The sequence below is a fragment of the Sphingobium sp. SA2 genome (assembly GCF_032227065.1).
Classification (GTDB): Bacteria; Pseudomonadota; Alphaproteobacteria; order Sphingomonadales; family Sphingomonadaceae; genus Sphingobium.
Genome location: NZ_JAPMXX010000001.1, coordinates 270,842 through 495,876, shown reverse-complemented (window position 1 = coordinate 495,876; position 225,035 = coordinate 270,842). Strand labels below are relative to the sequence as shown.

Annotated in this window: 214 protein-coding genes, 14 pseudogenes and 2 other annotated features (2 of these 230 running past the window's edge); of the genes and pseudogenes, 91 read left to right on the top strand and 137 right to left on the bottom strand. The window is 62.7% G+C overall.

The window, feature by feature from the left end:
- Together OVY48_RS02515 and OVY48_RS02510 are read left to right on the top strand one after the other, a co-directional pair.
- A protein-coding gene (locus tag OVY48_RS02515; RefSeq protein WP_004212911.1) for a TonB-dependent receptor crosses the window boundary here: on the top strand, positions 1-2,315 show its 3' portion. 142 nt of this gene lie to the left of the window's left edge; only the last 2,315 of its 2,457 coding nucleotides appear in the window; its start codon lies off the left edge, out of view; its stop codon occupies positions 2,313-2,315.
- Entirely contained in the window at positions 2,315-3,433 is a 1,119-nt protein-coding gene (locus tag OVY48_RS02510; RefSeq protein WP_004212909.1) for a glycerophosphodiester phosphodiesterase, read from the top strand. The genes OVY48_RS02515 and OVY48_RS02510 overlap by 1 nt, the downstream gene beginning before the upstream one ends.
- Positions 3,434-4,160: 727 nt before the next feature.
- Here the strand turns inward: OVY48_RS02510 and OVY48_RS02505 are convergent.
- The 3 genes from OVY48_RS02505 to OVY48_RS02495 form a co-directional block, all read right to left on the bottom strand.
- Entirely contained in the window at positions 4,161-6,644 is a 2,484-nt protein-coding gene (locus OVY48_RS02505) for a TonB-dependent receptor domain-containing protein (RefSeq protein WP_004212907.1), read from the bottom strand.
- Positions 6,645-6,726: 82 nt separating this feature from the next.
- A complete protein-coding gene (locus tag OVY48_RS02500; RefSeq protein ID WP_062347978.1) occupies positions 6,727-7,626 on the bottom strand; it encodes a FecR family protein in 900 nt (299 codons plus the stop codon).
- Positions 7,623-8,198 carry an RNA polymerase sigma factor gene (locus OVY48_RS02495; RefSeq protein WP_004212904.1) on the bottom strand — a complete coding sequence of 192 codons (576 nt, stop codon included), beginning with the start codon at positions 8,196-8,198 and terminating at the stop codon, positions 7,623-7,625. The genes OVY48_RS02500 and OVY48_RS02495 overlap by 4 nt, the downstream gene beginning before the upstream one ends.
- 124 nt (positions 8,199-8,322) lie before the next feature.
- On the opposite strand from OVY48_RS02495, the gene OVY48_RS02490 reads away from it, so the two are divergent.
- A complete protein-coding gene (locus tag OVY48_RS02490) occupies positions 8,323-9,819 on the top strand; it encodes an alkaline phosphatase D family protein (protein ID WP_037472268.1) in 1,497 nt (498 codons plus the stop codon).
- Between the two features lie 74 nt (positions 9,820-9,893).
- Here OVY48_RS02490 and OVY48_RS02485 read toward each other — a convergent pair.
- From OVY48_RS02485 to OVY48_RS02475, 3 genes and pseudogenes are all read right to left on the bottom strand, one after another.
- Positions 9,894-11,327, bottom strand: a pseudogene (locus OVY48_RS02485) (catalase); the annotation flags it as partial.
- 7 nt (positions 11,328-11,334) lie between these two features.
- Entirely contained in the window at positions 11,335-12,201 is an 867-nt protein-coding gene (locus tag OVY48_RS02480; RefSeq protein ID WP_086485392.1) for a recombinase family protein, read from the bottom strand.
- A gap of 142 nt (positions 12,202-12,343) precedes the next feature.
- Positions 12,344-12,904: pseudogene (locus OVY48_RS02475) on the bottom strand (Tn3 family transposase); the annotation flags it as partial.
- 200 nt (positions 12,905-13,104) lie between these two features.
- Here OVY48_RS02475 and OVY48_RS02470 point away from each other — a divergent pair.
- Positions 13,105-13,272 carry a hypothetical protein gene (locus OVY48_RS02470; RefSeq protein ID WP_156106061.1) on the top strand — a complete coding sequence of 56 codons (168 nt, stop codon included), beginning with the start codon at positions 13,105-13,107 and terminating at the stop codon, positions 13,270-13,272.
- Positions 13,273-13,315: 43 nt separating this feature from the next.
- On the opposite strand, the gene tnpC (OVY48_RS02465) is transcribed toward OVY48_RS02470, so the two are convergent.
- The 4 genes from tnpC (OVY48_RS02465) to OVY48_RS02450 form a co-directional block, all read right to left on the bottom strand.
- Positions 13,316-14,878, bottom strand: a complete 1,563-nt coding sequence (tnpC, locus tag OVY48_RS02465) for an IS66 family transposase (protein WP_394854298.1) — start codon at positions 14,876-14,878, stop codon at positions 13,316-13,318.
- Between the two features lie 51 nt (positions 14,879-14,929).
- Entirely contained in the window at positions 14,930-15,277 is a 348-nt protein-coding gene (tnpB, locus tag OVY48_RS02460) for an IS66 family insertion sequence element accessory protein TnpB (RefSeq protein ID WP_037472586.1), read from the bottom strand.
- Complete coding sequence (tnpA, locus tag OVY48_RS02455; RefSeq protein WP_037472585.1) at positions 15,274-15,657, bottom strand: IS66-like element accessory protein TnpA; 384 nt, start codon at positions 15,655-15,657, stop codon at positions 15,274-15,276. The genes tnpB (OVY48_RS02460) and tnpA (OVY48_RS02455) overlap by 4 nt, the downstream gene beginning before the upstream one ends.
- An 86-nt stretch (positions 15,658-15,743) precedes the next feature.
- Positions 15,744-18,107: a Tn3 family transposase gene (locus tag OVY48_RS02450; protein WP_313921754.1), complete on the bottom strand. Its 2,364-nt coding sequence runs from the start codon at positions 18,105-18,107 to the stop codon at positions 15,744-15,746.
- 289 nt (positions 18,108-18,396) lie between these two features.
- Between OVY48_RS02450 and OVY48_RS02445 the strand changes: the two are divergent.
- Positions 18,397-18,888, top strand: a pseudogene (locus OVY48_RS02445) (IS630 family transposase); the annotation flags it as partial.
- 612 nt (positions 18,889-19,500) lie between these two features.
- Here OVY48_RS02445 and OVY48_RS23830 read toward each other — a convergent pair.
- From OVY48_RS23830 to OVY48_RS02435, 3 genes and pseudogenes are all read right to left on the bottom strand, one after another.
- A complete protein-coding gene (locus OVY48_RS23830) occupies positions 19,501-19,842 on the bottom strand; it encodes a winged helix-turn-helix transcriptional regulator (protein WP_076605463.1) in 342 nt (113 codons plus the stop codon).
- A 412-nt stretch (positions 19,843-20,254) separates the two neighbouring features.
- A pseudogene (locus OVY48_RS02440) lies at positions 20,255-20,979 on the bottom strand (methyltransferase family protein).
- Positions 20,976-21,224, bottom strand: coding sequence for a DUF2933 domain-containing protein (locus OVY48_RS02435; protein ID WP_037477917.1), 249 nt, complete (start codon positions 21,222-21,224; stop codon positions 20,976-20,978). The pseudogene OVY48_RS02440 and the gene OVY48_RS02435 overlap by 4 nt, the downstream one beginning before the upstream one ends.
- A 273-nt stretch (positions 21,225-21,497) precedes the next feature.
- Here OVY48_RS02435 and OVY48_RS02430 point away from each other — a divergent pair, with 273 nt between their 5' ends.
- From OVY48_RS02430 to OVY48_RS02400, 7 genes are all read left to right on the top strand, one after another.
- Complete coding sequence (locus OVY48_RS02430) at positions 21,498-22,958, top strand: MBL fold metallo-hydrolase RNA specificity domain-containing protein (RefSeq protein WP_193378818.1); 1,461 nt, start codon at positions 21,498-21,500, stop codon at positions 22,956-22,958.
- On the top strand, positions 22,955-24,493 hold the full coding sequence (locus tag OVY48_RS02425) for a thymidine phosphorylase family protein (RefSeq protein ID WP_037474025.1): 1,539 nt from the start codon (positions 22,955-22,957) through the stop codon (positions 24,491-24,493). Before OVY48_RS02430 ends, OVY48_RS02425 begins: the two co-directional genes overlap by 4 nt.
- A complete protein-coding gene (locus OVY48_RS02420; RefSeq protein WP_037474028.1) occupies positions 24,490-25,374 on the top strand; it encodes a ribose-phosphate pyrophosphokinase in 885 nt (294 codons plus the stop codon). The genes OVY48_RS02425 and OVY48_RS02420 overlap by 4 nt, the downstream gene beginning before the upstream one ends.
- 162 nt (positions 25,375-25,536) lie before the next feature.
- Positions 25,537-25,797 carry a hypothetical protein gene (locus tag OVY48_RS02415; RefSeq protein WP_052027568.1) on the top strand — a complete coding sequence of 87 codons (261 nt, stop codon included), beginning with the start codon at positions 25,537-25,539 and terminating at the stop codon, positions 25,795-25,797.
- Entirely contained in the window at positions 25,794-26,132 is a 339-nt protein-coding gene (locus OVY48_RS02410) for a hypothetical protein (protein WP_313921753.1), read from the top strand. Before OVY48_RS02415 ends, OVY48_RS02410 begins: the two co-directional genes overlap by 4 nt.
- Positions 26,133-26,186: 54 nt before the next feature.
- Positions 26,187-27,313, top strand: a protein-coding gene (locus OVY48_RS02405; protein WP_211258307.1) for an IS3 family transposase whose coding sequence is annotated in 2 segments (ribosomal slippage) — positions 26,187-26,418 and positions 26,418-27,313 — 1,128 coding nt in all. Because the reading frame shifts where the segments join, the coding sequence is not laid out codon by codon here.
- Between the two features lie 158 nt (positions 27,314-27,471).
- Positions 27,472-28,503: an IS110 family transposase gene (locus OVY48_RS02400; RefSeq protein ID WP_037473632.1), complete on the top strand. Its 1,032-nt coding sequence runs from the start codon at positions 27,472-27,474 to the stop codon at positions 28,501-28,503.
- A gap of 402 nt (positions 28,504-28,905) precedes the next feature.
- Here OVY48_RS02400 and OVY48_RS02395 read toward each other — a convergent pair whose 3' ends face one another.
- The 3 genes from OVY48_RS02395 to OVY48_RS02385 all read right to left on the bottom strand — a co-directional run bounded on the left by OVY48_RS02395 (position 28,906) and on the right by OVY48_RS02385 (position 29,909).
- Positions 28,906-29,079: a hypothetical protein gene (locus OVY48_RS02395; protein ID WP_171012666.1), complete on the bottom strand. Its 174-nt coding sequence runs from the start codon at positions 29,077-29,079 to the stop codon at positions 28,906-28,908.
- Positions 29,080-29,105: 26 nt separating this feature from the next.
- Complete coding sequence (locus OVY48_RS02390) at positions 29,106-29,345, bottom strand: NADH dehydrogenase ubiquinone Fe-S protein 4 (RefSeq protein WP_052027569.1); 240 nt, start codon at positions 29,343-29,345, stop codon at positions 29,106-29,108.
- Between the two features lie 93 nt (positions 29,346-29,438).
- Positions 29,439-29,909: an Hsp20 family protein gene (locus OVY48_RS02385; RefSeq protein ID WP_070936268.1), complete on the bottom strand. Its 471-nt coding sequence runs from the start codon at positions 29,907-29,909 to the stop codon at positions 29,439-29,441.
- A gap of 145 nt (positions 29,910-30,054) precedes the next feature.
- On the opposite strand from OVY48_RS02385, the gene OVY48_RS02380 reads away from it, so the two are divergent.
- Positions 30,055-30,543, top strand: a complete 489-nt coding sequence (locus OVY48_RS02380; protein ID WP_137863633.1) for a hypothetical protein — start codon at positions 30,055-30,057, stop codon at positions 30,541-30,543.
- Here the strand turns inward: OVY48_RS02380 and OVY48_RS02375 are convergent.
- Complete coding sequence (locus OVY48_RS02375; protein WP_313921752.1) at positions 30,540-30,794, bottom strand: helix-turn-helix transcriptional regulator; 255 nt, start codon at positions 30,792-30,794, stop codon at positions 30,540-30,542. The two genes, OVY48_RS02380 and OVY48_RS02375, sit on opposite strands and share 4 nt — an antisense overlap.
- 103 nt (positions 30,795-30,897) lie before the next feature.
- Between OVY48_RS02375 and OVY48_RS02370 the strand changes: the two genes are divergently transcribed.
- The 4 genes from OVY48_RS02370 to OVY48_RS02355 all read left to right on the top strand — a co-directional run bounded on the left by OVY48_RS02370 (position 30,898) and on the right by OVY48_RS02355 (position 33,846).
- A complete protein-coding gene (locus OVY48_RS02370; RefSeq protein WP_037474040.1) occupies positions 30,898-31,452 on the top strand; it encodes a diguanylate cyclase domain-containing protein in 555 nt (184 codons plus the stop codon).
- Positions 31,449-31,868: a hypothetical protein gene (locus OVY48_RS02365; RefSeq protein WP_037474043.1), complete on the top strand. Its 420-nt coding sequence runs from the start codon at positions 31,449-31,451 to the stop codon at positions 31,866-31,868. The genes OVY48_RS02370 and OVY48_RS02365 overlap by 4 nt, the downstream gene beginning before the upstream one ends.
- Before the next feature lie 142 nt (positions 31,869-32,010).
- Entirely contained in the window at positions 32,011-32,493 is a 483-nt protein-coding gene (locus OVY48_RS02360; protein WP_076605464.1) for a response regulator, read from the top strand.
- A 717-nt stretch (positions 32,494-33,210) separates the two neighbouring features.
- Positions 33,211-33,846: a response regulator transcription factor gene (locus OVY48_RS02355; RefSeq protein WP_021235673.1), complete on the top strand. Its 636-nt coding sequence runs from the start codon at positions 33,211-33,213 to the stop codon at positions 33,844-33,846.
- Positions 33,847-33,872: 26 nt separating this feature from the next.
- Here OVY48_RS02355 and cueR (OVY48_RS02350) read toward each other — a convergent pair whose 3' ends face one another.
- The 5 genes from cueR (OVY48_RS02350) to copC (OVY48_RS02330) all read right to left on the bottom strand — a co-directional run bounded on the left by cueR (OVY48_RS02350) (position 33,873) and on the right by copC (OVY48_RS02330) (position 38,770).
- The gene (gene cueR / locus OVY48_RS02350; RefSeq protein ID WP_020820526.1) at positions 33,873-34,271 is read right to left on the bottom strand and encodes a Cu(I)-responsive transcriptional regulator; all 399 of its coding nucleotides are present in this window, start codon (positions 34,269-34,271) and stop codon (positions 33,873-33,875) included.
- A complete protein-coding gene (locus OVY48_RS02345) occupies positions 34,268-36,625 on the bottom strand; it encodes a heavy metal translocating P-type ATPase (protein ID WP_313921751.1) in 2,358 nt (785 codons plus the stop codon). The genes cueR (OVY48_RS02350) and OVY48_RS02345 overlap by 4 nt, the downstream gene beginning before the upstream one ends.
- Positions 36,626-36,732: 107 nt before the next feature.
- Entirely contained in the window at positions 36,733-37,407 is a 675-nt protein-coding gene (locus OVY48_RS02340) for a class I SAM-dependent methyltransferase (RefSeq protein WP_020820524.1), read from the bottom strand.
- A 36-nt stretch (positions 37,408-37,443) separates the two neighbouring features.
- Positions 37,444-38,388 carry a copper homeostasis membrane protein CopD gene (copD, locus tag OVY48_RS02335; protein WP_313921750.1) on the bottom strand — a complete coding sequence of 315 codons (945 nt, stop codon included), beginning with the start codon at positions 38,386-38,388 and terminating at the stop codon, positions 37,444-37,446.
- A gap of 4 nt (positions 38,389-38,392) precedes the next feature.
- Complete coding sequence (copC, locus tag OVY48_RS02330; protein ID WP_007406420.1) at positions 38,393-38,770, bottom strand: copper homeostasis periplasmic binding protein CopC; 378 nt, start codon at positions 38,768-38,770, stop codon at positions 38,393-38,395.
- A gap of 132 nt (positions 38,771-38,902) precedes the next feature.
- On the opposite strand from copC (OVY48_RS02330), the gene OVY48_RS02325 reads away from it, so the two are divergent.
- From OVY48_RS02325 to OVY48_RS02285, 9 genes are all read left to right on the top strand, one after another.
- Positions 38,903-39,172 carry a hypothetical protein gene (locus OVY48_RS02325; protein WP_037447996.1) on the top strand — a complete coding sequence of 90 codons (270 nt, stop codon included), beginning with the start codon at positions 38,903-38,905 and terminating at the stop codon, positions 39,170-39,172.
- Positions 39,172-39,612, top strand: a complete 441-nt coding sequence (locus OVY48_RS02320) for a periplasmic heavy metal sensor (RefSeq protein WP_026109207.1) — start codon at positions 39,172-39,174, stop codon at positions 39,610-39,612. The genes OVY48_RS02325 and OVY48_RS02320 overlap by 1 nt, the downstream gene beginning before the upstream one ends.
- Complete coding sequence (locus OVY48_RS02315) at positions 39,609-40,175, top strand: RNA polymerase sigma factor (protein ID WP_017501305.1); 567 nt, start codon at positions 39,609-39,611, stop codon at positions 40,173-40,175. The genes OVY48_RS02320 and OVY48_RS02315 overlap by 4 nt, the downstream gene beginning before the upstream one ends.
- Positions 40,176-40,242: 67 nt before the next feature.
- Entirely contained in the window at positions 40,243-42,195 is a 1,953-nt protein-coding gene (locus OVY48_RS02310; RefSeq protein WP_015449251.1) for a copper resistance system multicopper oxidase, read from the top strand.
- Entirely contained in the window at positions 42,192-43,379 is a 1,188-nt protein-coding gene (locus OVY48_RS02305; protein WP_015449252.1) for a copper resistance protein B, read from the top strand. The genes OVY48_RS02310 and OVY48_RS02305 overlap by 4 nt, the downstream gene beginning before the upstream one ends.
- A 90-nt stretch (positions 43,380-43,469) precedes the next feature.
- A complete protein-coding gene (locus OVY48_RS02300; protein ID WP_015449253.1) occupies positions 43,470-43,943 on the top strand; it encodes a DUF305 domain-containing protein in 474 nt (157 codons plus the stop codon).
- A 58-nt stretch (positions 43,944-44,001) separates the two neighbouring features.
- Positions 44,002-45,537, top strand: coding sequence for a PAS domain S-box protein (locus OVY48_RS02295; protein ID WP_313921748.1), 1,536 nt, complete (start codon positions 44,002-44,004; stop codon positions 45,535-45,537).
- A complete protein-coding gene (locus OVY48_RS02290; protein WP_015449255.1) occupies positions 45,527-46,150 on the top strand; it encodes a response regulator transcription factor in 624 nt (207 codons plus the stop codon). The genes OVY48_RS02295 and OVY48_RS02290 overlap by 11 nt, the downstream gene beginning before the upstream one ends.
- 81 nt (positions 46,151-46,231) lie before the next feature.
- Positions 46,232-46,639 carry a response regulator gene (locus OVY48_RS02285; RefSeq protein ID WP_016743851.1) on the top strand — a complete coding sequence of 136 codons (408 nt, stop codon included), beginning with the start codon at positions 46,232-46,234 and terminating at the stop codon, positions 46,637-46,639.
- Positions 46,640-46,701: 62 nt separating this feature from the next.
- On the opposite strand, the pseudogene OVY48_RS23825 reads toward OVY48_RS02285, so the two are convergent.
- Positions 46,702-46,992 (bottom strand): annotated as a pseudogene (locus tag OVY48_RS23825) (CorA family divalent cation transporter); the annotation flags it as partial.
- 623 nt (positions 46,993-47,615) lie between these two features.
- Positions 47,616-48,446: an SDR family oxidoreductase gene (locus OVY48_RS02270; RefSeq protein WP_037479754.1), complete on the bottom strand. Its 831-nt coding sequence runs from the start codon at positions 48,444-48,446 to the stop codon at positions 47,616-47,618.
- Positions 48,447-48,515: 69 nt separating this feature from the next.
- Between OVY48_RS02270 and OVY48_RS02265 the strand changes: the two genes are divergently transcribed.
- The 4 genes from OVY48_RS02265 to OVY48_RS02250 all read left to right on the top strand — a co-directional run bounded on the left by OVY48_RS02265 (position 48,516) and on the right by OVY48_RS02250 (position 53,969).
- Positions 48,516-49,082, top strand: a complete 567-nt coding sequence (locus OVY48_RS02265) for a TetR family transcriptional regulator (protein WP_015449258.1) — start codon at positions 48,516-48,518, stop codon at positions 49,080-49,082.
- 738 nt (positions 49,083-49,820) lie between these two features.
- Positions 49,821-52,523: a TonB-dependent receptor domain-containing protein gene (locus OVY48_RS02260; RefSeq protein ID WP_015449259.1), complete on the top strand. Its 2,703-nt coding sequence runs from the start codon at positions 49,821-49,823 to the stop codon at positions 52,521-52,523.
- 10 nt (positions 52,524-52,533) lie between these two features.
- Complete coding sequence (locus OVY48_RS02255; RefSeq protein WP_004213138.1) at positions 52,534-53,238, top strand: PepSY domain-containing protein; 705 nt, start codon at positions 52,534-52,536, stop codon at positions 53,236-53,238.
- Positions 53,235-53,969 carry a PepSY domain-containing protein gene (locus tag OVY48_RS02250; RefSeq protein ID WP_004213137.1) on the top strand — a complete coding sequence of 245 codons (735 nt, stop codon included), beginning with the start codon at positions 53,235-53,237 and terminating at the stop codon, positions 53,967-53,969. The genes OVY48_RS02255 and OVY48_RS02250 overlap by 4 nt, the downstream gene beginning before the upstream one ends.
- A gap of 3 nt (positions 53,970-53,972) precedes the next feature.
- On the opposite strand, the gene hutC is transcribed toward OVY48_RS02250, so the two are convergent.
- The 9 genes from hutC to OVY48_RS02205 all read right to left on the bottom strand — a co-directional run bounded on the left by hutC (position 53,973) and on the right by OVY48_RS02205 (position 63,032).
- Positions 53,973-54,662, bottom strand: a complete 690-nt coding sequence (hutC, locus tag OVY48_RS02245; protein ID WP_230588639.1) for a histidine utilization repressor — start codon at positions 54,660-54,662, stop codon at positions 53,973-53,975.
- A 191-nt stretch (positions 54,663-54,853) separates the two neighbouring features.
- Positions 54,854-55,291, bottom strand: coding sequence for a DUF411 domain-containing protein (locus OVY48_RS02240; RefSeq protein ID WP_004213035.1), 438 nt, complete (start codon positions 55,289-55,291; stop codon positions 54,854-54,856).
- Between the two features lie 68 nt (positions 55,292-55,359).
- Complete coding sequence (locus OVY48_RS02235; protein WP_037479750.1) at positions 55,360-56,601, bottom strand: MFS transporter; 1,242 nt, start codon at positions 56,599-56,601, stop codon at positions 55,360-55,362.
- Entirely contained in the window at positions 56,595-57,581 is a 987-nt protein-coding gene (locus tag OVY48_RS02230) for a copper resistance protein B (protein WP_193378910.1), read from the bottom strand. The genes OVY48_RS02235 and OVY48_RS02230 overlap by 7 nt, the downstream gene beginning before the upstream one ends.
- Positions 57,578-59,284 carry a copper resistance system multicopper oxidase gene (locus tag OVY48_RS02225; protein ID WP_015449263.1) on the bottom strand — a complete coding sequence of 569 codons (1,707 nt, stop codon included), beginning with the start codon at positions 59,282-59,284 and terminating at the stop codon, positions 57,578-57,580. The genes OVY48_RS02230 and OVY48_RS02225 overlap by 4 nt, the downstream gene beginning before the upstream one ends.
- A 25-nt stretch (positions 59,285-59,309) precedes the next feature.
- Positions 59,310-60,335, bottom strand: a complete 1,026-nt coding sequence (adhP, locus tag OVY48_RS02220) for an alcohol dehydrogenase AdhP (RefSeq protein WP_037479749.1) — start codon at positions 60,333-60,335, stop codon at positions 59,310-59,312.
- A 26-nt stretch (positions 60,336-60,361) separates the two neighbouring features.
- Positions 60,362-61,882, bottom strand: coding sequence for an aldehyde dehydrogenase family protein (locus OVY48_RS02215; protein WP_313921747.1), 1,521 nt, complete (start codon positions 61,880-61,882; stop codon positions 60,362-60,364).
- A 253-nt stretch (positions 61,883-62,135) separates the two neighbouring features.
- Positions 62,136-62,465: a hypothetical protein gene (locus tag OVY48_RS02210; protein ID WP_043150735.1), complete on the bottom strand. Its 330-nt coding sequence runs from the start codon at positions 62,463-62,465 to the stop codon at positions 62,136-62,138.
- Positions 62,466-62,615: 150 nt separating this feature from the next.
- On the bottom strand, positions 62,616-63,032 hold the full coding sequence (locus OVY48_RS02205; protein ID WP_313921746.1) for a hypothetical protein: 417 nt from the start codon (positions 63,030-63,032) through the stop codon (positions 62,616-62,618).
- Positions 63,033-63,430: 398 nt separating this feature from the next.
- On the opposite strand from OVY48_RS02205, the gene OVY48_RS02200 reads away from it, so the two are divergent.
- Positions 63,431-63,652, top strand: a complete 222-nt coding sequence (locus OVY48_RS02200) for a hypothetical protein (RefSeq protein WP_037479748.1) — start codon at positions 63,431-63,433, stop codon at positions 63,650-63,652.
- A gap of 621 nt (positions 63,653-64,273) precedes the next feature.
- Positions 64,274-65,740 carry a multicopper oxidase family protein gene (locus OVY48_RS02195; protein ID WP_009823982.1) on the top strand — a complete coding sequence of 489 codons (1,467 nt, stop codon included), beginning with the start codon at positions 64,274-64,276 and terminating at the stop codon, positions 65,738-65,740.
- Positions 65,741-67,071: 1,331 nt separating this feature from the next.
- Here the strand turns inward: OVY48_RS02195 and istB (OVY48_RS02190) are convergent.
- The 6 genes from istB (OVY48_RS02190) to OVY48_RS02165 all read right to left on the bottom strand — a co-directional run bounded on the left by istB (OVY48_RS02190) (position 67,072) and on the right by OVY48_RS02165 (position 73,585).
- Positions 67,072-67,902 (bottom strand): IS21-like element helper ATPase IstB, encoded by an 831-nt coding sequence (gene istB, locus OVY48_RS02190; RefSeq protein WP_125946501.1) that lies wholly within the window; start codon positions 67,900-67,902, stop codon positions 67,072-67,074.
- Entirely contained in the window at positions 67,899-69,398 is a 1,500-nt protein-coding gene (gene istA / locus OVY48_RS02185; protein WP_313921745.1) for an IS21 family transposase, read from the bottom strand. Before istA (OVY48_RS02185) ends, istB (OVY48_RS02190) begins: the two co-directional genes overlap by 4 nt.
- A 57-nt stretch (positions 69,399-69,455) precedes the next feature.
- Complete coding sequence (locus OVY48_RS02180; RefSeq protein WP_162182219.1) at positions 69,456-70,475, bottom strand: Cj0069 family protein; 1,020 nt, start codon at positions 70,473-70,475, stop codon at positions 69,456-69,458.
- A gap of 88 nt (positions 70,476-70,563) precedes the next feature.
- Complete coding sequence (locus tag OVY48_RS02175) at positions 70,564-71,232, bottom strand: superoxide dismutase (protein ID WP_017184236.1); 669 nt, start codon at positions 71,230-71,232, stop codon at positions 70,564-70,566.
- 74 nt (positions 71,233-71,306) lie between these two features.
- A complete protein-coding gene (chrA, locus tag OVY48_RS02170) occupies positions 71,307-72,704 on the bottom strand; it encodes a chromate efflux transporter (RefSeq protein WP_017184237.1) in 1,398 nt (465 codons plus the stop codon).
- A gap of 2 nt (positions 72,705-72,706) precedes the next feature.
- The gene (locus OVY48_RS02165) at positions 72,707-73,585 is read right to left on the bottom strand and encodes a chromate resistance protein ChrB domain-containing protein (RefSeq protein ID WP_232307676.1); all 879 of its coding nucleotides are present in this window, start codon (positions 73,583-73,585) and stop codon (positions 72,707-72,709) included.
- A 240-nt stretch (positions 73,586-73,825) separates the two neighbouring features.
- Between OVY48_RS02165 and OVY48_RS02160 the strand changes: the two genes are divergently transcribed.
- The 7 genes from OVY48_RS02160 (at position 73,826) to OVY48_RS02140 (ending at position 78,128) form a co-directional block, all read left to right on the top strand.
- On the top strand, positions 73,826-74,716 hold the full coding sequence (locus tag OVY48_RS02160) for a DUF1259 domain-containing protein (protein WP_008603797.1): 891 nt from the start codon (positions 73,826-73,828) through the stop codon (positions 74,714-74,716).
- Complete coding sequence (locus OVY48_RS02155) at positions 74,713-75,117, top strand: PepSY domain-containing protein (protein ID WP_228165648.1); 405 nt, start codon at positions 74,713-74,715, stop codon at positions 75,115-75,117. Before OVY48_RS02160 ends, OVY48_RS02155 begins: the two co-directional genes overlap by 4 nt.
- A 75-nt stretch (positions 75,118-75,192) precedes the next feature.
- Entirely contained in the window at positions 75,193-75,519 is a 327-nt protein-coding gene (locus OVY48_RS23820) for a Rap1a/Tai family immunity protein (protein ID WP_354957803.1), read from the top strand.
- Positions 75,520-75,701: 182 nt separating this feature from the next.
- Entirely contained in the window at positions 75,702-77,051 is a 1,350-nt protein-coding gene (gene zwf, locus OVY48_RS02150) for a glucose-6-phosphate dehydrogenase (RefSeq protein ID WP_081912901.1), read from the top strand.
- A gap of 34 nt (positions 77,052-77,085) precedes the next feature.
- The gene (locus tag OVY48_RS02145; RefSeq protein ID WP_037476108.1) at positions 77,086-77,280 is read left to right on the top strand and encodes a hypothetical protein; all 195 of its coding nucleotides are present in this window, start codon (positions 77,086-77,088) and stop codon (positions 77,278-77,280) included.
- Entirely contained in the window at positions 77,189-77,449 is a 261-nt protein-coding gene (locus OVY48_RS23815; RefSeq protein WP_409592948.1) for an HAD hydrolase family protein, read from the top strand. The genes OVY48_RS02145 and OVY48_RS23815 overlap by 92 nt, the downstream gene beginning before the upstream one ends.
- Positions 77,382-78,128 (top strand): HAD-IIB family hydrolase, encoded by a 747-nt coding sequence (locus tag OVY48_RS02140; RefSeq protein ID WP_009824013.1) that lies wholly within the window; start codon positions 77,382-77,384, stop codon positions 78,126-78,128. Before OVY48_RS23815 ends, OVY48_RS02140 begins: the two co-directional genes overlap by 68 nt.
- Before the next feature lie 146 nt (positions 78,129-78,274).
- Here OVY48_RS02140 and OVY48_RS02135 read toward each other — a convergent pair whose 3' ends face one another.
- The 9 genes from OVY48_RS02135 to OVY48_RS02095 form a co-directional block, all read right to left on the bottom strand.
- Positions 78,275-78,715 (bottom strand): four-helix bundle copper-binding protein, encoded by a 441-nt coding sequence (locus tag OVY48_RS02135; RefSeq protein ID WP_037476106.1) that lies wholly within the window; start codon positions 78,713-78,715, stop codon positions 78,275-78,277.
- A gap of 14 nt (positions 78,716-78,729) precedes the next feature.
- Positions 78,730-79,173: a DUF1622 domain-containing protein gene (locus OVY48_RS02130; RefSeq protein ID WP_037476104.1), complete on the bottom strand. Its 444-nt coding sequence runs from the start codon at positions 79,171-79,173 to the stop codon at positions 78,730-78,732.
- Positions 79,160-79,882 carry a hypothetical protein gene (locus OVY48_RS02125; RefSeq protein ID WP_037476102.1) on the bottom strand — a complete coding sequence of 241 codons (723 nt, stop codon included), beginning with the start codon at positions 79,880-79,882 and terminating at the stop codon, positions 79,160-79,162. The genes OVY48_RS02130 and OVY48_RS02125 overlap by 14 nt, the downstream gene beginning before the upstream one ends.
- Positions 79,879-80,607, bottom strand: coding sequence for a hypothetical protein (locus tag OVY48_RS02120; RefSeq protein WP_037476100.1), 729 nt, complete (start codon positions 80,605-80,607; stop codon positions 79,879-79,881). Before OVY48_RS02120 ends, OVY48_RS02125 begins: the two co-directional genes overlap by 4 nt.
- Complete coding sequence (locus tag OVY48_RS02115; protein WP_313921744.1) at positions 80,607-82,517, bottom strand: 2Fe-2S iron-sulfur cluster-binding protein; 1,911 nt, start codon at positions 82,515-82,517, stop codon at positions 80,607-80,609. The genes OVY48_RS02120 and OVY48_RS02115 overlap by 1 nt, the downstream gene beginning before the upstream one ends.
- A 23-nt stretch (positions 82,518-82,540) precedes the next feature.
- Positions 82,541-82,861 (bottom strand): hypothetical protein, encoded by a 321-nt coding sequence (locus tag OVY48_RS02110; protein ID WP_009824017.1) that lies wholly within the window; start codon positions 82,859-82,861, stop codon positions 82,541-82,543.
- 58 nt (positions 82,862-82,919) lie between these two features.
- Complete coding sequence (locus tag OVY48_RS02105) at positions 82,920-83,141, bottom strand: hypothetical protein (RefSeq protein ID WP_037476095.1); 222 nt, start codon at positions 83,139-83,141, stop codon at positions 82,920-82,922.
- A complete protein-coding gene (locus OVY48_RS02100) occupies positions 83,138-83,617 on the bottom strand; it encodes a heavy metal-responsive transcriptional regulator (RefSeq protein WP_004212654.1) in 480 nt (159 codons plus the stop codon). The genes OVY48_RS02105 and OVY48_RS02100 overlap by 4 nt, the downstream gene beginning before the upstream one ends.
- 142 nt (positions 83,618-83,759) lie before the next feature.
- Complete coding sequence (locus OVY48_RS02095; RefSeq protein ID WP_193378846.1) at positions 83,760-84,116, bottom strand: hypothetical protein; 357 nt, start codon at positions 84,114-84,116, stop codon at positions 83,760-83,762.
- A gap of 858 nt (positions 84,117-84,974) precedes the next feature.
- On the opposite strand from OVY48_RS02095, the gene OVY48_RS02090 reads away from it, so the two are divergent.
- On the top strand, positions 84,975-85,433 hold the full coding sequence (locus OVY48_RS02090; protein ID WP_313921743.1) for a multicopper oxidase domain-containing protein: 459 nt from the start codon (positions 84,975-84,977) through the stop codon (positions 85,431-85,433).
- Here the strand turns inward: OVY48_RS02090 and OVY48_RS02085 are convergent.
- Positions 85,357-86,585, bottom strand: a protein-coding gene (locus tag OVY48_RS02085; protein WP_096064161.1) for an IS3 family transposase whose coding sequence is annotated in 2 segments (ribosomal slippage) — positions 85,357-86,297 and positions 86,297-86,585 — 1,230 coding nt in all. Because the reading frame shifts where the segments join, the coding sequence is not laid out codon by codon here. The two genes, OVY48_RS02090 and OVY48_RS02085, sit on opposite strands and share 77 nt — an antisense overlap.
- Positions 86,190-86,304, bottom strand: a sequence feature (AL1L pseudoknot). (Overlaps the previous gene by 115 nt.)
- 55 nt (positions 86,586-86,640) lie before the next feature.
- Between OVY48_RS02085 and OVY48_RS02080 the strand changes: the two genes are divergently transcribed.
- Positions 86,641-88,098, top strand: a complete 1,458-nt coding sequence (locus OVY48_RS02080) for a copper resistance system multicopper oxidase (RefSeq protein WP_313921742.1) — start codon at positions 86,641-86,643, stop codon at positions 88,096-88,098.
- On the top strand, positions 88,095-89,144 hold the full coding sequence (locus tag OVY48_RS02075; protein WP_231472097.1) for a copper resistance protein B: 1,050 nt from the start codon (positions 88,095-88,097) through the stop codon (positions 89,142-89,144). Before OVY48_RS02080 ends, OVY48_RS02075 begins: the two co-directional genes overlap by 4 nt.
- A gap of 54 nt (positions 89,145-89,198) precedes the next feature.
- Here the strand turns inward: OVY48_RS02075 and OVY48_RS02070 are convergent, their stop codons facing one another.
- Positions 89,199-89,693, bottom strand: a complete 495-nt coding sequence (locus OVY48_RS02070) for a DUF411 domain-containing protein (protein ID WP_037479549.1) — start codon at positions 89,691-89,693, stop codon at positions 89,199-89,201.
- Between the two features lie 758 nt (positions 89,694-90,451).
- On the opposite strand from OVY48_RS02070, the gene OVY48_RS02065 reads away from it, so the two are divergent.
- The 13 genes from OVY48_RS02065 to OVY48_RS02005 all read left to right on the top strand — a co-directional run bounded on the left by OVY48_RS02065 (position 90,452) and on the right by OVY48_RS02005 (position 102,862).
- Positions 90,452-90,859: a DUF305 domain-containing protein gene (locus OVY48_RS02065; protein WP_030541590.1), complete on the top strand. Its 408-nt coding sequence runs from the start codon at positions 90,452-90,454 to the stop codon at positions 90,857-90,859.
- A gap of 334 nt (positions 90,860-91,193) precedes the next feature.
- A complete protein-coding gene (locus tag OVY48_RS02060; RefSeq protein WP_030541589.1) occupies positions 91,194-91,469 on the top strand; it encodes a metal/formaldehyde-sensitive transcriptional repressor in 276 nt (91 codons plus the stop codon).
- 8 nt (positions 91,470-91,477) lie between these two features.
- Positions 91,478-92,479, top strand: a complete 1,002-nt coding sequence (dmeF, locus tag OVY48_RS02055) for a CDF family Co(II)/Ni(II) efflux transporter DmeF (RefSeq protein ID WP_313922046.1) — start codon at positions 91,478-91,480, stop codon at positions 92,477-92,479.
- The gene (locus tag OVY48_RS02050) at positions 92,476-92,670 is read left to right on the top strand and encodes a DUF1289 domain-containing protein (protein ID WP_030541587.1); all 195 of its coding nucleotides are present in this window, start codon (positions 92,476-92,478) and stop codon (positions 92,668-92,670) included. Before dmeF ends, OVY48_RS02050 begins: the two co-directional genes overlap by 4 nt.
- Positions 92,671-92,903: 233 nt before the next feature.
- Positions 92,904-93,242 (top strand): hypothetical protein, encoded by a 339-nt coding sequence (locus tag OVY48_RS02045; RefSeq protein ID WP_156029342.1) that lies wholly within the window; start codon positions 92,904-92,906, stop codon positions 93,240-93,242.
- 59 nt (positions 93,243-93,301) lie between these two features.
- Positions 93,302-94,585, top strand: coding sequence for a TolC family protein (locus OVY48_RS02040; RefSeq protein ID WP_030541586.1), 1,284 nt, complete (start codon positions 93,302-93,304; stop codon positions 94,583-94,585).
- The gene (locus tag OVY48_RS02035; RefSeq protein ID WP_231472096.1) at positions 94,585-95,835 is read left to right on the top strand and encodes an efflux RND transporter periplasmic adaptor subunit; all 1,251 of its coding nucleotides are present in this window, start codon (positions 94,585-94,587) and stop codon (positions 95,833-95,835) included. Before OVY48_RS02040 ends, OVY48_RS02035 begins: the two co-directional genes overlap by 1 nt.
- Positions 95,836-95,860: 25 nt before the next feature.
- Positions 95,861-99,031: an efflux RND transporter permease subunit gene (locus tag OVY48_RS02030; protein ID WP_409592946.1), complete on the top strand. Its 3,171-nt coding sequence runs from the start codon at positions 95,861-95,863 to the stop codon at positions 99,029-99,031.
- A gap of 108 nt (positions 99,032-99,139) precedes the next feature.
- Positions 99,140-99,814, top strand: coding sequence for a HupE/UreJ family protein (locus OVY48_RS02025; protein ID WP_226018252.1), 675 nt, complete (start codon positions 99,140-99,142; stop codon positions 99,812-99,814).
- 19 nt (positions 99,815-99,833) lie between these two features.
- Positions 99,834-100,487 (top strand): transmembrane anchor protein, encoded by a 654-nt coding sequence (locus OVY48_RS02020; RefSeq protein WP_313921740.1) that lies wholly within the window; start codon positions 99,834-99,836, stop codon positions 100,485-100,487.
- Positions 100,488-100,531: 44 nt separating this feature from the next.
- A complete protein-coding gene (locus OVY48_RS02015) occupies positions 100,532-101,038 on the top strand; it encodes a YqaA family protein (protein ID WP_313921739.1) in 507 nt (168 codons plus the stop codon).
- Between the two features lie 37 nt (positions 101,039-101,075).
- The gene (locus OVY48_RS02010; RefSeq protein ID WP_030541580.1) at positions 101,076-102,410 is read left to right on the top strand and encodes an MFS transporter; all 1,335 of its coding nucleotides are present in this window, start codon (positions 101,076-101,078) and stop codon (positions 102,408-102,410) included.
- Positions 102,411-102,520: 110 nt separating this feature from the next.
- A complete protein-coding gene (locus OVY48_RS02005) occupies positions 102,521-102,862 on the top strand; it encodes a hypothetical protein (protein WP_030541579.1) in 342 nt (113 codons plus the stop codon).
- Positions 102,863-102,976: 114 nt separating this feature from the next.
- Here OVY48_RS02005 and OVY48_RS02000 read toward each other — a convergent pair whose 3' ends face one another.
- Both OVY48_RS02000 and OVY48_RS01995 read right to left on the bottom strand, forming a co-directional pair.
- Positions 102,977-103,348, bottom strand: a complete 372-nt coding sequence (locus tag OVY48_RS02000) for a hypothetical protein (RefSeq protein ID WP_030541578.1) — start codon at positions 103,346-103,348, stop codon at positions 102,977-102,979.
- A 138-nt stretch (positions 103,349-103,486) separates the two neighbouring features.
- Positions 103,487-103,681 (bottom strand): heavy-metal-associated domain-containing protein, encoded by a 195-nt coding sequence (locus tag OVY48_RS01995; RefSeq protein WP_030541577.1) that lies wholly within the window; start codon positions 103,679-103,681, stop codon positions 103,487-103,489.
- A gap of 134 nt (positions 103,682-103,815) precedes the next feature.
- Between OVY48_RS01995 and OVY48_RS01990 the strand changes: the two genes are divergently transcribed.
- The 3 genes from OVY48_RS01990 (at position 103,816) to OVY48_RS01980 (ending at position 107,154) form a co-directional block, all read left to right on the top strand.
- Positions 103,816-106,269, top strand: coding sequence for a heavy metal translocating P-type ATPase (locus OVY48_RS01990; RefSeq protein WP_313921738.1), 2,454 nt, complete (start codon positions 103,816-103,818; stop codon positions 106,267-106,269).
- A gap of 11 nt (positions 106,270-106,280) precedes the next feature.
- Positions 106,281-106,709 (top strand): Cu(I)-responsive transcriptional regulator, encoded by a 429-nt coding sequence (gene cueR / locus OVY48_RS01985; protein WP_082013386.1) that lies wholly within the window; start codon positions 106,281-106,283, stop codon positions 106,707-106,709.
- Between the two features lie 112 nt (positions 106,710-106,821).
- Complete coding sequence (locus OVY48_RS01980) at positions 106,822-107,154, top strand: four-helix bundle copper-binding protein (protein ID WP_039335527.1); 333 nt, start codon at positions 106,822-106,824, stop codon at positions 107,152-107,154.
- 126 nt (positions 107,155-107,280) lie between these two features.
- Here the strand turns inward: OVY48_RS01980 and OVY48_RS01975 are convergent, their stop codons facing one another.
- From OVY48_RS01975 to copC (OVY48_RS01960), 4 genes are all read right to left on the bottom strand, one after another.
- Entirely contained in the window at positions 107,281-109,215 is a 1,935-nt protein-coding gene (locus tag OVY48_RS01975; RefSeq protein WP_313922045.1) for a cytochrome c/FTR1 family iron permease, read from the bottom strand.
- A 264-nt stretch (positions 109,216-109,479) separates the two neighbouring features.
- The gene (locus OVY48_RS01970; RefSeq protein ID WP_313921737.1) at positions 109,480-112,164 is read right to left on the bottom strand and encodes a vitamin K epoxide reductase family protein; all 2,685 of its coding nucleotides are present in this window, start codon (positions 112,162-112,164) and stop codon (positions 109,480-109,482) included.
- A 249-nt stretch (positions 112,165-112,413) separates the two neighbouring features.
- Complete coding sequence (gene copD / locus OVY48_RS01965) at positions 112,414-113,340, bottom strand: copper homeostasis membrane protein CopD (protein WP_030541572.1); 927 nt, start codon at positions 113,338-113,340, stop codon at positions 112,414-112,416.
- Positions 113,341-113,344: 4 nt separating this feature from the next.
- On the bottom strand, positions 113,345-113,713 hold the full coding sequence (copC, locus tag OVY48_RS01960; protein WP_030541571.1) for a copper homeostasis periplasmic binding protein CopC: 369 nt from the start codon (positions 113,711-113,713) through the stop codon (positions 113,345-113,347).
- A 196-nt stretch (positions 113,714-113,909) separates the two neighbouring features.
- Between copC (OVY48_RS01960) and OVY48_RS01955 the strand changes: the two genes are divergently transcribed.
- Both OVY48_RS01955 and OVY48_RS01950 read left to right on the top strand, forming a co-directional pair.
- A complete protein-coding gene (locus tag OVY48_RS01955) occupies positions 113,910-114,920 on the top strand; it encodes an NAD(P)/FAD-dependent oxidoreductase (RefSeq protein WP_313921736.1) in 1,011 nt (336 codons plus the stop codon).
- A 24-nt stretch (positions 114,921-114,944) separates the two neighbouring features.
- Positions 114,945-115,070, top strand: a pseudogene (locus OVY48_RS01950) (DUF305 domain-containing protein); the annotation flags it as partial.
- 213 nt (positions 115,071-115,283) lie between these two features.
- Here the strand turns inward: OVY48_RS01950 and OVY48_RS01945 are convergent.
- The 8 genes from OVY48_RS01945 to OVY48_RS01910 form a co-directional block, all read right to left on the bottom strand.
- Entirely contained in the window at positions 115,284-115,820 is a 537-nt protein-coding gene (locus OVY48_RS01945; protein ID WP_030541569.1) for a DUF2231 domain-containing protein, read from the bottom strand.
- A 367-nt stretch (positions 115,821-116,187) separates the two neighbouring features.
- Positions 116,188-116,637 carry a DUF411 domain-containing protein gene (locus OVY48_RS01940; RefSeq protein WP_046407136.1) on the bottom strand — a complete coding sequence of 150 codons (450 nt, stop codon included), beginning with the start codon at positions 116,635-116,637 and terminating at the stop codon, positions 116,188-116,190.
- A 61-nt stretch (positions 116,638-116,698) separates the two neighbouring features.
- Entirely contained in the window at positions 116,699-117,082 is a 384-nt protein-coding gene (locus OVY48_RS01935) for a DUF305 domain-containing protein (RefSeq protein ID WP_030541567.1), read from the bottom strand.
- A gap of 47 nt (positions 117,083-117,129) precedes the next feature.
- Positions 117,130-118,443, bottom strand: a complete 1,314-nt coding sequence (locus OVY48_RS01930; protein WP_007407010.1) for a copper resistance protein B — start codon at positions 118,441-118,443, stop codon at positions 117,130-117,132.
- On the bottom strand, positions 118,433-120,439 hold the full coding sequence (locus OVY48_RS01925; protein ID WP_030541566.1) for a copper resistance system multicopper oxidase: 2,007 nt from the start codon (positions 120,437-120,439) through the stop codon (positions 118,433-118,435). Before OVY48_RS01925 ends, OVY48_RS01930 begins: the two co-directional genes overlap by 11 nt.
- 92 nt (positions 120,440-120,531) lie before the next feature.
- A complete protein-coding gene (locus OVY48_RS01920) occupies positions 120,532-121,104 on the bottom strand; it encodes an RNA polymerase sigma factor (RefSeq protein ID WP_004212943.1) in 573 nt (190 codons plus the stop codon).
- The gene (locus tag OVY48_RS01915; RefSeq protein ID WP_030541565.1) at positions 121,101-121,520 is read right to left on the bottom strand and encodes a periplasmic heavy metal sensor; all 420 of its coding nucleotides are present in this window, start codon (positions 121,518-121,520) and stop codon (positions 121,101-121,103) included. Before OVY48_RS01915 ends, OVY48_RS01920 begins: the two co-directional genes overlap by 4 nt.
- A 20-nt stretch (positions 121,521-121,540) precedes the next feature.
- Complete coding sequence (locus OVY48_RS01910) at positions 121,541-121,819, bottom strand: hypothetical protein (RefSeq protein WP_231472092.1); 279 nt, start codon at positions 121,817-121,819, stop codon at positions 121,541-121,543.
- 964 nt (positions 121,820-122,783) lie between these two features.
- Here OVY48_RS01910 and OVY48_RS01905 point away from each other — a divergent pair.
- A complete protein-coding gene (locus OVY48_RS01905; RefSeq protein WP_125458964.1) occupies positions 122,784-123,113 on the top strand; it encodes a hypothetical protein in 330 nt (109 codons plus the stop codon).
- 98 nt (positions 123,114-123,211) lie between these two features.
- On the opposite strand, the gene OVY48_RS01900 is transcribed toward OVY48_RS01905, so the two are convergent.
- The 7 genes and pseudogenes from OVY48_RS01900 to OVY48_RS01870 form a co-directional block, all read right to left on the bottom strand.
- Positions 123,212-123,712 (bottom strand): DUF1440 domain-containing protein, encoded by a 501-nt coding sequence (locus tag OVY48_RS01900; RefSeq protein ID WP_066551370.1) that lies wholly within the window; start codon positions 123,710-123,712, stop codon positions 123,212-123,214.
- A 16-nt stretch (positions 123,713-123,728) separates the two neighbouring features.
- Positions 123,729-125,873: a TonB-dependent siderophore receptor gene (locus OVY48_RS01895; RefSeq protein WP_231472091.1), complete on the bottom strand. Its 2,145-nt coding sequence runs from the start codon at positions 125,871-125,873 to the stop codon at positions 123,729-123,731.
- A 135-nt stretch (positions 125,874-126,008) separates the two neighbouring features.
- Positions 126,009-126,428: pseudogene (tnpA, locus tag OVY48_RS01890) on the bottom strand (IS200/IS605 family transposase).
- A gap of 283 nt (positions 126,429-126,711) precedes the next feature.
- Entirely contained in the window at positions 126,712-127,107 is a 396-nt protein-coding gene (locus OVY48_RS01885; RefSeq protein ID WP_197419094.1) for a cupredoxin domain-containing protein, read from the bottom strand.
- A 166-nt stretch (positions 127,108-127,273) separates the two neighbouring features.
- A complete protein-coding gene (locus tag OVY48_RS01880; protein WP_313922044.1) occupies positions 127,274-127,552 on the bottom strand; it encodes an MgtC/SapB family protein in 279 nt (92 codons plus the stop codon).
- Positions 127,553-127,643: 91 nt separating this feature from the next.
- Complete coding sequence (locus tag OVY48_RS01875; RefSeq protein ID WP_007686150.1) at positions 127,644-128,174, bottom strand: GNAT family N-acetyltransferase; 531 nt, start codon at positions 128,172-128,174, stop codon at positions 127,644-127,646.
- Positions 128,171-128,791 carry a recombinase family protein gene (locus tag OVY48_RS01870; RefSeq protein ID WP_008832583.1) on the bottom strand — a complete coding sequence of 207 codons (621 nt, stop codon included), beginning with the start codon at positions 128,789-128,791 and terminating at the stop codon, positions 128,171-128,173. The genes OVY48_RS01875 and OVY48_RS01870 overlap by 4 nt, the downstream gene beginning before the upstream one ends.
- A gap of 125 nt (positions 128,792-128,916) precedes the next feature.
- Here OVY48_RS01870 and OVY48_RS01865 point away from each other — a divergent pair, with 125 nt between their 5' ends.
- Positions 128,917-131,808, top strand: a complete 2,892-nt coding sequence (locus OVY48_RS01865) for a Tn3 family transposase (RefSeq protein ID WP_313921735.1) — start codon at positions 128,917-128,919, stop codon at positions 131,806-131,808.
- Between the two features lie 196 nt (positions 131,809-132,004).
- Here the strand turns inward: OVY48_RS01865 and OVY48_RS01860 are convergent, their stop codons facing one another.
- From OVY48_RS01860 to OVY48_RS01800, 13 genes are all read right to left on the bottom strand, one after another.
- A complete protein-coding gene (locus OVY48_RS01860; protein ID WP_313921734.1) occupies positions 132,005-132,754 on the bottom strand; it encodes an HAD-IIB family hydrolase in 750 nt (249 codons plus the stop codon).
- Complete coding sequence (locus OVY48_RS01855; protein ID WP_004212886.1) at positions 132,751-135,252, bottom strand: heavy metal translocating P-type ATPase; 2,502 nt, start codon at positions 135,250-135,252, stop codon at positions 132,751-132,753. Before OVY48_RS01855 ends, OVY48_RS01860 begins: the two co-directional genes overlap by 4 nt.
- Positions 135,249-135,857, bottom strand: coding sequence for a cation transporter (locus OVY48_RS01850; RefSeq protein WP_313921733.1), 609 nt, complete (start codon positions 135,855-135,857; stop codon positions 135,249-135,251). The genes OVY48_RS01855 and OVY48_RS01850 overlap by 4 nt, the downstream gene beginning before the upstream one ends.
- The gene (locus OVY48_RS01845) at positions 135,854-136,540 is read right to left on the bottom strand and encodes a ZIP family metal transporter (RefSeq protein ID WP_004212882.1); all 687 of its coding nucleotides are present in this window, start codon (positions 136,538-136,540) and stop codon (positions 135,854-135,856) included. Before OVY48_RS01845 ends, OVY48_RS01850 begins: the two co-directional genes overlap by 4 nt.
- 3 nt (positions 136,541-136,543) lie before the next feature.
- Positions 136,544-136,957 carry a hypothetical protein gene (locus tag OVY48_RS01840; protein ID WP_004212881.1) on the bottom strand — a complete coding sequence of 138 codons (414 nt, stop codon included), beginning with the start codon at positions 136,955-136,957 and terminating at the stop codon, positions 136,544-136,546.
- Positions 136,958-137,004: 47 nt separating this feature from the next.
- On the bottom strand, positions 137,005-137,382 hold the full coding sequence (locus tag OVY48_RS01835; RefSeq protein ID WP_004212880.1) for a hypothetical protein: 378 nt from the start codon (positions 137,380-137,382) through the stop codon (positions 137,005-137,007).
- Entirely contained in the window at positions 137,379-137,867 is a 489-nt protein-coding gene (locus OVY48_RS01830) for an SRPBCC domain-containing protein (protein WP_004212879.1), read from the bottom strand. The genes OVY48_RS01835 and OVY48_RS01830 overlap by 4 nt, the downstream gene beginning before the upstream one ends.
- A gap of 53 nt (positions 137,868-137,920) precedes the next feature.
- The gene (locus tag OVY48_RS01825; RefSeq protein WP_004212878.1) at positions 137,921-141,166 is read right to left on the bottom strand and encodes an efflux RND transporter permease subunit; all 3,246 of its coding nucleotides are present in this window, start codon (positions 141,164-141,166) and stop codon (positions 137,921-137,923) included.
- Positions 141,167-141,169: 3 nt separating this feature from the next.
- Positions 141,170-142,348 (bottom strand): efflux RND transporter periplasmic adaptor subunit, encoded by a 1,179-nt coding sequence (locus OVY48_RS01820; RefSeq protein ID WP_004212877.1) that lies wholly within the window; start codon positions 142,346-142,348, stop codon positions 141,170-141,172.
- Positions 142,348-143,625 (bottom strand): TolC family protein, encoded by a 1,278-nt coding sequence (locus tag OVY48_RS01815; protein ID WP_313921732.1) that lies wholly within the window; start codon positions 143,623-143,625, stop codon positions 142,348-142,350. The genes OVY48_RS01820 and OVY48_RS01815 overlap by 1 nt, the downstream gene beginning before the upstream one ends.
- Positions 143,626-143,685: 60 nt before the next feature.
- A complete protein-coding gene (locus tag OVY48_RS01810; protein WP_007406840.1) occupies positions 143,686-143,982 on the bottom strand; it encodes a hypothetical protein in 297 nt (98 codons plus the stop codon).
- Between the two features lie 73 nt (positions 143,983-144,055).
- Positions 144,056-146,023: a cytochrome c/FTR1 family iron permease gene (locus OVY48_RS01805; protein ID WP_004212871.1), complete on the bottom strand. Its 1,968-nt coding sequence runs from the start codon at positions 146,021-146,023 to the stop codon at positions 144,056-144,058.
- Positions 146,023-146,649, bottom strand: a complete 627-nt coding sequence (locus OVY48_RS01800; RefSeq protein WP_004212870.1) for a cation transporter — start codon at positions 146,647-146,649, stop codon at positions 146,023-146,025. Before OVY48_RS01800 ends, OVY48_RS01805 begins: the two co-directional genes overlap by 1 nt.
- A 75-nt stretch (positions 146,650-146,724) precedes the next feature.
- On the opposite strand from OVY48_RS01800, the gene OVY48_RS01795 reads away from it, so the two are divergent.
- Complete coding sequence (locus OVY48_RS01795) at positions 146,725-147,144, top strand: MerR family transcriptional regulator (protein WP_007406847.1); 420 nt, start codon at positions 146,725-146,727, stop codon at positions 147,142-147,144.
- Here OVY48_RS01795 and OVY48_RS01790 read toward each other — a convergent pair.
- Together OVY48_RS01790 and OVY48_RS01785 are read right to left on the bottom strand one after the other, a co-directional pair.
- On the bottom strand, positions 147,138-148,340 hold the full coding sequence (locus tag OVY48_RS01790) for an aspartyl protease family protein (protein ID WP_013039112.1): 1,203 nt from the start codon (positions 148,338-148,340) through the stop codon (positions 147,138-147,140). The genes OVY48_RS01795 and OVY48_RS01790 overlap by 7 nt on opposite strands.
- Before the next feature lie 289 nt (positions 148,341-148,629).
- Positions 148,630-149,202, bottom strand: coding sequence for a recombinase family protein (locus OVY48_RS01785; RefSeq protein ID WP_009824027.1), 573 nt, complete (start codon positions 149,200-149,202; stop codon positions 148,630-148,632).
- Between the two features lie 191 nt (positions 149,203-149,393).
- Here OVY48_RS01785 and OVY48_RS01780 point away from each other — a divergent pair, with 191 nt between their 5' ends.
- Complete coding sequence (locus OVY48_RS01780) at positions 149,394-150,794, top strand: Mu transposase C-terminal domain-containing protein (protein WP_004212864.1); 1,401 nt, start codon at positions 149,394-149,396, stop codon at positions 150,792-150,794.
- Complete coding sequence (locus tag OVY48_RS01775) at positions 150,721-151,599, top strand: AAA family ATPase (protein WP_313921731.1); 879 nt, start codon at positions 150,721-150,723, stop codon at positions 151,597-151,599. Before OVY48_RS01780 ends, OVY48_RS01775 begins: the two co-directional genes overlap by 74 nt.
- Before the next feature lie 314 nt (positions 151,600-151,913).
- Here the strand turns inward: OVY48_RS01775 and OVY48_RS01770 are convergent, their stop codons facing one another.
- The gene (locus OVY48_RS01770) at positions 151,914-153,152 is read right to left on the bottom strand and encodes a tyrosine-type recombinase/integrase (protein ID WP_313921730.1); all 1,239 of its coding nucleotides are present in this window, start codon (positions 153,150-153,152) and stop codon (positions 151,914-151,916) included.
- Between the two features lie 295 nt (positions 153,153-153,447).
- On the opposite strand from OVY48_RS01770, the gene tnpC (OVY48_RS01765) reads away from it, so the two are divergent.
- The gene (tnpC, locus tag OVY48_RS01765) at positions 153,448-154,803 is read left to right on the top strand and encodes an IS66 family transposase (RefSeq protein ID WP_037477692.1); all 1,356 of its coding nucleotides are present in this window, start codon (positions 153,448-153,450) and stop codon (positions 154,801-154,803) included.
- A gap of 184 nt (positions 154,804-154,987) precedes the next feature.
- Here the strand turns inward: tnpC (OVY48_RS01765) and OVY48_RS01760 are convergent, their stop codons facing one another.
- The 5 genes from OVY48_RS01760 to OVY48_RS01740 all read right to left on the bottom strand — a co-directional run bounded on the left by OVY48_RS01760 (position 154,988) and on the right by OVY48_RS01740 (position 161,633).
- The gene (locus OVY48_RS01760) at positions 154,988-155,494 is read right to left on the bottom strand and encodes a lytic transglycosylase domain-containing protein (protein ID WP_313921729.1); all 507 of its coding nucleotides are present in this window, start codon (positions 155,492-155,494) and stop codon (positions 154,988-154,990) included.
- 316 nt (positions 155,495-155,810) lie between these two features.
- Positions 155,811-158,765, bottom strand: coding sequence for a MobF family relaxase (mobF, locus tag OVY48_RS01755; RefSeq protein ID WP_037480238.1), 2,955 nt, complete (start codon positions 158,763-158,765; stop codon positions 155,811-155,813).
- Positions 158,762-160,852: a type IV secretion system DNA-binding domain-containing protein gene (locus OVY48_RS01750; RefSeq protein ID WP_037480236.1), complete on the bottom strand. Its 2,091-nt coding sequence runs from the start codon at positions 160,850-160,852 to the stop codon at positions 158,762-158,764. Before OVY48_RS01750 ends, mobF begins: the two co-directional genes overlap by 4 nt.
- Complete coding sequence (locus OVY48_RS01745; RefSeq protein ID WP_019052756.1) at positions 160,849-161,148, bottom strand: CopG family transcriptional regulator; 300 nt, start codon at positions 161,146-161,148, stop codon at positions 160,849-160,851. The genes OVY48_RS01750 and OVY48_RS01745 overlap by 4 nt, the downstream gene beginning before the upstream one ends.
- A 158-nt stretch (positions 161,149-161,306) precedes the next feature.
- Positions 161,307-161,633 (bottom strand): hypothetical protein, encoded by a 327-nt coding sequence (locus tag OVY48_RS01740; protein WP_037480232.1) that lies wholly within the window; start codon positions 161,631-161,633, stop codon positions 161,307-161,309.
- Positions 161,634-162,282: 649 nt separating this feature from the next.
- On the opposite strand from OVY48_RS01740, the gene OVY48_RS01735 reads away from it, so the two are divergent.
- Entirely contained in the window at positions 162,283-162,519 is a 237-nt protein-coding gene (locus OVY48_RS01735) for a hypothetical protein (protein WP_037480723.1), read from the top strand.
- A gap of 458 nt (positions 162,520-162,977) precedes the next feature.
- Here the strand turns inward: OVY48_RS01735 and OVY48_RS01730 are convergent, their stop codons facing one another.
- The 10 genes from OVY48_RS01730 to OVY48_RS01685 all read right to left on the bottom strand — a co-directional run bounded on the left by OVY48_RS01730 (position 162,978) and on the right by OVY48_RS01685 (position 172,520).
- Positions 162,978-163,958: an SLOG family protein gene (locus tag OVY48_RS01730; protein ID WP_037480230.1), complete on the bottom strand. Its 981-nt coding sequence runs from the start codon at positions 163,956-163,958 to the stop codon at positions 162,978-162,980.
- A gap of 416 nt (positions 163,959-164,374) precedes the next feature.
- Positions 164,375-165,385 (bottom strand): DUF2493 domain-containing protein, encoded by a 1,011-nt coding sequence (locus tag OVY48_RS01725; protein ID WP_037480228.1) that lies wholly within the window; start codon positions 165,383-165,385, stop codon positions 164,375-164,377.
- 72 nt (positions 165,386-165,457) lie between these two features.
- Entirely contained in the window at positions 165,458-165,739 is a 282-nt protein-coding gene (locus tag OVY48_RS01720) for a hypothetical protein (protein WP_037480226.1), read from the bottom strand.
- 86 nt (positions 165,740-165,825) lie between these two features.
- Positions 165,826-166,296 carry a DUF736 domain-containing protein gene (locus OVY48_RS01715; protein WP_037480224.1) on the bottom strand — a complete coding sequence of 157 codons (471 nt, stop codon included), beginning with the start codon at positions 166,294-166,296 and terminating at the stop codon, positions 165,826-165,828.
- 401 nt (positions 166,297-166,697) lie between these two features.
- Positions 166,698-167,117, bottom strand: coding sequence for a hypothetical protein (locus OVY48_RS01710; RefSeq protein ID WP_237748981.1), 420 nt, complete (start codon positions 167,115-167,117; stop codon positions 166,698-166,700).
- Positions 167,118-167,120: 3 nt separating this feature from the next.
- The gene (locus OVY48_RS01705; protein WP_313921728.1) at positions 167,121-167,606 is read right to left on the bottom strand and encodes a hypothetical protein; all 486 of its coding nucleotides are present in this window, start codon (positions 167,604-167,606) and stop codon (positions 167,121-167,123) included.
- 290 nt (positions 167,607-167,896) lie between these two features.
- On the bottom strand, positions 167,897-169,195 hold the full coding sequence (locus tag OVY48_RS01700; RefSeq protein ID WP_037480222.1) for a hypothetical protein: 1,299 nt from the start codon (positions 169,193-169,195) through the stop codon (positions 167,897-167,899).
- A gap of 12 nt (positions 169,196-169,207) precedes the next feature.
- On the bottom strand, positions 169,208-170,410 hold the full coding sequence (locus OVY48_RS01695; protein ID WP_052027830.1) for an ATP-binding protein: 1,203 nt from the start codon (positions 170,408-170,410) through the stop codon (positions 169,208-169,210).
- Positions 170,411-170,505: 95 nt separating this feature from the next.
- Positions 170,506-171,069: a hypothetical protein gene (locus OVY48_RS01690; protein ID WP_052027829.1), complete on the bottom strand. Its 564-nt coding sequence runs from the start codon at positions 171,067-171,069 to the stop codon at positions 170,506-170,508.
- A gap of 65 nt (positions 171,070-171,134) precedes the next feature.
- Positions 171,135-172,520 (bottom strand): ATP-binding protein, encoded by a 1,386-nt coding sequence (locus tag OVY48_RS01685; protein WP_313921727.1) that lies wholly within the window; start codon positions 172,518-172,520, stop codon positions 171,135-171,137.
- A gap of 424 nt (positions 172,521-172,944) precedes the next feature.
- On the opposite strand from OVY48_RS01685, the gene OVY48_RS01680 reads away from it, so the two are divergent.
- Together OVY48_RS01680 and OVY48_RS01675 are read left to right on the top strand one after the other, a co-directional pair.
- Positions 172,945-173,121, top strand: coding sequence for a hypothetical protein (locus OVY48_RS01680; RefSeq protein WP_193378917.1), 177 nt, complete (start codon positions 172,945-172,947; stop codon positions 173,119-173,121).
- Positions 173,121-174,518, top strand: coding sequence for a DUF6880 family protein (locus tag OVY48_RS01675; protein WP_037480216.1), 1,398 nt, complete (start codon positions 173,121-173,123; stop codon positions 174,516-174,518). The genes OVY48_RS01680 and OVY48_RS01675 overlap by 1 nt, the downstream gene beginning before the upstream one ends.
- 37 nt (positions 174,519-174,555) lie before the next feature.
- Here the strand turns inward: OVY48_RS01675 and OVY48_RS01670 are convergent, their stop codons facing one another.
- From OVY48_RS01670 to OVY48_RS01660, 3 genes are all read right to left on the bottom strand, one after another.
- Positions 174,556-175,512: a hypothetical protein gene (locus OVY48_RS01670; RefSeq protein WP_037480213.1), complete on the bottom strand. Its 957-nt coding sequence runs from the start codon at positions 175,510-175,512 to the stop codon at positions 174,556-174,558.
- A 119-nt stretch (positions 175,513-175,631) separates the two neighbouring features.
- Complete coding sequence (locus OVY48_RS01665) at positions 175,632-175,844, bottom strand: hypothetical protein (protein ID WP_037480211.1); 213 nt, start codon at positions 175,842-175,844, stop codon at positions 175,632-175,634.
- Positions 175,845-175,937: 93 nt separating this feature from the next.
- Positions 175,938-177,134, bottom strand: a complete 1,197-nt coding sequence (locus OVY48_RS01660; protein WP_037480208.1) for a hypothetical protein — start codon at positions 177,132-177,134, stop codon at positions 175,938-175,940.
- A gap of 181 nt (positions 177,135-177,315) precedes the next feature.
- Between OVY48_RS01660 and OVY48_RS01655 the strand changes: the two genes are divergently transcribed.
- From OVY48_RS01655 to OVY48_RS01645, 3 genes are all read left to right on the top strand, one after another.
- The gene (locus OVY48_RS01655; protein ID WP_237748978.1) at positions 177,316-177,591 is read left to right on the top strand and encodes a hypothetical protein; all 276 of its coding nucleotides are present in this window, start codon (positions 177,316-177,318) and stop codon (positions 177,589-177,591) included.
- The gene (locus OVY48_RS01650; RefSeq protein ID WP_037480206.1) at positions 177,581-178,132 is read left to right on the top strand and encodes a type II toxin-antitoxin system VapC family toxin; all 552 of its coding nucleotides are present in this window, start codon (positions 177,581-177,583) and stop codon (positions 178,130-178,132) included. The genes OVY48_RS01655 and OVY48_RS01650 overlap by 11 nt, the downstream gene beginning before the upstream one ends.
- A gap of 108 nt (positions 178,133-178,240) precedes the next feature.
- Positions 178,241-178,435, top strand: coding sequence for a hypothetical protein (locus tag OVY48_RS01645; protein WP_043151699.1), 195 nt, complete (start codon positions 178,241-178,243; stop codon positions 178,433-178,435).
- A 514-nt stretch (positions 178,436-178,949) separates the two neighbouring features.
- Here the strand turns inward: OVY48_RS01645 and OVY48_RS01635 are convergent.
- From OVY48_RS01635 to OVY48_RS01625, 3 genes are read right to left on the bottom strand one after another with little or no spacing between them, the layout of a single operon-like run.
- On the bottom strand, positions 178,950-179,648 hold the full coding sequence (locus OVY48_RS01635) for a hypothetical protein (protein WP_313921725.1): 699 nt from the start codon (positions 179,646-179,648) through the stop codon (positions 178,950-178,952).
- A gap of 44 nt (positions 179,649-179,692) precedes the next feature.
- Complete coding sequence (locus OVY48_RS01630) at positions 179,693-180,355, bottom strand: hypothetical protein (RefSeq protein WP_286867540.1); 663 nt, start codon at positions 180,353-180,355, stop codon at positions 179,693-179,695.
- Entirely contained in the window at positions 180,348-180,833 is a 486-nt protein-coding gene (locus OVY48_RS01625) for a hypothetical protein (RefSeq protein WP_286867542.1), read from the bottom strand. Before OVY48_RS01625 ends, OVY48_RS01630 begins: the two co-directional genes overlap by 8 nt.
- A 187-nt stretch (positions 180,834-181,020) precedes the next feature.
- Here OVY48_RS01625 and OVY48_RS01620 point away from each other — a divergent pair, with 187 nt between their 5' ends.
- Positions 181,021-181,920, top strand: a complete 900-nt coding sequence (locus OVY48_RS01620; protein WP_313921724.1) for a MucR family transcriptional regulator — start codon at positions 181,021-181,023, stop codon at positions 181,918-181,920.
- A gap of 100 nt (positions 181,921-182,020) precedes the next feature.
- Here OVY48_RS01620 and OVY48_RS01615 read toward each other — a convergent pair.
- Positions 182,021-185,491 (bottom strand): annotated as a pseudogene (locus OVY48_RS01615) (strawberry notch family protein); the annotation flags it as partial.
- Positions 185,492-185,606: 115 nt separating this feature from the next.
- On the opposite strand from OVY48_RS01615, the gene istA (OVY48_RS01610) reads away from it, so the two are divergent.
- Together istA (OVY48_RS01610) and istB (OVY48_RS01605) are read left to right on the top strand one after the other, a co-directional pair.
- Positions 185,607-187,100, top strand: coding sequence for an IS21 family transposase (gene istA, locus OVY48_RS01610; RefSeq protein ID WP_025160924.1), 1,494 nt, complete (start codon positions 185,607-185,609; stop codon positions 187,098-187,100).
- Entirely contained in the window at positions 187,097-187,864 is a 768-nt protein-coding gene (gene istB / locus OVY48_RS01605; RefSeq protein WP_007686288.1) for an IS21-like element ISSsp5 family helper ATPase IstB, read from the top strand. The genes istA (OVY48_RS01610) and istB (OVY48_RS01605) overlap by 4 nt, the downstream gene beginning before the upstream one ends.
- A gap of 356 nt (positions 187,865-188,220) precedes the next feature.
- Here istB (OVY48_RS01605) and OVY48_RS23810 read toward each other — a convergent pair whose 3' ends face one another.
- Positions 188,221-188,409, bottom strand: coding sequence for a hypothetical protein (locus OVY48_RS23810; protein WP_409592777.1), 189 nt, complete (start codon positions 188,407-188,409; stop codon positions 188,221-188,223).
- 408 nt (positions 188,410-188,817) lie between these two features.
- Here OVY48_RS23810 and tnpC (OVY48_RS01595) point away from each other — a divergent pair, with 408 nt between their 5' ends.
- Complete coding sequence (tnpC, locus tag OVY48_RS01595; protein WP_037477692.1) at positions 188,818-190,173, top strand: IS66 family transposase; 1,356 nt, start codon at positions 188,818-188,820, stop codon at positions 190,171-190,173.
- Here tnpC (OVY48_RS01595) and OVY48_RS01590 read toward each other — a convergent pair whose 3' ends face one another.
- The 3 genes from OVY48_RS01590 to OVY48_RS01580 all read right to left on the bottom strand — a co-directional run bounded on the left by OVY48_RS01590 (position 190,174) and on the right by OVY48_RS01580 (position 193,108).
- Entirely contained in the window at positions 190,174-191,790 is a 1,617-nt protein-coding gene (locus OVY48_RS01590; protein ID WP_313921723.1) for a TonB-dependent receptor, read from the bottom strand.
- A 122-nt stretch (positions 191,791-191,912) separates the two neighbouring features.
- Positions 191,913-192,347, bottom strand: coding sequence for a nuclear transport factor 2 family protein (locus tag OVY48_RS01585; protein WP_096060975.1), 435 nt, complete (start codon positions 192,345-192,347; stop codon positions 191,913-191,915).
- Positions 192,344-193,108, bottom strand: a complete 765-nt coding sequence (locus OVY48_RS01580; protein WP_313921722.1) for an alpha/beta hydrolase — start codon at positions 193,106-193,108, stop codon at positions 192,344-192,346. Before OVY48_RS01580 ends, OVY48_RS01585 begins: the two co-directional genes overlap by 4 nt.
- Before the next feature lie 120 nt (positions 193,109-193,228).
- Between OVY48_RS01580 and OVY48_RS01575 the strand changes: the two genes are divergently transcribed.
- Genes OVY48_RS01575 through OVY48_RS01550 form a run of 6 tightly spaced genes read left to right on the top strand, consistent with a single transcriptional unit; the run spans position 193,229 to position 198,170 of the window.
- Entirely contained in the window at positions 193,229-193,909 is a 681-nt protein-coding gene (locus OVY48_RS01575) for a DUF2848 domain-containing protein (protein ID WP_096060973.1), read from the top strand.
- Positions 193,906-195,204, top strand: a complete 1,299-nt coding sequence (locus OVY48_RS01570; RefSeq protein ID WP_096060972.1) for an amidase — start codon at positions 193,906-193,908, stop codon at positions 195,202-195,204. Before OVY48_RS01575 ends, OVY48_RS01570 begins: the two co-directional genes overlap by 4 nt.
- Position 195,205: 1 nt before the next feature.
- Positions 195,206-195,595 carry a cupin gene (locus OVY48_RS01565; protein ID WP_096060971.1) on the top strand — a complete coding sequence of 130 codons (390 nt, stop codon included), beginning with the start codon at positions 195,206-195,208 and terminating at the stop codon, positions 195,593-195,595.
- 55 nt (positions 195,596-195,650) lie between these two features.
- Positions 195,651-196,175 (top strand): MarR family winged helix-turn-helix transcriptional regulator, encoded by a 525-nt coding sequence (locus OVY48_RS01560; RefSeq protein ID WP_096060970.1) that lies wholly within the window; start codon positions 195,651-195,653, stop codon positions 196,173-196,175.
- A gap of 5 nt (positions 196,176-196,180) precedes the next feature.
- The gene (locus OVY48_RS01555) at positions 196,181-196,675 is read left to right on the top strand and encodes a flavin reductase family protein (protein ID WP_096060969.1); all 495 of its coding nucleotides are present in this window, start codon (positions 196,181-196,183) and stop codon (positions 196,673-196,675) included.
- 22 nt (positions 196,676-196,697) lie between these two features.
- Positions 196,698-198,170 carry a 4-hydroxyphenylacetate 3-hydroxylase family protein gene (locus OVY48_RS01550; protein WP_217988770.1) on the top strand — a complete coding sequence of 491 codons (1,473 nt, stop codon included), beginning with the start codon at positions 196,698-196,700 and terminating at the stop codon, positions 198,168-198,170.
- 767 nt (positions 198,171-198,937) lie between these two features.
- Here OVY48_RS01550 and OVY48_RS01545 read toward each other — a convergent pair.
- The 4 genes and pseudogenes from OVY48_RS01545 to OVY48_RS01530 form a co-directional block, all read right to left on the bottom strand.
- Positions 198,938-199,693, bottom strand: a pseudogene (locus tag OVY48_RS01545) (transposase); the annotation flags it as partial.
- A 265-nt stretch (positions 199,694-199,958) separates the two neighbouring features.
- Positions 199,959-201,005, bottom strand: a complete 1,047-nt coding sequence (locus OVY48_RS01540; protein WP_066521554.1) for an IS110 family transposase — start codon at positions 201,003-201,005, stop codon at positions 199,959-199,961.
- Positions 201,006-201,080: 75 nt separating this feature from the next.
- Positions 201,081-201,341 (bottom strand): annotated as a pseudogene (locus OVY48_RS01535) (transposase zinc-binding domain-containing protein); the annotation flags it as partial.
- Positions 201,342-201,445: 104 nt separating this feature from the next.
- Positions 201,446-202,414, bottom strand: coding sequence for a tyrosine-type recombinase/integrase (locus tag OVY48_RS01530; RefSeq protein ID WP_313922042.1), 969 nt, complete (start codon positions 202,412-202,414; stop codon positions 201,446-201,448).
- A gap of 22 nt (positions 202,415-202,436) precedes the next feature.
- Between OVY48_RS01530 and OVY48_RS01525 the strand changes: the two genes are divergently transcribed.
- Positions 202,437-203,665 (top strand): IS3 family transposase gene (locus tag OVY48_RS01525; RefSeq protein WP_096064161.1). Its coding sequence is split into 2 segments (ribosomal slippage): positions 202,437-202,725 and positions 202,725-203,665, totalling 1,230 coding nucleotides; the frame shifts between segments, so codons are not numbered across the junction.
- Positions 202,718-202,832 (top strand) — a sequence feature (AL1L pseudoknot). (Overlaps the previous gene by 115 nt.)
- A 36-nt stretch (positions 203,666-203,701) precedes the next feature.
- Here the strand turns inward: OVY48_RS01525 and OVY48_RS01520 are convergent.
- The 4 genes and pseudogenes from OVY48_RS01520 to OVY48_RS01505 form a co-directional block, all read right to left on the bottom strand.
- Positions 203,702-204,517, bottom strand: a complete 816-nt coding sequence (locus OVY48_RS01520) for a tyrosine-type recombinase/integrase (protein WP_313921721.1) — start codon at positions 204,515-204,517, stop codon at positions 203,702-203,704.
- A complete protein-coding gene (locus OVY48_RS01515) occupies positions 204,517-205,749 on the bottom strand; it encodes a tyrosine-type recombinase/integrase (protein WP_313922041.1) in 1,233 nt (410 codons plus the stop codon). The genes OVY48_RS01520 and OVY48_RS01515 overlap by 1 nt, the downstream gene beginning before the upstream one ends.
- Positions 205,750-205,893: 144 nt before the next feature.
- Positions 205,894-206,088, bottom strand: a pseudogene (locus OVY48_RS01510) (transposase zinc-binding domain-containing protein); the annotation flags it as partial.
- 4 nt (positions 206,089-206,092) lie between these two features.
- Positions 206,093-206,728, bottom strand: a pseudogene (locus OVY48_RS01505) (tyrosine-type recombinase/integrase); the annotation flags it as partial.
- Positions 206,729-206,787: 59 nt separating this feature from the next.
- Here OVY48_RS01505 and OVY48_RS01500 point away from each other — a divergent pair.
- The 4 genes and pseudogenes from OVY48_RS01500 to OVY48_RS01485 all read left to right on the top strand — a co-directional run bounded on the left by OVY48_RS01500 (position 206,788) and on the right by OVY48_RS01485 (position 210,557).
- On the top strand, positions 206,788-207,552 hold the full coding sequence (locus tag OVY48_RS01500; RefSeq protein ID WP_001389365.1) for an IS6-like element IS6100 family transposase: 765 nt from the start codon (positions 206,788-206,790) through the stop codon (positions 207,550-207,552).
- A gap of 48 nt (positions 207,553-207,600) precedes the next feature.
- Positions 207,601-209,739 (top strand): annotated as a pseudogene (locus OVY48_RS01495) (Tn3 family transposase); the annotation flags it as partial.
- A gap of 90 nt (positions 209,740-209,829) precedes the next feature.
- The gene (locus OVY48_RS01490; RefSeq protein WP_313921720.1) at positions 209,830-210,273 is read left to right on the top strand and encodes a hypothetical protein; all 444 of its coding nucleotides are present in this window, start codon (positions 209,830-209,832) and stop codon (positions 210,271-210,273) included.
- Complete coding sequence (locus OVY48_RS01485) at positions 210,270-210,557, top strand: hypothetical protein (protein WP_313921719.1); 288 nt, start codon at positions 210,270-210,272, stop codon at positions 210,555-210,557. The genes OVY48_RS01490 and OVY48_RS01485 overlap by 4 nt, the downstream gene beginning before the upstream one ends.
- On the opposite strand, the gene OVY48_RS01480 is transcribed toward OVY48_RS01485, so the two are convergent.
- From OVY48_RS01480 to tnpA (OVY48_RS01465), 4 genes are all read right to left on the bottom strand, one after another.
- Positions 210,535-210,831 (bottom strand): hypothetical protein, encoded by a 297-nt coding sequence (locus tag OVY48_RS01480; RefSeq protein WP_313921605.1) that lies wholly within the window; start codon positions 210,829-210,831, stop codon positions 210,535-210,537. The two genes, OVY48_RS01485 and OVY48_RS01480, sit on opposite strands and share 23 nt — an antisense overlap.
- Positions 210,831-212,459 carry an IS66 family transposase gene (gene tnpC / locus OVY48_RS01475; RefSeq protein ID WP_313921664.1) on the bottom strand — a complete coding sequence of 543 codons (1,629 nt, stop codon included), beginning with the start codon at positions 212,457-212,459 and terminating at the stop codon, positions 210,831-210,833. The genes OVY48_RS01480 and tnpC (OVY48_RS01475) overlap by 1 nt, the downstream gene beginning before the upstream one ends.
- A gap of 63 nt (positions 212,460-212,522) precedes the next feature.
- Positions 212,523-212,870, bottom strand: coding sequence for an IS66 family insertion sequence element accessory protein TnpB (gene tnpB, locus OVY48_RS01470; protein ID WP_096064158.1), 348 nt, complete (start codon positions 212,868-212,870; stop codon positions 212,523-212,525).
- On the bottom strand, positions 212,867-213,241 hold the full coding sequence (gene tnpA, locus OVY48_RS01465) for an IS66-like element accessory protein TnpA (RefSeq protein WP_313921603.1): 375 nt from the start codon (positions 213,239-213,241) through the stop codon (positions 212,867-212,869). The genes tnpB (OVY48_RS01470) and tnpA (OVY48_RS01465) overlap by 4 nt, the downstream gene beginning before the upstream one ends.
- Before the next feature lie 132 nt (positions 213,242-213,373).
- Between tnpA (OVY48_RS01465) and OVY48_RS01460 the strand changes: the two genes are divergently transcribed.
- Positions 213,374-213,607 carry a hypothetical protein gene (locus tag OVY48_RS01460; protein WP_313921718.1) on the top strand — a complete coding sequence of 78 codons (234 nt, stop codon included), beginning with the start codon at positions 213,374-213,376 and terminating at the stop codon, positions 213,605-213,607.
- Here the strand turns inward: OVY48_RS01460 and OVY48_RS01455 are convergent.
- The 7 genes from OVY48_RS01455 to OVY48_RS01425 all read right to left on the bottom strand — a co-directional run bounded on the left by OVY48_RS01455 (position 213,573) and on the right by OVY48_RS01425 (position 219,204).
- A complete protein-coding gene (locus tag OVY48_RS01455) occupies positions 213,573-213,842 on the bottom strand; it encodes a hypothetical protein (protein WP_409592772.1) in 270 nt (89 codons plus the stop codon). The genes OVY48_RS01460 and OVY48_RS01455 overlap by 35 nt on opposite strands.
- Positions 213,842-214,252 (bottom strand): hypothetical protein, encoded by a 411-nt coding sequence (locus OVY48_RS01450; RefSeq protein WP_313921716.1) that lies wholly within the window; start codon positions 214,250-214,252, stop codon positions 213,842-213,844. The genes OVY48_RS01455 and OVY48_RS01450 overlap by 1 nt, the downstream gene beginning before the upstream one ends.
- A 29-nt stretch (positions 214,253-214,281) precedes the next feature.
- Positions 214,282-217,011: an N-6 DNA methylase gene (locus tag OVY48_RS01445; RefSeq protein WP_313921715.1), complete on the bottom strand. Its 2,730-nt coding sequence runs from the start codon at positions 217,009-217,011 to the stop codon at positions 214,282-214,284.
- Positions 217,011-217,910, bottom strand: a complete 900-nt coding sequence (locus OVY48_RS01440) for a site-specific DNA-methyltransferase (protein ID WP_313921714.1) — start codon at positions 217,908-217,910, stop codon at positions 217,011-217,013. Before OVY48_RS01440 ends, OVY48_RS01445 begins: the two co-directional genes overlap by 1 nt.
- Before the next feature lie 6 nt (positions 217,911-217,916).
- On the bottom strand, positions 217,917-218,108 hold the full coding sequence (locus OVY48_RS01435; RefSeq protein WP_313921713.1) for a CopG family transcriptional regulator: 192 nt from the start codon (positions 218,106-218,108) through the stop codon (positions 217,917-217,919).
- Between the two features lie 245 nt (positions 218,109-218,353).
- Complete coding sequence (locus OVY48_RS01430) at positions 218,354-218,749, bottom strand: DUF1971 domain-containing protein (RefSeq protein ID WP_119749373.1); 396 nt, start codon at positions 218,747-218,749, stop codon at positions 218,354-218,356.
- 11 nt (positions 218,750-218,760) lie between these two features.
- Entirely contained in the window at positions 218,761-219,204 is a 444-nt protein-coding gene (locus tag OVY48_RS01425; RefSeq protein WP_037479448.1) for a globin domain-containing protein, read from the bottom strand.
- 93 nt (positions 219,205-219,297) lie between these two features.
- On the opposite strand from OVY48_RS01425, the gene OVY48_RS01420 reads away from it, so the two are divergent.
- From OVY48_RS01420 to OVY48_RS01410, 3 genes and pseudogenes are all read left to right on the top strand, one after another.
- Entirely contained in the window at positions 219,298-219,759 is a 462-nt protein-coding gene (locus OVY48_RS01420) for an Rrf2 family transcriptional regulator (RefSeq protein WP_313921712.1), read from the top strand.
- A 52-nt stretch (positions 219,760-219,811) separates the two neighbouring features.
- The gene (locus OVY48_RS01415; RefSeq protein WP_262504176.1) at positions 219,812-220,447 is read left to right on the top strand and encodes an HPP family protein; all 636 of its coding nucleotides are present in this window, start codon (positions 219,812-219,814) and stop codon (positions 220,445-220,447) included.
- Between the two features lie 259 nt (positions 220,448-220,706).
- Positions 220,707-221,237: pseudogene (locus OVY48_RS01410) on the top strand (IS5 family transposase); the annotation flags it as partial.
- Between the two features lie 57 nt (positions 221,238-221,294).
- On the opposite strand, the gene OVY48_RS01405 reads toward OVY48_RS01410, so the two are convergent.
- From OVY48_RS01405 to OVY48_RS01385, 5 genes are all read right to left on the bottom strand, one after another.
- Positions 221,295-222,059, bottom strand: coding sequence for an IS6-like element IS6100 family transposase (locus OVY48_RS01405; RefSeq protein ID WP_001389365.1), 765 nt, complete (start codon positions 222,057-222,059; stop codon positions 221,295-221,297).
- Positions 222,025-223,800 carry a copper resistance system multicopper oxidase gene (locus tag OVY48_RS01400; RefSeq protein ID WP_313921711.1) on the bottom strand — a complete coding sequence of 592 codons (1,776 nt, stop codon included), beginning with the start codon at positions 223,798-223,800 and terminating at the stop codon, positions 222,025-222,027. Before OVY48_RS01400 ends, OVY48_RS01405 begins: the two co-directional genes overlap by 35 nt.
- Before the next feature lie 200 nt (positions 223,801-224,000).
- Positions 224,001-224,564 carry a sigma-70 family RNA polymerase sigma factor gene (locus tag OVY48_RS01395; protein WP_313921710.1) on the bottom strand — a complete coding sequence of 188 codons (564 nt, stop codon included), beginning with the start codon at positions 224,562-224,564 and terminating at the stop codon, positions 224,001-224,003.
- The gene (locus OVY48_RS01390) at positions 224,561-224,998 is read right to left on the bottom strand and encodes a periplasmic heavy metal sensor (protein WP_043149301.1); all 438 of its coding nucleotides are present in this window, start codon (positions 224,996-224,998) and stop codon (positions 224,561-224,563) included. Before OVY48_RS01390 ends, OVY48_RS01395 begins: the two co-directional genes overlap by 4 nt.
- Positions 224,995-225,035 carry the end of a hypothetical protein gene (locus tag OVY48_RS01385; RefSeq protein WP_313921709.1) on the bottom strand. Its footprint extends 220 nt past the window's final position, so only the last 41 of its 261 coding nucleotides appear in the window; its start codon lies beyond the right edge, outside the window — the gene reads right to left on this strand; it ends in the stop codon at positions 224,995-224,997. The genes OVY48_RS01390 and OVY48_RS01385 overlap by 4 nt, the downstream gene beginning before the upstream one ends.

The following is a 225,035-nucleotide window of genomic DNA, read 5'->3' as shown; positions in this document are numbered from 1 at the left end:
CCATCGTCGTGACCGGTGTTAAGGCTACACGCTCTGCGACCGCCATTACCACAACCGAAATCCAGAAGATCCTGCCGGGCGTTGCGCCGTTCAAGGCGATCCAGACCCTGCCGGGTGTCATGTATGTGACTGCCGATCCGTGGGGCAACAACGAGCAGAACGCCTCGCTCTTCATCCATGGCTTCAGCGCTCAGCAGTTGGGCCATACCCTGGACGGCGTGCCGCTGGGCGATCAGAGCTACGGCAATTTCAACGGCCTCTCTCCGCAGCGCGCTATCATCTCCGAAAATGTCGGCAGCGTCGTTGTCGCCACCGGCACCGCGGAACTGGGCATCGCGTCGACCAGCAACCTGGGCGGCGGGATCGAGAATTTCTCCAGCGATCCGCGCCAGCAGATGGGCGCACAGTTGAACCACACTTTCGGCAGCTACGGGACGGCCCGCACATTCGTTCGCCTCGACAGCGGCGAGTTTGGCGACGGCAATAGCGGCTATGTCTCGGTCCTGCGCCATCGTGCGCGCGCCTGGGATTTCCGCGGCAAGCAGAAGGGCTGGGCCGCCAACGCCAAATTCGTCCATGACGACAGCAATGGCAAGCTGACCGCCTATTTCAGCTATTCCGACAAGCAGGAACCCAATGAGGACGCGACCACCGTCTTCAAGAACCCTACCAATGCGGCGCAGGCCTATCAGCCCTATACCCGCCCCTTCTTCTACCCCGATTTCGCCGGCGCGGTCGCTTATCTGAACGCCAGCGGCAATGTGCCGGCCGCCGAGGCGCAGAATTATCGCAACTATTACAGCGCCGCGATCCGGACCGATTATCTGGGCTACATCAAATATCAGGCCCATCTGTCCGACCAAGTCGACTGGTCGAACCAGGTATATTATCATAATAATGACGGCGCGGGCATCGTCGCCGGACCGATCACGGTCGCGGGCCTGCCCAACCTGTTCTCGCTCTATTTCCCCGGCCAGAATCTGAAGACGGCCACCGGCAATTCGGGCTATGCGATCCGTACCACCGAATATCGCATCGATCGCGGCGGCATCCTGTCCTCGATCGACGCGACGTTGGGCAACCATCAGATTCAGCTTGGTGCGTGGTACGAATATAACAGCTCGGCCGCCTATCGGAACTGGTATGCGCTCAATGTGACCCGGCCGCAGGACTACAACCCCTATTCGCTGCCGCCGCATGATCCGCTGTTCACCCAATATGCCAGCGAGATGCGCACCAATGTTCTGCAACTTCATGTGCAGGACAGCTGGCAGGTCACGCCCAGCCTGCTGGTCCAGGGCGGTTTCAAGTCCAGCCTGCAATTTGCCAGCGGCACCTTCCCGGTCCAGCCGATCATCGGATCGCTGCCTGGTTCGGCAAGCGCCCTGCCCGAAGGCGAGATCAACACCAAGCGCTGGTTCCTGCCCGCGATCGGCGCGAAGTGGGACTTCACCGACAGCGAGCAGGTCTATGTCAACGTGCAGAAGAACCTGCGCCACTTCCAGCCTTATGGCGGCGGCGGCGTCACGCCGTGGAGCAGCGGCAGCCAGGCGGCATTCGACAATCTGAAGTTCAATGGCCGCCCCGAAACCTCCTGGGTCTATGAAATCGGCCTACGCAGCCGCCGGACCATCGACAGTTCGTTCCTGACCGGGATCGAAGCGCAGGTGAACTATTATCATGTCGATTTCAGCGATCGCCTGCTTGGCATCACGCCTCCCGGCGCGATCGGCGGCATCGGCGGCAGTGGCATCAGCGGCGGCACACCCGCCGTGTTCAACGTCGGCGGCGTGAAGACGGACGGTATCGACGCGGCGCTGACGCTGCGCTTCGGGCAGGTCTTCTCGCTCTACAACGCCGTGTCCTACAACCGCTCCATCTACGACAGCGACTATAGCACTATCACTGGCGCCGCGACTGGCACGCGGATCGGCGGCATCGCGACCGTGGGCGGCGTCGTGCCCACCGGCGGCAAGCTGATCCCTGTCAGCCCGAAGTGGATGAACAAGACGGTTGCGACGCTGACGCTCGGCGATTTCGATGCCCAGATGATCGGCGACTATGTCGGCCGCCGTGTCACCACCTTCACCAACGATGCATCGGTCAAGTCGGTGTTCCAGGCCAGCGCCCGGATCGCTTATCGCCTGCCCGCCAGCATGGTCGGCCTGCAAAAGGCGGAGATCAGCCTGAACGTCACCAACCTGTTCGACACGACGGGTGCATCGACGGTGCAGGCGAGTGCGAACACCAACAATTACAATGTCTACCCAATCCCGCCGCGCCAGTGGTTCGCCACATTGTCGGTGAACTACTGATGCAGGACAGGTCGGTATCCCGCCGTTCGCTGCTTCAGGCGGGTGCCGGCCTGACCGCCGCATTTGCGACGGATGTGGGGGCAGCGATCGCCGCCCCTGCCCGTCGCAAGGGTCCGCCGCTGCTCATCGCCCATCGCGGCGCATCGGCGCTGCGCCCAGAACATACGCTTGCCGCCTATGCCAAGGCGATCCAAGACGGGGCCGACTATGTCGAGCCTGACCTGGTCGCTACGAAGGACGGCGTGCTGGTCGCGCGGCACGAGAATAATATCGCGGAAACCAGCGACGTTGCCGCCCGGGCCGATTTTGCCGCGCGCAAGACGGTCAAAACGATCGACGGCGAGCGACAGGAAGGTTGGTTCACGGAGGATTTCACCTTCGCGGAACTCAAGACGTTACGCGCGAAAGAGCGGCTGGGCGCCATACGGCCCGAAAGCCAATCCTATGACGGCGCATTCCAGATCGTGTCGATGGAGGAAATCGCCGATTTCGTGGCGGCCGAATCCGCCGCGCGCGGCCGGACCATCGGCCTGATCCCGGAGATCAAGCATTCCACCTATTTCGCAGGCATCGGCCTGCAACAGGAGCAGCGGCTGATCGATATCATCGGCAAGAGCGCCTATCTGCAACGCGCGCCGTTCGCCATCCAGTCGTTCGAGGTCGCTAATCTACGCGCGTTGCGCGGCAGGATCGGCGCCTATCCCAACATCCAGCTGGCCCAGTTGATCGGCGACCCGGCCCAGATGCCGGCCGATGTGCAGGCGGCGGGCAACAAGCGCTTCTATCGCGATATGCTGACGCCCGCAGGTCTTTCCGAAATCGCCAGCTATGCAGATTATCTTGCGCCCCATGTCCGGATGATCATTCCTGTGGACGAGGATCAGCGCCTGACAAAACCCACGGGGCTCGTCGATGCCGCACATGCGGCGGGCCTTCTCGTCAGCATCTGGACCTTCCGCCCGGAAAATCAGTTCCTGGCCGCCGATTTTCGCAGCGACAAAGGCGTTTCCGCGCGCAACGAAGAAGGCAGCATTGCAGAGATGCAGCGCTATCTTGCAACGGGTGTCGATGCGATCTTCACAGACGATCCGGCTTTGGGACGGCGTGCGATTTCCTAGGATAGAGAGAATAAAAACTGCCTATTCCAAATTCACCTCTACCGGTCATTTGATCGCCATCTGGACTGGCCAGCCACAGCAAGTCCACTTCTCTTGACCATCTGCAAGCCCGATCGCAGTTTCGGATCTTCGCGCCGCTTGTGGTCGAATTGCAGCCGTTGGTTGCGCCACCCGAGCCGGCGCGCGCAGTTGCTCCCAACGTCGATCGGCTTTCCAGTCACGTCAGGCCTGATTGGGAAAGCCTGATCCTAGTGCATCTGGAACCCGGCCCGCGCCCGTGCAATTCGTCAGCAGGGCACCGCCCATATATGCTTCGGCGTGAACCGCGTCCGCATGGTGCCATCCTCTGCTATCGTCGGGGAATCGTGATCTTTCGACCTGGATCAGGCCGCACTCGATATGCTCATACGTGCCCAGCCCCTGCCGGCAATTCCCGCCGAGAGCCTGATGTCGTCGAGCTGACGATCCTCGTCGCTTTCAGCCTGCGGTGATCCATGCCATCTGAAGCTGCCACGGTGATGGATAGGCGTCGGCAATGAAGCCGCCTCGTCACCTAGCGCTACCTCCGGCCCGTTTGGCTGCCGATATCGACCGATCTCTTCTACCCGTCAGGACAAATGCGCCATAATGACAAGGCGCCACCTGCCAAGGCATTGGCAGATGGCGCCTCACCGGGCGACCCGAAGGCTGGAGGCCCCGCATAAGCGGAGCCACCTTCGGCCGGTTTTTAGAAGCTCATGCGAACGCCCATCGCATAGGTGGCGGGCGCACCGACCATACGCGACGCGCCGTTCATTTCGGGATAATAGACTTCGTCCGTGATGTTTCGGCCCATGGCATAGATCGACCAGCCATGCGGCGATTCCAGCTCGATCCGGGCATTGAGCAGCGTGTAAGCCGGCGAGGTGTTGCCGACGACCGCGTTCAGGCGGTTCGATTCCTTGCCATGATGGAAGATGTTGGCGCGGCTCTTTAGCACCCAGCCATCACCGAATCTGTAGCTGTGGACGAGGCCGACCCGACCGGTCCATTTCGGCGCACCGGGCAGCGGATCGCCGACAGTCGCGGTCACATCGGCGATGCGGTTGGAATTAAACTCGGTGATCTTCGAATAGAGATAGGTGCCCGATGCGTCGAAATCGAGTTTGTGCCCGCCGCTGTTCAGCAGGTTGACGTCCAGTGCGGCTTCGAAGCCGCGGGTCTTGGCCTTACCGACATTAGTGCGGCCGTTGGTGTCATTGTCGAGGCGCGTCGTCGCCTGAAGATTGTCGAAATCATTGGCGAAGGCGTCAAGCGACAGACGGATCGGCCCTTTATAATAACGCACGCCCGCTTCATAAGCCCAGACCGTCTCGGACTGGAACGGCTCCGTCTCGGCCAGCGTCATGATCGACGTGCCATCAAAGCCGCCCGAACGATAGCCGCGCGCGACCGACGCGAAGACATTCAAATCGTCGGTGATGAACCACTGCGCGGCAGCACGGCCGGACAGGTCGTCATCCTTGAACTGCTTGTCCCACTGAAAATTGGGCGTCGTCGCGAAAAATGTGGCGTAATTGGATATGCCCCAAGGGTTATCGTCGATGTTGCGGCCCTGCGAATCCACATCGTCCTTGGTATAGCGCAGGCCCAGCGTCAGCTTGATCTTGGGCAACAACTCATAATCAGCCTGACCGAACAGCGCGGCGCTACGGCGGCGCTGATTATGGACATTATGATATATGGTCCGCGCGGCCCAGCTGGTCCATTGGCTCTGATAGTCGATCTTGTCGCTCATGTAGAAGCCGCCGATCAACCAGTTGAAACGCCCCTGCTGCTCGTTGCGCAGGCGCATTTCGAGCGATGCCTGGCTCAGATCTTCATCGAACAGATATTCATATTGGGGATAGGGCGTGCCATCGCCATTGCCGCCGATATTGCGCTGGCTCGACTGCCAGCCGGCGACCATGTCGAAGCGGGTGGCATCGTTCAGCAGGTGCGAAAATTGTGCGGACGCGCCTTTGATGTCGATCCGTTGCTGAAAATAGGCCCGCGAATAGAAGCTGTAGGGGTCTTTATCTTCGCCGGCATTGAGAACACTGCTGTCCTCCGCTGCGCTGATGCGGTCATATTGACGGGCATCGCCACGGTCGCGACTGGCAAAGGCCTTCAGCGTCAGACTGGTATCTGGACCGAAATCGATATCCACCGTACCGCGCGCGGCGAACAGATCCTTGTCGCCAAAGCCCTTGCGTGCGCCCGGATCGTTGATCGCAGGCACCTGTCTCTGGACCACGCCGCCGACGCTCAGTTGCGCGCCCGCCAGATCGCCCGCGCCCTTCCCGTTCATGAAGCCGCCGCCCTGATCGGTCATCACTGCCAGTCGCACGCGCATATTGTCGCTGACCGGACCGCCGATCGCCGCTTCCGCGCGCAGGCTGTCATAGCTGCCATAACGCACATCGGCATAGCCGTCGAACGTGTCGCGGCCGCCGCGCGTGATCGCGTTGACGACGCCGGCCGTGGTGTTGCGGCCATAGAGAGTGCCCTGCGGCCCACGCAGCACCTCGATCCGCTCCAGATCGAACAGAGGCATGCCGAGATAGGCGTTGGAGCTTTGATAGACGCCGTCCACATGAAGGGCGACCGACGGGCTGCCATTGGGCTTGTAGTCGTCGGCGCCGCCGATCCCGCGGATGGTCAGCAGGCCATAGCTTTCGCCGCCCGTGCTGTAGTTGATCGACAGGCCCGGTACTTCATCGACCAGACTGGCGAAATCGGTAATCTTGCGTTCTGCCGCTTCCACGCCCGAAACGACGGTGATCGCCTGCGGTACTTTCGACAGGTCTTCGACCCGCTTTTGCGCGGTGACGATGATGTCACCGCCACCCGCAACGCCCGCCCCCGCTTCGGCAGCCGACAATTCGGTCGGCGCCTTGGCGACGGCGAGCGAGATCATCGCCGCGCCCTCGTAGGAAATGGCCACGCCTCGTCCGGCGATCAGGCGGCGCAGCGCCTCGGCACGGGAAAAGCGCCCCTTGAGCGCGATCGAGCGGCGACCGGCGATGGCGTCATAGGGGAAGACCATCTGCACGCCGGCCTGCCGACCGAACTCGTTCAGCGACGTCGCCATATTCTGCGCCGGGATGTTGAAGGCGATAGCGCGATCGCTCGCGGCACTGGCGGGCGCCGCGGCGAGGATCAAGGGTAGTGCGACGACATGAAAACTCATTATTGCCCTCCGATGGAAGCGTCTCTCGGAGGATGGGATGGGTGGGCGCGGCACGACCTCTATCGCAGCTGCAAAAAAATTATCAGCCGGCCGTGAGGGTAATGGCTCCATTTTCGCTGCGCTGCGATCGGATGCCGAACGACGCATGCAATGCGGTCAGCAGATCATTGGGGTTGGTGGTCGTAAAACGCCCCCCCAGCCGAATGCGCGACAGCGCCGGATCGGCGATGACGATCCTGGGGTCGAGATAGCGATTAAATTCGGCCACGACGAAGTCGAGGCTCTCGCCTTCGAACACCAGTTGACCATCTTTCCAGCTGCGCGCCCGGTCCAGCGTTACCGGGTCGGCCGGTCCGATAGCCACGTTCTGGCCGATCACGCGCGCCATCGCCCCTGCTGTAAGCCCATCGCCCCGTACGCTATCGGCCATGCCATTCAGCACGAGAAAGTCGAAGGATTCAGGTTGCTGTCGCGCATTGAAGCTGCCGGTGCCGAGTGTGAATCGTGCGCTTCCTGCCTCCAATGTCAGCTTGCCGCGCAGCGAAGCCGGAACCGTAAGGCCGATCTCGCCACGCTCCAACCAGATGCGGCTGTCCCCCTTGTCGATCCGCCAACTGATCCGCGTGCCTGTATTAAGTTCGATCCGGGTGCCATCGTCCAGCACCAGCGCGCGCCGTTCACCTATCGCCGTTTTGGCATGTTCGCGCGCAGTGGCGCGTACCGCCAGCAGCGCGCCGGCGACCGACGCACCACCGGCCAAGACGCCGGCACGCAACATCCCACGGCGGTTGATGGCGGTGGGCGCCGGTTCGGCCGGACGGTCCTCGACCGCGCGTAGACGCTCCACCTGCTCGAAGGCATGAGCCACCTGGGCAAAGGCGATGGCATGGCGGGGATCGGCCGCACGCCATTGTTCGAAAGCCTGCGGCGTGACCGAGCCTGCATCGAGCGCCGCCAGCCAGCCGGCGGCTTCCTCCATCATTTTCTCTGGTGTCGGTGGCGTTGCCATAAGCGCGAAAACGGGGCCCTTTCTTCCTGCGGTGGCGCTTCCTGCATCGCATAGGCAAGAATGGCCAGCCCTTTGGCAAGATGCTTCTCTACAGTAGAGACCGACAAACCCATCCGCACCGCTATATCGCCCGGCAATAATCCTTCGATCCGCCGCATCTTCACCACCGCGCGCGCCTGTGGCGGCAATTGCTCCATCAGCGCGATCAGCCGTGCCAGCTCCATATTGCCCGATAGCACTGCAAATTGATCCGGCGCGCTATCGGCAATTTCCATCGCTTCCATATCGGCCAGATGCTCGAACCGCACGACGGTGGCGCGACGATGACGTTCATGCGCCAGATTGCGGATGATGGTGAGGACGAAGCTGCGGGGATTGACGATCTCGCGATGATGCGACGCATTGATCGCGCGGGCATAGGCCTCCTGCACCAGATCCTCGGCCTCGGCCGTGGGGACCAGCCGAGCCGCCTGCCGCCGGAAAGCGACCCGGTGCGGCAATATCTCATCAATGAACCAGCGGTCTACATCCCTCAACCAGGTCACGGCGGCTTCCCCCTTCAGATGAGCGGGGCGGTTAGTCAGTCGGCATGACAATATCGGGACAATATCCACATTCGTCGGGGGTCGCTGTCGCATTACTGTCAAACGCCGCCGATAGGGCCGCCCGATGCAAGCCTCTCCCTGGCATCGCCGCGCCGTGCTGGGCGCCATGGTCGCGCTTGGCGCCACGCCGCTCCGGGTGCTCGCCGCACCCTTCACTGCGCAGGCCGACCCCTTTGCGCTCGGCGTCGCCAGCGGCGATCCATCCCGCGACGGCTTCGTTTTGTGGACGCGCCTCGTCGGCCCCGACGCCCACCCTCTTCGGGCCGGATCGATCCCGGTCCGTTACGAGGTCGCCGAGGATGAAGGATTTCGCAACATCGTCCGGACCGGCGCATTGAACGCGCATCCCGAGGCGGCGCACAGCATCCATCTCGAACTGACCGGACTACGACCGGGGCGCCCCTATCATTATCGCTTCCATGCGCTTGGCGCGACCAGCCCGGTCGGGCGTACCGCAACCGTGCCGGACCGCACCAACCGGTTGCGGCTGGCGCTCACATCCTGCCAGCATTGGGAATTGGGATGGTTCGGCGCCTATCGCGACATGCTGGCGGGCGATCCCGACCTGATCGTGCAGGTCGGCGACTATATTTACGAAACATCCTATCCCGACCAGCCCAAGGTCCGCGATTTCGGCGCGCCCGAACCACGCGATCTGGATGGGTACCGCGCCCGCTACGCCCTCTATCGCACCGATCCGGATTTGCAGGAAGCGCACCGGCGCGTGCCCTGGCTCGTCACATGGGACGATCATGAGGTGCTGAACGATTATGCCGCGCTCGCCAATCGAGAGGGGCTACCTCCCGAAATTTTCGCGGCGCGGCGAGCGGCGGCCTATCAGGCCTATTTCGAACATATGCCGATCCGCCCCAGCCTGTGGCGCTCCATGGCCAGCCCGCGCCTCTATCGTGGGGTGGACTGGGGCGAACTGGCATCGCTTTCCATGCTCGACACGCGCCAATTCCGGTCCAACCCGCCATGCGCGGCGCCGTCGGTAGCCCGCAACGTCCGGCTCGATCATTGCGCCGAACGGTTGGCGCCCGATCGGACCATGCTGGGACAGGCGCAGGAGGCATGGCTGGCTCAGCGCCTTTCCCAAGAGCGGCGCCCTTGGACTTTATTGGCGCAGGGCGTGTTTTTTGCGCCGCTGGCGCTCGATGGCGGGGGTGACGCTGTCTATAGCGACCAGTGGGACGGCTATGTCGCAGGCCGCTCACGGCTGCTGGATCAGCTCGCCCGCCCCAATGTCCGCAATCCCCTAATTCTAAGCGGCGACGTCCACAGTTTTTGGCTGAATGATCTGCATCGGGCGGATGGCACCCCGCCAGTGGCGACCGAAATCGTCACCTCCGCCCTTGCTGCCCAATCGCCGCCAGCCGGCCGCTTCGGCGAGGTTCGCGCAAATAACCCCCACATCCGCTTTCATGACCTGAACCATAGCGGCTACGTCCGCATCGAGATCGAACCGACGCGACTAGTGGCACAATTTCGTGCACTGAATCTGAAATCGGCCCGGGCAAAGCCCAAGATCCTGCAACAGGTGGAACAGGATATCAGGTAGGCGACAACTGCATTTAGCCCGGCTAAAAGACATGAGCGACCAGGCGTTAAACTGATCGCTCATCATGTCTTCTCTCAAGCCAGCATACGCAGCGATGGTTCGCGGTCATAGAAGCGGAGAGCCGCCGCCTTGACGAACGCTGCATCGACCCCCGTGACGCCCGCGTCGGGCACCACGCCGGCCTTGTCGAGCAAGGGCTGCGCTGTCTCATTCGCGCCAATCGCCTTGAGATGGCCAAAGGCGTTCATCACAAATTCGACCGCCGCGCCTTCGTTCAGCAGCGTCGCGCAGCCCTCCTGCGACACTATGATCGCCACGGCATCGAAAATCTGACTCGGCGATCCTGCCAGCTGACCATCGGCCTTCTGCTGCTTGCCGTTGGAGAGCTTTGCGCCACCGACTTTGGGCGCGACGATCACAGCCTTGCCCTTGGCTTTTTCTACTGCCGTGACGATTGCTGCCAGTTCGTCCGCATCGCTGCCGTCCGCGATCAGAATGCCGACTTTGCGCCCCTCAAGCGTCGCCAGCATATTCTTATGGATCGAAAGTGCGTCCGAAGGCGGCATGTCGATCGGCTCCTTGGCGGCGGGCGTCTTTTTCGGCAGATCGATCGCTAAGCCGTCCGCAACCCGGCTCGCCAGGTCTTCGTCCACATTGCGTAGATTGGCCACCATCCGGCCGGGCACCTGATCGAGCTGTGCCACCTTCGAGAGTTCGAACACGAAGGACGAGGCGATATGGGCTTGTTCACTGATCGTCTGTGAACGGTAGAATAAACGCGCCTGACTGTAATGATCGGCGAAGGTTTCCGCCCGCACGCGCAGCTTGTCGCCGCTCTCTTCAGGGCCAGTGGCGGCGTTTGCCGTTACAAAGCCGACGTCCGGGCTTTCGCGCGGTCCACCTTCCTCGCCATGCGCCGCCAGGCTGTTGGGTTCATAATTGGCACGGCCCTTGGGCACCATCGTCTGCATTTTTCCGTCCCGCTGGAAATTGCCGAACGGACAGCGCGGTGCGTTTACCGGGATCTGATGGAAGTTGGTGGTGCCGAGACGTGAATTTTGCGTATCCAGATAGGAGAAGAGCCGGCCCTGAAGCAGCGGATCATTCGAAAAATCGATGCCTGGCGGAACATTCGAGGGCAGGAATGCGACCTGCTCGGTTTCGGCGAAGAAATTGTCGACATTGCGGTTGAGCGTCAGTGTGCCGATCAGGCGCACGGGCACATCCTCTTCCGGGATGAGCTTGGTCGCGTCGAGCACGTCATAGGGTTGCGCCTCGGCAAACGCCTCGTCGAACAATTGGATACCCAGATCCCATTGCGGGAAATCGCCGGCGTCGATCGCCTCGAACAGGTCGCGGCGCTGATAGTCATTGTCCGCCGCCTGGAGCTTCAGCGCTTCGTCCCAAATGGTAGACTGAATCCCAAGTCGGGGCTTCCAGTGGAACTTGGCCCAGTCGGCCCGAAGCTGCGATTTTGGCCAGGTTGAAGAACGAACACTGAACGCTTGATTGATTCTACCAGGACCGTTGCTGACCACCGACCTCGTAGATATCGGCTTCCATGGAGCAATTGTAGCTCTCTGCGATGTTGAACATCTCGGAGAGGAGGCTTTGGATTTCCTCATCAAGGGAAATGCCATCCGGATCGGGGTCATAGGCGACGGTCAGTTTGTAATCACAATTGCCGTTTTTTACCATGGCGTAGTCGCGTTCCAGCATCGCCTCAATCCGCTCCCGAGCGGGTTTTCTACCTCTTCCACGCTTGTTGAAGTTCTCGATAATCAGATGCAGGGCGATGCTGGCAGTGGGCGGCTTTTCCGGCAGTTTGGTCTGTGACGGAATAATGTCGAGCGCCCGATAGACGGTCATTCGTGAGACCTTCAGGTCGCGGGCAACGCGGGCCTTGCTGGCGCCGGCGGCAAGGCGACGGCGGATTTCATCGTCATCGACGTTCTTCTTCCGGCCTTTGTAAACGCCTTCGGCGCGCGCCGCTTCGATCCCGGCGCGCTGACGATCCTTGATGAACTTCAGCTCCATATCGGCGACCATGCCGAGTATGGTGATGACCATTCGCCCCGTGTCGCCCGCCGTCGTCACCTCTGGCTCAAGGATGCGCAGCGAAGCTCCCTTTTCATCAAGCTCATGCACCAGGTTCAGGACATCGCGCGTGGAGCGGCCGAGCCGGTCGAGCCGCAGCACGACCAGCTCGTCGCCGGTGTGCATAAACTGCATGATCGTTTCCAGTTCCGTGCGCCCGCTCCGCGAGGCCCCCGATCCGGTCTCGGAACGGATAATTTCGCAACCTGCATTCTTGAGGCGGCCAATCTGGATATCCAGATCCTGGTCCGTGGTGCTGACGCGGGCATATCCGATACGAGCCAAGTGCAAAATCCGTCACATTAGGGTGGCTCTTGCAGTGTATCGTCACATTGAGCGCAAACCCACCCTTTTGTGACAGACGAATGGTGTCACTCGGCCCTATCACTCTGGGGTGTACCCAAATGTTATAGGCCGATCAGCCGCCTCACGCTGCAAGCCGTCCAAAATCAATCCGGTCGTTCAGGTCGAGGTCGAAGCGGCCATAAGGGTTCACATGACTGTAGATCAACGGCGTGAGACCACGATAATCTTCCGGCGTCATCCGCCCCGCCCACTTCGGCTCAACCAGTACGGTCTGAAGCATGCGGGTGTTCACATACACCAGCGACGCTTGCAGGAGGTGTAGCGCCAGAACGGAGATTTCCTGCTCATGGATGCGGTTGGTGGCGATCTCGCCGCCCTTGCCGAAGAACACGAAACCATTAGCGCCGTTCCAGTTCTCAACCACATTCAGCCCTTCGTGGATCTCGCGGCGGAATGCCTCCTGACGCAAATACCGGCATAGGAAGATTGTTTTGACCGCGCGGCCGAGTTCACTCAGCGCCTTGTAGGTCGGGTGCATCACTTCGGCTCTGGCAAACCGGAGCAGGATCGCTTCCGGATCGGCGGTGCGCGATTGCATGGCAGCGGCATATTTGACCATTTCGTCATATTGTTGCTCGATCTCGTCCCAGTCGATCGGGCTGGAGAGGATCGGCAGTAAATTGGAAAGCCGCGTGCGCATGCCGGCTTGGGGAAGGGCCAGTTTCGTAAGCGTGGCCTGCGGACCGCGGTTCAGGGTAAGTGCGGTTTGTAGGCCACATTCTGTCATTTTGGCAGAGAGTGTCTGAGTTTGAAAAATTTACGATGTCGCTCGATCGTTTCTATTCCTTTCGCTATTATGCGGTTGGATTAGGGAGAACATGAGTGACTAATGACGAGCTGAAGGTATTGGTCATCGAGGCCGGGGCGATTTTTGACCAGATCGATGATCTCCCGCTGAATGATGATGGAACCCGCGAATTGCCTCCTGGAATGCTGGATCGTGCCAGAGAAATTGCAGCTATAGCATTCAGTTTGCGGTCACCGACATGATCCTTGGCCGGAGTGGCGTAAGAATCTAGCTTTGGCATCTCCACTAGGCAGCTTGAGCAACGTCTTGGTCGGTCAAGCGCCAGTTCCATGGCATGAGTTCATCCCATTTGGCTGCGGGCCAGTTGCCAGCGATCCTGCCCATGACATCGGCGATATAGGCCTGCGGTTCGAGGCCATTGAGCTTTGCAGTCTCGATGATGGAGTAGATGGCGGCGGCCCGATCACCGCCTGCTTTTGAGCCTGCGAACAACCAGTTTTTGCGGCCAAGGGCCACGCAGCGCATGGCGCGCTCGGCTATGTTATTGTCAATCTCCAGTCGGCCATCGTCGAGGAAGCGCGTCAGCGCGATCCAGCGCTTGCGGCCATAAGCGATCGCCTTGGCCATCTCCGACTTGGGCGCAAGACGGCGCAGGGCATCGTCGAGCGCCTGGCGGAGATCGTCGATCAATGGCTTGGTGCGGTCCTGCCGGCTTCGTCGTCGGATATCGGGCTGATGGCCGCGAACCTCTGCTTCGATCTCATAGAGCTGACCGATACGTTCCAGCAGATCAGTGGTGAGCGGCGTCGGCTTGGTCGCATGAATGTCGAATATCTTGCGCCGGAAATGTGCCCAGCAGGCGACTTCGGTGACGCGGTTGGTGTTGTAGAGCTTGTCATAGCCAGCATAGCCATCGGCCTGCAGATAGCCGGTGAAACTGGCCAGCTGGCGTCGGGGATGCGCGCCGGTGCGGTCGGTGGTGAACTCATACCAGACCAGTGGCGGCGAGGTCGCACCAGAGGCGCGATCATCGACGGCGTAGGCCCAGAGCCTGCCAGTCGCTGTCTTGCCACGTCCTGGATCGAGCATAGGCACCGGCGTATCGTCGGTGTGGATCTTTGAGGCGGTCAGGCCGACCTCGCGGATACGATTGATGATTGGATCGAGCAGCACGGATGCTTGGCCGACCCAGCCTGCCAGCGTCGAGCGGTCGATCTCGATGCCCTGCGCGGCCATGATCTCGGCTTGGCGGTAAAGTGGCAGATGATGGTCGAACTTGGAGACGACGACATGGGCCAGGGTGCCGAAGGTCGCCTTGCCCCGCGCTATCGCCTTTACCGGCGCGGGCGCCTGCACGATCTTCTCGCAGGACCGGCAGCTATACTTGGGGCGGATGGTCCGAATGACGCGCCACTGCACGGGCACGGCATCGAGCATCTCGTCGCTATCCTGCCCCAGCGGCCGCAGCGCGCCGCCGCAGTCGGGACAGGTGCAGTTACCCTGATCGGGCTCGATCCGCTGTTCCTCGCGCGGCAGATGGGCGGGCAGCGCCCGAACCGGTGATGGCCGAATGACGGCTACCGGATCGCCTCGACGCACGGCGGCGACGATGGCCTCGCCTTCGAGTTCTTCAAGGGCCAGCTCAAGCTGGGCAATCTGGGTATCGAGCTTCTCGGACGACTTGCCGAACTGCATCCGCTTGAGGCGTGCAATCTGCACGCGCAGCGTATCAATCAGGATGTCGCGGGCGGAAATATCGGCATGGGCGGCGGCCAATGCGGCTTCGAGCTCGGCGATCCGAGCATCTTTATCAGGAGTGAAAAGGCCTGCGTCCGACACCGCGATTATATAGCAGATTGGTGGTGGCAATGCTAATAGAAGTGCCAGAAAATGGGCGTTTTACCCCGCCAATGAAGGGGTGAAAGTGCGTTCAGGTCGCCGCCAGTCGATGCCTTCCAATAGCATCGAAAGCTGGGCCGCGGTCATGATCACCGACCCCGTCTTGGTCGACGGCCACACGAAGCGCCCCCGGTCCATCCGCTTGGAAAACAGGCACATGCCCTGGCCGTCATACCAGAGCAGCTTCACCAAATCGCCGCGCTTCCCCCGGAAGGCGAACAGCGCACCGGAATGTGGGCTCTGCTCCAGGATCTGCTGCGTCATCACCGCCAGGCCGTCGAAACCCTTACGCATGTCGGTCGCACCGCAGGCCAGGAAGATCCGCGTCGATGGCGGCAGCGGGATCATCGTGTCAGCGCGCCGATCACCCGCGACAGGGCCTCGGCATCGACCGTGGCGTCCACACTCACTTTGATGCCCGACGGCAGCTCGATCCCGATCACGCCGTTGCTGCGCGCCGCAACCGTTGGGGCGGGCAAGGCCGGCTGCTCGCTGATCTGCACCTGCGCAAATACAGGCTCGATCGGCTTGCACACCCCGGTCAACTCGCCTGACATCGCCTGTTGCCGCCATGTGTAGATCGAGCCGCTGCCGACGTCGTGGCGCTCACAGGCTGTCCGCACGCAACCGTCGGGGCCGAATGCATCCCGTAATACGGCCAGCTTCTGTTCCACCGTCCAGCGCCGACGGCCCGACACCCGGCTAACGACCTCGATCCGACTACTCATACGATTACTCGTATGATTAATCGCCCGTTCGCTTGCTGAATCCTCGATCTCGTCCGACACCCGCCACCTCGCTCAAAGAGCGGCAATCATCCCGGCGAATGGGCATTACGCAAGGCGGCCCTCAGGCCCCGCTTACCCAGTTTCTGGCGTGCCACTGCTTTCAGCCGCGGGGCAAGCTCAAATCCAAGGAGTCGGCAGAACGCAAAGCCGACTGCGCTCTGGCCGTGGCTATCGACGTACTGGCGCTGGATTTCCATGTCGGTGCAATGGCGTAGCACGCCTTCGATCATGGAGGCGACCTCCGAGGAAGAGCACCGCTTGAGCTGGGAATAAACGCAGGTCGCGCGCTTCTCCACATGCCAGTAGATCATGACGCCACGGCCGCCATAGCGGGCGTGCCATTCCGTCATCAGGTTGCGGTCCCACGCGCCGAACTTCGTTGAATCGGACGCGCATGCCGTGCCCGCATCTCCCCATACTGCGGCATTGCGGATTGCCAGTGTCGCGTTTGCTACCCGCGCGCACGCCTCCCTCAGCGCTGGCGCGTGGATGAAACGGCGATGGACATGCAGCAATTCCTCGTAACTGACATCGGGTGTTGCGCCAGCGACCCGCTTGAGCCCGGCGTTCGTGCCCAAGCCATAGAGACACAGCAAAAGACGCTGAGCCAAGGCTGCTTTCGACAGGGTAACCCGCGAGGCCGACGTTTCGAAAGCATCCATCAATCCCGTGTCCAGAGCAGCCTCTTTCAACACGTCCAGCAGTCCGGTCATCGGCCAGCGCTGACCGATCTCGCTTTTGATCGAAGCGAGACCCTTCGGTTCGGGCAAGGGCTTGAACGGTGTAATCGATATCCGGTTGTCGCCGCGCCACAGGAGCCGGACCTTGTCGTTTTGTGGAATATTGGCATTGAGGAGCAACAGTTCCCGTTCAAGCTCCTCCCGGATCGAGGCGCAAAACGCCTGCGCATCTGGCGTCAGGCTGAGGCCGGAATAGTACGCATCTCGCCTGATCTCGAAGTCCTTGGGAAGATCGTCATCGGGATTGCGATAGCGATCCGCCCCGACCACCCAGATTTCTTTGGAGCGGATGCGGTCGCGCAGTTGCGTCAGGACGCAAAGCTCATAGCTGATCCGGTTTACCCGCCCATCGTCATCAATGACGGAACTGCGCCATCGCGCTGGAATCACCTCATCGATCGGAACATCCTGCAATGGCACGAAGCGGCATCCGCCATCCACCTTGCTCCTGATCCAGTCGAGGGCCGCCAGGACCGGCCGCCACACCGCGTTGTTCGACCGGAACTCAAGTACGGAAAGCAGGCTTGGCAGCATGCGCCGGTAATGATTGGCCCAGGAACCACGCATCACCTTGTAGATGCGCCGGTCCAGAGCGCCCTTCGCATGGCTCTCCTTGACGATCGCCGCCAGCTTGGCCTTACCGGCGATCGGGAAAATGACATCGCAGATGCGCCCCGATGGTTCATTGATCGAGGCGCTGGCGATCTCGACCAGCAGGCGCTCCTTTCCATAGACCCGCTCGATGTCTTTCGCGATATCGCCCACCACCTTGCGTTTCGAGCGCGTTCCGATCTTGTGAACGGTTTCGATCAGCAGGTCGATCATCGCGTCAGTGAGTTGCGCCTCCCGCGACATTAGATAAATCGCATAAAGGCCGAGCTGTCGCGCCGGCGCATGCCGGCGCATCTCCGAGGCCTTTTCACCGGCAACGCGGCGAACAATCTGATCGACCCATGGCTTGCCCGTAGCCGTCAGGAGATCATGGGGAAGATCAAGTCTCTGGATAAAGGCGAGTTTCTCGGTCACGTCGAGAATGTTGTCGAGCGTTGCCTGTCCGGCGTCACCCTTCATCCTGTTGAATCCGGTCGAGCTGTCCGGATCGGCAAGCGAGGCTTCCAATAACGCCACCGCATCTGACGAAAGCCGATCACTGGCTCCGATCAGCCAGGTGTCCAGATAATCTTGCCGTTGTGAGCGAACGACACGTTCAAGCTCCTTGCGCGACGGCCCATAAATACGCCGGTCCCGGCACCACAGGAAAACATGCTCAAGCATGGCATTGATCGACTGGCCGCCCGGGCACAGCTCGCCAGCAATCCATTCCGTCAATTGCGCGCGATCCACCCGCTTCATGCGGTGATATCCAAGATGGATCAGGATCTCCGCACAATGCCGTCGTGCTGTCCGACTGGAAAAGTCATAACCGGCTATCTCGCCAGCCTCGACACCGAGTTGCTCGGCCAGATACGAGAGGCCATCGGTAGGGATTGAGCCGGGATCGATCGCGAAAAACCCCAGGGAAGCGAAGAATTTCAGCTGCGCGGCGAGGCCAAGGCGCGTCAGGGCCGGCTTCGAATTTACAAAATCAATATCGGCAAAGCTCAGGCTCCATCGTCCGATCAAATCCCCGCCCGGAATACTCCGATCCATCAACCCACTCCCTATGATGGAGCGAACTGTCCTCTTCTATGATTTCCATCGTCAATACCGAATGCCACGTTCCCAAAACGTTCTCCGACTTGGCCAAAATCGCAGCTTGGGGCCGACTGGGCCCAGTAGGTTGGGAGCATATTGCTTTCTCGGGCGATTTCCTCTGGGATCGAGCAGCCGCTTCCGCTGGCCGCAAGGCCCTCAATCTGCCGCCGGATAGCCGCGCCGCCTAAGCGTTCGCTGATTGTTCGCCCTTAGCGTTGTTTAGCGTACCATCCACGCTATGCCCTCTCATACTTACGTCCGCAACGGTACGACATCACTGTTCGCGGCGCTCGATATCGCCACCGGCGCGGTGATCGGCAAGTGCTACAAACGACACCGGGCAACCGAGTTTCTCGACTTCCTCAAGCGGATCGATGCCGAGATGCCCAAGGGACCGGACGTGCACATTGTGATGGACAACTATGCCACTCACAAGACGCCGAAGATCAAGGCCTGGCTGGCGCGTCGTTCGCATTGGCATGTCCACTTCACACCGACATCGGCCTCCTGGATCAATCAGGTCGAGCGCTGGTTTGCCGAATTGACGCGCAAGCAGCTGCAGCGCGGCGTCCACCGATCGACGGCGGAACTTGAAGCCGACATCACGGCATTCATTGCGGCTCACAATGAAAATCCCAAGCCGTACAAATGGGTGAAGTCAGCCGACGAGATCCTCGCCTCGGTCAAACGATACTGCCAAAAAACAATGAACCGAACTTCGGATTCAGGTGACTAGGCCATGCCGACGTGTCGGCGCTTGCTGCACACGTTATGGCAATGGAAGACTAAGCAAGGCCGAGTTGGTTCCAAGTTCTGTACCGTCCGGCAATCTCAGTCGCCTCTCTACACGAGGATGTGCATGTTCGCGTGCCTTGTTATCGGTGACAGCATTGGCGTCGGACTGTCGGGAGCGATCAATAACCGATACGCCAGTGGGTGCGATTCGGTGGTCGAGGCAGGCGCTACCATCGACCAGATACTGGCGTGGCGTAAACCCGCCAGGCTATATGGCACCACCGTCCTCGCCGTCGGATCCAACGATCAGCCGAGCCGACAGCTAACGCTCAAACTGACCAGACTACGCCAAAATATCGCGACAAAACGAGTGATCTGGATGCTGCCCTACTCCCGGGAGCGAGCCTATCTCATAAACTCGATTGCTGTGACGTTCGGCGACGACACGTTGGACATCGCGCGTTTCCGCACGAGCGACCGTGTCCACCCGATCAGCTACGATGAGATCGCGGCTGTTCTCCTGCCGAGGGGCCAACCACGGGGGAGCAGGAAATCCACTGTTGAGTGGTCTCAACGCAGTCGACGATAAAGCATCGACCTAAAACGCTGCATTTCATTCGAGTAAGCTGAGCTTAGTCCTCCATTGCTCCAGATGTTGGAGCGCAGGTCTCAAACCATGCGCCAATGGCCCCAAGCCATAGAGTTGATAGGATTCAGGCGGTGGCGACATCATTCGCGAGACCAGAGATACGCCTTCCAATTCCCGTAGGCGGACCGTGAGCACATTAGCGCTGATTTTCGGTATGGCTCGACGAATGGATGTAAATCGCAGCTCGTCTTTGCTCAGGGCTACCAGGATGTGCAACACCCATCGGGCACTCAATGTATGGAATATCGCGTCGGCCGCCGCAGGGTCTATCGCTTGAAAAAGCTGTCTTTCTGACTCGATGCACATCCAGTTACTTTCTCACCCTAAAAGGCGCACGGCCGGACTGAGTCAGCTACGCCGTTCGCGGTTCCGTCGGGCCCGGCTTGGCGGTGCTTGGAGGGTCGCCGACCCGCTCATGGACAATTGCGGAGGGCGTGCGCGAACGGCGGCGGCGAGCGGCCGAACTTGTGACCACCACTGCCTTGGTACGTCTTCGTCCCAGTGAAGAGCAGATGAGGGAAGGCGCTTTTTGACATCACGATTTGCCGATGCGCGAAGGTCCGATGAGGGACGACTCTGGGGTACCACGACGGATTTCATGTCACGCGATCCGCCAAATCAAGTGAAGCTACTCCCGACAAATCAAAGTACCGCAGTGCAACGCGCCTGATGCGTGCGTCACCGTTCGAATATAATACGCGGCGAAGCGTCCAACCCCTCAGCCTCGGCGCGGCGGAGCTTGCTCTTCGGGCCTCATCGCCTTACCTGCCGCCTCCCCCCGAGCGGGGTTGGAGTCGGAGAAACGAGCCGACCGACCACGTAGCCGCGGAACAAAGGCGGGTACGCGGTCCATATACGCACGATATGCCTGGCCAAATTCCGCGAGCGCCGCCTTCTCCTCATGCCGGGCAAGGCGAATATACATCACCACCAACACCGGAAACATGGCGAGCGTCAGTAACGTCGGCCATTGCAGCAGAAATCCGAGCATCACGAGGATGAACCCGATATATTGCGGATGGCGAACCTTGGCATAGATTCCCGTCGTTGCGGGCTTGTGAACGCGCTGGGCTGCGTGAAGCGGCGCCCATCCGGCCGAGATCAGCCAGAAGCCCGCGCCGATCAGCACGAAGCTGGCAAGATGGAACGGGCCAAAATGTGGGTTGACCCTCCAGCCGAACATCATCTCGAGCAGATGGCATCGTGGCTCCACCAGTCGAGGCCGGGGAAATGCGACTGGAGCCAACCCGAGAGCAAGAAGATGGTGAGCGGGAAGCCATACATTTCGGCGAAGAGTGCAACGATGAATGCGCTGAATGCGCCGAAGCTGCGCCAGTCGCGCCCGGTGGCGGGTTTGAAGAAGCTGTACGCGAATAGGATGAACACGGAGGCGTTGACCAGCGCCAGCCCCCAAAGACCATAGCCATAATCGGTATGCGTCATCGCGGCCCCCCTTCCACGCGCTCGTTCGAATTCGCAGGCAGTCCGGTCGGGACAGCACCCGGCATCTGGTCATGGCCATGCTGATGGCCGCCATGACCGTGATGCATGAACAGGTGCATGAGCGGACAGGCGAGCAGGATCAGATAGGGCAACACACCCAGGAAATGTGCGGTGTGCTCGGTGATGAGGAAAAAGCCCGCGACTAGCAGGAAGCCGATCAAAACGATCTTTCCACGCTTGCGCATGCGATGGTCATGCCCGTCCACATGCCGCTCTTCTCTCGCCAATGTCTTGCGAGCATAGATCCGAGTCCCGGGAGCAAGGTATAAGTAGAGACCGAAGTCCGTCATTCGCCCAAGAAGGCGATGCCGGCTGGTTCACAAACCTCACCATCCCTATCGGCGTTACGCAGTGGTCATGACGCGGCCGTCATTCTGCGGCTTTTGCGTATAGGCGTGCGCTGGTCGTCCACCAATGCTGCGCTAAGGACAATAAGCGTGAGAGGCAGGCCAGAGTTCATGCACAAGAAAAGGAAAAAGCATCATTCCCGCGGCCATGTCGGGGTGAACCTGCTCGAACGGGAAGCAAGGATCGACCTCGCCACGCGACCTGCCGACGGCCTTGGCGTCGCGTTCCTCGGCGCATCGGAAACGGTGACAGGGTCGCGCTATCTGGTGGACGACGGCGATACGCAGGTCGTGGTCGATTCCGGCCTGTTCCAGGGTCCGAGGGATTTGCGCCGCCTCAATTGGGCGCCGATCGCGCCCGAGGTTGCCGATGTCGGCCTGTTGCTGCTGACGCACGCGCATCTTGATCATTCCGGCGCGCTGCCACGCATGGCGCGCCTTGACTGGGACGGGACCGTCCTCAGCACCCGGGCGACCGAAGCTTTGTGCGAGCTTCTGCTCCCCGACAGCGGGCACCTCCAGGAAAAGGATGCGGAGTTCGCCAATCGCCACGGCTTTTCCAGGCACCAGCCCGCGCTGCCGCTCTACACGCAGGCTGACGCCCGCCTTGCGCTGCAGCTGTTCCGCACGGTCGAGTTCGGGGCGTGGCACCCGATCGCGGACGGCATCAGGGCGCGCTATCATCGCGCCGGCCACATCCTCGGCGCCGCCTCGATCGAGATCGATTGGAAGGGCCGCACGATCCTCTTCTCAGGTGATGTCGGGCGCTATGGCGACGCAGTCATGAAGGATCCCGAGCCACCTGCCCGTGCCGATTATGTCCTCGTGGAATCCACCTATGGCGATCGCCGCCACGAACAGGTCGATCCGACCAAGACCCTGGGGGACCATGTCGAACGGTGCGTCAAGCGTGGCGGGACCGTGGTGATCCCCGCCTTCGCCGTGGGCCGCGTCCAGTCCCTGCTCTACCATTTTTCCCGGCTGCGCGCCGAAGGCCGTCTGCGCGACGTCCCGATCTTCCTCGACAGCCCGCTGGCGATCAACGCGAGCGGGCTGATGTGCGATTTCATGGACGAGCATCGCCTGACACGCGCCGAGTGTGAAGCGGCGTGCGGGGTCGCGCACTATGTGCGCGAAGTGGAAGAATCCAAAGAACTCACCGCCAACCCCGCCCCTAAGGTCATCATCTCGGCCAGTGGAATGGCGACGGGCGGCCGCGTGCTCCACCATCTCAAGCGCTTCGCGCCGGATGGGAAGAACCTCATCCTCTTCTCGGGCTTCCAGGCGGCGGGCACCCGCGGCGCCGCCATGATCGGAGGCGCCCGGACGATCAAGATCCACGGTGAGTATATCCCGGTCGAAGCCGAGGTCGCCAACCTGACGATGCTCTCGGCCCATGCCGACAGTGACGAGCTGATGCGCTGGCTCGGGTCTCTGCACGAGGCCCCACGCCATGTCTATGTCACCCATGGCGAGCCGACCGGCGCCCAGGTTCTGGCAAAGCGCGTCTCGGAGGAGCTGGGCTGGGCATGCAGCGTACCGGCGCTGGGTAGCTGGGGCATGCTCGCATGAAGCCCGGGATTATCGAGGACGCCGAAGCAGAGCCTGTCGCGACGACGCTGCGGGCACACCGCATCGGCCTGTCGGCCGCCGGAAGCGATCAGATCGCGGTCATGCGCCACGACTGTCTGGTCTGCCGCTCGGAAGGTCTCGCGTCGCGCGCGCAAGTTGCGCTGCGCGCCGGCGGGCGGGAAATCGTCGTCTCGCTGCTGCATAGTTCCGCGGAGGCTCCAGCGCCAGGCGAGATCGGCCTGTCCGAATCCGCTTGGCAGCGGCTCGGCGTCAGTGACGGCGATCCGGTCGAGATCGCGCACGCCCAGCCTCTCGCCTCGCTCAGCGACGTGCGTCGGCGCGTCTATGGCAATCGGCTTTCCGATGGGGCTTTTTCAGCGATCATCACCGACATCGCCGAGCGACGCTATAGCGATGTCCATCTCTCGGCGTTCGTCACGGCCTGCTCAGCGGTCCCGCTCGATACGGACGAAACGATCAGCCTGACCAGGGCGATGGTCGATGTCGGCGAGCGATTGCAGTGGCCCGGAGAGGTCATCGTCGACAAGCATAGCGTCGGTGGATTGCCGGGCAATCGCACCACGCCGATCATCGTCTCGATCATGGCCGCCGAGGGCCTCATCATGCCGAAGACATCGTCGCGGGCGATCACCTCGCCGGCCGGCACGGCGGACACGATGGAGGTGCTGGCCCCTGTCGACCTCGACGTTTCCGCAATCCGCAAAGTGGTCGAGCGCGAAGGCGGCTGCATCGCCTGGGGCGGCGCCGTTAATCTCAGTCCGGCCGACGATGTGATCATCGGCGTGGAACGGGTGCTCGATATCGATGCCGTCGGGCAGATGGTCGCCTCGGTGCTGTCCAAGAAAATCGCGGCCGGTGCGACCCATCTGGTCATCGACATCCCGGTTGGGCCGACGGCGAAGGTACGCGGCGCCGATGCCGCCGACACGCTCGAGCGCGCGCTGAGCTCGGTCGCCCAAGCCTTCGGGCTTCGCACGCGCGTGATGCGCGGCCCCGGCGCGGAGCCGATCGGACGGGGCATCGGCCCGGCGCTCGAGGCGCAGGACATCCTTGGCGTGCTCCAGGGTCAGGTGGGCGTCGAAGATCTCGCACACCGGGCCTGCGAGCTGGCGGGAGGACTCCTCGAGCTCACCGAGGCGGCATCCGCCGGCAAAGGCTATGCGCGGGCGCTCGAGTGCCTCGAAAGCGGCCGGGCCTGGGCCAAGTTCCAACGTATCTGCGAAGCGCAGGGCGGCATGCGAGCTCCTCCGGTCGCTCGGTTTCAGCAGGACATGATCGCTCCCCATCGCGGCCGCCTGATGAGTATCGACAACCGCAAGCTTGCGACGGTCGCGAAGCTCGCCGGCGCGCCGATGGCCAAGGCCGCCGGCGTCGCGCTGCAGTGTCGGCTGAACCAGATGGTGGATGCCGGGGCTCCCTTGTGCACCATCCATGCCGAGAGTCCGGGCGAGCTCGACTATGCGGCGGCCTATGCGGTGAGCGACGGGCCGATCTTCGGGATTGAAGCGCTATGAACCGGCCCGTGCTGTTCGCGCTGCCAGGCAGCGAGGCCTTGGCACAGCCGCTATTCGCCGCGCTCGATGCAGAAGTCGGCACGATCGAGCATCGTCAGTTTCCTGACGGGGAAACCTATCTCAGGGTCGTAAACGACGTCAGCGACCGCGAGGTCATCCTGCTGTCCAGTCTCGATCATCCGGACGCCAAGCTGTTGCCGCTGCTGTTCGCAGCCGACACGGCGCGCGAGCTGGGCGCACGCCGGATCGGGCTCGTCGCCCCCTATCTCGCTTACATGCGTCAGGACATACGCTTCCATCCCGGCGAGGCGGTGACGTCGCGAACCTTTGCCGCGATCCTGTCCCGCCATCTCGACTGGCTGGTGACGGTCGATCCGCATCTCCATCGCTATCATGCGCTGTCGGAAATCTACCGCATCCCGACCCAGATTGTTCATGCCGCGCCGCTTCTGGCCTCGTGGATCAAGCGCAATGTCGCTCGTCCGCTGATCATCGGTCCGGACCTGGAAAGCGAACAGTGGGTCTCGCAGGTGGCGGCCGATGCGGATGCTCCGTTTCTCGTGTGCGAGAAAATCCGGTCTGGCGACCGTGACGTCACCATCTCGATTCCGAATGCCCCAGCTTTTCTCGATCGCCAGCCAGTGCTGGTCGACGATATCGCCTCGTCCGGCCGGACCCTCGCCGAGGCGGCGCGCCAGCTGGTCGGCATGGGGTTCGCGCGACCGCATTGCGTGGTCGTGCATCCGCTTTTTGCCGGCGATGCGGCGCACGTTCTGGGTGAGCTTGTCGAGAGGATCGTCAGCACGAACGCTGTTGCACATACCTCGAATAAAATCGACGTGATGCCGGCGATTGCGGAGGCCGTTCGCCACGGAATTTAATCGGTGTACTGCGCGTTAGTTCTTTAGTGCTCAATGCACGAAGAAAACGAGCGCCCGGCAAGCGCTGGGCGCATCCTCATCCATTGACCCTAAGTAAGTCCGAACCAATCTTCTGGGAACTCCCTTTTCGGAGAGAGTCGCGGCAGGAAAGGAGGATATGTCATGTCGCACACACGCTCGTTCCTTGATCCCTTCATCGTTGCTCGGCACCCACAGCTTGAGCCCGAAGTGAAGCGCGCCATCCTCGCCTCCTGGGCGTCCGATCGCTCGGCCGTCGAGGGCCAACCGGCCCTCCGTCGCCCACCAGGCGCCAGCAGCCCGGTGCCGGTCGACGATGTGATGGCAGCGCTGCGCTGGCTCGATCGCGCTGAGCGCGGCGCGGGCGACCGGCATATATCGCCCGGTTCAGAGACCCGGCAATGAGCCGCAGCGCGTTGCGGCGCTGGCGTGAACGGGGCAGCCGGACCGTCACGGTCTTGCTGCCCTTTGCCGACATCATGGAGATTGCGCTCGCGCTGCTGTCGCTCTCTCCGGATGAACTGGCGCGGCTCGATTGGAGCTTCGCCGATCGCAAGCGCCTGCTCGATCATCTCCTGCAGTCGGGCAAGCAGGCGCAGTCAGTGGACCGGGACAAGCTCGACCAGACATTGCTACGCCTCGCGCTTCCCGCGCGCGACGTGCGACGCCTGAAACGCTTTGCGCAGCGCGAACTTCCAAAAACGGCTACGAACGCGGCCGTGATCGAACTGGACTTGTAACGGATTTGCGCCGGTCACCTGAGCGATTAGAGCTCGCAACAGGAGACCGACGAGATGATCAAGCACACAGAAGAGTTCAAGCAGGAGGCGGTGCGGATTGCACTGACCAGCGGGTTACCCCGCGACAGGGTTGCATCGGATTTGGGGATAGGGAAGTCGACGCTGGGCAAATGGGTGTCACAGTATCGGCCATCTGACCTGGTGGCAGCGCCGCAGGCAGATCTGGCGCGTGAGAATGAACGCCTTCGTCTTGAGAACCGTGTGCTGCGGGAGGAGAGGGAAGTGCTAAAAAAGGCCACGCAGTTCTTCGCGAGCCAAAGGCCGTGAAGTTCGCTTTTGTGCATAGCTGGCGGCATCGTTGGCCCGTTGAACTGCTCTGCCGTGTCATGGATGTCAGTGAACGCGGCTATCGTTCCTGGCGCTCGCGCCCGATTAGCAGGCGGGAGCGGACAGATATGAAAGTGCTGGCCCATATCCGAGAACAGTACAGGCTGAGCCTTGGCAGCTACGGCCGTCCTCGCATGACGATGGAGTTGAAGGAGGTGGGGCTCGATGTTGGCGAGCGCCGGGTCGGGCGGCTGATGAAGATCAACGGGATCAAGCCAGTCCGCACGCGCAAGCACAAGGTTACGACGGATAGCCACCATCGACTGGGGGTCGCAGCGAACTGGCTGGACGGCGATTTTGCCGCCGATGCGCCCAACCGTAAATGGGCCGGCGACATCACCTATATCTGGACGTCAGAAGGCTGGCTCTACCTTGCCGTCATTCTCGACCTGCATAGCCGTCGCGTCGTGGGCTGGGCAGTCAGCGACAGAATGAAGAAGGACTTGGCGATCAGAGCGCTGGATATGGCGGTGCGCCTGCGCCAGCCTCCGGAAGGCTGCTTTTTTCATTCGGATCGTGGCAGCCAATATTGCTCTTACGACTATCAAAAAAAGCTGCAGGCCTATGGCCTGCGTCCATCGATGAGCGGCAAGGGAAATTGCTACGACAATGCGTCCGTCGAGACCTTCTTCAAATCCCTGAAGGCCGAACTCATCTGGCGGCAGAGCTGGCCAACGCGGCGTCAGGCAGAAGCCGCCATCTTCCAGTACATCAATGGCTTCTACAACACCCGTCGTCGCCATTCATATCTGGGCGGCATCAGCCCGCTCGCGTTCGAAGCCAAGGTGGCATAATGAGATAGGTGACCGGCACAAAACATGGGATAATCGCGGCGCGATTCATCCTGGGCATCAGCTTTTTGATATAGCTGACAGGGGTGGTTGCCCCCCGATATGATGGAAAAACGGGCTCACGATTGGCACCGGGCCCAAGCATCGCACGGAGAGCAACCATGAAACAATATATAGGCTTTGACGTTTCACTAAAAGATACCGCGATCTCCATTCGTCAGGATGGAAAACGGATCTGGCGCGGCAAGTGCGCATCGGATCCCCAGATCCTGGCGCAGATAGTCCGCAAACACGCCCCGCATGCGGAGCGGGTGGTATTTGAGACAGGTCCATTGTCGACCTGGTTCTATCATGCGTTAACGGCGGCGGGAGTTCCCGCGATCTGCATCGAAGCGCGTCATGCGCAGAAAATATTGAACGAGACGCTCAACAAAACTGATGCCAATGATGCTGACGGTCTGGCCCAACTGGCAGAAGCCGGCTTTTACAAGGCGGTCCGGGTGAAGTCGTTCGACGCCATGTTGACCCGCACACTGGTGGGCGCCCGCAACCTGTTGCTTACCATCTCAACGCAGCTGAGCAATCAGATCCGCGGGGTCATGAAGACGTTTGGCATCGTCGTTCCCAAGGGTACAGGTCGTGTATTCGACGGGAATGTCCGCGAGCTTCTGGACGGCAGGGATGGCCTGGCACAGATCATATTGCCTTTGCTGGAGGCCTGGCGCGACATCCGCAAGCGCGCCGCTGAACTTGATCGTCAGTTGCTCGCCGCAGCCCGGCAAAGCCAGGCAATCAAGCTGCTGATGACGATCCCGGGAGTCGGGGCGGTCACGGCCGTCTCCTATGCTGCGGCGATCGAAGACCCAGCAAACTTCAAAACTTCACGCGCGGTCGGCGCTTGGCTCGGGCTTACCACGCGGCGTTACCAATCAGGCGAAGTGGATTATGACGGCCACATCTCGCGGCGAGGCGACAACCATCTGCGCGGCCTCTTATACGAGGCGGCAACGGTCATTCTCACGCGCACCAGCGCTAGCAACCAGAGCGGCCTCAAAGACTGGGGCCTCAGGCTACGCGAGCGGCTGGGCTTCAAGCGCGCCGCGGTCGCTGTGGCCCGCAAACTGGCAGTCATCATGCACACAATGCTCAAAACAGGAGAGGCATTCAACACATCGGCTGGCGTCACCGCATAACCAATTCACCAGCTTAACTTCTCAACGCGTCAGCATCTGACGTATTGAGGCGTCCTTGCCGTGGACGTGGGTCAGGTCATTCCGCTTTAACGGCTGCAGCTTTTTAAAGACTGCGCACAAAACATAGGAAGACCTTGCCTGCGGAGACCCATCATGCGGCGGCTTTATGCCGACCGCGAAGACAACCCTGCTCCCGGCATACGAACACCCTCGCGCGACACGCCGCATTGAGAAAAACAAGCACAAGGTTGATTAACGTGTCGACGCACTAACCGACGCGATCAGCCTTCCCATGCCAACCACGCTTGACTGGAGGGACGCGATTATACAACCGTTACAAGTCCAAACGGCTGAGCACCGTGATCGAGGCTGCCGAGCCGGAGAGGCTCTAGCGCGGCTGTTCTATGACGCCACGCCCGCCGCATGCTCCCGGAGCGCCCGCGCGCGTGCGTCATAGGCGCGCGCGAGCTGCGCGTGAACGATGATCGCCTCTGGCATCGCCGCAGTCTCGGCCGCCGCCCACTCCTGAGCCGCGCGCCTCATGTAATAGTCCAGATCGTCGTCGACACTTCTCAAACCCGTCAACCTCCTAGAAGGCCCGGCTACGCGCCGAGCCGGAATACCAGTCCTGTCGAACGGCAATAGCGCTCGGCCGCATCACGATCGTGAAATCGCAGCTCGACATGGGCAAGAGGATCGCGCCCGCCGCTCCATCCCGTCAACGGTTCGACAAAGGGGAGACAGCGCGGCTCGAAGCGGACGCCGCCACTGGCCGCGCCGGTCCCGCCCGCGGGAAGCCGGTTCTCCTGCCGGCTCCAGGGGATCAAATCACGGAGCGCCATGACGGTTATCTCCTTGTCTGGCTAGAGTTGGAGCATGACCCGCCGGCCACCGCCCCCACGGGGACGGCGCCGGCGAGCCGATTATGATCGCGATCAGGCCGCCTGGGCGTCCTTGGGTGCCTCGATGCGGTCATTAGCGGCGTTCGCACCGCCGCTGATCTCGATCTTGCGCGGTTTCATCGCTTCGGGAACGACCCGCTTGAGCTGGATGCTCAGCAAGCCATACTCGAATGTCGCCTCGCCGGCCTCGATGAAGTCGGCAAGCTGGAATCGCCGCTCGAACGAACGGGTCGCGATGCCGCGATGCAGATAGTCGGCCTCGTCCTCATCCTCGGCGCGTTGGCCGGTGACGGTGAGCTGATTCTGCTGGGCAACGACCTCGATTTCGTTCGGTCGGAAGCCGGCGACGGCCAGCGTTATGCGATAGCTGTCCTCGCCGTCCCTCACGATGTCGAACGGTGGAAAGCCATCATCCTCGCGCTGACCCGCTTCGAGCATGTTGAACAAGCGGTCGAAGCCAACGGTGGAACGCCGATACGGCGCAAAGTCAAACGTGCTTCTCATTTCCAAATCCTCCTAGGGAAGCGATCTGGGCATGAGATGCGCCGGGAAGAGCCGGCGCCCTCCATGTCCACCGGACCCGAACACGGCGCCCGGCAACTTTAATTAGTAAAGCGCCACGCGGTTTCAAGAAGGACTGTCGATAGGCATGGATGGCGCATCCCCTAGCGCACGAGATGCGCCCCTACCAAGTCGGGCTGACAGCGCCCGTGAACGGGATTTCAATGTCGGTTTCTCAACCGGGCAGTGCCCCAACCAACCGCAAGGCGAGACGCGCGACGATGACGATCACGGACCATATCGCACGACAACGCGCCCTGCCCGTCAACTGGGCCGCCCCGAAGCAGTCGCTGCGATCACGATCGAATGGGCGCTTGGCAGCGCCGACGACACCGAAACCGTGATGAGGGCCACTCTCGACACATTGACGCCGGCAGCGCGCGAGACATTCGTGCTGAATAAAGTCAGCGGCCAAAGCTACGCCGAGATTGCGCGCAGCGTGGGCAGGTTTCCAGTGGGTTGTCCGCCGCAGGATGCTGGCGGCGATCCGGCGCATCGCGCAAGGCCCGCACAGCTTCGAAATATGGCTACGCATGCGTTGCCAGTAAAAGGCCGTGCCCGGCCACATTTCGCCTAGCTATCGGCTTCCACAGCCAGAATTTCGGGCTGCATCAGCAAAAGATGCGCGCTGATCTTCAATCCCGTGGCGATGCGCTCGAAATTGTCGATCGAAACATTGCGCTCGCCGCGCTCAATCCCGCCGAAATAGGTGCGATCCATCTCGATATCATAGGCGAAGACCTGTTGGCTGACACCAAGGGCTTTCCGGTATCGGCGGATATTCGCTGCAACGGTAGCACGTAAACATCCAGGATCGGCGCGTTTCACCCTTCATGAATCGCCTGCAAGATGGTTATAAGGCGACGGGTTTTAAGTATCATTTTTCGGACCGCTGCTAAGTTGAAAGATTCGCCGAGTTTGGAAAACGCGCATGAACAGCCATTTGCCTGTCGGCCGATTGGCCGGGTATCTTGAAGCTCTTTCGCGAGAGAAAATCTGGCTCGCGATCGTCGCCGCCACCGGGGCCCTCGCAGCGCTCGACCACGCCGTGCCCACCGTCGGGTTCGCGCGCCTCTATATGCCGATCATCTGTGGATCCGCATGGGGCCTTGGCGCGCGCGAGGGCTATTCCGTCGCAGTGTTTGCAGCGATCCTGGCCGTCATGCCTGGCCTGCAGGTAGGGCCTCCGACAGGCCCGAGCATTTTTGGCCCTATCGCCGAAGGCCAGAGCTTCGCACAGGACATCCACGCCCGCCTGAGGACTGTTCTGGCAGGCCCGCCTTATCCGGTGACGTGCAGCATGGGGGCGGTGCTGATCCCTTCCGATGCCCCGCGCAACGCTGACGAATTGATGCACCTTGCCGGTCAGGCAACGTATCGCGCCAGGCAGACGGGTAAGAATGCCGTCGAGATCGCCAGGGCCGGCGATCCGCCAGCGCTCAGGCCGGTGTTGGCCACGGCCTGCCTCCGCAAGGGCAGGACATGAAAGATCTGGCTTCGCTTCGCCGGCGTGCCATCGCCCTCATGCGCGAAGCTATCGCGATGCTCGACGAGGCGAGAGAGCATCGCGCGGCGAACCATTTGCAGGCGGCGATCGATGCCGCTGAAAGGGTTTCCCCGATGAAGCCGGGTGACACGCTGCCGGACGACAGCATCGACACGCCAGAATCCACGTCGCAGCTTGCCGCCGATCCTGCGTTGGTACGCGCGATCGGCGGCGCGCTGGCGATGTTCGCCACGCTGATGGCGCGCCAGGGCGGCGCTCCGGTCGATGAAGTTGCCCGCCTCCTTGGTATCTACGCGGCCGCGACCAACGAGAGATCGGACGATGAGGGGCTGCTTATCGCGTGTTGGAGCGCTATCCTCCGCGACGTCGCGGAGGCACAGCGCGGGGAGACTTAGGACGCCAAGGGGGGTGTAGAGGAACCAGTCTGATGGAGAAACCGCAAGGTCCGGCGCTGGACTATAGTGTTGCTCTGGTTGTCGAGGATGAACCGCTCGTGCGCGTCTTCGCGACCAAAATTCTCAGGATGCGGGATACCGCGTGTTCGAGGCGTGCGACGCACAAGACGCGCTCACAATTCTTGAAGAGCGCCAAGACATTCGGATCGTCATGACCGATATTGAAATGCCCGGCGACATGGATGGCCTGGCGCTCGCCAGCACGATCCGGGAGCGCTGGCCCGAAACGGTCGTTCTCGTAAATTCAGGCCGCGTCCGACCTGAACCGGAAGCATTACCCGACCGTGCGGGCTTTATCGCCAAGCCCTATCGCGCCGCCGAGTTGCTACACCAGCTTGACGTGCTGATGGAGGAGCATGGCGTTCCGATTCTTTCGGATGGCGATATTCTTGAGGCATGGCACGCAGCCGAGCTAGCGCATGCGCAGGCGGATGCACTCGACAAGCCCGTCACGCTGGCGCACGCCATCGCGGCCGAACAAGCAGCGATCCAGCGCTTTGGCGTCGGATCTCATGCGGCCGCCTATGACGCGCGGTATCCCGATGCGCCGGAGCCGCGCCGATAGGTCAATTGGTCTCCCGGCGACAAACAGGTTGCCGCCGGGAGTGGTCAGCCGCACACGCTGGAGGGCCGCAGCGCGTCATAAGCGCAAACCTATCGCTATGCACCTTCCGAGAGAATGAAACTCGTCGGATTACGCATTGGGTGCGATAGACTGCCGTTTAAAAGAAGGGGGGTCGATGGGGTGCGGCGCCTATGTTCACTGTCGCACACGTCCGGCACGACGGTCTCGGGAAACGTCAAAGGGTGCGTCCGGTACGTCCTTGGGATAGCGAATGACTGGCCGCTCACAATTTTCTCGCATGTGTACTGTTTCCAATTTTTGTCCGGACCTGAGGATTGGTCAGCGACGTCAGATTCTCGGCCTAGAACGGCTCCTATGTCCCCAGCAGGTGCCCGAGCTTTGCGGCTCTGAAGTCGAGCCCGACAGACGCACTTTTGGGCCTCACGCCCCTTTTTGCAGGTAGCGCGTTCAGCCCCGTTGAGGGCGTGTACGTTTTCGGCCGCCGCGTTTTGGGGCGCCCCCCTTCCAGGAGACCAGACGGAGGTGCCCGAACTCCAGTGGTAAGAGCCGCCGTATCGGGGCGATGTCGAGCACCTGCGCCGTTGGAACTGCTGCGGCAATATTTCGGCCTTGACCTTGGACCATGGTCCTGCCCGTAAGAGGCCTCCCCAATAGCGGTGCCTTTGCGGCGCGGCACTCCAGATCGATCCGAGGAGTATGGGGAACAAGCGCGTCGTTCACATCGTCGATGACGAAGAGACAATCCGAAAGGCACTGCGATTCACGTTGCGTACCGCCGGCTTCGCCGTCGAGGCCTACGCTTCGGGGCCGGAGTTTCTGTCGGCCGCGGGTGACGCTAAGAAAGGCTGCGTGATCCTCGACATGCACATGCCGGACATGGACGGCCTTCAGGTCCAGGTGGAGCTGACGCGACGCGGGATTGATATGCCTGTCGTCATGCTCACCGGCAATGGCGATCCCACGCTCGCCGTGCAGGCAATGCAGGCGGGCGCTGCCGACTTTCTCGCCAAACCGGTCGAAAAGGCCGCATTGCTTGGCGCGATCGACCGCGCCTTCAGCTCGCTGGAGAATATAACCGGGCGTGCCGCAGAACAGGCCGACGCGCTGTCGAAAGCCGCGAGACTGACGCAGCGCGAACGGGCCGTTCTTAGAGGGATTGCGCGAGGCTATCCCAATAGCTTTATCGCAGATGAACTCGGTACCACGCCGCGCACGGTCGAGCTGGATCGAGCCAGCCTGATGGTCAAACTGGGAGCCCAAAGTTTGCCCGACTTGCTACGGATCGCGTTTGCTGTGGACCTGAACGGATCGCCTGAGGACGATCGCCATTAGGCTTCACCATCCTGCGACATCGGACGTTATGCGGATCGGCCCGTGGCGAGTTCGGCAATGATCGGACAATCCGGCCGCGCGTCGCCGTGGCAGCGTTCGGCGAGATCGACCAGCGTGTCGCGCAGCGCCGTCAGCGCTGCCGCCTTGCGCTCGAATTCCTCGGCACGGGCCAGCGCAAGCCGCTTCACCTCGCCACTCGCGCGACCCGTATCCGCCCAAAGGCCGAGCAAAGTGCGGATCTCCTCGATCGGAAACCCCAGATCGCGCGCATTGGCGATGAACCGCAGGCGATGAAGATCGCGCTCGTCATAGTCGCGATAGCCCGCACCCCGGCGCGGCGGCGCCGGGATGAGGCCTATCTTCTCATAATGGCGGATCATCCGCTCCGAGACGCCGCTCCGCCGAGACGTCTCGCCGATGTTCACAGCGCCTTCCGGTTGAGTCGCAGCGCGTTGGTGACCACGCTGACCGAGGAGAGCGCCATGGCGGCGGCCGCGATGATCGGCGAGAGCAGGATGCCGAACAGCGGATAGAGCGCGCCCGCCGCCACCGGCACGCCCGCGACATTGTAGATGAAGGCGAAGACGAGGTTCTGGCGGATGTTCGACATGGTCGCCTGGCTGAGCTTACGCGCCCGGACGATGCCGGTGAGGTCGCCCTTGAGCAGGGTCACGCCCGCGCTCTCGATGGCGACGTCGGTGCCCGAGCCCATGGCGATGCCGACATCGGCGGCGGCCAGCGCGGGGGCGTCGTTGACACCGTCGCCGGCCATGGCGACCACCCGCCCCTCGCGCTTGAACTTGGCGACCACGGCGCTTTTCTGATCGGGCAGCACCTCGGCTTCGACCTCGTCGATGCCCAGGCGCCGGGCGACCGCTTCCGCTGTCGTGCGGTTGTCGCCGGTCAGCATGACCACGCGAATACCCTCCGCCTTGAGCGCGGCGAGCGCTTCTGGCGTCGTGGCCTTCACCGGATCGGCGATGGCGAAGGCACCGCCGACGGTGCCGTCGATTCCGATGAAGATTGCGGTGGCGCCATCGCGTCGCAGTGCGTCGGCCTGGCCGGCGAGCGCCTCGGTGGCGACGCCCTCGTCGGCGAGGAACCGCGCATTGCCGAGGACGATGCGCCGCCCTTCGACCGTACCGAGCGCGCCGCGCCCGGTCGGCGAGTCGAAGTCGGTGACGTCGCTCGTGGCGATGGCGCGATCCTTCGCAGCATCGACGATCGCCAGCGCGAGCGGATGTTCGGAAGCCCGTTCGACCGAGGCGGCAAGCCGCAGCAACTCGGCTTCGTCGAAGCCGGGCGCCGGCACGACCTGGGTGACGGCAGGGCGGCCTTCGGTCAGCGTGCCTGTCTTGTCGACGACGAGCGTGTCGACCTTCTCCATATGCTCGAGCGCTTCGGCATTCTTGATAAGGACGCCGAGTCCGGCGCCGCGGCCGACGCCCACCATGATCGACATCGGCGTGGCGAGACCCAGTGCACAGGGACAGGCGATGATCAGCACGGCGACCGCCGCCACCAGCCCATAGGCGAAGCGCGGCTCGGGGCCCCAGATACCCCAGGCGATAAACGCGACCACCGCAACCGCGATGACCACGGGCACGAACCAGCCCGACACCTGATCGGCCATGCGCTGGATCGGCGCGCGCGAGCGCTGCGCCTCGGCGACCATCTGGACAATCCGCGCAAGCATGGTGTCGCGTCCGACCTTGTCGGCGACGATCACCAGCGCACCGGTCTGGTTGAGCGTGCCGCCGATCACCGTGTCGGCCTTGGCCTTGGTGACGGGCATGGATTCACCGGTGACCATCGACTCGTCGAGCGAGGAGCGGCCGTCCTCGACTACGCCGTCGACCGGCACCTTCTCGCCCGGCCGCACGCGCAGGCGGTCGCCGACCGCGACCAGATCGAGACTGATCTCCTCTTCGCTCCCGTCGGCGGCGATCCGGCGCGCGGTCTTGGGCGCGAGGTTGAGCAGCGCCTTGATCGCGCCCGAGGTCCGCTCACGCGCGCGCAGTTCGAGCACCTGGCCGAGCAGCACGAGAACGGTGATCACCGCGGCGGCCTCGAAATAGACGGCAACCATGCCGTCCTCGCCGCGGAAGGCAGGCGGGAACAGCTGAGGCGCGAGCGTCGCGACGACGCTGTAGATCCAGGCGACCCCCGTCCCCATCGCGATCAGGGTGAACATGTTGAGGTTGCGGGTCTTGAGCGAGGCCCAGCCACGCTCGAAGAACGGCCAGCCCGCCCAGAGCACGACAGGCGTCGCCAGCACGAACTGGATCCATACCGAGGTCGACATCGGCACGAGGCGATGGATCACAGGAAACAGGTGCGCCCCCATCTCGAGGATCAGCACCGGCAGGGCCAGCACCAGGCCAACCCAGAAACGCCGCGTGAAATCGACCAGCTCGTGGCTGGGACCGCTGTCGGCGGTCACGGTCGCGGGTTCGAGCGCCATGCCGCAGATCGGACAGGACCCGGGATGGTCCTGCCGGATCTCGGGATGCATAGGGCAGGTCCAGATCGTGCCCACGGGCGCTGCGAACGGCGGTGCCGGCGGGCCGAGATAGCGCTCGGGATCGGCGATGAACTTTGCCCGGCAGCCCGCGCTGCAGAAATGATAGCGTTCACCGCCATGATCGGCATGGTGCGCGGTGGTCGCCGGATCGACGGTCATGCCACAGACCGGGTCCTTGATGCCGGTCGCCGCTTTCGCGCCGCCGTGGCCGCCGCAGCAACCGCCGCCATGCGCCGCTCCATGTGTCTCGTTCATCGCCTTGCTCCTTTCGACGCCTGACGATCTAGGGTCTGACACCGTGTCAGGGTCAATACGTAATCGCCTAAGCGGCCAAATCGGCGTACCCGGTCGCTCGGCCGGGATCAGCCAAGGTCGTTCGCAACCGTAAGGCCCTGGGCCTGCGCCGGTCGATGCGCGGTAAGCAATTCGATCGCGCCGGTGATGGTCAAGAGCCGAAACGTCTCGGCCACATGCCTGAAGCCGGCCGCCGCGATCAGGCCGGGGAGCACGCCGTCGGCGTTGGGTCGGGTATCATCGATGCCATCGAGTCGCTGCACGGTCAGGCGAAAGGCGAGCCGCATGAGACCGTGCTGGCGGCCATAATCTGCGATCACCAGGCGGCCACCCGGGCGCAGCATGGCGAACATGGCGCGCAGGGTTGCCGCCTTCTCCCTGACCGGCATCTGATGCAGCACGAGACTCGATACGACAGCGTCGGCGGTGCCCGGGGCCACGTCCCTGGCAAATCCCTGACGCCAGTCGATATCGGCCTGCCGCGCAGCGGCCTTGTGCCGCGCGATGTCGAGCGCCTCGGCATCGGGATCGAGACCGATCACCTGCGTCCTGGGCTCGGCTTGCTTGAGCATCAGCGCGAAGCTGCCGGTGCCACAGCCGACGTCGACGACCGTCTCACCGGCTTTGGGCGCCAGGGCGGCGAGCATGGCGGCACGCCACCGCTTCTCCCGCGTCCACAGGCGGATCGCGCGATCATAGTCTTTCGTCGATCCGGTCCCGAGCGGCGGGGTGTAGGATTGCATTGGCATCTCCCAACGCGAGGCGTCCGAAACGATAAGCTACATCGACATGGGCGGCGATAGTGTCCCCAGCCAGGCGACGAGCCCGAGAATGACGATCGCAAGCCCGCCTTCGACGAAGAGGCTCGCGCGCAACAGCGCCTGCGCCCGTGGCGCGTCCTCTTCCTCGATCGCCTGCGCAAGTGCCGGGGTCAGGCGATAACGGTTGAGCGCGGCCAGGCCCAGCATGCCGGCGAACAGCAGCAGCTTGGCGATGAGCAGCAGGCCGTAGGTCGACTGCCCGAGCGAGGCGATGTTGCCCGGACCGACGAGGAACCAGCCGTTCACCGTCCCGGTCAGGATCAGCAGGGCGACGATGATCGTGCCGACGAGGGAGAAGCCCCGCAACGCTTCCTCGGCGAGCGTGACCCGGTCCATGTCTTGAGCGGCGAGATCGTCGGTTGCGAGCCTGGGAAGTACCAGCGCGAGGAATGCGGCAAGCGCGCCGACCCAGGCGCCGGCGGCGAGCAGATGGATGAGATCGGCCCCCAGTTGCAGCCAGCCCGCCTCGCCTTCGCCAGCCGCGCCATGCCCACTCCAGGCGAGGGTCGCGAGTGCGACCGCGCCTGCCAGAGTGGAGGCGATGAAGGCAGGACGGGATTGCCGGCGATAGAAGGGGATGCAGAGCAGAAGAACGAGGAGCGCGACGAGGCGCGCCTTCAGCGCCGTTCCCATGGAAGTGCCGTTGAACAGCTCTGCGACCATGGAAAGATCAGGCTGGGCGAGTGGCAGCCCGGTCATCGCCGCAGCCTGCAACGCGAACCCCAGCGCCGACAGCAGGAGGGCGAGACAGGCGAGACCGGCCACCATTGCCGCCATCGGCAGATGCCGCTGCACCATCCGGCCGCCGCCGGGCGCATAGAGCGCGAACAGCGGCAGGCCGAACAGCAGGCCGAGATCGACGTAGAGCGCCCAGCGGACGGCGACGAGTGCCACGTCGTTCATGGCGTCACTTGACGGTAAAGGCGAGATTGCCCTGGATGCGGTGCGTGTCGGTCGAGACGACGTGCCAGGCGACCTGATAGCTGCCCGCCATGAGCGGCTTGGCGAGCGTCAGCACGAGCGTCTTGTCGCCTTCGACGGACGTCTTGAAGCCGGTTACCGCCATGCGGTGGTTGGGCATGCCGGGCATGCCGGTCATCACGATCTCGGCGCCCGACAGCTTCGGCATCAGACCTTCACTGAAGGTGAGCGTTATACGCGACGGCGCCGGGACGCTGGCGTTGGCGGCGGGCGTCGAGGACACGAGCTTGGGATGGGCGTAGGCCGGAGCAGAAACACTCAGGCCGACGGCGGCGATGGCTGCGAGCGGCGAAAAGAAGCGCATTTGGACATTCTCCTGTCAGTGACATGAGAGAATACGCAGCCGCGACCTGCACCCCTCGCAATTTTCTTTTTGTTCCCGGACAAGGGTTAGAAGACCACCCTGCGTATTGAGAAGAGAAGACGGAGAAACATCATGGACCACCTCGACGACATGCTCAGCCGGTTGCGGGAAGCCCCCCTCGATCCCCGGCTTGCCGGGCTGGACAGCCGCGTCATGGCCGAGATCGCCCGGCTCCAGGCCATGCCGCGCCTGAGCGCCACGACCTTCGGTGTCGCAGCCGCGGTCGCGCTCTTCATCGGCATCGCCGGTTCCGCGGTGCCAGTGCGTTCGGCAGATGCTGCGGCATCGCCCTTCGACGCGCGGCTCGCGCTCGCTCCTTCGACGCTGCTGAGCGCGCAATGATGCGCGATCGCCGCGGCCTTCTCCTTCTCGTGCTGCTGACGTTTGTTGCGGCAGTAGCGGGGGTCGTGATCGGCCGGCTCTATGTCGTGCCGGCGCCCCCTGTCGAGAATGAGCTGCACGACCTGCTCCATCGCGATCTCAAGCTGGATAGCGCGCAACATGCACGGCTCGAGGCTATCGAAGCCCGCTACGCCATCCGCCGACAGGCCCTGGAAGCGGAACTGCGCGCCGACAATGCATGGCTCGCGCAGGCCATCAGGTCGGAACATGGCTATGGGCCTCAGGTCTCCGCCGCCGTCGACCGGTCACACCAGGCGATGGGCGCGCTGCAGAAGGAAACGCTCGAGCATATCTTCGCGATGCGTGCGGTGCTCCGCCCCGACCAGACGGTGAAGTTCGACGACGCCGTCGTGAAAGCGCTGACGGCCGAGAAAAAATGACGCTCCACCTCCCCGACTGCTCGGACGGGGAGCTTGCGGCTCTGGCGCTGGGGGGCCGGCAAGCGGCCTATGGCGAGCTGGTCCGCCGGCATCAGGGCTGGGTACACCGTCTCGTGCGCAGCCATGTCGGTAGCCCCGACGAGGCGCTCGACGTCACTCAGGCGAGCTTCGTGGCCGCCTTTTCCGCGCTCAGCCGCTATGATGGGACGCGGCCCTTCCCGGTCTGGATGTCGCGGATCGTCATCAACAAATGCCACGACTGGCGCCGTCGCCGTGCGGTCCGCAATTTCTTTTCCTTCGCCCTTCCTCTGGGCGAAGCCGAACATATCGTCGACGACGCCCCCTCGGCCGACCGCGCCCTGGATGCCGAACAGCAACTCGCCGAGGCGATGACGGCGATCGCCGCCCTGCCCGCCTCGCTCAAGGACACGCTCATCCTGCGGACGATCGACGAGAAATCGGAAGCCGAAACCGCCGAGATCCTCGGCATCTCCCAGAAGGCCGTCGAGACCCGCCTCTACCGCGCCCGGGCGCGCCTCGCGGAAAGTTTGAAGAAAGTTTGAGGGGCAGGCGGGTGGGCTGCGTATTTCCAATAGGTCCGCCCTCTTTCTGCAAGCTGAGACAAACCGAATGATTTCTGCCCTCGACCGCCGCCAGTTCCTTCGCGGCGCGGCCCTCGCCGGTGGTGGCGCCGCATTATCAGCCTGGCTGCCTGCCTGGGCGCAGACCATCTCGCCGGGGATGCGACCGACGCTACCGACCGTGTCGGGCGAAGACATCACGCTGACCATCGCCCGGCAGTCGATGAGCATCGACGGGCGCCAGTTCCGCGCAATCGGTCTCAACGGCACGGTCCCCGCCCCGCTGATCCGGCTGCGCGAAGGCCAGCGCGTGCGGCTCAACGTCGTCAATCAACTCGAGGAGGACAGCTCGATCCACTGGCACGGGCTGATCCTGCCGGCCAATATGGACGGCGTGCCGGGCGTGTCTTTTCCGGGCATCAAGCCGGGATCGAACTACCTCTACCAGTTCCCCGTCGTGCAAAGCGGCACCTACTGGTATCACAGCCATTCGGGCCTGCAGGAGCAGGAAGGCCATTACGGCCCGATCATCATCGACCCCGCCGGTGCCGATCCGGTCGCCTATGACCGCGAGCATGTCATCGTGCTCGCCGATCACAGCGCACTCTCGCCGCAGGCGATCTTCCGGCGTCTCAAGGTCAACCCCGGCCATTTCAACTTCCAGCGCCAGACGCTGGCCGGGCTGCTCTCGGGCAAGGACCAGCCACTCAAGGACCGGCTCGACTGGGGCCAGATGCGGATGGACCCCGCCGACATCTCCGATGTCACCGGATCGACCTACACCTATCTCGTCAATGGCCATGGTCCGATGGACAACTGGACCGCGCTCTTCACCCCGGGCGAGCGGGTGCGGCTGCGCGTCATCAATGCGTCGGCGATGACCACCTTCAACGTCCGCGTACCCGGCCTGCCGCTCAGCATCGTCCAGGCCGACGGGCAGAATGTGGTGCCCGTCACCGTCGACGAGTTCCAGATCGGTGTCGCCGAGACCTACGACGTCGTTGTCAGCCCAGGCGAGGACAAGGCCTATACTCTTGTCGGCGAGGCCATCGACCGCTCGGGTATGGCGCGTGCCACGCTCGCGCCGCGCGCCGGCATGGCTGGCGAGGTGCCTCCCTTACGCAAACGGCCGCTCGCCGACATGAAGGACATGGGCATGGACATGTCCTCGATGCCGGGCATGGAAGGCATGGACATGTCGGGCGGCGCTATGCGGGGCGTCGATCCGACGGCCGAGAAGAACGCGTCCGCGCGCCTCGCGACCGGCGCGGCGGCAGCGATGGCGACCATGGACAACAGCGCCATGGCGGGCATGGACCATTCGGGGATGGATCATTCCGCGATGAGCGGGATGGATCATGGATCGATGGCCGGCATGGACCACGGCGCGATGGGCGCCGATGGCCAGATGGCGGGCATGGATCATGGCGGGCACGCGATGGGTTCGATGAAGATGCGCGACTTCTCGAACGCGCCGCAGGTGAAGCGCGATCCGAGCGTCCAGACCATCTCGCCGATGCCCGTCGACCGCACCGGCGAGCCCGGCCAGGGCCTCACCGACGTCGGCCACAAGGTGCTCGTCTACAAGGATCTGATGGCGCTCGAGCGCAATCCAGACGTGCGCGCGCCGAGCCGCAGCATCGACATCCACCTCACCGGCAACATGGAGCGGTTCATGTGGTCGTTCGACGGCGAGAAAATGTCGGACCATCACGAGCCGATCCCGTTCATCGAAGGCGAGCGGGTGCGCGTCAATCTCATCAACGACACGATGATGGGGCATCCGATCCACATCCACGGCCATTTCTTCGAGCTGGTGACCGGGCATGGCGACCATGCGCCGCGCAAGCACACCGTCATCGTCCAGCCCGGCGGCAAGGTGAGCTGGGACTTCACCGCCGACGCGGTCGGGGACTGGGCCTTCCACTGCCATCTCCTCTACCACATGCATGCAGGGATGATGCGGGTCGTGAGCGTGCGTCCGAAGGGAGACGCGCAATGACCCGCATCCTCACGCCGCTGGTGAGCGCGATCGCCCTTCTCGCCGCCGCACCCGCCTTTGCCCAGGATCATTCGATGCACGACATGCCCGGCATGGCGCCGCCGGGCGGGGCGCGGCCGGCGCAGGAGAAAAAGAAGGACAAGGCCGCCGCGCCGCGCCCCAAGCCCACTGCCAGGCCGCGCGCTCAGAAGCCAGCGCCGGACACCATGCCGGCAATGGACCATTCGCAGCACCAGACCACTCCCGCGGCGCAAGCAAATGCGGCCGGTCAGCCGCAATCCACGTCTCCCGCAATGCCGGAGATGCCGGGCATGGACCACTCCCAGCATCAGGACGGCGCGATGCCCGACATGCCCGGGATGGACCATGCGCAGCATGGCCAGACAGCGACGCCGGGAACGCCCGCCATGCCCGGCATGCAAATGACCGGCACCGCACTTCCGGCCGGCAATGCGCCCCCGCCGCCGCCCCCAGGCGACCACTTCGCCGATCGGGATTTTCCCGGCGGCGAGATGGCGCGCTCGCGCGACATCATGATGAAGGACAGCGGCGGCAACAATTTCGGGCAGGTGCTGCTCAACCTGTTCGAGTATCAGGCGCATAGCGGCCGCGATGGCTATCGCTGGGATGGCGAAGGCTTTTACGGCGGCGACATCAACCGCCTCTGGCTCAAGAGCGAGGGCGAAGGCGAGTTCGGCCGCGGCATCGACAGCGCCGAGGTGCAGGTGCTCTACAGCCGGGCCATCGACCCCTATTTCAATCTTCAGGGCGGTATCCGCCAGGACTTCGGCCGCGGGCCCGACCGCACCTACGCGACGATCGGCGTCGAGGGCCTGGCTCCTGGCATGTTCGAGGTCGAAGGCGCGCTGTTCCTCTCGACCAAGGGCGATGTTCTGGGCCGGGTCGAGGGCTATTACGACCAGCGCATCACCCAGCGCCTGATCTTGCAGCCGCGCGCCGAGGTCAATTTCGCCGCGCAGGATATTCCGGAGAACGACATCGGTTCGGGGCTGGTCAACATAGAGCTCGGCGCGCGCCTGCGCTACGAATTCAGCCGCCAGTTCGCACCTTACATCGGCGTTTCCTATCTGCGCAAAGCCGGAGACACGGCGCGGCTGTCGAGGCTTGCGGGCGAGGACGTCCATGCCACCAGCTTCGTCGCCGGCGTTCGCTTCTGGTTTTAGCATCAGGACGGCTGATGGCGGGGGCGAACAAGAGAGCGGGGCGTTACACTCATACCCAGGTCGGCCGGCGCCGAGCGAAGGAGATACGCCATGGACCATTCGTCCCACATGAACACCCGGAAGATGGGTGCCTATTGGAGCCTTGCCGTTCAGACCGTCATCAGCGGCGTCATCATGTATCTGGTGATGTTCGTCATGATCGACGGGCTCGACAGCTTCTACAACAACCTCAACATGCTCTACATGACGCTGATGATGGTCGCACCGATGGTGGTGCTGATGATCCTCGCCATGCGACACATGTTCGTGTCGAAGGCCGCCAACATCGCGCTGATCGCCGCGTCGCTGGTCGCCTTCTTCGGCAGCTTTGCACTCATCCGCACCCAGACCACGATCGGCGACACGGCCTTTCTGCGCTCGATGATCCCGCATCATTCCGGGGCGATCCTGATGTGCCAGGAAGCAAAGCTCAGCGATCCGGAAGTCATCCGGCTTTGCGAAGCGATCAAGCGCTCGCAGCGGCAGGAAATCGACGAGATGAAGGCCATACTCGCGCGGCGCTGAGTGGCACGGTCGGGCTACGCCCGGATACGTGCGCCCGGCCAGGTATGTGAGCCGGCCGATGGTCGACACGAGGCGCGGGGCGGACGAGATTGCCAGGGAGGTGGTGCGGCTTGCGCCGTTGTTCCTGCGACAGGCTGGCGGCCATGTCCTGACGCTGCTCGATCCTGCCGGGATCGTGCTGAGCTATAATGAAGAAGGCGAGCGTGCCGAATGCTGGCCGCTCGATCGCGTTCTGGGACAGCCCCACGACCTGTTCTACCCGCCTGACGAGATTGCGGCGCGTCGTCCAGGCGCAGACCTGGCGGCCGCCCTTCACGAGGGCACGCTGGAGCGCGAAGCGTGGCGGGTCTGCGAGAACGGAGCGGAGTATCTCGCGCGCCTGACGATCAGCGCCCTGTTCGAAGGCGACGCACATCGAGGCTTTGCCTGCATCAGTCGCGATGTCACCGACGAGGCGGCGGTCCGGGCGTCAATCGAGACCCGCGAGCAGCATCTCCAGTCGATCCTGGCGACCGTCCCCGATGCGATGATCATCATCGACGAGACCGGCGACATCACGTCGTTCAGCGCGGCCGCCCAACGCCTGTTCGGCTATTCGGAAACCGAGCTCGTCGGCCGCAACGTCTCCTGCCTGATGCCCCAGCCCGATCGCGACCGGCATGACGAATATATCGCGCATTATCTCCAGACCGGCGAGCGCCGGATCATCGGCCTCGGCCGCATCGTGGTCGGCCAGCGCCGCGACGGCTCGACCTTCCCGATGCAGCTGTCGGTTGGCGAGGCCGGTGAAGACGGGCAGCGGTTGTTCACCGGCTTCATCCGGGATCTCACCGCCAAGGAGCAGGATGAGCTCAGGCTCAAGGAACTGCAGGCAGAGCTGGTCCATGTCTCCCGGCTGAGCGCGATGGGCACGATGGCCTCGACCCTCGCGCATGAGCTCAACCAGCCGCTTGCCGCAGTCGCGCTCTATCTCGAGACGATCCGCGACATGCTCGACGAGCGGGACGACGAACCCTTCGTGTCGCTACGGTCGGTGATGGATGATGCGGCACAGGAAACGCTGCGGGCCGGCCATATCGTCCGGCGCCTGCGCGATTTCGTCGCCCGCGGCGAGGTCGACAAGAGCCTCCACGATCTGCCGCAGGTTGTCGCCGAGGCGAGCGAGCTCGCGCTGGTCGGTGCACGCGAGCGCGGCATCCGCAGCTTCTTCGCGGTCGATCCCGCCGCGACGCCGGTTCTCGTCGACAGGGTGCAGATCCAGCAGGTGCTGGTCAACCTGATGCGCAACGCCATCGAGGCGATGGCGGCGTGTCCTGTTCGCGACCTCAAGGTAGCGACCAGGTTGCGCCCTGACGGGCTGATCGAGGTGACCGTGGAGGATACCGGCCCCGGCATCGCCGACGAGGTCCGGGAGCAGCTCTTCACGGCGTTCAAGTCGACAAAGGCCGACGGCATGGGCCTCGGCCTTTCGATCTGCCGGACCATCATCGAAGCGCATGGGGGCCGTATCTGGATGGAGCGCCCCGACCGCGGCGGCGCGCGCTTTCATTTTACCTTGATCCATGCGCGGGCGGAGGAGGAACATGGGGGATAGACGCGTCATCCATCTGGTCGACGACGAGGAGAGCATCCGCAAGGCGGCGAGCTTTGCGCTCAAGACCGCGGGCTACGACGTCGTGACCTATGCCTCGGGCGTGGAGTTTCTCAAGGAGGCGAAGTCGGCGGCCGTCGGCTGCGTCATCCTCGACGTGCGCATGCCCGAGATGGACGGTCTCGAGATTCAGGCCGCCATGGCAGCACGCGGGGTCAATATGCCGGTCATCGTCCTGACCGGCCATGGCGACGTGTCGGTTGCGGTGCAGGCCATGAAAGGCGGCGCGGTCGACTTTCTCGAGAAGCCCTTCGAGAAAGCCGCCCTGCTCGGCGCCGTCAGCCGCGCGTTCGCGCGTCTCGACGATGTCGACCTTCGCACTCTGGAAACCTCTGAAGCCGGCGTGCGGGTCGCTGCACTGACGCCCCGGGAGCGTGAAGTGCTGGAAGGGCTGGCGAACGGCCTGCCCAATAAGACGATCGCCTATGACCTGGGCTGTTCATCGCGAACGGTCGAGGTCCATCGCGCGAGCCTGATGGCCAAGCTCGAGGTCCGCAATTTGTCCGAAGCCCTGCGGATCGCCTTTGCCGCGGGCATGGGCCGCAAGCCGAAGTGACTGCGACCTCTACGTAGCGACGGGACGAGGCGCGATATGCGATCGATGGTGCAATCGTCACACGGGTGTCCGCTTCTCGCAATGCCATCGGTCCGTTCCACTCAGCATGATGGCAGATACACCATCCTCGTCTCCGACGACGATCCCGGCGTGCGGCGTGGCCTCCAGCTGCTGCTGAGATCGCGCGGCTATGCCGTGTGGGGATATACGACCGGCCACGCGCTGTTGGCCGACCCCCGCGCGAAGGAGGCAGACTGCGTCATCCTCGACTATCGCATGCCCGACATCGACGGATTCGCGATGCTGCGTCACCTTCGCGAGATCGGATGGTCGGGACGCGCGATCATGATCTCAGGCTTTCATGACACGCTGCTGGCCTCGCGGGCCGCTGAGGCGGGCTTCGATCATGTTCTCGCAAAGCCGCTGATCGGCAGGGCTTTGCTCGAAGCGTTGGACCGGCACCGCATCGAGACGCTTCGAAAGCATTGAATTGTGGCGGCCGGCCCCCGGCAGCCTCAGCCCGGCGCGATGTGGAAAGCCGATCTGCGCCGTCAAAGCCAGTGGCTACGTTTGAACCGGATGTAGAGCCCAATGCAGACCGCAGCGATGACGCCGAGGATGACGAAATATCCCCATTGCGTCTTCAGTTCGGGCATATTCTCGAAATTCATGCCGTAGATTCCGGCAATCGCGGTAGGCACCGCGAGGATCGCAGCCCGGGCGGCAAGCTAACGGGTGATCGCACCTTGGCGCTGCTGTTCGAGCAGGTGACTCGCCTCGAACACCGAGATCAGGATGTCGCGGATGCCGGTGATGGCGCTCTCAACCCTGAGCATGTGATCGTCGAGCTTCGAAATCTGGTGGCCGTTGTCGGCACCTTCCATGGCAAGCGGGTGAAGGCCGTAATTCCCGGCGATGTCGGCAAGTTCTGTTTCGCTGGGCTGGGACATTTTGATCCACACGAAGTCATCCTTGCCGACGTGCTCGCACGCCGGATCGATCAGGGTCGCCGGCCGTAGCCGTTTGCCATTGTGACAAAGAACGGCGGCGGCGACCGGAAGCCGTGTGCCTCGCCTATTGAGACGCGCGCACAAACACTCGTCATTCTTCAAGCCCAATCGCAGGAAGAAGAAGGCGGCGCGCAGCAATTCGAGCGAGAGCTTATAGAAAATGCGGCGGAGCGTTGGGTTTCGCAGAAGGCCGCTCCCGTTCATGACGCGCGTGGCTGGGCGGCGCGCTGCCACATCAAGGGCACGCAGACTGCGAAGGTCTGCGCACCCTTGATTGGCGACCGCGAGGGTTTTCCTCTCTTGCGATGGTACCAAGCGATTGCCCGTGTGGCGCCTCTGCAATCGTGTCGGATGACTATACCTAAGTATCGGATAACGGCGCTGACGACAGGGTTGCCGGGCCCCGGTGAGGCGCGTCGCACCGCGCGGAGACGAAAGCTGGAAGACGGAAAAGCTCAACTGTCGAAAGCGACCGAGCGCGCGAGCGCTTCCTGGGACTGCAGAAAGGCGAGCCGCGATTGCAGCGCCGCCTGGACAACGCCGAAAGCGTCACCCCCCAGAGTCACGCGCAGCGGCGGATGGTCGCTGGTTGCGACATCAACGATCGCTTGCGCGATCTTTTGCGGGTCGAGCGTGTAGAGCTCGTTTCCGGCGGTCTCGAACATCTTGCGGATATGGCCGGCGGGCGTATCGCGATACGCGGCGATCTCGCTGGCGAATTGCAGATTGTGGCTGAAGCTGGTGCGCGCCCCGCCCGGCTCGATCAGTGTCACGAACAGGTTGAAGGGTTCAAGCTCCTGGCGGAGGCATTCGCTGAAGCCCTCCAGGCCCCATTTGGCCACATGATAGAGACTGCTCGTCGGAAGCGAGCCCTGACCACTAGCGCTGGAGATCTGGATGATCCGGCCGCTCCCGCGCAGCCGCATGGCGGGGACAAAGGCGCGGGTGATGTGGATGGGCGCCATGAGATTGAGCGCGATCTGGCCTTCGACCTCGGCGTCCGACATCTCTTCGGTGGCGCCGATCACGCCGCCGCCGGCGTTGTTGACCAGAATATCGACGGGTCGACGCGCCTGCGCCCGGGCCACGACCGCAGCAATATCGTCCTTGACCGTGACGTCGAGCGCTTCGACGCGCAGCTGGCTCGGATATTTCGCCGCGAGATCATCGAGGCTTTCGGGCTTGCGGGCCGTCGCGGTAAGGTCGTCGCCAGCGGCCAGGATCAGTTCGGCCAGATGGCGGCCGATGCCGCTGGACGCGCCCGTGAGAAACCAGTGATTGGACATATGTTACTCCATATATTACCAACTGGTAGGTAACTTGAAACCTGGAATGCGTCAATGCTTGGAGGTGTGATGAAGCAACGAACCCGGCGGAATGCCGCACAGAGCCGCGAGACGCTCCTGGCTGCAGCGACCGAGGAGTTCGCGTCCCATGGGCTGGCGGGCGCGCGGATCGACCGGATTGCGCAGGCGGCGGGTATCAGCAAGCCGATGCTCTACACCTATTTCGGGGACAAGGAGGCGCTCTTCGATGCCGCGCTGACGCAGGAAGTGATGGACGCGGCGCAGGCCGATCGCTTCGATCCCAATGATCTTGAGGGTTATGCGGGGCGCACCTATGACTTGCTGGTCGAACGCCCGCGCCTGTGGAGGCTGCTGACCTGGCATCATTTGGAGCGTGGCCAGGATGTTCTGATGCTCCCGGCCGGCGAGGTCCTTCTCGGGGAGAAGCTGGACGGGATCGCAGCGGCGCAGGCCGAGGGGCGGATCGTCGCCGACTTCACGCCCCTGGATGTCGTCCGGCTTGTCGCCGCCCTCACCCAGCTCTGGTGCATGACCGGAGCTGCACGCGACGCTGCCGAGCACGCGGCGCGCCGGGCGACGATCATGCGGGCGGTGGGGCGACTGCTGCGCGTGTGATCGTGCGAGGCGCGAGCTGCACGCCCGCGCGCCGACCGGGACACAGCAAGCATTTTTCGCAACCTGCCGTACTGCCCAGCGGCAAAATCAGGGCGGCTCATGCACAAGCCGGCCCGTCGGCTCCGCGGATGCGATCGACGTTCGAGGACTGCGCCGCCACTGCCGAACCGGATTGGATCATCGCCAAGTGACCCAGTGGCTGCGCGACGATCTCAGGTCGCCGGACTCGTCGCACGACGTTTCGTCAGGAGTCGTTTCATCTGCCTCAAAAGGCGAACCTGCGGCTCAATCCGGAAGAAGGCGCGACACATCCAGGAAACGAGGATCAAATGCGGTCCGCATCGGTATTACTTTCCCTGGCGCGTGCAAGCTCAGCAAAGGACTAATGTTCCCGGAGCATCTCTAGCGCTATACCTAGGTATATCACGCCGACACCAATAACATGTGATCATGCCGCTTCGCATTCTTGCCGGCCAAATGTCCCGATCATCAAATCGAAGCGTGCGAGGCTGTATTACGATATGATATTCTATCTCCTATCTCAGCAGCTTTGCAAATGAGCGCTCGCAAAAATATCTCTTCAGTCATGAGGGTTCGACGTCTGGCGTGCGCATTATAGCTATATCTATATCTAAATTTCACGAGAATAAGGTATTGGAAAAACAGGAAAAATACTGTTGACCTGTATATACAACTGATGTTGTCTGTGGCTGTTCTAAAACGTCAGGGGGATTGCACATGACCATCAGGATGGCCCTGCTCGGCAGCGCCGCCATCGTCGCGGGCTACGCCGCGCCGGCTCTCGCTCAGGCCGATCCGACACCGCAGCCAAAAGCACAAGTCCTGGGGGATGACAGCGACATCGTCGTTACCGGCTCACGAATCCGTCGGCAGGATCTGGCCGGGGTTGGACCGGCCACCGTGGTCACCGCCGAGCAGATCCAAAATACCGGCATCGTCAATATCGAAACCGCCTTGCAGCGTTTGCCGGCCAATGCCGGCTTCGCGGGCAACCAGACATCGGCCTACTGGACCAACAACGGTTATGGCACTGCTCAGGTCAATCTGCGCGGCCTCGGCATCAAGCGCACACTCGTGCTCCTCAACGGCCGACGCCTCGTCGCGGGCGGCACCGGCGCCAATTCCTCACCCGATCTCAACATGATCCCGGTCGTGGCGCTGGCACGCACCGATGTCCTCAAGGATGGCGCGTCCGCTATCTACGGGGCCGATGCCATGGCCGGCGTGGTCAACCTTGTCACGCGCACCGATTATGAAGGCCTGGGTCTCAGCGTCCGACAAGGCATTACCGAGCGCGGCGACGGCTCCGATCTCACCGCGGACCTACTTTGGGGCATTCGCAACGATCGTGGCGGGTTCATGGCAGCAGTCACCTACCAGAAGACCAGCGCCGTCAACATGGCCTCGCGTGCGCCCTGCTCGCTCGCTGAAACGACGCCGGGCTCGCTGAGCTGCGTCAACAGCGCCTCGACGATCGGCGGACGCGCGGTGCTGCCCAACGGCCAACAGATCAACTTCAACCAGGTACCCGGAGGGAACGGGAACTTCTACGAGCCTTACAGTCCCGCCAAGCACAACTTCAACTCGAACCCGTTTCTCAATGCGGTCAGCCCAGTCGAGCGCGTCAGCACGGCCTTCTTCGCGGACTATGCGCTGACCGACGGTATCCAGGCGTTCGGCGAGTTCCTCTATACGTTCCGCAAGTCGAATCAGATCGCGACACCCGGCACGCTGCGCAATCTCTCGATACCAGCCAGCAATCCGACCAATCCGACCGGCCAGAACCTGGTCCTGGCCCAGCGCCGCCTCGCCGAACCCGGCGCGCGCCACTTCTTCCAGGAGACCGATACCTGGCAAGGCACCTTCGGGCTGCGCGGCAAGCTGGCGAACGACTGGGCCTGGGAAGTCGCGGGCAGCTTCGGGCGTAACACGGCCGTCGACGGCTCGACCAACATCGCCAATCTCGAGCGCGTCGCGAACACGCTCGACAGGAGCAAATGCTCCAGCACGGCGGGCGCGGCCATCCCCTGCGGTGACTATCTTGGGTTCGGAGACCTGACACCTCAGGTTCTGGATTATATTCTGTTCACCTCGCGCGATCGCGGAGGCAACGAACTCGGCACGGTCACGGCTGACCTCAACGGCGATCTCTTCTCCCTTCCAGCCGGCGCGGTGTCCTTCGCCACCGGCGTGGTCTATCGGCGCGAAAAAGGCTGGCGCGATCCCGACCCGTTGACGGTGCTCGGCGTGGCGAACGTCAATCAGCAGGATCCTATTTCGGGCTCGAGCACCGCCAAGGAAGCCTATCTCGAGCTATCGGTGCCGGTGCTTGCCAACACAGCTTTCGCCAAGGCGCTCACGCTCGATGGCGCAGTCCGCTACTCAGACTATAATCTCTTCGGGAGCGACTGGAATTACAAGCTCAGTGCCGACTGGGTAGTCAATGACAGCATCCGTCTGCGCGGCACTTATGGGACGGGCTTTCGCATTCCCAACGTGCCGGAGCTTTTCGGCGGCGTCTCGGAAGGCAATCTGACCACGACCGATCCCTGCTCGCGCTACACCTCCAGCGGCAACGTGACCTTGATCGCCAATTGTCAGGCGTCCGGTGTGCCGGCCAACTATACGCAGCTCGGCACCACGATCCTCACCACAGTGGGCGGTAACCAGAGCCTTCGGCCCGAAAGCTCCACGACCTGGACCGTTGGTACGGTGATATCGCCGCGCGGCATCATCCCAGGGTTGTCGCTGACGGCAGACTGGTTCGACATCAAGATCAAGGACGCGATCCGGGCCATTCCCGGCTCGACCAAGCTCGCAGTCTGCTATGCGAGCCAGAACCTGTCGCACCCGTTCTGCAGCGACTTTACGCGCAGCGCGCTGACCGGCGAGGTCACTTACCTCTCCGCCCAGCCCATCAACACCGGCCGCGAGGAGATGAATGGTCTCGATCTGGGTCTGGTGTACAGTGGTGCGGTGGGCGAGGTGAAGATCTCCTTGGATCTCAACATGACCTATCTCAACAAATATGTCGTAAACCCCTTCCCCGGCGGCGCGCCGATCTATTTCGACGGGTTTATCGGGGGCGGCAATGGCGGCTATCCGAAATGGCGTGGTTATGGCGTGCTGACGGCGGAAAAGGACGGCATCAGCGCGACCTGGTCGACACAATGGATCGGCAAGGCGACCGACTTCAACGCATCGGCCGGCGACATCGGCTACCGCACGCCGAACGTCTTCTACCACAATCTTCAGCTTGCCTTCGCGATCGACGAGAAGACACGTTTCCAGATCGGGGCCGATAATCTGTTCGACCGCAAGGCGCCCTATATCCAGAGCTTCACCGATGCCAACACCGACACGATGACCTATGATCTGCTCGGACGGCGCTTCTACGCCGGCTTCCGAACCGCGTTCTGAAGGGCAGCACATGGCAATTCGCTGGCCTTTGGTCATCCGCCGGACGCACAAGTGGCTGGCCCTGATCGTCGGCGTCCAGGTTCTGCTCTGGACGCTGACCGGCTTCTATATGGTGGCCGTCCATATCGACATCATCCATGGCGACGATCTGGTCCGCCCACCGGTCGTCGCCCCCATCGACCTTGCGAGCTTCGTCCCGCCGGCGCGGATTGTTCAATCGGCTCCCGACGCGTCCGAGATCCGCCTGCAACGGTTCATGGATCAGCCCGTCTGGCGCGCGCAAACCCCGGGTGGTCCAAGACTCTTCGATGCAGGTTCGGGACAGCCCATCCCCGATTTGAGCGAGGCACAAATCCGCGCCGCCGCTCGGCGCATCTACAGCGGCACCGGGGACATCGTCGCAGCCCGGCTGCTGACGACGGCGCCACTGGAAATGCAGGCGCGCAAGCCTCCCTATTGGCAGGTCGAATTCGATGCCTGGAACCGGCCAACCCTGTATCTCTCTCCGCAGACCGGTGAGCTGATCTCGCGCCGCCATGCGCTGTGGCGCGTGTTCGATTTCGCGTGGATGCTGCACATCATGGACTATGACGATCGCTCCGACGTCAACAATCCGCTGCTGCGCGTGGCGACCTGGAGTGCCCTTGCCATGGCGCTGGCCGGGGCTTGGCTGCTGCTTTGGTCGTTCCCGCGGCGCAGGAAGAAGAAGGCATGAAGAAAATCCGGTTCACCCCGCTCTTTTTTCGGCGCATCCACAAATGGGTCGGCCTGATCCTGGGCGTGCAGTTTCTCCTTTGGGCTCTGAGCGGCTCGATGATGGCCTTGCTCGATCAGGAGAAGGTCGGCGGACACAGTGCGCAGGCCAGCCATCAGCACGCCCTACCTGCCGGTGACTATATTGCGCCGGCAAAGCTCGCTCTTGATGGTCCCGTGCTCGGCATCGCCTTGCGGTCCCTTGCCACACGCCCCGTCTACGAGCTTCGATCCACCACGGGCACGCGGCTAATCGACGCGACGAGCGGCGCCCCGGTTCGGGTCGACGAGCAGGTCGCGCGCGACGTCGCGACGATGGTGAATGAAGCACCGATCCGCAAGGCAACGTTGCTCGCCGAACCGAATGTGGAAGCGCGCGAGCACGAAGGCACCATGTGGCGACTGGATTTCGCGGACGCAGAGAACAGCAGCGCCTACATCTCCGCCGACACCGGCCGATTCCTGGTCATGCGCGGCGACACATGGCGCACCTGGGATTTCTTCTGGATGCTCCACAATATGGACTATGTGAACCGCACCAGCTTCAATCACCCGCTGATCGTCTTCGTTGCGTTCGGTACTTTGTGGCTGTCGGGGACGGGCTTCTACCTGCTGTTTAAGAGCTTCAGTCGCGCCGACGTGCGATGGTTGCGGCGCAGGCGCAAATCGGCCGTCAAGTTGGGCGCGGGCTGATCGCTAGGTCCCAACAGAAAAAGCCGCCGATAGCTCGAACCGATTGCCCGGGTGCGTGAGCCAAGCGTGCGATACGAGACGTCCGCGACTCCAGGTTCTGCGCGTCATCATTAGCACTGGTTCTCCTTCAGCGAGGCCCAGCATTGTTCGCATGGCTGTATCCGGCATCGCCGCGCACACCCGGTGCTCTACTCGCTCGAGCGGGGCAACACGTGTCAGATATTCATTCGGCGTCGAGGCGCTGAAATCCCTCTCTCCGTAGCGTGGCGCAGCAGATGCCAGCACAAAGCGCTCCTCGACCTGAATTGGGAATTCGGTCTCGTGATGGACGATAAGCGAATGGAAGAGGCGCGTGCCCAAGCCGACTTCCAGCAGAGCTGCCCTTTCCGCATCAGCCCGTATCTCGATATTATAAATGACGCGCGCGCGATAGGCGTGGCCCCTGCCGCGCACCTCCTCCGCGATGTTGCGGATCTCGATCAGCTGCCCGATCGGCCGGGGCTCGGCGACAAAGCTGCCCCGCCCCGCCCGCCGTACCACGACACCGGCCGATTGCAGTTCCCGCAACGCCCGGTTTGCGGTCATGCGCGAGACTTTGAACGTCTCGACGAGCTCGGCCTCTGACGGCGTCTGGTCGCCGGGCTTCAGGCGACCTTCCCGGATGTCCTCGAAAATGCTGTCTTTGATCGCCACATAGCGAGGTTGCTTCTCCGCACCGGCAGCGTCGACCGCGGGTTCGCCCACAGAAGCAGCTTTCGCCCGGGGAGCGGATGCGCGGCTATGGGGGCGAGCGGGAGCATGCATCAAATGACTATACAGGTGGGGGCGAGCAAGTCCCAGTCATTCAAACAGGAAATCACCAGCGAGAGCCGAGGCGTGCGTGATCAATGCCGCGCGAAGACCTTCTGGCCCGAACTGCCGAACGACACCACCGCATAGGGTTGGCGGGCGGCGCCTGCCACTTCCATGCCCTCCGAGCCGATCGGCATCCCCGCCACCGCAATGCCTCTGACGCCTACGGGACGGGTTGCCAGCAGGCGCTTGATATCGGCGACCGGGACATGGCCCTCGATCAGATAGCCATCAACCATCGCGCTGTGGCAGGATGCCAGCGTGCCCGGCATGCCGGCCCTCCGCTGAAGCGCCCCGCGCGACGCATCGTCGCGCATGACGACCGTGCGGCCCAGCTTCGCGCGAAGCGCCTGGGCCCACTTCTCACAGCATCCACAACCCGGGTCCCGGTGGACGACGACATCATTCGCCGCAAGCGCTGCGCCGGGCAGGGCGAGGAACAGCAAGGCGGCAGAAAGACGGGTCTTCATGAACGGCTCCCGGAAGCATGCGATAGGGTTCCTAATGATCTATACGCATTGATGCCCCCTACCCCTCATCACGCTGAAGATTTCACGATGGCGCGCGGCCTCCAGGCGAGCGGCAAGGACACAAGCAGCGTCAGCGACAGACCACCAATCCCCCACAAGACTAAGTGCTGCGCCCCGGGAGCGACGACGGCGATCGCCAGCGGCGCGAGCGCCTGCCCGATGCTGGCGGCGGAATGCTGGAGACCGAGCTTCAGACTCGAAGGGGCTGCCGCACCGCTGATCCAGAAGCTGGTGACCAATCGAAGGGTTGCCGAGCTCCAGCCGGCAGCAACGATGATCCCACTGAGTTCGGCCATGCTCGCGGCGACAGGGAACAGGAAGAGCGCCGCAGCCAGCAGGCCGAGCGTCAGCCCCGCAAGCCGCCTCGGCATGGTCACCAGCCAATCGAGCCTCGCATGGAAGATCTGTGCTGCCAGCATGCCCAATCCGCAGAGACTGAGCATCCAGGCGATCTCTTCGCGGCTCAGCGAAATGACGCTCCGCGTCACCAGGAGATTGACATGCATCGCCGCCAGCCCGCCGCCCGCGACGATCGTGACGAAAAGCAGGATCAGCGTCGCGCCGAGCGTCGGCGCGGGCAGGTCTCCGCCATCGATGCAAGGTGCACACCAGCGCGGCAGACGCACGGCGCAAAGCGCCGCCCCGACGGCACCGATGCCGAAAGCGAGGATCATGAGGGGAGCGCGGGGCAGGATCGCGGCCGAGACCTCCGCCACCAGCGGACCGGCGAGATCGCCCAGAAACAAGAAGGCGGTCAGCCAGGTGAAGCGCCGCGCCTGGTCCGCGCGCTCGTTTGCGGCAAAGCTCGCGCAGAGCAAGCCCAACGGTATGATGGCGGCCGACGCCATCCCCGCCACCAGGCGCAATGCATAAAGCTCAGGCAGCCCGACGAGGCCGATCGGCGCGGTCACCAGGGCGAGGATGACCAGCGCTGCGCGCAACATCGCCCGATAGTCGACCCGGTCCGCGATCCAGCCCCAGAGCGGCGCCGCCAGCAAGGCTGCCAGGGGATGGACCGCGGTCAGGCTCGCGACATGAAAATCATGAGCGCTTGACGATAGCGCGCCACGAGCCGGGTCGACCAGTGCCGGAAGGAAGGCGAGAATGGCCGTCTGTCCCGCCGACGCCGCAGCCGCCGCGAGCAACAAGACGAAAAAGGAGGCCGGCCAGCGACCGTTGGCTTGCGATCCAGCCTTGTCACGCGGCGCGTTCGCGGTCGACCCCTCGAGTGGCCATCCGCGGATCACCACCAGGCGCGCAAGCCGATCACCAGCCTGTGTTCGGAAGGCCCTTCCCCGCGCAGGCGACGGAAATCGGCCGTGCCGTCAAATGCGCGCTCCCAGACGAAGCCGATATAGGGCGCGAACTTGCGCGACACCTCGTAGCGCAACCGTCCGCTCAGCTCGACATTGCTGAAGCCGCTGCCGAGCTGCCGATCGCTCGACCGCTTCGAATAGATATTGGTCTCCACCTGCGGCGTAAGGATCAACCGATTGGTGAACAGGACCTCATAGGAGGCCTTGGCGCGCGCCGCGAGACGCCCATCGGTTCCTACATAGCCGGTGAGCTGGACGTCGAACCAATAAGGCGCCAGTCCCTCGACGCCGGCGGCCAGCCATGTCGTCGCGCCCTTGCCGAGATCCTGCCTGACCCCGATCAGCGTGCCCCAGAACGGGTTCTTGCTGTGCCACCACAGCGCCTCGACGCTGCTCTCCGGATCGAGACGTTGGTCGCGGGAGTTCTTGAGGCCCTGGCTGCGCAGCCAGAGCTTGTCATTGTCCTGACCCTTGGTGACGAGCACGGTCCAACCCACGCCCTGACCCTCGTTGCCGCTGGCGAATTCGAGCTCATCGACAAGTATCTTGGGGATCGAGAGCTTGTCGGCCATCTCATAGCCCGGCAGCGTCGAGTTGCGATAGCCGTCGGCATAATCGTCCGAGTTGCGCGCGTCCGGCGGGGCCTTGCCACCCTGCATCGAGCCCATCTCCATCGTGGCGCCGTTACCGGACGCCTTCGTGTCGGTCATATCCATGCCCGGCATGTCCATGCCCGCATGGTCCTGAGAGCCTTGCGCGGAAGGGGTGTGCTGAGCGGGAGTGGCCGTTTGGGCAGGGGTGGCGGCGGGCGACGGGGGCGAGGCATCCTGCGCGAGGGCGGGAGCCGTGATCGCCGGCGCCAGGAAGAGGGCAGCGCCAAGAGCGATGCCGCGCGAGGGGAAAATCCGGATCATGCGACCACCACCTCCCGGAACATGCCGGCCGCCATGTGATAGAGCAGATGGCAGTGGAAGGCCCATCGGCCCATGGCGTCGGCGGTGACGCGGAAGCTCACCCGCTGGGCGGGCTGGACCACGACCGTATGCTTGCGGACCTGGAAGGCGCCGTCCGGGCCTTCGACATCGCTCCACATGCCGTGCAGATGCATCGGATGCGCCATCATCGTGTCGTTGACGAAGGTGACGCGCAGCCGCTCGTTTGGCTTGAAATGAAGCGGCCTGGAATCGTTGAGCTTGATGCCGTCGAGCGACCAGATGAACCGTTCCATATTGCCCGTCAGATGCAGCTCAATGTCGCGCTCGGGCTCGCGCGGGTCGGGATCGCCGCCCGGCGTGCGCAGATCGGCCAGCGTCAGCACGCGCCAGCCGCGCCCGCGCAGCCCGGCGCCGGGATCGTCGAGATTGGTGCGCGGATAGTCGACGCGCATGTCGGTATTGGCGCCATATTCGGTGCGGGCGTGCCGTGCCCTGGCCGGCATCTCGGTCATGCCGTGCCCGGCATGCGCGTCGCCTCCCATTGCGCCCATCGTCGCCATCGCGCCCATCATGTCGACCGGCTCGAGCCAGGTCCGGGCATCGAGCGGCGGCACGGCTGCCGCCATGCCCGGGGCCGGTGCGATCGTGCCACGCGCATAGCCGCTCCGATCGATCGCCTGCGCGAAGATGGTGCGGGCGCCGCCCTCGGGCATGGTGAACTCGACGTCGTAGGTCTCGCCCGGGCCGATCCGGAATTCCTCGACCGTGACCGGCTCGACCGGCTGCCCGTCGGTCGATACGACCGTCAGCTCGACCCCGGGGATCCGCACGTCGAAGAACGTCGCCGTCCCCGCGCCGACGAAGCGCAGGCGCACGCGCTCGCCGGGCGCGGCGATACCGGTCCAGTTGCCGGCGGGCGGCGCGCCGTTCATCAGATAGGTGTAGGTCGCGGCAGAGACATCGCTGTAGTCGGTCGGGTTCATCCGCGAGCTGTTCCACATCCGCCGCCGCTCGAGCGCCTTGCCCAAGCCCATGGTGCCGACATCCTTGAGGAAATCGCCGGCGGTCGGCTGCGCAAAATTATAGTAGCTGCTCTGCTTCTTGAGATTGAGGAAGATCTGCAACGGCGGCTCGTCCGACCAGTCGCTGAGCACGATGCAATAGTCGCGATCGGGCGCCCGCGCCGTCGGCACCTGTTTTGGCTCCACGATGATCGCTCCATAGAGTCCCGTCTGCTCGGCGAGCGTGTGAGCGTGATACCAGTAGGTTCCGCTCTGGCGGACCTCGAAGCGATAGGTGAAGGTCTCGCCCGGCGCGATGCCGGCAAAGCTGATGCCGGGCACGCCGTCCATCTCCGCCGGCACGATGATGCCGTGCCAATGGATGCTCGACATCTCCTTGAGGCCGTTGCGTACGCGCAGCGTGACCGTGTCGCCTTCGCGCAGGCGCAGGACCGGCGCGGGCACGCTGCCGTTCACGGCGGTCGCGATACGGCGTTTGCCGGTGAAGTTGACCGGCAGCTCGGCGATCTCGAGGTCGAACTCGGTCCCGCTCAGCTCAGCGGGCAAGGTTGGTGCGGATCGCGCGAGAAGCGCCGGGGCGAAACCGGCGACCGCGCCGCCGATCGCCAGCCCCTGGACGAAACGGCGCCGCGCGATCGGCCGGATATGTAAGGGAGACATGAACTGTACTTTCGCGAAGTCGGCTTCAGGCGAGGTCGAGGACGATCCGGCCCTCGATGTCGCCATGATGCATGCGGGAGAAGACGTCGTTGATGTTCTCGAGCCTGTCCGCATGGACCGTGGCCTTGACCTTGCCCTCGCCGGCGAACGCCAGTGCCTCGAGCAGATCGAGCCGCGTGCCAACGATCGAGCCTCGCACGGTAATGCCGTTCAGCACGGTGTCGAAGATCGACAACGGGAAGTCGCCCGGCGGCAGGCCGTTGAGCGCGACCGTGCCGCCGCGCCGGACCATGCCGAGCGCCTGCTGGAACGCCTTGGGCGAAACGGCGGTCACCAGCGCCCCGTGCGCGCCGCCAATGGCTTTCTTGAGCGCTGCCGAAGGGTCCTCGTTGCGCGCGTTGACCGTCAGTGTGGCGCCAAGGCGTGTAGCGAGGTCGAGCTTGCTATCGTCGATGTCGACCGCGGCCACATTGAGACCCATGGCTCGGGCATATTGCACCGCCATGTGGCCGAGCCCGCCAATGCCGGAGACGACCACCCACTCGCCGGGTCGGGCCTCGGTGGCCTTCAATCCCTTGTAGACGGTGACGCCCGCGCAGAGGATCGGCGCAATGTCGAGGAAGTCGACATTGTCGGGAAGGTGACCAACATAGTTGGGATCGGCGAGGACATATTCGGCAAAGCTGCCATTGACCGAATAGCCGGTGTTCTGCTGTTCGTGGCAAAGCGTCTCCCAGCCACCCAGGCAATGCACGCAGTGCCCGCAGGCGGTGTAGAGCCAGGGCACGCCGACCCGGTCGCCTTCCTTCACATGGGTGACGCCCGCACCGACGGCGGCGACATGCCCGACGCCTTCATGGCCGGGAATGAAGGGCGGGTTGGGCTTGACCGGCCAGTCTCCTTCTGCCGCGTGCAGGTCGGTATGGCACACGCCGGTTGCCGCAATCTTGACCAGGATCTGCCCGGGGCCGACCGTCGGGATCGGCGCCTCCTCGATGACCAGGGGCTTGCCGAATTCGCGGACGACCGCCGCCTTCATGGTTTTCGCCATGTCCGTTTCTCCTTTTGAGCGAGGGGTCAGAACAGGCCGAGCGCGTGCTCGTCATAGGAGACGAGCAGGTTCTTGGTCTGCTGATAATGGTCGAGCATCATCCGGTGATTTTCACGCCCGAAGCCCGACGCCTTGTATCCGCCGAAGGCGGCATGGGCGGGGTACTGATGATAGCAGTTGGTCCAGACCCGCCCGGCCTCGATCGCGCGGCCGAGCCGGTAGGCGGTGTTGCCGCTCCGGGTCCAGACGCCCGCGCCAAGACCGTAGGCGGTGTCGTTGGCAAGTGCGATCGCCTCCTCGACCGTCTTGAACGTGGTGACCGACAGGACGGGACCGAAGATCTCCTCCTGGAAGATGCGCATGTGGTTCTGACCCACGAACACGGTCGGCTGCACGAAATAGCCCTGGTCCAGCGCACCGCCCGGCAGCGCCCTGGCGCCACCGACCAGACACTGCGCGCCCTCGGCCTTGCCGATATCGATATAGCCCAGGATCTTGTGGAGCTGGTCCTCCGACGCCTGCGCGCCGACCTGGACCGAGGGGTCGAGCGGATCGCCCTGGCGGATCGCGGCGACGCGCGCCACGGCGCGCTCGATGAAGCGGTCGAAGATCGACTCATGGATCAGCGCGCGCGACGGGCAGGTGCAGACCTCGCCCTTGTTGAACGCGAACAAAGTAAAGCCTTCGAGCGCCTTGTCGAAGAAGGCATCGTCCTCGTCGAGCACGTCCGCCATGAAGATGTTGGGCGACTTGCCGCCAAGCTCCATCGTCTGGGGGATCAGATGGTCGGCAGCCGCGTGCATGATCTGCTTGCCGGTGACGGTCTCGCCGGTGAACGAGACCTTGGCGATGCGCGGATTGGCGGCGATCGCCTGGCCGACGGTCCGTCCCGGGCCGGTGACGACATTGAGCACGCCGGGCGGCAGGATGTCGGCGGTGAGCTCGGCGAACATCAGCAAGGTGAGCGGCGTCTGGGATGCGGGCTTGATGACGGTGCAGTTGCCCGCCGCCAGCGCCGGGGCGATCTTCCACGCCGCCATCAGCAGCGGGAAGTTCCACGGGATGATCTGGCCGACGACGCCGAGCGGCTCGCGGAAATGATAGGCGATGGTGTCCGCATCGATCGTCGAGATGCCGCCTTCCTCCGCCCGAATGCAGCCGGCGAAGTAGCGGAAATGGTCGATCGCAAGCGGCACGTCGGCAGCGCGGGTCTCGCGGATCGGCTTGCCGTTGTCGATCGTCTCGGCAAGCGCCAGCAGCTCCAGATTATCCTCGAGCCGGTCGGCGATGCGATTGAGAATCCTGGCGCGCTCGGCGGGCGCGATCCTTGCCCATTGATCCCTGGCGGCGTGCGCCGCATCGAGCGCGCGCTCGACATCTTCCGGCGTCGACAGCGCGAACTCGGCGATCTGGGCGCCATTGATCGGGCTCGTGTCCGCGAAATACTCGCCGCCCGCAGGAGCGCTCCAGCGGCCTCCGATGAAATTATCATAGCGGTGTCGGAAGGAGGCCGCCGCATTGATGGTCCCGATCGCCTTCTCGAACATAACCTGACTCCATCTCTATCGATAGCCTGACGGAGTAATCTCTTTGCCCGGGCGGCCTATAAGTAAGTTCCGCAGAAGGTAGTCTGGTGTCGCTGTCGCGGGCTTTGAGGGTCAGACACGCCGACGGAGCCGATTAGTATTCATCGACTCCCGAACCTATTCGCGCACGCCTGATCGGAATTATGCCGAGACAGGCGTTACTCGGCCGCTTCTTCTTTTGGCGAGGGCGGCGCTTGGCATTCCAATTCTGGCGTTACGCCCGGACGCGCTTTAGGCTCACCCAATCGCCTTTCTGAAGCGTCCCGTCCCTCACGCGGAAATGAGCGTAATGGTCGTCGAAAATCTGGTCGACTTCGACATGACCGACAAGGCGGCGGTGGCGCGGCGTTGCGTGATAGACGTCGAGTATCTGCCCGATGTGTGCGCCATCGGCTTTGCCCAGGCAGGCCACTGTGCCGCCCGCATCCATACGGACGATCTTGCCGCGCATGAACAAGCGATGGCCGATACCCTGTGCGAGGAGCGGCGTGCTGCCAAAGAGCAGAAAGCCAACGGCAGCACCGACGCCAAGATGTTTTCGCATCACTGTTTCCTCTGTCACGTCAGACGCTCGGACCCGGCTTTGAAGGCCGGGAGCACGGGGCGACGCTGGGCATCGTCAAAGAACTGGCCCGCCGCGGGGGGGGCGGCGGCGGGCCCTCAGCCCCGGGGGGTTTTATCGGGGCTGGAAACGTCACATGTCGCTCATCGGCTTGTCGGCCATGGGCTTGTCGGCCATGGGCTTGGCGGTCTTCTTCTTCGCGGCCGGCTTGGCCTTCTTCATCGGCATCTTGCAGCAGCCACTCTTCGCCTTACCGGCCATGCCCGAGCCGTTCGATGCAGGCGACCCGCCGGACATGCCGGCCATCCCCGACATGCCCTGTTGATCCTGCTGGGCCGGTTTCCCCTGCTGCTTCTGCGCGCCGGCCTGATGATCCTTCATCATCTGATCGTGCATCTGCTGCCCGCCATGATCCATGCCCTGCTGGTGGGCATGGGCCGGCGCAGTCTGCGCGGGCGCGGGCGTCGACTGGGCGAGAGCGGTGCCGGCGGCGAAGGTTAGCGTCGCGAAGAGGCTGACGGGCGCCGCGAGAAATGTCGTCTGTCGCATTGAGGGTCTCCGAGTGTTCTTCCTGTTGCCCGATCGACGTTCCGATCCCGGCAATTCCGAAGCTTCAATGCTGCTAGCGAGACGCAGTCTGTATACGTAACTTACGAATCCGCTTTTGATCGCGACAAGCATGCGCGGGATCGTGCGGGGTGGACCATGGTCCAAGGTCAAGCCAATTCATGATCCCGCTTGATGGCGGCCGGCAGCGAAGTGCAAAAACCAATTGGCCCGCCGTGGGAGAACGGCGGGCCAAAGCTGCGGTTGAAACAGGCCACGGTCGTTGGCCACCCCGCCTCGTGGTCGGAGCTGGCTTAATTGCAGGGTCAGCAACCGCCCCGCGACCTATGCAACATGCGGGAGGCTCCGTCCTGGGTCCCCATCTCCCGCGTAGCGATCCGATGGTCCTGCATCATCTCACCGGGCATCCGCACTTCGCGGTGTCGCATGCCTTGCATCTGGGCCGTGTCGGACCGAGCCGGCGCCGGCTTCGCCTTGAGCGTCTGTTCAAGGTCGGGCATGCCCGGCGGCATCCCATCGGCGAGAACTGGCCCGGCGCCGACGGCAAGGACGCCAAAGGCTGCGAGCGAAGCGATAATCGCTGCTTTCTTGCGCAAATATGATTCCTTCAAGTCTGAGTTTCAGTTCGACCGGACACATGCCCGGTCGATTCTCGCTCCCCAGGGAGCTTGCCGTTGAGATGGTATCGGCCTGGAGGTGGCAGTATACGTAATTTGCGAAGCTGGCGGTCAGCCTGCAATGTCAGCTTTAGTTCGGCTACTAGCAAAAGCTGGGCGCGGATGACCGAAGACGGCGGCCATCAAAGCCTCCGCCTAGCCCGAGCACTGGAAAGCGACGCCGCCTGCTGCAGTGGCGAACAGCGAAACGTAAATCGCACGCCGCTTTTGCTTCGGCGCGATCGTGGCAAGGCCCACCGCCGAACCAGCCACTCGGACTGGCCCAGGCTAAATTGTCGGAATAGACGCTCGCTCGGATCGGTGCCGCAGTGATTGAACGCTCGCCTGGCTGATTATTGATCAACTGGCGAGGGCCGCAACCAGCTTAGAAGGGCAATTTTGTCTTCCCAGAGGGGGCGGGCACAAAAGCGATCGGTTCGGGTATTACGGATATTGCCCTCCCGCGCGCCCTTTAAGGGAAGAGCGGCGCTTCGCCTCGGTGGATCTCATCGGATCGAGAAAAGCGCGTTTGCGTCAGTTTCACGATTGCTCAGGAGGGGCTTCGAAATGACTTTTCTGAGCCGGCGAACTGTCTTGGCGGGCGGAGGCCTCCTGCTGGGGGCGGCATGCACGCGCAGATTTGCGACGCCGGACCAAGCAGGCACGCTGCCCATTCCTCGCCTGTTAGATGCACGCGACCATGGGCAGAGAATTGGACTGAGGGCGCAGGAAGGGGAAACCACTTTCTTCCCAGGGCGGCGGAGCGCCACCATGGGATACAACGGAAGCTATCTCGGCCCGACTCTGCGGGTACATCGCGGGGACGACGTGACGGTGACTGTCAGCAACAATCTGTCTGCTGATACCACGGTTCACTGGCACGGGCTGCTCGTACCGGGAGAGCTGGACGGCAGCCCCCACCAGACCATTAGTCCAGGCGAGACTTGGCGTCCGACGCTGCCGATCCGTCAGCCGGCGGCCACTCTCTTTTATCATTCGCATGCACATGGCCGAACGGCGGAGCAGGTCTATGCAGGCCTAGCGGGATTGCTCTTCGTCACCGACGAGGAAGAGCAAGGTCTCGGTTTGCCTTCGGATTACGGCGTCGACGATCTACCAATCTTGATCCAGGATCGGCAGTTCGTGGATGGCCGTCTGGTGTTACCGGCGGGCATGATGGTGGCGCTGGACGGGAGGCGGGGCAACGTTATTCTCGTAAACGGCGCGTACAACCCGCGAGCAGACGTTCCCAGAAGCTTAGTGCGGCTGCGGCTCGTAAATGGTTCGAATGCCCGGACTTACGATCTTTCGTTCAGCGACGGACGAGCCTTTTATTGGATCGGCACCGAGGGCGGCCTTTTGGAAAAGTCCGTTGAATTGCAGTCCCTCACTCTGGCCTCCGGTCAGCGGGCTGAGATCTTGGTGGACTTCAGCGATGGCAAACCGGTCTCGTTGGTATCGGCTCCGGACCAAAGCACCCTCAGGATGCATGGCATGGGCATGATGCATCGGCACGAGGCTAGCGAAAACAACGCAGGGGATGAAACTGTCCTCACATTTTCACCGCGCTTGGCATCGAGTAAGCGAGGTAGCACCACGCTTCCGCTCCTCCTGGCGTCCCGCGCGGTGCCAGATCCGGCGACGGTCGTCGCACGGCGACGTCTGGTGCTCAACATGAGGCTGGGAGGTATGATGGATAGCGACGAAGAGCCGCTAACGATCAACCACAGGCGATTCGATATTGATCGCATCGATGAGGAAGTCGAGCTTGGCGCCGTCGAGATATGGAAAGTCTCCGGGCAGAAAATGGCCCATCCCTTCCACATTCATGGAGTGCACTTCGACGTGCTACGTCGCGATGGCGAGGAACCAGATCTTCTTGATCAGGGGCCACGTGACACCATCGTCGTGGACGAACCGGTCGAGTTATTAATCCGCTTCGACCAGCCTGCTTCAAAAGCGCCCTTCCTGTTCCATTGCCATATCCTGGAGCACGAGGACGAAGGCATGATGGGTCAGTTTTCCGTGACGTAGTGGGAACAACTCAAGAAGCGAAATCCTGCATATGCCAATAAGGGGGCAATGCTCGACGTGTGACTTCGAACTCCGCTCTCGTTTTTGTTCCCTTTTCGGGCTTGGGCCAGAACGTTTCGCACATCTCGATCGAAGGCATTCGATCATCCCGGACACTTGTGCATCACATGACGAACCCTGCGGTTCGTCACGGCCACCAGGCGCCGCGGGCCGCGCTCTATAATGACCATACGCTTGTCGGGCCGTCCCGCGGCCGCTGTCAGTACTCGCGGCAATGAGTAATAGATGGTATCGCCGCGTTCATACCACTTTCCTCCGCCAAGCGGCGTCTGGTCAGGCAATCGGATTTCGCTGTAAGATCCGTTGCGATTAAGAACCCAGGCCATCCCCGACTTACAGCCGGATCGGCCATCAAATGACCAGACACCCGCGAGCTTGGTGGTCGAGGTATCTTCCCCTGCGGGAACGACCCTGGCCGGCGAAGGTAGCGTTGGCACAGTGAGCGCGGCGAAAATCGCCCAGATGGAACACGACCACCGTGTGAAAGTGAGCAGCCGGCATCGATATAACCCGTTAAGCGCGATCGTCATACTGTTCCCTTCCGATCCACACTCACTCCGCTGCGAGCTTCGTTGGTTGCCCTGGGCAGACTATGCCGACCATCTGCCGGTGGTAATGCGTATTTGTCGCTAGACAGAAGAGACGCCTGCGATGGCATCTGATCGCAGATCGCCCAGGACAAGGCAGCCGGCGCAGAACTTGGGATGACGGTGATCGTCTCATGCGCAGTGCAAGCGAGCAACCACATGAGCGGTAACGGGGGTGACGAGTTCGCTTCCGGACGAGGAAAAGGTGACCAGGTGACCTTCATTCTATCCCGACATGTTGGTTTGGACGCTCAAGCCGGGTGCCGAGGCGGAGGCATATAGGCCCGCCCGATGTACTAATCGCAAGCGACCGGTTTTCGGTTCTGATGCTCTTGCGCCCCAGTCAACCGACCGATCGCCATTCGTATATATCACAATTTCGCGGGTCGTTCGCCCCAGATAGGGTCAGAGCAGGTTCGAGTCGTGGAGGGGACGCCAGGCCGAAATGCCGGTTGTTCCCGCTGTCCTAGCCGCCACGAATTCGATGGAGATCCAAGGCAAGAGGAGCATTTGATGTCAGCCGCTTCAGCATTTCCAGCTCTGGCGCAGGCGTCCCCCCGACTGTCAACGGCGGTCGGATTTTAGGCCAGCATGGCGGAGTAAAAGCAGGCCAGTGAATGTGGCGCGGATGATATGCAAAGGGCCCCGATCGGGGCCCTTTGCATATTGGCCGTTTTCGGCATTTCAGTCGGGCGTGGTGGCCTGGTTTTGGTCCGCCCCGGCGGTGCGGCGGCGGCGGGCAGACTGCTTGAGCCGGTAGCTGTCGCCATTCATGGCCAGGATGCTGACGTGGTGGGTAAGGCGATCAAGGAGCGCGCCAGTCAGCCGCTCAGAGCCCAGGACCTGGGTCCAGTCCTCGAAGGGTAGATTTGAGGTCACGATCGTGGAGCCGCGCTCGTAGCGCTGGGAGAAGGTTTCGAACAGCAGTTCGGCCCCCGTCGGCGAGAGCGGGACATAGCCCAGTTCATCGACAATCAGCAGTTTTACGGCGGCAAGTTCGCGCTGCATCCTCAGGAGCCGCTTTTCATCGCGGGCCTCCATCAACTGGTTCACCAGGGCGGCAGCGGTGGTGAACAGGACGCTGAAGCCCTTCTGGCAGGCGGCCAAGCCCAGGGCGAGCGCTACATGGGTTTTGCCTGTCCCGCTGTTGCCCAGCGCGATGATGTTTTCCCGCCGCAGGATATACTCGCAACGCGCCAGTTCGAGCACGAGCATCTTGTTGAGGCTGGGGATGGCCGTGAAGTCGAAGGTGTCCAGGCTCTTGACCGCCGGGAACCGGGCGGCGCGGATACGGCGCTCCACCGTGCGCCGCTCCCGGTCGATGAGTTCCAGCTCGATAAGGCGCAGAAGATAGCGGGTATGATCCACGCCATCGCGCGCACATTCCCGGGCCAGCTTCTCATACTCGCGCAGCACGGTGGGCAATTTGAGCTGCTTGAGATGATGCGCCAGCAGCACCTGCGGCGTGCCCGCCGTCGTGCCGATGGGCATCTTGTCATCCCCCGCCCGGCTCATGCAGCGATCCCCGGCAGCAGGCTGGCATAGTCGGCAGCGCGTGTGGTCTTGACCTCCATCCTGGGCAGGTGCGGATACGCTTCCAGGTCGAGCCGGGCGGGTCTACGCTCGATCCGCGCCAGTGCGATCTGCTTGACCGCATCGAAGCCGATAGCCCCGATGTGGATGGCCTCTTTCACCGCGAAGGTCACCACCTCCATCGGCATTGCCTCAAGCAGGCGCAGGACCTGAATGAACTCGCGCTTCCCCTTGTTGCCCATCCGCACCTCAAGGAGATGCCGCAGGTGCTGGAAGTCCTCCGGCAGGGTCCAGTCCTGAAGCGCGGCGGCCTGATCGAGCGCGCCTGGCTTGGTCTCGATCAGCGCTAGATAATGCAGCGGGTTTGCCACAAACATGGCCTCGCCATAACAGCGCGGATGACGGGCAATCTCCTCGCCCCCGCACAGGATGGCAACCCGGTCGACGAAGCCCTTCACTACAACGTCCTGGAAGCCATAGCAGGTCGGCACCGAGTAATCGTTGGTGCGGTAGCGCACGAGCGCGGTCGAGGAGACGCGTGCCCCCTTGGTCTCGCATGGTTCGAACGTGCCGGCGGGCAGCGGGCGCAAAGCCGCCAGATCTGCCGCCAGGCGCTCCCCGATCGTCTCGGTGTGGCGCCCGGCTCGCTCTTCCTGCCGGGCCCGGCACCGCCGTTCCAGCTCTGCGTTGAAGTCGTCATAGGTCGCCGCGCGCGGGATCGGCACCATGAAGTGCGAGCGCGCATACTTCACCAGCCCTTCGACCTTCCCCTTGTCGTTGCCCTTGCCTGGGCGGCCAAAGCGATCGGCAAACAGGTGGTGGCTGACCAGCCCCGTGAAGGCCTGGGTCCGCTCACGCTTGCCATCCCCGCAGATTTTGGCGACCGCGATCTTGGTATTGTCGTACAGGATCGAGAGCGGCACCCCGCCAAAGAAGGCGAACGCGCAAACATGTCCGTCCAGAAAGGCTTCCGTCGTCTCGGCAGGATAGGCCTTCACAAAACAGGCATCCGACTGCGGAAGGTCCATGCAGAAGAAATGCACCTTCTGCCGCACTCCACCGATCACGCCCACCGCTTCGCCAAAGTCCACCTGAGCGTGCCCTGGCGGATGCGCCAGCGGCACGAAGGTCTCGCGGCTGCGCACACGGCTCTGCCGCACGTAATCCTTCACCACCGTATAGCCACCGCCGTAGCCATGTTCATCGCGCAACCGCTCAAAAATCCGCTTGGCCGTATGCCGCTGCTTGACCGGCGCGACGTAATCCTCAGCCAGTATCCGGTCGATCACCGGCAGCAACAATCCTAGCTTCGGCTTGGCGACAGGCTTGGAGCGCGTGTAGCCAGGCGGCAGCGAGAAACGGCACATCTTCGCGATCGTCTCTCGGCTCAGGCCGAAAACCTTCGCTGCCTCCCGCTGGCTGTTCCCTTCAACAAACACAAAGCGGCGTACCGCTGCATAGCTCTCCACGGCAAACATCCCCGGCCGCTCCAAAAAGAGCAACCTTACCAATGGCTGGTTTTTACTCCGCCGCGCTCAGCAATTTGCCGGCGCTCCATTGGCCTGGTTTGTCACCGCCCTGCACACTGGCTGGACGGCGCTTGGCGGAAATGGTGCAACCGAACTAGCATTGATCTCGCAAAGCGCATAGGAGCCATCGCTGATGGCTTCACCAGGGCGAAATAGGAAGTCGGCGTCCCAAAGAAGCGGAAGATCGTGGTCGGCGATCGACAGCAACCTTTGCATCTCTGGAATCCAGCGATCCTCCATCGCTTTCCGTAAGGCTGCGAAGCGCGTCACCTCCGGTCCGAACATGGCGCGGCCCATCGGCTGTGGGGTTGACGACGTTGTATCAATGGCCGTTGGCGTCATCAGCGCAGTGATCAGGTTGTGCCCAAAGCCAACCACTCGGTGCCCGCACACGTAGCAGCGGACCATGCCCTCGGACGACTGCGGCTGATAAGCCTGATCGATCAGCACGCCGCCGTCGTTTAGAAACGGCACCCACCTTTCCAAGCACTCGGCTAGGCTGATGCGCTCCGATTTGCTTCCTTGGCGGGCCTCTTGAACTTTCACCGACGTTTTCAAAGCCGGAGCGTTTCCCGCTTCGTCTAGTTGGACACGCCATACATTCCTGCCGCCGTTGCCGTAGTTCGGCTTCAGCACGCGCGGGCCTGCGGCAAGATGTTCGGGGAAACGAGCGCGAAGGCCTTCAGCGTCCACGTATCGATCGACATCGCTGCCCCATTCCATGGATCGCGTTGTGTAGAGCACTTCCTTGACGCCGATTTTGGCGATCACGTCAGGATGCGCGCTGACGACAACGCCGCACCCCGCGACTTCGCGCAGCATTGGATCGAGCTGCGAGCGGTCGCCTGAAATGTCCAACGGATTCACCCAGACCAGCACTGCGTCGCACGACAGCAGCTCGTCCCGAATCTCGCGAACCGCCTCGTCCCTGTACAGTACAGGCCACTGCCGGGCTTCATGAAAGCGATGCGTCCACTCGGCTGCTTGCCCACGCCAAAGAAGAGCGATGTTCGGGCCGGATGTCATTGTTGCATCTCCCCATCGGACCTGTCCCCTTTGTGGTCGCGAACTCAGGTGTCGCGCAGCAGTGGGTGTTAAGCCACGGCGGTCGGGTTCAGCCGCCGCCGCGCAAAGCCGCGGCATAGCGCCGGTCGACCACTTCCCAGTCGATGTTGCGGAAGAAGGCGTCGACATATTTGGCGGCGGCGGTGCCGTAATCCATGTGGAAACTGTGCTCGTACATATCGAGCGCGAGCAGCGGCACGCCGGCAATCGCACCGTGCATATGATCCCACGCCCAATGGTTGTGCAGCGAGCGCGTGTGGAGATTGTAGACGAGCACGCACCAGCCCGATCCGCCGGCAAGGCTCATCCCGGTACGGCGGAAGTCGGCTTCCCAGCGGTCGAACGAGCCGAACGCCGCGCCCAGCGCGTCGCGGATGGAACCGGCTGCCTGGCCGTTGCCGCCGAGCCCGTCGAAATAGACCTCATGGAGCACGACCGAGCCGGTGCGGTGCAGCTCCTCGCGCTTCAATCCGCCATAGACCACCGGCGGCAGGTCCGTGTCAGCGAGCGCGGCGGCAAGTCGTGTCTCGATCATATTCAGGGCCTTGACCGAGCCCGCATAATTGTTCTCGTGGTGCGATGTGATCAGCCTTTCGGAGAGGCCGTGAAGCCTGGCGGGATTGAACCTGAGCGGCTTGACCTGATGATTTCCGGCAAAGGCGGGGACAGCCGCCGGCGCTGCGGCCGGCGTCTGCGCAGAGGCTTCGTTGATAGTCATGGCGGCGGCTCCGATGCCAAGAGTTGCGATTGCACTGCGTCGGGAAAGATGGTCGATCGTCACGCGTCACTCCTTCAGATGATCATTACATATGCGGCCCCGAGGACCGAGCAGACGCCGAGCACCGGCAGCATGCCGGCCTTGAACCGGAACATGGCGAGTATCGCACCCACCGCGAGCGCCAGCGCCGGCCAGTTGACGGACGTTAGGACTGGGAGATCGATGGTGCCGGCTGCGAACGGCACTTCGCGGACTTGCTCGAACAGAGTGTGGATACCAAACCAGACCGCCAGATTGAGGATCACGCCGACCACTGCGGCGGTGATCGCCGAAAGCGCGGCCGACAATGCGCGGTTGCCGCGCAGCCGCTCGATGAATGGCGCGCCGGCGAAGATCCACAGGAAGCATGGCAGGAAGGTAACCCAGGTGGTGAGGATTGCGCCGAAGGTCGCGGCGACGAGCGGCGGCAGCCCGGTCGCTTCGCGGAAGGCCGCGAGGAAGCCGACGAACTGCGTCACCATGATCAGCGGCCCGGGCGTGGTCTCGGCCATGCCGAGCCCGTCGAGCATCTCGCCGGGCTGGAGCCAGCCATAGGTCTCGACTGCCTCCTGCGCGACATAGGCGAGCACCGCATAGGCGCCGCCGAAGGTCACCACCGCCATCTGGCTGAAGAAGGTGGCGATGCGGCTGAACACGTCGTCGGGGCCGAACGCGAACAGCAGCGCTGCGACCGGCCCGAGCCAGAGCAGCAGCAGGACGCCGGAGATGCGCAGCGACCAAGAGAGGTTCGGCCGGGCATGGTCGGGAAGGCCCTCGCCAAGAGCGGTGTCGCGGTCGTGGATTATCTCAGCGCCGGCGGGACCATGTCCGCCGCCGCCCTTGAATGCGGCGTAACCAGCGCGGCCACTGAAGAAGCCGATCAGCGCGGCGGCAAGCACGATCAGCGGGAAGGGCACGTCGAGCACGAAGATCGCGACGAACGCCAGCGCGGCAAAACCGCGCATGACGTTGTTCTTCAAGGCACGCGAACCCACCCGGACCACCGCCTGTAGCACCACCGCCAGCACGGCGGCCTTCAATCCGAAGAACAATCCCTCGACCAGCGGCACTTCGCCGAGCAGCACATAGACATAGCTGAGCCCTAAAATCGCGAGGAAGCCGGGCAGCACGAATAGCGCGCCCGCGACCAGGCCGCCCTTGGTCTTATGGAGCAACCAGCCAATATAGACAGCTAGCTGTTGCGCTTCAGGGCCGGGCAGCAGCATGCAATAGTTGAGCGCGTGGAGGAACCGCTCCTCGCCGATCCAGCGCTTCTCCTCGACCAGGATGCGATGCATCACCGCTATCTGGCCCGCCGGTCCGCCGAAGCTGAGCAGCGCGACCCTGATCCAGACGCGCACCGCCTCGCCAAAGCTGATGCCGTGCTCGTGCAGCGTCTCGACTGCGATTTCAGCGCGTGCGCTGGCCTCCATCTTTAGTCCTCTTTTCGCCGGGTGAAGTGAGCATAGAATCCGTCGAGCGCGGTCGATCCGCGCGCGATCCGCTCCTCGTCGTCGTCGGTGCCGGCACAGATGCCGGCGATAAGCGCGCTCACTCCCGGAGTTTCCGGGCGCTCGAACCGAGCATCGGCAATATCAAGGTCGTGAACAATTTCGCCGAGCGCCCGCAGCGCGGGGTCGGTCTCGAGACCGGTGAGGAACACCAAGGTCTCGAAGGAGCAGCGGTCGCCTTCGTGGGTGAACTCAGCGTCCGCCATGTCGAACCTCAGTTCGTCAGGCTCCGGCACATATCCTTTGCCCTCGACGAACTTGAAGCTCGCCTCGGGGTCGATGAAGCGGCGAATGAGCCAGGCGGACGCGATGCGATCGACATGGACATGGCGGCGCGTCACCCAAACGCGGCGCTTTAGCTCCGCCGGGGTCAGCTCGGGCGCACCGGGGCCGCTCACATCGGGATGTTGGTGAGAGCGGCGGTCCGCCTCGGTGATGGCGGCCTGTGCCGCCTGCCGACCATGCGCACCGAAAAAGTCGATCGCGGCGACCTCGTTCAGGCGTTTGCGCAGGCGGCCCACATCCGCCGCCGCGACATACTCGCCCTCACACAGCGCGCGCGCCTCGCGTGCCAACTCCTCATAGTCGGCGTCACGCGCAGCGTCGAACACTCCGCGCAGCTCCGCATCGCCCATGCCGCCGACAAGGCGCGCTTCGAGGATCAGCGCCTCGCCGCCATTTTCGGTGATCTCGCGATGCAGTTCTTCGAACAGCGCGCGCGTGTCCTCGCGATTGGGGAGCGCATGGACGGCGTTCTTGAGCGGCGCGGCCCCGATCGCCTGCAAACGCCGCCAGACCTTCACCCGCAAATAGGCAGGCTTAGCCGGAAGCTGCGGGATCAGGAGCAACCAAGGGGAAGCTTGTGTATTTGTCATAGTTGTATCGTCACTAGCCTACAAGTGTAAGGGTTGCATCACAAGCCTCATGAGCATAGGACTGCTTATCCCGAAGAAAGAAACCGGAGCGCAATGTCGCGGCTCGCCGGCGGCGCGCTCGCATGACGTGAGGCTTTCCGTGTCGAGTGCGCTGATGAAGGATCAATTATGCTGAAAAAGACCATCGCCTTGGGATTCGCCAGCCTCCTGCTGGCAAGCCCGGCATGGGCAGCGCCGGACTGGTCGGCTGTCGACCGGGCGATAGGACGAGCGGGGGCCGAACAGCCGGGGGGCGTTCACCGCTACAGCTTCCCGCGTTCGGACCTGAGCGTCACGCTGGATGGGGTGACGATCAAGCCCTCCCTCGCGCTCGGCTCTTGGGCGGCGTTTCAGCCGATGGGCGACGAGGCGATGGTGATGGGCGATCTCGTGCTGACCCACGACGAGGTGAACCCCGTTTTGAGCCGCCTGCTCGCAAGCGGTTTTACGATCACCGCGCTCCACAATCACCTGCTCCGCTCTTCGCCTGCGACCATGTACATGCACATTGCCGGCCACGGCGACCCGGTCAAGCTCGCGGCCGCGCTCCGGCAAGCGCTATCAGCCAGTCGGACCCCGCTCGCCGCGCCGCAATCGCCTTCGGCCAGCGCAGCCGCATCGCGGCTCGACCTCGATGTGGCCGCGCTCAACCGGTTGATGGGCGGTGAGGGCAAGACGGCCGGTGGCATCCTCCAATACAGCTTTCCGCGCGCCGAGCGGCTGATGGACGGCGATATGGAGACTCCGCCGACGATGGGCACGGCGACCGCGATCAACTTTCAGCCAACCGGGGACGGCCGAGCCGCCATCACCGGCGATTTCGTACTTGTCGCAAACGAGGTCGATCCGGTCCTGCGCGTGCTGCGGACGAACGGGATCGAGGTCACGGCGCTGCATAATCATATGCTAAACGACGAGCCGCGGCTGTTCTTCATGCACTTCTGGGCCAACGACGACGCAGCCAAGCTCGCCCGTGGGCTGCGCGCGGCGCTCGACAGGATGAACAATCAGAGGAGTTGAACTCGGACGACGGCTCATTGGGCCGTAACCGCCGCCCGCCCGACCCCACGGCCCTTATGCAGGAAGTGGAATGGAACATGGCTAGCAAACGAACTCTCACTGTTGTCGCAGGCGTGGGCGCGGCCGCGCTGGCGATCGCGGGCGTGGCGATCGCGCAAAACCACGAGGCGAACGAAAACCGGATAATCGGCAAGCACAGCGAACGAGACATCCCGCTTGCTCAGGTGCCCGAGGCCGCGATGAACGCGGCACGCGCGCAACTCGCGTCAATAAGCAAAGCGGAGCAAGTCACCCGAAAGGCGGACGGAAGCACGCTCTATGAAATCAAGGGCAAGAACAGCGACGGAAAGACGATCGAACTGTTCGTCACGCCCGAAGGCCAGGTGCTCGGCCGCGAATGATGGATCAGCACGGGGCGCCGGCCGTCGAGGGCCGTGCGCCCCTTCCGAAATGATACTGCGGAATAGGAGACGAAAATGCGGCCAAGGCGATGGATATTGTTATGCGCCGCTTTGGCCGCCCTGCCTGATAGTGCGATCAGCCAAACCGAACCCGCGTCGGCGACGGGCTCGGCGTTGTTCGTAAGCTGTCAAGCGAATGAGCCGCGATGCGGCGCTTACCTCCAAGGCGTGCTCGACATGATGATCGTCGCGCGAAAAGCGGAATGCCGCGCTCCACGCTATGACCGATCGGCGCTGCGCGCGGCATATTTACGCTGGGCGGAGCAGAATAGCTATTTTATGAGTGTTCATATGGTGGCCGGAGCTGAACGCTCGTTAGCGAAGGCTTGGCCATGTCAGTAGCATCGTACCCCGCGGCGTAGCCTGCCCGGCGGCTGCCTTTGAGGGCAGGCGGAGCGTCCGCCTGGCGGTGAATTCCGCCAGCTCAACGATCCCATGTCGCGCCTCAAGCTCGCTAATTAGCCGATGTTCGCATTATGTCTGCCAAATCGTTGTCTGGCGCACAAACCTTGAGGTGACGCCATCTGTGCACCGACGGATTACTGGGAAAGGAATTCACCATCCTCGGCATCGGCCGCAGCGATGGCGATGACGAGACGTTGCGCGCCAGCCTGGATAAGTTCGCGACCGAGGGCGATTGCTGGCGTGATCTGCGCAAGCGCATCGCCTACCTCCAGGGCGATTTCACCGCAGACCGGGTGTTCGACGATGTCGCCCAGGCGTTGGGCGACCGAAGCGCGGTCTTCTACCTTGCCACGCCGGCGCAATTCTTCGGCGCCATCGTCGAAAAGCTTGCCGCCAAAGGCCTGATGGCGGAAGCGGGCAGTCGGTTCCGCCGCGTCGCGATCGAAAAGCCGTTCGGCCACGACCTCGCCTCGGCCAAGGCGCTTGACGCCCGAATCCTCGCCTTGCTCCCGGAAAGCCAGATCTACCGGCTCGACCATTTCCTGGGAAAGGAAACTGTCCAGAACATCCTGGTCGCGCGCTTCGCCAACCAATGGTTCGAAGCGGTGTGGAACAATCGCTATATCGACCATGTCCAGATCACCGCTGCCGAGACGGTCGAGGTCGGATCGCGCGGATCTTTCTACGATGCAACCGGCGCGCTCCGCGACATGGTCCCCAACCATCTGTTCCAGCTGCTGGCGATGATCGCGATGGAGCCGCCCAACAGCTTCGATGCCGACGCGATCCGCGACGAAAAGGCCAAGGTGTTGCGCGCGATCCGCAAGCCCACCGCAGTCTGCGCAGTGCGCGGCCAATATGGCAAGGGCCGTGTCGGCAGCCGCAACGTGCCGGCCTATCGTAAGGTCCCGGATGTCGCTGCCGACAGCAGGACCGAGACCTATGTCGCACTGAAGCTGGAAGTCGACACCTGGCGCTGGGCCGGCGTGCCCTTCTACCTGCGCACCGGCAAGGCGCTGGCAGCGCGCGATACGGAGATCGTCGTCACGTTCAAGGCAGTGCCCTACGCTTTATTCCGCGATTGTCCGATCGACCGCCTGCCAGCCAATCGCCTGATCTTCCAGCTGCAGCCGGACGAAAGCATCGTCTTAGACATGCTGGTCAAGAAACCGGGTCCAGTGATCAAGACCGCAGGAACAACGCTCGATTTCACTTATGCCGACCACTTCAAGCTGTCGGGCCGGACCGGCTACGAAACCTTGCTCTATGACATGATGACCGGCGACCAGACATTGTTCCAGCGCGCCGAGCAGATCGAGGCGGGCTGGGCCGCGGTCCAGCCGATCCTCGATCGCTGGGCCAAGGGCAAGGGCAGGCTTGAATCCTATGCACCAGGCAGCGCCGGCCCGGCCGGCGCAGATGCCCTACTCGAACGCGATGGCCGCTTCTGGCACAGGATCGGCCAATGATGCTTGGCCTCGTCATCTCCGACATCGACGGACTTTGGTTCGCAAGGACAAGAGCCTGGCGTCGGCGACGACTGCCCGGTCGCGGACCTACTATCTGGACATCACCAACTCCTATGCCAACAAGCGAGCTGGCGTCGATGCCCTGGCGCGGGCGCTCGGCCACATGCCCAATGACCTGCCCTTTGCTCGTGCGCACCGGGCTATCGATCGCCATGGGCAAGACGCCTGAGGAGATCCGTAGCGCAGCGCACTACATTTCAACCAGCAACGACAAAGATGGCATCGCCGATGCCATCGACGCATTTCTGCTGCCGCTTGTGGGAGATCATCATGAAGCGACTGGCCGCTTTCGACCTCGACGGAACGCTCGCGCTCAGCAAGCAGCCGCTCGACGATGAAATGGCGGATCTGCTTACCCGCCTGCTCGACGTGACGATGGTAGCGATCATCTCCGGAGGCGACTGGCCGCAATTCGAGAAACAGGTGGTGTCACGCATGCCTGCCCGGGCGCGGCTCGACAATTTCATCATCCAGCCGACCACGGGCACCAAGCTCTATCGTCACGCCGACGGCCAATGGACGCGTATCTATGCCGATCTGTTCACCGGCGACGAAAGCCAGCGCATCCGCGAAGCACTGACCAAGGCGGTCGAGCAGGCGGGCTATGCAAACGAGAACATCTGGGGCGAGCAGATCGAGGATCGCGGCAGCCAGATCACATTCTCCGCGCTCGGTCAGCAGGCGCCGCTCGAGGCCAAGGACACGTGGGATCCGGATCACGCCAAGCGCAAGAAATTGCAGGCCCTGCTCCAGCCGTTGCTGCCAGGCTTTGCCATCAATATCGGCGGGGCGACATCGATCGACATCACCCGCGAAGGCATAGACAAGGCCTATGGCCTTAAGCGCCTTTCCGAGCAGACCGGCGTCGCACTCGACGAGATGATCTTCTTCGGTGACGCGATCTTCCCGGGCGGAAATGATTATCCGGCCAAGCACCTCGGGCTGGATACCGTGCGAGTCCGCGACGTTGCCGAAACCAAGTCGGTGGTTGGCGCGATCGCTGCCTGGCTGGTCTAGATGCGCTACCGCCGATCCTTAACCAGTCCCGCTTTCGCACCCATACGACCCAGCTTCGCAGCGGCCCCACATTGTGGAGCCGACGGATCGCTTCAATAGTGCCGGATCTGCTTGACCCCACTACGCCTGGGCGTGTCCGAGGAAACTCAGCTCGCCATGTCCGCCATCATCCGACAGCTGGCGGCGCAGTCCTTGCAGGTAGCCGAGCAACGCTTCATCCGCTCGTCCACGACGTGGCTCAGGCATTCCCGCGCACATCGTTCGCAGGCGTCAGCGCAGGCGCGACACAGGATGGTATGGAGGGGGGATTCGCGCAGCATCGAGTTGGCGGACGCCTGGCACAGTTCCGCACAGTCGTTCAGCATGGCGATCAGCGACGCCGTGGCTGACGCGCCGCCTCGCTTGGTCAGCCAGGTGGCGGTCTCCAGGCACATGCGGTGCGAAGCCACGCAATCGTCGATGCAGTCCGTCATCGACATCGCCATCCCTTCCATTGGATGCTGCTGCCCCGCCGCCGGCACAGCCAGCGTTCCAGCGGCGGCAAGGCCGGCGCCGGCCATCAGCAATTCGCGTCTCTCGATCATCATGCACCTCCCATCTGCTATCCCTTGAGCGCTGTACCGCATCCGGCGGCCTCAGCCGTCGCAGGCGACCCATCCCACGCCGCGCGTGCCTTCTCCCGCGCCATCCGGGTTTCCTCCCAAGGCCAGTGGCCGTTGATCTCGACCCCGAGCGAGATGCTCAGGAAGGTCCGCACCAGCACCAGCCCTGCCAGCACGATGAGATCGTCGAGCGTCGGGTTGATCACCAGCGACTTGACGATGTCGCCGGCGACCAGGAATTCCAGGCCGAGCAGGATGCTGCGGCCGAGCGCCGAGCGGAACGCGCTATAGGCCTCGGTCCGGTCGCCCGCCCTCGCCCGCCGCGCAAACAGAAAGGTTGCGAGCCCCGCGCCGACCAGGATGGTCAGCGTACCCGCCAGTTCCAGGCCGATCACCGCGAGCCGGAAGAAGGCGCTCAGCCAGTCGGCCTCAATGGTGATCATACCAGCCTCGCTTGCGGATATTGTTGAAGCTGTCGGTGGCGTGACAGGCATAGCATTGGTCGACGCGCGCCTTCGATCCGGCTGCGCGCTGCGAGACCATGCTGAAATGCTCCATGAAGTGACTGGGCGGCGCCTTGTGGCACTCGGCGCACTGCGTCGAATTGACCGACGGATGGCGATAATTGGCGATCTTCCAGCTGTCGGTCTTGTGGCAGCTCGCGCAGTCGGTGCCGAACAGGCCCTGGTGCGGATCGCGGAACGCATGGCAGCTCGCGCAATTGAGCGCGGTCTCGGGGGTCAGGCTTCGAATGTTTGTCGACATGCCCGCCAACGGCTGCCGCCACTTCGCCATGTCGAGCAACGCGGCGTGATCCATGCGGATGATGCCGCGCTCTCCCTCATGTTCGACGTGGCAGGAGGTGCACTGCGTCGCTTTCGCGTGGAACTGCGTCGACTGCTTCGTCCCGAAATCCGTGCCCGCATGGCAGGTGAGACAGGTCCGGGTTTCGACGCCCTTGCCCGGCGTGTGGCAGGCCGTGCATTGGCCGGCGAAGGACTGGTGCGCGCTCGAGAGCGGGCCGGGCGAGACGAGCTGCGCCATCAGGCCGGCATCCCTCGGCGCGTCCGATCGCATCCGGATCGCGACCGCGGCGACCATCACCAGCAGGGCTGCGATGAAGACGGCGTAGGAAAGACGCTGCCAGCTCATAGCCAGCGCAGCCCGTAATAGAGCGCCGCGCCGACATGGAGCGCGAGCAGCGCGAAGATGAGACAGCCCAGCAGGATGTGCAGGAACCGCCACCGTGTGAACAGGGAGTTGGTTGCCTCTTCGGCACGGATCGCGAATTCGGTATCGGCCAGCGCCGCGGCGATCCCCGCCTTGTCCTGGGGATGCTGGCCCGCGGGCGCATCGCCGGCGACGAACAGATAGCGCTTCCAGCCCGACAGCGGCGGGGCTGCGGTATCGGCCTGCGTCGGCGCCGCCGGCTCCTCGAGGAAGGCGGCGCGAAGCGAGGCCAGTTCTGACCTGCGTCCGCGCAGCGCCCGACCAAGCTGGGCAAGCAGGTAGCGGCCGATGAAGCCGGTGATGACCGTCATCAGAAGGAGGATAGTCAGAAGCAGGCCGACCGGGCTTTCGAGCTTGTGCGCGGCGTGGACCAGACCCAGGATCGGCGCCAGCACGCCGGCATAGATGTGGATGGCGAGCAGGGTTGGCTTGCTGACGACCCGGGAGAGCGCCTTGTCGACCCAGGCGATGTGCTTGGCCGCGACATAAGGAAGCGTCAGCAGCATCAGCACGAGCGCTGCGATCCCGATGATCCCGCCGGCCAGGCTACCCGGAAAGCGGGGCGACACATGCACGAGATAGCCGAACGGGAACAGCAGCAGGAACGCGACCAGCAGGCCCACGGCAATGTCGCTGCGTTCGCGCATCAGGCTTCGACCACGAGCGGCGTGCCCGTCCCCTTCGCCTGGCACGCGAGCACATAGCCTTGCGCCTTGTCGGCGGGCGCAAGGCCGGATTCGACCTCCATCGTCACTTCGCCCTGCAGCAGCTTGACCACGCAGGCGCCGCATGTGCCCGCACGGCATGCATAGGGGATCTCGACGCCCGCGCCCTCGGCCGCCTCCAGCACGGTCTCGTCCGCGGGCAAGGCCGCCGACACCCCCGACACGGAGAAGGTCACCGTGCTCGGCGCCACCTCGGCGCTCGGGGCCGGCTTATCCGCTGGCGGGGGCGCGGGCTTGACCTCGAGATCCTCGTGGTCGGCCGGCAGCGAGGCCGGACCGAACGCCTCGGTGTGCAGCTGCGCTTCGGGGACGCCGAGTTCGGCCAGCACGCCGCGCATCGCGCCCATCATCGCCGGCGGGCCGCACATATGGATGCGCCGGCTCGCGATCTCCGGCACCGCGGCCAGGATCATCTCGCGCGTGATCGGCCCTTCTGGGCCCATCCAGACGGTGCCGGGCGCGCGCTGCATCGCGGCGACGATATGGAGGTTGGGAAAACGGCGTTCGAGCCGCTCGAGCTCGTCGCGGAACACGAATTCCTCGGTCGACCGTGCGCCGTAGAAGAAGAAGATATCACCCTTCCACGCGGTGTCGGTGAGATAGCGCAGCACCGACATCATCGGGGTGATGCCGACCCCGCCCGCGATCAGCACGATGCTCTGGGCATCCGTTCCCGTGAAGGTGAAGGCGCCGAACGGTCCGCTGACCTTCAGCAGATCGTCGGCGACGACCTTGTCGTGCAGGTATCGCGAGACCACGCCCTGCTCCTCGCGCTTGACCGTCAGTTCGACATAGGCCCGCTGGGTCGGCGAAGAGGCGATCGTGTAGGAACGGCGCGCGGTCTTGCCCGCTTCGGGCTCTACCTCGACCTGCAGGAACTGGCCCGGCAGGAAGTCGAACGGCAGCCGGTCGGCGGCCGGGTCCGCGAGCCGGAAGGTCAGCACGCTCGGCGTCTCTCGCACGATCTGGACCACGCGCAGCTGCCCCGCCCAGCTTTTGGGCTTGCGCAGCGAAGCCCCACCGGGCGCGGCCGCATTGCTCGGCGCGAGCCCGGCGCTGTCGGCAACGGGGGCAGGCGCGGGCGCAACCCTGGTAGCGGGCTGGGCAGCCTTCGGCTCCGGCTTTGTCAATGTCTTGCCGGTGGGGACACCACCGGCGATCGCCCCGATCCGCCGGAGGCGGAAGATCTGCAGCGCGATCAGCGTGGCGCTCACCAGCCCCAGGAACAGCATGAGAAGCAGGTGCGAGGGCGAGATGCCGAACCAGTGATCGGCATGGCCGGGCGCGGCCTGGTCGATGTCGAGCTGATCGCGCAGCCAGGCAAGCCCGACCTCCCGGGGCGGCTGCAAGCCGCCGATCGCGCCCTGCGCGGCGGTGCCGGACCGGAACAGGTCGGTTCCCTCGCGCAGGCGGCGCGCCGCATCGAGCCGGGCCGAGACCGTGGTTGCACGCGCGCCGTCGGCCGAGGCGGCGTTGATCATCGCTAGGCCCGTGCTTACCCGTTCGCCAGCCTGCGCAGCGACCCGCTGCCTTGCCGCTTCGTCGAGCGCGGGAAAGGCGAGCAGTTGCGAGATGAAGCCGGTCCGGCGCGATTCGTGGCCGTGCTCATTCTCCCCTTCCCCATTGATCATGCGATCCATCATGGGGTTCATCATCTTCGCCATGTCCGACGACCCCGACGATGCCGGTGCGGACATGCCCCCGCCGGCCGGCATGCCTGCGCCATGATGCGCGGCATGATCCTCGCCCTCCTGCGCGCCCGCGCCCGCGGACAGGCTGAGAGCGATTGCGCAGCCGAGGCTCAAGCGTCGAAGGCTGATCCGCCTGGACATCCTCATCCCCTTTTTCAGCGCGCTTACATATCCTTCATCGGCATCGCCGAATTGCCCGGCGCGGGATCGGGTGCCGGCGCGGTCTGGTTGCCGGCCCCGGCGCGCATCGCGTCATGGTCCATCGCCTGACGGTGATGCCGCTCCATCTCGGCCTGGTTGCTCATCGCGTCCATCGACGCCGCGTCTGCAGCGTTGCCGCTGTCGGTCAGGACCGGGGTGGCGGCGACGCTGTTCGCCGCGGGCGGCACCGTCTGGTCGGCCTGGCGGTCGCAGCCCGAAAGCGCGAGCGCCAGCAACAGGCTTCCGCCGACAAGCGGAAGGGCTTTTTTCGCATGGTCGATCATAGCTTGCTCCTTGGCTTGAAAACTGTGTCCGGGCGCCAGGGATGGCGCCCGGACCCGATCATTGCGCGTTGCGCAGGATCTGAAGGCACCGGTCGTGCGAGAGGTTCATCGGGTTGCGCCCCTGCCCCTTCATCTCGCCATGATCATGCGGCGTCTGGAGACCCATATTGCCCTCCATCGCCCGGCAACTCTCGACCTGCGCCGAGGTCGGCCGCGTGGTCACACAGGCGCCCAGAAGCAGCGCCGGCGTGAGGACGGCGATCAAACGCATTGTCGTCATGACAAAACCCCTTTCGCTAGTGATGATCGTTCGTCCTGCGCTGCCTGATGTTTCTTGTTATGCTGCTGGTCTTTCCGCCGCGCCGTCAGGAAGGCGAGGATCGGGCAATCGGAGACGGGCACTTCGCCCGGGCATTCGTCGGCGAGCATCCGCAGCATGTCGCGGATATCCGACAGGCGCTCGAGCCGGGCTTCGGCGTCAGCGATCTTGGCAAGCGTGATATCGAGCACGGCCTGGGCATGCGCGGTGTCCGACGCCCTGAGCGCCAGCAGCTGCCGGGCCTGTTCGAGTGTGAAACCAAGCTCCTGCGCCGAGCGGATGAAATTGACGCGCTCGAGGTCGGTCGCGTCGTAGAGCCTGTAGCCCGCTGCCGTGCGCGCGGGCTCGCGCAGCAAGCCCATCCGCTCATAATAGCGGATCGTATCGCGGCCCACGCCTGCCGCGGCGGCCAGTTCGCCGATCTTGAAATTGCCCATGTCATCCGCTCGATCATGCCGGTAGGACCATGGTCCAGGGTCAAGCGGTTTCGCCTCGATCCCGAACGGTCCGTTGCCGCCGGCAACCCGCTGCCCCGATGCCTCGCATCAGGGCAGCGTGTGCCGCCGGGCCACCGGCGCGTCAGTTCTTGCGAAGCTCGACGATGTCGTGCTTGGCAGGCGTACCGTCGGCGACGGACACATGCGCGAAGTGATCATCGAAGATATGATCGATCGTCACATGGCCGACGAGCTGGCGGTGATAGGTCGGCGCCACGCCCTTGGGCGGACCCGGATGGGTCACGACGCGATAGACCTCGAGCTTCTGGCCGACCTCGGCGCCATCGGCCTTGCCGATGCAGACGACCGTGCCGTTGCTGCCCGTGTCGACGATCGAGCCGCGCATGAACAAGCTGTGACCAATGCCTTGAGCCAGCAGGGGCGAAGCGCCGAACATCGCGATACCGGCCAGCGCGACCATGATAGATTTCTTGATCATCTTGGGCTCCCTCGAAGAGAAAATGGGCACCGCCGCGTGAATCGTCGACGGGAAGATTTGTCTTCTTCGGAGACAGGACTATGGGCCCGGGTCCAACGCCGGTATACGTAATGTTCGCAGCCCGCAGCGTGGGTCTGGGCCAGAGGCCGCTCCACGAGACAACCTCGTTGCGAGCTATCACAAATTACAAAAATTCAGAGCTGGCACGGTGCGAGATTGACGAGCTGAAAGCTTGGCCGCGCGAGCAGCAAAAGCGGCCTCAGTGAATCAAGGTAAGCAGCAGGGGGCAATATTGGTGCAGCAGGCGACGCGCGGCAGGCACTGCCACGTTCATTGCAGCGGGTTTGCAAGCGGCGATGCCGAAGGGGCCGTTCCCAGGGCGCTCGCAATACCGCTAGCGGCTGTCTGCCTTCATGTGATGTCTTGTGACGGGACGGGCTCGGTCGCATGGCCGCATAGGCGGCAATGTGGATGGTGGCGAAAAATTCCTGTGAGCCGCGCCGTCCTCCAAAAGCTGGCGCCGTTAAAATTTCTCGAAGGCCCTGATTGGTTTTTTTGAGAGGGGAATGCTCGCCCGCTGCGTATCTCTTATGTGCTCTGCCAGACACGCGATCATCATGGGAGGTTGAACGATGATGCACCCCATTGCCGCCGTCACGCAAGAACGGTGTGCCCGCCATGGCACTGGCTTCCAAGCTCGGCGTCAGGTGACCGGCAACCGAGGGGTACCGACCCGCGCGCCGCGCACAATATGAATCATCAAATATTATCGAAGTCTGGCCGGTGCCCCTTTCGCGTCGAACCTGCTCCTGTGAGCGGGCATACAAATGGGCCGCCGCGAACTCAGAAGGATTTTTTATGAACCACCTTATCGAACGACGCGATTTGCTTCGTGCAGGCGCGCTGGGCGCTGCCGGTTTAAGTCTCACCGGACTTTTCCCGGCATGGGCACAAACCGGCTCGGCCGGACTAGCGCCAATGCCGACACTCACCGGGGAAGATCTCCATCTTAGGGTTGACCATAGCGCTTTCGCCGTCGGAGGCCGCACCGGTCACGCCATAACAATGAACGGCGTGCTGCCGGCTCCCTTGATCCGCCTCAAGGAAGGGCAGAAGGTGCGCATCAGCGTCGAGAACGCGCTTGACGAGGATACGTCGATCCACTGGCACGGCCTGATCCTGCCGTTTCAGATGGACGGAGTGAAGCGCCCCGGGTTTTCAGGAGGCAGTTTTCATTTGGCTATGCAGCCATATCGAGGTTCTCGAGGGCTGCATAGTAATTGTCTTCGGCCTCAGCGGGCGGGATGTGCCCGATAGGGCCGAAGAGCCGGTGATTATTGTACCAATCGACCCAGCGCAGCGTTGCCATTTCCACGGCCGAAACGCTTGGCCATGATCGCTGCCGCCAGATGACCTCGGCCTTGTAAAGGCCGTTGATCGTCTCGGCTAAGGCGTTGTCGTAGGAATCACCTACGCTACCGACCGAGGGGACGAGTTTGGCCTCGGCCAAGCGCTGGGTATAGTTCATCGCAAGATATTGAACTCCCCTATCGCTATGGTGGATCAGTCCATCATCGGGATCTGGCCTGCGGGCATGAATCGCCTGCTCCAGGGCATCCAGAACGAAGCTGGCAGTGGCTGACGTGCTGACCTTCCATCCGACAATCCGCCGGGCAAAAGCATCAATCACGAAGGCGACATAGACGAAGCCTGCCCAAGTATGCACGTAGGTGAAATCGACGACCCACAGGGCGTTTGGCCGGCTGACGCGAAATGCCCGATTGACCTTGTCCAGCGGACACGGCGCCTTCGGGTTGCTGATGGTGGTGATCGTCTTCTTCCCACGACGGACGCCTGCCAGCCCCATGGCGCGCATTAATCGTTCCACCGTGCATTTCGCCACCATGATGCCTTCACGCCGCATCTGGTGCCAGACCTTGCGTGCGCCATAGAGACCGAAGCTGGCCTCATGGACCCGCTTGATCTGCTCCCTGATCTCGTCATCACGCTGCGCACGTGCTGGACGCCTGCCGGGATCGGCACTACGCGCGGCGTGTTCATGGTAGGAGGATGGGGCGATTGCCAGTTCCCGGCAGATCGGCTCGATACCCAAATCCTCGCGATGGACGTCGATGAACGCCATCATCATCTCCCGGGGCGGTCGAGCTCCGCCATCGCAAAATACGCAGATGCCTTGCGCAAAATCTCGTTGGCCCGGCGTAGTTCCTTCACTTCGCGCTCCAGCAATCTCAGGCGTTCCCGGTCATCCGCCGCCAGCGCCGCTGGCCCCGCTCGTCGGCTCGCCTCCTCGCGGCACCACCGGCGCAGCGTCTCCAGCGAGCAGCCGATCTTCGCCGCGATCGACTTCATCACTTCCCATTCCGAGCCGTACTCGGCCCGCTGCTCCACCACCATACGAACCGCCCGCTCGCGGACTTCAGGTGAAAATTTGTTGGTTGTCTTGCTCATAACGGATGCTCCTTCTCACAAGTTGGAGCCTCCTGGAAACCCGGGGCGCTTCAGAGTGCCCGGTGTGAGCTTTCCGGGTATCAAGCCGAAGACGACCTTCGTTTATGAATTCCCGATCAAGCAATCGGGCACGTACTGGTATCATAGCCACTCGGGTCTGCAGGAGCAGCAGGGCCACTACGGTCCGATCGTGATCGATCCCGCCGATACCGATCCGGTCGCCTACGACCGCGAGCACGTCATCGTTCTCAGCGACTGGACGTTCCTGCACCCGCATGCGCTCGTCACCAAGCTCAAACAGGAGGGAGGCTATTTCAATCGCCAGAAGCAGACCTTGGCGGGCCTGCTGCGCGACGGAGATCCTGAAGAAAAGATGTCACTGTCCGACCGTCTGATGTGGGGCAAGATGCGCATGGATCCCAGTGACATCTCGGATGTCACGGCATCGACCTATACCTACCTGATCAACGGCCATGGACCGAAAGAGAACTGGACCGGGCTATTCCGACCGGGAGAGCGCGTGCGGCTGCGCTTCATCAATGCTGCGACGATGACGATCTTCAACATTCGCATTCCAGGCCTTCCAATGACGGTGGTAAACGCTGACGGCCAAAACGTGCGTCCGGTGACCGTCGAGGAGTTCCAGATCGGCAACGCCGAAACCTACGATGTCATCATCCAGCCCACCGAGGACAGCGCTTTTACTCTCGTGGCAGAATCGGTCGATCGCTCGGGCATGGGTCGCGCGACGTTCGCCCCCCGCCTGGGGATGACCGCACCGGTTCCGCCCCTGCGCGCCCGTCCGACGCTCAGCATGAAGGACATGGGCATGGGCGGGATGGACCATGGCTCAATGGCGGGTATGGACCACAGCTCGCACGGCGCCGCAACGGCTGGTGCTACGGCATCGATGGCGGGAATGGATCATGGCTCATCTGGTTCGATGGGCGGCATGAATATGCGAGACAAGTCGCTGGTGCCGCCAACCGTCAAAGTTGGCGTGGGAGTCGACGCAATCGCAATGGCGCCTGTCGACCGGACCGGAGACCCAGGACTTGGGCTTGAGGACGTGGGTCATAAGGTGCTCACATATCGGGATCTGATGTCGCTCACGCCAAATCCCGACAAGCGGGCGCCAACGCGCACCGTCGAGGTTCACCTGACCGGCAACATGGAACGTTTCATGTGGTCCTTCGATGGCGAAAAGTTCAGTGAGGGCGTAGAGCCGATCCGCTTCGAGCGGAACGAACGGGCCAGGGTCGTGCTGATCAATCATAGCATGATGACACACCCCATTCACCTACATGGCCACTTCTTCGAGGTCGTAAACGGTCACACTGGAAGTCACCCGCTCAAGCACACAGTGAACGTCCTTCCTGGTGCGAAGCTCACTTTCGATCTCACCGCCGACGCGCCAGGAGACTGGGCGTTTCATTGCCATCTGCTGCTTCATATGCACGCTGGCATGTTCCGCGTCGTCACCGTCCGTCCGCTTGAAGGAGAGGCGGCATGACCCGCATCTTGATCCTGCTTAGCGCCACCGCGCTTGCACCACCGGCACTCGCACAGACCAACAACCAACAGCATGCAGCACACTCGGCAACTGCAACACAGCCTGCGCAGACCACTTTATCTAGCGATCCGCACGCAGAACATGCCAGTGCTTCTGAGCCTGCCGACGACCCCCATGCAGGACACGAGATGCAGCCCGCGCAGGAGGCACCCGATCCGCACGCCGGCCACAGCATGCCGGTGTCACAGCCCAATTCAGGTCATACGGCGCAAGGTCATGAGCCTGGCATTCCCGACCCGCCGGTTGGCCCACCGCCCCCCGCCGCGCTCCACGGCCCTCCCAATGCAGCGGATGCCGTATTCGGGACCGGGGTGATGACCGATGCCCGAGGAATTTTGCGTCGCGAGCATGGCGACATCACCACTTACAACGTCCTGATCGATCAGATGGAGAGCCGCATCACAAAAGGCCGCGACGGCTACTTTATCAGTGCCCAAGGATGGTATGGCGGCGACATTGACCGGTTGTGGCTGAAAACAGAGATCGAATCGGATTTCAGAGAAAAGCCCGAGCAGGCTGAGGTCCAAGCGCTCTGGAGTCATGCGCTTGACCCTTGGTTTAACCTGCAAACCGGCATCCGCTATGATTTCGAGCCCAGCCCGGAACGTGCGCATCTGGTCGTCGGTATCCAAGGTCTGGCCCCTTACTGGTTCGAGGTCGATGGCGCGCTCTTTCTATCCGATAGGGGCGATCTTACAGCTCGTTTCGAGGCCGAATACGACCAGCGCATAACACAACGGCTGATCCTTCAACCTCGGGTCGAAGTCGACTTCGCGTTGCAGGACGTGCCAGAAATCGGTGTTGGTTCTGGCTTGTCAAAAGCGGAGGTCGGGCTCCGACTGCGCTACGAGATTGTCAAGGAATTCGCGCCTTACATCGGCGTGGAATATAATGAGACTTTCGGCGATACGGCTCGCTTCGAACGCGCGGCGGGCGGGGACGTTTCGCATCTGAGTTTCGTGGTTGGCATCCGGGCCTGGTTCTGAGGCTGGAGCGGGGGAGCCGGGAGGTTCCCCCTTGGCCATATGCTCTACCGGTCTTCAGCCGTGCCGCGCAAACACGCTCTGGCGACCACCGGTGGTGAAAGCTACGACCTCATAAGCGTCGCGTCGCCCGTCTGGCGTTTCCATCCCGGGTGAACCCGCGGGCATTCCAGGAACCGCCAATCCGATTATGTCAGACGGCTTCTCGCTCAGGAGCCGTAAAATGTCCGCCGCTGGCACATGTCCTTCGATGACATATCCAGCAGCCACTGTGGTGTGGCAAGACGCAAGCTCAAGCGGCACCCGCAGACGCGCTTTGACAGCGGCCATGTCCTCCGCATTGATCAGCCTGACCGTGAAGTCGCCTGTTGATTCGATCCGGTCGGCCCAAGCCGAACAACAGCCGCAGTTTGGATCCTTATGTACAAGGATCGGCACCGGTCCCGGCGCGGCTGCGCTGCACGCGCTGATCAACCCGCCCATCGCGGCGACAAGTCCCAACGCGCGTATACTGCCCACAAAGTGACGACGGCTCAAGAGCAGGCTATCCATTTAATCGTCCTTTCTAGAATGTTAAATATTTAGCGCCGCCAGACATGAACCAACCGCCCGCCCAACCCTGAAAAGCGGTAGCGATGGACACGATCTGAAGCGCCCTCAAGTGATGCGCGGGCTCCCGGCGGCCGGCCGGGTCGGATGCGGCCCCGAATAAAAGTGGCGCAGTCACGGTTGCAAGCAGGCCGTGGGTTAAGCCGTGCCACAAAAGCTCCCGGGCGGAATTGGCTAGGGAGGGTGGCTAACTGACCACCGACAATCCAAGACCTACTCTTAAGAAGCTGTAATTCTCGTGCGTAAGTCGACAACTTGGTCCTGCACAGACCCGAAGCCATCGAACGCAACATCCCTGGCAAAACCTCCCCTTCAGTCTCCATGATGGATATACGCGCGAAGTCTCGCCGTCCCTTGCGGAAGCGCATTTGGGACAAGCTGATTGGCGTCTGTTCCTTGAGAGGCAGCCCGAACCTGCTGGGTAAACATCGTTGATCGGCGACACCGATCCACACTCAATCAGGGCTCGTCTGCCTCCTCGCCCCCAAGACGTCGGACGATCGGGTAGCCGCACTCGGTCGACATCTTGGTGTAAGGGCACTTGTGCTTCTCGACCAGGAAGCCCGGCCATTCGAGTCCTCATCTGTCGCCTAGTCGGAAACCGCCCTGAAGCTCGGCAACTACAAATTTTTCCCTCCATTTTGATGCAACCTGCGCCTCGGCGCGTTTACGACGCGCGGGAGCATCAAAGGAGAACGATGATGAAGAAAGCTCAAATCGCCACAGCTGCCCTTGTACTCGCGGCCACCATGCCTGCCCTCGCCCAAGGAAACCCACAGGGCATGGATCACAGCAAAATGAACCATGGCCAGATGAATCACTCGGCAATGGCCGAAATGATGCAGCCGACACAGGCCAACCCTTATCCGCCGGCGGAAATGAAGATGCATCGTGCCATGATGGGCGCTGTTGGTAGCGATGCGACTGAAACCTGGGTGCGTAAGATGATCGAACATCATCGCGGCGCGGTTGAGATGTCGCAGATCGTGCTACGCGACGCTCGCGACGCCAAGATCCGCGAGATGGCGACCAAGAGTTCGGCGGAGCAACGTCAAGAAATCAACGAGTTGCAGGCCTGGCTGCGCGAGCATGGCAAGCGCCCTCAATGAGGATAATTATCACTGGAGGGCTTTAACGTTAAGAAAGCAAATGGTCGCGGCGCTCGCCGCATGTTCGTAGGAATTTTAGCGAGCGCCGGGCCCCCGGTGGTAGTCCACCGCGATCGCGGCTGCCCCCGCTGTGAGAGATGGGCCGAGGACATCCGCGCGCAGTTCAAGCGGCCCGTTTCTATCATCGACGAATGCTCGCGTATGGCATCCCAGCAGGCCCGAGGCGCCCCGCAACAGCTAATCTCCTACCTTATCTAGGCTGGAAGATTGGAGATATCGAAGTCGTAAAGGGGGCTCTGGCGTTGCTCCTTTTTATAGGCTAGGGGGATACCCTATGGCTCACACCGAACAGAACAGCGCCGAGTTAATCGCACGAGTGCGGCGCATTGCAGGACAGGTCAGCGCTATTGAGCGCGGCCTGGAGCGTGGCGCGCCGTGTGGCGAAGTTCTGCACCTTGTGGCGGCGGTTCGCGGCGCGGTGAACGGCCTGCTCGACGAAATCATCGTGGACCATCTGGATCAGCATGTTGCGAAGGTGGGCCTGGATGAGGCCGAGCGCTTGCGAGCGTCGGAGGATCTGAAAGCCGTTATTCGCCGCTATTCCAAATAGGATCGATGATGACCGCGGCTTTTCGCATTGATCGCTTCACTCACGATCACGTCTTCCTGGGGGCGTCGCATGACGCGAATGCGCGCCGCACATTGTGGGTGGTGGCACTGACGGCAACGATGATGGTCGGCGAAATCATCGCCGGCTATCTCACCGGGTCGATGGCGCTTCTGGCGGACGGTTTCCACATGGCGACGCATGCCGGAGCACTCAGTGTTGCGGCAATCGCGTATTCCTACGCCAAGCGGCATGCCTCGGACGACAGGTTCAGCTTCGGGACGGGCAAGGTCGGCGACCTGGCAGGATTCGCCTCCGCGCTGGTGCTCGCCGTGATCGCAATCGGCATCGGCGTCGAATCGCTAATTCGCCTCTTCCAGCCGACCACAGTGGCGTTCACCGAAGCGACCATCATCGCCGCGATCGGTCTCGCCGTGAACATTGTCAGTGCCTTTCTCCTGGCGGGAAGTCATTCGCACGATCACGATCACGGTCATGGCCATTCCCATAGCCATCATGCGCAGCCACATGCCCATAGACATGAAGGACACCAGCACGATGACGACGAGACCCATGCAGTGGCTGGGCTGCGAAGCCAGGACAACAACCTTCGCGCCGCCTATGTCCATGTCCTTGCCGACGCGCTGACCTCGGTGCTGGCGATCGTCGCGCTCCTGTCAGGACGCTTCCTCGGCTGGGTGTGGCTCGATCCGGTGATGGGGGTGGTCGGTGCCACCGTGATCGCCCGCTGGTCATGGTCGCTGATGCGCGAAACTGCCTGGGTGCTGCTCGACCGGAGCGACGAGCATGTCGCCGAGGAAATCCGCGAACTGGTCGAAACGCCCGGCGATGCCCAAATCGCGGACCTGCACGTCTGGCGCGTCGGCCCCGACGCACATGCTGGTATCGTTAGCGTAGTGGCGGGCGGTGCAGTGGATCGCACGACGGTGCAAAAGCGCCTCAAGCCGGTCCGCGGGCTTCGCCATCTGACGATCGAGATGCAGTCGCCATGAAGTCGCCCTGCATCGACATCTGCCTTTTCGATGGACGTACCGGCTGGTGCAAGGGATGCGGCCGCACCAACGACGAAATTCGCACCTGGAAGAAGAGCCAGCCACATCAACAACGTCGGATCGCGTCGGACCTCCCACGACGCCTTGCCAAGCTCGCCCCGACGGCGAAGCCGATTAGGCCGGACCGATGATGGAATCGCTGCGATTGACCGGCTGCCGGATAAGGGCGACGCCTTGCGTCAATGCTGTCGTTAATGTCATCAATGACACGCAGCCTCGACTTGGAGAGCACCGCGCATGACACTTGCGGTATCATGCCGGCAATCTATGCTCCGTGCTCGTGATTAGGGTGTCACGACCATTATTTCTTAGATTTTTCTCGATGCTGTGCATCGGGCTGACGCTCGTCTTCGCAAGCGCCAGCATGGCTAGTGTCATCGATCGCATGCAGCATCAATCAGACGCATCGGGCGATCATAACCATCTACTGTTCAGCAAAATCGTTTCAGAACCCAGCGACCATCAACACGAGCCTCATAAGCCCGATCTGGACGACAAGGAAGATGCTCCTGATCATCAGCCCGGCACTGGGCATCACCATCATGGTGATTCCGGGGCGTCGCTTGCTGCCTTTGGGATGCAAGGCCAGGCAGGGGCTTTTCCAACATCATCGTCACTATCACCAGTAGCCGACGATCGATTGGCGGGCGTTTTGATTCCCGGACCTGAGCGTCCCCCCAAGACCATCGCAAATCGCACCTAGAGCCGCCGTGTCGAATTAGGCGCGGCTTTAGCCACGCCTGTTCGTGAGGCCGAATTGTCATGTTTTCAATATTCTTTGCGCACCAGCCGGTGCGCTTTCGGCGCGCGCTTGCGATAGGCGCGGCTATCGCTGCCCTATCCGACCCGTCCGTCGGGGTGGCGCAAGACCTCAGTCTATCCGACGCCCTTTCCAGGGTCGCCACTGGCGATCCCGCCGTGGCAGCCAATGCCGCGCGAATTCAAGCCGCCGATGCCGCGATTACCCAGGCCGATGTGCGGCCACGAGATGTCGTGGGCGTCGATGTAGAGGACTTCACCGGCACCGGCCCGTATTCTGCTCTTGGGCGTTCGCAGGCGACCGCCTGGTATGAACGGACTTGGGAGCGCGGCGGCAAGCGTGAAGCGCGTGTTGGCGCTGCTCGCTCGGAACTTGGCGTCACCGCCGAGCGCAATCGCCTGCGGATGCTTGATCTGTTCGCCCAGGTGCAGGCTGCATGGGTTGAGGCGCTAGCAGCCGAAGCCGCTATCCCGATCGCCGCCCAGCGCCTTGCTGGGGCGCGGCAGGTAGAAGGTGAAGTAGACCGCAGGGTAGGTCGGGCTCTCGATCCTCTATTCGCGGCGGAACGAGCGCGAACCACTGTGGCGCAAGCTCGGATCGCACTGGATCAAGCACGCGAGAATGCCCGTATCGCCCGCACGACGCTCGCCTCTTATTGGGGAGCCACCGGCGGCGATTACAACCTCGACACCCAGCCTTTCACTATTATGGAGCCATCCCGGCCCCCGGGGGATGATAGCCCCGAACTCGCCTTGCTCACCGCCGAGCGGGACGCCGCCGGGGCAAAGATCCGCCTTGCGGAGGCAAGCAGCGTCGGCGACCCCAGCGCGCGGGTGGGCCTACGCCATTTCGGGCAGGGCAATGATGTGGCGATCATAGTCGGGGGTTCGATCCCGCTCGGCAACCGCACCGCCAACCGCGGCAATGTCGCGCGCGCCAATGCGGAAGCACAGGCGGCCGAAGCCGAACTTGCCGTTGCGCGGGCACAGCTCGGGCGCGAAATCGACAGGATTGTTGCCGAACGCGCGGCGCTTGCCACCGAGATCGCCTGGATTGAACGCGAAGTGCTACCAAGCGCGGCGCGCGCGGTGACGCTTGTCCGCGACGGCTTCGCGCGTGGCGGCACCGCGTTCACCTTCCTCGAAGTCAACCAGGCTCAGCAGGCTGTCGTTGATGCACGATCCCGCCGGGTCGAACTGCTGCGCCGCTTCCATCTTCGCGGCGCCCGGCTCGATCGGTTGACCGGCCGTCATGCCTCCCTCCTTTCCAGCGCGGAGAACCGCTGATGACACGATTCCTATTGTCTGCGGGTTCGATGCTCGCATTTGCGCTGCTCGCCGGCTGTGGCGAGTCCCCTGCCACCAAGGAGGCGGGCGAAAGCCAGGCGGCCGCTGCCGCCGATGACTATGAGCGCGGGCCGCATCGCGGGCGAATGCTGCGCGACGGGGATTTCGCGGTCGAGATCACGATTTTCGAGGAGGGTGTCGATCCCCAGTTCCACGTCTATGCCTACCGGAACGGCAAGCCGATAGCGCCAGGTGACGTCCAGCTTGCCATCGAGCTGTCGCGCCTCGGCGGTAAGGTCGATCGCTTCGCCTTCACGCCGCAAGAGGACTATCTGCGCGGCGGCGGCGTGGTCATCGAGCCCCACTCTTTCGACGTTAAGGTGCGCGCCGTCGAAGGCGGGCGCACGCACAGCTGGACTTACGCGTCCTACGAGGGCCGGACCACTATTTCCGCGCAGGCGGCCAAGGCCGGCGGGGTGCGCTCCGAGCGCGCCGGTCCCGCAACGGTGGCCGAGCTGATCGACATGGGCGGCCGCATCGAAATCACACCCGAAGGCAAGGCCGATGTGCGCGCCCGGCTTCCCGGCCAAATCGTCTGGATGAGTGGCAAGCTGGGCGATCGGGTCAACCGGGGACAGGCGTTGCTGCGTGTCGAATCCAGCCATTCGCTCCAGACCTATGCCGTGTCGGCCCCTATCAGCGGCACCATCATTGAGAAGAACGCCAATGTCGGCGATACCACCGGCGATAGGGCGCTGTTCGTGATCGCCGATCCGACCCGGCTTCATGCCGAGTTCTTCGTCTATCCGCGCGACGCCGAGCGCGTACGCGTCGGCCAGCGGGTCAACGTTCGCAGTCTCTCCGGCGATGCGAAGCTCGACGCCCCGGTAGAAGCCGTTCTGCCGACCGCGGACGTCGCCAGCCAGACGATGATGGCGCATGTCCATCTACCGCCGAGTGCGTCGCGCGAATTCCGGCCAGGCATGGGCGTCGAGGGTTCCTTTGCCGTGGCCGAAGCGCAAGTGCCGCTTGCGGTGAGGACCAAGGCGATTCAGCGGTTTCGCGACTTCGAGGTGGTCTATGCCAAGGTTGGCAACACCTACGAAGTGCGAATGCTGGAGATCGGGCGCCGCACGCCCGAATGGACCGAAGTGCTCGGCGGCCTTGAACCCGGCACCGAATATGTGACCGATGGCGCGTTCCTGATCCGTGCCGACATCGACAAGTCGGGAGCCAGCCATGACCACTGAGAACGAAACGCCCGTCCGTTCGGCGTTGTTCGAACGCTTCATCTCCAACGCGATCCGCTTTCGCTGGGCCGTTTTGACCATGGTTGCGCTGCTCTGCGCGATCGGCGTCTGGGCCTTCCAGCGCCTGCCGATCGACGCCACACCCGACATCACCAACGTTCAGGTCCAGATCAACAGCGAGGCGGCCGGCTTCTCGCCATTGGAAGCCGAACAGCGCGTGACCTTCCCGGTCGAGACGGCGATCGCCGGCCTGCCGGGCCTTCAATACACCCGCTCGATCTCGCGCTATGGCCTCTCCCAGGTGACGGCGGTGTTCGAGGACGGCACCAGCATCTATTTCGCGCGCCAGCTCATCAACGAACGGCTCCAGACCGCGCGCGACCAGCTGCCCGAAGGCGTCATACCCGAGATGGGACCGATCGCCACGGGCCTCGGCGAGATCTTCATGTACACGCTGGAGGCAGCCCCCGGCGCACGCAAGCCCGACGGCGGCCGCTATACGCCCGAGGACCTGCGGACCTTGCAGGACTGGGTGATCCGGCCGCAACTCAGAAACACGTCGGGCGTCACCGAGGTCAACAGCATCGGCGGCTATGAGCGGCAATATCATGTGGCCCCGCTGCCCGACCGGCTTTCCGCCTATGGCCTCACGCTCAATGATGTCGTCGAGGCACTCGGCCGCAACAACGCCAATGTCGGCGCCGGTTATGTCGAGCGCTATGGCGAGCAGTATCTTGTCCGCGTGCCCGGCCAAGCGTCGGGTATCGACGATCTCAAGTCGATCATCGTCACCAATCGCGGCGGCGTGCCGATCCGCGTGGCCGACGTCGCCGATGTCGGCATGGGTGAGGGGCTGCGCACCGGCGCCGCGACTGAAAACGGGCAGGAAGTGGTGCTCGGCACCGTGTTCATGCTCGCGGGTGAGAATAGCCGGATCGTCGCGCGGGCAGCAGCCGAGCGACTGGAAGAAGCTGCAAAGGCCCTGCCAGCGGGCGTGAAGGCAGTGCCGATCTACGACCGCACCGATCTCGTCGAGCGGGCGATCTGGACGGTCGAGAAGAACCTCGCGGAAGGTGCGCTGCTCGTGATCGTGGTCCTGTTCTTGCTGCTCGGCAATATCCGTGCGGCACTCATCACGGCGGCGGTGATCCCAGTCACCATGCTTATGACCATCACCGGCATGGTGCGCGCGGGTGTGTCGGGCAACCTGATGAGCCTTGGCGCACTCGACTTCGGCCTGATCGTCGACGGCGCCGTCATCATCGTCGAGAATTGCCTGCGCCGATTCGGCGAGGCGCAGCACCGCCAGGGACGATTGCTCGACCGTGAAGAACGCTTTGCTCTAACCGCCTCCGCGACATCTGAAGTCATCCGCCCGTCGCTGTTCGGCATGCTCATCATCGCGCTGGTCTATGTGCCGATCTTCGCGCTGACCGGCGTCGAGGGGAAGATGTTCCACCCGATGGCGATCACCGTTGTCATGGCGCTGACCTTCGCCCTCATTCTCTCGCTCACCTTCGTGCCGGCGGCGGTCGCGCTGTTCGTCACGGGCAAGGTCGAGGAGAAGGAAAGCCGCGTGATGGGCTGGGCACGCAAACTCTATGCGCCCGCCCTCGACACCGCCTTGCGGCTGCGGGTCGCGTTCGTCGCGGGCGCGGTGGTGCTGGTCGCCATAGCGGGCTTTGCCGCAACGCGCATGGGATCAGAGTTCGTCCCCAATCTGGATGAGGGCGACATCGCGCTCCATGCGCTGCGCATTCCCGGCACCAGCCTCACGCAAGCTATCGGGATGCAGACAACGCTCGAAGCACGGCTCAAGCAGTTCCCGGAAGTTGAGCGGATCGTCTCGAAGATCGGCACGGCCGAAGTGGCGACCGATCCGATGCCGCCTTCGGTCGCCGACACGTTCATCATGCTCAAGGATCGCAAGGACTGGCCGGACCCACGGAAACCCAGGGCCGAGCTGGTTCGCGAGATGCAGACGGCAGCCGCGACGATTCCCGGCAACAACTATGAGTTCACCCAGCCCATACAGATGCGATTCAACGAGCTTTTGTCCGGGGTCCGGGCGGATGTCGCGATCAAGGTGTTCGGCGACGATCTCGACCAGCTTCTAGAGATAGGTCAGGCTGTCGAGAGCGTGGCGAGCGGCATCGAAGGCGCGCAGGATGTGAGCGTCGAGCAGGTGACGGGGCTGCCCGTCTTGCAGATCACGCCCGACCGGGCCGCGCTGGCGCGGCTCGGTCTCAACATCGGCGACATTCAGGACGTTGTGGCTGTCTCCATTGGCGGGCGCGAAGCCGGCCGGATCTTCGAGGGCGACCGGCGCTTCCCGGTGATCGTGCGATTGCCCGAGGACATCAGAAGCAGAGCCGACGAGATCGGCCGGTTGCGAATTCCGCTGGCCGGCAATGGCACGGACCCGCTTGGGTTCGTACCGCTCGCCGACGTGGCGAAAGTGGAGGTCGTCATCGGCCCCAACCAGATCAGCCGCGAGGACGGCAAGCGACGCGTCGTCGTGACCGCCAATGTGCGCGGGCGCGACCTTGGCTCGTTCGTCGAGGAGCTTCAACAAAAAGTGGATGCGGAAGTCGAAGTCCCCTCCGGCTATTGGGTCAGCTATGGTGGCACCTTCGAGCAACTGATCTCGGCAGCCGAGCGGTTGCGCTTGGTCGTGCCTGCCGCGCTGCTGCTGATCTTCGGCCTGCTCTACGGGCTGTTCCGATCCGCCAGGGATTCGGCAATCGTCTTCTCGGGCGTGCCATTGGCGCTGACCGGCGGCGTGGCGGCACTGCTGATCCGCGGGATGCCGCTCTCCATCTCGGCGGGCGTGGGCTTCATCGCCCTCTCGGGCGTGGCGGTGCTCAACGGCGTGGTCATGCTGAGCTTCATCCGCCAGCTCCGGGAGACGGGCAACAGCCTTGAGGACGCGATACGCGAAGGCGCGCTCACAAGGCTGAGGCCGGTGCTAATGACCGCGCTGGTGGCGAGCCTGGGGTTCGTGCCGATGGCGTTCAATGTCGGCGCGGGCGCGGAGGTACAGCGTCCGCTCGCTACTGTCGTTATCGGCGGCATCATCTCCTCGACCTTGCTGACGCTGCTGGTGCTGCCCGCACTCTATCGCATCGTCCACGGTCGCGAAGCGCGCCGTGAAGACGAACGCCCATCCGCTGATACGTCCCTCGCGCAAGCCTGAACCGTTGCCGCTCCCGCCTGCGCCCGGCGGCGCGCGAGAGACCGGCCAAGGAGTTCTCCGATGAGCTTATACGCAACCCTTACCCAGCATATCTCACGAAGCAGGCTGATGATCGCCCTCGGGCTGCTTGCTTTTTCCTTCTGCCTCAGGGTCGAGGCGTTCGCCCACAATGTCGCGGAAGGCGACAAGGGCTATATCCAGGAAAGCAGCGGCGTCCTGTTTCTCCCGTTCGTGTATCTGGGCGCCAAGCACATGGTCACGGGCTACGACCATCTGCTGTTCCTGTTCGGCGTGATCTTCTTCCTCTACCGGATGAAGGACATCGGTCTTTACGTGACGCTGTTCGCGATCGGCCATTCGACGACCATGCTGTTCGGCGTGCTGATGGGGATCAGCGCCAACGCCTATCTCATCGACGCAATCATCGGCCTGTCGGTTGTCTATAAGGCGCTCGACAATCTTGGCGCGTTCCAGCGCTGGTTCGGCTTCCAACCCAATACCAAGGTCGCGACGCTGGTGTTCGGCTTCTTCCACGGGTTCGGCCTGGCGACAAAGATTCTTGAGTTCGAGATTTCAAGTGACGGCCTGCTCGCCAACCTGATCGCCTTCAATATCGGCGTCGAGATCGGGCAACTTCTCGCGCTCGGCGCCATCCTGATCCTGATGGGCTACTGGCGCCGGACCTCAAGTTTCATGCGCCACGCCTTCGCCGCCAACACCATCCTGATGGCCGCCGGCTTCGTGCTGGTCGGCTACCAGCTCGTCGGCTTTGCCGTCGCCTGATTTCAAGGAGGTTTCGACCATGTTCAACGCCCAACGTCCCAATCTCGACGACCTGCCCACCAATCGGCAATTGATCCGGGCGACACTCGTTGCCGCCATCTCCGCCAGCGCCCTTCTCGTCGCGGTCATTCTGCCCTCGGAATATGGTGTCGATCCCACCGGAGCCGGCCGCGCGCTGGGCCTTACCCAGATGGGCGAAATCAAAGTCCAGCTGGCTGAAAAAACAGCACAGAACGCCGCCGCCGATGCAGTGGCGGCGCAGGCGCCAGCCCTCGCAAAGGTGGAGCAGGCTGCAGGCGGCAGCGTGCAACCGGTAGCCGCGCCCCCGAAGGTGCCCCTCGCGAGCGAAGCCGATGGGCGCACCGACACGACGCGCCTGACACTTGCGCCAGGCGAAGGCGCGGAGGTCAAGTTCAAGGCCAGTAAGGGCGCCCGTGTCGTCTTCAACTGGTCGGTAGAGGGCGGCCACGTCAATTACGACACCCACGCGGACGCTCCGGGCATCTCCTATCATGGTTATGGCAAGGGCCGAGCGTCGACCGGCGAGCAAGGCGATCTCGTCGCCGCATTCGACGGCAGCCACGGCTGGTTCTGGCGCAACCGTTCGGGTGCCCCGGTGACGATCATGCTACGCACCGAGGGCGCCTATAGTGAGATCAAGCGGGTTGTCTGACATCGCTGCATCTCGTCCGATCGAATCCCGCCGTGCGAGCCCTCATGAACAGCGCGGTGGGATCGTCGGCGTCATGCGTTTTACCGGAGTGTTTTCAGCTGCCGGACATCGATCTTCTCGCGCTGGGTTATCCTGGCCTGTTTCTGGCTGCGCTGGTTGCTGCAACCCTGCTGCCGGCACAATCCGAACTGCTGCTGCTCGCCATGCTGGCTTCCGGAAGGTTCGAGCCGGTCCCGCTGCTCCTGGCCGCGTCGGTGGGCAATGTGCTGGGCTCAACACTCAACTGGGCGCTTGGCCGCTTTCTCGCGCATCATCGCGGCGCCCGCTGGTTCCCGGTCTCGGAGACCGCAATGGCGAAAGCGGAAAGGCGCTATCGCCGGTTCGGCGCGCTTTCCCTGCTGTTCTCATGGCTGCCCATCATCGGCGATCCCCTGACGCTTATCGCCGGCGTCTTGCGCACGCCGCTTTCCCGCTTCCTCCTGCTGGTCACGATCGCCAAATCCGGACGCTATCTAGTGCTGATGGTGGCGCATGGTTATCTGACCGCATGAGGCTGCAGACCAGTCTCACGGGCCCAACGAGGTAGCCATGCTCAAAATATTGGCCAACCGAACCTATCGCCATCTGTTCTTGGCCCAGATCATCGCGCTGATCGGCACCGGCCTCGCTACCGTCGCGTTGGGCCTGCTCGCCTATGACATCGCTGGTGCTGACGCGGGTGCCGTGCTGGGCACAGCGATGGCGATCAAGATGATCGCTTATATCGGTGTGGCCCCGATTGTCGGCGCCTATGCAAACCGATTGCCGCGCCGTAGTTTCCTCATCGCGATGGACCTGATCCGTTGCCTGGTCGCGCTCGCGCTGCCCTTCATCGATCAGGTGTGGCAAATCTACGTACTGATCTTCGTGCTGCAATCGGCTTCGGCAGGGTTCACGCCGACCTTCCAGGCGACCATCCCTGACGTGCTGCCCGAGGAACAGGACTATACTAAGGCGCTGTCCCTCTCTCGCCTCGCCTATGACATGGAAAGCCTGACAAGCCCGATGCTCGCTGCCGCGCTGCTTACGGTTATGAGCTTCCACTGGCTGTTCTCAGGCACTGCAATCGGTTTTGCCTGTTCGGCCCTTCTTGTGTTGACGACCGTGCTTCCGCGGGCCGCTGCCAGCCGGCCGACGGGCGGCATCTATTATAATACCACGCGCGGCGCCCGGCTTTACCTCAAAACGCCTCGGCTTCGTGGCCTGCTCGCCGTGACTCTTGCAGCCGCCGCGGCCAGTGCGATGGTGATTGTTAATACGCCAGTGCTGGTACAGTCGGCCCTTGGGCGTGGACAGAGCGCGATGGCGATCACGCTCGCCGCTTTCGGTGGCGGCTCGATGCTGGCGGCGCTGTTGCTGCCGCGTTTGCTTGAACGGCTCTCCGATCGGACAGTGATGCTGTCGGCCGCTTCGGCTATGACGGTCACGCTGGCGGCGCTCGCCTTGTCTTGGCAGGACCACGCCGCCCCCCATTATTGGGGCGTGATCCTCGTGGGCTGGTTAGCACTTGGCATTGCCTATTCGGCCAGCATTACGCCTGGTGGCCGGCTGCTACGCCGCTCTTCGGGCGGGCAGGATCGGCCCGCCCTGTTTGCAGCGCAATTCGCGCTTAGCCATGTGTGCTGGCTAATTGCCTATCCACTGGCAGGTCAGATCGGCGCATTCGGCGGCATGGGCGCCGCGTTCGCTGCGGCCGCTGTGCTGGCGCTAATCGGCACGGTGATTGCGTTCCGCATCTGGCCCAGTGAAGACGCCGAAGTGGTAGCACACAGGCATGACGATCTGCCACTCGATCATCCCCATCTTCTCGAAGGGCATCCGGGCGGTCGCGCCCGCCACGCGTTCGTGATCGACGAGCTGCATCCACGCTGGCCGATCCAGTAGCGGCAGTGAGTGTGAAAGCGAGCGGTGACGATCGCGGGCAGCGTGTCGCGGAGACTGTGTTTCGGCTACCATCCGAGCAGCGAACGCGCGCGGGAGATATCGAGGATATAGTGGTCGTTGCTGCTGTCGATCATCCAGGGCTGGATGAAGTCGTCGCTGCCGAGCGCTTCGTTCTGCAGGATGATCCCGGCCTTCGCGAGCGGCTACGGAATCCGGATAGTCTTCCGGACCTCGCCGTCGAGCGCCTCGCCCACGATGTCCTGGATCTCGGCATAGCCGGGCGCGCCGATGAGCAGCGGCAGCTCGGCCGAAAGGTCGTGCCGCCGATCGACCAGGCGAAGCACGGCATCGGCCAAGTCGTCGCGGTGCGCCGATGCCGCACGCAGCATCCCGTGATAAAAGTGCGAGATCACGCGATGCTCGTAGATCTGGGATATCTGCTGCGCGAGTAACGCCGAGCGCCCGTCGCCGTCGTAAACTCCGGCGGCGGGGAGGAAGACGACGGGAATCTTACCGCGCCTCGCGTGCAGCAGTGCTTCGGCAACAACTTTCGACTGTGGATACGCCTAGGACGCACCGATTGGCGACTCCTCGCTGATGCGCTCTTCCGGAGTGGCGGCAGGCTTATGAACCAGCATTGTGCTGGCGAAGACGAATTGCTCGACGTCGAACGACCGGAGCCCGTCAATCAGCCGGCGGGTGTCGTGCACGGTGGCCTTGTCGTAGAGCGGATTGGGGTTGCCCGTGATGTCATAGCCGATTGCCGACGCGGGCGGCCGCGGGTCTGGAGGACCGACACGATCCAGGCCGACAACCGTGTAGCGTTCCCTCGGCTGGGCAACTAGCGCGGCGGCTGTAAAGCCGCTCGCACCTGTGATGAGGACGACTTCGAGGGCGTCCTTGTCGCTCCCTGACCCACTGCGCTCACCGTCGGTCATCAATCTGCCACCCTCATTCATTGTGCTGCGGAACGCATACAGTCCCCCTGTACTTATGATCGCGAGGCGGGCGCGTGCGGATCACCGCACAATTGTTTTACGCGCCCGCCCCGCAAATCCCTTAGGCAAAATGGGGCTTTATTGCGTCACCGCGAAGCCGGCTTTCTCGATGGCCTGCTTGAGCTGCTGTACATCGGCCGTCGAGTTTACCGAAACGGTCTTTCTCGCCAAATCGATGTTGACGACGGCATTGGCATCGACGCGCTGAAGCGCGTTGGTCACACCGCGCGCACAGCCTCCGCAGGTCATTCCCTGAACTTTGAAGTCGATCATCTTCGTTCTCCCATAAGGTGGATGAAACAAATATGGGGCTTGACACTGTGTCAGGGTCAAGAGGTGAATTTAGCTGTTGACCTTGACACAATGTGAGGGACCATAAGGCCGTCGACTCAGTAGTGGAGACGACCATGAACGCCCGGGCGCAGCTGCCAATGCAGGCACAGACGAGAAGCGACGAAAGGCTGTCGCTGGCCATCGATGGCATGACCTGCGCGACGTGCGTCGGGCGGGTGGAGCGCGCCATCGCCGGGGTGCAGGGCGTTGCCGGCGTCTCGGTCAATCTCGCGACGGAGCGCGCGAATGTCGAGTTCGTCGATGGACGATCCGATGTCGCTGCCGTAGCCGATGCGGTTCTTGCGGCGGGCTACACCCCGGTGACACAGACGACCGAGCTGACGATCACCGGCATGACCTGCGCCTCCTGCGTCACCCGGGTCGAGAAGGCGCTGCTGAAAGTGCCCGGCGTCCGCTCCGCGAGTGTCAACCTGGCGGCCGAGACGGCGCGGATCGAAACGGCGGGTGACGTCCCCGCTTATGTCTTGGTCGAGGCTGTCGAAAGTGCTGGCTACACTGCATCGGCGCGCACCGGATCGGCGGAGGCGGAACGCGGCGCCGAGGACGCCCGGCGCGACGCCGCCGCAACAAGAGAGCTCCGCCATGTGCTGATCGCCGCGGCGCTGTCGCTGCCGCTTGTCTTTCCGATGCTGCTGGCCCCGTTCGGTATCGAGGTGGCCGTGCCGGGCTGGATCCAGCTGCTGCTCGCGACGCCCGTGCAGTTCTGGCTGGGCGCGCGCTTCTATCGCGCGGGTTGGAAGGCCGCGCGCGCCCGAACCGGCAATATGGACCTGCTGGTCGCGATCGGCACATCGGCCGCCTATGGGCTCAGCCTCTACCAGCTGCTGTTCGCGCCGATGCACGGCATGGACGCGCATTATTACTTCGAGGCTTCGGCCGTCGTCATCACCCTTATCCTGCTCGGCAAATGGCTCGAAGGCCGCGCCAAGCGTCAGACCGGAGAGGCGATCCGCGCGCTGATGGCGCTGCGGCCCGACCTGGCTCGCGTTGTCGGCACCGACGGCAGCGAACGAGAGATTGCCCTGGCGGAGGTGCGCTCGGGTGACCGCGTCCGCGTCCGGCCCGGGGAGCGCATCCCCGTCGATGGACGACTGATCGAGGGAGCGACCCATGTCGATGAATCCATGCTCACCGGAGAGAGCCTTCCGGTCGCCAAGGCCGCTGGAGACCCAGTGACCGGCGGATCGATCAACGCGGACGGGCTCATCCTGGTCGAGACGACGGCGGTGGGGGCTGAGACCACCCTCGCCCGCATCGTGCGCCTGGTCGAAAGCGCGCAAGGCGCCAAGGCTCCGATCCAGCGGCTCGTCGACAAAGTCAGTGCCGTGTTCGTGCCAATCGTCCTCGTCATAGCCGCGCTTACCCTCGCCGGATGGCTGATCGCCGGCGCCGGAGTGGAAGTCGCGATCCTGAACGCGGTCGCGGTGCTCGTCATCGCCTGCCCGTGCGCGCTCGGCCTAGCCACTCCGACCGCGATCATGGCCGGTACGGGCGTTGCCGCGCGGGCCGGCGTGCTCATCAAGGATGCCGAGGCGCTGGAGACCGCGCACCGCATCAATGTCGTTGCGTTCGACAAGACCGGCACGCTGACCGAAGGCAAGCCCTCGCTGCTGGCCGGACTGCCCGCCGCCGGGGTCGAGCGCACCGATCTCATCGCGCTCGCCGCGGCGCTTCAGGCCGGAAGCGAGCATCCGCTCGCACGGGCCGTCATGGCGTGGGCCAGCTCGGAAGGCGTCGAACCCGCCCGCGCCAGCGGGATGCGCGGCCTGCCCGGCCGCGGGGTTGCTGCAGACGTCAACGGCCGCGACCTGATCCTCGGCAGCACGCGCTTGATGGAGGACGAAGCTATCGCACTGACGCCGCTGGCCACCGAGGCGGCCAGGCTGGAAGCCGAGGGACGGACGGTCTCCTGGGTTGCGGAGCGCGCGCCCGAACGCCGCCTCCTCGGCCTGCTGGCGTTCGGCGACGAGGTGAAGGCTTCCGCCGCGGCCGCCGTGGCGGCGCTGCATGGCCGCGGCATACGCAGCGTGATGCTGACCGGAGACAATGCGGGAAGCGCCCGCGCAGCCGCAGCCAAGCTCGGCATCGACGACTTCGTCGCCAATGTCCTGCCGGAAGGAAAGTCGGATGCGGTAGCGGCGTTGCGGGCCGAGGACCGCACGGTCGCCATGGTCGGCGACGGCGTCAACGATGCCCCTGCCCTCGCTGCAGCGGATGTCGGCATCGCCATGTCGACTGGCACTGACGTCGCCATGCACGCAGCGGGCATCACGCTGATGCGGGGCGATCCACGCCTGGTGGCGGACGCGATCGACATCTCGAAGCGGACCTATGCCAAGATCCGCCAAGGCTTGTTCTGGGCGTTCATCTACAATCTGATCGGCATTCCGCTGGCGGCGTTCGGTTATCTAAGCCCGGTGATCGCCGGCGCGGCGATGGCGCTGTCGAGCGTCAGCGTCGCTGCCAATGCGCTGACGCTTCGCCGTTGGCGTCCGACAGCGGCTTGAGGAGACAATACGTGAATATAGGACAAGCTGCCAAAGCTTCGGGCGTCAGCCAGCGGATGATCCGCCATTATGAGGCGATCGGCCTCATCCCCAAGGCCACGCGGCGTGATTCCGGCTACCGCGACTATGACGAACGCGAGGTGCACATGCTGCGTTTCATCCGACGCGCGCGCGATCTCGGCTTCCCAATTTCGGAGATCGGCCAGCTCGTTGCGCTGTGGCAGGACGGCGATCGGGCGAGTGGTGAGGTCAAGGCCCTCGCGCTTGCACGAGCCGCGGAGATGGAGCGCAAGGAGCACGAGCTCCGAGCGATGCGCAAGTCGCTCGAAGATCTGGCGCGTCGCTGCGCGGGCGGAGATCGGCCAGATTGCCCTATCCTGGACGATCTTGCGGTCGGAGTTCAACATGTTACTCTCCGTTGTGCGCAAGAAAAGGGTTGACCTTGGACGATGGTCCGAGCCGTAAGGACGGTGAAGTCCAAACCGCGGCGAGGGATAGCGCCAAGTACCGCGTATCTATGAGGGGAGCGGGGCGCATATGGAAGGAAAGACAATGCATCAGATCGATCCCGAGATGAAGGCGTGCATCGACGCCTGCCACGAATGCCACATCACCTGCCTTCACATGGCGATGAATCACTGCCTGGAGGCGGGAGGGCGGCACGCCGAGCCGCAGCACATGAAGCTGATGCTGGACTGTGCCCAGATTTGCAGCGTCGCGATCGACTTCATGGCGCGCAAGTCCGAACACCACCGGCATATCTGCCGCGAGTGCGCCGAGATTTGCCGGGCGTGCGCGTCGAGCTGCGAAGGGCTGGACGGCATGGAGGATTGCGTCGCCGCATGTCGCAAGTGCGCCGAGGCTTGCGACAAGATGGCCGCGTAAATGGCCCGAGGGCGGCGCTTTCCCCGCCGCCCTCCCGTTACATTGCGAGCCAAGGCGCGTGAGACGGTGCGATGCACGGTCAGGGTTGCGGCAACGCTTTAGAGAGGGGCGTTGTCTGCCCTGCCGCTAGTAGGCTAGCGGCCCGCCCGCCCGCGGCTTGACGCGGCGGTTCCAGGCAAACCCGATCACGATCACGGCAAGCATCAGGAGTTGTGCCAGCACCGACTGAAATGTCGGGAACAGGCCCAACATCGAGATACGTGGCACGCTGGCGAGCGGCGCTATGTCGATGATCCCCGCCTCTTGGAGGGCAGCGACTCCCTTACCGGCCAGCACGACCGTCAGAGCGGCCATCAGCCACGAGCTGTAGCGGAAGAACTGCGTAATCGGCAGCGTCCGGCTGTAGCGGAGCATGGCCCAGACGATGACGGCGAGAAGGCTGATCGCTGCGCCGGCGCCGGCCAGCAGCATCGCGGTGTTACCCTGTGTCGAGAGCGCGGCGTAGAAAAGGATCGTTTCAAAGACCTCCCGATAGACCACCAGGAATGCGAGCCCGAACAGGAACCATCCCGACCCGCTCGATAGCGCCCGTGACATTTTCTCCCGGATATAGCGTTGCCACTGATCGGCTTGGGTCTTGCCGTGCATCCAGATTCCGACCGAGAGCAGCACGATCGCGGCGAACAGCGAGCCGAACCCTTCGGTCAGCTCCCGGCTCGCGCCGCTGATCCCGATCGCATAGGTGGCGACGGCCCAGGTAAGTCCGCCCGCGATGAGCGCCCCGATCCACCCGCCATGCACATAGCGCAAGGCTTCTGGCCGTTCCGCTTTGCGGAGGAACGCGATCATGGCGACCACGATCAAAAGAGCTTCCAGCCCCTCACGCAGCAGGATCGTAAAGGCCCCCAAGAAGGTGGACGCCTGCGTCGCGGCGTCGGGCGCGAGCGCCGCCTCGGCATCATCGAACAGGCCGCCCAGCACTGCCACTCGTTCGGCCACATCATCGGCCGACGTGCTGCTCTCCACAGCGGCGCGATATTCTCCCATCGCGCCTTCGATCCTGGACATGAGCGTCGGGTCGCGCGCCGAGAGCGTCGGTTCGATCGGCTCGAACCCGTCGAGATAGGCGGACAGCGCCAGTTCCTTTGCGCCGCGCCGGTCGCCGCGCCGGAACGCGGCGAGGCTTTGCGCAAGCTTGGAGCGAGCGACCGCGAGCGAGCCCGGGGCTTGTTGCATCACCTGATCGGGGTGGCGCCGCAGATAGGCGAGCACCGCGTCGGCTTTCGCCTGCCCGATGCTGCCCGCAAGCGCGGCGGGGGTGAGCGCGACCAGGGTTTTCAAATCGGGGATCCGCGCCCGCAAGCTCGGCTGGGACTTCCACAGCCGTTCGCCTTCGACCGCTTGCGCGTCGGTCAGGGCGAAGCTGCCAGCGCGGAACGCCAGCGCCCAGCGTTGATCGTTCGGCAGATCGGCGAAGCTCTGCATCGCGGTCCCGTCGATGCCTTGGCTTATCACCTGATAGAGCGCGAACACGCTGCGCTGGCGCGCCCGTTCGGCGTCGGTGAACGCGATCGGCGGCGGGTCGAGTCTGGCAGCGTCAGGCCCATGTCCGTCGCCGGTGAGGCCGTGGCAGGACGAGCAGCTTTGGACGTATAGCCTTGTTCCCATGGCGGGGTCGGGTGCCTTGGCGGGAGCGAGCGGCACCGGATAGGCCTTGAGCAGATCGGCGGCGAGGCCATGCGCGAGTGTCGCGACCTCTCGGGACGATCCCTTGCGGCCGATCACGGCTTCGAGCTGCGAAGCGCTTTGGATTAGAGATTGCCGCTCAGGCGTCGCGGGAAGTGCGCGGAGGCGCGTCGACACCCCAGCGGCGAACTCCGTCATCTCCGCGTATTCGGACGCGCTTATGACCGCGCCGTTGGCGACCGCACCGCCATAATCGACCGCCATATAGTCGAGCAGACGCCAAGCAGTTTGAACATCGCGGGTATCGGCCATCGCCGCAGCGGGGATCAACAGCAGCATAAGCGACGCGACCAGCGCGACCAGAGGTGACGGCATATGGGTGATCGATTCCAAGCTTCACTCGTCGCGGACTATGCGAACAACTCTCATTAGCAGTATTGGGCAGCGTGCGCGACCACCAATGGCAGGATGATGAACATCGCCGCCGGAGAGCTGGCGGGCGATCGTCTCCGGCGACAAGATCGTGACCGCGAACCCGGAGACGATCGGGGGGGTAGAAAAGCGGCAGCGAAGGCGCGTGACGGTGTGCGATGCACGATCAAGGTTTTCGATGAGGCTAAGCAGTGATTGAAGATACTTTCAGATCACGTACTTGTCCCAGCTTGCATAATGCTCGGCGCTGCGCTTTCCCCTTGGAAAGCTGAGGCCGACGAGCGCAATGCCGGCTACGACCGAGGCCACGGCCCCAAGGTGACCAACGCCGTCGAGGAGGAAAGGCGCGGCCACAAGCCAGGCTCCGAACGCGACGTTGATCAGCCGCAGCGCGCGGGCAACTTCTGCGGTGGCGATGATCGCGACCGTGATGACCAGCGCACCCACAACGTGATCGCTGTTCGCCATACCGCCTTCCGTGCCGAACAGTATTCGGGTCAGCATCAGCAGGACGCCGATGACGATGCTCGCAGTCAGCGTCCATGGCAGGGTCAGTCCCTTCTTTGCGTCCGCCCAGAAGGTGCTTGGCGAGGCCATCGCGTCCGACGCGTCCACCGCTCCCGCCTCTATCGCGTCACCCTGGAAGAAGGTGCGGATCAGCGGTTTGCCTTGCCGGCGCGCCCAGAGAAGGAACTGACCCATCGCAATCACCTCGTCGAGCGCGAAGGGGATCATGATCAGCATGGCGAGCGCGGCGATCAGCGCCAGCGTGCTCCATGTGCCGATGACGATGGGCTGACTGATGATGAAATAGATGCTGATGACGCCGAGCGGGATGACAAGGATGCCGAAGAAGGTCACCATCCACGGCATGGTCCGCCAGCGGTCGCGGGTGCCCATTACCGCCATCAGGATCTCGAGGACATAGCTGACCGTGCCGAGCCCACCATCGGGAATCGGCCAGGCCTTGGACATGTCCGAGGTGATGATCTCCTCGGTGCCGTTGCGTGGATCGCTCAGGGAGCCGGCGAAAAACGGCTCCCAAACGCCGTCAATATGCCCCAGTTGGTAGGCGGTGAGGATGCGCGAGGTGAGAAGGCCGATCAGACCCATGGCGACGATCGGCAGCCGCTGTGCGTCGGTGGATGGCGAATAGGTCCAGCCGGGCGGGATGTTCTTGGGGTCCATCATGCCCGCCATGCTCATGCCCGGCATCATCGGCACGAGCACCGACAGGGCGATCACGGCCGAGCCGATGAGCAGGTTGTTGTTGTACTGAGCGGCGCTCGGGCTCCAGAAGATCAGCGGGGCGAAGAACAGCCAGATGCCGACGAACGCGACCGCCCACTGCGCCCATGTCTTGGTGCGCGGAACGAGCGACAGCGCGCCGAACAGCACGATGGCGAGGCCGCTGACGACATCGCTGATGGCCAGCGCGTTCGCCCGCCACTCGATCGACGGCAGCCCGCGATCAATAGTTACGAAGCGCGCCGCCTCGCCGACACTGTGAGTGGTCACGGAGTCGTAGATAAGCGGGTTGGAGGCGAGCCACAGCCCAAGACCGATGTTTGCGTAAAGAGCCCAGCGCGCACGGCGCTCGTCGCGGTCCATTATGGCCATGTGATCGCCGTGTGCACCGTGACCGGTCATCGCCATGTCCGCCGCGCCAGGTCGGTGCCCCATGGCAGCATGGTCCATGCTGCTATGGTCCGCAGCCCCGTGATCCATGTCGGCCATTCCACCGCCTGCCGCTGCGGGTTGTTGGCCCGGCGCTACAGGTTCGGCCTTTAGCTTATCGTGCCAGGCAACCAGATTCTCGTTAAGCTTGTTGTTCCGATACCAGGCCCGCGGGTGGCGCTTCAGCGCGGCGACGATCGTCGGCAGCGTGTCCCGGAGGCGATGCTTCGGTTCCCAACCGAGCAGCAAGCGGGCGCGTGAAATATCGAGGATATAGTGGTCGTTGCTGCTGTCGATCATCCAGGGCTGGATGAAGTCGTCGCTGCCGAGCGCTTCGTTCTGCAGGATGATCCCGGCTTTCGCGAGCGGCTGCGGAATCCGGATCGTCTTCCAGCCCTCGCCGTGGAGCGCCTCGCCGACGATGTCCTGGATCTCGGCATAGCCGGGTGCGTCGGGCTCGCCGATGAGCAGCGGCAGTTCTGACGGCAGTTCGTGCCGCCGATCGACCAGACGCAGCACGGCGTCAGCCAAGTCGTCGCGGTGCACCGATGACTGCGCCGCACACAGCATGCCGGGATAAAAATGCGAAATCAGGCGGTGCTCGTAAATCTGCGATATCTGCTGCGCGAGAAAAGCCGAGCGTCCGTCGTCGTCGTAAACTCCGGCGGCGCGCATATAAACGACGGGGATGTTTCCGTGGCGCTCATGCAGCAATGTCTCGGCGTCGACCTTGGACTGCGGATAGGCCCAGGACGCGCCGATCGGCGAGTCCTCGTTGATGCGCTCGTCGGGTGTGGGGGTCGGCTTATGAACGAGCATCGTGCTGGCGAAGACGAATTGTCCGACTTCGAACGATTGCAGCCCGTCAATCAGCCGGCGGGTGCCCTGCACGGTGACCTTGTCGTAGAGCGGATTGGGGTCACCCGTGATATCATAATAGGCGGCGAGGTGGATCACCGAGGCGATGCGGTTGCCGTACCGTGCGCGCACCTCGTCAAGCGCAACTCGGACCGCTTCGTCTGACCCGAGGTCTATGTCGATCGCCGCCGCGGGCGGCGGTGGGTCGGGAGGGCCGGCGCGATCAAGGCCGACGACCGTGTAGCGCTCGCCGAGCTGGGCAATCAGCGCTGCGGCGATAAAACCGCTCGCACCCGTGATGAGGACGACTTCGCCACCCTGGCCGCTGCCGGCTTCACTGCGTTTGCCATCGGTCATGACTTTGCCACCCTTGTTCATTCATCTCTGAAAACACTGACAGGCCCACCCGGACCAACCCTCTCGCACGCCCAGCTTTGCAGCGCGACGCGGCCTTCCCGCAAGCGCCTGTGGGCGACTTAGGGCGTCGGACACGTAAGCTCAGTCCAAGCGGGGGGTGTCTTGGGAGGCGAGGGTTAAGCCGCGTAAGTGGGTAAAAGAAGGTGGAAGGCCTGAGCGGCGCTTGCGTGGACGGTTGGTCCATAGCGCTTACATGCCCGACGCGGGTGGCGCGAGGGTGCCTAGCCATGCCACGAGCGCCAGGATGCCGATCACGCAGGCTGTCTCGACCGCAAGGCTGACCCGCAGCGCCGTAAGCGCCCCGCCATGGTCGTTCATGGCAATCGAGCGCTCGAAGGCCGGCGTGAGGCGGAACCGATTGAGCGAAGCGAGCCCCAGCATCGCTGCGAACAAAACCAGCTTGGCGAGCAGCAGCAGGCCGTAGAGCGTCGTCCCCAAGGCCGCGAAATTGGCTGGCCCGACGAGCAGCCAACTATTGATCAAACCAGTTACCACCAGGGTAACAACAACGAGCGTACCAACGGAGCCAAACCCGTGCAGGGCGCGATGGGTCAGCCGAAGGTGCGCAGCATCGATCTCCTCGGCGCGGCGCGCCATCAGGAGAAGCAATCCGAACAGCGCCCCGACCCACAAACCGGCGGCAAGGAGATGGAGGATGTCCGCACCGAGGTGAAGCCATCCGGTGCTTCCCTCGTCCATGGCGCCGTGCCCGTTCCACGCGAGTGTCGCCAATGCCGCGGCGGCGGCAATCATGGCGATAGCCAGCCACGATGCTCTGCCTCGCGCCAGCAGGGCTGCACCGACGGCGATGACCAGCGCCACCATACGCACCTTCCAGGCGGTGCCAACCGGTGGCCCCCCGAGCAGCGCGGCCACCGCTGCCTGGTCGATCGGCCAGAATGCAGAACCGGCCATCGCCGAGGCCATAAGGATCAGGCCAACGGCTGAGAGCAGCAACCCGAGCGCTGCGCTTGCCGTGAGCCAAGGCCGCAGCGCGATGGCATCATCGCGCTCGCCAAGACGAAGACCATAGAGGCTGAAGGCCGACAGGCCGAACAGCGCCGCCAGGACCAGGTATAACGCCAAGCGGATGGCGACGGTCGGCCAGTCGAGCATTCGCTCACTTCACCGTGAAGTTGTAGCTGCCGGTGATTTTGTGTGTATCGCTAGAGACGACCTGCCAGCCGACGCTGTAGCGCCCACGCGGGAGGCGCTGCTTCGGGGTGATGGTGAGCGTCCGGCCATCGGCGCCGACTGCGGCGCTGCTGGGCATTTTCATGGCCGCCATGCCCGGCATCGCTGCCATGGTAAGGTCGGCCTTGGAGAAAGCCGGCACGAGTTTCTCGCTGAACTGAAGGCTGATCTTCTCGGGGGTCGCGACGGCCGCGTTGGCGGCGGGGCTGGAGGACACCAGCTTCGGGTGCGCGTTCGCCACGCCGCCTGCGAAGAATAAGGCCGCGGCGGCAGTCGTGATGAACAAGCGACGCATCAGGGTAATCTCCATTTCGATTGGGTTCACCTGTATTACGCAGCCGGGCGGGTCACCCCTCACGATCTTTTTCGTGCCGACGCACCGCTCTCGATGAGGGGCCGGCGGTGGCGGCGCGTATTCAGAAGGGAGCATGGGGCGCTTTTCACCGCGTCTCCTCTCGAGACGAACTGTGGCCGCGGGCCTGGACGGGCGCATGCGCGGGGTAATGATGAGGTTGCGATTGACCGATCAAGGCTGGACGGGCGACCCCGAGGAGGTCATCGACTGTCTGATTGTGGGCGGCGGTCCAGCGGGCCTCATGACCGCGATCTATCTGTCGCGGTTTCTCAGGAGCTGCGTCGTCTATGACGCGGCGGCAGGGCGCGTCGCCTCCATCCCGCACTCGCGCAACCTGCCAGGATTTCCCGGAGGCATTTCCGGCGTCGCGTTTCTTGCGCGATTGCAGGCTCAGCTGCGCGAATATGGCGGTACGGTCCAGAGCGGTGAGATCGACGCAATTGTCGCCTTAGGCGACCACTTCTCGGCAACCTGCGAACTGAACATCTTGCGCGCGCGGACCGTTGTCCTCGCGACCGGTGTCCTCAACCGGCGTCCCGAGATGCCCGATGCGATGCATGACATCGGCGTGGCGCGTGGGCTTCTCCGCTATTGTCCGATCTGCGATGGTTATGAGGCCCGGCGGATGAACGTGGCGGTGCTCGGCGGCAGTGGTCATGGCGCTGAAGAAGCTGAATTCCTGAGGGCTTATGGGGCCAAGGTCACGCTTCTGGCTGAGCGCTCGCTCGATCTCGGGCCGACCGAACTTGCCAAGCTGAACCAGCAGGGCATCGATGTCGCCCCCTCGCCTGTCGAGCAGCTGCGTCTTGGCGACTGTGTCGAGGTGCGGTTGGCCAATGGCCTGGAGCTGCAATTCGACACGCTTTACCCTGCGCTCGGCTCGTCGCCTCGGACGCGGCTTGCCACTTTGCTGGGCGCGAAGCTCAGCAAATTAGGGTGCGTGCTGACCGATGCCCACCAACAAACCTCGGTTGATGGCGTGTACGCAGTCGGCGACGTAGTAGAAGGGCTCGATCAGATCAGCGTCGCAGCCGGGCAAGCGGCAATCGCTGCGACTGCAATCCATAATCTGTTGCGCGACCGCGACAGCGGATTGTGGTCCGCCATCGCCGGGCTGTATCCCGCTCGGAGCGTACCGCCGACGTAGTGGGAGCCACTGGCGGTGCACCGAGCGAAAGCCGCCAACAAAGCGCTGATCGCCGGCTCGCTTGTCATCTTCTTCGGCTGCTTCGCGCTTATTCGTATCCACACGACGATCGGCGACACGGCCCTCCTCCGTTCGATGATCCCGCACCACGATCCCGAGGCTTGCGCGGGAGTGCATCGAGACAGTGTGCTATTACCAGCGTCGGGGGTTGCTCGACACGCCCTAGCGGGGCCGGGCTCGCCGGCGGCATCCGACGGCTATGCTTGAAAAGGCCTACGGCACGAAGGTCGGCGCTGCCGCATTTCGTCGCATTCTCCTTCGCAGCGCGCCAACACGCGACCGGCTACTAAGCGTCGGGGCCCCTCAGAACGCCAAGTGGTTTATTCCGCCGTGCATGAAGGTTCCGCCGAGGAACCCCTGGATTGAGATCGCGAGTGTCATCAGGCCAAGCACCGCCCAGTACAACGACCGCGACCGCTCGGGACCCTTGCGGTGGCGCGCTGCCATCCAAGCCAGCGCGACGCCGAAGACCGCGATCGATGTCCCGAGCCAGCGATGCGTCATCAGGATCGGGTTGCGGTCGGTCAGGTAGAACCCGCCTGCGAACCAGCCCAGGAACGCCGCCACGATCGCTCCCAGCGCGCCGACGACCAGCATTATGTGTGCGACATGCTGATAATCCCGGTTGCGGCGCCACAACCCGAACAGCTCCACCCCGAACGCACCGATGAACAGGGCGATGGGAAAATGAATGACCATGGTATGCACCCGCCCCAGCCAGCTCACAAGCCGTTCGCCGAAAGTCTTGTTCTTGTTGGCGGTCTCCTCGTGCATGCCGCCCATGTCCATGTCGTCGCCGGCGATGTCGCGGCCGCCCATGTTCATGTCCACGGTCGACATAGAGCCCATGCCCATGTGGCCGTCGCCAGCGTCCGCCCCATCTGCTTTCTGCGTCTCGGCTGCGCTGCTAGCGGCCGGCCCGGGACCGGCCCCGAGCGCATCGTGATCTTCGTGCGCCGATGCCGACGTGCTTACTGAGATTGCAACCGCAAGGAGTAGAGCGAAAGCCCCGCCTCGTTTACCGCCCATCACCCAACCCCTTGAACCGTGTTGTTTCAATCCAGTTTACGCACGCCGCGCCTTCTTCCCTCACCTGCCCAGCTTCCTTTGTGAAACTTTCCGTCTGCTCTTCAAGACGGACTGGACGCCACAGCTACGCTGGCTGCGGCGACCGCGTCATGCCACTCCGCCAAAAAACATCGGCCGATCAGCTGCCGTGGCGGGCGAACAGGCGGCGGCCGCTGGGACCAAAGGCGACCACGTCATAGGCTTGCGCCTTGACGCCCGGCACTTCCATTCCTGGCGAGCCGAACGGCATGCCGCCGACCGCGAGGCCTCGCACGCCCTTGGGCCGGGTCGAAAGAGCCCGCTTCATGTCGGCGATCGGCACGTGGCCCTCGAAAGCGATGCCATCGGCGATTGCGGTGTGGCAGGACGAGACGTCCGCGGGAACGCCCGCGCGCTTCTGCAGCGCCGGGCGGTTGGGATCATCGACGACGCGCACCTGACGGCCGAGCTGCTGCTGCACCTGCGCCGCCCACTTGGCGCAACAGCCGCAGCCGGGGTCGCGGTGCATAACGATCGGGGTAGCCGCGCTGGCGGCAACCGGAACCAACAAGGCTGCGGCAGTAAGCGCAAATCGCAACGCTGACTTCATGGAAAAATCTCCTTGGTCGTTCCTCCCGTCTCCTCGCTGGGGGCGGGAGGAACGAGGCTTATTACTGAGGACGCTTGCCCATCGACCGGAGCATCGCCTGGAGTTCACCGATGCTCTTGTTCTGCTCGGCAATCGATTTCTGGGCCATTTGCCGGGTCTTCGCATCGGGCGACTCCCGGAGAACGATCTGCGACATGGCGATCGCACCGCGGTGATGCTCGATCATCTTGCGGACCCACGTCTCGCTCGCATTAGCGCCCTTGGCCTTCATCATCTTTTCGTGCATCGCCATTTCGGCGGGCATGAAAGGCGTGTTCATGCCAGGCATGTTGTCGTGGTTCATGCCTTGCATTTTCGAATGGTCCATGCCCTGCATCTGCTGCTGAGCCAAAGCGGGGCTCGCCGACGTCGCGGCCAGAGCCAGAAGTGTTACTGTCTTGAACATCGACTTCTCCTTCTTGACCTCAGCCAACCCGACAAGACTAGTCGGCCTCAAAACCATGTGCGAATGCCCAGAACGAGGCTGGTGGATATCGCATCCTCGCCATCCTCGCGTGCAAAACGAGCAGAACGGCCCACTCTGCGCTCGTACGAAACGCCTATATAGGGGGCGAACTCTCGCTTCACCTCGTAGCGCAGCCGCAAGCCAAGCTCGATATCCGACAAGCCCGAACCGATCCGGTCTGCCGGAACGTCCTGCGCCGCAAACTCAGCTTCGACACGAGGCTGGAGAATCAGCCGCTGGGTGATGCGCTGATCGTAATAGCCTTCAACGCGGCCCAGCACGTCTCCCTTGCTAGACAAGAACAGTGCGCCCTCGACATCGAAGAAACCCGGAGCCAGGCTCTCAAAACCGACTGTCGCGTAAACACGCGAGGGATTAGGCTTGAAGTCGTACCGGATCCCTGCCTGAAAATCGGTATATGGTCCGATTGCCCGTGCGTAGAGCGCCTGCAGCTCCGCCCTTTCCAAGCTTCTCCCAAAGTTCCCTTCGCCCTCGGTTTTAAGAACCAGACGATTAACGTCGCCACCGTACCAGGCGCTGCCATCCCAACGATAAGCATCGCGACCATCCCGGATCTGGACTTCAGCCAGGTTGAATATGACCTGCGAGAAATTCTGCCCGCCGTGCATCGACCGCAGATGCTGCTGCGAATGCGCCATGGCAGCGGCAGAGTAGACCTGGTCCGCGGCACGATCCGTCGGAATGGGGGGCGGCGGAGCGGTGCCGGCCTGCAGGTTGGTGCCGATCATCGCCGCGCCCGTGCCTGAGGGCATGCTTCCCATGTCGTGTCCCGGCATGCCTTGCATCGCGCCCGAACTCTGGCCCATTCCCGGCATCGATCCATGGTCCATGCCTTGCCTGGTGCTTGGCTGGCCGGAGGCGGCACCGCCGGAGGCACTTGGCATGGCCGACATGTCGTGCGCGGTATTGGGGTTGGGGTTGGCTCCAGGCGTATTCATGCCCGGCATGGTCGTCATGTCATGACCGGCGTGAGGATCGGCAACGATCGTTGCAGGGGCCGGAGGCTTGGCGGGCTGATTCGCAGCGGGCTTGGCCCCCGATCCCGTTTTCGCGGGCGGTGTCGATCTAGCGGCGGGCTTTGGGGACGCTTTGCGCGCGACGGGCTTGGTCGCTGCGGGCTTCTTGGCGGCCGGCTTTTTAGCGGCCGGCTTTTTCACCGCTGGCGTATTTGACGGCGGCATCTTCATGCCCGGCATATTGGAATGGTCCATCTGCGCGGCCACCGGACTTGCGAGGCCAAGTGCCGCGCCGCCAGCGATCAAGAGGAACTTAGGCTGCATCGCGGTTCTCCTCGCCCATCGGGCGAACCGTCACGACACGCATCATCCCCGCGGTCATGTGATAAAGATTGTGGCAGTGGAACGCCCAGTCGCCGGGCGCATCGGCCGTTACGTCGAATGTCATCTTACCGCCGGGCGCCACATTCACCGTGTGCTTGCGAGGCGCGAAGTCGCCATGTCCGGTCACCAGCTCGAAGAAGTGGCCGTGCAAATGAATTGGGTGCGGCATCATCGTGTCATTGACCAGGGTGACGCGCGCGCGCTCGTCCTTGCGGAACGGGATGGGGTCGGCAGGGTCGCTCATCTTCTGGCCGTCAAAGCCCCACATGTAGCGCTCCATATTGCCCGTCAGGTGGATCTCCAACTGACGCGACGGGGCGCGAACGTCCGGGTTGCGGTCGAGCGCGACAAGATCGCGATAAGTGAGCACGCGATGATCCGCGTCCTCCAGCCCCTGCGGCGGCTCGCCCGTGCGGTCCTTCGGCATCGGCGAGATGGTCTGCACTCCCGGCCCCATCTTGACGCCGGGCGCGTTCTTGGGGTTGCGCATGTTCATGTCCATGCTGCCGCCTGACCCATGATCCATCCCGGCCATGCCGCCGCTGCTCATCTGACCATGGTCCATGCCCGCCATCCCGGCAGCGCCCGCCGCCATTTGGCTATGGTCCATCCCTGGCATAGCGCCGCTCATCTGGTCGCCCCCCATCCCAGCCATGCCGGCCATCGCAGCGCCTACCGCCTTCGTTCCGTGATCGGTGGGCTCTTTCCACCCGGTGAGCTTCCACAGGTTGCGCGAGGCATTCTGCATCAACGTGGGATCCGGCCCGCGCTTTGCGACCGGGTTCTCGTCCGCCATACCGGACATCCCCTCCATCCCGCTCATGTCCATGCCCATGTCGGTCATGGTCAGCAACGTGCGCGGGCGGAGCGGCGGGACCGGGGCGATCATGCCCTCGCGCGGGGCCAGTGTCGCGCGCCCCATGCCGGATCGGTCGATCGCCTCGGAAACGAAGCTGTAGGCGCGGTCCTCGGGCGTCACGATCACGTCGAAGGTTTCCGCGACGCCGATCTGGAATTCGTCCACGGTTACCGGCCGGACGTTCTGGCCGTCGGCCTGCACCACCGTCATCGGCAAGTCAGGGATGCGCACGTTGAAGTTGGTTTGCGCCGCAGCATTGACGATGCGCAGCCGAACCCGCTCGCCCGGTCGGAAGAGGCCCGTCCAGTTGTCGTAAGGGCCAAAGCCATTGACGAGGAAGGTGTAGGTCGACCCCGTAACATCCGCAATATCGGCCGGGTCCATGCGCATCTTGCCCCATTCCATCCGATCCTTGAGGCGCATCTCGCGGCCGGCGAGCAGCCCGCTCAGCGTCGGGCGCTGATAGTTGAAATAGGCGCCGCCCATCTGCTTGAGCTTGCGGAAAATTTCCTCGCCCGTCATTTCGCTATGGTCGGAGAGGACGATCACATGCTCGCGGTCGAACGCGATCGGGTCGGCACCGGCCGGATCAATCACGATGGGTCCGTAGAGCCCTGCCTGCTCCTGTTCGCCCGAATGGCTGTGATACCAGTAGGTGCCCGACTGCAAGATCGGGAATTCGTATACGAAGGTCGAACGCGCCTTGATGCCAGGGAAGCTGATGCCGGGCACGCCGTCCATTTGGAACGGCAGAATGAGCCCGTGCCAGTGAATCGAGCTATCCTCGTCGAGATTGTTGGTCACTGCGAGACGGACGTTCTGGCCCTCCTGGAGGCGGACGAGCGGTGCGGGCACGGTGCCGTTGACGCCGATTGCCGGCGTCGTGATCCCGTCCATGACGAGCTTCATCCTGTCGATCGTCAGCGCGATGTTTGTGCCCGACACGGTCGGCAGGGGCCTGGCGATGCCGCGCGACACAGGTTGCGCCCAAGCCGGCAGGTAGGCCGACATGGCCAGCGTGCCGCCAAGCATGGCGGTTCCGCGCATTACGTCGCGCCGGTTTAGATTGCGGCTCATGCCTTTCCTTCGCTCCAGTTCAATGCTTGCGGCCGGCGGCGGGGGGGGGCCGCCGACCTTATCTTTCATTACGCGCAAATAGGCTCATCCCCTCACGCGAAGTCGAGAATTTTCGATAATCTTTCACGCGCACGCCGGAGCCGCGTCTCCACGGCCTTTCCGCTGATCCCCAGCGCGGCGGCGGTTTCCGCCTGGGACAAGCCCTCCACGGTCCGCAGCAAAAGCGTCTCCTTGAGCGTGGCCGGCAGCTCGGACACCGCGCGCGAAAGCCGCGCAAGCTCTGCGCGATCGAAGGTGATGGCGTCGGCACCCGGCGCCTCGTCCCGCTCACTCTCCATGGTGTCGGGCGGCAGCGAAGAGGCGAACGATAGTATCTGGCGTATGCGCCGCCGCCTGTGCCAGTCGCGGCTCTTGTTGATCGCCACGCGGGTCAGCCACGCAGCGAGCGGCCGATCTCCGTCATACTTTCGCAAGTTCTGAAAGGCGGCCACGAAGCATTCCTGAGTGAGGTCAAGCGCCTCTTCGGCGTCGCCGATATGCGAGCGGATCAGGCGGTAGACCGGTCTTTGGTGCCGCCGCATGATCTCAGCGAACGCAGCCTGACGTCCGGCGAGCGTCAAGGCGGCGAGTTCGCCGTCCGTGCAGGCCGCGAGATCAAGGCTCACCGCGCGTCTGCGGTCAGCGCCTTCACCACCGCGCGGTCAAACGTCCTCGCCTGGTCGGGCCGCAGGATCTGCCGCATCGCGAACATATGGTTCAACGTCTCCTTCTGGAGCTCACCCATCGCGCCGTGCGAACGATCGACGGCGGCCGCGACCTGCGGCCCGTTACCATGTTCGGCCTCGATGGCGGCGGCGAGCCGGGCGTTGTCGGCTCTGAGTTCCAGCTCCAAGGCACGCCTTCGAACGGTGAAGTGAGACTCCAGCATCTGGAGCTTGGTCTGTTGAGCTTCGTCCAGCTCGAGCCCGTCGTGGAGCAAGCTGTGAAGCTCAACGCCCGGGCTTGGCGGGGAGGGGAATAACTCACGTCCAGCCCACACGCCTGCGACCGCCGCCACGAACGCGACGATGGCGATCAGCATCGTCCTCCGGGCGCCGCTCGTCACTGGAACGCGAGTAAGGTCGAAGGCGCTAGCGGCATGGCAGGCCCGAAGGGTGTTAGCGTCGGCACCTGCGCAGTCGTCGCTGCGGACGACAATCCGCCGCCCACCACTCCCAAGGCGACTGCGCCTAGCGCTGCCAGCATGCCGGATCGCAGCGTAACTCCGCCGCCCGCGCGCCGCTCCGCCGCGATCAACCGCATGACATCGCCTTCCAGTTCAGCAAGCCGTGGATGAAGCGGTTGCTCGGCAAGGCGGCGCAACGCGCTGTCTAAATTCATGTCCATGTTCATTCCTCCGCCGTCCTCACATCCATTACGCACGGCCGGTGAACACCCCTCGAGTCCGAAGCGAGCGAATGTCACACACCCCCCGGACGCGGCTGCGCACTCTTCCATTGCGTCCAATCGCTCGCAGCTCGCTAGACAGGCCGGGCACACGCGTCCCGCTGTTCGAATTCCCTGTTTTATGGGAGGTCAAAATCGGTCGGATGACACGCAGACCGGCAATCGATGCGGTTCCGCGGCCTCGCCGTCGCAGAACCCCCGTTCAGAACGATGAGGGCGGCCCAATCGGGCGGCCACGCCTTGATATCAACCCACCCCCAAGGCCGGCCTGAGGCCTGTGAACGGGCTGGGGCGACGGCGCGATGTTTGCTATTTCCGATGACGTTAGCGTTCAAATTGCGCGGGCACGGATGAGCGCGTCACCGAGTCGAGCCTGGTAGCTCGTTGAGGGGACGGCACTTACCCTGCGAAAAGCGCCCGAGCAATCCTTGACGCCCCACATTTCAAATGCCCTGACCGCCGTCTTTTCCTCCAGCTGGAGCTAGAGTTCGGCCTGACGGTGAGGGTCGCGTCGTTCGTCTTTCCCGGCGTTCTGGCGGCATTCGCCGTCGTGCTCAGCCTGGGTTTGTCCCGAAGACTCTGGAAAGCCCGTCCGGTGCCCGCCACCGGATCAGGTACATAAGCCGGACCGCGGAGCCGACTTTAAGCCCGCAGGACAGCGAGAGGGAAACGGCTTAGGATATGGGGGAAAGGGGCAAAAGGGTGCCGCGGACGGCTCCGCGCGCCTGGTAAGCTTCGACTTCCGAGCTGAGACGAGTTCCCGGCGTAAGGTGCTTCCGTCCCGTCTTCACGCGAGCTGCCGAGACTATTCAAACCCGGTTCAGCACGTTCGGCGCACACATCTCTCCAGCCCGATCGGCCACTCGCGGTACGACGAGCGTAGTTGTGGAGAAGGAACATGTTCAAGCTCGCGATCGCCGGATTGGCACTCATCGTAGCCGCACCGGCCCTCGCCGAACCGCCGGCCCATGCCGGCCAATCCAACGGCCATGGGTATCAGAACCAGAGCTACTACAGCCAAGGCTATGGCTATGTTGAACCGCAGGGTCACGGCCGAAGTTACGGCTCTTACCAAGGCCAAGGGCATAGCAGTTACGGTAACGGTTATTCCAATTACGGCAACTATGGCTACGCCTCGAACCGGCACGCCCGTCGGGACTACCGCCGGGAAGTACGTCATGCGCGTCGCGACGCGCGCCGGTACAACGAGCATGGTTACAACCACTAGGATGCACAACGGCGCGGGCCACCGCGCCGTTGTCACTTCTGAAGAGTGACAACGCGTCTGACACGCAAGAGTACGGAGAAGGTCGCGGGCGTGCGGCTTTAGGCAATCTTTGCTCTGACACCCGCAATTAGGAGCCTCCGCGCCACTTCGAGAGCCACGCCGAAAACTAGGTGCGAGACAAAGCCGCGCAGGTGCGTCGAAGCCGCGACCTCCGAAGCGGGGGGACTAAAGCCCAACGCCGGCATCGCCATCTCGTCGGCGACCAGCGACACCGCCGCTCCGTAGGCGGTTCCGAACCCAGCGCTGGTCTCTGGGCGAACCTCCACCGCGGCTCCGTAGAGAGCGCCGAGAAACACCCCAAAGCCGTAATGAACAGCTGCTCCCGCAGGCTCACGATATCCCTCCGGTACCGGTTTCCCTACGGTAGCTTCCGTTACAGCGTCGGCCACCTTGACGGTGTTGGGCTCGTCTCCGACATCCCTATCGCCCGAAGCGGCTTTCCAGGCTTCGTGGAACTCGGACATTACCCACGAGGCCACCAACCCCGCCGCCGCGCCCGTCACAGCGCCTTCGATTACGCGCTCTGTGTTCACATCCATCTCTCCGGCGCCTTGTCTAAAAGCTCATTCTAACCGTCGCTCGCACTGTCATCGGCGCACCGGGCATGATGTTGTTGTCGTTGTAGGCGGACGAGAAATAGTTGCTGTTGAGGAGGTTCTCGACGTTGATTTGCGCCTCGATCTGGGGGGTGAGCTTGAAGAATGCGGCGGCATCGACGCGGGTGAAGGCGGGCAGGATGGCGGTGTTGCTGATGGACGTGAAGCTCCTCGACTGGTGATAGACCCCGACCCCGGCCCCAAGGCGAGGGGTGAGGTCGTAGCGGGTCCACAGCGAAGCCTGCTGTTTGGGAACCAGCGGAACCTCGCGCCCGGCCGGGGCGGCACTCGTCGTTTTGCGAATTGTCGCGTCCTGCAGCGCATAGCCCGCGCTGATCTGCCACTGGGGTGTGATCGCGCCGCTAAGGCCGAGTTCGAGCCCTTTGCTGCGCTGCGCGCCCGTGAGCACCGTCCGTGCGGGGTCATTGGGGTCGGCCGCGCGGGTGTTGGTGCGGTCAAGCTGGTAGATGGCGGCGGTCAGGTTCAGCGTCGGGCGGATATCCCATTTGAGGCCAAGCTCGTAATTGTCGAACCTCTCCGGCTCCAGCGCGGCGCTGGTGACATCGAGCGATGAGAATTGATCCCCCGACTGCGGCAGGAAGGACCGGCTATAGCTGGCGTATATCGAGACAGGTTGCACCGGCTTGAGCACCACGCCCACTCGGGGAGACCAAAGCGTGTCGGTCCGGCGATAGCTCTGCCCGGCAACCAGGTCGTCGACGTTAAGCGTGAAGCGGTCGCGGCGAACGCCGCCGATCAGATCGACATGGTCGCCGATCGAGATCTGGTCCTGCACATAGAAGGCGGCGGCGTCGGCGTTCGTGCGGATTGACCGGTAGCCGGTATTGGGAGTGGTGCGCAGCGTGACCGGCGGCACCGTGATCGGGTCGGCCAACCCGACAAAGACGCGCCGCCCCCCGTTGACGATATCACCACCCCCGAAAAAGCCGTTGATCCGCTGGTTGCGCGTGCGCTGGTCGCTAATTTCGAAGCCAGCGAGCAGCACGTGGCGGACGGGTCCAGTGGTGACCCTCCAAACAAGGTCGTTCTGGTTGAGCAGGTTCTTGCGTGTCGTGGGATCGCTATACGCTTCGAGGCCGACGCTCTGGACGCCGCCGCGCGACGTGACCGGGGTGACCGGAAAGGCGTTCCGATAGAGCTTGTCGTAATCACCATACAGGACCCGACTGGTCAGGGTCAGATTGTCGCTGAAGCGGTGCTCGACGCGCCCATTCAGGACCTTGGCCTCGAAATCGCTGACGTTGAATCCCGGCACACCGAAGAAGGTGTCGCGGGCGCCGGTGAGCGGGCGTGACGGGCTCGTCAGCGAGCCCTGAACGGCCGAGGGGACGCCTCGGTCGATCGTTCGCTTGTCGCTGTTATATTCGAAGCCCAGATCGATCCGAGTCGCACCGCCGAGCGAGAGCGCGACGGTCGGGTTGATCGCAACCCGGCGCCCGTCATAGAAGTCGCGATTGTTTCGGAACTCCTCGTAAACGGCGTTCATCCGGGTGGAGACGGACTCGCTGAGTGGCTGACTGATGTCGGCGTCGACATACCATGCGCCATATGTGTCCGCCGAACCGCTGCCGCTGATGAAGGCGTTGGCGACAGGGCGCTTGGTGACGCGGTTGATTACGCCCCCGCCGCCGCCGCGCCCGAAGATCATCGCGTTGGGACCTTTCAGAACCTCGATCCTCTCTGCATTGTAGAGGCCGCGATAATATTGCACGTCGTCCCGCAAGCCATCGACGAAGAAGTCTGCGGTGCTGCTGTTCCCGCGCAGGATGATCTGATCGCGGTGTCCCTCACCTTGGGAGATTACGGCGCCGGGGACATAGCGTAGTACATCGGCAATAGAGCGCATCGCCTGGTCGTCGATCTGCGTTTCCGTGATGATCGAGACCGCTTGGGGGACATCGTTGAGCTCGGTCGGTGTGCGCGTGGCGGTGCTGGTCGCATCGATCTGATAGCCGTCGCGGACGCCGGTCACGATGATCGTTTGCGAGGTGCTGCCGGGTCCCGGCAGGAACTGGTCTTGAGCCATTGCCGGGACGGTGAGCAGCCCGAAGCCGAGTGCAGTTCCAATACCAAGATTTCTCACCGTTGACCCTTTTGCGAATCTCTCTCACCAACGCAATAGGTGATTTGAGAGTGCGTCGCAATAGCCCTTCGGGGTGGTCGCTGTCAGGCCCGTTGACTTGCTCTCTGAATCACTGACCGGCTGACGCCGGTAGGATCAAGCGGTGGGGCTGAAGCCGTCCTTGTGGGTATGTCGGTCGAGGTAACGCATGATGATGTCATCGGTGATGTTGCCGGATGTGGTCGAGAAGTAGCCGCGCTGCCAGAAGCGTTAGCCCCAATATCGTTTGCGGATGTGCTCGAATTCCTGTTGGATCTTGCGGGATGAGCGCCCCTTGGCCCGGCGCACGAAGTCGCTGACCGAGACGTGCGGCGGGATTTCGACGAACATGTGTACGTGGTCCTTCGACAGCGCGCCGTTGATGATCTTCACGCCCATCTCGGCACAGACCTGACGGATGATCTCGCGCACCCGTAGCCGAACATCGCCGATCAGCACCTTGTACCGATACTTCGGCGCCCAAACGAGATGGTAGCGATGATGGAATGTGGTGTGACAACCGGACCGATACGCCATAGCCTGTAACCTCGGGAAAAGCGGAAGCTTCACGCCTTCGGCGGCTTCCGCTTTTCCCGAGGTTACAGGCTAGCACGCGAGTCTGTGGCTGAAGCCAGTATCCGACTGAAGTCGGAGGGGTTCCTCCTTGCTAGAGGACTCTAAAATATGAGGCCAGCGAAACGGACTACGGCAATGTTACGAAGCCCGACGAGATCACTTATCAGAGCCTGAGTTGGCTTTGCCGTTGCATTACGCCGAACGTCCTCAGCCATGACATGGAAGAGAGCCGAGCCAGTGACGCTCACCGGACGACGATCTTGCCTTTCATGCCGAAAATCGAGTGCATGAAGTGCGAACAATGCACGTCGTAGGTTCCGATCCGGTTGACAACCAGGCGCACGTCCCCGCTTTCTCCGCCTCCCAGATCGACCTCACCCTTGTTGATCGTCGACCGGCTGGCAGGGGCAATACTGGCTTGCTCGAAAAAGGCCTTGGCGACAAAATTGTGGCCGCCCCCTGCCGTGTTAACAAAGCGCAAGCGGTAGGGAACACCGCGTTGAAGCGTGATCGTGGCTGGAACGAAAGCGAAATTCTTCATGTCGATTTCGATCGTCCGGGCGTTCAACCAGTTCGGCGATTGAGCAAAGCCAGGCCCCGCGAGAAGAAGGCCGCAAACAGCGAGGCTTAGCGAGCGCATCGAACATCCCCAGTACAAGCGTATCATAGCACGGATTGAGCCGCAGGCTCATTTGGCCGTTCAAAAGCTGCATCGAAGCGAAAATCCCGAGAAAGGGACGTCAATTCCAACTTCCACGGCGCTAGATTCCGAGCCGATTGGCCTGCTTCGGCGTGCAAGGTGATGTTCATCGAGTAGGTTCGTCGTCGGAATCCGAATGGTGTACATGCAAGCGGGCTCGGTGCGAAACCCGCGTCCACCCAGGCATGCGAGGCAGCTCAAGGATCAAAAGAAGCATCAGAGCGGTTAAGACAGCCAGATGATAGATCCCGTACGCGGCGCTTAACCCGACCGCTGCAGACGCCCAGAGCGTAGCTGCCGTTGTGAGCCCCGTCACGCGCCCAGCGTCGCGCAGGATGATGCCGGCGCCAATGAATCCTACTCCAGTAACAATTCCCGCAGAGATGCGACCTTGGTCCCCGATGGCGTTCGAGGGGGCGTTTGCGGGAGGGGGCGGAATCCTACGCCAAGCTCGCCCAGATAGCCGGCGCGAGATCTTACTTGTTGCTGCCTTCTACGGTCGCGCCAGAAAGGCGACGGCTCAGTTCTATCCGGCGATGGCTACGCATTTTGAAGGTGTCTGGCCCAACGCGCCGATACTCAATGAAGCCGAGAGAACGCCAAAATCGCTCTGCCGCTTCATTCGCTTCCAGCACGGCCAACCGAATCTCTGTGGCACCTCTCGCAGCGGCCCAGCTTTCGACCGTCGAGTAAATTGAGCGTCCGACGCCACGACCACGCTGTGCGGCATCTACGATCATGAAGCCGAGATACCATGTGCCATCACGCGGATAATCGCGGAGGATGGCCGCGATTGCATATAGGCCGCCAGGCCCCTTCCATCCCAGGACAGCTTGATTGTGGGCGCTCTTTTCGGGCGGCACATCGGAGAAAAGCTCGCGAGCATCGTCCAGCGTGGGCGCGGCCCCGTCCTGCAACAGGAAATAGTCGCTGCAACGGTTGTACAGGTCTGCAACGTCTGCGGCGTCCGCTTGGGTAAGTTTGATCGGGGCTCCCGTCATCATCATCGCGTTTTGGCAGCAAGCACGCGCTGACCGTAATCCCGGAGTTCCCCGTTGGGACCGACATAGCGGTAGAGAGTGACGCGCTCGATCCCGAGTTCCTTGCAGAGGTCGGAAACGGACGTGTCGCGTTGGGCCATAGCAGCCTGAGCGAGCCGCACCTGGGCCTTGGAGAGGGCGAACTTGCGGCCACCCTTGCGTCCCCGCGCGCGGGCAGCGGCCAGGCCAGCCATGGTGCGCTCGCGGATCATATCCCGCTCAAACTCCGCCAGTGTGGCAAAAATGCCGAACACCATCCGGCCCGATGGCGTCGTGGTGTCGATCTGCGCGCCCTTGCCGGTGAGCACCCGCAGACCGATACCGCGATCCGACAGATTCTGCACCGTGCTGACCAGGTGGGTGAGCGTTCGGCCGAGCCGGTCGAGCTTCCAAACGATGAGGACATCGCCGTCGCGCAACGATTTCAGGCAGGCGGCAAGACCGGGGCGATCATCACGGCTACCGGATGCACGATCATCATAGATATTGCCTGGCTCGACACCGGCAGCGCGAAGGGCATCGTGCTGCAGGTCGAGCGACTGCGAGCCGTCGGCTTTGGACACGCGGGCGTAGCCGATCAGCATGGATCACAAACGAAGGTTTGAGGCGGTGACGAACATGAGCACATAAGATTGGGCTATTGTGTATCTCAACCAGCATCTCAATCAAGCTATCTCAAACCGTAGCTCGGAAAGAATAAGGAGCATGTATGCCGCGTCGCGTGACCCTGACCGATCGACAGCGCGAGGCGCTGCTTCACTTGCCGGTCGATCAAGGTGAGCTGCTGCGGCACTATACCCTCAGCGATGAGGATCTCGGGCATATCCGCCAGCGCCGGCGCGCCCACAATCGTTTTGGCTTCGCGCTGCAACTGTGCGTCCTGCGCTACCCGGGCCGGGTGCTCGCTCCTGGCGAGTTGATCCCGGCGCAGGTATCGGATTTCATCGCGGCCCAGCTCGGCCTGACCAGCGACGATCTACTCCTCTATGCCGCGCGCGAGGAGACCCGGCACGAGCATCTGGCGGACCTTCGCCGAATCTACGGCTATCGCTCCTTTTCGGGGCGGGGCGCACGGGATTTGCGCGAATGGATCGCTCGGGAAGCCGAGGCGGCGACATCGAATGAGGATCTTGCCCGTCGCTTCGTTGCGGAGTGTCGCCGCACCCGCACGATCCTTCCCGGCTCCTCGACGATCGAGCGCCTTTGCGCCGATGCGCTGGTTGAGGCCGAGCGCCGGATCGAGGATCTTATCGCCCATCGCATCACGCCAACCCTGAGCGAGAATTTGGCTCACCTGTTGGAGGATACGGTGGATGGTCGCGTCACGCGCTTCGTATGGCTGCGACAGTTCGAGGTTGGCGCAAATTCAGCAGCCGCTAACCGGCTGATGGATCGACTGGAATATCTTCAAAGGTTCGATCTTCCGGCGGATTTGCTGGACGGCGTGCCGGCGCATCGTGTGACCCGGCTTCGCCGGCAGGGCGAGCGCTATTACGCCGACGGCATGCGTGATCTGCCCGAAGACAGGCGGCTTGCGATCCTCGCTGTCTGCACCCTGGAATGGCGGTCATCGCTGGCCGATGTCATCGTGGAGACCCACGATCGCATCGTAGGCCGTCTCTATCGGGCCTCCGAACGCCTTTGCAACACCAGGATCGCCGACGAAAAGGCGGCCGTTCGGGACACGCTGAAGTCCTTTGCCGAAATCGGTGGTGCTTTGCTTGGAGCGCAGGACGATGGCACGGCCCTGGACGGGATAATCGCCACCGGGCCTGGCTGGGAACGGTTCAGAACCCTTGTCGCCACGGCCTCCGCGCTGACCAACGTGCTCGCGGCCGACCCGCTCAGCCGTGTGCTGGACGGCTATCACCGTTTCCGCCTCTACGCGCCCAGGATGCTGCGCCTGCTCGACATGCAGGCGGCGCCGATCGCCACGCCTCTTCTGGCGGCCGTTGCGATGCTGCGTAACGGGATCAAGGTCGATCCGCCGGTGGATTTTCTACGTCCCAACTCGAAATGGCATCGTCATCTTCGCGCTGAGCCCAGCGGCGACCACCGGCTTTGGGAAATCGCGGTGCTGTTCCACATCCGCGACGCCTTCCGGTCCGGTGACATATGGTTGGCGGGATCGCGCCGCTATGGCGACCTCAAGCAGCTTCTGGTCCCGCCACAGGCGATAGAGCAGACCGCGCGGCTCGCCGTGCCGCTGCGACCCGGCGAATGGCTGGCCGAGCGCAGGGCTCGACTGGATACACGGCTGAAGGAGTTTGGCCGCGCGGCGCGAACCGGCACGATCCCAGGCGGCATCATCGAGAACGGCAAGCTGCACATCGACAAGCTGAGGGCCGACACGCCCGAAGGGGCCGAGGATCTCGTGCTCGATCTCTATCAACAGCTCCCGCCCGCGAGGATCACCGATCTGTTGCTGGAAGTCGATGAGCGAACCGGATTTTCCGAGGCGTTCACGCATCTGCGCACCGGCGCGCCCTGCAGCGACCGGATCGGCCTGATGAACGTGTTGCTGGCGGAAGGCGTCAATCTCGGTTTGCGCAAGATGGCGGCGGCGACCAACACGCACAGCTTCTGGGAATTGCTGCGGATCGCGCGCTGGCATGTCGAAGGCAGCGCCTATGATCGGGCGCTCGCCATGATCGTGGAGGCCCACGCCGCCCTGCCCATGGCCGCCTTCTGGGGACAAGGGCAATCGGCATCCAGCGACGGGCAGTTCTTCCTTGCTACCGAGCAGGGCGAGGCGATGAATCTGATCAACGCGAAATATGGCAACGTCCCGGGCCTCAAGGGATACAGCCATGTGTCCGATCAATATGCGCCGTTCGCAACCCAGGTGATCCCGGCAACGGTCAGCGAGGCTCCCTATATCCTGGACGGGCTGCTCATGAATGACGCGGGCCGCCGCGTTCGCCAGCATTTTGCCGACACGGGCGGCTTCACCGATCATGTGTTCGCCGCCTGCGCCTTGCTCGGCTACAGGTTCGCCCCCCGTATCCGCGATCTCCCTCAGAAAAGACTCTATGCCTTCACGCCCAACGCGACGCCGGCCAATGTGCGAGCGCTGGTCGGAGGTAAGATCAATGAACCGCTCATCGAGCGCAACTGGCCCGACATCCTGCGCATCATGGCGACGATCGCAGCGGGGATCGTCGCCCCCAGCCAGATTCTTCGCAAGCTCGCCTCTTACCCGCGCCAGAATGAGCTGGCCCTCGCATTGCGAGAGGTGGGCCGCATCGAGCGAACCCTGTTCATGATCGACTGGATTCTTGATGCCGGCCTCCAGCGCCAGGCTCAGATCGGCCTCAACAAGGGTGAGGCCCACCACGCCCTAAAGCGCGCCATCAGCTTCCACCGCCGAGGTGAAATCCGGGATCGATCCGGCGAAGGCCAGCACTATCGCATCGCCGGAATGAACCTGCTCGCCGCCATCATCATATTCTGGAACACCATGAAGCTCGGCGAGGTCGTCAATACCCGGGCCGCCAGCGGTGCCCATATCGCGCCTGATCTACTCGCCCACGTCTCGCCGTTGGGATGGGAACACATCAATCTAACCGGGGAATATCGCTGGCCCAAATCCTTAGCGTAGGATTCCGCCCCCTCCCGCAAACGCCCCCTACGATTGAGAAGCGCGGCGGAATCTCTTAGATTGATCGCTGGAGGCTTTGTTCGCGGAGACGCGCACATTGCCTTCTTTTCGTTTTAGGAAGCGCTGCCCTAAGCGACAGAAGCCAGAGCTTTGACAATGCGGCATTCCGCGATGGAGCCGACCATGTATCTTGATCCTATCGGTGCAGACACGCGATGATGGCGGTCACGACGGCGGTGGTTTCCGCGACGTCGCGCACCCTCACTGTGTCGAGGCCGATTTCAGCAGCGGGATAGTCATTCCCACCGGGGAATATCGCATCCCCAATGAACAGCATCCCGTCGAGCGGGACACCGCTCTCGGCACTCAGGCGCTTCAGGCCATAGCCCTTGTCGATCCCTGCTCTGGTCACGTCGATCGATGTCGTGCCACCGAGATTGATCGAGAGCTCCGGCAGCTTCGCGCGCAACGTGGCCTGCAACGCGGTCCTCTTCTTTCGGTCAGGATCCCACGCTTCCTTTTCCTTCAGCGGCGCTGCCTGCCCCAGGCCCGAAAAGGTGATCTGGCTGCCCCGGTCCTCGATCCGTTCGCCCCAGATACGTTCGTCGGCGAGACCGGCATCGGTCAGCGCCTGATCGAAGGCCGTGCGGATCTTCGCCTTCTCCGCGTCGTCGAACAGTTCGGCATAGACCGCGCGCCAAGCGCCATTGATGAGCCGATAGAGTTTCGTGCCTGTGGTCGGCATCAACCAGAGACGGTCGAGCGCGACGCCGGCAGGAAGGCGCGAGGCGATCTGCTTTTCGAACTGCGGCCAGTCCCCGCCCGAGATCACCGCCACATCCGTGATGGCGAGCAATCGGGCGAGGATTGCGGCCATATCCTCCGATAACGGCCGCTTGCTCTCGGCAAGCGTGCCGTCGAGGTCGAAGGCGATCAGCCACTTCATGCCGCCTTCCCTGCCGGATCGCGGTAGGCGAGCAGCCTGAGCGCATTGATGACGACGAGCAGCGTCGATCCCTCATGAACCGCCACCGCTGGCCCAATGCCGAGGCCGAGGATGGTAGCAGGCACCAGGAAGGCGACGACACCCAGGCTGACGAAGACGTTCTGCCGGATGATTCCACGGGTATGGCGGCTAAGACCGACTGCGAATGGCAGGTGCGCCAGATCGTCGGCCATCAGCGCCACGTCGGCTGTCTCCAGCGCAACGTCCGACCCCGCCGCGCCCATCGCGATGCCGACCGTGGCGCTTGCCATCGCCGGCGCATCGTTCACGCCGTCGCCCACCATCGCGACCTTGTCTTCGCCGGCGAGCTTCTTGATCGCGGCAACCTTGTCTTCGGGCATGAGGTCGCCCCACGCTTCGTCGATCCCGACTTCGTCGGCGATCGCTTCGGCGACTTTCTGGTGATCGCCGGAGATCATTATCATCCGCGACACGCCCATCTCGTGCAGCCGACGCAACGCGGTCTTGGCAGCTTCGCGAGGCGTGTCCATCAGGCCGATCGCGCCCAGGTCGCGGTCCCCCTTGCGGACCACCATTGTCGTGCGGCCGTTCTCGCGCAGCTTCGCGATTGCGTCCTGCGCGCCCTGCCCCAGCGCCGGAATGCCCTCACTTCCGAACATCTCGGCCTTGCCGATCCACACCGTCTCGCCATCCACGCTCGCGGTGACGCCCCGACCGGTCAGGCTCTTGAGGTCGCCGGCAGTCGGCACGGCACGATCGTTCAGACGTTCGCGGCCGTCCTTGACGATCGCTTGGGCCAGGGGATGGTCGCTCAACGCTTCGACGGCGACAGCCAGCGCCAGCAACTCGCCTTCATCGGCGCCATCGACGGGCACGACATCAGTGATGCGCGGACGACCTTCGGTCAGCGTGCCCGTCTTGTCGAAAGCGATCGCTTTGAGCGACCCGAGGTTTTCGAGCGGTGCACCGCCCTTCACGAGCACGCCGCCCCGCGCTGCACGGGCAACGCCCGACAGGACCGCGCTCGGCGTTGCGATCGCGAGCGCGCACGGGCTTGCCGCCACCAGCACCGCCATCGCGCGATAGAAGCTGTCGCGGAACGGCTCGTCGACGACCACCCATGCGAACAGCAGGAGCACTGACAGGACCAGGACGGCGGGCACGAAGATCCGTTCGAACCGGTCGGTGAAGCGCTGCGTCGGCGACTTCTGCGTCTCCGCTTCGCTCACCATCTTCACGACCTTGGCAAGCGCGCTTTCATTGGAACGGCGTGTCACCTCGATCTCGATCGCGCCGCCGCCGTTGATCGTACCAGCAAAAACCCGGCTTTCCGCGTCGACTGCATCGGGCTTGGCGCGTGCCGCTGCGGCATCTGCGACCGGCACCTTGTCGACCGGGATGCTTTCACCCGTGACCGGGGCCTGGTTGATCGCGCTGGTGCCCTTGATGACGAAGCCGTCGGCAGGCAGGCGCTCGTTCGGGCGGACGATGGCAATGTCCCCGACGACCATCTGCTCGACCGGGATTTCGCTGGTCTGCCCGCCGCGTCGCACGGTCGCGGTTTCGGGCGCGAGCTTCGCCAGCGCCTCGATCGCCTTCTTGGCGCGGCCCATTGCATAATGCTCAAGCGCATGGCCGAGGCTGAACAGGAACAGCAGCAGCGCACCTTCGGCCCATGCGCCCAGCGCAGCGGCGCCGGCCGCAGCGACCAACATCAGCGTGTCGATCTCGAACTTCTTCATCCGGAGGTTGTCGATCGCCTCGCGCAGCGTGAAGAATCCGCCGAAGAAATAGGCTGCGATATAGCAGGCGGTCGGCAGCCATTCGGGCGCGCCAGCGACCAGCCTCTCGATCGCGTAGCCGATCCCCAGCAGCGCGCCACAGGCGAGCGCGAAGATCAGCTCGGTATTGGGGCCGAGAAATTCGGCGTGGCTATGGTCGTGGCCATCGCCGGGGCCGTGCTTCTCTTCGCCCGCGCCGTGGCCCCCGGGGCCGTGGTCGTGGCCGGCATGTTCATCGGCAGCGACCCGCTTGCCCACCCTCACCTTCAGCTTGCGAAGCGCAGCGCGCACCTCCTCTTCGGTGGTTTCGCGGCGATCATATTCGACCCGGACAGACCCGCTGGTGCTGGCGCTTGCCTGGACCACGCCGGGCAAGGCGCACAGCGCATCGCTGACCGTGCGCGCCCGACGTTCGTGGTTGATCCCCGTCACCTGCCAGATCGCATGGCCGTAGCGCTCGGTGATTTCGGCACCTGCGGCGCGCACCATTTCGCGCAACCGTGGCAGCGGCAGCTTGGCGGCATCGAAATGGATGCACAGCGCCGCTGGCGTGTTGCCGTCGAGACAGATCACATGCGCCCGCTCGACACCTTCGCGCTTTGACAGGGTTGATACGAGACGGTCCAGGCAGGCATCGGCCGCGTCAGGAAGGTCCGGCAACAACACTGGAATGTCGAGTTCGAGCTTGTCGTTCATGACGACCTCCTTTCGCTTTTCTTGGTTTCGGCGCGCGCGTCGCGCAGGATTTCGACACCGCCCTTGATGGCGATGATGGCGGTGGCGAAGCCGACCAGCAGGTCCGGCCAATTGGTACCCAACCACAGCACCAGCACGCCGGCGATCAGGATGCCGCCGTTGGAAATGAAGTCGTTGAAGCTGAAGGTGGTTGCGGCCCGGAGATTGACGTCCGGATCCTTGAGGCGCTGGAGCAGCCGCAGGCAGAGGTAATTCACGACGCCGGCGATCGCGGACATGACCATCATGGTAGGTCCGATGGGCTCGCTGCCCTGCACGTAGCGCCGTCCGACATCGATCAAGATGCCGCCCGCGAAGATCAGCAGCATGACGCCCGAAGCGACCGCGGCGCGTGTCTTCCATGTCTGGCCCCGGGGGAGCGCCACAAGGCTCAGCGCATACACAGCCGTATCGGACAGGTTGTCGACGCCGTTGGCGATCAGCGCGCTCGAGTCCGCGAAGAAGCCGGAAACGAAGAAGCCCGCAGCGATCGCCGCGTTCAGCAGCAGGACGATCCACAGTGTGCGGCGCTCCTGCCCGCCATTGTTGTCGTTGCCCGGGATCATCCCATCATCTCCTCAAGTGTCAGCAGGGCCAGGAAGCCGACGAAAAACATCGAGCTGATGAGCGGGGTGTCGGGTTTCTCGTGCGCCTCGACCAGCAACTCCTCCGTGACGAGGTAGAGCAGCGCCATCAGCCCGAAGCTGAGGAAGCCGGCGATCATCACCGGCGACAGCGCGGCGACCGGCACGGCAGCGAGCGCGCCGATCGGCAGCAGCAGGGCCAATGCCGAGACGATCACGATGATGCGCAAGCGCGAGCGATAGGTTTCCGCCAGCTCGTCGGTCAGCGTCAGTCCCAGAAATAACACTTCCAGAGTGAGCGCGATCGTCAGCAGGAGACCTGCCTTCTCGCCCGCCACGAAAGCGAGGCCGAGCACCAGGCCGTCGACCAGAATGTCGATGCCGATCGCGGCGAGTAGCGCCATCGGCCCCTTGAAGCGGGCCTCAAGAGCCTTGAGCCCCAGCATGGTCGCGACGCCCGCCGCCCCGCCGATCAACGTCGCGCTGGGCGATGCCTCATGCTTGACCTGCGGCAGGATTTCGGTCGCTGCCGCCGCGAACACGACGCCGGCAGCGAGATGCTGTAGGCCCGCCACGAGGCCAGGTTTCAACTTGGTGCGGCTCGCGACAATCGCGCCGAGCACGACCGCCAGCACAGGCGCAAGCGTATAGAGCAGTGCCTGCATTTCCTAGGACTCCTCCGGGGTTCGGTGGCAGACGCGGATCTTCCCGCGTCGCGTGAACGCGATCGATCCGCCCGCCACGACAGCCCGCGAATGGTCGCCGCGAAACTCGTCACCGGTTCGCTGCGCGCGCAGGATCTCGGTCCTGCCCTTCGGCAGCCAGGTGACGGCCATTTTCAAGCCGTCATCGATGAAGTCGACATCGGCGCGTGTGCCGTCGTCGCAGTACATGATGCGCTGCGCGATTAGTTTCGACGTCAGATGCTTTTCATGCGCCGGCTCGGTAGGCTGGGTCGGCGCTGGATTACACGCCCCTATAACCGCCCCGGAGACGAGAACGACGCCGAGGCGCGCGATCGCCAGACCGGCCCGATTCAGGCCGCACAAGGTTGTCACATTTGAAATCGACGTGTCAGACATCGGTCTCTTCCGACGAAGCGCCCTGTGGCGTTCGAAGGCAGGGCAGTTCATCGCGTGCCTTCCCGCTCGCAGATCCGGGTACGGCCATCGCCTTCCACGATGGTGAGCTGCGACCCCTTGAAGGTCGCGGTGGCTGTTTCGCCGACATATTGCAGGCCCTGCGCTGGCGCGGTCAGCATCATCGGCGGTCCCCCGTTGGAGCGCCGCAAATCGATCTGCAGGCCGTTGTCCTTGTAATCGACGAACAGCGGTTCCCCGTCGGAACAGCGATATCTATGCCGCCCCATTTCCCCGGTCGCCACGGCGCTGTCGGACGAATGGATCTGCTGCTCCGTTGGCGGGGCTGGCGGCTTTCTTTCCGAGCACGCCGCGAGCCCGACAACGAGGATGACGGCGGGCAGCACCCGCTTACAGTGCATCATCATCGCGCCTTCCTCCTGTAGCGGAAGGGGACGCGCTGACGATTGATAGCCCGGGCAGGCTGACCTACCCGCCAGCGGAGATAGGTTGCGAGGCGATCGTCAGATTCGACCATCAGGGATCGCAGGCGGCGCAACATCATCGCCGCGAACGGCAGGGAGAGCGCCCCGCGCAGCGTGCAGCTATGCGTTAGCCTGGTGCCGCCATCGTCCCCCGCCAGCTCGTACCGCTCTTCGAGCGTGAACAGATAGGGGATGCCGCAGGACCAAGCGAAGGCGTGCGGTTTATCGAATCGATCAATCCGTGCTGGCGTCCGAATTGGCCGGGTGATGCCCTGGATCGCAAAGGTGCATTCTGTGTCGCCGAGCCGGGACGGATCATCGAGAAATACGAGCGGACTCCACGCCCGGCGATGATCCGGATCGGTGAGTGCCGACCAGATGCGCAGTGGCCCGCCGTGAAGCATCGAGCTGGTTATGGTGCGAGGCATATCCCCATCTCCCAGAGATGGGCGGGGCGATCGCGGATCGCCCCGCCCATCCATCAGGCCAAGTTGTTCACGAAGGTCTGACCGTGGTCGTCCCCTTCATGCTCCTCATTGTAGTGCTCGGGTTTCTCGATCACTTTCTGCCCGAACCGGGCATAGAGTGTCGGCAGCACGAACAGCGTAAGAAGCGTCGCCGAGATCAGACCGCCGATGACGACCGTCGCCAAAGGCTTTTGAACCTCTGCGCCGGCGCCTTCGCCCAGCGCCATCGGCACGAAGCCGAGGCTGGCGACTAGCGCGGTCATGATGACGGGTCGCAGACGCTGCATCGCGCCAACATGCGCGGCTTCCTCGCGGCTCATCCCTGATCGGATCAGATCTTGGATCGAGCTGACCATGACGAGGCCGTTGAGGACCGCGATGCCCGAGAGGGCGATGAAGCCCACTGCCGCCGAGATCGAGAAGTCCATGCCCCGCAGGAACAGCAACAGGACGCCGCCCACCAGCGCGAAAGGCACGCCGGTGAACACGATCGCGGCGTCGCGGACCGATCCCAACGCCCCGTAGAGGAGCAGCAGGATCAAGATGAAGCAAGCCGGAATGACCAGCTTCAGCCGTTCGCTTGCCGATTGGAGGTTCTCGAACTGGCCGCCCCATTCGAGATAGGTGCCGGCAGGCAGCCGGAGTTGGCTGCCGATCGCCGCCTGCGCATCCGCCACGACGGATCCGACGTCGCGGCCACGCACGTTGGCTTGCACCACCACGCGCCGCTTGCCGTTCTCGCGGCTGATCTGGTTCGGACCATCGACCACCTTGATCTCGGCGACGCTGGACAGCGGTACATAGCCGCCGCCTGCCACCGGCACCTGCACCTGTTGGAGCAGGCCGATGTCGGCACGCTGCGCCTCCGACAGGCGGATCACCACGGGGAAGCGACGGTCGCCCTCGAAGATCTGGCCCGATGTTCGCCCGCCGATCGTCGCAGTCACGGTGTCCTGCACATCCTGAGCCGTAACGCCCAACCGCGCCATCGCGTCGCGGTTGACGCGAATGTCGAGCATGGGAAGACCGGTCGTCTGCTCCACCTTCACGTCCGCTGCGCCTTGCGTTCTGCGCAGCACCGCCGCGATTTGCTCGGCCGTCCGGTTCATCTGGTTGAAGTCGTCCCCGAACACCTTCACCGCGATGTCGCCGCGCACGCCGGCGATCAGCTCGTTGAAGCGCATCTGGATGGGCTGGGTGATCTCGTAGGCATTTCCCGGAATCTTCGCGAGATTACCCTCGATCCGGCTGACCAGCTCCTCCTTGGGAAGCTCAGGATCCGGCCAATCCTTGCGCGGCTTCAGGATGACGAACATGTCGGTCGCGTTCGGCGGCATCGGGTCGGCCGCCAGCTCGGCGGTGCCCGTCTTGGAATAGACGAATTGCACCTCCGGCTGCTTCGACATCATCCGCTCGATCGGCACCTGCATCGCCTGGCTCTGCTGGACCGACGTTGCCGGAATGCGGAGCGACTGGATCAGCAAATCGCCTTCGTCGAGCTGCGGCAGGAACACCGAGCCGAGCGTAGTGAAAGCAAGCGCCGCCACCACAAGGCTTCCCACACCCGCACCGATCGTCAGCGTCGGGCGCTTCATGGCCCGGTCGAGACCGGGTTCGTAGCGCTTCTTCAGCCACGTGATGATGCGGCCGTCCTTCTCCTCGACCTTCTTCGACAGCCAGATCGCAATCATCGCCGGCACGAAGGTGAGAGAGAGGATGAAGGCGAAGGCGAGCGCGATGATGACGGTCAGCGCCATCGGTCCGAACGTTTTACCCTCCACGCCGGTCAGCGTGAGCAGCGGTACGTAGACGAGGATGATGATTGCCTGCCCGTACACAGAGGGACGGATCATCTCACGCGCAGCGGCTGCCACGGTCGCGAGCCGTTCCTTGACGCTGAGCAATCGGCCTTCATGATGCTGTTGCTCGGCAAGCCGGCGCAGCGCGTTTTCGACAATGATGACGGCGCCGTCGACGATCAGACCGAAGTCCAAAGCCCCAAGGCTCATCAGATTGGCCGAGACCCCAGCGCGCAGCATACCAAAGCCTGTCAGCATCATGGTGATCGGGATGACCAACGCCGCGATCAGGGCCGCACGGAAGTTGCCGAGCAGCAGGAAGAGCACGACGATGACCAGCACCGCGCCTTCGGACAGGTTTTTCGCGACCGTCTTGATCGTCGAATTGACCAGCTCGGTGCGGTTCAGCACCGGCTGAATTACGACGTCAGGAGGCAGCGAAGCGTTGATCGTCTTCAGTTTCTCAGCGACCGCGGTCGACACGATGCGGCTGTTCTCGCCGATCCGCATGATCGCCGTGCCGACGACGACTTCGGTACCGTTCTCCGATGCCGAACCCATGCGGATCGCCTGACCCGTCTTCACAGTCGCAACTTGTTCGACCGTGATCGGCACGCCGTTACGTGTCGCGATCACGGTCCTGGCCAACTCGCTGGCATTGCGAACGAGCGCATCCGAGCGAACAGCCAGACCTTCGCCATTGCGATTGACGAAGCCACCGCCGACGCTGGTGTTATTGCGCTCCAGCGCATTTCCCAGGTCCGTCAGCGTGATGCCGAGCGAGGCCAGCTTCTGCACGTCGGGCACGACGAGGAACTGCTTGGCGTAACCGCCAATCGAGTCGACACCGGCGAGGCCCGGTGTGGTCTTCAGAAGCGGCGTCACGATCCAGTCCTGCGCGGTGCGCAGGTAGGTCGCCTTGTCCTCTTCGGTCGTCAGTCGCTCGCCCTCTGGCGTGATGTAGCTGCCATCGGGCTGTTGGCCCGGTTCACCGGGCTTGTGCTTGTCGTCCTCGCGATGATCGAGACGAACGGTGTACATGTACACCTCGCCCAGGCCTGTCGCGATCGGACCCATTTCAGGGTTCACGCCGTCGGGCAGATTCTCTTGCACGCCCCGCAGACGCTCGCCCACCTGCTGGCGGGCGAAATAGATGTCCGTCGCGTCCGAAAAGACCGCCGTGATCTGCGCGAAGCCGTTGCGGCTCAACGAGCGCGTATATTCCAGGCCGGGGGTGCCGGCGAGCGCGGTTTCGATTGGAAACGACACCTGCTTCTCGACCAGCTCGGGCGAGAGGGCAGGCGCGCGGACGTTGATCTGGACCTGATTGTTGGTGATGTCCGGCACCGCGTCGATCGGTAGCCGGTAGAGGGAAAAGGCGCCGATGGCGGCGACGATGACGGTGAGGAGCAGGACTAGCCAGCGCTTCTCGACCGCCCAGGTTACGATACGGGCGATCATGGCTTAATCCTCGTGGCTCGCTTCGCCCTTGCCGATCTCGGCCTTGAGCGTGAAACTTCCGGTGGTGGCGATCTGTTCGTTGCCGGTCAGGCCCGACCGGACGATCACCGTGTCGCCCGACGCATCGCCGAGCTGGACCGGGGTCGCCTTGAAGCCGGTGGGCGTGCGCACGAACACGACCGACTTGCCCTCGAAACTCTGGACCGCCGTCGTCGGCACGCGGACCGCCCCGCTCCCGCCGCTGCCCGTGAGCTGCACGGCTGCCGTCACAGGCTCGCCGACCCGCCATTCGCCACCGCGATTGTCGAGGGTGGCGAGCGCAGGCACGAGCCGCGTCTGCGGATCAAGCGCCGGCGACACGAAGGTCACGCGGGCGGTCGCCTGACGGCCTGCCGCCTTCACCAGCACCGTATTGCCGGGACGCACCCGGCCCGCATCCTCGGGCTTGAGATTAAGCGCGATCGACACCTGGCTCAGGTTGGCGATGCGATAGAGTTCGGCATCCGCCGCGACCGTTTGTCCCAGCGTCACGGGGCGCGCAATGATCTGGCCCGAGATCGGCGCGGCAATGCCGAGCCGGTTGAGCCCGCCGCCGCCGACACCCGCCGCCGAAACCATGCTCTGCGCCTGCGTCAGGGCGATCCGCGCCTCCGTCGCCGCTGTGCGGGCGGCGATCAGATCCTGTTCAGGGGAGACTCTCTGCGCGAACAGCCGCTGTTCGCGCGCGAGGTTCGAATTAGCGAGCTGAAGCCGCGCCCGCGCCGCCTCGACCTCGCCCTTGATCTGCGCCGCCTCGCGGCTTTCGATGACCGCAATGGTCTGGCCGCGTCCGACCGATTGGCCGAGGTTACGGGTGAGCGCGACCACGCGTCCCGCAATTGCGGCCGAGACGACCTGCGTTCCCTGTGGGTCGCCCTCGATGATCGCGGGCAGCTCGATCGTCCCGGCCCCGCCGATGATCGGCCGTCCGACCTGGACGCCCGCTGTGGCGATCTGGTCGGCACCCAATGTGACGACGCCTTCACCGGCATGACCGCCTTCAGCACCGCCCTTTTCCGTGCCCGCTGCCGTCTCATTGGCAGCTGCGCCTTCGGCAGTTGCCTCGTTTCCGCCATCCTTGCCGCCGCAGGCAGCCAAGAGCAGGGCGAGCGACGCCGCGCCCGCGAGATAAAAGCTCTTCATCACTGATTCCCCCCATTGGGCGCACGAGCGGTCAGTCGCTCCACTTGCGCGCGGGCATTCTGGTAATTGGCAAGCGCGTCGATCGCGGCGACCCGCGTTTCGGCGAGCGTGCGTTCAGCATCGAGCAATTCGAGCTGGCCGAACTTGCCCTCGCGATAGCCGATCCGCGCGATGCGGGCGGCCTCCTGTGCAGCCGCCAGCGCCGGCCCCGACGCCGCACGAGCCGTCGTTGCGGCATTGGCCGCCTGCGCCTGCGCGTCCGTGATCGCCTGTTCGATGTCGAGCGCGGTCACGCGGCGCTGCGCATCCGCCTGGGTCCGCTGCGCGGTCGCCTGCGCAATCGCGGCGCGACCATTGTTGAACACCGGGATCGGGATCGACACGCTGAACACCGCCGCCATGTCGTTGGTCGCTTCCAGGCGGCGGATCGACGGCCCGACGTTCAGGTCAGGCACGCGATTGGCGCGCGCGAGCCGCACGCCGGCTTCGGCAATGGAGAAATCCGCGTTGGCTGCCGCCAGCGCGAGTGTGCCGGTCGTGTTGACCGGTGCCAACGGCCCATAGACGTTCACACCGGGAAGGCGATCGAGCAGCGTGTCATCGAGCAGGCCGTCGATCGGCCGTCCGATCCGACGCGCCAGATTGGCGCGGGCCGCCTCGGCCAAGCGAAGCTGCCGCTCCACATTGGCGTCGGCATTGATACGCGCGACATCCGCGCGCTGTTGCTCGAGTGGCGATGCCCGCCCTGCCTGCACGCGAACGCTCGCGGCCCGCAGCGCATCGCTGGCGATCCGGGCCTGATCGCGGGCTGTCATTACCCGGCGATCGGCCGCGACCGCTTCGACATAGAGCTGCGTTACCTGAAGCCGGACATCCGCCGCGATGATCGCGGCCTGGATCTCGGCCCGGGACAATTGCGCATTGGCGACCGCGACGCGGGCGCCGCGCTTGCCGCCTAGCTCGATCGGGATCGCAAAGCCGACCGTGGTTTCCGCGCTGCGGACCCCCCGATACGGCCCGGAGCCGATGACATTCTCGACTTGGCCTTGAACCACCGGATTGTGCCGCAAGCCGGCGACTGTGCGACCTGCACGGGCCGCGTCGATTCCAGCTGTCGCCGCTTCCGCAGCAGGGGCCGAACCGCCCGCTGCACTGACCGCTTGGTCAAGCGTGTAGACCGGCGCATCCTGCGCAACAGGCGCGGACGGTCCGACCTGCGCCTGCGCCATCGTGGCGCAAGACGCTGCGGCCAGCATGGCCGCGAGGATACGATTCATGAAAATAGGACTCCTGACGATGATCGACAGGGGCGCGCCAACGCACGCCCAAATCGGACGTCAGGCTTGGGGGGGCCTCAAATGGACCATGCCGGTGCGGCCGTCGAGCGACGCAGAGGCGGAGATTGTCGGCTTGGGCACTGTGAGGACGGGGGTATATTCCATCGTCGTGCGCGCAGGCGCGCCGACGTCGTGTCCGTGACAATAATTGTGATGATGCGGGACATTCTTGTCCGAGTCCGATGGCACCTGATCGATGTCACCGGCGGTATGGACCGTGAACTCAACGCCCGCGATGCTTCCCCCCGCCAGATCGGCGGCATGGGCCATGCCGGAGAAGCTGGTCAGGACCAGCATCAGGCATGTCAGGAAAGGCAAAAAGGCTCGCACTAGCTTGCCTCTATCACGGAAGGGTTTTCATGTCATTGCACTAATTCGAACCAAGGGTCACTGAGCCGGAACCCGAGCGGGATCGGTCGCGCCCGTTCCAGGCGAACCCGACCGCAATGGCGACCGCCATCAGGAGTTGCGCCAGCACCGATTGCCAAGTGGGAAACACGCCGAGCATCGACAGCCGTGGCACGTCCGCGAGCGGTGCGATGTTGATAAGGCCGGCTTCCTGGAGCGCGGCGACGCCTTTACCCGCCAGCACGACGGTCAGGACCGCCATGAGCCAGGAGCTATAGCGGAAGAACTGCGCGATCGGCAGCTTGCGACTGTAGCGAAGCATGGCCCAAGCGATCAGGCTGAGCAGTCCAATCGCCGACCCGGCCCCCGCGAGAAGCATCCCGTTGTCACCTTGCGCCGAAAGCGCGGCATAGAACAGGATCGTCTCGAAGACCTCGCGATAAACTACGACGAACGCCAGCCCGAACAGGAACCAGCCCGACCCGCCCGAGAGCGCCCGCGACATCTTCTCGCGAATATAGCGCTGCCACTGATCGGCCTGCGCCTTGCCGTGCATCCAAATCCCGACCGAGAGCAGCACGACCGCGGCGAACAGCGAGCCAAACCCTTCCGTCAGCTCCCGGCTCGCACCGCTGATCCCGATCGCATAGGTGGCGACCGCCCAGGTGATCCCGCCCGCGATGATCGCGCTGACCCAGCCGCCATGCACGTACCGCAGCGCCTCGCCGCGCTCGGCTTTACGCAGGAACGCGATCATGGCGACAACGATGAGCAGGGCTTCGAGCCCTTCACGCAGCAGGATCGTGAACGCGCCCAGGAACGTGGACGCTTCGGTGGCGGCATCAGGCGCGAGCGCCGCTTCCGCATCGTCGAAAAGGCCGCCCAGTACTGCGACCTTCTCCGCGAGATCATCGGGCGACGCGCCCCGGTCGATCGAGGCGCGGAACTCCCCCATCGCGCCCTCGATTCGACCCATCAGCGTCGCGTCGCGCGCGGTGAGTGTTGGCTCGATCGGCTCGAACCCATCGAGATAGGCCGACAGCGCCAGCTCTTTCGCCATGCGCGCATCGCCGCGCCGCGCAGCCGCCACGCTTTCGGCGAGTTTGGCGCGGGCGACCGCGAGCGAGCCGGGAGCCTGTTGTATCACCTGTTCGGGATGACGACGCAGGAACGCGAGCACTGGGTCAGCCTTGGCGTCGCCGATCGCCGCGCCGAGCGCGGCCGGGGTGAGCGCGACCAGGGTTTTCAGGTCCGGAATGCGCCGGCGAAGGGTCGGGTCGGATTTCCAAAGCCGCTCGCCTTCGCGCGCCTGCGCATCCGTGAAGGCGAAGCTCCCGGCTCGGAATGCTAACGCCCAGCGCTGATCGTTGGGCAGATCGGCGAAGCTCTGCATCGCGGTCCCGTCGATGCCTTGCGTCACCACCTGATAGAGCGCGAACACGCTGCGCTGGCGCGCGCGCTCGGCATCGGTGAAAGCAATCGGGGGCGTAGCGAGCTTGGCGGCGTCAGGGCCACGGCCGTTGCCCGTCATCCCGTGGCAGGACGCGCAGGATTGTCGGAACAGGGCATCGCTGGAGACGAGGTTCGGAGCCTTATCGGGCGCGAGCGGCACCGGGTAGGCGCGCAACAGATCGGCCGCGAGCCCGTGCGCCAATGTTGCCACCTGTTCAGTCGGTCCCTTTTCCGCGATCACCGCCTGGAGGTTGGCAGCCCGCTGGATGAGGGCTTGACGCTCCGGCTTCGCCGGCAGGCCCTGAAGCCGTGTCGAGACCGACGCGGCGAACTCCGTCATCTCGGCATATTCCGACGTGCTCTTGATCCGACCGTTGGCGACCGCGCCGCCATAATCGACGGCCATATAGTCGAGCAGCCGCCATGCGGTTTGCACGTCGCCGGGTTCGGCGATTGCCGCAGCAGGGATCAGCAGCGCCGCGAGCGCGGAGAGCAGCCGCAACGAGAGCATTGCCCGGATCAACGCGAGCAGACGCACTACCGCTCTCCCAATTCGCGCCGAGCGCCAGTGACGATTTCATAAGCGGAGTGGAGGAACAGGAGGGCGATGAGGCCGGCGACGGCGAGGTCCGGCCAGGCGCTTCCTGTCCACGCCACCAGACCGGCCGCGGCGATCACCGCCACGTTGGCGAGCGCGTCGTTGCGGCTGAACAGCCAGATCGCGCGAACATTGGCGTCCCCTTCCCGGAAACGCGCAAGCACCAAGGCGGACACGACATTGATCGCGAGCGCGACAACGCCGATTGTGCCCATCAGTTCGGCATCGGGCGCGGTTGCGTTCAGGGCGCGCCAAATCGCGAAACCGATTACGCCCACGCCAAGCGCACCGAGAAACAACCCCTGCGTCAGCGCGACCTTTGCCCTCGCCCGTGCGGACCAGGCAAGCGCGAGAAGACCGATAAGGCTGATCGACCCGTCCCCGAGAAAATCGAGGGAATCCGCTTTCAGCGCTTGGCTATCGGCGATGAACCCGCCGAACAGCTCGGCGACTCCGAAGCCGAGGTTGAGCACCACGACGGTCAGCAGCGCACGGCGATAGGCCGGATCGGTTTGCGCGCGCGCGGGCTCCCCGTGGCACCCGCAGCTTTCGGTAGAAGCATTCATGCGGCCTTCCTTACCACCTCCAGTCGCTGTAGAAGCAAGCGAAATGTGCGACACGTTCGCATAAGCAAGGATGGCATGATGAAGCCGGTGATGATTGGGCAGCTCGCCAGCGAGACCTCGACGAAGGTGACGACGATCCGCTTTTATGAGTCGATCGGGTTGCTCCGATCCGCCCCTCGCACGGCGTCGGGTCGCAGAACCTACGATGCCAGTGACATTGAGCGTTTGCACTTCATCCGCAACGGTCGCCGGCTTGGCTTCTCCGTCGACGAGATCCGTTCGTTGATGGGGCTGGCGCAGAACCCGGACCAGGATTGTGGTGCCGCCTCAGCTATCGCTGCTCAGCACCTCAAGGATGTGGAGGAGAGACTGGCGCAACTCGCGGTGTTGCGGGATGAGTTGGCAATGCTCAGCCAGAGCTGCACCAAGGCGCGCATGGCCGATTGTCGGATCATGAAGGCGATCGGCAAAGGCCACCCTCAAGCCGATCAATAATAATCGGCCAGCCTGAGCTCGCGCACATCACCCGAGGCCATCGTCAGCTTTACGAGGGTGCCAGCAGGCCGGGAGCGCACTTGCCAGAGCTCCCCACGCGTATAGTTCGCATCGATCGAATGGCCGTTCACCGCCACGATCCGGTCGCCGACCGCCCAGCCAGCCTTTTCCGCGGGACTGTTCGCCGCCACATGAACAACGGTGAGCGCCGTTGGTGAGGCTGCGAGGCCAAGGCCGCTACGGTCCTTCAGCATCGGCAGGCGACGACGAGGACCGAGTGGCCGGAGCCACACGAATCCGGCGGTCACGTCGAACACCACGTCGAATTGAGCGATCAGCGGTAGGCCGACATTGCCAACCGTGCTGGTGGAGAGCCAAGCTCTCATCCCGAGTGTGGGGACGTTCGAGACGCCAAGCCCTTCGATGTTGATGTTCTGGATCGTGAAAGCATCGTTGATACGCACACCATCGACGCCGCCGATCGCCGCGGTCGAGACGAGCTTCCCGTTCAACAGCCCTTGATCGCGGGCATAGGCCGACGAGAGCATCAGCGCGGCCGAGCTGCCAAGATCGATCATCAAGGGCACGGGAGGCAAACCCGAGACGGAAGCTCGAATGAACAGCTCCTGCTTGGCACCGCGCCCGAGCGCGACAGCGCGCCAGTCGGGACCGGCGAGAAACGTGCCTGACTTGACGACCGCCATACGCCTTTTCGCGAAATCGAGCGCGATGCAGCTACCCGTGAACATATCGGCACCGAGGAGGATATCGATCGGTCGTCCGAAGGCCGCCGACACTGAACTCAGATCACCAACGACGGCAAAGGGTAAGCGACGGGTTTCGCGGGCGAGCTGTACGTCGATGTCGCGGACCAGCAGCACCGGGGCCTTGGCGCTCAGCCCGCTAATCATGCGCCGCTCACCATCGTTCAAGCCGAGCTTCGCCGCGAGCGCCGTGCTCATGATCGACGCGCCGCTGCCACTGTCGAGCACCGCCCGCACCGGCACTCCGCGCACTTGTGCCGAAACAAGGAGGGTATCACCCGTGCCGACTTCCAGCGGCTCCCATTCGAGGTGAGCCGCACCGAAGTTCCACGAGCCCGCAGACCGGGAAGTCTGTCGCGCGAGCGTTGGAGAACCGAGCACCAAGCCGGTTCCACAGGCCACCAGCCGCGCCACTAATGAGCGTCGAGACATACCGATTGCTTCAACACGGGCCGTCAAAAAGCCACCTCCAGCCCCCCGTCCGCAGGAGAGCAAATTGCGGTTACATGCTCCAGCCACTGGAGGAGCAAGTGCTTTTGGTGCGCCCGAAAATCCTCAGAAGCGCTTGGAGAACTTTAGATGAAGGATGGTGCAGACCGCTTAGATGCCTTCCCGATAACGAACGGTTCCGGGGGATGCTGGGCCGATCGGGACCGCGAACGGTGTAAACGCTCGCGCTAAGTGGCGGCATTCTGATCGCGCTATTTGTCGGCGAGCGTCGCTACGCGGCTACCGGCTTGGTCTCGGCCGATCGCACATAGGCGTAGAGTTTTGGCTTGGAGATGCCGAGCATCGAGCAAATCTTGGCGATCGGCATCGTGTTCTCGTGGTAGAGCCTGACGGGCAGGTCGCGCTTGTCCTTGCCGAGTGCGGCCGGCCGGCCACCCTTCTTGCCGCGAGCGCGGGCTGCGGTGAGACCGGCCTGGGTCCGCTCGCGGATCAGGTTGCGCTCGAACTCCGCCAATGCCCCGAACAGGTGGAAGGTAAGCTTGCCCGACGTGGTGGTCGTGTCGATCGCCTCGTGCAGGCTCAGCAGCCCGACCTTTTCCTCGTCGAGGTAGGTCATCCATCCGATCAGATCACGGAGCGAGCGGCCGAGCCTGTCGAGGCGCCAGACCACCAGTGTGTCGCCGGCGCGAAGCAGCTCCTTCACCTTTTCCAATCCAGGGCGAGCGGCAGTCGCCCCGGAGGCCTTGTCGGTGATGACCTTCTCGCAGCCGGCAGCCTTCAGCGCATCACGCTGGAGGTCCAGGTTCTGCTCGGCGGTCGATACGCGGGCGTAACCGATTTTCATGCGTAGGGCCGGTGGCGCCCCGATCGGGCGCGGTTTGGGAAGAAAGTCGTCATCGGCAGGTCTATGTTGCCCTAGTTTTCTTTACCGGGTAGATTTACGTCGAACAGGCCGGTTTGGCAACGCGAGCGGACTCGCATGGCGATGGGCAGGCAAATCTCCGTTTTCCTTACCTGCGACACGGACCGTCGGCGGTGACGCATCCGGCGCTTGTCCCGCCGCTGGCGATCGAGCGCTACCGCGTCCTTGAACCGCACCTCGCCGATGGCATCCCGCTCGCGGACCTCGCCCGCACCGGCACGCTGAGCGAGCGGACGTTGCAGCGCTGGCTCGGGCGCTACCGTGCCGAAGGACTTGCCGGTCTCGCGCGTCTGCCGCGCAACGATCGGGGCAGGCTGCACCTGCCGGAACATCTGGTCGAACTGACCCGCACTCTCGCCACCAAGCGCCCGCGACCCCCGGTCGCCGCCATTCACCGAAAGGTGCAGGAACTCGCCATCGCGCATGGACACCGAACCCCCAGCTATGCGGCCGTCGCGCGTGTCGTCAGGGCGATACCGGCAAGCCAGATCGCCGCAGCCTCCGATCCGGCCGTCTACCGCGACCAGCACGAGCTAGTGCATCGGCGCGAAGCCGCGACCTCGAACGAGATGTGGCAGGCCGATCATACCGTTCTCGACATTCTCGTGCTCGATGATGCCGGAACCCCGGTGCGTCCTTGGCTGACCGTCATCGTTGACGATCACAGCCGAGCCATCGCCGGTTACTTCCTCAGCCTCGATGCCCCCAGTGCCCTCAACACGGCGCTCGCCTTGCGGCAGGCGATCTGGCGCAAGCCCAATCCCGAATGGATCGTCAGCGGCATTCCCGAACAGCTTTACGTCGACAACGGCTCGGATTTCATCTCCGAGCATATCGAGCAGGCGTGCATCGCCCTCAAAATCCGCCTCATCCATTCGCTGCCGGGGCGTCCTCGCGGGCGCGGCAAGATCGAGCGGCTGTTCCGCACCATCAACGACATGTTCCTGCCCGACCTGCCCGGCCACCTGATCGCGGGCAAGCCGCTGTCGGCGCCAGTGCTCACGCTCGACGAGCTGCGCGCCCGCTTCGAGGCGTTCGTGTGCGGCGTCTATCATCGTCGCCCGCATGGCAGCACCGGCGAACCGCCGATCACGCGCTGGCAGAAGGGCGGGTTCCTGCCCGCAATGCCCGACAGCCTTGAACAGCTCGACATGCTGCTCGTGCACGTGCCCAAGCCCCGTAAAGTGCTGCGCGACGGCATCCGTCTGATGGGCAGGCGCTATGTCGAACCCACGCTCGCGGCCTTCGTCGGCGAGCAGGTCGAGGCGGTCTATGACCCCCGCGACCTGACCGAGATCCACGTCTACCACCAGGGCCGGTTCGTCTGCCGTGCGCTCAGCTCCGAGCACGCTGGGCACCCGTCGTTGCGCGCGATCCAGCGCGCCCGGCGCGGCGCGAAGGAGCGCGACAAGCAGGTGCCTGCCCCCACGGAGACCTTCGATGGCGACCAAGAGGATACGGCTTCCCGGCCCACCACCTACCGAGGGCTCCGGCTCTACGCCGCTGACGATTGAGTTCCTGGTCGAGCAGCCGTTCCTGGCGACCCGCGAACATGCCCGGTTCGTCGAGTTTGCCGAAGCCTGCGCGCACTACCGCTATATCGGCGTGTGTCATGGCCGGCCGGGCGTCGGAAAGACGCGATCGGCGCGCGAGTTTTCCAGCTTCCCCGACCTGGGGGAATATGCCGCGCTCCGTCCCATTGCCGCGCTCCTTGGCGAAAAGGTCGCTCGCTGCCGCGCCGTCTTCTACACCGTGTCGGTCAGCAACACGCCCAAGACGATCGACGCGGTGTTGGGCCTCAACCTCATTAAGCTGGGCTATGCCCGGCTGACGGTCGCGGGCGGCTCGCAGGACGAAATCACCCATGACGCCGCCCGCATCGCCTGCCCCCTCGTCATCGTCGACGAGGCCGACCGCCTGACCATAAAGTCGCTCGAACATCTCCGCGACATGGCCGATCGCCACGGCTTCGGGCTGATCCTGATGGGTATGCCGGGCTTGGAGAAGCGCCTCGCCCGCTATGCCCAGTTCTACTCGCGGATCGGCTTCGTCCACGAGTTCAAACCGCTTACCGAGACCGAAATGCGGCTGCTGCTCGCGACCCACGCCGGCGATTTCGGGATCAGCTTCGACCCGGCCCAACTCGACGCGATCGAAGCGCAGGCAGCCGTGATCCGCATCACGCGCGGCAACTTCCGGCTCATGGAGCGCCTGTTCGCGCAGATGCGGCGGATCATGACCCTCAACCGCGTCGAGGAGGTCACCGCTGACATCGTTCAGGCCGCGCGCGATTGCCTCGTCATCGGACCCGGCAACTGACAAATAGCGCGATCAGAACGCCGCCATTTAGCGCGAGCGTTTACACAGGATAAGATCCATACCGTTTCCGGAACCACTTTCTTGTTTCCTCTTCGAAATTGGACTGTGCTGATGAGTTTGAGCGATGGTGGCTTCGCTCATACACTACGCGCTACCAGGCCCCTGCCCGTTTCTTAGGCTTAACGTTGTAGCTCAAGACCCCGGGGGCTCAGCCTCCCTTCTCCGGTTCTTGCCGCTGCGCAAATCCCTCGATCTACCTGCCGCCGTCGTGTGGTCGCACGGCATCATCCAAAGACCTATTTAGGCCGTCATGACTAGCCAATCTTCGCCATAAGGCGCCCCGCCGCCCCCTGCTCTGCCGCGAGATTGCGATTATAAGCGAGCGGCATCCGCGGCGACTTCCACCGCAGCGCGTCCATGATGCCGGCCAAATCCTCCCCGCTGGCGAACAGGTCCTGATTGAGCCCGATCCGCGTCGAGTGCGCACTGATCCCCTTCAGCAACCGCGCCAGATCGTCCGCCGTCAAATCGGGCAGCGCGCCGCGATCGAACGCACGCTGAATGATTGCCCGCCAGATCGGGCCGATCGATCCCGGATGGAGCGCCGCGGCGCCGATGTCATACTCGACCCGCGCCTTCACAGCGGGCTTGGACAGCGTCTTGCGCAGATCCCAAGTCTCACGGCCCGAGATGCAGTCGATCGAACGACCCTTCACAGCCGCCCGCGCTTTGTAGCGCCGTACCTGCACCCGCCGGAACAACGGGCCCGCGTCGATCCCAGCGGCCTCTCTCCACGCCGCGACAGCCCGCACAGAGCGGGGCGACAAATAGGCTGTGGCTCCCTCGCCCTCCTGATCGCCTTTGCTTCGCGCGATGGCGAGGAGGCGCGCTTCGGGATCAAGCGCCTCGAGAATGTCATTGATGCTGATTGCGACGAGCTCCGATGCACGGAGCCCCGTGTCATAGGCCACCGACAACAGGGCTCGGTCCCGCAGGCCTGGCAGATCGCCCGCGCACGCCTCCAGCAAAGCTCGCACATTCAGTCCGCGAGGACTGTCGCGCTCCACGTCTCGCACTGGCCCCTTGAAGCGCAAGGGACGCGCCTGAGCCTGCGCGGTGCCCTTCTCGCGCCGGATCGCGCGTAGCCGCAGCTTCACGAGATCAGCCTGGGTGGGATCCTTGAGATCAAGCAGCTGATGGATCTTGGCGATCGACGCCTTGTAGCGGCCAAGCGAGGCGGGCTTGGCCCCCTGCCCTGCCCGCGCGTCGAGATAGTCGGCGACGATCTCGGGCGTGGCCGGCAGTGCAATCCGGTTGTTGCGCCTACACCACGCATCGAACGCCTCGACGTCGGACTTGAGCGCACGGATGCTATGGGGCGATGAAGCGGCCTGATAGGCGGCGATCAGGCCCTCGTTGACGGTGATGCGCTCGCCGGCGCGCATCTGCACGATCGTCCGCGCAAGGTCGGCCGGCGCCCTGACGGCCGGCAGGACAGCCTCAGGCGGCGCTACGGGGATTTCTGGCCCTTCCCGGGCGGTTTCGGTGCTCACGACGCGCCTCGCTCCTCAGCCGCGCTTGTAGCCCACCTTATAAAGAACGGTCAAATCTGCTTATGTGATAAGTGCAATTACCGCGTGCCTGAATTTGATAATACTCAGAATTTGGATAACACAAATTTATGTTCAATCGCGTTTTCAGAAATATTTACATAGCCTCGCATTCTTCCTTGTTACTCAACATATCTGCCCCCGTAGAAACGGCCATGGTCTCTGGATAATTCGTAATTGCTCACGGGGTTGGCAGAAAAGTATTGCGCGGAGGTCGATTGGCTGATTCACCCTACGGATGTCACCGCCGCCGCTTCATGTGCTGACCGAAGCCGAGAAGAACGAGTTGCTGCTCGCGCAGCACGAGATGATCGAGCGACTGGTAGCGCGGATTTCTGAGTTGGAATCCCTGGTCGGCACGCCGCGCAAGACATCCAGGAATTCGCATATTCCGCCATCGAAGGACGACTTTGGCAAGCGCGGTGGCAAAGGCGGTAAGCCCAAGGCTGGCAAGCGCCCGCCGCGCGAAGGCAAGCACCGCCCATTGACCGAGACGCCGGACAAAACCGAACGCATCATGGCGGCAAGCTGCTGCCATTGCGGGACCGATATATCCTCGCAGGCCCAGCATTGCCGCCACCGCTACGATCATATCGACCTGCCGCCGATCCGTCCGATTGTGACCCGCATCGAATTGTTTGGTGCGCGCTGCGGGGGATGTGGCCGTCGCTACCGTGCCGCAGCACCGGCGGGCATGGAGCCGGGCACGCCGTTTGGCCCCGGCATCCGCTCGCTGCTGGCCTATCTGCATCACAGCCACCATGTCAGCTTCGAGCGACTTTCGCGCATTGCTGCGGAGCTGTTTGGCCTCACGATCTCCCAAGGGGCGATCGCCAACGCGTTCAGGCGTATGGAGGCCGGAATGACAGCAGCCACGAAGGCGATCACCGACAAGTTGCTCACGGCAAAGATTATCGCGTCCGATGAGACGTCCACGCGCACCAACGGCATTGCCCATTGGCAATGGGTCTTCCTCTCGAAAGACGCGGTTCTGCACAAGATCGCCCCGCGCCGGGCGCGCAGTGTTGCTGAGGAGGTGTTGGGCGGCCACCAACCTGATGTGTGGGTCTCCGATCGCTACGCTGGACAGCAGGAACTGGGCAAGGAGCATCAGGTCTGCCTCGCGCATGTCCTGCGCGATGTTCAGTATGCCATCGACTGCGGGGATACCGCCTTCGCCCCCAAAGTCCGCGACCACCTGCGCTGGGCGATCCGCATCGGCAAGCGACGAAGCAGCCTGAAGGACACAACGCTGGCCGCCTACGCTGCGAAGGCCGACAATCTGCTGACCCGCCTGGTACAGATGCCTGTCGCGCACCCTGCGGGACGTGTTCTGCTCAAACAAATCAAGGCTTGGCGAAGCAAGTTCTTCATCTTCCTCACCAACCGCAACGTCCCTGCGACCAACAATATATCAGAGCGCGAGATCCGCCCCTCAGTCGTGTTCCGCAAGGTCACCAACGGCTTCCGGTCCGACTGGGGCGCCCAGATCCACGCTGGATATCGATCCGTCACCGGAACCGCTCGTCTCAGCGGCAAATCGGCCCTCGTAGCCATCCGCGAACTCGTCGACGGCAGATTCATGGTCGCCTGATCAGCCCACCAATTGCCGACCCCGTGAGCAATTACGATAATTCCGCTGCGGGGAAATGTTGTGTCGTGCATCTCCACAGCGACATGAAGATTGACTTCGCCGCGCCATATAGGGGTAAAAGCATATTCCAATCACGAAACACACGGTGCACTCTGTCTGGTACTTCAAGGTCACGTCCTGTCTATCACGGGCGAAAGACAGCATCTCCGTATCTCGTCCGCATATGGCGAGCGACCGAATGAAGATAGTGTCTCTGCCGCCACGTAGTCGGGCTGTGATAGACGCCAATCGCCATCCAGTAATTTCCGGTAGAGCGCAGGGCTGACAAGAATATCCACCTTGCAGCCTGCGCATTGAAGCAGGGATCAAAACGCAGCCAATGTCGAACCTGAATAGGTGAACGCCCAACAAGCGCAGCGATGCGAGGTGTCCACCAACTGTTGATCTGCAGGGGACCGAGATCATGAGAGCCATTGCTGTTACGAACCTCAGCGCCGACCCAGCCCGCTTCCTGATCGCGCAGGCCCCAAAGCGTTTTCTCCAGCCAGGGATGACCAAGCGAGGCTTGCAGAATGCAGGCGGCGATCCGCAATTCCTCCTCATTTGAGGACTTCGAAAATGCGGGGGTGGTGTACAGTGCCATAGTGATGACTGCAGTGCACACCAGCCTGAGGATGCCATATGACCTCATCTGACCCTCCGGATAGCGGTTCCAGGCGTAGTGATCGAATTGATCGGAACACTGTAAAGCCCAAGCACTGGAACTGGGCCACCTTTGAGAAATGCAAAGAGCGCTCTGCCCGAATTGATCTCGGCGGCGGCGCTACGAGCGAAAGAAGTCCAGCTGTCAGGCCCGGTCCTTCCAATGCGTCTGAAGGAAACTCTACACCTTCCGGTCTGGCGCGACGAACTGAATTCTAACCCATGCAGAGGCGGGACAGCGCCTGCGAAGCGCTTTCCCTGGGTCAGCTGAACGGCAAACTTACAGCGAAGCATAGGCAGTTACCTTATCGTTCGGGGCCGTGGGAGGGCTCGGGTCGAGGTGCAGGAGAATGATTTTCCCGGTTAATGCCGATTTTCGGCGCTCGTCCTTCGGCGCGCGCATGGTCGAGAATGCCTGCGAGAAACCTGTCGAGCACCTGCGCGATGTTCCGGGCACCGTCGGCAAGATGCTCAGCCGCGCCTCGGGGTGAGCGGTCACGATAGTGGAGTTGTCGCTCGAGCGCCCGATCGCGCCGCTCGTTTCGGTCTCGCTCCTGCTCGGCCCTCAAATTTTCCAGATGGCCTTCCCGGCGTTTCGAGAAGGCATCTACGCGGTCAGTCTTCAACCGGCCCAACCCTTCCGACGAAGACGTCTTCTCTCCTGATTGGCGCTCGAGCTTGGCAATCAGTTCCTTGACGTTGTTGGTCCATAGCCTGGCACCGAATGCCGCGCGGGTAATGGCGGTGTAAAAATTCTGGGCGTTGACCAGCGGCGATTCGACCGGCGCCAGCACGAAAACGCGCGGATAGGTTTTGGACTGTGCGGAATAGACCGTCTCTGCGTAACCATGATCCCAGGTCCGGTGTTCCGATAGATTAACCTGCTGCACGCGCCCATCTCGATCCCAGCGGATCGTCGCTAGCGGGCCATCAAGTTTTTCTGCGGTGCCGCGCTCCGCATTGCGTAGCCCGAGTTCGCGATTGACGAGCCGCCACTGGATACGGTCACCCTCCGCAATATCCCGCTCTTCAGGATTGAAGACATTGATGTGGCGGGCCTTCGTCGTCTGCGGATCCCAGCGTATGACGCGCCCCTGATCGTCGACGAGACGCACAACCTGGCGCCCATTGGCCTCCCGGCCTAGTCCAGCGACCCGATAGTCGGCGTGCCGTGCGATACCGAGGTCTGCAATGTCCCGCTCGAAACGCACCACCTGTCCTGCCCCGTAGAAACGGGCCATATGCTTCTGGACATCGGTCAAGCCCGCCGGGGCGAGAATGGAAAGCAGACTATCCTGGGCGGCCAGCCCATTCTCGTTTTTCAGCGCTTCGCGAATCTTGCTGTTAACGATCAGCCGGGTCGCATTGTCGAGGACGAGGATATTGGTACCGGCCCGCGTGTCCCGCTTGAGCCGTATCCAGGCATTGACGACCTGCTCCGCCATCTTTTCATTGTCGTCAACGGTGCTGACGCTATCGAGCTTAGCCAATGCCTCGGCAAAGTTCCCCGTCCGCGCAGCTGTGACCGCAGCCTTGATTGATTTCGTTTCCTGCCGCACGGCGTGCGTCAACTCGACCGTCGGCAAGCCCAGCCTTCGCATCAACCAGAAGGGTTTGCCCTGCTCGATCGCCCCGGTCTGTTTCTCGTCTCCGAGGAAAAGCAGCCGTGCGCCGGTTGTCCTGCTGATCTCCAGCATCCGCTGGGCCTGGCGGTTGCCGAGCTGCCCTGCTTCATCGAGAACCAAGACATGCCGGTCCGTGATCCCCTGCCCGCCGCGCGCGACGAAGCTGGCGACAGTATGGGACATGATGTTCGCCTTGCTTCCCAGTTCCGCAGCGGCCGATGATGTGGGTGCTAATGCAATCAATGTCGTTCCCGGCTCGGCCGCCTCGGCCAAGACTTTCACCAGCGTCGATTTTCCAGAACCGGCAACACCGTGAATTGCCGTGACCCGATCCCGCGTCAGCGCCGTCTCGACAAGTGCGCGCTGCTGCTGCGTGTTGAGCGACGCCCCGTCGAGCACGGCCAACAAGCGATCGCTCGAGGCGATGGGACGCGCGTCATTGAGGCCGAGCGCGATATGCTGGGTCAATGCCAGTTCCAGACGCCAGGACTTCCGGCTGGTGCGGCCACGGGTTAACACCCTGTCACCGGTCTGCGCATGGGTCGGCAGCAATTTGCGCAGGACCTCATGCGCTGCGATCCGGGGACGGATATCGTCGAGCCGGACTTCACCGACATAGGCAGCAAGACCAGTGCGCAAGATATCGCCTAAATTGTTGACCGCCTCGGATGTCTCCAGTTGCCGCAAGCCGAAAAGAGCCGCACGCGACGCATCGCGTTCCGTGGGCGCCGGATGCTCCCCTTCCCGACCCCGCGCCAGCGCAGCAACCTCCTGCAGCGTTTCGAGACGCTTGCCTGTCCGCTGATGCCATTGCGCGCTGAGTTCGGCCCCGCCGATCTTCACCTTCGCCTTGCGGGTGGCGTAGAAGGAAGCACGCTGGGCTTTCTGTCCCACCAGACCATGTTCGCGCGCATGGTCTTCAATCGCCTCGGCGCGCTTCGAGAATTGGTCGATCATCTCCTTCGGCACGCCTCGTATCTCGAACAATCCGGAACGCGGATCAGCATCGATTTCATAGCCCGCTTCGTGCAAGCCGAACGCCAGCGCGTTGCGATAGATCTGCCCGGCCACGCGCTGTTCGCCATACATGACCCGGCTTTCAAGGCTTGCCATCGGATCGCCATTCTCGCGGTTCGTCATGTTGAGCACGACAAGATGCGTATGCAGATGCGGATCAAGTTCCCGACTGCCATGCTCGGTAAAGCGGGCAACCAGGATCCGGCCCGTTGTTTCATGAACGATCTTGCCTTCATCACGGCGGCGCAGCTGCGCCTGCTCTTCCAGATAGGATATAGCCGCGGTCACCCCGCCCTCATGGGCGGCAAGCACGCGTTCGTCGCCTGCAACCAGCCCCATGATCGAAACCGACTTGGGCGCATTGACCGCAAAATCCCAACCGGGGTGATGCTGCATTCCACCGTTCGCACGGTGCCGCCCGAGTTGTTGATCGCGGACTTTTCCAGCAAGTAGGTCGCGCAGCAGCTTCGGATCAACAGCGCCGGAGAGGCCGAGATCGGCTGCCAGCTTCCCGACCCATGCAGACGGTTCATTGCCGCCCTTGGTGTAGTAATCGCCCACCGCATAGTAGCGAGCGATATTGGCTGGTTTGCCATGGAGACGTTGCGGCTGGATCATGCTGGCCTCGCCCGCTCACGCGGTCCGTCATCGCGGCCATGCTGGACAAGATCGGACCGGATTTCTCCCTGCTTGCCGGCAAGGATCGTCCAAAGATTGCGGGCGGGCACGGGAAGCTCGGCATTCTCGTCATTGAGCAATATATCTTCCACGCGCTGCGGGTCGATGTTCGGCGCTGGAGCCGTAAACAGATCCGGCTGGGGTGGTGGCGTCGGGGCGGGTTCCGAAGATGTCGAAGGCTTCGCTTGCTTGATCTCGCCATGTGTCGCTGGCGGAGATGCCTGCGTCGCTTCCCGCTCCATTGCTTCACGAACACGCGCTTCGGCATGGGCGATGCGAACGAGCATCCCGGCCTTGTCGATCTGAATGGGGGGCGTCGTGCGTTCGAGGAAAGCTGGTCCGAGCGATGGCACGTCGTTGAACCGGCTATCGAACCGCACCACGGGCAAATTGCGGCCGAAGCGCAGGAAGCCCACCAGATTGGGCAGGTTGGTCACCTCGGTCGACATGACCAGTGGCCGCGTCACCTGCATCCGCGACAGATTGACCCCATCGCGCATGTCGTTGACCCCATAGGACATGCCCTCATTGGCTTCGACCTGTTCGACCTGACCAAGGTTGATCGAAACATGCTCGGCGGTATCGGTGTCGTTCGCGCGCAGCGCCACCCAGGTCGAGCAATAGCCAGTGATCGCGGCCGCATCGTCCTTGCCGTAGGTCGCCTTGAGCTGGGGATAGGACTGGAAGCCCAATATGCCGCACCCCCCATATTTGCGGGCACGGGCAAGGAAATCCGAGAGCGACGGCAGCTTATGCAGCGTCGGGAGTTCATCGATCACGCAATAAAGCCGTCGGTCGCGATCGGGCGTCAGGCTCATGATGGCGCTGATGGCGATGTCGAGCCAGACGGTGATGAGCGGGCGTAGCGAGGGAAGCTGGTCGGCCTTCACGGTGATGAAGAGCCAGCTTCCATCAGCGCCTTTTTCCACCCAGTCTCGGATCGAGAAGCCGTCTTCGGTGTCATCGAGATAACCGAAACTGCGCATGACCGAAGCGAGTTCGGCCTGGATGCCGGCGGATGTTCGTTCGCCTTCGGTGCTGATGAAAGCGGCGGCGTCAGTTCCAGTCACGAAAGCGGCAAGGTCTTTCAGTTTCGAGCGCAGCAGACGGTCGAGCAGGACCGAGACATAGGTATGCTTCTGGCGCGCCAGCTTGCGCATGACCGCAACCAGCGTGCCCCGCGCCGCCTTCGCCCAGAAGGGATCGCCATGCTTGTCGGGAATGGTCGATTCCGCGATCTGGTCGTAATGATAATCGCGTGGCACATCGACCCAGGGCGACCAGCGCGCCGCGCGCTGGTCGAGCGGGTTGAGCAACATGTCAGTGCCCTGCCGATAGAATTTCTCGACGAAGGTCCCGGCGGTATCATAGACGATGGCGCGCCGACCCGATTTGCGGATGCCGTCGAGCATGCCGACGATGAGGTTTGTCTTTCCCGTACCAGGCGCACCGCACAGCAGGATATGCTCAGGCTCGTAAGCCTCAGGAACCGGCACATTGCCGATCACCAGTGGTCCCTTGGTCTGTCGCCATAGCGCACGTTTCACCTGGCGGATCGTGCCGAACCTTGCCCCTCGCAGATATTCGTTGGAGCCCAGGCCCCTACCCGTCCGGGTGAAGTAGAACCAGGCCCAGGCGAGCATGACAAAGGTGAACAGGCCAGAGAGCAGTGCGCCATGCAGCAGATAGCCTTCGAACGCATGGAGGGTCTTTTTCGTGAGGGTGGAGGCAACCAGCCAGTCTGCCGATGTCCAGTAGGCCTGGCCTTCGGGGGTGCGAAACTGCACCGGATCATTGGTTCCGGCGGCCGCATCCACCTTGATCGTGGCCTCAGCCAGTTTGACCAGAACGAACCGCTCATATTCGGTCGACTTCTCGAACGCATACCAGAGCGTGCCGATGATCCAGATGATGAAGCCCGCTAATATGGTCTGATAAAAGACCTGGGTCGTCATGCGGACATTGTGGACGATCGCCTGGCCACCGCGCGTCCAGGAGCCTAATGTGTCGTTGCGAAAGATGCTCATGGGATATCCTCCCCGCCAAGCAGTCCGCGTTCGGCAAGGATCATTCGGGCCTGCGCCATGCCCTGCTCGAGCGCGCTCGGAGATTGCTGGCCGACGGACGTCGCGACTATCGATAGGATCTGGATCGACGTGGCGAGTATCTCATCCTGGGAGGAGAAGACATAGCGTTTGCGCTCATCGACCGCCTGCTCAAGTAGCTGACGGATGAACCCCGATAAGGACAGGTTCGCACCGAGCGCACGGCGCATCAAGGCGGCATGCAGCGATTCATCGAGGCGGAAATTAAGCTTGGGCAAGCGAAGGGTCTCCTTATCCGGAGACCTTCGAAAATATCATGAAGCGGTCGCATATTACCGGAATGGCAATATTGGCGCAAGCCGCCCTATCACCAGATTGATCCAGAGATTTAGCGCTGAGAATAGGTGCCGTCATAAAAACAGGCTGAGCAGCTCGGTCAGTTGCCTCTGATGATGATGGACGGCGGCGGGGTTCCGCCTGTCTCCTCGCGGTGGCGACGGATTTCGCCGATCCCCAGTCTGATCCTCCTGGCTACTACGTCCGACATGCGCCGCACCTCACTGGGCGTATCGAGACCAGGGACGCCCTCCAGAAACTCGGTCAGCAAAATCGTGAGCATCTGACAGACTTCTGCTGTCCCGATATAGAGAGTATCCCCCTTGCCCGCTTCCGGGGCGTGTTGCCTTTGCGCCGACACTTCGCAGATGGCTTTGACCACCGCCCGGCGGAGGTCGCTGATATAGTCCTCGTTCAATTCCGTCATGGCGCTATCCTTTTTGCCGCGACAAAAAGACCATGAATTTGGCCAGGACTCAACGGGCGTCGCCCCGACGGTTCCGGGGACACAGCATTCTGGGATCCTCAATGGCGTACGACGCGTATCACAAAATTCCCGAAGTCGTTTCAATAAGATAGGTTGGACCAAGTGAGCGTGGTGTTTCGCGTACGACAGCCCACCGGTTCGACGTGAGACGTGTGATACAGACTTATCTCGATGTTTTTAGGGCATAATGCGCCCGCAGCACCCGTGCGTAGGGTCCATTACAAAACGGCCTTGCGCCGTGCGTCCCGCCTTACGCAGCGCGCTCGCGCTGCGCTGCCTCGTGCCGGTAGGCGCGGGGCAACCTTTCTGCTGATTTTCGGGGGCCGATATCGGGTGGTTTGAGGGTAGAGCTCATGGCCTTGTTCTCCCAGAATGTAAAAAAGGAAGCCGTGCATCAGGCCCGGTCCCGAGAGCGTGATTACCGTCATCAGGAGATTTAACGCCGGGCTTCGCATGCCAGCATCGCTGCCTCGCCGGCGCGCCGTACACCCCGCCAGTTCCCCAGGAAGCGGCAAGCCGCTCTTGCTTTGGCCCGTCGATATGGCACAGTTGCGTGTGACGGGCAGCCCATCGGGGAAGGACGATGGAAATGCCAAAGATGACCGAAAGGGATCGGCTTGCCGATCTCGAAACACGTCAGCGCAAGCTGACAGAAGATCTGGAAACCGCCCGCCGCGCTCTGCGCGGCAAATATGCGGCCATGGTGAACGACGTGCCGATAGAGACGCTTACGGAACGTGAGTTCCGCGAACTTCTGATGCAGGCGATCCGGGTTGGTGGCAGCGCAGCGCTGACGGCCCTGAAAAAGTTGCCGCCGATGACCTGACCCGCCGCGAAGCAGCAATCTGAAGATGACCGGCAGGGGTGGAGCATAAGAAGCCCATTCCTGTCGGTATCACAGCGCAGGATGACGATACGGCCTTCCGGGCAAACCAGATAGGGACGAAGCATCCCCGTTCTGCACATCGACGGATATCGGCGAGACTTCCCCTGCTCCGATTGTTCTAGATGATAAAGCCATAGGAGGCATTCCGCGCTATGGCCCTCCCTACCTCTGATGGTCACGCTGAACGTTTTCGCGATGCCCCGCCCTTCCAAACCGCACCCGAAGGGTGTCCCTGCGACGAGCACGGCGAAGCCGCGCGCAGGAGGCCGGGACCGCGCTGGCGGTTCCGCATCGCGTCCGCGACGGGCCCGCTTGCGGGTCCCTGAGCGGGGGCGAGTGCTGCGCTCGAAAAAAGAAATGAGGACCGGCCCGGTAAACCGGACCGATCCTCTCGGGCGTCACTGCGCTTCCCATTCCTGATCGCTGAGCCTCACAAACCGCGCCGGGATACGCTTCTCTCTGACCAGTCGCGCGAGGTGTGATTGCAGTCCCGACCCTTCGCAGACCAGCGCTTCGACGGGTCGGAGGCCCACCATCTGCTCGTTGCGGACAAAGCCCGCCCGTTTGCCAAGCTTTGCACTGAGCCGGAAGGTGATGAGCGTCACCTTGCGCGATGCCGCCCACGCGGCCGCCATGGCGTCGCACCCCTTGTCCTGCGCAGTCGTCGCCAGCACCATCGCTGGGTTTCGGGATTTGGCTTCATCGAGCTTGCCCCAGATGAGACGGTCGTCAAACCAGCATTCCGCTCCTCCTGAGAAGATCACGACGGGTCCTTGCGGATTGTGCGCGTCGGTTTTGCGCTGGCGACGGGCGGCGAGGAAATCGGTGGCGGCAATAACCGACGCGGTGCGCTTGCTCGATACCAGCGACCCCTTAGGCGCGGACCATGGCCGTCCGGTTTCGGTGTGAAAGATGTCAGCGGCATGGTCGCGCATGCACCGCAGCGCATCGGTAGCTTCGTCGAGATATTCAAGTTCGTCGCGTGCCTGTTCGAGTTCGACGCTGTGGATTTCGCTGCCATCGGCGCGACGCAGCAGGTCCTGGACCTCGCGTATCGCCTTGTCGGCCTGGCCCTCCCACTGGTCAGCGACGTGATGGAAGCTGTTGACGATGCCCCATGCCAGGCGTTGCGCGGCGGGTTCCAAACGCGTGTCGCGCAGGACATCGAAAAGTGTCGTGACGATCAGTTCGACGGCGAGTTGGGCATCCCTCGGATCGGGCATGTCGGTCGCCATCTCCTCACCGCCTCGCCCGATGCGGACACCATCTAGATCGGACGCGAAGGCGGCGTGGAAATCGTCGGTGGTGGCCGCTGTCTCCTGCGTGATGAATGCGGCGATGTCGGAAAATGTGCGGTCAGACTGGTTGATCTTCGTCATGTGAACCTCCTGTTGAAACGAAAGAGGTTCCCCCTTGGGCACGGGCTCCGAGCGGCGGGGTCAAGGATCGCGGAACGCGACCGGCGCAGCCGGCGATGGGGGTCACGATTTTTTGGGGCGGCCACCATGGTCGAGTGAGAAGCGCGGCGCCTGACCCGCCCCAAAAAATGGTGGGGCCCCGTCGTCCTTGAGGCCGACGCGGTCCCGTGCCACCCTTGGAATTCTTGAGAGAGAGAGAAGAGGCGTTGCGAATCTGGGGCTCGATGCCCCTGATTCGCAAATGGGTGCCTCCTGGCGATGGCCTCGCAGGGAAGTGCCGGCAACGCTTGCCCTGATCGCCGAGGTAGCATCTGTTCCATTAAAAAGGGGACAACACGCGTAGTGCTGTCCCCGAACGGAATGCAAACGATGTATTGTCAGGCGGCGCGGCGACGTCGGCTGCGCAGGGGCGGAGTGACCTTTTCGACCGGAACCTGATTGGCCTTGCGGAAGGCATGGATCGGAACGCCGGCCTTGCGCAGGGCCTGATAAAGATTGGCCTGAATACCCGATCCCTCACCCAGCAAGGCTTCGACGGGTTTCAGGTCCACAAGCTTGCGATTGCGAGCGAAGGGCGCACCGCGCCCCGACCCCGTCAGCGAATATGTCACAAGTTGCACCTCCCGATTGCCAGCCCAAGAGGCCACGATTGCGTCGAAGCCCTTGCGCTGCGCGGTCGTCACCAGCGTCATATGCGGGATGCGTTCGAGGATGGTGTCTAGCCGATCCCAGAGCAATTGCCAGTCATGCCACTCGGCATGGCCTGAGGCGATAACGATCGGTCCACGGGGACGGTACCGCTCCCGTTCGGCCAGTTCACGGGCGCGCAGGAAATCCTGTATCGATACTTGCGTGGCGGTAGCCGCCTTCGAGACACGCGATCCGCGAGCCGGCGACCAGGGGCGACCAGACAGCACGCGGAAAGTTTCGGCGGCATAATCGCGCATACACTCGACCGCCTCGCGCTGTTCGGTCAGCGACTGGCACAGGAGCTGTTTCTCCTCCAGTTCGCTGTTGAAAACCTCGGAAGGCTCGATCCGCCGGATCATATCGCGCAGCTCATTGGCCAGCATGTCTTCCTGTCGTTCAAGCTTGCCAGCGACGAAGTGGAAGCTGTTGACCATGCCCCAGGCGATCTCGGGCGCAAGCGCGTCGAGGCGGGTATCGGTCAAGAGATCGAAGATGGTGGCGATCACACCCGCGCAATCAGCCTGCGCGTGGAGCGGTTCGGGCATATCATGCTCGCCCGGCTCGTCGCCCGGCGTGATGATCGAAAGCGGGATGGGATCGCCAAAAGCGCGTTTGAATTCCGGTGTCGCCGTCATCTGTGCAAACAGTGTCGGCAGGTCTGCGAAGTGGCTGATACGCCGCGAATGGTCATGGGTCATGGTACTTCTCCTCATCATGGAAAAGGAAAAAGGGGCGCGAACGCGCAAAAGCGTCCCGCCCCATTATGTCGATCAGTGCATGTTCGCCCGTACGCTGGCGAAAGCGGTTGAGCGCGTCAGGACGGCATCTACGATTTGCGCCGCATGGGGCGCAAAGGGCGTGCCTTCGAGCAGGTCATAGATAGCAGCGATGATCTCGCCGCATGTTACGCCGCCAGGTATCTCCGGCGAGCGGACCGCAAGCGTGTTTTGGGGTGCCAGCAGATCCCGGATAGCGGGACTGGCCATGATCGCGGCGCAGAGCGCCGAGAGATCGGACAGCGGCGCAACGTCATGAAAAGAAGGAAGCGGCATGGACTGTCTCCTCATGCGAAGAAAGGAAAAGGGCCGGGGAAGCCTGACACCTCCCCGGCCCCGAACGGGTTCCGATTAACGGGTGATCAGAACGGGTCCTCCTCGCCGAACGCTGCGCCCGCACCGGCTAGCTCGCCGTCAGCCCCTGCGGTGCTGTCGCCGAAGCCGCCTTCGTCGCGCGAACCGCGATCGTCATAATTGGTGCGGCTGGTCCCCATGCTGCCCCCGAAGTCGGAGCGCATGGTGTCGCGCCGCCATGCGACCATGTAGCCGCCATGATCGGCCGGGAAGAGCGCGATCGGCAGCGGTTCAGGCAGGCTGGGATCGTCGATATTGCCGGCAAGGAAGACCTCGCCGGTGCGCTTGGACGCAGCCTCCCACAATGCGCCGACCTGAACCCAGCGACGCGCGACGTTGAGCGCCAGGATCTCATAGACCGGAGCCTTCTCATTCTCGCTCATGACCTTGCGCAGCCCGATGCGCGGGAGATCGATCGTGCGAGTGGCGATCGAGCCCGTCAGGCGGCCGTTCTGATTGAAGATTTCACCGATGTTCATCGTCTTGACCTTTCGAATGTCGCTCGAAATCCATTTTCCGGCGACACCCTCCCCGTCCCTTCTCTCCTCTCTTTCCCGCCCTTGCCCCGCGCGCCGCCCGCCCCTGGAACAGCGCTCCACATCCTCCGGCGCGACGCTCTCCCATTCCCTCCACGCGCAACGCCACGCCAGGCCAAAATTCTGCGCAAACCTGCAGTACGACGAGGCCCGAATGCCGACGAGCAGGCGACGGCCACGTTGAATTGGGGGGTGAGGCTGGAGGCGCGGCGGTAGCCGCGTTGGCGCCAGGGTCGAGCGGGTAGTGGTAGCGGTGCGCGAGGCAAGATCAGGTGGCACCTACAGGCAGAACCGACAGCCTTGCGAGGACCGGCACGGACCGGTGCGTTTCCAGTCTCGAGCGATCAACTGATGGCGGCGGACCGCATAGCGGAATCCTCGGAGACATTGATCGCATTGGCAGGCAATGAGGAGCAGGCCTGTCCGGCATTGAAGCGTTCGATCCAGGTGCCGATATGGGCACGGCGTTCGATCGGGACAGCGGCGGCCGCACGCTGGAATTCGAGAAGATCAAGCGGAGCATTGGCTACGATCTCGTCAATCTCGGCAGCATCGAGCAATCCCTCGGCCCGAATGAAGACCGTCATCGATCCGGGGCGCTTCCGGGTCGATTTGCGCCATAGTCCCTCTATCGTGCGCAGGCGTGGCGCCGCGCGGGATTCGAGCAGCACGATAAGGCGCAATTCCTCGCGCGGCAGCGCGCGCACTTCCGACACCTGCATGGCGGTACAAAAGAAGCACGAGCTTTTATGGAAAGCTGGCAAGCCCTATTCCGCTATGACACGCTCGCAATCTTCACGCGTAAAGCCCCAATCCCGCAGTGGATATCGGTATTCATAAAGATCTGAGATATGCCCTTCGCGATGGGCGTAACGCTGATTGTCACGGGTCGAGCAGTCATAACCAATGAGCCGGACGACCTTCTGGCCATTGGCCCAGGCATGCTGTGCCGCAGGCCAGGCCTTGACCCATTTGTCCTGCGGGGAAATTTTATGCCGCGCCGAACAACTATGCTGCCCGAATGCGATCGACGGCAATGTGCCATTGGTTAAACAGGCATCGAGAAGCGAGGTATAGGGCGGCCAGTGCTTGAAGAATCTGGGCTGATATTCGACAATCTCATTGGGAACGCCATGATCGTCCATCCACTGACGGAAGACAGGGATAAGCCGGCGGGTATGAGGCTGCTCGGGCATTGCCGCCAACAAGGTCATGTCAGGGATTTCGCCCCGACGGACAAGTTCGATGATCATCGCGGTCGAGTTGGTGCCTGCCCCCCATGCTGCGACCGCGGGCGCACGCTTGCCCGCGCTCATGCCGCCATTGCCAGCCAGCGGTCCGGCCAGACCGGCGGCCTTGTCGTTACCCGATAGGCCTGAAGGGGCACGATCCCGCGAATGACATAATGTGGGATGCCCGTGTCCCGCCGGAGGTTGAGAGCGATTTTATAGGCGTGATCGAATGAGCATAAGCGGCGCCGGCAAGGTGACAACCGGGCGGGCAGATCGGACGAGGGCATCAGGGCCTCCATGCTGGAATGGGTTCAGGCGGCGATTGACCGGTCGGCATCGACCGCCGCAGCAGATTTCAGTGCAAGCAGGCTTTGAAGCGTGACGGGTGTGCGATTTGCCCGCCGGGTCCTGGGGCCTCGGGAGGGCCTGGCCGGATCATTGAACCGACAGCCGATACGCGCAGCGCGCTTGCCGATGACGGCGGGATCGCGGCCGAGCGCCTGGGCGACATCGACCATCGAGATGCCATGGATCCAGGCGTTACGGATCGCCCGGTCCTCATGCGCGCTGAACGCGCGCATGAAGCCATGCACCAGCCCCAGGCGATTGGCATGATATAGGACAGCGCGCACGCCGCGACCAAGGTCTTTGGCAATGTCCCGTGTCGGGACCTTGCCATAATCCGCTCGCAACCGGGCTTCTTCCCCGGCCGTCCAGACAGGTCCCCGCCGAAACCCGTCGCGGCGGACATGCGTGCCGCGCAAGCCAAGCGCCTCTGCACGCCAGCGGATGGAATGCGGGCTGCGGCCAAGCCGCTCCCGCAGGGGCGTAAGGCTCGCCCCGGTAGCGTAGGCGTGGCGCAGCAGCTCGTCTTCCTCGATGATCCACGGCCTGCCCCACCCTCTGCCGTAACCCAGTTTGCGAAGGCGTTGGCCAAGGCTGCGACTGTTCCGGGTCGGAAAACCTTCGGCGGCAAGCGCCTGCGCGATGGCGACATAGCGCGCGCCGGTGGCCGCGAGTGCGAGTGCGCGAGCCATTTCCGCGTCGCTCCAGTCGTCTGGCTGGCCGGCATGGCGCAGACCCAGCGCCGAAGCGCGGGAGATGACGCCAGCGAAGGGACGGCCGATGAGGCTGGCAATCTGGGCGACGGGAACACCCTTGGCGTACCCGGCGCGAAGCTGTGCATCTTCCCAACCGCTATAGGGCGGCGATCCCGGTTCTGAGAGTCCGAGCAGTTGGGCACGGGCATATAGGGCGCTCACACCGCGGCCGAGGCGGGCGGCCAGTGTCGCGGTTGGTTCGTGCGTATAGCAGCGCGCCAATTCCTCATCCTCCCACGCGATCCAGGATCGCCGCGAGTTTCGGCGAAGGCCAAGATCATAGATACGCGTGGCGATGCTGGCACGCGATCGGCCCAGCATTGTGGCAATCTCCTCTAGCGTGCAGTCATCGGCGAAGGCGGCCCGCAGGCGCTGTATTTCATCGGGGAGCCATGCGTCGGCACGGAAAGCCAGCTCGGCAAGTGGCGCGGTTGTACCCGTTTGCTGGTCAGGGACGAACGGGGTGAGTTCGACGATATCAGCGTCGAGATCGAAGCTTGTCTCTTTCATGGCACTCTCCGTTCAGACCAGGCCGATGACGGGCGTATCGACGACACGCAGGCGCAACCGGGCCGACAGCCGCGCGATCCGCGTATCGCCGCGCGGCATCGTGTCGGACGCACCGATCGCGGCGAGCAGGTCGAGCCCGGCATCGATATCGTTCGCAGGCAGGGCAAGGTGCCGCACCAGATCGTCCGCCGTGGTGGCGTTGGGCGCTATGCTGCCCAGTGCGCCGACAATCCGTGCTGCGGCGGGGGCGGCGGGATCGAGGAGGAAGGCGTCGAGCGCACGTTGGCCTCGCATCGTCACCCGATCGCCCTTTGTCGGCATGACCTCGCGCAGGGCGTCAAGATCAAGCAGGGTCCGGCTTTCATCGGCATCAAGATCGGCGGCAGCGACGAGATCGGGCGTGCGCCCGATATGGGGAGTGATCGTGGTATCGATCTTCGCCAGCACCGGCGTTGCCGCGAGCGCGGGGCCAAAGGCGAAGAATTCGCCGGGCGGAAGCTGGCGCAGCAACGCGGCCTGTTCACTGCCGAACCCGAGAAGATCGGCAGCGCGCGCAACATCGCGGTCGAAGACATTGAGGCCGATCAGATGATTGTGCAGTTCGGAAACCACCGAACTTGCGAGCTTGGCGAGACGCTGGGTCGCGATTATCGTGCCAATGCCGCGCTTGCGACCCCGCGCGCACATATCCGTCAAGGTGGCGACGCCCAGACGGCGGGTCTCCGCGTCGCGGGCCGAGGCTGCCATATGCGGCGCGAGCAGATGCGCCTCGTCGATACATACCAGCACAGTGTGGCCCCAATGTTCGCGGGGTGTCGAGAGAAGGCCCGCAAAGAAGGCCGCCGCTTTCTCGATGCGATGATCGGGCTCCAGATCGGTAAGGTCGAGATGGAGGGCGATACGATGCTGCCGCGTTCGCAGCGCGAGCGCTGTGAGACCATCATTGGCATATTCGCGTGCGATGACCGTCGTTGCGCCGATATGCGTAGCAAGGTTGGCGAACTCGCCTTCCGGGTCGATGATGATGGTGGTGAGATAATCGAAGGCTTCTTCGATGATCCGGCGCAGCGTGTGGCTTTTGCCCGCGCCCGAAGATCCCTGAATCAGACAGCGCCCCGACATCAGCTTGCCGAGATCCAGTTCTAGCGGACCCGTCGAAGAGCGGCCGAGCGGGACTTTCGTGTCACGAGTGAAATCATGGTTGGCGATGGTCATCTGATGTCCTTCTTCACCCGGCGTCGCGCAGAGCGGCCGGAGATGCTGGTCGAGGGAATGGGCTTGACGCGATAAGTGGCCTGGCGGCCTGGCAATCAGGAATGGCTGTGCTGCCATCCTTTGAGCGGCTGTTGGGACAGCGTGGCGTCCTTTTCACAGGCCTCGCAAAAAGCTGCGTCGAAGACAGCGCCAAGCGCCCAGTCCTGGGCATCATCGTCCCAGCGCGCCCAGGCATCGCGCATCACCTCGGCGCTGCCACATGCAGAACAGCGGATCGTGATCCTGGCAGCGGGGTTTGCGGCATTGACCGATTTCCCGGCGTCGCCTGTTGCCTCCCCCTGCCCGGCCGCGAAGACCGGGAACCGATCGGAAGGCGGTTCATCACGGTCGAAGCTCAGCCAATTCGCTCCAGCCTTGCGGGCGTCCGACAGCAAAGCCCAGAATTCGGGCGAAAGCCCATCGGGGCGATCGGGCCAGTCATCGATGAAGCCAAGATGGACCCAGAAGCCATATTGATGGGCCTCGATCGACAAGATCGGATGATCGACGATGATCCGGCCGCTCCTTCGCGGCGCGTGCTGGATCAGCCGGTCGATGGCGTCATTCTCGGCGCGGGGAAGATGCGCTGTTGAACAGGCGCAGACGGGGAAGCGGCGCATGGCCGGTCTCCTTGATTGGGTTGGGACAGGGGTGACAGGCGCGGCGAGCAAACTCGGGCACCCTTTCAATTCGGCAAGAAATCGACCGTGATGGCACCGCGCTCGGCGTGAATGACGATCTTGCGATCGAGCGGGATCAGCCAGCTCAGATTATCCCATGCGCTCATGTTGATGGCTTCGAGGGTGGCAGCGTCCTCCCCAAGGAGGATATGCGTAGCGTGCTGCCGCGCCTCGCGTTCGAAGGATCGCGACTGGGTGTCCCAGCTGTCGCAGTCGCCATCATCAGCCCCACAGAAGATCGTCGCATAGATCATGCGGCTCAGTCTGTCCGGGGTGATACCATCATCGCGCGTGGCCAGGATGATGGCCTCCTCAATATCCCAACCGCCATTGCGGCAGACGAGCGCCGGGATTTCGATGGAATGGACGCTGCGTGGCGCGTCCGTGCGACCGGTTTCACAAACCGTCAGCTCGATGACGATCCGGTCGACCAGGCCACAAGCGAAATCGGCGGGGAGACACATGTCGTCGTCGTAGCGATGGACGGAGCCTTCCCGGTCGATGCGCAGTGAAATATCCCTGATCACCGGGAGCGTGTCATACCAAGCGTAGCCTTGCAGCGCGTCTTCCGCCTCGACGAGTTGCACGTCCTGGGTGGGCGGTTTGCCCCGCGCCAGCGCAAGCGCCTGCGCAATATCGGGCTCCAGCGCCGGCACGATCAGCATTGCGCCTTCAGGAGCGATCATGCGGCTGCTGCGTCCATGACAATCGTCAGCGGTCTGCGGCCGCCAGATCGCCAGCCCTGAGCGCGCCTGCGGCAGCGTAACGCCCAGCTCACACGCCCGCTGCCAGGCGGTAAAGGGCAGCCGATGGTCCGGTCGGGTCGCGATGGCCTTGTACAGGATTTGCTCGGCAGCGTCGCGAAGCGCCTTCAATGCCGCGTTGTCGATGACCTCCTTGCGCGCCGGCAGAACCATATGAATTTCCGGCGCATCCATAATATCGATCCGGACCGTCCAAAGACTGCCATTGTCTTTTTCTTCCCGAACCGTCGGCAAGGCGCATTTGACGCGGTGCCCGTGAAAATTGATGCGTTGGTCTCTTGGCCAATCAGGATCCCGGTCATAGACACCGATACGGCAGCCGCAGGCGTTTTCGACAAATATGGCGTCCTTGAGGAAGTCTTCGCGGGGCAGCAGCGTTTCGTTCAAGGTGACCGGTAAGGGATAGTGACGGGCTGCATCGGCGACGACCGCAGACAAGCCTTGCTTCCAGTCGGGCGGCAGTTCGATCGAGATCAGCGTGCCCCAACCGATCATGGCCGGGGCGATGGCAAGCGGCGCGCCGCTGTCCCATGCGTCTGCCGGAATCTGGACTTTCCAGGCCGCGCCCGCAGAGGGAGAGAAGGACTGGATTTCGACCGCGCGGCCGGCAAGGCTGAACATGCCCATGCCGGCCGGGTCTTCGCTACGCGCGATGTCATCGCCCCAGCCTGAATGTCCCAACATCAGCAGGGCGGCTGGATCGTCGATGCCGCAGCCATCATCCCGGATGTGCAGCAGGGATCGGCCGTCCTGTTCGGTCAGATCGACCGTGATGCAGGTGGCGCCGGCGCGTCTGGCATTCTGGAACATCTCATGAAGGCAGTCCCGGCTGTCGCCCGAAAAAAGGCGGGACGCGCGGCGGATCGCGTCCGGGCTGACGGCGCTATGGATCGTTGTTGGAAGGGGCATGGCGGTCTCCCTGGTTCCGGACTGGAACCCATCATCCCTCCCCTCTTCCTTCCCTCCGTTCGTCTTCCAGGGCCATGACGCCCGCGGGTGCCACTGTGCATCCGATATTGCGGCAGCGGTCGTGGACTGCGAAGGACAAGGAATGCCTCAGGATCTGGATTCGCAACTCACCGACTTTCTGCGCCGCATGCCGGACTGGATGCGCCGGGACATCTCTGCAGCCGATCCCGCGCGGCGCGAGCGCGCGGAAGAGGCGCTGCACGCCATGCTGCTTGCGCTGGTCAAGGGGACAGGACGATCGGGCGGTGAAGACATCTGATGGCGACCTCTGACAGTGGTAAACGCGGCACCGGCAGGGTGACGCTCGATGCGATCCAAGCGCTGGGACCAGCGCGCCTTGCCCGGCTTGTGCTAGCCCAGGCCGAGCGTGACGCCGTCTTCGCCCGCGCGGTTCGCATGGAGCTGGCGGCGAAGGACGATAGCGGGGCCCTGGCCCACGAAATCGACAAGCGGCTGAAGACCATTCGGCGTTCGCGCGGGTTCGTCGAATGGGACAAGGTAGGTCCGCTCGCGCGCGAACTCGACCAGTTGCGGGAAACCATATTGGGACCACTGGCCGAAACCTCGCTGAGCCAGGCGGTCGACAGCATGAAGCTGCTGCTGAGCCTTGCCGAACCAGTGTTCGAAAGGTCCGACGACAGCAGCGGTTCGTTGGGCGCAGTGTTCCGCCAGGGAGGCGAGGATCTGGGACTGCTGTGGGCCCGAGCCGATGCACCCGATGTCGAGCAGCTCGCCGGGGATATTTTAACGCTGATTGAAGGGGATGGCTATGGCGTGTTCGACGACCTGCCGGACGCAGCCTCCCCGGCTCTGGGACAGACAGGCCGCGCAGCCTTGCGACGGATGCTGCTGGAGCGGCAGGCGGGGCTGACCGGCCCGGAGCGACGGCAATTCGACTATAAGGTCGGGTGGCTGTTGCCCAAGCTCGCCGACCTCGACGGCGATGTGGACGCCTATATTGCAACAGTCGATCCTGATCGGCGCAATACGCTGCTCAATGCGCAGGTTGCCGCCCGATTGATCGCGCAGGGTCGTGCGGCAGAAGCTCTCGACTGGATCGATGCTCCGGTTGAGCGCTGCCATAATGAGCGCGAAATCGCCGATCTCAAATTACGCGCCTTTGAGGCGTTGGGCCGCAGGGACGATGTGCAGGCGCAGCGCAAGGCGATCTTCGACCGTTGGCTTGACGCTCAGGCGCTACGCGAATGGCTCAGGGCTTTGCCTGATTTCGAGGATGTCGCTGCGGAAAGGCAGGCCCTTGATCAGGCCATGGCATATGATCGGGCGACATCGGCACTGGCGTTCGTGGTTGCCTGGCCCGATCTCAAGCGCGCTAGCAAGCTGACCAGGGAAAGGCTCGAAGGTCTGGAAGCCCGGGCCTATGACATTCTGCGTCCTGCCGCCGAGGCATTATCTCAGATCGATCCAGGCGGGGCCACCCTGCTTTATCGCCGACTGGTGACTGGCGTGCTCGACCGGGCGAGTTCGAAATACTACCCCTATGCCGCGCGGGACTTTGCAGCCGCGACGGATTTGGCCGACCGTATCGCAGGCGATGTCGATGTCGTACCGCATGATGACTGGCTGGCCGATCTTCGCAAGATTCATGGACGCAAGATCGGCTTCTGGAATCAGGTCGCGGGGAAATTCGGATAATCGCGGAGAAGCCGGGGCGGCCAGATTGGAAACCTCCCTACCAATGGTGGAGCGGCAGTCCGTCGACGTCACTGCCGTCACAGTCGAAGAGCAGGAACTGGAAACCGTGCGCGCGGCCGAAGGCGATGAGCCGCAGCAGATCCTGCGGCAATTGCGCACGGCGGTCATCATCAATGGCGCGCGTCGGCACGAACCAGCCATAGACCGAAGCCGCGATGTCGATCGGTCGATCACTGGGCGGCCAGGACGCCCATTTATCGAGGCATGAGGCGGTATGAACCGTCAGATGGGCGGTCGATAGTACACAATAGCGGCCTTGCTCGATCGATCCGGCAACAAGGGGAGACGGGTGTGCGACGGACGCAATACGCATGCGGTCCTTCGTGCAGCTTTCCGACGGATGACATTCGAAATAGATTGATATCGCTTCTGTGTCGGACAGGGTATCCGGGTCGCGCGCGTCGTCGATCTCGCTCCAATATTCACGGCAATAAGCAGCGATTTCCACGTCGAGAGCCATCGCATCGACTGCGACGTGGATATTCATTCCATGTCGATGTTCAATCACGGCAGTGTGGACCTCTATCGCCAGATGGTCCTCATGGCTGGTCCCGATCGCGGTTTGGGGGGGTGCGTCATATCCTATAGGTGGAAACGACGTCGATCTGACGTACCGAACGGGCGCAGTTGCGCGAATGACCGGACTGCGCGGATCTGACCAGTCGATCGTGTCGGCAATCCAACGGGGCACGAAATCCCAATCGAACGACAACGGATATTCGCCTTCTATTGTACGCCATGCGGACTCCACCGCATCGACCCAGCCTACCACGATCAGACGCAGCGCCGCCGTGCCGAGCGTATCGACGCATTTGCGCAAGGCGAGCGCCAGACTGCTTGCATCGGGAGTGGTCTCTGGCCGATCGCGCAATTCAAGGACGGCTTCCCAAAGACAAGCAGCGGTTTCGAGATGGGATAATGTGTAGCGGGTCATGGAGATGGCTCCAGGGGAAGGTGGCACGAGCCCACGGTTCGGACAGCGGCTGGATCGGCACACCCGTCCCAGGATTCCGGTTCGGAAGTTCTGTCATCGAGATTGATCTCAGAGCATGATCAGGCCGTGCGGACAGTGGCTGTTCGGCTGAGGTCAGGAATGCGCGCATCGTCATAGACGCTGTTTACCGACATCTGCAGCGCCTGTTGCTCCGCAGCAAACCAGGTGGATGCAGGAACGGTGTAAGTCTCGGTGGCATAGTATTCGCCGCCGCTGAAGAAGGCGATGTCGACGATAAATTGCGGCAGGGGAAGGGACGAATGGGCGCGCATGGCGGCATCCTTTCATGACAATGGCCACCCCGGCGCTTGACCGGGATGGCGAGGAAGAAGGTGGAGAAGGCATGAGAGCGGCGGCGCCGGGCCTCAAAGCGCCTGTTCGAGCAGCTTTCTGGCCTTGTTCTCCAGGTCGAGGCGGCTGTCCTGATGCGGCTTCGATCGGGCCAGCGCCGTTATACCCTGGACGAAATCATAGATGGATTCAGGCGGACGGCCTTCCTCGGCCAGCACGGTCTGGATGATCTTTGCCGTCTCGGCCCTGGAAAAGCCGCGTTTGCGCAGGAAGGGTTCGCGCTCTTCTTCCTTGCGCGCGACGATCCGCTCGCGAGCGGCCTTGATGCCGGAGATGAAATGCGACGGCGAGGAGTTTGCGAAATGCTCGAGCGCGGGCGCGGCCTGATGCGCGAAACGGGCACCGGCGAATTTCGAGTGGCGGATATTGACCTCCTCGAAATTCTCGACACCCCACAGGCACCGGTTGGCGCACACGCCGCGCAGATAGAAAGTCGCGATCCCGAGCGTTTTGGAGCCGACTTCACTGTTCCAGGCGTAGAACCCTCGAAAATAAAGGTCGGGATCGCCATTAGGAAGCTTGCCGGCCTCGATGGGGTGCGTGTCGTCCACGAGGAACAGGAAAATGTCCCGGTCCGATGCGTAGAGCGTGGTCGTCTCCCTGGTGATATCGACATGAGGGTTGTAGGTCATGCTGCCCCAGTCGATGGTTCCGGGCACCTTCCAGCGCGTGTCGCCGACGCCATCGCCGGCAAAGGCCATCACCGCCTGGACCAGTTCCCAGTCGAAGATCCTGCCATATTCCGACCCGGTCGCCGCCCGCAATTCGGTGCGACCATTCTCGGTCTGGAGCAGTTTAACCTGCTCGCCCCGGTGGTTGATCAACCCATGCTGCAGGTTGATGCCGGCAAGCGCGGCAGGCAGCTGGCGCAGATAAGAGGCCGGGGCACCGACGAGACTTGCTACCTGGCCAAAGGACCAGTTAGTGGGTGCAAGCGGTCGATCATCGCCCGGCGCCACCAGCATCAGCCGCTCTGGATTGTCGCTTTTCGCCTCGACCCGGATCGAGCGGCTTTCAACGATACGCGTGGTCGCACGGTCCGCGCGGCCGCGCACGGCATCATAGAGACTGGTCAGCGAGAGATATTTCTCGTCGTCGGGACGGGAGAACCACTCGGACGATACGCGGCTGCTCATGCGTCCGCGCGAGACATCGATCCGATAGGGCGCCGTAACGCGGGGGCTTTCGTTCATGGGGGCAAGGGTCGCCATGGAAATCGTCTCCTTGAGATGCAGAGCGACAGGTGCTTCACCGCTCCTGTCACATCCCCGCCCCTCCCTTCCCTTTCGCGCACCGCGATATTGGGTTCACGAGACCCCGACCGGCGGCAGCAGGTACGACGGCGGCTTGTATGTTTTACAAATTGGCGTATATGTTCAACGAAAGGAGGCCATGATGGCGACGAAGCATGAGGATCATCTGTCTCAGCGACATGAAGCGGTCGTGGCCGCTGCCAAGGCGGCGGGTTTACTGTCGGGCACGAACAGCGCGGTCGGCGCCCGCGTGCCACGCGAACTCATCGATCGCGCCAAGATGCGCAGCGGCATCGCCTCGACCACCGATCTTGTCGAATATGCGCTCGCCAAAGTGGCGCTTGAGGATGATTTTGGAGCCAGGCTAGTGCGCCGAAAGGGCACGATCCCTGCGGATATTGCGCTTGGGATTTGATCGCAAGGCCTCGTTGCGCCGGATCAGGCCGCAGCGATCTGGTGCCAGGCTGTCGCGACGACCCGAAGAGGCATTGCCGCTTGTTCACAAGGCAGCTGTCATAGGCCGCGAGCTTCTGCTCGACACGTGCGTCTATATTGATGTGCTTCAGGGCAAGACACCGGTTGAAGTAGATTGTTTGCTGGAAAACCGGATCGTCAATCATTCCTGCGTGGCGCTTGCCGAAATGACCCACCTGATGGGCGCGCTCGATCCTGCCGACAAGCGCACGGCGTCGGTGCTCAAGACCCTGGGACGGACAATCGACGATATCCCGGAGCATCGTCTGAGCGCCCCCTCCTCCCGCATGTTCGGAGAGGCCGGTATGCTGGCAGGCATGGTCACACGGCTTTGCGGCCAACCCCATTCGATCGCCCTGCTCAACGATGCCCTGCTGTTTCTGCAGGCTGCGGCGACCGGCTGTGACCTGCTGACCGGCAACCGGCGCGATTTCGATTTTTTCGATCAGATCATTCCGGGGACGGGCGTCATCCTGTATTGACCCGTCACATAGGCACGGGAAACCGACCATCATCTCGACGGGCAGGATCGGTCAGGCAACATGCCAGCAGCACCAGCGTTCAGCCGCCTGTCGTGGACTGAGCAGGCCATGATTGTCGGCACACCATGTACGGAAGGAAGGATCGAGCGCGAGCCCCTGATCGGCGAGCCGGTCGATGACGTCCTGCATGAAGCGATCGACTGGAGCGATGGCGGCCCCGGCTCGAGCATGAGCGACCGCAGCCTGAAGTTGCGTCACCATTTTCTCGGCTTCATCGATCGAAATATCCTCGACGGCGCGTAATCCGCCGCGCGGTCCGCAGATGGCCAAAGTTATGATTGCTGTGCCAGACGGAATCCGGCCCAGAGCGTCGATATGGACATGTCGGGACATGCCAATCTCCTATGATGTGAGGCGCGAGAATGTCAGAATAGGCTCAACTGTCGCGGCATCGATCGCTGCGATGCCCCTGGCTCGTGCGATGGCGGAACGGCGCCTTGCGATGGTGATGTCGGGCCGATCGCGATGGTCGCGCGTTGGGCGGTCTCAGCCACGGGTTCACGACGTTGGCGAAGGGCGAACCGAGCGGTCCATCCCCCCAATATATGCGCCGGGGCGAACCAATGGTCCTGTATCTCGCCCGACAAGGCGTTTCCGACCATGAGATGGGCTGAAATATGAAGAAATGAAAACTGGATATAGGCCATGTGGATCGCACGCGGATCGATATCGATCGCTGTCACATGAAGGTGCCGCTGATAATTAGCCCGATATCGCGCATGGCCTCGGCAAGCGCGATCACCATAGGAAATGGCGCTCAGGAAGCCCTTAGCCATTCGTAGAGCAGATGATCGTCAGGACCATATTGCGAGCCGATGGCGATCCGGATCAGACGGCCGTCGCAGGCGAAGGCAGAGGCCCTGGGAAAGGACAGGTAGGAACGACCTTCGAGGATCAGGTCGCCCGAGCGCACTTTGGTGATGTCGCGGGTCGTACCAAGCAGTCGATGACCAGACGGTGCGTCCAGAAGCCTCAGCCGATCACCTGCTTTTACGCGCTTCTTGAACGCCGCTAATGATAGGACAGTATCGACGGGATTGCGGATACCCTGACGTTTTGCCAATGCCGTCCAATAGGCCTGGCCGATGCGCGCTTCGCTGTAGAAACTGCATGACCAGAAATCCTGCAACGGATTGGTCCGCGTGAACCCGAACCGTTCCATTTGATCGCGCACCTCGCCGATGAAGGCGTCCTGCGCTTCACGGCCGGTGAGGTCGTCAGGTGTATCGAGGATTTCCGCGATGACCTTGCGTCCGCCCGCAAATGTCTCGGTGCGGATCGCAAAGCTGGTGCCGGTAAAATGCTGGGCGAGGTGGCGATCGATCCGGGAGGCGAGCGATGGCAACGCTTCGTCGGCACGGTAGAGATCGCCTTCATAATGGAAATTGCCGCGTTCGTCATGGTCGGTCTGGCTATACAGGCGCGCGGACGCGCTCGGCGCGTTAGCGTCGGTCATGATGTCATCCTTATGGCTCGATCAGATTTGGAGGGGCGAGTGCGTCAGGCCGACGGCAATTCCATTGAGGGAGGCACGCTGTGGTCTGCTTCAGTTCGGGCGAGAACCCAGTCGAGATAGCCAAGACGCGTATCGCCGTTGGCGACTTCGGTCTGCCAATCGACCGAAGGATATTGTGGATAGTCGATCCATGGATCAGGCGGCTCCGCCGGTGGCGTCACTGCAGATCGGCCCAAACGGCGCGCCAGTTCCTCCTGGGTGCTGGCAAATTCGACATGATCGGCAAATATCGTGCACCACCCTCCACCAAAACTGTCGCGGCGTGGGCGCGAACAGCCATAGCTCCAGTCGAACCCGACAGGCGCTATCTTCAAGCTCTCCTGGCAACAGCGCCGGATGAGTTCAGCAATCGGACCAGGCTGGAAGTAGGTCGTGCCATAAATGGCGACAATGCTCTCGGCTGCACCCGCGATCTCGATCTCAGCCCCGAAATGCGGGAAGTCCGGATCATCGAAGATTTCAAGCAAGCCGTTGAACGGATTGGCGAGATCGGTCGGCATGAAGGCGGCGAGGAATTCAGCGCTCGGTTCCCCCGGGGCAAAATCACCCAACAGGTCGGACGCGTGCTGCCACGCCTCCTCGATCAGCGCGCTTTCACGGGCCGTGCAGGTGAACGCAAAGGAAGCTTGAACATAATGGTCAGCCATGGACCGGCTCCATCATTGCTTCATTGATCAGTTCTTCATCGATGAGCACCAGCGGCGGCGGGTTCTGGCGTGCAAGCTGGTAGTCATTTTCGACTGCCACGATGCCTCCCAATTCCCGAATGCGTTCGATCGAGAAGAGCTGCTGGTCATCTTCAGTCGTCAGATAGTGTCGCGGTTCGCCATGGCCCTTGTAAATGACGCGGACAGAGGGGAAGCTTCCTGCATATCCGCCTGACCATCGGACATAATGAAGGCCAAGACGTCGACAGCTTTCTTCGATTCTCGCGAAGCATCCATTGGCCACTTCGTGATCCATCAAGGTGAGAGGATTATTTACGGGAAGATAGGCGGGATCGAAGGGCGTTCCGTCCCAATCTACAGCCGCATTGTCGCTGCCGATCGCCTGAACGAGAACGGGATATTGTGAGCGGGAAAGCACACCGCCTATCATGATATGTGCGGATACACGGTCGGCCATGACATGCCTTTCGTAGTTACTGGACTCCAGTCGGTCTCTCCATCCTCACCCCCTCCCCTTTACCGGACCGTATGACCGTCACTCATTCCCGTCTTGCATGAGCTGCAGATTCCCGCTTAGCTACAGCGCAGTTCCAGTCCGGCGATAACCGGCATCCTCCATTCGTTTCTCAACCAGGAGTCCTTTCGTGGCCGATACCGAGCAGCCTGATTTCACCGCCATGACGGTGCAGTTACTGAGCGCCTATTTCTCCAACAATCAGGTTCCGGCCGGCGACATCGCCGGCATCATCGAAGCGACCCGCGGCGCGCTCGAACGGAAGGGCGACGTGGAAGTGCCAGCGGCCCCCGATCATGTTCCTGCTGTATCGATCCGCAAGAGCCTTGGCTCACGCGAACACATCATCAGCATGCTCGATGGAAAGCCGTACAAGACCCTCAAGCGGCATCTGGCGGTCAATGGAATGACACCCGCCGAATATCGCGAGCGCTATAAGCTTCCCAAGGATTATCCCATGGTCGCGCCTGCCTATTCGGAACAGCGGCGCACCGTCGCGCAAAAACTCGGCCTTGGACGGCGGGTTGGCGCGAAAGCGCAGGATGCTGCTCCGGTGGTGGAAGCATCACCCGTAGTAGAGGCGGCGCCAGTTGTCGAAGCGACACCGGTTGTCGAAGCCACACCGGCAGTTTCGACGGAAGCTAAGCCCAAGCGCGGCCGCGGCAAGGCGGCCGCTGCCAAACCCAGCGAACAGGCCGAAATCGTATCGTCCGAACCTAAGCCAGAACCTGCGACTGTGCCTGCAAAAGCGGAGGCCGCGGCAATAAAGCCTGCCAGGAAGAAGCTGGGCGTACAAACCGCACCGCGAACTGCGAAGGCCCCGACAGCATCCGTGAAGGAGCCTTTGGAACCCGCAGTATCAGAGCCCGCAAAGGCCAAACCTGCCAAGCCAGCCAACGGGAAAAGGGCAGCTGGAAAGACCGCAACGCCAACAGCTGCGGCATCCACGAAGCCGAAAGGTGCAGGGCGGCGGGTATCCGGTGTAAAGCAGAAGAAAGCGCCTGTTCCAGCACCGACATCTACGGAATAATGGTCACCGACGAGATATGGGTTTATCCAACCCATATCTCGTCTGAACGCTGACCTTGCGAGCGTCATCGGTCGCGCGATGGAGCGCACCGCGGCGAAGACTAGCTCCGCTCTGCCATAATCCTGGCAAGGATGTCGCCCGCACGATGAGGAGGCAGGAAAAGCCTGGTCTTGAAGGCGACGACCTCACTGAATGCTCCGCAAGCCTTCAACCAGGTCCGATCATCGGGTCGATAGTCTCGTATTTCGAGGCGCGCACTGTCGTTGACATGAACCCGGGCAAGTCTGGCCGGACCAAGACCTGGGATCGATACTCCGCCCACCGAACGCGCACCATCAATGATTTCGTCGGCACCAAGAGCTGTCGCGCCATCGAGGCCGAATTCCCTTTGGATCCGTTCCACGGCCGCTGGATGGATGATGCGACCCAGGATTGAACCGCCAGCACCATCGTCGATCCGCCAGACGCGCACGTCATCTTCCGGCAATTTATGCCATACGGGCAGCAGCAGCCCGGTGGCCATGGTGATCGTTTCGACCATGAGATTTTTCGTCGCTTCGGCCACTTCCTGCTCCCAAAAGACCTGGAAAGCATCGGGCTCGATCTCGCTCCAATGGCTGGCTTTTAGGGCCGCTCTATCCATGCGGAGCTGACCGTTCGGACGAATGAGATAGCAGCGTTCGATCCATTTGCCATCGTCGTCCTGTCCCGGCCATGTTGGCATGCACAGTGCGACCCGGCCGGACCGGGCATTGCGGAGCCACGCAAAATTGTCCGTGTTCTTGCAAATAAGCTGCAACGCGGCCCAGTTGGTGATCGATGGCCGCCGGTGCAGTTCCAGACGCAAAATCCGTGTCTGGGCGCCGATTACAGGATCGGTGCGCAGCAGCCTGTCGGAAAGCAGAACCACTTTCTCGGCGCGGATGGTTTCAATGCCCAGGTCAAGCGTGCCGGCAGCGCGCGCCGCTTCGACGCGGTCCTCGACCAACCCCAGAAACTCCTCGAATATGCTGTTCTGGGTCGCGATCCGCAGTGCCAATATGCGGTTGAGCCAGCGATGAATGGGCGGCAGACGTTCCAGAAGTTCCCCGCCTTCGTCGCAAAGCTCAAGGCCCGTCATCTCCTGGAAATCGGCGAACGAGACGCTGCGGAGTTTGCCCTCATAGAGAAGATCGAACCATTGAACGAGCGCATCGCGGGCATAGTCGGATTCCAGATTGTCGGAAGGATCGAACAGATTTTGCGATCCGGTTTGGCGTTGTCCCCTGGTCAATGCGCCCAACGCTTCCAGACCGCGGATGATGGTGCTGAGGAAGCGCCGCTCCCCCCGGCAATCGGTGGTGAGCGGGCGATAGACGGGCGGCGTCAGCTGGTTCGTCCGGTGGCTACGACCAAAGCCCTGTACCGCCGAGAGGATGCGGAACCCAAGTTCCAGCAGAAAATGCGCGCGGCGCCTGTGTGCGCTGGCACAGTTCCGATCGGAATGCATGGATCGTCCGGTACTCCCGGCCAGGGAAAAGGCGGCGATGGGCTTGCGGCCATCCTGAAACGCCTGAACCTCGAACAGATTGGCCCGAGCGCTGCGCCTCTCGACCTTTTGTCGCCCGGTGGTGTCGGTCACGATGCGCCGCGAGCGCCCCGTAATCTCGGCGACCTGGTCGGTTCCGAAATGCGCGATAAGTGCGTCGAGCGCGGTCGGAATCGCGGGCAGTGCGCACAGCTCCTCGATCAATTCGTCGCGTGCGGCGATCGCCTGTCGGGAAAGCACCGGATTGCCCTCAGCATCAATCATCGGTTCAGCGCGCGTCGCGCCATCGTCGGTTCGAAAGACCCGCATCTGACGCACAGGAAAGCCATTCTTCAAATAGTCGATCAGGGTTTCCTTTGGCGAAACCTCAACGTCCATCGTCGCCCGTTCCTGGGCGGAGAGTTCGGATAGACGCCGATCCATGATGGCCTCGCCCGTGCTGGCGAGTTGCACCAGCACTACATTGTCCGACGCCAACTCCTGCTTGATCGCGTTGATGAGCGAGGGCATTTTCATGCTGACAAGAAGGCTGGAAAAGAAGCGCAATTTCGCGGATTCAAAGGCGCTGAGGGCTGATCCCCGCGCCCGGGCGTTCTGGGTCTTGCCCGATATCCTGTCGACTATGCCGATCTCGGCCAGCACATCGCGCAATCCGCGATGAATAATGCTCCAGCTATCGGCATAAGCATCGTAGATCGAAATCTGATCTGGCGTCAGCGCATGTTCCAGCGGCTCATATTCGACGCCCGCGAAGCTCAATGCCCGGGCGGTGTAGAGGCCCATCGCCTTGAGATCGCGGCAAACGACCTCAAGGGCTGCAATACCACCCTCTTCCATCGCCTTCATGAACATGTCGCGCGTGGCGAACGCGGTGCCCGGTCCCCAGAGCCCCAGGCGGACAGCATAGGAGAGATTGTCCGGCCTGGCCGCGCCGGTCGCGGACATGTAGAGAATGCGAGCGCGCGGAAGCGCATTTTGCAATCGAACGCCGGCAAGCCCCTGTTCCGAGCCTTGCGCTTTGCCAAAATCCGTCTCGGTCCCGCCTGCGTGCGCCATCGCGTGAGACTCGTCGAAGACGATTACGCCGACGAAATCCTCGCCAGTCCAGTCCAGTAGTTGTTGCAGGCGGGAGGCTGTATCGTGGCGCGCGGAGCGCAAGGCGGCGTAAGTGAGGAAGATAATGCCGCTTTCCATCGTGATCGACGTACCCAGGGGAAAGTTTGAAATCGGCTGAATATCGATGGCAAGCCCGCCCAGCGCCGTCCAGTCGCGGCGGGCGTCCTCGATGAGGTCGGCCATGGAAATCCAGATCGCGCGGCGATTGGCCCGGTTCCATTGATCAAGGATGATGCCCGCCGCCTCGCGACCCTTGCCCACACCAGTACCGTCAGCGATGAAAAAGCCGGTCCGATAGGCTTTGCCTTCCCTGTCCTCGATCAGGCGATCGCCGGCGAGGTTAGATGAAAAGCGGCCGACAAGATCGCGCGTATGCGCTTCCCCGGCATAAATGACGGTTTCAAGCTGCGCCTCTGACAGCGCCTTGGCCGCGCGGTCCTGGAGCAGGGGTTGATAGCGCGGCACCGGCAGGGACACCGAGGCCATGGCAATGGATTCGACAAGAACATCGGGATGCCTGGAGGCAGCATCGATGGAGATCCGTGCGGGCCGCCAGGCAGAATAGATGCCCACGGTCTCGCCGGGAGCAAGCGGCGCCTCCCGAACCACATATGTGATTGGCCGCGCGTCCTTTGCCACCGCTGCAACGCGCGACGGCGGCGCAAGCCTTTGCCCGCTCATATGCCCAAAGAGGCTTCCTCGCGCGACATTAGTGGCTGGTCGGGAAGGCAAAAGACCAACGGCTGGCGGAGGAAGGAGAGGTGGAGGCTGCAGGGGATCGAGCCGATCAGGGATGGCGAGGACAAGGTCCAGTGCTGCCTCGATGTCGCGGGCGACGTGACGCTCCGGCACGCCGATCCATCCCTTGTCGAAGATCAGCAGACGCACATCGATCCCCGTTCCATGTTTGGCATAGGGGCTATGAGAACGGCGGAGCAATATTCGACCACGGTAGCGGCGGGATAGTCCTGCTGCGGGCGGCGTAAAAGTCGTCCACCTTGAAGCCTTTCTGCCGAGTCAGGGAGGTGTGGGGATCTACAGCGTGGAACTTTATCTTCAGGTCCGTCTGGCTTGCGCGGATGGCATGAGCCAACGGGCGGCGGCGAAGCGTTTCAATGTGTCGCGCGATACGGTACGCAAGATGCTGTCGTTTTCATCGCCGCCGGGTTACCGGCGCCAGTCCGTACCGCAGCGCCCGAAGCTGGACGGGTTTGTGGCGATCATTGATGGATGGCTTGAGGGTGACCGCAGTGTCCCGCGCAAGCAACGCCATACGGCGAAGCGGGTATTCGACCGTTTGCGCACCGAGCATGGTTTCACCGGCGGCTATACGATCATCAAGGATTACATCCGGGAGCGCGAACAGCGCAGCCGGGAGATGTTCGTGCCGCTGGCGCACCCTGCGGGAGATGCGCAGGCCGATTTCGGGGAAGCGCTGGTGGAGATCGGCGGGGTGGAGCAGAAGGCCTACTTCTTCGCGCTCGATCTGCCGCACAGTGATGCCTGCTATGTGCGGGCCTATCCGGCGGCGGTGGCGGAGGCCTGGGTGGACGGACACGTGCATGCCTTCGCGTTTTTCGGCGCGGTACCGCGCTCGATCGTCTATGACAACGATCGCTGCCTTGTGGCGAAGATCCTGCCCGACGGCACGCGGCAGCGTGCAACATTGTTCAGCGCTTTCCTGTCACATTACGTGATCCGCGACCGCTATGCTCGCCCGGGCAAGGGGAACGAGAAGGGCAATGTGGAGGGGCTGGTAGGCTATTGCCGGCGCAACTTCATGGTGCCGATCCCGAAGTTCCCGACCTGGGAGGCGTTCAACCTGTGGCTGGAGGAGCAATGCCGCGAGCGCCAGCAGGACAAGGTGCGCGGGCAGAGCGAGACGATCGGTGAGCGGCTGCAGCGCGATCTCGCGGCCATGCAGCCTCTGCCCGCTACACCCTTCGAGGCCTGCGATCAGAAAGGCGGGCGGGTCTCCTCGCAATCCCTGGTGCGCTACAGGACCAACGATTATTCGGTTCCGGTGGCCTGGGGCCATCAGGAGGTCTGGATCAGGGCCTATGTCGATGAGGTGGTGATCGGCTGCCGCAGCGAAGTCATCGCCCGTCATCCTCGTTGCTATGCCCGCGAGGAGGTTGTCTTCGACCCGCTCCATTATCTCCCGCTGATCGAGCAGAAGATCAACGCATTCGACCAGGCTGCGCCTTTGCAGGGCTGGGACCTGCCCGAAGCGTTCACGACACTGCAGCGGTTGATGGAAGGGCGCATGCACAAACATGGCAAGCGCGAATATGTGCAGGTACTGCGCCTGCTGGAAACGTTCACCCTCGCCGATCTCCAGGCGGCGGTCGAACAGGCCATCGATCTTGGCGCCATCGGCTTCGATGCCGTCAAGCACCTCGTCCTGTGCCGGATCGAACGCGTACCGCCCAGGCTGGACCTGGACGTCTATCCCTTCCTGCCACGCACCACGGTCGAGAAGACCTTTGCCAGAGCCTATCTGAGCCTGCTCTCCGACCGGCAGGAGGCCGCATGAGCGATCAGGCCCCGGAGATCCTTCTCGCTCACCATCTCAAGGCGCTCAAGCTGCCTACGTGCCTGCGTGAGCATCACAAGCTCGCGCGGCAATGTGCCGCTGAAGGCGTCGATCATATCCGCTTCCTCGCCCGCCTCGTCGAGATGGAAATGATCGACAGGGAGCGTCGCATGGTCGAGCGGCGCATCAAGGCCGCGCGCTTCCCCGCCGTCAAAAGCCTCGACAGCTTCGACTTCGCCGCCATCCCCAGGCTCAACAAGATGCAGGTGCTCGAGATGGCGCGCTGCGAGTGGATCGAGCGGCGTGAGAACGCCATCGCTCTGGGGCCATCAGGCACCGGAAAGACGCACGTAGCGTTGGGGCTCGGACTGGCAGCATGCCAGAAAGGACTGTCGGTGGGCTTCACCACCGCGGCAGCGCTGGTCAGCGAAATGATGGAGGCCCGCGACGAGCGCCGTCTTCTGCGCTTCCAGAAGCAGATGGCCGGATACAAGCTGCTCATCATCGACGAACTGGGCTTTGTGCCGCTCTCCAAGACCGGCGCCGAACTGTTGTTCGAGCTGATCTCCCAGCGTTACGAACGCGGCTCCACCTTCATCACCAGCAACCTGCCCTTCGACGAATGGACCGAAACCTTCGGATCTGAGCGTCTCACAGGCGCGCTCCTCGATCGCCTGACCCATCACGTCAGCATCCTCGAGATGAACGGCGAAAGCTATCGCCTCGCGCACAGCCGGGCCCGCAAGGCCAAAACCAGACCCTGAAAATTACACCAATGCCGGGGGGAGTGGCCCTCGGGCTACGCCCTCACGCCACTCCCCCCGGCATGTAACACGATGGCCTGGTTTTACGCCGCCGAATGGCCGACTTTTGCTCCGCCGTTGACAACCGTGAACCTGAAAAACGTTTTTGGCCAAATCGAGGCCGATCGTGCTAATCTCCATGGCGGGTGGCTCCTTCTCGGGTCGCATGACAGCAAACCCATCTTGGCACTTAGATGCCGTGAGCGGGAGCCATCCACCTCATCCGCTTTGAACACTTGAGGCCACAGAGCAGACTTCCATCTGCTACCTGTAGGAAGTTGTGCAGCGCCCCGCCATGGCGTCGGGGCGCTGCCCGTTCAAAAGCGGACCGACAGCTTCGCATTGAGTTGGCGAGGACTGTTTGGGAACCCCACATCCGTCGGCGTACCTGCGAAGAAGGCCGAGAAATAGTCGGTGTTGTAGCGCTTGTTAAACAGGTTCTCGGCAGACAGCGTCAGCGTCCACGGCGAACGCTCGACGATCAGGCGCGCATTCACCAGATGCACGGGATCCTGCTTCGCCAGATTGTCGACGAACCAGTAGAGATCGCCGAAGGCCGAATAGTCAGCCCGAAGGATAGCACGGGCCTCCGAGCCGAGCGGCGCCTCATATTGTCCGCCGAGATTATATTTCCAGCCGTTGATGTGCGGCTGCTTGTTGCCCCGCCACAGTGCCGTGCCGTTGAAGTCCTGGATCTTGGACTCGATCAGCGAGCCCCCGGCGAACAGGCGAAGGTTTCGGCCGATCCGCGCGGTCAGATCGCCCTCGATCCCATAATGATAGGCGTCGTTGATCGTCAGGATGCCCTGCGCGGCCGACTGGGAATCCCAGCGGTAGAACTGGACGTTCGTAATTGCTCACGGGGTTGGCAGAAAAGTATTGCGCGGAGGTCGATTGGCTGATTCACCCTACGGATGTCACCGCCGCCGCTTCATGTGCTGACCGAAGCCGAGAAGAACGAGTTGCTGCTCGCGCAGCACGAGATGATCGAGCGACTGGTAGCGCGGATTTCTGAGTTGGAATCCCTGGTCGGCACGCCGCGCAAGACATCCAGGAATTCGCATATTCCGCCATCGAAGGACGACTTTGGCAAGCGCGGTGGCAAAGGCGGTAAGCCCAAGGCTGGCAAGCGCCCGCCGCGCGAAGGCAAGCACCGCCCATTGACCGAGACGCCGGACAAAACCGAACGCATCATGGCGGCAAGCTGCTGCCATTGCGGGACCGATATATCCTCGCAGGCCCAGCATTGCCGCCACCGCTACGATCATATCGACCTGCCGCCGATCCGTCCGATTGTGACCCGCATCGAATTGTTTGGTGCGCGCTGCGGGGGATGTGGCCGTCGCTACCGTGCCGCAGCACCGGCGGGCATGGAGCCGGGCACGCCGTTTGGCCCCGGCATCCGCTCGCTGCTGGCCTATCTGCATCACAGCCACCATGTCAGCTTCGAGCGACTTTCGCGCATTGCTGCGGAGCTGTTTGGCCTCACGATCTCCCAAGGGGCGATCGCCAACGCGTTCAGGCGTATGGAGGCCGGAATGACAGCAGCCACGAAGGCGATCACCGACAAGTTGCTCACGGCAAAGATTATCGCGTCCGATGAGACGTCCACGCGCACCAACGGCATTGCCCATTGGCAATGGGTCTTCCTCTCGAAAGACGCGGTTCTGCACAAGATCGCCCCGCGCCGGGCGCGCAGTGTTGCTGAGGAGGTGTTGGGCGGCCACCAACCTGATGTGTGGGTCTCCGATCGCTACGCTGGACAGCAGGAACTGGGCAAGGAGCATCAGGTCTGCCTCGCGCATGTCCTGCGCGATGTTCAGTATGCCATCGACTGCGGGGATACCGCCTTCGCCCCCAAAGTCCGCGACCACCTGCGCTGGGCGATCCGCATCGGCAAGCGACGAAGCAGCCTGAAGGACACAACGCTGGCCGCCTACGCTGCGAAGGCCGACAATCTGCTGACCCGCCTGGTACAGATGCCTGTCGCGCACCCTGCGGGACGTGTTCTGCTCAAACAAATCAAGGCTTGGCGAAGCAAGTTCTTCATCTTCCTCACCAACCGCAACGTCCCTGCGACCAACAATATATCAGAGCGCGAGATCCGCCCCTCAGTCGTGTTCCGCAAGGTCACCAACGGCTTCCGGTCCGACTGGGGCGCCCAGATCCACGCTGGATATCGATCCGTCACCGGAACCGCTCGTCTCAGCGGCAAATCGGCCCTCGTAGCCATCCGCGAACTCGTCGACGGCAGATTCATGGTCGCCTGATCAGCCCACCAATTGCCGACCCCGTGAGCAATTACGGACGTTCTTCTGGTCGGTGTAAAAGGCGGCGAGGTTCAGCTGAACACGCCGATCAAGCAGCGACAGCTTCGATCCCAGCTCATAGGTCTCGGCGACCTCCGAGCCATATTGACGCGGGAAGATCAGCGACTGAGCGTTGAACCCGCCGCTGCGAAACCCGCGTGCGGCCGAGACATAGACCATCTTGTCGGGCTCGAAGAAGTAGCTGAGCGACGCCTTGGGCTGCAGCGACTTGAAGACCTTGGCGATGCGCGAGCCGTTGGCCGGGTTGGTCTGCTTACGATCGTCCCAGTCCTGGCGCAGCCCCAATGACAGCTTGAACGCCTGCGAGATGTCGTAATCCAGGGTGCCGAACAAGGCATAAGCATTGTTGCGGCTACGCTCTGGCAGATAGCTGAGCTGGACCGCTTGGTACGGCCCCTCCCCCGCCAGATCGAGAAAGGCTGACGACGCGGCGTCGCGATGGGTCTTCAGATAATAGGCGCCGATCAGCCAGCGCAGCGGCTGATCCGACGGCGAGGTCAGGCGGACCTCCTCGCTCCAGCTCTTCACGCGCCTGGTCTGATCGAGGATGAGGCCGCCAAAACCGGGCGCCAACGGGAATGGCAGAAAGTCGAGATCCTGCCCCAGCGTCGCCGCCTTGGCATAAGCGAAGGCGCTGATCGAAGTGAGCGTCACCCCGCCGAAGTCATAGTCGACCTTGAGCGAGACATCGCGCAGGCGCCGCACCCCCTTACCGTCGCGGTTCGCGATTACGGGGTGGACGGCATTGAGGTCCTGCCCTGGAAAGATCGGGTAATAATAGGCCGAGCCTCCATCGAGGTTCTCGTAGCTGCCGCGTAGATCGAGGGTCAGCACATCGCTCGGCTTGAAGATCAGCCGTCCGCGCAGGCTCACCGCGTCATAATCATCGACCTTGCGGCCGAGGGTGAGGTTGCGGATGCGGCCTTCGTTGTTCTTGTACATCGCCGAGATGCGATAAAGCAGCACATCGTCGATGATCGGCCCGGAGGACGACCCGAACAGCCGGTAAAACAGGCCCTGGCCGATCTCGGCCGACAGCTCGTTCTCCACCGTGTTGGTCGGCAGCTTGGTGACGATGTTGATCGCGCCTCCGATCGCGTTGCGGCCATAGGTCGAACCCTGTGGCCCCTTGAGGACTTCGATCCGCTCGATATCGGTCAGTTCCTGCGTGCCCTGATCGGGCGAAGAGGACTGGACGCCGTCGACCACCAGCGCCACGGGAGGCTCACCGAAGCGCACCTGGGTGATGCCTCGGATCGTGATGATGTTGGTCCCGGGATCCTGCGCGGGCACCTGGCTGAAGCTCGGTACGATGGCGTTCAACCGGTCGAGCGAGGTGATGCCGGCGCGCTCGATCGTGACCGAGGTGACAGCACTGACGGACAGCGGGACGTCGTTGAGGGACTCCTTGCGCTTTCGGGCCGTGACGACGATATCATCGAGCCCGCCACTGTCGGCTACGGCGCTCTGCGGTTCTGCCTGTGCGAAGGCAGGTGTCGCGCAGAGCGCGGACAACATCGTCGACGCACGGAGAAATTTCCTGAAATCGAACATCATCTTGCCCCCTTTTTGGATGGCCGGTGGCCATTGTCTTTTGAACACGGGCCGTCATCGGCGGACCTTGTTGGTCTCGCCCGGCACCCGTGCTTGATTATGGCTCCCCCCGCGGAGCTCTGACGTCAGGCCGCCTTGGCGAGCGCGGGCTTCTCGGACCCGAACATCGCCGGATCGATGATCAGCTGGAAGCGCTGGAAGCGCCAACCTTCGGCGGTCTTGACGACGATGGCGTCGCCGGCGGCGGATGCGATCGCGACCGGACCGGTCGCGATGTTCATCTTGAGGATGTAGAAGCGGTAGCGCGCGCCGTCGGCCTGCGGGTCGATGACCTGATTGGTGATGAAATGGCGGACGCCATCCTCTTTGCCGGCCGCGATATGATGCTCCATGAAGGTGCGGACCGCGTCGGTCCCGGTAAACTCCCCATAGGGCGCGACGAAGGTGCCGTCGGCTGCGAAGCCCGCGGCGAAGCCCGCTGCGTCATTGCCATCGATGGCCAGATAGATGCGCGCGCAAAGCTCCTGGATTTCGATCTTGTCATCCGTGGGGAAGGTCATGGCACAACTCCGTCGAGGGGGCTGGCGGCGTGCTCGACGAGCCGCGTCAGCAGGGAATTAAAGGGGGGGCCGAGCTTCTGGACGCCGTGTCCGGCGCCGGTCAGCACATGGAGATCGGTCTCGAGCAGGTCGGCCAGTCGACGGCAGATCGCATCGAAGGCGCCGCTCCAGCCACCGGTGACGACCAGCTTGGGGAAGGCTGCATCGGCAACGATGCCGATGGGCACATCGACCTTCCAGGGACGCTCGGTGATCAGGTTGCGCACCGCGTTGGCAAGCGCCGGCGGGAGCGGATCGGGCAGCACCATTTCCATTTCCAGCGCGGCGACGAAACCCGTCACGAAGGCATGATCGCCGATGCCATCGGCCTCGCGCCAATGACGCTTCATGGCGTCCGAGACGCGCCGCACATCGGGATGATCGGCTGCCAGGGCGAAGGCCGGCGGCTCGATCAGCGTCAGCGAACGGACGAGATCGGGACGAAGCCCGGCGGCGTTCATCGATACGACCCCGCCCATCGACGTGCCGACGAGATGCGCGCCATCGCCCAGCACCTCCACCACGTCCAGCGCGTCCTGAGCGATGTCGACCCGCGCGATCGGCGATGTCTCGCCATAGCCGCGGCGAGTGACGACATCGACCGTGAAACGGTCCGCCAGCGCCCGCTGTTCGGAGAAGGCTCCCGTTCCCACGCTCAAGCTGCCATGCACGAGCACGATGCGTTCAGGCCCGTTGCCCCAGCGCTCTACTGCAAATCCCATCGAGTCGCTCCCAAAGTTGCTTTGTAACTTATCTACTTTGCCTAGCTTGTCTACTAATAAAAATAGCTTGTTTAAAAAGCTTTCTGCTTATAGCCAAGCTGCAGCAACGGGAGCAGCGATATGATCAATCTTGTCATTCAGCAGGACGCCGGCAACGAGCCGCTGGCCTTCACACCGCGCAAACTGGTGATCGCCGGATGGACGGGCCGCGACACGGCGGTGCTCGAAGCGCATATCGAGGAACTGGCGGCGCTCGGCGTCGCGCGGCCGAGCGCCGTGCCGATCTTCTACAGGGTCAGCGCCAGTCAGCTGACCACCGAGCCATCGGTCGAGATGGTCGGCCGCGACGGTTCGGGCGAAGTCGAGGCGGTTCTCTGGAAGCACGGCGGCGAACTCTATGTCGGGGTCGGCTCCGACCACACTGACCGCAAGCTCGAAACCGTGGGCATCACGCTCTCGAAGCAGGTCTGCAGCAAACCCGTCTCGGCCGTCATATGGCCCTGGCGGGAAGTCTCCGCCCATTGGGACGACCTTCGGCTCCGCTCGACCCTGCCGGGCACCGGCGAGGTCTACCAGGAAGGCCCGGTCTCGGGACTTCGTCGGCCGGACGACCTGCTTGCCGAATATGAAGCGCGCGAAGGCGTGGTACCGGATGGCACCGTCATGTTCTGCGGCACCCTCCCGGTTCAAGGCGGCATCCGCTTCGCCGATGGCATGGGCGTCGAGCTGATCGATCCCGTCCGCAGCCGTGCGCTCCGCCACCATTATTCGGTCACCGTCCTGCCGATCGCCGAAGCATGATCACCGCAGCGAGCCGATCGAGCATCGACACCGCGCTGCTGCGCGCCGACGCGGCCGATGCCGCGTCGGTGTTCACGCTGAGGCTCGATTCGGACGCCCGCGCCTTTGCCGAGGCGGCCGACGCGCGGCGCGCCGCCCGCTCGCGCGCGCGCTTCCTCGGCGTGCCGGTGACGGTGAAGGACAATTTCGACCTGATGGGCCATGCGACGACGGCAGGGTCGACGCTGCTGGCGGATGCGCCGAAAGCGCGCAGGGACGCCCCCGTCGTCGAGCGGCTGCGCCGCGCCGGCTTCGTCGTGCTCGGCCGCACCAACATGACCGAGTTCGCCTTCTCCGGCCTCGGCCTCAACCCGCATTTCGGGACTCCGCTCAATCCCGCCTTCCCGGACGAGCAGCGCATCCCCGGCGGCTCTTCGTCCGGCGCCGCCGTGTCGGTGGCGCTCGGCATCGCGCCGGTTGCGATCGGCACCGATACCGGCGGCTCGATCAGGATCCCGGCGGCGCTGTGCGGCGTGACCGGCTTCAAGCCCAGCGCCGACGCCATCACGCGGGAGGGTGTCCTGCCGCTGTCGACGACACTCGATTCGGTCGGCGTGATAGCGCGGTCGGTGGGCGACTGCGCGGCGGTGTTCGACGTGATCCGCGATCGTCCCGGCCTGCCGCGCACGACCCTCCCCCCGCGCCGAATCCGGCTCGGGCTGGTGCAGACCTATGTCCGGGACGGGATGGCGCCCGAGGTGGTGCGCGCGATGGACGCCGCGGTCTCGGCGATCGAGGCGGGCGGAGGCCTGGTCGAGCCCGTCGAACTCGCCGAACTGGCCGACATTCCGGCGATGATGCAGGAGGCGACCTTCCCCGCCGCCGAGGCCTTTGCCTGGCACGAGGCGTTCCTCTCCGCCGGGCGGGCGGGTGAATATGATCCGCGGGTCGTCGCGCGCATCCGCGCCGGCGGGGCGATGAGCGCCGGGGGCTATGTCCGGCTGCTGGCGCGGCGCCGCGCTTTCATCGACGCGATCGCCACCCAGATCGCGGGTCTCGATGCGCTGCTCTGGCCGACGGTGCCCTTCATCGCCCCCACGATCGCGTCGCTAGCCGACGATGCCGCCTATCACGCCGCCAATGCGCAGGCGCTGCGCAACTCGACCGTCGCCAACCTGCTCGACGGTTGTGCGATCTCGATCCCATGCCCCGGCGACGGACCGCCCGTCGGCCTGACCCTCGCCGCGCTCCATGGCCGTGACGACCATCTGCTGAGCGTCGCCACGAGCGTGCAATCCCTACTGAAAGGAGCCTGACATGGCCGTTACCAAGCAGCACCGCGAATTCCATCCGATCGACATGGCCGATGACGGCTGGCAGCTTCCCGAAGGCTATAAGCCCGGCGGTGGAGTCGACGAGAAGATCCTGTCCGGCAGCCTCGATCCCGAGCAACGCCGCGGCAGCCGCACCCGCCTGCTGCGCTTCCAGCCGGGCGTGTTCACCACCAAGCCGTTCGTCCATGATTATTGGGAGGAGGTGTTTCTCCTCGAGGGCGACCTGACCGTCGGCAATGACGAGAATGGCGATGGCGGCGAGGCCTTCCTCTCACCCACCTATGCCTGCCGCCCGCCGGGCGTGTTCCACGGTCCCTTCAAGTCGAACAATGGCTGCCTGCTGCTCGAGATTCATTATTTCGACCCGGCATAAACTAATTGACATAGCTTTGTCGCAAAGTCATTATCCGACTCAGAGGGAGACAGCGATGCCACTGACAGTCAGCAAAGCCGAATTATTGGTCGATGGCGAGGACCATCTGTTCCGCCAGGCCGTCCATGACGCGCTCGGTTTCAGTGCGCGGCTCCAGGAAATCCGCAATCGGCTCGGTGAGGTGATCGGCCTCTCCGGTCCCGCTTATTCGATCCTGATTGCGATCGAGCATCTCGGCCAGCAGGGTGAGGTCGGCGTCAGCAAGGTCGGCGAGCATCTGCATCTGTCGGGCGCGTTCGTGACGATCGAGGTCAACAAGCTGGTCAAGTCGGGCCTGGTGGACAAGGTGCCGCATCACGAGGACGGACGCCGCGTCGTCCTCACCGTCACCGGCAAGGCTCGCAGCTTGCTCGACGAGCTGGCCGCGACCCAATGCCCGGTCAACGATACGATCTTCGACGGGCTGAGCGCGAACCAGTTCCGCGCCTTTGCGCAGATCATCGCCTCGCTGGTCGGCGGTACCGAGGAAGCGCTGGCGCTGCTTCGGCTCCAGGCCGAACAGCGTCGCCGGCAGGCCTGATCGTCATGGGTCTGGCATTCGACCAGCGCGCCTTTCGCAACGCGCTGGGCCACTTCCCGACAGGTGTCGTGGTGGTGACAGCGGAGACCGAAGGGCGCGATCCGATCGCGATGACGGTGAGCTCGTTCAACGCGGTCTCGCTCGATCCGCCACTGGTGCTGTTCAGCGTCGGCCGCACCGCACCGAGCCTGCCGGCGCTGCTCGCCGCCAGGAACTTCGGCATCAGCGTGCTCCGGCACGACCAGAGCGACCTGTCGAGCCGCTTCGCCGGCGGACGCGGCGAGAAATGGGCAGGCCTCGCCCCCGTGCTGGGCGAGACCGGTTGTCCGCTGATCGGACCATGCCTTGCCACCTTCGAATGCGCGCCCTTCGCGGTGCATGAGGGCGGCGATCATCTCATCGTCGTCGGTCATGTGCTGCGCTTCGAAATTGCCGAGGAAGGCGAACCGCTCGTCTTCTTCCGCGGCGGATATCACGCCATCGCCGGCCGTGCCGCCTGACGTCTTCCAGGGAGAAAAAGAAGTGAAAACCGGATCCAGTCATCTGGCCGCGCTGCGCGATGGGCGCATGGTCTATATCGGCGGCGAAGAGGCAGGCGACGTCACCGCGCATCCAGCCTTCCGCAATTCGGTGGCCTCTGCCGCCAGCCTCTACGATTTCCAGGCGGCCAACGCCGAACTGATGACCATCGAGAGCCCGACCAGCGGTCGGCGGGTGAGCCGCGCCTGGGACCTGCCGACGAGTTACGAAGCGCTCGTCGAGCGGCGCCGGGCAATGGAAGCCTGGGCGGAGACCCATTATGGTTTCATGGGCCGTTCGCCCGATCACGTCGCCTCCTGCTTCGCGGGCATGATGATGGGCCTCGACGTCTTCGAGAGCTATGATCCGGTCCGCGCGGGGGCGCTTGCGGACTATTTCCGCTATGCCCGCGATAACGACCTCTTCCTCACCTATGTCATCATCAACCCGCAGGCCGACCGGTCGAAGGCGGCGCATGAGCAGGCCGACGAGTATCTGACTGCCGGCATCGTCGACCAGGATTCGACCGGGCTCACGCTGCGCGGCGCCAAGATGCTCGCGACCAGCGGCATCATGGCGAACGAGGTGTTCGTGAGCTGCATCCAGCCGCTCGGGCCGGGCGACGAGAAATATGCGGTTTCGCTCGCGCTGCCGATGAACGCGCCGGGCCTGAAGCTGCTCTCGCGCAAATCCTACGAGGCGGCCGCCCCTAGCATCTATGACAATCCGCTGGCGAGCCGCTTCGACGAGAATGACGCGGTCATCTATTTCGACGATGTGAAGGTCCCGTGGGACCGCGTCTTCGTCGCCGGCGATACGGCGATGATGATGAAGCAGTTCCATGCGACCCCCGCGCATGTTCTGCAGAACTATCAGTGCCAGGTGCGCCTGATGGTGAAGATGCGCTTCCTGATGGGCCTGGCCCGCCGCACCGCCGAGGTGAACGGCACGATCGCGCTGCCGCCGGTTCGCGACACGCTCGGCCAGCTGGCAGCGGAGGCGACGCTGGTCGAGGGAATGGTCTATGGAATGGAGGCCAAGGGCAAGGTCGTGAACGGCTTTTACGTCCCTGACGCCCAGATCCTCTATTCGGCGCAGGTCCTCACCCAGCAGCTCTACGCCAAGGTGATCAATTCGCTGCGCGATCTCGCGGGCGGCGGTCTGATCATGCTGCCGTCGAGCACGCGCGATTTCGCAAATCCCGAAATCGCGCGGATCATCGGCAAAACGCAGCAGTCACCGACCGCGAGTTCCGAGGAGCGGGTCAAGTTCTTCAAGCTAGCCTGGGACGCAATCGGGTCGGAATTCGCAAGCCGGCATAGCCAGTATGAAATGTTCTACGCGGGCGCGACCTTCGTCACTAAGGGACACAGCTTTCGCACCTATGACTGGGCACAGGCGACCGGCCTCGTCGACAATGTCATGGCAAGCTACTCGGTCGGGAGCGATATGGCGCTGAGCGAAGCCGCGGCCTGAGGTTGGGCGGGCCGTGTGCGGAAAGGCGCGAAGTGCATGATATCCCACCAACCGCGGAATGAAGTCGGGCGGCTTGGGTGGTTGGCGGGGCCTACGCTGTACGGTCGGGGCCAGCCGCTACCCCGCCAGCGCGAGAAACCACTGGTGACCTGGAGGATCCGATCGAGGCCTGCCAGCACATCGTAAGAGGCAGAAGCAATACGAGCTTAAAGCTAACCAGCTGGCACAAGCAGAACTGCGAGATCCTGCCGATAAAAAAGGGCAGCAATCGCAAGCTCGTGAACTGCCGTTTGCCAACCACCGAAATGCGTACTTCCCGCCGCTATGTCGCGATGGCAGCTTTCGGGCCGAGACGGCGGTATGCTGAATGACCGAATTAGGGCGCTTTCCTGACGATCTGCATCGGAGCGGTTCATAGGCAGCTTTTGTCAGGAGCGGACGTTCGCGGCAGCAGATCTGGACGACCGCCTTTGTGAAGGGTTTCGGGCGCTTGCGTACGAAAGCCTCCAGTGCAGGAACCCGCGGGCCCCAGGCGCTGCTCTATGGGTAAATAGGCTTTGGGATGGTTCTGGCGGGTAAACGTTGCCGGGCCGGAGGTGCGGCTATCGGGCGGAACGGCGTGATTTCGGGCGGCGGTAGGCCGCTAGCAGCGGTGGTTTTACGGATCAGCGTGTCCTGCGCCCGCTTTAATTCCGGGATGGGCATGCGCCCGGTCGTCGGCCAGGACGCTATGAGCGTGACCGTCATGTAGAGCGAGCCATGCCGGATCATGGCGCGTGTCTCCGGGCGTGTGAGGCTGGCGTTGGTGGTGCGCGCGGTTGGCACCAGCGGGCGAAGGTCTCGATAATGGTCATGTGTCCGCCGCAGCATCGGCATGGCGGGCGATGGTCGGGCGGCTCGTCGGGTTCGGGTTCATCGATCGGCGCAGCAACGCCCAGCAGCCTGCGCGCGAGCGCGATAGCCTCCTTGTGCGTCGAACTGGCGAGCAGGCCGTAATGCCGGATACGGTGGAAGCCGCGCGGCAGGACGTGGATCAGGAAGCGGCGGATGAACTCGTTGGTCGCCAACGTCATGACCTGCTGGCGTTCAGCACTATCGCGGCGATAATCCTTGTACCGGAATGTCACTCCGGCCTCGTCGAAGCCGATGAGGCGCCTGTTCGAGATGGCAACGCGGTGGGTGTAGCGCGAGAGATAGGCCAGCACTGCCTGCGGTCCGGCAAAGGGTGGCTTGGCATAGACCACCCAGCGCTTCTTCCGGATCGGGGATAGATGCCGCAGGAAGGCCTTGCGTGTCGCCAGGCTCGCCAAGGTGTTGAAGAAGGCCAGCTTCCCAGCGTCGAACAACGCCAGCAGGCGTGTGAGGAACAGCCGGCGGAACAACGCGCCCAGCACGCGCACTGGTAACAGGAAGGCAGGGCGCGACGATATCCAGCGCGTGCCGTCCAGCGCGATACCGCCGCCGGGCACGATCATGTGCACATGCGGGTGGTGAGTTAGCGCCGATCCCCATATGTGGACGACCCCCTCTTACAAGGTCTTTCTTGGGCATTAATTTGATCAGATCGCTTGCTTCCATATGTCCGGCCTTTTTGCGCGCTCGAGTGAACGCTGGCCAAGATGGTTTCCGCGACGTCGGTTCCAGCCAAGTGTGCGACCTCGAAGGCCATTGGGGCTACCGGATTTTCCTACGTCGGGATCGATCGATCACACCATCTGCTTTTTCCTTGCAAGTTCGGGCATCGGCTCAGCGCGGTTGCATCTCTTTGCTCCCCGCGTTGGCTGACCTCTATGCGGCGACGGCTATCTCGACCGGTGCAGTCTTGCCGGCGTAGCTTTGGCCGGTAACCATCAGCTTCCAGGCTATGCGAGCCATCTTGTTGGCGAGAGCAACGGCGACGAGTTTGGGAGCCTTGCGCTTGAGCAACTGTTCCACCCAAGGCGCGAAGGCATTTTTGCTGGTGCCCGCGGCGACGTGCCTGACGACCGCTGTGGCGCCCGCCACCAGGACGCTGCGCAACCCTTCATCGCCTGCGCGGGTGATGCCGCCATGCCTGACTTTGCCGGCGGTGGAGTGATCTTTCGGTGTCAGGCCGATCCAGGCAGCGAACTGGCGCCCTGAGGCAAACCTCTCTGGTGCCGGCGTCTTCATCACGAGCAATGCGGCGCCGATCGCTGCGATACCGGGGATCTTCGCTAGGCGATTGCAGTGAGGCTCAGTTTTCTGCCAGGCTGCCAGCTTGGCATCGACCTCCGCGATTTTTGCCTGAAGCTGCTTATATTCTTCCGCGTGGGCCGCGAACAATTCGCGGGCCAATGAAGGAAGGCTGTTGTCGGCTTGCAGCTGATCAAGCAATCGACCGAGATGATCGATACCCCGGGCGGCCGTCAGCCCGAACTCTGCAGCAAAGCCGCGGATAGCGTTCGAGAGCTGCGTCTGGTTGCGGATCAACCGGTCACGCACACCCATCAGCATCAACACGGCCTGCTGATCGGCCGTCTTTACTGGCACAAACCGCATAGTCGGTCGGCTCATTGCTTCGCACAGGGCCTCGGCGTCGGCTGCGTCATTCTTCCCACGCTTGACGTACGGCTTAACCAGCTGTGCGGCTATCAGCTTCACCTCGTGACCGAATGAGGTGAGCAGGCGCGCCCAGTGATGCGAGGCACCGCACGCCTCGATCGCCACGACGGTCGGCGGCAGTTTTTCGAAGAACGTCACCATGTCCTTCCGACGCAGCTTGCGACGAAGAACGACCTCCTCGGCCGCATTCACTCCATGAAGCTGAAAAACACTCTTCGACGTATCCATTCCGATTCTGATAAGCTGTTCCACGGGCGGCTCCCTTGTTTGAGCGTTGACAACTCATTCTGGCACATTCGATGCCGCTGGGGGTCGTCCACTCCAACAGGTGTGCAGTACGGCAGTGATGCCGACCCGCGCGCCGAGGTGTCTGGGATCGGCGGCGATGGTCAGCATCGTGTCCGCAGCCGCGCGGAACAGCAGGTCATAGACCACCGCCTTGTTCTGCCAGGCGATGTCAGCGATCTCGGCGGGCACGGTGAACACGACGTGGAAGTAGCCGACCGGCAACAGATCAGCCTCGCGCGCGGCCAGCCATGTGCGCGCGGCGGCGCCCTGACACTTGGGGCAGTGCCGGTTGCGACAAGTAATGGGCGTTCCACATTACTTGTCTTATGGGTAGATCCAGTAATGGTGAGCTGGCAGCGACCTGGTCGCTCCTTCGCCCATTTCGCCGCCAGCCCCGCTCACCATTACGTGGTGCTCTTCAGCAGCGCCATCAGCTTGTCGGTCGGTTGGAATGTCCCACGACGCAGATGTGGCGGCACGATCGCTTCCATTGCTTCGAGCTTTTCGGTTGGATCGCCGCGCGTATAGACTTCGGTGGTCGTCATCGTAGCATGGCCCAGCCACAGTGATACTTTCCGGATGTCTTGGGTCGCCTGCAGGATGATCATCGCGCAGGTGTGCCTGAGCACATGAGGCGAGACGCGCTTCTTCGCGAGCCCAGGCTGTTGACGGGTAGCGGCCGCGGCGTGCTGCTTGAGTAGATAGGCGAAGCCCCATCGGCTCAAAGGTTCACCGCGCGCACTGATGAACACTTCGGGTGCCGCAACCTTTCCGCGAATGGCGAGCCATGCGCGCAGTGCCGTGGCTGCCGGCTTCCACAGCGGCAGAGCTCGTTCCCGCCGTCCCTTGCCAACAACGCGTATGCTCATCGACGACATGTCGATATTGTCGATCGTCAGACCCGTCAGTTCCGAGACGCGCAACCCTGCACACACGGCCACATACAGCATCGCTCGGTCGCGGATACCGTCGCGCGTTGCCGGGTCTGGGGCGTCGAGAAGCGCCTGCAGTTCCTCGCGTCGTAGATAGGGAACGAGACGCGTGTCCGTCTTCTTGAACGGAATAGCAAGAACGCGACGGACCTGATCGAGGGCCGCCGGCTGCCGGTATTCGAGGAAGCGGAAGAAGGACTTGATGGCCGCCAAGCGAACGTTTCGCGTCACGGCGGCGTTGTGGCGCTCATCCTCGAGATGCTCGAGGAAGGCGCTGACCAAGCCGGGGTCGATCTGCTCCAGCATCAACCTGGATGGTCTGGTCTTGAACCTTGCAGCCGCGAACTCGAACAGCAGCTGGAAACTCTGAGCATAAGAATCGCAGGTGTGTCGGCTGGCGCCACGTTGATTGAAGCGCCCCGGGTTTCCAGGAGGCTCCAACTTGTGAGAAGGAGCATCCGTTATGAGCAAGACAACCAACAAATTTTCACCTGAAGTCCGCGAGCGGGCGGTTCGTATGGTGGTGGAGCAGCGGGCCGAGTACGGCTCGGAATGGGAAGTGATGAAGTCGATCGCGGCGAAGATCGGCTGCTCGCTGGAGACGCTGCGCCGGTGGTGCCGCGAGGAGGCGAGCCGACGAGCGGGGCCAGCGGCGCTGGCGGCGGATGACCGGGAACGCCTGAGATTGCTGGAGCGCGAAGTGAAGGAACTACGCCGGGCCAACGAGATTTTGCGCAAGGCATCTGCGTATTTTGCGATGGCGGAGCTCGACCGCCCCGGGAGATGATGATGGCGTTCATCGACGTCCATCGCGAGGATTTGGGTATCGAGCCGATCTGCCGGGAACTGGCAATCGCCCCATCCTCCTACCATGAACACGCCGCGCGTAGTGCCGATCCCGGCAGGCGTCCAGCACGTGCGCAGCGTGATGACGAGATCAGGGAGCAGATCAAGCGGGTCCATGAGGCCAGCTTCGGTCTCTATGGCGCACGCAAGGTCTGGCACCAGATGCGGCGTGAAGGCATCATGGTGGCGAAATGCACGGTGGAACGATTAATGCGCGCCATGGGGCTGGCAGGCGTCCGTCGTGGGAAGAAGACGATCACCACCATCAGCAACCCGAAGGCGCCGTGTCCGCTGGACAAGGTCAATCGGGCATTTCGCGTCAGCCGGCCAAACGCCCTGTGGGTCGTCGATTTCACCTACGTGCATACTTGGGCAGGCTTCGTCTATGTCGCCTTCGTGATTGATGCTTTTGCCCGGCGGATTGTCGGATGGAAGGTCAGCACGTCAGCCACTGCCAGCTTCGTTCTGGATGCCCTGGAGCAGGCGATTCATGCCCGCAGGCCAGATCCCGATGATGGACTGATCCACCATAGCGATAGGGGAGTTCAATATCTTGCGATGAACTATACCCAGCGCTTGGCCGAGGCCAAACTCGTCCCCTCGGTCGGTAGCGTAGGTGATTCCTACGACAACGCCTTAGCCGAGACGATCAACGGCCTTTACAAGGCCGAGGTCATCTGGCGGCAGCGATCATGGCCAAGCGTTTCGGCCGTGGAAATGGCAACGCTGCGCTGGGTCGATTGGTACAATAATCACCGGCTCTTCGGCCCTATCGGGCACATCCCGCCCGCTGAGGCCGAAGACAATTACTATGCAGCCCTCGAGAACCTCGATATGGCTGCATAGCCAAATGAAAACTGCCTCCTGAAAACCCGGGGCGCTTCAGTAGATGTTGACGTGCCCCATGTACGTTGCGAGCGCGACCATATGCGCACCGCACCCATTTCGGCCCGTCGGACTGTCTTGTAGTGCCCGCACCGCGAATGTGTGCCGCAGATCGTGCAGCCGCGGGCGGCGCGCCGACGATGGTCGGATGCCAGCTTTGCCGACCAGCCTGTCAAAGGTCTCTTTGACTGCGATGTATCGAAGTGGCTGGCCATGTGCATCGGCGAACACAGGATCATCTCCCGAGCCGGGTCCCCGGCGCTGCAGGTAGCGTTGCAAGCCTGCCGCCGCCGTATCGTGCAGGGGCACAAGACGGGTCTTCCGGAACTTGGTCTCGCGGATCAGCAAACCGTCGCTCGATATGTCGGCGAACGTGAGCTTGAGGGCTTCGGAGATGCGCAGCCCCGTGGCCGCGAGTAGGGCTATCAAGGTCGCATAAGTCAGCGGGCGCAGGCATCCTTGAGGTCGAAGCTGGCCAGCGGTTTCGATCAGGCGAGCGATCTCCGTGCGCGAGTAAATGTGCGGCGGCCGGCGCGTTTTGCGGGCGCCGAAGTGATTGCCCGGGGGCAACTCGTGCCGCAAGTCTTCGATGCGGATATGGCGTGCGAAGCGGCAGACAGCTTTCAGCCGAGCGTCGCGCTGTGCAATTGACGGTCCCAGTGCAGCCCAATCGATGGCTGTTTGCGTTTGAACATACGCGTGTCCGCGCTCAGCCGCGAAGCCGGCGAAGCTTTTGAGCAGATACTCGGCATTCGACATCGCAAAGCCTGTGGCACGGCGCAGCGCGAGATAGGTCTCGATGGTCTTCAACATCAGAGCACCTCCGGCCATGGCTGCGCCACCTGCTTCAGAAGCGCGACATCGGCTTTGGCGTAGTGGGCCGTCGTGTCGATGCCACTATGTCGGAGGACCAGGCCGATCTTGTCGAGCGGTACCCCGTGGCGCAGCATCTCTGTTGCCGCGGTGTGCCGCAGGACGTGCGCCCCCTTGAACGGTGTCACGAGCCCAGCCCGCTTCATGATGCGCCTGACCACCGATGAGACGGCGTCACCGTTCAGGAACGGGCGAGTGGGCGCGATCGTGCTCAGGAACACCCGATCACTTCGGCAAAAAGACGGTCGGCATTCGAGGTAGGCCGCGACCGCATCCCCGACGTCCTGGGGCAGCGGCAAGCGAACTTCATGGCGCGACTTGCCCGTAACCCGCAGCGAACCGGCCTGCCACTCGATATCGATGAGGCGGAGCTGTGCCACGTCGCCAGCCCGAAGTCCGAGGCGAGCCAACAGCAGTACAATGGCGCGATCCCGCCTGCGCGCGCCGGCGTCTCCATCGCAGGCGGCAATCAAGCGGCTGACCTGTTCGCCCGATAGATATCGCGGCATCTCGGCAAGCTGCCAATGCGCGTAGGCCGGAACGGCATTGTCGAGGCCGGTCAGGCAGTGCCCTTGCATCGCGACGTAGCGTAAGAACGCCCGCAGGCTCGTGGTCATCTTCTCGATAGTGCCGCGCCCGCATGTGCTCACGCGCGTCATGAAATAGCAGCGAATATCGGCGGGACACCAATGTGTCGGGTCCGCTCCAAGTGCTGCCATAAAACCGATCGCATTGCGCGCGTATAGCCCGATGGTCGCATCAGATGCCCCGCGATGCTTGCTAAGCCATGCTTTAAAGCCCGCGACCAACTGCGGTTCAGCAGGGCGCATCGCGGCGACTGCGGGCTTGCACACGCCTATTTTCTCGAGGTGCCGACGAAAGAGCCTCGCACCGTAGATGGTGTGATGGTTACGGCGCCCTCCCTTGGCGCGCGGACATCGGCAAGTCCTCAAATGCTGTTCGAACGCTGCTAAATCGATGTCGCTCACGCTGGCATCGCGCCCTGCCATCGCGTGGCCGACGTGAGATGCTGCCCGCAGATAGCGTACCGCCGTATCGGGTCCATAGCCCTGCCGTTCGAGCGCCCCGGCAAAGCCATCTAGAAATGGTCCGCACGGCCCGCTGCGCAGATGCTCCAGCGTCTTCGACGCAGAAAAGTAGATCTCCAACATGTTTGTCCTCGCTCGTATCGGCCATCCGAGGCCGAGCAGACGGGGCACCACCGGCGCCATGTTATGAAGAGTGAAAATCGACGATTCACGGGAAAATATTGGCGGTGCAGTCGCCAGCTCCCCATTACTGGATCTGCCCATAAGGCAGGAGTTGTAGGCGATCCGCCAGTGCCCGCAGTCGTCGCAGGCCTCGACGTGACCGCCCAGCGCGGCGGTGCGGCAGTTCTCGATCGCCGTCATGACCTTGAGCTGGCCGAGACTGAGATGCCCGGCATGGGCTGCGCGATACGCTGGCCCGGCGCTACGGAAGATGTCGGCGACCTCAAGTGAGGTGCGCACCGGTTCAACCGGGAGGGCCCCTGCCTTCCATCACGGCAACGATCTGGTCGAGCGGACTGGCCACCGCCCGCATGGTCTTACTCGAAACCTGAGTATAGATGCCGGTCGTGTTGATGTTCACGTGTCCCAGCAAGACCTGGATGACGCGGATATCGACACCCTGCTCGAGTAGGTGAGTGGCGAACGAATGCCGCAATGTGTGCGGGCTTACCCGCTTGTGGATCTCGGCGCGCTCGGCCGCTTCCTGCACGACGCGATGCAACTGGCGCGCTGAGACCGGATCCGTGCCGTTGCGGCCGGGGAACAGCCAGCCATGTGGCAACATTACTCCCCGCCGCTTGCCTTCGCGCCACCATTGACGAAGCAAATCCAGCAGGTGCGGTGAAAGCATGGCGTTGCGATCCTTGCGTCCCTTGCCCTGCTCGACGCGGATCACCATCCGGGTGCTGTCGATGTCATCGACCTTGAGGTGGGCAACTTCCGAGACGCGCAGGCCCGCGCCATAGGCGACGCTGAGCGCTGCTTTGTATTTGATACCTGGCGCAGCCTCGAGCAGTCGCGCTGTCTCCTCGACGCTCAAAACCACCCGCAACTTGGGCGCGTAGTGCATGACGACAAGCCCCAGCGCCATCTCCGGTGGCTCTGTTGCAAAAATCGTGAAGCTTGAGCATGCTTGGCGGAGATTGGACGGACGGAACGATGACGGATTTCAAGTGGCGCCATTTCCAGGGTGATGTGATCCTGTGGGCGGTGCGCTGGTATTGTCGCTATCCGATCAGCTATCGCGACCTTGAGGAAATGCTGGCGGAACGCGGCATTTCGGTCGACCATACGACGATCTATCGCTGGGTCCAGTGCTACGCCCCGGAGATGGAGAAGCGGCTGCGCTGGTTCTGGCGGCGTGGCTTTGATCCGAGCTGGCGCCTGGATGAAACCTACGTCAAGGTGCGGGGCAAGTGGACCTACCTGTACCGGGCAGTCGACAAGCGGGGCGACACGATCGATTTCTACCTGTCGCCGACCCGCAGCGCCAAGGCAGCGAAGCGGTTCCTGGGCAAGGCCCTGCGAGGCCTGAAGCACTGGGAAAAGCCTGCCACGCTCAATACCGACAAAGCGCCGAGCTATGGTGCAGCGATCACCGAATTGAAGCGCGAAGGAAAGCTGGACCGGGAGACGGCCCACCGGCAGGTGAAGTATCTCAATAACGTGATCGAGGCCGATCACGGAAAGCTCAAGATACTGATCAAGCCGGTGCGCGGTTTCAAATCGATCCCCACGGCCTATGCCACGATCAAGGGATTCGAAGTCATGCGAGCCCTGCGCAAAGGACAGGCTCGCCCCTGGTGCCTGCAGCCCGGCATCAGGGGCGAGGTGCGCCTTGTGGAGAGAGCTTTTGGCATTGGGCCCTCGGCGCTGACGGAGGCCATGGGCATGCTCAACCACCATTTCGCAGCAGCCGCCTGATCGGCGCAGAGCGACAGCCTACCTCTGACTGCCGCCAATCTTTGCAACAGAGCCCTCGAAACCATCGTCACGCTTACCGACGATGCGGTGCTGATGTTCGACCGCCTGCTGGGTCAGATGTTTCGGCGCGAGCAGAACGGTGCAGACACAGCGCTCAAGCGCGACCGGCGCACCATCAATGGTAAAATCCGGCTACTCGCCCGGCTCGGCGATGCCCTGCTCACTGCCAAAGTGTCGGGCGGCGACATCGGCGCCGCGGTCGAGGCCGTAGTTGGATGGGACGATCTCGGCCGTGAAGTCGATGAAGCCCGCAAGCTGATCCGCCCCGATGCCGTCGATCCCGTTACGATCGCCGCTACCAACTACCCCGTCCTCCGACAGGTCGGTCCCTTGTTCATCGCCTCGTTCACGTTCGGAGCGGTCCCGGCCTGCCATACGCTCGCGCGAGCAGTCGCTATCATGCGCGACCTTCATCTCGGTCGCCTGAAAAAACTGCCGCCGGATACGCCGGTTGCCTTCATTCGGCAGGCCTGGCGTCGCGCGATCGGCCCCGGCATTCCCGATCGCAGAGTTTATGAATTTTGCGTCCTGGTCGAGCTTCGGGACAGGCTTCGTGCCGGCGACATGTGGGTCGAGGGAAGCAGACGCTATCGTGCCGTCGAGCAACAGCTTATTCCTGGCCCGGTATTCGCCACCATGCGGGCAGCCGGCCCTTTGCCGATTCCGGCACCTGATACGGCCGATGCCTGGCTAGCCGAACGGCGTACCCGGCTCGCCCGTAGATTGGCAGAGGTCGAGCGAAAAGCGGAGACGGATACGCTGGAAGACGTACAACTCAGCCTCGGCAAGCTGCGGATTTCGCCGTTGAAGGCGGTCACGCCGGCTGAAGCGGATAGCGCCCTTGCGCCGCTTTACGCCCATCTTCCCGCGATCCGCATCACCGATCTCCTTGCTGAAGTCGATCGATGGACCGGATTCAGCCAGTGCTTTACGCATCTGCAAAGCGGTCGGGTTGCCGATGAACCCCGCGCTATCCTCACGGCGGTGCTCGCCGATGCAACCAATCTTGGTCATACGCGCATGGCTGAAGCCTGCAATCTCGTGACCCAACGCCAACTCAGCTGGCTCGCCTCGTGGCATTTACGCGAGGAAACCTACGGTCGGGCTCTCGCCAGGTTGGTCGATGCCCAGCACACCGCGCCACTCGCCGCCCTGTTTGGGGCCGGGACATCGTCCAGTTCGGATGGTCAGAACTTCCCGCTCGATCGCCGTGCCCAGGCGACCGGTGCGGTCAATCCGCACAAGGGCGCGGAGCCTGCCGTCTCCTTCTACAGCCATGTCTCGGATCGCTACGCGCCGTTTCATTCCACCGTCATCTCCGCATCCGCGAGCGAGGCGGCGCAGGTGCTGGACGGGCTGCTCCATCACGGTGCTGATCTGCACATCGAGGAGCATCACGTCGATGGTGGGGGCATTTCCGACCATGTATTTGCGCTATGCCATCTACTCGGATTCCGGTTTGCGCCGCGCATACCGAATATCTCCGCGCGCCGGCTTTACCTGTTTGACGGCATCGAACCCGGCCCCGATATTGCGCCGCTCCTCGCGGGCAAGGTCGATGAGGGCCTGATCGCTGCCCATTGGGACGACGTGCTGCGCTTGGGCACCTCGATCCGCACCGGCGTCGTGAGTGCGTCAATCATGCTGGAACGGCTTGGCTCCTATCCCCGCGCCAATGGCCTGGCCTTGGCACTGCGCGAGATCGGCCGCGTCGAGCGCACCCTGTTCACGCTCGATTGGATCGAACAACCCGAACAGCGGCGTCGCGCGACCCGCGAACTCAACAAGGGTGAGGCCGAAAATGCGCTGAAACGCGCCATCTTTTTCCACCGGATCGGCCGTATCCGCGATCACGCATTGCAAGCCCAGACCCATCGAGCGAGCGCACTCAACCTCGTCGCCGGTGCTATCGTCCTCTGGAATACGACCTACATGCAAGCCGCCCGCATGCATCTTGCCAGTCTAGGCCGGTCGATCCCGCCGGACCTGCTGCAACACCTTTCGCCGCTCGGATGGCAGCACATCAACCTCACCGGCGATTATCTTTGGACCGACCCCGATGCGCCATCGCCGGCCCTCAGGCCGCTTCGCCAGATGCACGCCGTCGAAGGCCCGGCGAAACCTTAGCGTATATCTGGGTCCGTTCTATGTACCGCCCCCGAAGCGGCGCGCGATCGTGGTGACGTGGAGGGGCAAGAGGATCTAGGCCGGGAGCCGTTGGGCAAGGTGCCGTTGTCGGCGGTGGCGATGGAGCGCAAGGGCATGCCCACCGAGCGCGGCGACGAACAGCGCGGGGTACAGGCGCGCAACCGGGAGCGGCGCGAGCTGACCCAGCAGCTTCGCGACCTTAGCGCCCGAATCGCGGAAACCATGCGCGGCATCGGCGACAAGGCAAAGGATATGGCGCAGGGTCTGCGCGACCGTCTGGGCGCGGCGTGGGGGCGTCAGGAGCAGGACGCCGATCGCGGCGCGGCCGAACGGATCGCGGAGGCGACGGCGCAGCGCGTGGATCGCGACAAGGACACCCCGGAGCCGGGAAGCGCCGCCGAGCGCATTGCATCGCGTATGGGTGGCAAAGGCGCCGGGTCGGACCATGATCAGGCCGAGTGCGATCGGGAGCGCACCAGAGACAGAGACCGGGACAGGGGCCGCGAACGATGAGCGATGACAGCGACGATCCGGTGATGGCGCTGCTGGCGACCCAGCGGGCGGTGCTGGCGGCGGTGGAGAATTTGGCGGGTCAGGTCGAGACAATGCAGGGCAAGGTGGATGCCATGGGCAAGACGCTGGCCCAGTTCGTCGCCGGCACTGCCGGCGCATCGGGCGGCGGCGTCGGTCGCGTGCTGACCTTGGGCGACAGGTTCAGGGAAGCAACGGCCGAGCAGGCGGCGCGCGACCCGGAGCTACGTAACCGTCCGATTGTTACCGCGGCTTATGGGCCTTGAAGCGCGCGGCGAGCTCGGGATCGTCGATAAAGTCATCGAGGAATTGGTGCCAGGCCTTGGTCGTGAGACGTGCTTGGCTAAGCATGTCCGTCAGTTCTTCCACGCCGTGATCCGTCAGCGCGGTGATGGACTCGTCCAGACCGGTGTGGACGCTGACGATGGCGCCGTAGGTGAGGTTGTCGTCGTTTGAAACGATGGCTTCCAGCAACTCCACGTTCTCGTCGAGTATCTTGGCGACATAGTCGAGGGTGAGCAAGGAAGTGACGGCGGCCATCAGGCGGCCAGTGCTAGCGGGATGGTGAGCGGCACCCAGTTCCAGGGTAACAGCTCGTCGATCCTGTTGATCTTGTGATCGTGGATGCGATTGAGCAAGTCGGTGATGTATGCTTGTGGATCGAGACCGTTCATTTTGGCGCTTTCGATCAGCGTCATGGCGCGGGCGAGGGTTTCGGCGCCTGTTTCGGAGCCGGCGAATAACCAGTTCTTCTTGCCCAGGCATATGGGCCGGACAGCCCGCTCGGCAGCGTTGTTGTCGATGGCGACGCGTCCATCGTCGATAAAGAGGCTGAAGGCGTGCCAGCGCCCCAGGGCGTAGCGAAAGGCCTTCGCCAGGTCTCCCTTGGTCGAGATACGGGTGAGTTGCTTCTCGGCCCAGCTATGCAGAGCCTCAAGCTTGGGTCGGCTCAACTCCTGGCGTATTGCCTGGCGGATATCGGCAGGCTTGCCCGCGATCTTGCGCTCAATGTCGTAGAGTTGCCCGATACGCTCGAGCGCCTCGTGTGCGATCTCGGATTTTTGCGACGTCCAGATGTCATGAAAATCGCGTCGCCAATGCGCAAAGCAGGCCGCTTCCCGGAAGCGAGGCTCACCATCCGCGACGGGTTCGTAGAGCTTAGCATAGCCTTTGTAGGCGTCGGCTTGAAGAATACCGCTTGCGCTGCCCAAGTGCGCCAGCACGTGCTCGGCTTTCCAGTTGGGCGCATAGCGGTAGAGGACGCCAGGCGGCGCGGTGCCGGCCCAAGGCCGCTGATCACAGACATAGCCCCAGATCCGGCCTTGCATCACACCCTTGCCGATACCCTTGGCGCGTCGTTCCGGAGCCAGCACGCGGATCGGTGTATCGTCGGCGTGCAGGATGTCGCTGCCCAGGACCGAGGCCTCGATCCGGTCGATCACCGGCTGCAGGATCCGCATCGAGCGACCACACCAATCGGCCAGCGTGCTGCGTGGGATGTCGGCACCCATGCGCGCGATGATCTCGTTCTGCCGGTACAGCGGCAAATGGTCGTCAAACTTCGAGATCAGCACGTAAGCCAGGAGACTTCCTCCGGCCATGCTACCGGGGATCGGTCGGCTCGGGGCTGGCACCTGGACCATCTTCTCGCAGCAACGGCAGGACTTCTTCGGGCGGACGACTTCGATGACCTGGAGCTTTGCCGTGATCATCTCGAGGATCTCGCTCACGTCTTCGCCGACGAGACGCAGCTCGCCGCCGCACTCCGGACAGGTGCTGCCGGGGTCAAGTTCGTGGCGTTGGCGCGGCGTATCCGCCGAGACGCGTGGGCGCCGAGATGGACGCGGCCCAGGGGTGGTCTCGGCAGACGCGACCGCCGCTTGCGCCTCGGAATCGTCCAGGCCACTTGTCACGAGGCCCTGTTGCGCGACCGAAACAAGCACGTCTTCGAGAGCGAACTCGAGTTGCTCGATCTCGCGTTCGATCTTCTCGGAGGATTTGCCGAAAGCCTGCTTCCTGAGCCTGGCGATCTGCAAACGCAGTGCCTGGACGACCAGGTCATGGGCGCGCAGCGTCGTCGTCAGCTTCTTGTTCTGGGCCTGCAACTGGGCGATCAGCGCCTTGAGAAGGGCCGGGTCTTCGGGAAGATCGGATGCCGCGTTGAGCATGGCTTTTTATACAGGAAATCGGCCGCAAAGCCTAGCAGAACAGCCGCTTTTGCAGAAGAAAAGTTACCCCGCGCGTGTAGGCGGCGCACCCCAGTTCGGACGCCTCCAGTCGATCCCTTCCCACAGCATCGCGAGTTGGGCCGATGTCAGTCGCGCCGCCCCGTCAGCCGCAGAGGGCCAGGGAAAACGGCCGCGCTCCAGGATCTTGTAATAGAGGCAAAATCCCTGACCATCCCAGTAAAGCAGCTTCAGCCTGTCGCCGCGCCGTCCCCGAAAGGCGAATACGGCACCACTGGCCGGCTTCTGTCGCAGCACGGTCTGGGCCAGCATTGCAAGACCCGAAATCCCTTTGCGCATGTCAGTGACGCCGCAGGCGAGATAGACCCTTACGCCGGTGCCCGGTCCGATCATGCAGCTTCCACCGACCGGATAAGCTGGGTCAAGGCAGTAGCCTCGATGCCGGCATCGAAGCGCAGCCGCCGTCCTTGCGCCAGACACAGCTCGACGATCAAGGGCGAGACCACCACCCGGTCATCGAGCACGGGCTCCGCGCTCAGCATGGGCGCCCCGATATCAACCGGCAAAAAGGTCGGCCCGTCCGCCGCAGGCAGCAACCCTCGCTTCCTGAACAGATGGCGCCATTGATAGATCTGGCTTCGCGACACATCGTAGCGCCGCGCGACGCGCGCCAACGTCTCTCCGTTCATTCCCACAGCGGCGACGATCTCGAGCTTCTCCGCGTTGCTCCACCGACGACGCCGTTCCCGGCCCAATATCTCCACCGCCGTCCCTCGCTTTGGCTCAGGACGTCCATAACGACGTCCTTATGGACGTCTCTTACGCGCTCACATCACAGCAAGGCAGGCGGCCTCAACCGGTCGGTTACGGAGCTACGGGCGGCACAGGGAAATTACATGGTGGCCCGTGCGATCGCCAACGGACTGAATAAAGGCGATCCCGAAGGCGCGGCGCGGGATGCGGCGCACGCGCGCGAGTGGATTGCGGATCAGCTAGATAAGGGCCGGGTGTTTGAGCCGGGCAAGGTGCGGGACGGTGAGAAGGGCGCGGTGGCGGTGGTCGAGCCGATCCACGAAGAGATGTTTCCGGGGCGTGTTAGGGCGCAGCGTCAGCCTGATCGGGAGCGGTAGTGCCCTGCCCGTAAAGGGTGAGGATGATCGACGGCATCAGCGCAGGGGGTAGTCCCTCGTCCAGCATCATCGCGAACATGGCTTCCTCGTCGTCCGACAGGATCATGCCTTCAATGGCAAGGTTAGCGCGGGATTCCGCCATATCCTCGTGCCATTGCGCCACTTCGTCAGGCGTGCCGTGCAGGTAGTCCATTGCTTGGACGTGTGTGCGTAGGTTTGCCAGATCAATCGTCATCACTGTATTTCTAAGGTAAATAAATTCGTGTTGCTACGAGAAAGAAGTATGGGGCGGCCTGCATAGCTTGTGCTCTGTAAAATTGCAGACATTTGGTTTGGCCAGTGCAACCAAGTGTTGGGAGCATTATTATTATATTGTCGAGAATTATCATGTGTTACTATAAAAGGTATGCTGCCAAGTTGCTGTCCCTGTATAGTAACATCGAAAAACACCTGTGCTTCTTCAACGGGTTTATTATTAAAGCTCCCAGCTTGCCATGCGCAGCCATTAAAAAATGTCTGTCGAAACCAAGTCTGAAAATTCCCGTTCGCCAGATTTCCTGATGTGAGGCGAAGGTAAGGGACAATACCACCAGTTGTCTGCTGCTGTGCATCAGTTGTAGAAAGGTTTTTGCTCCAACTCACCATAAGTAAAAATGCCTTTCAAAAATTATAATTCAAAATTCAATAGCATGTCTGACTTCTACTAATGCTCGGAGAGCATCATATATAGTTTCTCTCGGAACTTTGATTCCAAAATTCTTAATAACGGCGTCATCTAAATTATGCCTGTCTGATTGATCTAATTCATCAGACACTTCAAGAATTTTGCGTTTTTTGACAGTTTTGAAAGCTGCAATAATTTCGCTGCGCTGAACCTTAGTTAGTTTTTCGGGATCAAGCATGTGTAAGTTAGCTTCGATCCTGTCCTTATTTAGGTCGAGAGCGCCTAAGCCACGACCGAAGCCTATGCCCTCGATCATAAGTAGCCCAATCGTACAATTTAGGAGCGCGTGAGCCAGATCGACGTTGACGTTAGCATGGGCGTTCATGCCCATAAGCCGCTGATTGACGAATGACGCTGGATTTACGCGGCCTACGTAGAGACGCTTGCCATAAGCAAGCGGGATGACGAGCTCGGCGACGCGATCGGCCCGCATTTCATACCACTGATGCCCTGCCTTCGCCAAAACATCAGGCAGTGGATCACCCGTTCCGTTTCGCACGGTCTTGAAGCGCTTGATCCAGTCTAGCGCTCCTGTGTGGCCAAGCTTTCTCAGCTGACTTTCGGAAAGGCTACAACAAAATGCCTCCCCATCGGCCTTGGCCTCGTAAGTCTCAATTTTGGTCGAGGATTTCAGGACGGGTTCGATGTAATCCGCCTCGATCCCATGGCCTTTGGCGGGATAAAACAGCTTATCCCAGCCCCGCCTCTCACCGCGCCGGATAGTGAATAAGGTTCGCACTGGCACTAAGGGGCAGTCCAGGAGCCAGTCCACGTCTACAAATTGGGCAGACCCTGCCAAGCCATATGGTCGGGCCTTGATGAGCTGATCGTGGCTCACCGAACGGATGGACATTACATCCTCTTGAGCGCTGCCGATTTCAATCTGAGCGGCAACGCTATCGACATGTGCATCGTCGGCTAGAAGATCGACGGGCTGCTTGAGGATAACGAACTTTGTGTCTGATCGACTCTCATCGTCAGCGGCACGCTTTTCCAACACCAGGACGTTCGTAACCACATCGCTGTTAGAGAACCAGCGACCAGCGCCGGAGGTGATAACCGCACGAAGATGGTAAAAGGCGATCAGCCGATCATAAAACGCTTGGCCCCAAGCTGTACCGAGCCATGCGTTGGGGATGATAATAACGACACGGCCCCGCGCTTTTAGCAGATCGTAAAAGACGAATGGGAGATATGCCGATACGTCAGATCGACCGGGCAAACCTTCCCCGTCCTTTTCGAGCAGAGTATTAACTGATGCCGTTGCGTCGCCATAGGCGCGCCTGCCGTCCTGGGCAACGAACGGGAGATTGCTTGCTATGCAGGCGAAGCTACCAACTGTTTCTTTAATCAGGCTTCCGTCGTTAGGGTCGCGGAACTCGATCCCCAGCGTAGGCCGAAGCTTAAATGCGTCGAGCGCAAACACCCGTAGCGGCTGACGGGCTAGCGTTGGCGTAGAAAGCGAGAATGTCGCGAGTTGGACGGCTTGGCGGTCAATGTCCGATGCGCAAATCTGGCTTGCGGCCTCCGCTCCAGAGATACCCCCTGCGAGCTTTGCGTCTAGCGCTGCTCGGATGATGGTTCCGCTACCGCAGCATGGGTCTAATACACGATCGGCTAGGTCGTTGATTCCTAGTCGCACCACTAATTTCGCTAGGGGGGCGGGTGTAGTATACTGCCCGCGCAGTTTGCGATCGCCGACAGAGGCGGCCGCTTCTAGAATTGTAGAAATCTGTGTTTGATCGACCGAGCCGAGCCGCAGATCAGACAGCAGCCGGTTGAACTGGCACAACTGCTCCCATGACTGAGAAGGCAGGACGCTGAGGCCTAGGGTATCGCAGAATACGGTCCAAAAGTTGCACTGGTTAGAGATGTCTTGAAAGACGCCAAGGGCGTCGCTCGGGGACATTTCGGTAGAGATGGTTGCGACAGGACCGGCCCGATCATCCCTTTCACGTAGTACATGAGCAAATAGAAATTTCCCGGTCCAATTCATCAGGTTGGCACGGGCAAGCGCGGCAAATCGGTTGTCACCATCATATTCATTCTGGTGCCGATCCCACCACAGTGTGACCTCGGCTCGAAACGTGCCATCCTTTTTGGCCGCAGCTTCTAGCGCCTCTGCTACCAGCCCCTCATTAGCAAGGATCAGGTTGGAAGGGCCGCCACTTCGGTAGGCATCAATGAACTGGCGGCCTTCAAGGCTGCCATCCGCGAACAGCGCATTCATTGTTTGCAGGATTTCAGCACCAAGGGTTTCCCAGCGCGTGCGGGCGGCGCGCACGGCCGACCGGGTCACGATATCGCGCAGATCGGTCCATTCGGTGTGAAGAACAAACTCGTCGGCATCACGGTCGAGTGCATACAAACGTGCGTAACGGACATTCCAAAGCACAAAGCTATCAAGACCCAACATGCGAGCTTTAAGCTCAGCGTTGTCGAAGAAATCTTGATCAGCAATGTCCGTGTCTGGAAGCTTAAGTTCCCATCCTTGGAGAATCCGAGCTGTGTCACGATCGCCAAAAAGCAATACATCTGGAAAAAGGCTGCCGGAAAGATCAGTAATAGTCTGCTCGCCACTCACATCGCGAACAGTTCTAACCTCATTATGAGCGATCCCTTTTAAATAACCGATTAGGTCAATAGCCCATGACCGCTCATTATAAACTGCGACAGCCATTAACGAAACGTGCCTAGCAATGCTGGCCCAATAATATCATCCACGTCGATAAGACCACGTCGTTTAGCAGGCGTAGCGCGGCTAGCAGGCTCAATATCCTTCAACGATGGAGCCGCACCATCTTTCATCAATCTTTTCGCCTCCGCCAAGCGCATCGCAGCAACCTCCATGTAGTCTATTGGATCACTTTTAAACTTGTGGACGTGCTCGTTCTTCTCAATTCCAATATAATCTCGACCTTCAAGGAGAGCCGAGACTAGAAAGCTGCCACTTCCAAATGCGTTATCGAGAACCAGATCGCCAGGCGCCGTAAACATTCTGATGAGGTAGCGCCCTAGCGCAACTGGTTTTTGAGTAGGATGCCAAACAACACCGCCAGACTCACTTTCTGCAGTTTTACAGTATAGAGAATCTGTAGGAAAACGTGCTCCATCACTTTTAACCTGAACTGGGCGAAAATCTCCATAACTGCCAGTATATTGATCTTTGCGAGTACCCTTATTGTATGGATCAGAGTACCACATAACTGGCCTATAATCTGGCTGCTGTTTATAAAAAACGCATATGTCTTCGTGCTGACGTAAAGGCTGCTTTCGTGCATTCAAGAAATTTGTAGGCTTACTTTTAATCCAAACAAATTTATACTTAAACCAGCTTTCTTTGCTTAACATGAGGCGTGCGGTGAATAAACCTTGCGAGCTAAGAACAATAACTCCCTTAGGTTTAACAATACGCTCATAGTGAGCCCATAATTCATCAAGCGGAATTAAACTATCCCACTTATTTTGTGTTGTTCCGTAAGGTAGGTCGCAGAGAACCATATCGACAGAAGAGCTGTCGATTTTGGAAAGCAACTTTAAACAATCGCCTTCATGTAACGTGTTACGCTTTAAGGTCATGAATATTCAGCTTCCCGCGCGCAGCAGAGGAATGTCGCGATCGAGGTAATTAATCAGCGCCTTACGAACCACCCAGGCCAAAGACACGTCGTTACTAGAAGCGCAGGCATCAAGCGCCTGATAAACATCATGGGGAATGCTGATCGAGAGGCGCTTGGTGTCTGAATGATGGCTCTCATCAGCTCTCTTATAAGCCATACCGACCTCTGCATTGCACCATATTGCACCGAAGTGGTGCAATGCATCTAAGCCATGGACAGCTGCTTTTGGCAAGAGAGATATTAGAACAAAAAGAGATCAAACAACCTAATTCCTTGGTCTGATGCATAATTCACAATTTGTGCATCAGATCGAGAATGGCGGAAATCTGCGCCTCTCCCTGATGCAAAAATCTGATGCACAGATAGTGCCCATAATAGTGGGCGAAGCCACCGTTGGGCAAACTAATCTTGCGGCTCTGCCGCAGTGGCTCCGCTGCGCAGTCGGTTTTCCCGTGTTGCCAGTTCTTCAAACCGACACAGCGGCACAGCCTCGGAAAGCTGACGGTAGAATTGAACATGAAACCGGACGGGTCCAAGCGGCACAACATGATGGAGGATCGTAGGCTCCACCAAACCTGGTCTGCTCTCAGGCGTCAGTATAAGTTCGGCACCCACTCGGCGTGGATCGGTTACGCAATAGCGCAATCGGCCTTCCGCCACCTGTATGAGCCCCCATACCCCTGGCTTCGTACAATGATCCTTACGAAGGCCCGCTGGAATCGAAACCTCTGTAAACACGTCAGTCTGACGATATGGCTCCAAGCCTTCGGGAAGTTCGGCAGCGGCCTCTGATGGCATGATTTCCGATGTCACGCCGCCTCAGTGTAGAGCATGGTTTCACGTGCCTTCAGAACGTCAGCAAGGAACCAATACGCCTCGCCCCATGCATTCAGCACGGTATCATCAACCGCATCCCCAAGAACGTCCTTGATCGCCGGGAGCAAGGCGTTCGCAACGGCAGGGTAATGCTCTGGCTTAATGTGCGTCGCGACGTGGCGCGCAGCGATGCGTTCGATCGCGGGTTTCAACGCCTCAAGCTTGTCGGCGTTCTGTGCGAAGGCAAGGATGGCAGCCGCAAGCCGCTTAGGCTGCTCGCCAGATTCTTGAGCCGCCATATCGAATAGGGCTTTGATTTCAGGATCGACAAACAGCCGTTCGTACATGCGCGTCGTGATTTCCACGCCATGAACCTGCAGGATCGGCGCAGTGGATTTGACGATGGCGATAGTCTGTTCAGAAAGCGGCGTGGTCATGGGCAATTCCATATAAACATGCTGATGGAATGCATCTATACTCCTGCTCTAAAAAGATGCAATGCACCTGCATGTTTAAGGTCAAGATTTGAGATGCGCCTGACCGCGCATACCGACTACGCGCTACGCATTTTGCTCCATGCAGCACTAGCTGCTCGGGATGGAGACGGGCTGTTGGGGGTCGCGCAAGTGGCTGCCGACCATGCTATTTCACGCAATAATGCGATGAAGGTAGTAAATGTGCTTTCCAACGCTGGTCTACTCCAGACCGTGCGCGGGCGCAGCGGAGGATTTCGTCTCGGGCGTTCAGCCGAAACTATCACGCTTGGTGAAGTGGTGAGACTTACCGAGCCATGTCTGAATCTTGCCGATTGCGAAAACTGCATCCTGCGCGGCAGCTGTGGTCTAAGAGGTATGCTTAACAAAGCTATGGGCGTATTTCTCGCTGAGTTGGACCAACAAACTCTTGCGCAGGCTGCCGCTGGCTCACGGCTCCCTGCAGCGATCCAGTTCTCGAACGTACCCCGCGCCAGCACCACTTTAGTCTACAACTAATTTCCCAGATATCGTGCTAAACATATTCAAGCCAATCCTTGCAGGCGCGACCTTGCCAGATCGATTGATCGCAAGTTTGGGTGCTGCGATTGCCATCGCTCTTACCATCGTAGTTTGTGCTGGCCTTCCTCTTTCTGCTATGGATTTGCCGATCATTGTCGCACCCCTTGGTGCTTCAGCGGTACTGGTATTTGCCGTGCCTTCCAGCCCTCTAGCCCAGCCTTGGGCCGTGGTCGGCGGCAACACCATTTCAACCTTGATTGGCGTATGGGCGTTCAATCTGTTTCCAGACATCACACTTGCCGCTGGCGTCGCGGTGGGCGGCGCGATTCTGGTGATGTCGCTACTACGCTGCCTACATCCTCCGGGAGGCGCGGCTGCGCTTACTGCAGTAATTGGCAGCCAAGGCATTCACGCAGCAGGATATAGCTTCGCTTTCGCGCCGGTAGCGATCAATTCCATAGCACTTGTGTCGATAGCTATGTTCTTTCATCGTATGACCACACATAGCTATCCGCACGTACCAGCCCTCACGCCGGAGCCTCGCGTTCCACGAGCTTTTCATTCATCCGATATCGATGCGGCACTGGAAGATATGCATGAAAGCTTCGATATCAGTCGTGAAGATATCGAAGTGCTGCTGGCACATGTCGAACGACATGCTCTAATGAAATCCCAGCGTCGGTAAATCCGTCAACTTCTCGATAATTTATGGCATTGTGGTTGCCCATTTCGTTGATGCAAAAGTTTTGATTTTTGCATCAAAAGCGACCGGGATGGCAAAGATCGACCTGAACGAAAGACCGTTTTTGGATCCCCCCATTTGTGACTCGAGCGTCCGCTAAGAGCCTGATCCGAAATTAAGTTGAGTGGTATCAGCGGGTTAGCTTGACGCCATCCCAAGTCGTTGATTCAGGGGTTTTTGCGAAAACTTCCGGAGACCAACGATGTGGACCGATACCACTCGGGCGCAGTATGCCCGTGCGGCACTGGCTTTGCCAAGCGATTTGACCGATGACGAATGGGCGCTCTTGGAACCGTTCTTCCCGCCAGCATCGCATGTGGGGCGCCCGCGCAAGTGGCCGATGCGGCGGATTGTCGAGGGGATCCTGTACCTGCTGCGCGGGGGTCTGCCGTGGCGGATGCTTCCGCCGTGTTTTCCGCCGGTCTCCACGGTGCGGCGCTGGTTCTACCTGTGGCGCGACAATGGGCTGTGGCTCTCGCTCAACCATGCCCTGCTGCTGATCGGGCGCGAGGCGGCAGGCCGCGAGGCCTCGCCCAGCGCCGGGGTGATCGACAGCCAGAGCGTCAAAACCACGGAAAGCGGCGGACCTCGTGGCTATGACGCAGGCAAGAAGACCAAGGGCCGCAAACGCCATATCCTGACCGATACCGACGGCAATCTCGTCCATGCCGTAGTCCACACTGCCGACATCCAGGACCGTGACGGTGCGCCGCTGGTGCTCGCTGAGATCATCAAGGGCTCTGTTGCAAAGATTGGCGGCAGTCAGAGGTAGGCTGTCGCTCTGCGCCGATCAGGCGGCTGCTGCGAAATGGTGGTTGAGCATGCCCATGGCCTCCGTCAGCGCCGAGGGCCCAATGCCAAAAGCTCTCTCCACAAGGCGCACCTCGCCCCTGATGCCGGGCTGCAGGCACCAGGGGCGAGCCTGTCCTTTGCGCAGGGCTCGCATGACTTCGAATCCCTTGATCGTGGCATAGGCCGTGGGGATCGATTTGAAACCGCGCACCGGCTTGATCAGTATCTTGAGCTTTCCGTGATCGGCCTCGATCACGTTATTGAGATACTTCACCTGCCGGTGGGCCGTCTCCCGGTCCAGCTTTCCTTCGCGCTTCAATTCGGTGATCGCTGCACCATAGCTCGGCGCTTTGTCGGTATTGAGCGTGGCAGGCTTTTCCCAGTGCTTCAGGCCTCGCAGGGCCTTGCCCAGGAACCGCTTCGCTGCCTTGGCGCTGCGGGTCGGCGACAGGTAGAAATCGATCGTGTCGCCCCGCTTGTCGACTGCCCGGTACAGGTAGGTCCACTTGCCCCGCACCTTGACGTAGGTTTCATCCAGGCGCCAGCTCGGATCAAAGCCACGCCGCCAGAACCAGCGCAGCCGCTTCTCCATCTCCGGGGCGTAGCACTGGACCCAGCGATAGATCGTCGTATGGTCGACCGAAATGCCGCGTTCCGCCAGCATTTCCTCAAGGTCGCGATAGCTGATCGGATAGCGACAATACCAGCGCACCGCCCACAGGATCACATCACCCTGGAAATGGCGCCACTTGAAATCCGTCATCGTTCCGTCCGTCCAATCTCCGCCAAGCATGCTCAAGCTTCACGATTTTTGCAACAGAGCCCATCAGCATATGGCAGTGGAAGGCCCAGTCGCCCAGCGCATCGGCGGTCAGGTCGAAGCTGATCTTGCCGCCCGGCAGCACGTTGACCGTATGTTTGCGCGGGTTGTGGGTCGCATCCTCGCCGGTGATGAGCTGGAAGAAATGGCCGTGGATGTGGATGGGGTGCGGCATCATCGTATCGTTGATGAGCGTGACGCGCACCCGTTCCATATGACGGAAAGCGATCGGCTCCGCGCCATCGGACAGCTTCACCCCGTCGAACGACCACATATAGCGTTCCATGTTCGCGGTCAGGTGGATGTCGAGCGACCGGGTCGGCGCGCGCGTATCCTGGTTCGGTTCGAGCGCACGCAGGTCGGCATAGGTCAGCACGCGATGATCGACATCCTCCAATCCTGTGGGCCGGTCAGCGGTGCGATCGGCAGGCATGGAGGACAGGGTCGCAACGCCCGGTCCCATCGGTACGTCGGGCGCGACCGAGGGGTCGAGCATCTTCATGCTGTGCCCGGCCATGCTTTCATTGGCCGGTTGGGACAGGTCGATGACGCCCCCCTGCCCCATGTCCATGCCGGACATGTCCATCCCCATATCCTTCATCGTGAGCAACGGGCGCGCGCGCAGCGGCGGGATGGCCGCGACCATGCCAATTTGCGGCGCGAGCGTCGCGCGGACGAGGCCAGAGCGGTCGATAGCTTCGGCGATCAAAGCATAGGCGGTGGCGTCAGTGGGTTGGACGATCACGTCATAGGTTTCAGCAATGCCGATCTGAAACTCGTCGGTTTCGACCGGCTGGACATGCTGGCCATCGCACTGCACCACGGTCATCGCCAGGCCGGGCAGGCGAACGTTGAAATTGGTCATGGCCGAGGCATTGATGATGCGCAGGCGAACGCGCTCGCCGGGCGTGAACAGCCCGGTCCAGTTTTCCGCCGTGCCATGGCCGTTGACGAGGAAGCTGTAGGTGGAGCCGGTGACGTCCGAAATATCCGTCGGGTCCATCCGCATCGCACCCCATTCGACGCGCTCCTTCAAGGACTGGTTCTTGCCCTTGAGCAGATCGGCCAGCGTCTGCTTCTGCATATTATAATAGCCGCCCATCTGCTTGAGCCGCTTGAGCTGAACATGCGGGTGGACCGGCGACCAGTCGGACAGGACGATCACATGTTCTCGGCTAGCCTGCACTGGATCGGCGCCGGCGGGATCGATGACGATGGGGCCATAATGGCCCATCGCCTCCTGCATCCCTGAATGGCTGTGATACCAATAGGTGCCCGATTGCCGGATCGGAAATTCATAGTGGAAGGTTTCGCCGGGGCGGATGCCGGGGAAGCTGACGCCGGGCACGCCGTCCATCTGAAAAGGGAGGATCAGGCCGTGCCAGTGGATCGACGTGTCTTCCTTCAACTTGTTAGTGACGGAGAGGCGGACATTCTGGCCTTCACGCAAGCGGATCAGCGGCGCGGGCAGCGTGCCGTTGATGGTGATCGCATGGGCCGAGCCGCCGCCGGTCGAAAAATGGCTGTCAGCCACGGTGAGCGCGATCGTCTCGCCCGACAGAACGCCCGGCGCGGGGGCCAGGCCATGGGTACCGCTTTGCGCCCAGGCGGGGAAGGCGTTGGCGAAGCTGAGGGCGGCAGCACCCTTGAACAGGGTGCGGCGGTCGAGGGTCAAATGCGTCATGCCCCTTCATACGCGGGGCGCGGCATCATCCCTCAAAAATTTGGCGCAGTAATGCATTAAAATCCTCCGCTGGCAGGGGCGGTGGATGGCGTAGCCATGCGGAGGGGTGTCGCGTTATCGAGAGGGTGACACCCCTCCACCGGCTTCGCCGGTCCCCCTCCCCCGCAGGGGGAGGATTGTCTGAGGCGCGCCTCTTGTCCCTATTCCCCAAGTGCGGCCGACAATTTTGCACGGGCGCGGTAGAGGCGGGTTTCTACGGCTTTTTCGCTCAAGCCCAAAAGCGCGGCGGTGTCCGCCTGGCTCAGTGCCTCGATCGTGCGGAGCAGCAGGACGTCCTTGAGCGATGCGGGCAGGGCGGCGATGGCGGCGTTGATGCGGATGAGTTCGCGCTGCGACTGTGCCGCCTGTTCCGGGTCCGGCGCAGCGTCGGCGATCTCGCCCGCTTCGTCGATGGGGAGGGCAAAGGCGAAGAAGCGCCGCACCGCGCGGCGACGGCCCCAGTCGCGACATTTGTTGAGCGTGATCCGCGCGATCCAGGTACGGAAAGGGCGCGCGCCATCATAGCGGGCGAGCGCGGCGAAGGCAGCGACGAACACCTCCTGCGTAATGTCGAGCGCTTCGTCCGCATCGCCGACATGGCTGCGGGCAAGCCGCCAGACCGCATCGCGATGGCGCTGCATCAACGCGGCATAGGCGTCCTGATGCCCGGCCAGCGCGCGCGCCGCCAGTGCCCGGTCATCAAGGTCGACGGGCGGCGATGTCACCGGGCGGGCTGGGTCAGCGCCTTGACGACGGCGGCGTCGAACTGCGCGGCCTGATCAGGACGCAAGACGGCGCGCATGGCGAAGATATGCTGGAGCGTCTCCTTTTGCAGCGCGCCCATCACATGGTGGGTCTGGTCGACGGCCGCTGCGACCTTTGGCCCATAGCCCTGTTCAGCGGCGATCGCGGCGGCGAGCCGTTCATTGTCGGCACGCATTTCCGCCTCCAGCGCTTCGCGACGCTTGGCAAAGGCGGCTTCGAGTTCGTGGATACGCTGTTCCTGCGCCGCGTCGAGCGTCAACCGCTGGTGCAGCAGGGCGTGGACTTCGCTTTCGACGCGCGGTTGCGGCGCGAGCCAGGTGCGCGCGACCAGCACGGCCGCGAGCGCTGCAGCAAAAGCCACCAGCGCGACCAGCAGATAGCGTTTGAGGCTCATTGGCCGAGCAGGCGCGAGGGGGCATAATCCGACATGC

What these genes read in the sequence shown, in the direction of transcription:
- OVY48_RS02510 (WP_004212909.1), top strand. Translation starts at nt 2,315, where the DNA reads ATGCAGGACAGGTCGGTATCCCGCCGTTCGCTGCTTCAGGCGGGTGCC.
- OVY48_RS02505 (WP_004212907.1), bottom strand. Translation starts at nt 6,644, where the DNA reads ATGAGTTTTCATGTCGTCGCACTACCCTTGATCCTCGCCGCGGCGCCC.
- OVY48_RS02500 (WP_062347978.1), bottom strand. Translation starts at nt 7,626, where the DNA reads ATGATGGAGGAAGCCGCCGGCTGGCTGGCGGCGCTCGATGCAGGCTCG.
- OVY48_RS02490 (WP_037472268.1), top strand. Translation starts at nt 8,323, where the DNA reads ATGCAAGCCTCTCCCTGGCATCGCCGCGCCGTGCTGGGCGCCATGGTC.
- tnpB (WP_037472586.1), bottom strand. Translation starts at nt 15,277, where the DNA reads ATGATCCCGCTGCCGCCATCGACGCGGATCTTCCTGGCCTGCGGTGCG.
- tnpA (WP_037472585.1), bottom strand. Translation starts at nt 15,657, where the DNA reads ATGAGTAGTCGGATCGAGGTCGTTAGCCGGGTGTCGGGCCGTCGGCGC.
- OVY48_RS02450 (WP_313921754.1), bottom strand. Translation starts at nt 18,107, where the DNA reads ATGGATCGGAGTATTCCGGGCGGGGATTTGATCGGACGATGGAGCCTG.
- OVY48_RS23830 (WP_076605463.1), bottom strand. Translation starts at nt 19,842, where the DNA reads ATGTGCATCGAGTCAGAAAGACAGCTTTTTCAAGCGATAGACCCTGCG.
- OVY48_RS02435 (WP_037477917.1), bottom strand. Translation starts at nt 21,224, where the DNA reads ATGCGCAAGCGTGGAAAGATCGTTTTGATCGGCTTCCTGCTAGTCGCG.
- OVY48_RS02430 (WP_193378818.1), top strand. Translation starts at nt 21,498, where the DNA reads ATGCACAAGAAAAGGAAAAAGCATCATTCCCGCGGCCATGTCGGGGTG.
- OVY48_RS02425 (WP_037474025.1), top strand. Translation starts at nt 22,955, where the DNA reads ATGAAGCCCGGGATTATCGAGGACGCCGAAGCAGAGCCTGTCGCGACG.
- OVY48_RS02420 (WP_037474028.1), top strand. Translation starts at nt 24,490, where the DNA reads ATGAACCGGCCCGTGCTGTTCGCGCTGCCAGGCAGCGAGGCCTTGGCA.
- OVY48_RS02415 (WP_052027568.1), top strand. Translation starts at nt 25,537, where the DNA reads ATGTCGCACACACGCTCGTTCCTTGATCCCTTCATCGTTGCTCGGCAC.
- OVY48_RS02410 (WP_313921753.1), top strand. Translation starts at nt 25,794, where the DNA reads ATGAGCCGCAGCGCGTTGCGGCGCTGGCGTGAACGGGGCAGCCGGACC.
- OVY48_RS02400 (WP_037473632.1), top strand. Translation starts at nt 27,472, where the DNA reads ATGAAACAATATATAGGCTTTGACGTTTCACTAAAAGATACCGCGATC.
- OVY48_RS02390 (WP_052027569.1), bottom strand. Translation starts at nt 29,345, where the DNA reads ATGGCGCTCCGTGATTTGATCCCCTGGAGCCGGCAGGAGAACCGGCTT.
- OVY48_RS02385 (WP_070936268.1), bottom strand. Translation starts at nt 29,909, where the DNA reads ATGAGAAGCACGTTTGACTTTGCGCCGTATCGGCGTTCCACCGTTGGC.
- OVY48_RS02380 (WP_137863633.1), top strand. Translation starts at nt 30,055, where the DNA reads ATGGATGGCGCATCCCCTAGCGCACGAGATGCGCCCCTACCAAGTCGG.
- OVY48_RS02370 (WP_037474040.1), top strand. Translation starts at nt 30,898, where the DNA reads ATGAACAGCCATTTGCCTGTCGGCCGATTGGCCGGGTATCTTGAAGCT.
- OVY48_RS02365 (WP_037474043.1), top strand. Translation starts at nt 31,449, where the DNA reads ATGAAAGATCTGGCTTCGCTTCGCCGGCGTGCCATCGCCCTCATGCGC.
- OVY48_RS02355 (WP_021235673.1), top strand. Translation starts at nt 33,211, where the DNA reads ATGGGGAACAAGCGCGTCGTTCACATCGTCGATGACGAAGAGACAATC.
- OVY48_RS02345 (WP_313921751.1), bottom strand. Translation starts at nt 36,625, where the DNA reads ATGAACGAGACACATGGAGCGGCGCATGGCGGCGGTTGCTGCGGCGGC.
- OVY48_RS02340 (WP_020820524.1), bottom strand. Translation starts at nt 37,407, where the DNA reads ATGCAATCCTACACCCCGCCGCTCGGGACCGGATCGACGAAAGACTAT.
- copD (WP_313921750.1), bottom strand. Translation starts at nt 38,388, where the DNA reads ATGAACGACGTGGCACTCGTCGCCGTCCGCTGGGCGCTCTACGTCGAT.
- copC (WP_007406420.1), bottom strand. Translation starts at nt 38,770, where the DNA reads ATGCGCTTCTTTTCGCCGCTCGCAGCCATCGCCGCCGTCGGCCTGAGT.
- OVY48_RS02325 (WP_037447996.1), top strand. Translation starts at nt 38,903, where the DNA reads ATGGACCACCTCGACGACATGCTCAGCCGGTTGCGGGAAGCCCCCCTC.
- OVY48_RS02320 (WP_026109207.1), top strand. Translation starts at nt 39,172, where the DNA reads ATGCGCGATCGCCGCGGCCTTCTCCTTCTCGTGCTGCTGACGTTTGTT.
- OVY48_RS02315 (WP_017501305.1), top strand. Translation starts at nt 39,609, where the DNA reads ATGACGCTCCACCTCCCCGACTGCTCGGACGGGGAGCTTGCGGCTCTG.
- OVY48_RS02310 (WP_015449251.1), top strand. Translation starts at nt 40,243, where the DNA reads ATGATTTCTGCCCTCGACCGCCGCCAGTTCCTTCGCGGCGCGGCCCTC.
- OVY48_RS02305 (WP_015449252.1), top strand. Translation starts at nt 42,192, where the DNA reads ATGACCCGCATCCTCACGCCGCTGGTGAGCGCGATCGCCCTTCTCGCC.
- OVY48_RS02300 (WP_015449253.1), top strand. Translation starts at nt 43,470, where the DNA reads ATGGACCATTCGTCCCACATGAACACCCGGAAGATGGGTGCCTATTGG.
- OVY48_RS02295 (WP_313921748.1), top strand. Translation starts at nt 44,002, where the DNA reads ATGGTCGACACGAGGCGCGGGGCGGACGAGATTGCCAGGGAGGTGGTG.
- OVY48_RS02290 (WP_015449255.1), top strand. Translation starts at nt 45,527, where the DNA reads ATGGGGGATAGACGCGTCATCCATCTGGTCGACGACGAGGAGAGCATC.
- OVY48_RS02285 (WP_016743851.1), top strand. Translation starts at nt 46,232, where the DNA reads ATGCCATCGGTCCGTTCCACTCAGCATGATGGCAGATACACCATCCTC.
- OVY48_RS02270 (WP_037479754.1), bottom strand. Translation starts at nt 48,446, where the DNA reads ATGTCCAATCACTGGTTTCTCACGGGCGCGTCCAGCGGCATCGGCCGC.
- OVY48_RS02265 (WP_015449258.1), top strand. Translation starts at nt 48,516, where the DNA reads ATGAAGCAACGAACCCGGCGGAATGCCGCACAGAGCCGCGAGACGCTC.
- OVY48_RS02260 (WP_015449259.1), top strand. Translation starts at nt 49,821, where the DNA reads ATGACCATCAGGATGGCCCTGCTCGGCAGCGCCGCCATCGTCGCGGGC.
- OVY48_RS02255 (WP_004213138.1), top strand. Translation starts at nt 52,534, where the DNA reads ATGGCAATTCGCTGGCCTTTGGTCATCCGCCGGACGCACAAGTGGCTG.
- OVY48_RS02250 (WP_004213137.1), top strand. Translation starts at nt 53,235, where the DNA reads ATGAAGAAAATCCGGTTCACCCCGCTCTTTTTTCGGCGCATCCACAAA.
- OVY48_RS02240 (WP_004213035.1), bottom strand. Translation starts at nt 55,291, where the DNA reads ATGAAGACCCGTCTTTCTGCCGCCTTGCTGTTCCTCGCCCTGCCCGGC.
- OVY48_RS02230 (WP_193378910.1), bottom strand. Translation starts at nt 57,581, where the DNA reads ATGATCCGGATTTTCCCCTCGCGCGGCATCGCTCTTGGCGCTGCCCTC.
- OVY48_RS02225 (WP_015449263.1), bottom strand. Translation starts at nt 59,284, where the DNA reads ATGTCTCCCTTACATATCCGGCCGATCGCGCGGCGCCGTTTCGTCCAG.
- adhP (WP_037479749.1), bottom strand. Translation starts at nt 60,335, where the DNA reads ATGGCGAAAACCATGAAGGCGGCGGTCGTCCGCGAATTCGGCAAGCCC.
- OVY48_RS02215 (WP_313921747.1), bottom strand. Translation starts at nt 61,882, where the DNA reads ATGTTCGAGAAGGCGATCGGGACCATCAATGCGGCGGCCTCCTTCCGA.
- OVY48_RS02210 (WP_043150735.1), bottom strand. Translation starts at nt 62,465, where the DNA reads ATGCGAAAACATCTTGGCGTCGGTGCTGCCGTTGGCTTTCTGCTCTTT.
- OVY48_RS02205 (WP_313921746.1), bottom strand. Translation starts at nt 63,032, where the DNA reads ATGCGACAGACGACATTTCTCGCGGCGCCCGTCAGCCTCTTCGCGACG.
- OVY48_RS02200 (WP_037479748.1), top strand. Translation starts at nt 63,431, where the DNA reads ATGGTCCTGCATCATCTCACCGGGCATCCGCACTTCGCGGTGTCGCAT.
- OVY48_RS02195 (WP_009823982.1), top strand. Translation starts at nt 64,274, where the DNA reads ATGACTTTTCTGAGCCGGCGAACTGTCTTGGCGGGCGGAGGCCTCCTG.
- istB (WP_125946501.1), bottom strand. Translation starts at nt 67,902, where the DNA reads ATGAGCCGGGCGGGGGATGACAAGATGCCCATCGGCACGACGGCGGGC.
- istA (WP_313921745.1), bottom strand. Translation starts at nt 69,398, where the DNA reads ATGTTTGCCGTGGAGAGCTATGCAGCGGTACGCCGCTTTGTGTTTGTT.
- OVY48_RS02180 (WP_162182219.1), bottom strand. Translation starts at nt 70,475, where the DNA reads ATGACATCCGGCCCGAACATCGCTCTTCTTTGGCGTGGGCAAGCAGCC.
- OVY48_RS02175 (WP_017184236.1), bottom strand. Translation starts at nt 71,232, where the DNA reads ATGACTATCAACGAAGCCTCTGCGCAGACGCCGGCCGCAGCGCCGGCG.
- chrA (WP_017184237.1), bottom strand. Translation starts at nt 72,704, where the DNA reads ATGGAGGCCAGCGCACGCGCTGAAATCGCAGTCGAGACGCTGCACGAG.
- OVY48_RS02160 (WP_008603797.1), top strand. Translation starts at nt 73,826, where the DNA reads ATGCTGAAAAAGACCATCGCCTTGGGATTCGCCAGCCTCCTGCTGGCA.
- OVY48_RS23820 (WP_354957803.1), top strand. Translation starts at nt 75,193, where the DNA reads ATGCGGCCAAGGCGATGGATATTGTTATGCGCCGCTTTGGCCGCCCTG.
- OVY48_RS23815 (WP_409592948.1), top strand. Translation starts at nt 77,189, where the DNA reads ATGCCCTGGCGCGGGCGCTCGGCCACATGCCCAATGACCTGCCCTTTG.
- OVY48_RS02140 (WP_009824013.1), top strand. Translation starts at nt 77,382, where the DNA reads ATGAAGCGACTGGCCGCTTTCGACCTCGACGGAACGCTCGCGCTCAGC.
- OVY48_RS02135 (WP_037476106.1), bottom strand. Translation starts at nt 78,715, where the DNA reads ATGATGATCGAGAGACGCGAATTGCTGATGGCCGGCGCCGGCCTTGCC.
- OVY48_RS02130 (WP_037476104.1), bottom strand. Translation starts at nt 79,173, where the DNA reads ATGATCACCATTGAGGCCGACTGGCTGAGCGCCTTCTTCCGGCTCGCG.
- OVY48_RS02125 (WP_037476102.1), bottom strand. Translation starts at nt 79,882, where the DNA reads ATGAGCTGGCAGCGTCTTTCCTACGCCGTCTTCATCGCAGCCCTGCTG.
- OVY48_RS02120 (WP_037476100.1), bottom strand. Translation starts at nt 80,607, where the DNA reads ATGCGCGAACGCAGCGACATTGCCGTGGGCCTGCTGGTCGCGTTCCTG.
- OVY48_RS02115 (WP_313921744.1), bottom strand. Translation starts at nt 82,517, where the DNA reads ATGTCCAGGCGGATCAGCCTTCGACGCTTGAGCCTCGGCTGCGCAATC.
- OVY48_RS02110 (WP_009824017.1), bottom strand. Translation starts at nt 82,861, where the DNA reads ATGATCGACCATGCGAAAAAAGCCCTTCCGCTTGTCGGCGGAAGCCTG.
- OVY48_RS02105 (WP_037476095.1), bottom strand. Translation starts at nt 83,141, where the DNA reads ATGACGACAATGCGTTTGATCGCCGTCCTCACGCCGGCGCTGCTTCTG.
- OVY48_RS02100 (WP_004212654.1), bottom strand. Translation starts at nt 83,617, where the DNA reads ATGGGCAATTTCAAGATCGGCGAACTGGCCGCCGCGGCAGGCGTGGGC.
- OVY48_RS02095 (WP_193378846.1), bottom strand. Translation starts at nt 84,116, where the DNA reads ATGATCAAGAAATCTATCATGGTCGCGCTGGCCGGTATCGCGATGTTC.
- OVY48_RS02090 (WP_313921743.1), top strand. Translation starts at nt 84,975, where the DNA reads ATGAACCACCTTATCGAACGACGCGATTTGCTTCGTGCAGGCGCGCTG.
- OVY48_RS02075 (WP_231472097.1), top strand. Translation starts at nt 88,095, where the DNA reads ATGACCCGCATCTTGATCCTGCTTAGCGCCACCGCGCTTGCACCACCG.
- OVY48_RS02070 (WP_037479549.1), bottom strand. Translation starts at nt 89,693, where the DNA reads ATGGATAGCCTGCTCTTGAGCCGTCGTCACTTTGTGGGCAGTATACGC.
- OVY48_RS02065 (WP_030541590.1), top strand. Translation starts at nt 90,452, where the DNA reads ATGAAGAAAGCTCAAATCGCCACAGCTGCCCTTGTACTCGCGGCCACC.
- OVY48_RS02060 (WP_030541589.1), top strand. Translation starts at nt 91,194, where the DNA reads ATGGCTCACACCGAACAGAACAGCGCCGAGTTAATCGCACGAGTGCGG.
- dmeF (WP_313922046.1), top strand. Translation starts at nt 91,478, where the DNA reads ATGACCGCGGCTTTTCGCATTGATCGCTTCACTCACGATCACGTCTTC.
- OVY48_RS02050 (WP_030541587.1), top strand. Translation starts at nt 92,476, where the DNA reads ATGAAGTCGCCCTGCATCGACATCTGCCTTTTCGATGGACGTACCGGC.
- OVY48_RS02045 (WP_156029342.1), top strand. Translation starts at nt 92,904, where the DNA reads ATGGCTAGTGTCATCGATCGCATGCAGCATCAATCAGACGCATCGGGC.
- OVY48_RS02040 (WP_030541586.1), top strand. Translation starts at nt 93,302, where the DNA reads ATGTTTTCAATATTCTTTGCGCACCAGCCGGTGCGCTTTCGGCGCGCG.
- OVY48_RS02035 (WP_231472096.1), top strand. Translation starts at nt 94,585, where the DNA reads ATGACACGATTCCTATTGTCTGCGGGTTCGATGCTCGCATTTGCGCTG.
- OVY48_RS02025 (WP_226018252.1), top strand. Translation starts at nt 99,140, where the DNA reads ATGATCGCCCTCGGGCTGCTTGCTTTTTCCTTCTGCCTCAGGGTCGAG.
- OVY48_RS02020 (WP_313921740.1), top strand. Translation starts at nt 99,834, where the DNA reads ATGTTCAACGCCCAACGTCCCAATCTCGACGACCTGCCCACCAATCGG.
- OVY48_RS02015 (WP_313921739.1), top strand. Translation starts at nt 100,532, where the DNA reads ATGAACAGCGCGGTGGGATCGTCGGCGTCATGCGTTTTACCGGAGTGT.
- OVY48_RS02010 (WP_030541580.1), top strand. Translation starts at nt 101,076, where the DNA reads ATGCTCAAAATATTGGCCAACCGAACCTATCGCCATCTGTTCTTGGCC.
- OVY48_RS02000 (WP_030541578.1), bottom strand. Translation starts at nt 103,348, where the DNA reads ATGACCGACGGTGAGCGCAGTGGGTCAGGGAGCGACAAGGACGCCCTC.
- OVY48_RS01995 (WP_030541577.1), bottom strand. Translation starts at nt 103,681, where the DNA reads ATGATCGACTTCAAAGTTCAGGGAATGACCTGCGGAGGCTGTGCGCGC.
- OVY48_RS01990 (WP_313921738.1), top strand. Translation starts at nt 103,816, where the DNA reads ATGAACGCCCGGGCGCAGCTGCCAATGCAGGCACAGACGAGAAGCGAC.
- OVY48_RS01980 (WP_039335527.1), top strand. Translation starts at nt 106,822, where the DNA reads ATGCATCAGATCGATCCCGAGATGAAGGCGTGCATCGACGCCTGCCAC.
- OVY48_RS01975 (WP_313922045.1), bottom strand. Translation starts at nt 109,215, where the DNA reads ATGCCGTCACCTCTGGTCGCGCTGGTCGCGTCGCTTATGCTGCTGTTG.
- OVY48_RS01970 (WP_313921737.1), bottom strand. Translation starts at nt 112,164, where the DNA reads ATGACCGATGGCAAACGCAGTGAAGCCGGCAGCGGCCAGGGTGGCGAA.
- copD (WP_030541572.1), bottom strand. Translation starts at nt 113,340, where the DNA reads ATGCTCGACTGGCCGACCGTCGCCATCCGCTTGGCGTTATACCTGGTC.
- copC (WP_030541571.1), bottom strand. Translation starts at nt 113,713, where the DNA reads ATGCGTCGCTTGTTCATCACGACTGCCGCCGCGGCCTTATTCTTCGCA.
- OVY48_RS01955 (WP_313921736.1), top strand. Translation starts at nt 113,910, where the DNA reads ATGCGCGGGGTAATGATGAGGTTGCGATTGACCGATCAAGGCTGGACG.
- OVY48_RS01945 (WP_030541569.1), bottom strand. Translation starts at nt 115,820, where the DNA reads ATGTCGACCGTGGACATGAACATGGGCGGCCGCGACATCGCCGGCGAC.
- OVY48_RS01940 (WP_046407136.1), bottom strand. Translation starts at nt 116,637, where the DNA reads ATGAAGTCAGCGTTGCGATTTGCGCTTACTGCCGCAGCCTTGTTGGTT.
- OVY48_RS01935 (WP_030541567.1), bottom strand. Translation starts at nt 117,082, where the DNA reads ATGTTCAAGACAGTAACACTTCTGGCTCTGGCCGCGACGTCGGCGAGC.
- OVY48_RS01930 (WP_007407010.1), bottom strand. Translation starts at nt 118,443, where the DNA reads ATGCAGCCTAAGTTCCTCTTGATCGCTGGCGGCGCGGCACTTGGCCTC.
- OVY48_RS01925 (WP_030541566.1), bottom strand. Translation starts at nt 120,439, where the DNA reads ATGAGCCGCAATCTAAACCGGCGCGACGTAATGCGCGGAACCGCCATG.
- OVY48_RS01915 (WP_030541565.1), bottom strand. Translation starts at nt 121,520, where the DNA reads ATGCTGATCGCCATCGTCGCGTTCGTGGCGGCGGTCGCAGGCGTGTGG.
- OVY48_RS01910 (WP_231472092.1), bottom strand. Translation starts at nt 121,819, where the DNA reads ATGAATTTAGACAGCGCGTTGCGCCGCCTTGCCGAGCAACCGCTTCAT.
- OVY48_RS01905 (WP_125458964.1), top strand. Translation starts at nt 122,784, where the DNA reads ATGTTCAAGCTCGCGATCGCCGGATTGGCACTCATCGTAGCCGCACCG.
- OVY48_RS01900 (WP_066551370.1), bottom strand. Translation starts at nt 123,712, where the DNA reads ATGGATGTGAACACAGAGCGCGTAATCGAAGGCGCTGTGACGGGCGCG.
- OVY48_RS01885 (WP_197419094.1), bottom strand. Translation starts at nt 127,107, where the DNA reads ATGCGCTCGCTAAGCCTCGCTGTTTGCGGCCTTCTTCTCGCGGGGCCT.
- OVY48_RS01875 (WP_007686150.1), bottom strand. Translation starts at nt 128,174, where the DNA reads ATGATGATGACGGGAGCCCCGATCAAACTTACCCAAGCGGACGCCGCA.
- OVY48_RS01870 (WP_008832583.1), bottom strand. Translation starts at nt 128,791, where the DNA reads ATGCTGATCGGCTACGCCCGCGTGTCCAAAGCCGACGGCTCGCAGTCG.
- OVY48_RS01865 (WP_313921735.1), top strand. Translation starts at nt 128,917, where the DNA reads ATGCCGCGTCGCGTGACCCTGACCGATCGACAGCGCGAGGCGCTGCTT.
- OVY48_RS01860 (WP_313921734.1), bottom strand. Translation starts at nt 132,754, where the DNA reads ATGAAGTGGCTGATCGCCTTCGACCTCGACGGCACGCTTGCCGAGAGC.
- OVY48_RS01855 (WP_004212886.1), bottom strand. Translation starts at nt 135,252, where the DNA reads ATGAACGACAAGCTCGAACTCGACATTCCAGTGTTGTTGCCGGACCTT.
- OVY48_RS01850 (WP_313921733.1), bottom strand. Translation starts at nt 135,857, where the DNA reads ATGATCCCGGGCAACGACAACAATGGCGGGCAGGAGCGCCGCACACTG.
- OVY48_RS01845 (WP_004212882.1), bottom strand. Translation starts at nt 136,540, where the DNA reads ATGCAGGCACTGCTCTATACGCTTGCGCCTGTGCTGGCGGTCGTGCTC.
- OVY48_RS01840 (WP_004212881.1), bottom strand. Translation starts at nt 136,957, where the DNA reads ATGTCTGACACGTCGATTTCAAATGTGACAACCTTGTGCGGCCTGAAT.
- OVY48_RS01835 (WP_004212880.1), bottom strand. Translation starts at nt 137,382, where the DNA reads ATGATGATGCACTGTAAGCGGGTGCTGCCCGCCGTCATCCTCGTTGTC.
- OVY48_RS01830 (WP_004212879.1), bottom strand. Translation starts at nt 137,867, where the DNA reads ATGCCTCGCACCATAACCAGCTCGATGCTTCACGGCGGGCCACTGCGC.
- OVY48_RS01825 (WP_004212878.1), bottom strand. Translation starts at nt 141,166, where the DNA reads ATGATCGCCCGTATCGTAACCTGGGCGGTCGAGAAGCGCTGGCTAGTC.
- OVY48_RS01820 (WP_004212877.1), bottom strand. Translation starts at nt 142,348, where the DNA reads ATGAAGAGCTTTTATCTCGCGGGCGCGGCGTCGCTCGCCCTGCTCTTG.
- OVY48_RS01815 (WP_313921732.1), bottom strand. Translation starts at nt 143,625, where the DNA reads ATGAATCGTATCCTCGCGGCCATGCTGGCCGCAGCGTCTTGCGCCACG.
- OVY48_RS01810 (WP_007406840.1), bottom strand. Translation starts at nt 143,982, where the DNA reads ATGCTGGTCCTGACCAGCTTCTCCGGCATGGCCCATGCCGCCGATCTG.
- OVY48_RS01800 (WP_004212870.1), bottom strand. Translation starts at nt 146,649, where the DNA reads ATGAATGCTTCTACCGAAAGCTGCGGGTGCCACGGGGAGCCCGCGCGC.
- OVY48_RS01795 (WP_007406847.1), top strand. Translation starts at nt 146,725, where the DNA reads ATGATGAAGCCGGTGATGATTGGGCAGCTCGCCAGCGAGACCTCGACG.
- OVY48_RS01790 (WP_013039112.1), bottom strand. Translation starts at nt 148,340, where the DNA reads ATGTCTCGACGCTCATTAGTGGCGCGGCTGGTGGCCTGTGGAACCGGC.
- OVY48_RS01785 (WP_009824027.1), bottom strand. Translation starts at nt 149,202, where the DNA reads ATGAAAATCGGTTACGCCCGCGTATCGACCGCCGAGCAGAACCTGGAC.
- OVY48_RS01775 (WP_313921731.1), top strand. Translation starts at nt 150,721, where the DNA reads ATGGCGACCAAGAGGATACGGCTTCCCGGCCCACCACCTACCGAGGGC.
- tnpC (WP_037477692.1), top strand. Translation starts at nt 153,448, where the DNA reads ATGTCACCGCCGCCGCTTCATGTGCTGACCGAAGCCGAGAAGAACGAG.
- OVY48_RS01760 (WP_313921729.1), bottom strand. Translation starts at nt 155,494, where the DNA reads ATGAGGTCATATGGCATCCTCAGGCTGGTGTGCACTGCAGTCATCACT.
- mobF (WP_037480238.1), bottom strand. Translation starts at nt 158,765, where the DNA reads ATGATCCAGCCGCAACGTCTCCATGGCAAACCAGCCAATATCGCTCGC.
- OVY48_RS01750 (WP_037480236.1), bottom strand. Translation starts at nt 160,852, where the DNA reads ATGAGCATCTTTCGCAACGACACATTAGGCTCCTGGACGCGCGGTGGC.
- OVY48_RS01740 (WP_037480232.1), bottom strand. Translation starts at nt 161,633, where the DNA reads ATGACGGAATTGAACGAGGACTATATCAGCGACCTCCGCCGGGCGGTG.
- OVY48_RS01735 (WP_037480723.1), top strand. Translation starts at nt 162,283, where the DNA reads ATGCCAAAGATGACCGAAAGGGATCGGCTTGCCGATCTCGAAACACGT.
- OVY48_RS01730 (WP_037480230.1), bottom strand. Translation starts at nt 163,958, where the DNA reads ATGACGAAGATCAACCAGTCTGACCGCACATTTTCCGACATCGCCGCA.
- OVY48_RS01725 (WP_037480228.1), bottom strand. Translation starts at nt 165,385, where the DNA reads ATGACCCATGACCATTCGCGGCGTATCAGCCACTTCGCAGACCTGCCG.
- OVY48_RS01720 (WP_037480226.1), bottom strand. Translation starts at nt 165,739, where the DNA reads ATGCCGCTTCCTTCTTTTCATGACGTTGCGCCGCTGTCCGATCTCTCG.
- OVY48_RS01715 (WP_037480224.1), bottom strand. Translation starts at nt 166,296, where the DNA reads ATGAACATCGGTGAAATCTTCAATCAGAACGGCCGCCTGACGGGCTCG.
- OVY48_RS01705 (WP_313921728.1), bottom strand. Translation starts at nt 167,606, where the DNA reads ATGATCATCGAACTTGTCCGTCGGGGCGAAATCCCTGACATGACCTTG.
- OVY48_RS01700 (WP_037480222.1), bottom strand. Translation starts at nt 169,195, where the DNA reads ATGAAAGAGACAAGCTTCGATCTCGACGCTGATATCGTCGAACTCACC.
- OVY48_RS01695 (WP_052027830.1), bottom strand. Translation starts at nt 170,410, where the DNA reads ATGACCATCGCCAACCATGATTTCACTCGTGACACGAAAGTCCCGCTC.
- OVY48_RS01690 (WP_052027829.1), bottom strand. Translation starts at nt 171,069, where the DNA reads ATGCGCCGCTTCCCCGTCTGCGCCTGTTCAACAGCGCATCTTCCCCGC.
- OVY48_RS01685 (WP_313921727.1), bottom strand. Translation starts at nt 172,520, where the DNA reads ATGGGCATGTTCAGCCTTGCCGGCCGCGCGGTCGAAATCCAGTCCTTC.
- OVY48_RS01680 (WP_193378917.1), top strand. Translation starts at nt 172,945, where the DNA reads ATGCCTCAGGATCTGGATTCGCAACTCACCGACTTTCTGCGCCGCATG.
- OVY48_RS01675 (WP_037480216.1), top strand. Translation starts at nt 173,121, where the DNA reads ATGGCGACCTCTGACAGTGGTAAACGCGGCACCGGCAGGGTGACGCTC.
- OVY48_RS01670 (WP_037480213.1), bottom strand. Translation starts at nt 175,512, where the DNA reads ATGACCCGCTACACATTATCCCATCTCGAAACCGCTGCTTGTCTTTGG.
- OVY48_RS01665 (WP_037480211.1), bottom strand. Translation starts at nt 175,844, where the DNA reads ATGCGCGCCCATTCGTCCCTTCCCCTGCCGCAATTTATCGTCGACATC.
- OVY48_RS01660 (WP_037480208.1), bottom strand. Translation starts at nt 177,134, where the DNA reads ATGGCGACCCTTGCCCCCATGAACGAAAGCCCCCGCGTTACGGCGCCC.
- OVY48_RS01655 (WP_237748978.1), top strand. Translation starts at nt 177,316, where the DNA reads ATGATGGCGACGAAGCATGAGGATCATCTGTCTCAGCGACATGAAGCG.
- OVY48_RS01645 (WP_043151699.1), top strand. Translation starts at nt 178,241, where the DNA reads ATGATTGTCGGCACACCATGTACGGAAGGAAGGATCGAGCGCGAGCCC.
- OVY48_RS01635 (WP_313921725.1), bottom strand. Translation starts at nt 179,648, where the DNA reads ATGACCGACGCTAACGCGCCGAGCGCGTCCGCGCGCCTGTATAGCCAG.
- OVY48_RS01630 (WP_286867540.1), bottom strand. Translation starts at nt 180,355, where the DNA reads ATGGCTGACCATTATGTTCAAGCTTCCTTTGCGTTCACCTGCACGGCC.
- OVY48_RS01625 (WP_286867542.1), bottom strand. Translation starts at nt 180,833, where the DNA reads ATGGCCGACCGTGTATCCGCACATATCATGATAGGCGGTGTGCTTTCC.
- istB (WP_007686288.1), top strand. Translation starts at nt 187,097, where the DNA reads ATGAGCGATCAGGCCCCGGAGATCCTTCTCGCTCACCATCTCAAGGCG.
- tnpC (WP_037477692.1), top strand. Translation starts at nt 188,818, where the DNA reads ATGTCACCGCCGCCGCTTCATGTGCTGACCGAAGCCGAGAAGAACGAG.
- OVY48_RS01590 (WP_313921723.1), bottom strand. Translation starts at nt 191,790, where the DNA reads ATGATGTTCGATTTCAGGAAATTTCTCCGTGCGTCGACGATGTTGTCC.
- OVY48_RS01585 (WP_096060975.1), bottom strand. Translation starts at nt 192,347, where the DNA reads ATGACCTTCCCCACGGATGACAAGATCGAAATCCAGGAGCTTTGCGCG.
- OVY48_RS01580 (WP_313921722.1), bottom strand. Translation starts at nt 193,108, where the DNA reads ATGGGATTTGCAGTAGAGCGCTGGGGCAACGGGCCTGAACGCATCGTG.
- OVY48_RS01575 (WP_096060973.1), top strand. Translation starts at nt 193,229, where the DNA reads ATGATCAATCTTGTCATTCAGCAGGACGCCGGCAACGAGCCGCTGGCC.
- OVY48_RS01570 (WP_096060972.1), top strand. Translation starts at nt 193,906, where the DNA reads ATGATCACCGCAGCGAGCCGATCGAGCATCGACACCGCGCTGCTGCGC.
- OVY48_RS01565 (WP_096060971.1), top strand. Translation starts at nt 195,206, where the DNA reads ATGGCCGTTACCAAGCAGCACCGCGAATTCCATCCGATCGACATGGCC.
- OVY48_RS01560 (WP_096060970.1), top strand. Translation starts at nt 195,651, where the DNA reads ATGCCACTGACAGTCAGCAAAGCCGAATTATTGGTCGATGGCGAGGAC.
- OVY48_RS01555 (WP_096060969.1), top strand. Translation starts at nt 196,181, where the DNA reads ATGGGTCTGGCATTCGACCAGCGCGCCTTTCGCAACGCGCTGGGCCAC.
- OVY48_RS01520 (WP_313921721.1), bottom strand. Translation starts at nt 204,517, where the DNA reads ATGTTGAAGACCATCGAGACCTATCTCGCGCTGCGCCGTGCCACAGGC.
- OVY48_RS01515 (WP_313922041.1), bottom strand. Translation starts at nt 205,749, where the DNA reads ATGTTGGAGATCTACTTTTCTGCGTCGAAGACGCTGGAGCATCTGCGC.
- OVY48_RS01500 (WP_001389365.1), top strand. Translation starts at nt 206,788, where the DNA reads ATGACGGATTTCAAGTGGCGCCATTTCCAGGGTGATGTGATCCTGTGG.
- OVY48_RS01485 (WP_313921719.1), top strand. Translation starts at nt 210,270, where the DNA reads ATGAGCGATGACAGCGACGATCCGGTGATGGCGCTGCTGGCGACCCAG.
- OVY48_RS01480 (WP_313921605.1), bottom strand. Translation starts at nt 210,831, where the DNA reads ATGGCCGCCGTCACTTCCTTGCTCACCCTCGACTATGTCGCCAAGATA.
- tnpC (WP_313921664.1), bottom strand. Translation starts at nt 212,459, where the DNA reads ATGCTCAACGCGGCATCCGATCTTCCCGAAGACCCGGCCCTTCTCAAG.
- tnpB (WP_096064158.1), bottom strand. Translation starts at nt 212,870, where the DNA reads ATGATCGGACCGGGCACCGGCGTAAGGGTCTATCTCGCCTGCGGCGTC.
- OVY48_RS01460 (WP_313921718.1), top strand. Translation starts at nt 213,374, where the DNA reads ATGGTGGCCCGTGCGATCGCCAACGGACTGAATAAAGGCGATCCCGAA.
- OVY48_RS01455 (WP_409592772.1), bottom strand. Translation starts at nt 213,842, where the DNA reads ATGACGATTGATCTGGCAAACCTACGCACACACGTCCAAGCAATGGAC.
- OVY48_RS01450 (WP_313921716.1), bottom strand. Translation starts at nt 214,252, where the DNA reads ATGGTGAGTTGGAGCAAAAACCTTTCTACAACTGATGCACAGCAGCAG.
- OVY48_RS01445 (WP_313921715.1), bottom strand. Translation starts at nt 217,011, where the DNA reads ATGGCTGTCGCAGTTTATAATGAGCGGTCATGGGCTATTGACCTAATC.
- OVY48_RS01440 (WP_313921714.1), bottom strand. Translation starts at nt 217,910, where the DNA reads ATGACCTTAAAGCGTAACACGTTACATGAAGGCGATTGTTTAAAGTTG.
- OVY48_RS01435 (WP_313921713.1), bottom strand. Translation starts at nt 218,108, where the DNA reads ATGGCTTATAAGAGAGCTGATGAGAGCCATCATTCAGACACCAAGCGC.
- OVY48_RS01430 (WP_119749373.1), bottom strand. Translation starts at nt 218,749, where the DNA reads ATGCCATCAGAGGCCGCTGCCGAACTTCCCGAAGGCTTGGAGCCATAT.
- OVY48_RS01425 (WP_037479448.1), bottom strand. Translation starts at nt 219,204, where the DNA reads ATGACCACGCCGCTTTCTGAACAGACTATCGCCATCGTCAAATCCACT.
- OVY48_RS01420 (WP_313921712.1), top strand. Translation starts at nt 219,298, where the DNA reads ATGCGCCTGACCGCGCATACCGACTACGCGCTACGCATTTTGCTCCAT.
- OVY48_RS01405 (WP_001389365.1), bottom strand. Translation starts at nt 222,059, where the DNA reads ATGACGGATTTCAAGTGGCGCCATTTCCAGGGTGATGTGATCCTGTGG.
- OVY48_RS01400 (WP_313921711.1), bottom strand. Translation starts at nt 223,800, where the DNA reads ATGACGCATTTGACCCTCGACCGCCGCACCCTGTTCAAGGGTGCTGCC.
- OVY48_RS01390 (WP_043149301.1), bottom strand. Translation starts at nt 224,998, where the DNA reads ATGAGCCTCAAACGCTATCTGCTGGTCGCGCTGGTGGCTTTTGCTGCA.